A 227,963-nucleotide genomic window follows, 5' to 3' on the forward strand; every position below is an offset into this window, starting at 1 on the left:
CCGGCCTCCGCATCGGCGACGCCTGCTCCCGTCTCTCCTCCACCAACGAACCCATCGGCTTTATCGCCGAAGCCGTCGGCTATCCCTCGCTGGCCAACTTCAACCGCCAGTTTAAAGCCCAGCGTGGAATGACGCCCCGGGCCTATAGGGCCATATTCCGTCACGCATCAACACAAAGCCGGCAAAATTAGCTTGCAGGAAACTCATGCCTGCACTCTGTCCAAACGGACTTACGATTTGGTTGCGGAACGGCAGGTTTCGGGTGATCACCAAATCGTCGCGGCCGCAATGGGGTTGCGTTTCTGCCAATCGGCAACGCGCCCATTTCTGCCGTTCAGTTTGCTTGGCAATTCGTGAAAGCTGCCATCCCGATTTAGTGATGAGTGTCATCGGAGGGCGGCTAGCGAACCGTTTCGACTTAGCCAGCAGCCTGAGAAAAATTATGCTGCCGGCTCGAAACCATCGTGATGCTCCAAGGCAGACTGACGAGCAGCGACCAAAGTCTCTTCAACGGACTCGCCACATTGGGACTTTTTGGCGGCGATTCACTTCTGCCGCTGCCGCAGCCGCTGTCGCCGATGACGACGTCCCGGCCCATGCCCGAATAACCTCGAGGCCCGGCTTCATCCGCTCGGTTCATTCACCGCTGGGTAAGTCGGAGAGATTTTCCTCTGCATACGTGGCGGCTTCATAAGCTCGGTGCCGGTGCGGGGTTAGCGCAGAATCTATGACTTCTGCTCTGCCGGCGACCTGAAAACTGCCGTCTGGCCTGCGACGGCATTCCAGCCCCACGGCATGGTGACGGAGATAAAGTGCTCCACCCAACTGCTGTCAGGGGCTGGGGGCCGGCCAACTTTGCCTGAACAAGCGCTGCACAAACTTGACATCAGATTTGTCCTAATCAATAGATGCGAACCAATGCGTCTCGGAGTGATGGCATGTCGCGCCTAAGAAACATTGATGCGGTGACACGGCATGGAGGTGCGCAGCTATTGCTGTGGTCAGCATTCTATTACCAGCTTCCCGCGCTTCTGCCTCTCATGAGGGACGCCGGATTGTCTCTCAACGGCCTAACGGGCGCCATTACAATTGCAGTCCTCGTCTGGGCAGCGCTCATTCCGGTGGGGGGGCGATTGGTCGACAAGGGCCATGGCATTGCCATGATGCGGATCGGCGGCGCACTTGGCGTTGGCCTAATTGTTCTGATGACGGTCGTACCGCATGGGGCCTTGCCGCTGGTGATTGTGGCGCTTGGCGTTCCCATGGCCGCCACGCTTTATGATCCGTGCTTTGCAATCATGTTGCGCACCACCGGTTTGGACGCCAGCCGAGCCATCACCACAGTGACCCTTATTGCCGGTCTTGCCACCTTGCTGACTTTTCCATTGGTCATGCTGGTCGCTACGATATGGCCGTGGCAAGGCGTGGTGCTGGTTTTTGCAGCCATCGCATTTCTGGGCGTCGCCAGCATCCCCGATTCCAGAAATGACAAGGCCCTAGCTCGGGTGGATGTCTCTTCGGCGGTGCGGCCGCCGCACCGAACGAAGATTAATGTGGCGCTGATCGCTGTGCCATTCGGGCTGGCGATGTTTTCCCACGCCGCATTGCTATTCCTACTTCCCCTGGCGTTGCTGCAAGTCAGCGGTGAGAACGGTTGGGCTCTGTACCTGCCGGCCATTCTCGGACCGGCCCAGATTGCCGGGCGGATGCTGTGGCGCCAAATGGCGCCCCGGAGCAAGCCCAGGGGCGCAGCGCGCGTCATGTTTGTGTTGTTCCTTTTGCCCCCCCTGGTCCTTCTGGTCGCGCCGTCGCACTGGATGGGCGTCCTGCTCGCGCTTCTCGTGCAGGGGGGGCTCTATGGCGTCCACACTGTCTTGCGCCCGCTGGTTGCGGCTGCCGTTCTGCCGAAATCCAGCCTCGGTCAAACTCTCGGCTCGGTTGCTACAATAGGTCTTCTGATGATGGCGGTGGCACCGGCCTTGGGGGGCGTTGTGATGCAAAATCTCGGCTATCAGGGGCTGATCGTCTCGCTTTTGGCAGTCAATCTGACCGCACTTGGCGTTGCCGTGATTGGGAAGTTTGAATCGCAAGGGAGAGCAAGATGGACCCAGTCGTAGTTGCGGGCGGTGCAATGACGCCGTTCAACCGACGCAAGGATGGTTCATCCTGGCGCGATTGGGCGAGAAACACCTTTGTGGCTGCTCTTGCCGACGCCGATTTAGAGCGGCAGGACATTGACGTCCTGATCGTCGCCAGCGAGAGCGACTTCTTCACCCTCCAGTTGAACCCGGCCAGCGTTCTGGCCGACGATCTGGCCCTTTTTGGCAAGCCGGTGATGCGCGTGGAAGGCGGCGGAGCTTCCGGGCACTTGGCGGTGCAGGCAGCCACTATGCAGGTGCTTTCCGGCCAGGCCGACCGTGTCGCGGTCGTTGGCGTCGAGGCGCTGGCGAGCCATTTGCCGGGTGCAACAGTATCAAAGCTCTACGGTCTCTCGTTTGACGCCTGGACCGACGGGATGATCGGAATCGACTCGACAGCGCTCTATGCGCTGTCTGCCATGGCGTTTCAGGCACGGACCGGGGCCAATGAGAACGACTTTGCCGCTGTTGCGGTGCGCAATCGCGACAATGCACGCCTCAATGAATTTGCCCATTTGCCTCTAGCAAGCAGCGTGGACGAGGTTCTCTCCTCCCCGATCATTGCGGCTCCCTACCACCGGCTCGACTGCTCGCCACTGAGCGATGGAGCAGCATGTATCATTCTGGGGCGTGGTTCGGGTCTGCCGGACGCTGCGCGCGATCGCGCCAGACTGGTGGGTATCGGAGCGGCCAATGATCGCGTCCGTCTGGGGGAGAGGAGCGATCCGGGCCACTTCGGCAGCAAGCGCATCGCCGCTGGGCGTGCCCTTGCCGGTGCCGGTTGGGCCCACACCGATATCGACATTGCCGAAGTCTATGACAGCTATTCGGGCGCCCAACTCCAGGCGATCGAAGGGCTCGGCCTGAGCGCAGACGTAATCGCCGATGAGCGTGCCGGGCGGTTTGATGCGCAGGGCGATCTGCCTATCAATCTTTCCGGCGGCCTGCTGGGGCAGGGTGCCCCGGTCGGGGCGACCGGGGTCGCGCAAGTGCTGGCAATCGCCCGCCAGCTTGAGGGCCGGTATTGGGGGCGTACGCCTTCCCGGACACCCCTCCGGGGTCTCGTCGATACGCATGGCGGCATCGCCACCTTGTGCGCGGTAAGTATTCTGGAGGCGCCATGAAACGCCAACTGACTTTAGAATATGCCTTCGAATTCGGCGCGCTGGAGCCGTACTACTCCGCAGTCGCCAGAGGAGTAGCGCTTGCCAGCGTGTGCGAGCAGTGCGGCTATGCGGCGTTTCCCGCCCGCATCCTCTGTCCGAAATGCGCGAGCAGTTACGTCAAATGGAAACCCCTATTGGGGCGCGCGCAAATCGTCCACCGCACGACGGGGGCCAAACACGAGTTTGCGCTCGTGCGGTTTGACGGCGCGGATACTCAAACGGTCGTGCGGCTGCACACCATTCCCCCTCACGCTTCGCACGGGTGGCTGATTGTCCCTCGCGACGACCTCATTGGCCTATGGCTGGGCGCGGCTGCGTCTGATGCCGGAAAGGAAGACTAGATGCTGAACGATCTAAATACCGAACAACTCGCCAAGATCGGTCTTGTGCGGGACGGAGCGGATCTGTCGATCAGCGTCCCCGATGACGCCAACATCTACGCCATGACGGTTGGCGCGCAGATGGCTGCAGGGAATGGCGAACGCGTCGCCATGATTTTCGAACAGCCTGATGGTGTGACCACATTGACCTTTGGCGAGGTCGACCGCGCAGCAACTGCCCTGGCGGCGTACCTGCGCGACCTGGGGCTTGGACGGGGCAGCCTTGTGGCCCTGCACACCGGCAACCGCCCCGAGACGGCAATTGCCCATATGGCAATCTGCAAGATAGGTGGTACTGCCGTAACCCTTTCGCAGCTCTATGGTCCGGATGCACTCGGCCACGCGCTCAACCACAGCCAAGCAAAATGCCTGCTGACCATTGAAAGGGCTTGGGCGCCGCTGCGCGGCAATGCCGCTGAGACCTTCACCCAACTCGAACACGTGCTGGTGGCCGAATCCGCGGGGCCGGAAGCAAACCTGACGGAGATACTTTCCGGATCCGCTCCGGCTGACTTCATTCTGGAGCTGACGGGTGCCAATGATCCGGCTCTGTTGATGTACACCTCCGGGTCGACCGGCATGCCCAAGGGGATTCTACATGGACACCGGGTGCTCGCCTCCTACCGGCCCTCGATCAATCTGTTTTTCAATCTGAGCCTTGAGGATGAGGATGCCGTGTATTTCTCTCCCTCTGACTGGGCGTGGGTTGGTGGTCTGCTCGATATGCTGTTTCCCGCATGGATGGCGGGCCGTCCAGTTGCGACTGCCGAAGCGCGTTTCAAGGCCGAGTGGGCCTACGAATTCATGGCGCGACACAAGGTCACCCACACCTTCCTGCCCCCCACTGCGATCAAGCGGCTAGCCGATACCGACAACCCGCGGAGCAAATATGATTTGTCGCTGCGCGTCATTTGCAGTGGCGGCGAAGCGCTAGCTGCAGAAACGCTCACTTGGGTGGAACGCGAGCTTGGTGCCGTGTGCAACGAGTTTTACGGGATGACCGAGGTCAACCATCTGATCGGCAATTGTCAGGCCCTCTACCCGCGCCGACCCGGCTCCATGGGACTGGCCTATCCGGGGCATGATGTCCGGTTGGTCAACGACAATGGTGTGGAAGTCGAACCCGGCCAGGAGGGCGAGATCGTCACGCGGGCGGACGCTCCCACCCGCTATCTCGGCTATCTGAAAAATGCCGAAAAGGAAGCCGAGTTGCGCCTGGGCGAATGGATGCGAACCTATGACCTGGCCGTTCGCGATGCCGATGGCTATTTCTGGTACAAGGGCCGCAGCGACGACCTGATTAAGTCATCGGGTTTCCGCATTGGCCCTGCCGAAATCGAAGAATGCCTGATTGCACATCCGGCCGTTGCTGAAGCGGCGGTGGTTGGCAAGCCCGACAAGGATCGTGGCAGCATCATCAAGGCCTTCGTGCAGCTGGCTCGCGGATTTGAGCAATCAAATGATCTCACCGAACAATTGCGCGAGCACGTACGTTCGCGCCTGGCACCTTACAAGGCGCCGCGTGAGATCGCTTATGTCGAGGGCTTCGAGATGACTTCGTCGGGCAAAATCAACCGAAAGAAGCTGCGTCAGGCAGAAATCGACGCCCATAAGCATTGACGTCACCAATTGGTACATACTAATCTGTAGCTATCAATTGGGAGGTCTCATGAAATTCGGCGTACATGCGGGGCTATGGCAACGCGCTTGGAGTGACGATCCGGCACCGATCATGAGCCGGGTCAAAGCACTTGGCTACCATGGGGTGGAGCTATCCCTGTTGGGGGTTGGCTTTGCTGACGCAGGAAAATTGCGAACCCTGTCGGACAATCTCGATCTCGCGCTCACCTGCTCCACGGGGCTGGGAGTCGGAGAGGACCCCGGTTCATCCGATCCCGAACGGCGTAGTGCAGCGATCAAAACCCTGACAGGGGCGGTGAAGACGGCTGGCGCAATGGGCGCACGCAACCTCTCAGGTGTCGTTGCCAGTCCCTGGGGCTATTTCGACCCAGCCCGCAAGGCCGAACGCGCCAAATACGCTTCCGAAACGCTCGCACAACTTGATGGTGTGTTGCGTGGAGAGGGCGTTGTTCTTGGAATTGAGGCGCTTAACCGATTTGAGTCCGACCTGACCAACACCGCTGCCGAGACCACGGCAATCGCGAAGGCAACTGGCAGCCAGAATATCGGGGTGCTGCTCGACACCTTTCATATGAATGTCGAGGAAAAGTCGCCCCCTGACGCGATTAACGAGACCGGAAAGGCGTTGGTGCACTTCCATATTTCCGAAAATGACCGCGGCGTTCCCGGTAGCGGCCAGTATGATTTTGGCGCAGCGGCGCAGGCGCTTTCCCGGATCGGCTATGACGGCTGGGTAGTGGCCGAGATGTTTGTCATGGCCGGGAATCCGGCCAGTGCTGATGTCAATATCTGGCGCAACATTGAAGCGGACCCCACCGAGGCGGCGCGGACCACACTGTCATTCATGCAAAGGACTTTCTCGCTATGACCGTTGCACAACAGTATTTTACGCGGTTGCTTGCCGCCATCGAGGCGCGGAAGGACGAGCTCGACGCGCTCGACGCAGCGCTGGGCGATGGCGATCACGGCACAACGATGCTGCGCGGCCTCACCAAGGCTGCGCAAGCCGAGTCGGGTATGGGCGCCAAGGCCTTCATGCGCGCTTCGGGCGGGGCAGCAGGCACGCTGTTCGGTCTAGTACTGATTGCCATCGAGAGACACCTCATCTCTGACGCAGACCTGCCCTCCGAACTGGCGCTTGCCGAAGCCCGCATATGCGACCTGGGTCAGGTAAAACCCGGCGACAAGAGCATGATAGATGCGCTCTCCCCCGCCGTCGCGGCGTTCAATGGTGGTAATCTGGATGCCGCTATTGAGGCGGCGCGGCAAGGATGCCAGGCGACTATCGCGCTTGATGCCCGCAGGGGCCGTGCCCAGTATGTCGAGGGCAAGGGCAGGGGGCATCAGGACCCCGGTGCAACCTCAATCTTAATCCTGTTTGAAGTACTTCGCGAAACCCGGGAAAGCCAATGACCAAGCTCTTCAACTCGCAGGAGACCATGGTCGACGACATGATCGACGGCTTCGTTTCCGCATTTCCACAAGTCGAACGCGGCAAGATTGACCCGCGTGTCGTCGTTCGCAGCCGGGCTCGCAAGAACCCCGACGAAAAGGTCACCATGCTGATTGGCAATGGCTCGGGACACGAACCCATAGCCATGGGCTTTGTTGGTGAAGGCCTGCTGGACGCCAATGTGGTTGGGGATGTCTTTGCCGCCCCCTCGGCGGATCTTATCCTCGATGGCATCCGCGAAGTAAACGGCGCTGCGGGAACGCTCCTTTTGATCTCGCAGCACTCCGGCGACGTGATCAACGGCCGCGCGGCCATCATGCTCGCTGAAGACGAGGAGCTCAATGTCCGGGGCCTCTTGATGTACGACGATGTCGCCTCGGCGCCGCCCGAACGGCGCCAGGATCGGCGCGGCGCTCCCGGTACCATGTTCATCTACAAGATCCTTGGTGCGGCCGCAGAAGCAGGGCTGGAACTTAATGGTCTGGTGGCGCTGGGTGAAGCGGTGCGCGACCGCACGGTAAGCCTTTCGGCGGCCATTTCCCCTGGCATCTCTCCGCTGACGGGCAAGCCGATGTTCAAGCTGCCCGAAGGCGAAATCTTCATCGGCATGGGCGTGCATGGCGAGCCCGGCGCGGGTCGGATGCCACATGGGCCTGTCGGCAAGCTGGTCCGGACCATTGTCGACAAGCTGCTAGAGGACCGGCCCATAGCTGAGGGTGGCCGCGCTGCCGTCATCATCAATGGCATGGGCGGTACCACCCTGATGGAGCTGTACACGATCTGGAATGAGACCAGCAAAGCTTTGGCGGCACAGGGGGTCGAGGCGATTGCTCCGATGGTGGGCAGTTTCGTGACCACCCAGGAAATGGGCGGCTTTTCCATCTCTCTGCTCGAGCCGACAGACCAAATGCTGGCCTATTGGTGTGAACCTTCCGACAGCCCGGCCTTCCCCGCAATCTCATTGCTGACCCAGGAGGCAAAGTCGTGATGCCCGCTCCATTCAAACCCCATGAGCCCATCCGCGGCGTAGCCGTCGATCAGGGCAGTGGCCTGGCTGCAGCAATTGCCGCAGCGCGCGGCGCAGATGCGCGTGATGATGACCTGGAGACCTTCAAGCGGATTGTCGTGGAAACTGCCAGCCCTGTAGCTACGACCCTTTTGGTCGACTCCACCTACGGGGCGCATTTGCTGCCGCTCATGGCGCCGCCCTGCATTCCCATGCTGGCTTTCGAAGCCGACGTTTATCACATTGCTGACGAGGACCGGATCACTCGTCTGCCCGATAACCTCACCGTGGAACAGTTTCCGACGCTCGGCGCGCCTGTCCTGAAATTCTTCCTGTACTATGGCCCCAATGATCCTGCCGAACTGAACCAGCGCAAGTTCGATCTTGTGCGCTCCATAGGTGATCGCTGCAGGGCACAGGGCACCACGTTCCTTTTTGAACCAATCGTCTATGACCGCGCCGTTTCCGATGGCGCCTCGAAGGAATACGCGCTTCTCAAGCCCGAGCTCGTTCGTCGTGCCGTCGAGGATTTTGTCAATCCGGACTACAAGATCGACATCCTCAAGATTGAGATCCCGGTTACGCTCGAATTTGTCGAGGGCTTCGGGACACCCGCCATGAGCCGTCGCGACGCAGAAGCCGCGGTAGTGGATGTATCCAACGCGGCGGGCGACATGCCCTTTGTCTATCTCAGCGCCGGGGTGACCTACGAGCGGTTTGTCGAAGGCTTGAAGTTCTGCAAGTCCAGCTCCGGCAAGGCGGCAGGCTACATGTGTGGTCGCGCGCTTTGGAGCGATGCCATCGGCATTTTCGGATCAGAGGGCGCAAACGCCATGGCGCGCTGGATGGAAACAACCGGCCGCGACCGGCTGGCGGGCATGAACGAGGCCATCGCATGACCATGCTGGAGCTAAACCCAGAAGTTTCCGATTTTCTGGCTTCGGTCCAGGGGCTGCGCATTGGCGCTGAGCAGGTTCAGGCTCGCGAAACCCTTGAGGTTCTCAACCCCTCCACCGAGGAGCATCTTGCGCGAGTTGCCTGCGGCGATGCCGACCATATCGACGCCGCAGTCGATGCAGCCCGCAAGGCGCTTTCCGGCCCCTGGGGCACCATGTCCAGCCACGATCGCGGTGTGCTGATCTGGCGCTTGGCTGACGCGATCGAGGCCCGCAAGGACATCTTCGGGCAGTTGGACGCGCTCGACAACGGCAAGCCCTTTGCAAAGGCGCGTGACGTCGATGCGATCTATTCCGCCCGCCATTTCCGCTATTTCGCCGGCTGGGCCAGCAAGATCGAAGGGCGCACTATTCCTGTCTCGGATCCAGGCCGTTTCAATTACACCCGTGTGGAGCCAGTCGGCGTGTGCGGATTGATCACGCCATGGAATTATCCGACGCTGATGGTAGCCTGGAAGCTGGCGCCGGCCCTGGCAGCTGGCAATACCATCGTTCTCAAGCCTGCAGAGCAGACGCCGCTCAGTGCTCTGTATCTCGCCGATCTGGCGCTTGAAGTTGGCTTCCCGCCCGGCGTACTCAACGTCGTGCCCGGTCTTGGCGCGGGCGCGGGTGCTGCCTTGGCGGGTCACAAGGGTATCGACAAGATCGGCTTCACCGGTTCGACCGAAACCGGTCGGCGGATCGTCGCCGCTTCGACGGGAAATCTCAAAAAGGTATCGCTCGAGCTCGGTGGCAAGGCTGCCAACATCATATTCCCCGACGCGGAAATTGAAGCCGCGATAGAGGGCTCGTTCTGGGCGCTGTTCGGAAACAACGGGCAATCGTGCACGGCGGGCGCTCGGCTCTTTGTGCACAGCTCCATTCGCGATCAGGTTGTCGCCGGTCTGGCGAGGCGGGCCAATGCGCTTTCGGTTGGCCCGGGGATGGATTCGGAATCCCATGATCTGGGCCCCGTCATCTCCCAGCAGCAGATGGACAAAGTTCTTTCCTATGTCGGGCAGGGGCAGGCCGAGGGTGCGCAGTGCGTTGCCGGCGGCAAGCGCGTCCGCAACGCCGGGTACTTCGTCGCTCCGACCGTGCTCGATGGAGTAACCGATACCATGTCGGTCGCGAGGGAAGAGATTTTCGGACCCGTCATGGCAGTGCTTTCGTTTGACGATGAAGCTGAGGTGCTCGCGCGCGCCAACAATACCGATTTCGGTCTGGCCGCCGGCCTTTGGACCAATGACGTGTCTCGAGCCCACCGGATGGCGGCTCGGCTGCAGGCTGGTACGATCTGGGTCAACACCTGGGGCGATACGGACGCAGCGTCACCCTTCGGCGGGATGAAACAAAGTGGATATGGCCGTGAAATGGGCCAAGAGGCGATCGCGCTGTACTCACAAACCAAGAGCGTATGGCTCGGTCTCAAGGAATCTGATTTGATCTAATCAATTTGTTTTTCTTGAAAGGGTGACCAGGTGACGACCAAGTCCATTCCAAAATACCAGTCGGTGCACGACGAAGTACTCAACAGGCTCGAATCCGGCATGTATTCGATCGGAACGCGCCTGCCGACAGAGGAAGCACTCGCCACGGCGTTCGACGTAAGCCGCGTGACCGTGCGCAAGGCGCTCGATATGCTGGTGCAGTCTGGATACATTACCGCGCGCCAGGGCAGCGGCTATGTCGTCTCGACGCTTTCGCCACCATCTTCGACCTGTCTTGTCTCGTTCACCGATCAGGTAATCCGCGAGGGGCGGATGCCCGGGGCAAAGCTTTTGGGTATCGAAGCGCCCGCGACGTCGGTGCCGCCCGAAGTTGCCGCTCTGTTTGATAGCGAACTGACGCTCATCCGTCGGTTGCGAACTGTCGACGGCGCACCCGTCATGCTTGTTCGCACCTGGGTGCCCAGCCATCTGGTGGATGGCATCAGCGCCGAAGACCTTCCCGAAACGGGTCAGGATCAATCCATCCTGCGAATTCTCGGGCGTAGGTTCAAGATGCAGTGGACGCGCGCATGCGAAGTGATCAGCTCGCTGGTCGCGGATTCCGAAATCGCTGAACTTTTAGCCGTCAAGCCAAATGCGCCCATTCTCTCGCAGGCCTGCACCGCGTTCGACGAGGACCAGAAGCCTGTCTTCTACGATCAGGTCTTCCGGCAGTCGCCCATAACCTACAACCTCGACAAATCAGCCCCCACGCGAACAGCCGGAAACGCGGCAGGAATCTCTGCGCAATGACCTTCACCCTCGGCCTGATCAAAGCATCTTTGCCAAGCTACTTCCCGGAAAAGCATGGTGTTTTTGATCGGGCTGTGTCCGCTCTGGAAGGTCTTGCCGCGGAAGAGGGCGCCCGGTTGGTAGTTGCTCCCGACGTGCCGATGGATGGACACCAGGCGCGGGCGGCCATGAGCGCCGTCCTCTCGGAGGGCGCGGATTTTGTCATCCTGCTGCACGGCGGCTTCACGATGGGCGATGTCGCCCGGACGCTTGCCAGTTTTGATATGCCTCTGGGTTTCTGGGCGACGCCTGAGCCCAACCACGAAGGGGATATCCAGCTCAACAATTTCGTTTCGCTCAATATGAGCATGTCGATTGCCCGCGGTGTCCGCGATCTCGGCAAGTCTCCGGTCCGCTGGTACTTCGGCGCGCCGGACGACGCTGCGTTGCTGGGGCAGTGGCGCCAGTCGATCAAGGCTCTGACCATGTGCAAGGCCGTGCGCGGGTCGCGGGTTGGGGTTGTCGGTGGGCTGGCTCCGACCTTCTACAACATGGCCGTAGATCAAGACGCGCTGTTTTCGCGGCTCGGCGTTGAAGTCGAACATGTAGACATCCATCAGGTGACCCAGGCCATGCCTGGTTTTGCTGATGAACTGGTCGCGAAAGAATTGCGTGCCATGGCCGCTACTGCTGACGTGGATGGGGTGAACGAAGCTCAGATGGACCTGACTGCGCGCATGGTGCTGGCATTGCGCGAATTGGCACAGGCCAATCGCTATGACGCGCTGGCTGTGTCCGATTGGCCGGCCCTGCAGCAGGATCCTGGCTTTCATCCGGGCGCCGCTTTCAGCTGGCTGGAAGAGCATGACGCCATCCCGGTCGCCTCGGAAGGTGATATTATGGGAGCGGTAACTCAGCTTGCCGTCAAATCCATGACAGGCAAGGTTGGTTGCCTGCTCGACATGACCTCGCCGCAGCTCACGCAGGATCGGATCCTGATGTGGCATGGCGGTGGGGGGCCGCTTCATCTCGCCGAAGGGCGGGCGCGCTGGATCAATCACCCGATGATTGGTCGGGGCACCGAGCAAGGGCCGATCTACGGCGCGATCGCGGATTACTGTTTTGCCCTCGGCGCGGTGACGGTGCTCCGATTGGGGCGGAGTGGTGCCAGTCGCTTCAGCTTCGAAGCAGAGGTGGTAAAGGCACCGGAAACCGGATTTACCGGCTGCCGTGGCTGGGTTTCTCACTTCGCTGCAGATGGCCAAGCCCGCAGCGCATACGACGTTGTGGCGGCAGTTCTCGATCACGGCGTCGAGCACCACTTTGTCCTCGTGGCCGGCCATTGGGAACAGGTTCTGTCAGAGTTTGGCGAATGGTCCGGGCTCGTCACTTTGGGCATCAAAAAGCGCTAGGAATTTCGCCTTTCTCCTCGCCCACGAGGCGTTTGGAGTTGACACGTGGAATTTTTCGGCATTAATTTGTAGTATTGAATTGGATATAACCAATTCACACATAAGGGAGGGCACGCGTGACCGAAGTCCGGCTCAATGCGGTTCAAAAGCGATTTGGTGCCTTTACGGCAATCGAATCCATTGATCTCGATATCAAGTCCGGGGAGCTGGTTGCTCTTCTGGGGCCCTCCGGCTGCGGCAAGACGACAACGCTGCGCATGATTGCCGGGCTCGAAGCGCCGACAAAAGGAGAAGTTCTGTTCGACGGTCATGACGTTTCTGATGTCGCCGTTCAGAAGCGAAACGTCGGCATGGTCTTTCAGCGCTACGCGCTGTTTCCCCACATGACAGTCGAAAAGAACGTGACGTTCGGGCTCGATGTGCGGGGTCTCCCCAAGAAGGAGATTAGCGAACGACTTGAGGAGATTCTTGAGGTCGTTCAGCTCAACAAATTCCGCAAACGTTTCCCCGCGCAGCTGTCAGGCGGGCAGATGCAACGCGTTGCAATCGCGCGCACGCTGATCACCAAGCCCTCCGTTCTGATGATGGACGAGCCGCTGGCCAACCTCGACACAAAACTTCGTGGCGAGATGCGGCGCTTTATCCGCGACCTGCAGAAGCGTCTTGGCATCACTACCATCTTTGTGACTCACGATCAGGTCGAAGCCATGGAGCTGGCGGATCGCGTAGCGGTCATCTTCAACGGCAAGCTCGCCCAGTTTGGCGCCCCACAAGAGCTCTACCAGCAGCCCAATTCCACTGAGGTCGCCGACTTCATGGGGGCCAGCAACATCTTCAGTGCAAAGTTGGTGGCTGCCGATCGCGCCGAAACATCCTTTGGAACCATTGATATCATGTCTCAGCCCGGCCTTAAGCCTGGCAACGATGTGTATGTGATGCTGCGCAGCGAAGGTATCGACCTCTACCCCGAATCCGAGGCGCCCCAAGGTGCCCAAAATCTGATCTCTGGCAAGATCAAGGCGCGCGAGTTCTTCGGTGCGTCTGTTCAGTATGTCGTCGGTGCTGGAGAGGACATCACCGTCGCCGAGCAGTCCCGTCGTCTGCTTGACGTGGGGCAGCCAGTTGTTCTCTCGGTCCAACCGGACCGGGTGTGGACTATCGCCCGCTAGCAATAGGGGTGACGACTAGAAACGATTGTTTTTCAAGAGGAGGAAATTCAAAATGCGTAAACTGGCACTAGGCGTCTCAATCGCTGCAATGCTCGCAGCCGGCGCCGCACAGGCAGAGGATCCGGCCGCTACCGAATTCCGCGAGAATTTTCTCGCCGGGGACCTCGAATGGTCAGCCGTGACCGAGCGTGCTCAATCCGAAGGCACCGTGAACCTCTACTATTGGGGTGGTAGCGATCCACTCAACGTATGGATGGACAGTGTCGTCGCTCCGGCAATGTTGGAGTTGGGCGTGACCCTCAACCCCGTTCGTATCACCGGCACCAAGGACGCCGTCGACCTGGTTTTGGCCGAGCTTGGTTCCGGCAAGATGGTCGGCGAAGGCAGCGTCGACGCGATCTGGCTCAACGGGGAGAACTTTTCGACCCTCAAAAAACAAGACGCTCTGTTTGGGGCCTTCGCGCCGCTGTTGCCGAACGCAACAAACATCGAGTGGGATGAAAGCGACCCCCGCTCGCTGCTCAATCTGCGCGATTTCGGTGTGCTCACCGATGGAGCGGAAGTCCCCTGGTCCGGCGAGCAGTATGTTTGCGCCGTGAACACGGATCGTGTGAGCGCCGATGAGGTACCTCACACATTCGAAGAAATGCGGAGCTACCTCGAAGCTAACCCCGGCAAATTCATCTACGTCAAGCCGCCGCACTACCTCGGCAACACCTTCGTGCAGGAAGCGATTTATGCGCACAATCCCGATGGTACCGGCGCTGAACCGTTCCAGCAGTCGCTGGACGAATTGGGCGCAGCCGAACTGGCGCGTCTGATCACTCCTGGTCTGGACTACCTCAAGAACCTCGAGCCTCTGCTTCTCGGCGGTGACAGTGGCACGCCGCGCTATCCTGAAGATCCCAACGCGCTGGACGGGTTGTTCCTCAATGGTGAGGTCAATTTCAACTGCAAGTTCGGCCTTTATGCAGTGTCCACCGGCCTCAGCCAAGGAACCTATCCTGAAGGAGCCCAGGAGTTCGTGTTTCCAGAAGGCAACATGATCAAGAACAAGAACTACCTGGCCATCCCGGCCAATGCGCCCAATCCGGCGGCGGCTCTGGTCTTGGCCGATTACATGACGACCGTTGAAGCGCAGATCTCCAAGCTTGAGTTCACCGGCATGCCAGCGGGTATCGATCCGTGGCTGCTTAGCGAGGAAGACGCTGCAGCGCTTGCTGCCGCCTCGCCGGGCCACACAGGGGTCGATGCTTCCGAGCTCGACGCGAACATCGCGCCCGATACCAACGCAACCCTGGTCGATGTAATCGAAGCCACCTGGCTTGAGTACATCGAACGCGACAGCACGGACTCGATCGAAACGATTGTGACCCGCGCCGCGGAAAATCTGAACCAGTAAGCGCAATTTGGTGGCCCGGCGCGGGCCGGGCCACCTGTCTCTAATTTGTCCCGGAAGTTTGATATGGCACGCTCCCACGACAGCGCACTGAAGGAAAGAATGTGGCTCTGGCTGCAGCTTTCCCCGGTCTTGCTCATCCTTGCCGTGCTCTTTGGTGGCGCTCTGGTGCTTGCCGTCGTGCAGTCTCTGGGGTTCGCCCCCTGGTTCGGGGTCAACACGTTCCCGAGCTTCCAATATTTCGGTGCGTTGTGGGGCTCTGTCTCCTTCTGGCAATCGCTCTGGCTGACGCTTTATTACGCGACCGTCTCAACGGTGATTGCCTTGGTCATGGGGATCGCGCTTGCCTTGGCTCTGGTGCGCACTTTTCCGGGCAAACATCTCTACAAATACGTCTATAAGCTCCCGCTGATGATCCCCTATACGGTGGGCATTGCCCTGGCCGTAATCATGTTGGGCAACGGCGGCATGATTTCGCGACTGGCCTCGTTCTTCGGCTTTATTTCTGATCCCTCCCATTTTCCGCAGATCCTCAAGACCCATGCCGGCTGGGGCATCATTGCGGTCTATGTCTGGAAGCAGGTTCCCTTTATCACCCTGGCGATCTATGCGGTGATGCTCGGCATTGGCCGGGAAACCGAAGAGGCAGCGGCCATTCTTGGCGCCAACCGCTGGCAGATCCTGTCTCAGGTCACGCTGCCCCAGATCATGCCCGGTGTCGTTTCATCCACCCTGATCTGCTTTGCCTTCAATGTCGGGGCTTTCGAAGCACCGTTCATCCTGGGCGGCGGGTTCCCCGACACCTTGCCGGTCGTTGCCTGGCGCTACTTCAACGATGCTGACTACACGCTGCAATTGCAAGGTATGGCCACCGTGGTTTCCATTGCTCTGGTCGCTGGCATCATCTTGTTCTCATACCTGGCTATCTATCGCCGCTTTGAACGCAAGATCGGGAGAAACTGATGGCCCGCAAATTTTCAAACACTGCGCTGAACAATCAGCTCTCAGGCTTCCAGAAGGTCTATCTGATCCTCATCGTCGGGTTCATTCTGGGGCCGTTCCTGCCGCTGATCATCCAGAGCCTGGCGTTCCGTTGGGCATGGCCCGACCTGCTGCCCGGCACCTGGTGGATGGAGCAGCGTGAAGTCTCCAGAATGCCGCTTGCCTGGGACTATGTGCTCTCGCCCTATAGCCGCATTCTCGAGGCAACGATCAACACCGTGGTGATCGGCAGCATCGTGACCGTGATCTGCCTTGCCATATGCCTTCCGGCAGCGCGGGTGCTGGCCCGAGAAAGCTTTCGTGGCAAATCGGGCTTTGAGTTCTTCCTGTCCCTGCCACTGATCGTGCCCGAGGCCGCTATCGGTATCGCTTTGCTGATGATCTTCATTCGCATGGGCATCGCGGGTAGCTATCTCGGCATCATCATCGCCCATTTGATCCCGACCATTCCCTACATGATCCGCATGCTGACGGCGGTCTACCAGGGACTGGGCAAGGATTTCGAGGAGCAGGCGATGATCTTGGGCGCAAGCCGGTGGCAGGTGCTGCGGCTGGTCACGCTGCCCATGTTGCTGCCGGGCGTGGTCGCGGGTGCCTTGTTCACCTTCCTCGTGTCCACCAACATCTTCCTGCTCACCTTTTTCTTGGGGCAGGGCAAGATCATCACCCTGCCAACGCTCCTGTTTTCTAAGATTTCGGGCGGAACCCTCGATGCGTCTGCTGCTGGCATCACGCTGATCGTGACCCTGCCAGGTGTAATTTTGCTCATCATTTCCGAACGGTTCATCAAGGAAGAAGCTTTCGGCAAGGGCTTCGGAAACTAGGATTTCCACTATGCTAGACCAACACGTGCTCGCGCGCTTCCCCAAGCTTGCCGCTGAGCTGTACCAGAGCCTGCTTACCCATCCGGGGCACTCGGCCCGCGTGATCATCGACACCGACACGGCTAATGAAATCGACGACCAGTATGCGTTGGCCTGGGCCTTGCTCTCACCCGACCGCGTGCGGCTGGAAGGGGTGACGGCGGTGCCATTCTCCTTCGCCCATCACAAGGACGACCTCATTCGCTCGGTTGCCATTCTAAAGCGCGGCGGCCCGGAAAATCCTGACGAAGAAAAGTTCATGGGAGGGTTGGCCGGCTGGGCGCAGCGCATGGTCGATGCTGGGCGCGATCCCAACGAAACACTGTTCACGCTCCCCAAGGAGGGAGCCGAGCTTTCCTACCAGGAAATCCTCCGCGTCTTTGAAAAGTGTGGTGTAGACCACGAGGGTAAGGTTCATCGCGGGTCTCCCGGTTACCTTGAAAACCTGGACGCTCCGCTCGATACTCCCGCCGCCCGCTTCATTATCGAGAGCGTCCGCCGCCGCGAAGATGGCCCCGTCTATGTGCTGGCCATGGGAGCGCTGACAAACATCGCTTCCGCCTTGCTGATGGCGCCCGATATCATCGACAACATGGTTGTCGTCTGGACCGCCGGTTTCCCGACCTATGCGCCATTTTCCAACGAGCCATCGCTCAATTTGGTACAGGACCGGCTTTCCTCGCGCCTGCTTTTTGACTGTGGCGTGCCGCAGGTCTATCTGCCGGGCTATCACGTTGGCGCCCAGTTGAAGATTTCACTTCCGGAAATGGAGCGCTTTGTAAAAGGGCATGGGGCAATCGGCGATTACTTGCACCAGCTTTACACCAAAAATCCGCTGCACGAGATGTTCGCCATCACTGGGGCCGAAGCAAAGACCTGGGTGATATGGGACATAATCAATGTCGCTTGGCTCCTGGATCCGGCCTACGTGTCTACATTCGATACGCATTCGCCCATCCTGGATACGGACCTTTACTGGCGCCAAGACAGTTCGAGGCACCCCATGGTTGAGGCCTATGACCTCAACCGCGATGCGATCTTTGAGGATTTCTATAGCTGCCTGACCAAGGCCCCCTGATAGACCCCAGGTTCGAAATCGGAATGCGTCAACATTACGGATCCATGTTCGGAAAGCGATAGGCGATAGCATGACCATAACCGATCTGTGCCAGCTCATGCTGGTCGCAGGCGCGGCCGCCTATCTGCAGACTCTCACTGGGTTTGCCTTTGGCCTGGTGATGATGGGCGCAGTAGCCCTCCTTGGCCTCACCTCCCTTGCAGACGCTGCAATTATCGTTGGCATCCTGTCAGTGGTGAACTCCATCCACATCCTCATCAGAGGCTGGCGGGATGTTGCCTGGCATGAATTCTGGCTGGTGGTCGGCCCGTCGCTTGCCGCAACGATCGTCGGCTATGCGATGCTGGAAAGTGTCGCTGCTTCGAACCTCGCTGTCTTGCAACTTATCCTTGGGTGGGTGATCATCGCGGCCGCAGCCCAGCTGGTTTCAAAGCCCCAGCCTCTGAACATCAGGTCATCAGCGTCACGGTTCATTGTGGCCGGGGCAGCGGGCGGCCTTCTGGGAGGGCTTTTTGCCACGGCAGGGCCACCGCTGGTCTATTTATTCTATCGCCAGCCCATGGCGATCACGAGCATTCGGGTGACACTTGTCCTAGTGTTCGCGGTCGGGATCCTTTTTCGGACCACATTGGTCGTTGCGACGGGAGGCTTTCCCTTTGTCGCTGTGTTGTGGAGCTTGCTGGCGGTCCCAGTGATACTCGCCGCTACAGAGATCGCGCATCGATGGCCGCCCGCTATGTCACCCAAATCCTTCCGCCGGCTGACATTCGGCCTTCTCCTCGCGTCAGGGCTCAGCCTGAGCCTGAAGGCGCTGATCTAGCGGTCTCCTATATTACGTTCAGACACCTCGCACTGAAACACACTTCAGCATTGCTTTCCCTGAGCATTGGGGTTGGCCCCAGTTGCTCTCCCGATACGCAAACCACGTAGCCAGCATTTCAATAGCAGTCCCAAACGGTGCAGTAGCGGACCATCGTCGATGCGCGCCAAACTGGTCATTTATACAGTCCTTGCGCCCTGCCTATTGCCGTCGGTCCGCTTTGTTCGACTTCGATCACCGTTCTCTATGGGCCGTTGGGCAGATTGGTCGGCTCATTCGTCTCGGCGTTCTAGCGTGGGCCAGGCACGCCGTTCACTATCGCGACCCCGCCGATTGCTTGGGTTAATCTTGACACGCGGCCAAGATTGAACATCGCCTCACAGATTGCGGCGAGACACCTCAATCCGGGTCATAGCCGAAGTCACGGTCGTCAAAGGATCTGTCAAAGGACTTGTCAAAGTGCGGTCCATCCGACGAGCGGTGCGAAACGCGTTCCCGGGCAGACTGCCCTGGCCAAAACAGCAAGATGAACAGGCAGAACAGATTCACGATTGGGACCAGACTGAGCAGGGCCCACCAGCCGCTACGGCCCAGATCATGCCATCTGCGCACCGTAAAGGACATTGCGACTAGCAAAGATAGCGCGGCCCACAGAAAAAGAGCGGCGTAGAGCCAGAATTCCGGGACGCCTATGCCGGACAGCAAGGCGACCACCACATTGACTGCGGTTCCCGCAATCAGCAGACCGACGACCGCAAAGGCGAAGAAAAATCGTCCAATTCGACCCTTAAACATTGTTCCTCCAGATTGTGTGGGATTATTGCCGCCGAAACCACTGGCAGTTGCAGGTTAGGTGTATTGGGGCAAACCAGTGCGGGCGCGGTGCGAGCGATCGCATCAAAAAGGGCGTGCCCGCCGATCTCTGCTAAAGGCATCATGAACTGGCTATGCCCCTGGACAGCACCGAGCCCAGAGCCAACGCCATGCCGGCGACGATCCAAGGGGCGGTCGAAGTGCCGAGTTGGCTGGAGAACCAGCTACCGGCTGTCACCGCAATGACCAGATAGAAGAAGGCCGAGGTGAGCACGAGATGAAGCAGTGAGAGGCTGAACAGAACTGCCAAACCGCGCAAATGCGCTGCAGCACGTGCCTGTCTGTTCCAGCAATCAACCAGGATTTGTCTCAGGGAGAGCTCTGGCGGCAGCGCCAGCAGGTTCCGCAGTGCCTGGGCGCCATCGTTCTGCCCATTTGGCGCCAAGGCCAACAGCGCCGTTCCGAAATTGACTGTCGACCAGACCCAAATGAAAGGCTGGAGGGGGCTCGCAGGGGCGTTGGCCGCGACGAGAGCGGCGATGCCCCCGAAGACAATATTTGCCAGTGGACCGGCCAGTGCCACCATCACCCGCTGCCCCGACGAGGCTATCCAGGTGTCGGACGTGTCCACATAGGCAATGGGATAGAACCAGAACACCCCGATGCCGATGCCGTGGACTGACAGGCCGAACGCCTTCATGGCCAAGATATGAGCGGCCTCGTGCAACGCCAATGATATGGCGAGAGCCAGAATGCCAGTCGCTAAGTATGGGAGATTCATACCGGTTGGAATGCTTGTCTGGGTGAGGGTGCTCAAGCCAGTCACCAGCCCAGCCAAGCCCAGGGCAGTCGCCACAATCACCGCAACGGGTCGGGTAACTATTGCGAAAGCTCGATAGAGGCTTTCGCTGAAATCATCTGCGGCCTGGCCGCGCAGGAGATCGAACGTTAGATAACCGCGACCTCGGCGTTCGGCCTGGCCCTCAAGAGGGCTATCGGATTGACTGTCATGCCCCAGGGTTGCGAACCCCGAAGCGAGCAGTTGCTGCACGACGTTGATCACGCCCTGGGGCGAAAAAGTGCCAAACCGGCTCACGGCGCGGGCAATAATGGTTGTCAGGCGGGTAGAGCCATCCAATTGCTCCCATACGAAGGTTCCGAACTCGGATAGCTGGAAGTACTTGCGCAGCGTGGTGTGCTTGAGAACAGCAATGGCTTCTCCATCGTCACCCTTCCTGCGGTGCAACTCCACGTTCAGCGACTGTCGCGGGCGGATTCGCAAGGCGACCTGAGACTGAAGATGTTCGGTTCCCGGCGCCCGCGCGATACGCTCCAGTTGGGAGCGCGATATGGCCAAAACTTCACCGTCTTCCAGCGCAGTCACCGTTGCACGGCGCGGCTCACCAGCCAGCAGTGAAACTTCTCCGACGAGAGATCCCGGACCAAGCACCGCAAGCTGTTGTTCGGCCGCAGGTGCCGGGCCCTTGTGGACCGAAAAGGTTCCAGAGTGGATCAGATAACAGGTGTCGCCTGGACGGCCTTCTTCTACCAGGGCTGTGCCGGTTTTGATCTTGCGCTGCTGAATCTTAGCCGCCAATTCCTGAAGGGCTGCGGGGCCGACCCCAGCAAACGGGGCCGCCCGCCTGAGCAACAACATGCGCTCACGCAATCCCTCATCCAGCTTGAGCGCGGGGGCGAGCGCAGAGGCAATGGCCGGATCGGCCAATGCGGCCGTGGGGACGCACAGGGTGGCGCATTCTTCGAGCGCAACAGCAGTCGAGGCGTATCGCCCAGCGCCTTCGGTTCGCAGACACTCCTCACCGGCGACGTCGGCAAAAGTCAAAAGCGCGATGGGGACGCGATCATCTTCAACCAGAACGCTTTCTTCGATCGTCCCCCAGATCGGCAGATGCACAAGATTTGCTGGCTCTCCTTGGGAAAAAATCACCGCACCCGTGTCGTGGCCGCGCACCACCGTCTGTTCCGCGAGGTCCTTGAGTGTCGCAATCGGCAAGGTGCCGAAGAGATAGCTTTCGCGGAGCAGGTTGACCCGTTCTTCCTGAAACATTCAGCCGGCTCCGGGACGCAAGAGATCTGCGGTCGTTCTGCTCTCGGAAAGCCTTGCACACATCCTCCGCCAAGCATCCGAACAAGGGAGTTGCCTCAGGGCTTCTTCGCTGCGCGCCAGATGAACCTGGGAGCGGAAACCAGCGAACAGCAAAGCTCCGGAGTCTACGATGCAGTCCCTCGCAGCCAGTTGCGCGGCACGGTCCGTTCGGGCGTGATCGAGCAAGCGCAACAGATCTTCGCGGCCTATCCTGGAGTGCTTTAGCGCGAAGCCGACGGGGAGGGTTCGCGCTCCAGCCGCGAGGTCCCGCGACCAGTCTGGATCGAGCAGGTCCTGCATGTCGGAGCCCAATTGTCCTGCAACACCGATACCGTGCGCCCAGCCTGCCCAGAGTTCAGCGCAGGCCAAATCGCAGCCGGCATGCAGGGCTGCAAGGCGTGCATAGAGTCCCATCTGAGCACCGCTTTTGCCCGCAACCGATTCCTCGACAACGTCGAGATTGACGTTGGTGCCACCTATATTTTGAAGATCCAGGGCCTGCCCTTCGGCGATGTTCAATAGCCCGTCGCCCAAGGCATTGATCAAGGTGGCGCCGCGTTCCGCGCCGCCGGCTTGAAGCAGCAATTTCTGAGGCAATGCCGATGGGAACGCGGCAGCGGCAAGCATCAGCGAGCTCTTGCTTGTTTCACCCCACCAGGGGCGTTGGTCGCCATCCTGCAGATCATCCAACAGGTCGAAACAAAGAAAGAGAAGCCCCGCCACGACGCTGATGGGTGCAGCATCGGCCGGATCCCCGCCATTGGCGCCATGAACGAGAAGCGGAATGAGCAAAGGCAGATGTGGCGGCCGAGCGGGCTGGAGGTGTTGATCCAGCGCCCCTTCCAGACAACCAAGCAACGGCTTCAACCCTTGGCCAAGGTTGCAGTCTTGCAGCAAATCTCTCAACTGCCTGACGCTCTGGTCCATGCTTGCGTGGACCTGTTCGGCGACGTCAGGGCAAGCGCGCTCGCAAAGGGTAGCAGCGGTCATGGCGATCGGTGCCACCCCATGTGCCTAGCCACCAAAGCTGGCCTGGCGCAGGAGCTCTTCGTCGCCAGCGGTCAGGTCGAGCTTGTCGAGGGCCTGCATTTCCTCGTCCGACAGCTCATATCCTTCCTCCGCGAGCGTCGCTTGTGGCGCGGTCTGCATTCTTGCTCGGAACTCGGCGTCGCTCATCCAACGCTCAATTATGGTTTCGATCTGCGCTTGGCTCACTCTGTGGTCTCCTCTCATCCAGCCCCGCGAACCGCGGGGCTTCGCCTGCCCGAGCAGGCTGTGCAACACTCGCTCTTGAGCATTTAGCCCGCGAAATTGGCCTGACGAACAAGGTCTTCACCGCTTCCCGAAAGGTCGAGCCGATCCAGAGCCTGCAATTCCTCATCCGACAGTTCATACCCTTCTTCCGCCACCGTCGCCTTGGGGGCGGCCCGCATTCTTTCGCGGAATGCGGCGTCGTTCATCCAACGCTCAATTATGGTCTCGATCTGCGCTTGGCTCATTGTTGCCCCCTCCCCAGGGTCCAGGTTTTATCGGTCGCGCCAGTATTTCTCGGGTCCAGCTGTGCCTGGCTCAACACCGCCTTCAGGCGAAATTGGCCATACCGGCCAGTTCGTCATCCGATTGGTTGAGGTCGAGCGCAGCCAGGGCCCGCTGCTCTTCGTCATCAAGAACGAACCCCTCTTCCTGAGCGGTCTGAACCGGCGCCGAGCGCATGCGGTCGCGAAAAGCCTTGTCTTCCATCCATCTTGCGATCAATGCCTCGACTTGTTGGCTCGCCATGACAGTCCCTCCTCCCTTGCTTGTGCCGGATCTTTCTGGTCAGGATTTCTGGTCGACTATCTTGAGCTCTGCGGCGACCATGCGAAGATCGCGGTCTTGCCAGCTCAGCGAATAGGCGATCTGAAAAACTCCCTCGGCGCCGGTGTCGATAAGCGCGCTGCACTGGCGCTGCTGGGCCGCCTTGTCGAAGCTAATCTCCTCGACCTCATCAAGCTGATCGAGTTGCACATCAAAGTTCTCGTCGATGATCTGGCTGACAAGCCGGGCAGCGTCCTCGCTCTCGCACTGGGGTAACTGCACTCCACCGAAGAGTCCGCTGGCGATCTGGATCATGCTCGCGATCCCGATCACCGCGCTCGCCACCGCGACAACAATCTTGACAGCGTTGTTCATTATTGCCCGCCCCACGGTCGGAATTCGTTGGTGCAGGCGGTCACGTGGCCATTGACGCAGCTTTCGTGGCACATGGAGCACTGCGTCATGCAGCTGTAGTCGGTCACCCACTGGAAGTTCCCGGTGAAATAGCCGCAGGTGCTCTGGCAGGATGTATACATCTGCTCGCAGGTCTTTGGCGCTTCGGAGGTCGCCGCTTCCCACGCAGTGGTATCCTGCCCGCTGGAGAAGAATTCAGAGATTGCCTGGCAATCAGCGACATCGGTGCTCGGTTCACACAACCCGGTTCCGATCTCGGGTTCGTCGCACTCCCCGTCGTTCACATATGGGCAAGTTGGGGCAGAAGCGGCGCCGATGTCGGCCGCCGCGCCCTGTGTCGCGGTCACCGTGCCTGTCAGCGCATATTCAATGTCTTCATAGCCATGAAGACGGGCAAGGTCCGCCGCGGTATATCCGCTGTCGTCAACCGCGTAGCGGTCGGCACCCAGTTGCAACAATAGCTGAACCGTTTGCAGGCACTCTCCAAATGCCGCGTTGATCAGCGGTGTATGGCCTCCGGTGCTGCGCGCTTCTATGCTGACACCGCGGTTCAACAGTTCCAGTGTCGTGACGCTGTCACAGGAACGCGCGGCGTCCAGCAGTTGCATTTCTTCGATTGTGGCCGACCGGGCCGGAACAACCATGATCATGATTGCCAGAGCCATCGTTGTCAGCCAGCCAAGTACCGCCCGCACCATCCCCCCAATGCTTCGTGTCGTTGGATCTTGTGGGCCAGCTAGGCCTCCGAGCTATCGAAGCATGGCGAAACCTGTCTCGAAAGTGTCGTTTGCGACACCTGAGTGTGGGGCGCGCGCCGACGTGGAATCCTAGATCTTCAGCAGACCGGCAGCGATTGCCTTGGCAACGGCTTGCACCCGCGTCTTCACGTCCAGCTTCGCCATCGCGGAACCGACATGTTTGCGAACAGTCCGCTCGGTTATCCCCAATATGAGGGCGATCTCCTCGGACGTCTTGCCATAGGCGGACCAGCGCAGCGTCTCAAGTTCACGCTCGCTTAGGGGCGCATCCGCTGCCAGTTCCTGAGCAGCAAGTTCTTCGGACCGCTGATGGGCAAGAAGCGCGACGAGCGAAATGCTGGCCATGACACCGAACTTTTTTTGCTCCCATAGGTCAGCGGGAAGCGCGGTGGCAGCGCTCACCATGCCAAAGCGCCCAAAGGGCGAGTGCATTGGCACCACGATACCTTTTTTGAACGGAAACATGGTTTCCATTTCCTGCTGCTCGGGCAGCAGCGGTGGTGTGCAAAACACGTCCTCGAAAAAGAATGGCGTGACGCGCACCAGTCCAGCAGTCACCAGCCGGTCAGTGCGCTGATATCCGCGTTCGACATAGCGCTGTAACCAGGCGGGATCCATATTGGTCCAAAAGCGCTCCACCGTTGGACCTTCGCCAGCCACCATGCGACCAGCACCGTAATTGTATGTTCCAACATCCAGTGACCTCATGGCCGCTGCGAACTTCGCCTCAAGCGCGCTTTGATCTGACGCGGCGCGGATCTCGCAGAAAAACTTCTCGATCAATTTCGCCTGACTTATCCATAATAACAGCGCCACCGCGCTAACAGATCTATCGCATAGCTATCTATATACTGTTTCCAGTCATGCTTAAGGATGCCGAGCGTGGCTATCAGCGCCCTTGGTTACCCAGGACACTGGAACAACCGCGCAGCACGGATCATCGCAGCGGTTGCACGGCCGAACGGTCGGCCAGGCGCAGTAATCAACGATACAGTGCGGCTGACCTGGGGTTCGATCAAGGGGGCGTTGGAGCAGGTCCGGCAGTGTGACCGAACATTCGGGCATGAAAACAAAACCGATTCTCGCCAGAACCATTGTACTGTGCCGCCCAAGCTCGGCCCCGTTCGTTCCCCAGACTTTGCCGGCGAAGCACTTACGGGCGAAGTCTGCCCATGCCGTTGGCCGGATTTGGACCATTCGTATCACCCGTCTCCGCCCGACAACGTCTGCGATGCAATCAAGATCAAGGGTAGCTATTCGCCCGTCAGCGCTAAACAGTTGCCAGTCAGCAAGCGGCCCCCTTATGGTCATTAGCCGAGCTCGGTGGAAGGCAGATTAGGGGCCGTTTTCTGCCGGTCTCCTTCTGATAATGGAGCTTCGAATAGCGGCGCTTATTCAGTTTGTGCCTAATCCTCAGATCCGCCCAAAGATTTTGGCTAGGTTCAGTGCATTCTTGTGCCGCCTGACGCCTCGAGAGGAGGTTTACGGGATGGAACAGTGGGGAAGACCTCCCGTTCCGTTCGCTAGGCGATCTTTGCCATGATGATCTTGCGCGCGGCTTCCGGATCCGGTGGCAGCACCGCTTGGCTCAGCGCCTTTGAATAGGCGTGCTGCGGGTTCCCCAGCACCTCTTGCGCCACGCCGGACTCAACCACATCACCCTTGTACATGATGATCACACGGTCGGAAATGTAATAGGCCGTCGAGAGGTCATGGGTGATGTAGATGATCGATACGCCCAGCCGATCCCGCAGGTCACGGAAGAGATTGACGATAGACATGCGCAGGGATGCATCGACCATGGAGACCGGCTCGTCGGCGACAATCAGCTTAGGCTCGGGGATCAGCGCCCGCGCCACGGCGATGCGCTGCAATTGCCCGCCTGACAGCTCGTGCGAATAGCGTCCGCGCACTTCGGCCAGCGACAGACCCACGTGATGAAGAGCCTTGTCGGTCGCCGCGTCAATTGCGGCCTTGTCTCGCAGGCCCAGGAACCGCCTGGCAGTCGAGAACAGAAAATAGTCGATGGTGCTCAGCGGATTGAACGCCTCGAACGGGTTCTGAAAAATCGGCTGCGCCTTGGACATGAACTTGAGTTTACCGGCGCGGCTGCGGATCGCGGTAATGCTTTGCCCCATGAAGCGCAAGCTGCCGCTGGTGGGCGTTTCATTGCCCAGGATCATGCGCGCTGTTGTCGTCTTGCCACTGCCGGATTCGCCTACAATGGTGAAGATCTCCGGCTTGCTGTCATCCAAGGTGAAGCTGACATTCTTGACTGCGTGCAACGTGGAGCTGTCGAAGAAACCGCCAATCCGGTAGTCCTTGTTGACATTCCTGAGTTCCAGAAGTGCGCTCATGCGGTCTGCACCTCCCCGGCGCGCCAGCATGCGACGCGGCCAGTCAGCCGCGCCTCCAGTGGCGGGTTTTCATTTGTGCATTTGTCCACGGCCAGCGGGCAACGTGGATGGAAGCGGCAGCCGCTCGGCGGATCGGCCAGATTGGGTGGCTTGCCCGGCAGGGCGCTGCGTTTCTTGTTGTCGCCAATGCGCGGCAGGCTCGAAATCAGATGCGCGGTATAGGGATGTTGCGGGCGCCGAAACACATCAAGTGTGGGGCCCTCCTCGACCAGTCGACCAGCATAGACAATGCCGATCCGGTCGGCGATGGCGGCATGCACGGTCATGTCATGGGTCACGAAGATTATCGAAGCCCCCATGCGTTGCTGGATATCCTTGATCAGCGCCAGAACATCCTGCTGTACCAGCACGTCAAGCGCGGTGGTGGGTTCGTCAGCGATGATGAAGTCAGGTTCGCAAACCGTCGCAAGCGCGATGGTCAGGCGCTGGCGCATGCCGCCCGACAGCTGGTGCGGAAAGGATTCGAGCACATGCGGGTCCAGACCGATGCGCTGAAGATGCTTTTCCACCCGCGCCCGGAATGCGGATGGCGACAATCCCATATGCTTGAAGGCAAAATCGTGAAAGGCGTGCTTCACACGGCGCACCGGATTGAGCACATTCATCGAGCCTTGCATTATGTAACTCAAATTCTGCCAGCGTGCCGCCTTCATGGCCTGCGGATCCGCATAGACATCGAGCTCGCGCCCCGCAAAGTCGAACTTGACCGATCCTTCCACCACCCGCAGAGGCGGCGTGATAGCGCCGGCAATGGTCTTGATCAACGAGGATTTACCGGACGAAGATTCACCGGCAATGCCGTAGATTTCATTGCGGTTGATCGTCAGGCTTACATCGTCGACGGCCCTAACTTCGCGACGCACGCCGAAATAGTTCATCTGATAATAGGCCTTGAGGCCTTCGACCCGCAGCATGGAACTGGTGGTGGTCGGTGCCTGGAGAGTATCGAGCATGATCAGGCTCCCATCCGGCTCAGGCGGCTACGCGGATCGATATATTCATTAACCGATATGGCGAGCAGGAAGAGGCCGAGAAACAATAGGACGACGGCGATGATGGGGAAGGCAATCCACCACCAGATGCCGGCGATAATGGCTTGGTGTTGATTGGCCCAATAGATCATGCCGCCAATGGTCGGGCGGTTGATGTCCGAGAATCCCAGAACTGACAGGGTGACCTCGAGGCCGATGGCCCAGATCAGATTGTTCATTGCCGTAAAGAAGATAACCGGCATCACATAGGGCAGATGCTGGCGCACCAGGATTTGCGGTACGCTCATGCCTGCAAAGACGGCGTGGCGGGTGAACTCACGATTGCGCAAGCTCAGTGTGACCGAGCGAATCAGGCGCGCATCATAATTCCAGCCCAGTAGGGCCGCCGTCGCGGCCAGAACCGGCCAGCTCATGCTGTCGCGCATGACGAAATAGACCAGCAGCAGAATGGGGATATTGGGCAGGGCAATCATCGTGTCATTCAGGGTCATCAGCGCCTGGTCCCAGCGGCCACCGAGATAGCCCGAAAGCATGCCTACAGCGACTGCCAGCAAGCGGCTGAGGACGGTGACGGTGAGACCGAACAGCATGGTATTCCAGATTGCCGAGCTCATCTGCCAGAGCACGTCCTGGCCACGCGAGGTGGTGCCAAACCAGTATTGGGCCGATGGCGGCATATCTGGCGGCAGGAGATAAATGGCGGTGTCCGGGAGCGGCGCCCAGAAATGGGCAAGCGCGAACAGGAAGATGGATAGGGTCAGTACGAAGCCGATGGCGAATTCGATATTGTAGCGCAGCATGTCGCGCAGGATCTTGAACATGGCTCAGCTCAGCCTCACGCGCGGATCGATCAGCGGATAGATCAGATCGATGATGAACACTGCAACGGCGACGGCGATGATCGAAATGGTGGTCACCCCGAGCACCAGGGCATAGTCGCCCCGATAGATGCCCTGGATCATCAGCCGGCCGACACCGGGATAGTTGAACAGAAATTCGGTGATCACCGCCCCGCCAAAGACATTGCCCAGGCTCAGCGCCAGGCCCGTCAATTGCGGCAGCAGCGCATTGCGCGCCACATACTGCGAGAAGATCTTGTTAGAGGACACTCCGCCGAGTTCAGCATAGACCACGTGATCATCGGTGACGATGTTGGAGACCAGTGAGCGCATGGAAATGAACCAACTGCCCAGCCCCACCAGGACCAGGGTCAGTGCCGGCAGGGTGCCATGCACGATCAGCGACCGCAGATAGTCGAGGGTCAGCCCGGGCTGCAAATTCATCTGCGCGCCGCCCGATATGGGCAGGATCGGCCAGATGAACCCGAAGGCCAGCAGCAGACAGAGCCCGATGATATAGGCGGGCACTGGATGCAGGGCCATGACGGCAGCGCCGGAGAGCTTCAAGAGCAGATTGGAGCGATAGTAGCCCGCCAGCGCGCCGAGCAGATTGCCCAGGGTCCAGGTGATCACCAGCGACAGGGTGAGCAGACCAATGGTCCAGGGCAGCGCGCTCATGATCAGGGACATGACTGGGGTGGGAAAGGCAGACAGGGACGGCCCGAAATCTCCTCGGATGACGCGGCCCCAAAACGCCAGATACTGATCCAGCATCGAGCCTTGCAGACCATAAAGTTCCTGGAGTGCCTGTCGCATCAGTTCGACCGAGCGGGGGTCAGTAGCGCCGAAATTGGTCATCAGGGCGACTGACTGCTCCACCGGATCGACCGGCGAGAGGTTGGTGATCAGGAAGGCCAGCGAAACGCCCAGGAAAATCACAAGGAAAAACTGGAAGAGGCGCCGGCCGAGATATTTGGCAAAGCCGTCCATCTGGGGTCCGCTCTCGTGGATAGGGTGAGAACCGGGCGGGGCCTGATGCCCCGCCCGCAGGCACTATTGGGCGGCCTTGAGCGCAACAATCATGTAGCGCAGGTTCGACCAGAACGGCCCCGAAGCCGAATAGGGATCAGCGGCGCTCGGATAGCCGGTCCAGTAGGTCGTGTCGAACGGCGCGAACTTGTTGTAGGCCATCAGCGGAATGAACGGCATCTCTTCCACGGCCAGCTTGAGATAGTCCATGCCGAGCTGGGCCACTTCGGGCGAGTCGAAGTTCACCGTACGGTTGGCTTCGATGATCGCGTCGAGCCGCTCGTCTTCCCAGCGCGTCAAGTTACGCGGCGGCTGCGTTTCACCGGGCTGCTTGATGAAGTCCGAGTGATAGCTTTCCAGGAAGAAGGAGAGATCGGGATGACCACCCCAGGTCTCTACTGTCCAGTAGATGGCGACATCGAAGTCACCGCCGCCCAGACGCTGGCCATTGGTGGGGCCTGCCACATCGACCGTGGTCTGGATGCCTTCCATCGACCATTGCTGGGCGATGATGGTGCCGGCACGCGCCAGAGTGGGGATATTGTCACCCTCGACCATCAGCTTAATGGTGAACGGGGTGCCATCCGGCTTGAGCCACTGATTGCCATTCTTGGAGAAACCGGCTTTCTGCAGCAGGGCGGTAGCGGCAGCGGGATCCTGCTTCCACCAGCCGAACCCAAACATGCGCTTGAGCTCTTCGGTATCGCTGGGAATGCTGTCGCCCCATTGCGGCTTCACCAACGCTGCGATCTGTTCCGAGATGGTCGGATCATAGGGCTTGATGGCGCCATCGCCGGTATCGAGCTCAAAATTGGCGAGCCAGTCCTGCATCGGCACGTAATAATCGGTAATGGCCGTACCGGTCGGCGGGGTTGAAAGCGCTGCCAGATTGGCCGCGCCGCGATAGGATCCCATCGAGACCGAGCGGATATCGATCAACAGCGCCAGTGCCCAACGCACATCCTTGTCTGCAAACGGTTCGCGCTGATGATTGAACAGCACCGATGGCAGCGTCGGATCGGGGTGGGCGAAGGGGAAGCCCGGGAACCAGTACTTGGTATTTTCGCCAGCATCGCGGGCAATGGTGAACATGCCTTCGGGAGCGATGTCGTTGATCACGTCGAGATTGTGGTTCATCTGCTCGATCACGCGAGCATCCGGATTACCGGCATTGCGATAGACCACGTATTTGACCTCCGGCGCCTCACTCAGCGTCATGCCAATCGAGGTGCGCTCCCAGTCATCGCGCAGCTTCCAGATCACCCAATTGCCAGCCGAGTCATAGCTGTGAAGCTGATAGGCCGACAGGGATACGGGCGGATTGTTGTTATAGGTCAACGGATCCTCGACCTGCTCGAACACATGCTTGGGCATGATCCAGGCGGCATTCCAGCGCACGGTGAAGAGCGTGTGGAAACGCGAATTGGGAGCGTTGAGCGTAAAGACCACCGTATTGCGGTCGGTCGCCTCGACGCTCTCCACATTGACGGTGAAAGGTGCGCTCCAGCCCATGCCCGGATTGGCCATCTGGGTTTGCACAGTGTAGACGACGTCGTCCGCCGTGAACTCGACGCCGTCGCTCCAATAGATGCCCTCCTTGAGCTTCACCGTCATTTCGGTGAAATCCTCATTATAGATCGGCTTGTCTGAGGCCAGGGCATTGGTCCAGGCCGCATCGCCTGTGCCGTCCGGATTAATGAACCAGAACGTGTCGGCAGTGAGCTGCTGCAAGCCGTTATTGCTGGCGCCACCGCCCGGGGCCCACAAATTGAACCACTCGGCATTCTGCGCCGCGGGCCCCTGAATGATCAGCGCCTCTTCGCGGGGAATACCCGCGATAAAATCCTGGGCGGCAACCGGCATCACCGTCGCGGCGATTGCAAATGCAGCTGCGGCCAGCTTCTTCAATAGCATGGTTGTTCCTCCTGAAGCCCGCAAAGCGGACAGCGCGCATCCGGGCAACTGCCCCGGATTCGTCGCATCCCTCGTTCCGACACGAGAACGCACAACTCCTCCAGCGCCCTCGGTCGAGTTCCTTTATCAACAATTTCTTACCCAAGAGCAACATGATTATCGACAAAAATTTATCCGTCTTTGCCGATAGTCGCGGTTTTGCGCCGCTAGAGTCACTTCAACTCCATATATTATTGACAAACTAATTCTCGCCGATAGGCTACATATCGACGATCGAGGCAGGGACGCCGCGATCCGTTCCAGGACAGACAGGGTGGAGACTCTCAAATGACAGCGACTTATGACGTCCGCATCGCGGTCGATGCAGGCGTGAGCCGCGGCGCCTACCGGCCGTTGTGGAATTGGTTTGGCTATGACGAGCCCAATTACACAAATACCGAGAATGGCAAGAAGCTATTGAACGCGCTGACCGAGCTCAGCCCCGAGCCACCCCGTATCCGCACGCATAACCTGCTGACGTCTGGCGATGGCAAATATTCGCTAAAATGGGGCTCGACCAATGCCTATTCCGAGGACGCGAATGGCAATCCGGTCTATGACTGGACCATAATGGACCAGATCTTCGACGCCTATGTCGAAGCAGGCAATATCCCGCTGATCCAGGTTGGCTTTACGCCCGAAGCCCTGTCCGATGATCCGGGACCCTACCGGCACAATTGGTCCCTTGAGGACCGCTACGCGAGCATCATGACGGGCTGGGCCGCTCCACCAAATGACCTCAAGAAATGGGGCGACCTTGTCCATGCATGGGCGCGCCACCTCGCAGACCGCTACGGCGAGGACAAGGTCGTGCATTGGCCGTGGGAAGTCTGGAACGAGCCGGACGGGCATTACTGGAAAGGCACCGTCCGCGAATTCTGTGACATGTATGATGTCACCGCGCGCGCCATCAAGGCCGCCTTGCCCGCAGCGCGCGTTGGTGGCCCACACACGTGCGGGGCCTTCAACAATCCCAAGGCCCAGGCCTTCCTGCGTGAATTTCTGCAGTATGTCGTCGACAACAACTCGCCCATCGATTTCATCGCCTTCCACGCCAAGGGCAATCCAGTGATCTGGAAGGATCACGTGCGCATGGGGCTGCACAAGCAACTCCGCGACATCGAGGCCAATCTCGCCATCGTCAACGAGTTCCCGAGCCTGAAGAATCTACCAACGGTCATTGGCGAATCCGACCCTGAAGGCTGCGCCGCCTGTTCTGCCCGCGTTCATCCGCAGAACGGCTATCGCAATGGCCCGCTCTACGGCGCCTACGTCGTGGAAAGCATGATCCGTACCTATGAACTGTCAAAGCGTGCCGGTATCGAGATCGAAGGCGCGGTGACTTGGGCTTTTCTGTTCGAGGATCAGCCCTGGTATGATGGCTTCCGCGATCTGGCCACCAATGGTGTCGACAAGGCCGTACTCAACGGCTTCCGCATGCTCGGCAAGCTCAAGGGTGAATGGATCGAGGCTCATTCGGACCATGGCGTTGATATCGACACCATCATGGAGCATGGCGTTTGTGACCAACCGGATGTCAACGCTGTCGCCACCCGCGACGAGACCGGTGTCTCGATTCTGGTCTGGAATTACCACGATGACGACGTCGAGGACGGCGCCGCCAATGTGACTCTGGCCCTGTCCAATCTAAGCCCCGGTCAGCACAAGCTGACCCACTATCGCATGGATAAGGACCACTCCAATTCCTTCGGCGTCTGGAAAGCCATGGGCTCTCCGCAATCGGTCATTGGCGAAGACTTCAAAAAGCTTGAAGCCTCTGGCCGGCTCGCCGTTCTGGAAACCGGCACCGTAGATGCGTCCTCAGGCGCAGCCACCCTTGCCACCAGTCTCCCAAGACAGGGTGTCTCGCTGCTCCGCATCGACTATTAAGCCGGACACGGCCGCGCCTCCCTCCCGAGGTGCGGCCCCTTTTCCGCCTAGCGCTCGACCAGATCGATATAGCGCCGCTTGGAGGGCTGCAGGTGGTCCACGCAGAGTTGGGCTAGAACCCAATTGTCCCGCCCCGCCAACATCTCGATCATCAGACGGTGTTGGCTGTGCGAAATGTCGAGCGCTGCCCTGTCGGCCATGGAATTGGCGCGCACTGGCAGGCTGTAGCGCATGTAAAGCTCGATGGTTTGCACGAGGTACTTGTTTCCGCAGGCACCAAATAGCGTCAGATGGAAGCGGTCATTGGTCTCATGCACCCCACGCAGATAGCCGCATTCGATATGCTCCCCGTGCTCCTTGTGGATCGCGAGCAATTCATCAATCAGGCTTTGCGGGGCCGGCAAGGGAATGAGCAAGGCCGCCTGACGCTGGACCAGTTCGCGTACAGCATAGATCTGCTGCACTTCGTCCGATGTCAGAGAGCGCACCGTGGCGCCCTTGTTTCGCTCGCGAACAACGACGCCCATCTGCTCGAGCTGCACCAGCGCCTGACGCACGAAATGCCGCGTCACCGGAAACCGCGAGAGCAGCGAATCTTCCGTCAGGCGCGCACCGGGCGCCAGCCGTCCGAAAATAATGTCCTCTTCCAGTGCCCTGACGATCTTTTCGTCGTCGAGCTCGGTATGCGTATTCTGGTCAGACATTGCGAGCCCCCTCAGCTTGGTAAGTCAAAGCGACAACTATCAGATCGCTGCCTTAGGCTGAAATCCGCTGATGCGATAGGCGGCCTCGACCAGCGCCAGCGTTCGGAGATTGTCCGCAGCGGCAGTTTCAAAGCGCGCCCCAGTGCCCAGACCTGCCGCAAAATGTGCAATCGCCCCGTCATAGGACGCCTGATAGCTCTGCTCGGGGTCGAACCGAACCTCTCGCGGCTCCGGCCCCAAGAGACGCAGAACTGTCCCGTCCAGATGGATGGTGCCGCGAGCGCCCCAAATCCACAATTGATCACTGGGCGCGGGCGGCGCGCCATGCACTGCCAGATTGCCAGATACCGCAAGGGGAAGGCCATCATCGCGCCGGGTCAGGGACAATGTGGCGCTGTCTTCGCCAATAATCTCGTCATTACTCCGCGCCAGCCGGGCCAGGTGCAGGTCAAATTCTCCCAGGAGATAGCGCAAGCTGTCGAGGTGGTGGATCAGCACTTCCATAACCAGCAGCCGCGCCTCCCTTCGAAAAAAGGGCTGTCGCACCAAAGCGGGTCGCAGCCCATCGGCGCCTGCAAGCATGCCGCTCGAATGAAAATCAAGGCGCGCAGCCACGAGATCCCCGAGGACGCCCTCATCGAGCCAGTTCCGCAGCGTGCGGTAATATGGTCGGAAGCGCCAGTTCTCATGCACCATGAGCGGCACCGCGCCATCCACTTCCGCGACTATGCTCTCGGCCTCCACCAGATCCACGCCCAGCGGCTTCTGGCACAGGATGGGCAGGCCATGCGCACAGCCCGCCCGCACATTGTCGGCATGGAACTGACGCGGCGTCGCAATATCGAGCATGTCCAGCGTCTCGCTGGCCAGCATGTCGTCAAGGCTCGCATAGCGCCCGGCTATGCCGAAGGCATCGGCACGAGCGTGCAGGGCGCGCTTATCAGGATCGCAGATGGCCACAACATCTGCGCCATTGACCCGTTTCCAGGCCGGCAGGTGATATTGCGTCACCCAGCCCGCCCCCACCATGCCAACACGCATCAAGTCACCTCTTATCAATAATATCGACCCACCAGAGATACGAAGTTGACGCAGAAAATCGGCAGGTTAAGCCGGATTTAAGCGCAATTTCCCGGACAACACAATCAGCAGTCGGATTTCCGCCCAACAAATTATTGACAATAGTCCATAGGGCTGTAGGAATGCTCAAGACAGCCGCACCTCTTCAGCGGCAGGGAGGATTTTGTGACGCGCGGGCTTCGCAGACGTTTGACGAGCTATGGCGATCAGGACTTTTCCCTGTTCCTTCGCAAGGCTTTCATCAAAGCAATGGGCTACACAGATGATGCGCTGGATCGCCCTATTGTTGGCGTTGCCAATACCTATTCCGACTACAATCCCTGCCACGGCAACGTGCCGCAATTGATCGAGGCTGCCAAGCGCGGGGTCATGCTGGCAGGCGGCATGCCCATGGTCTTTCCGACCATCTCGATCCATGAAAGCTTTGCCTCGCCGACCTCGATGTTCCTGCGCAATCTGATGGCAATGGAAACCGAAGAGATGGTGCGTGCCCAGCCCATGGACTCGGTGATCCTGATTGGCGGATGCGACAAGACCATTCCCGCTCAGGTCATGGCGGCCGCCTCCAGTGAGGTGCCTGCCATCGTTTTGCCTACAGGTCCCATGGATACCGGCAACCATCGTGGCGAACGCCTCGGGGCCTGCACTGACTGTCGTCGTGTTTGGGCGCAATATCGCGCCGAACAGATTGATGGCGATGAAGTCAGCGAGATCAATGGCAAGCTCGCCAGTTCGGTTGGCACCTGCACCGTGATGGGCACGGCCTCCACCATGGCCACCCTGATGGAGGCCATGGGCCTGACCTTGCCCATGGCTGGCTCCGCCGCCGCCACATCGGCCGAACGCATGCGACTGGCCGAGGAAACCGGACGAGCCGCCGTCGCTATGACCGAAACAGGCCTGACCACTGCCGAAGTGCTGACTCCCGCCGCCCTGCGCAATGGCCTTGTGACCCTGCAGGCCCTTGGCGGCTCGACAAATGCTGTCGTCCACCTCGCCGCCATTTATGGGCGCCTGGGCAAGAAGCTCGACATGGCAGAGTTTGACGCCATCGGCCAGAAGGTGCCCGTGTTGGTCGATCTCAAGCCCTCCGGCAGCGGCTATATGGGTGAATTTCATGCTGCTGGCGGTGTTCCGCGCCTCCTATCGGAACTGACCGATCTGCTCGATCTGTCGGCGCCCCGCGCCTTTGGAGGCACGCTCGCCGACACTGTCGGCACCCAGTCGCAGCGATATGAAGACCAGATAATTCGATCCCGCAGCCGCCCGATCTCATCGTCGGGCGCTATCGCGGTCCTGTCAGGCAATCTCGCGCCGCGCGGCGCCGTCATCAAGCATTCTGCCGCCGACCCGCAGCTTCTCACCCATGAAGGGCGCGCCATCGTTTTCGACTCGGTTAAGGATATGACAGAACGGCTTGACGATCCTTCCCTGGAGATCACCGCCGAGGATGTTCTGGTTCTGCGCAATGCTGGACCTAGGGGGGCGCCCGGCATGCCCGAAGCAGGCTATATCCCGATTCCGCGCCACCTCGCCCGTCAGGGCGTCAAGGATATGGTGCGCCTGTCCGATGCGCGCATGAGCGGCACCGCCTTTGGCACCATTGTGCTCCACATCACCCCCGAATCCGCCGATGGCGGGCCATTGGCCGCGGTGAGGACAGGAGACCGCATTCGGCTCGACGTTCCCGGTCGCAAACTCGAATTGCTGGTGAGCGCCAATGAACTCGCCGCCCGCATGGCCGATCTCCCTCCGCCGCCGCCCGTGCCCGAACGCGGCTACGCTTGGCTTTACGATCAGCATGTGACGCAGGCCGATGACGGGCTCGACTTCGACTTCCTTATGGCCAAGCCGCATGAGTGAGGTGGCAGACGCTCCGCTCTGCCTGGCGCCAAGCCCCCTCCGCAACTCGAAAGGGCTGACGCTGCCGCCGGGCAGCTGCGACACCCATTTCCATGTTTTCGACCCGGACGCGCCCCTGACCACGCCGCGCAGCTACACGCCGCAGATCAAGATTCTCTCGGAATGGCTGACCTTGGCCGAGAGCTTTGGCATTACCCGCGGCGTTCTGGTTCAGCCCAGCGTTTATGGATTGGACAATCACGTTCTGGTCGACGCCCTGGCTCAGGCGCCCGATCGCCTGCGCGGCGTGGTCGTCATCGCCCCCGACACGCCGGACGCTGAACTCGCCCGACTCGATCGAGCCGGTGTCCGTGGTGTTCGCTTCAACCTGCGCAACAAATCCGGCATCGGTTTTGAGGCACTCGAAGCCCTGGCCCCAAGAATGCGTGAATTGGGCTGGCATGCGCAATTCCAGATCGGACCGGAAGCCATTACCACGGTTGGCGAACTGGCTGAGCGACATGATCTCGTCGGGGTGATTGATCACCTGGCATTCATGCCGCTTGACCCGCCCGGCGCGGCTCTCGACGATCTTTGTCATGTGCTCGAAAGCGACCGGGTCTATGTCAAGATTTCGGCCCCTTACCGTCTCCGGGACACCGAGGGTCATAAAGGCTATTGCAAAGTCCTTCAAACGTTAGCAGTGCGCTATCAAAATCGGCTTTTGTGGGCCACCGACTGGCCGCACACTGAATTGTTCACCGCAGTGCCCGCGGACGACGATCTGATCGCCCTCAGTCTCGACGCGCTGCCGCCCGAGGCTCATGCCGCCACTTTTGCCGACAATGCTCGAACGCTCTATTTTTCACACTGAAGACCTCTCGGGAGCCACAGAATGCCCTTGCTGACCGAAGACGCAAAAGGCGTCTATGTCATTGCTGTTACACCCTTTCTGGACAATGGAGAGATCGACTGGACCAGCGTGGATCGCATGGTCGACTTCTACGAGGAAAAGGGCGTCATCGGCCTGACCATTCTGGGCCAATTGGGTGAAGCCCCCAAAATGACCGCCGATGAATCCAAGGCCATTGCCAAACGAGTCATTGCGCGAGCCAAAGTGCCAGTCGTGGTCGGCGTCACCGCGCCAGGCCTCGCAGCCATGCGCGAACTGTCCGATTTTGTGATGGAAATCGGCTCGGCTGGCGTGATGGTTGCTCCACCCTGGACCACCAAAACCGACGATCAGGCTTACGCCTTCTACGCCTCGGTTGGCGAAGCGCTGGGCCAGACCCCCTTTGTGCTGCAGGACTATCCGCTGACCACCAATGTCACCATCGCGCCGAAGGTTATCGACCGCATCGTGCGCGACGTACCCAATTGCGTCATGCTCAAGCACGAGGACTGGCCCGGTCTTGGCAAGATTTCGGCGCTACGCGCCTCCTCCGAGAAGGGCGAAACTCGCAGAATTTCAATACTTTGTGGAAATGGCGGCCTGTTCCTGCCCGAAGAAATGGGTCGCGGCGCCGATGGTGCCATGACCGGTTTCTGTTACCCTGAAATGATGGTTGGTGTGGTCGATAAATATGGCAAGGGCGACGTCGAACGCGCCCACGACATTTTCGATGCCTATCTGCCTCTGGCCCGTTACGAACAACAGCAGGGTCTGGGCCTTGCCGCCCGCAAATATGTGCTTGCCAAGCGCGGTGTCATTTCCTCGGCGGCCCTACGCAAACCGGGTGCAAGCCTTTCCAAAATCGACATCAATGATGTCGAGCGGCTACTGGCCAGACAGAAGAAACGCCTCGCGGAGATCGGCGCATGAAACTCGGACTAGACGGCAAACATGCGCTGGTGCTCGGCGCCAGCAAGGGGCTTGGTGCGGCCATAGCTCTGGCTCTGGCCAACGAGGGCGCTGCGGTTATCGGCGCGGCCCGCTCGGTTGAGGCTATTGCGGCGCTCGACGCGTCGGTTGATCGCACGCTGGGCGGCAGCATAAGCGCTCTGCCGCTCGATCTTTCCGACCCTGCCTCGGTCGACACCCTGACCGCCAAATTGGCAGCTATGGGGAATGTCGACGTCCTGATCAACAATTCCGGCGGTCCGGCGCCGGGTGAGGCCTTGACCCTTCCCGCTAGCGATTATGCCAAGGCTTTCAACACCATGGTCGCTCCGTTGATGGCCATTACGCAGGCGGTGCTGCCCGGCATGCGTGCCCGAAAATGGGGTCGCATTGTCACGCTCACCTCGTCCGGCGTTGAAGCTCCTATCCCCCGTCTGGCCATTTCCAATGCACTGCGCCAGTCGCTCGTCGGATGGAGCAAAACGCTGGCAAGCGAGGTCGCCTCCGATAATGTCACCGTCAATGTCGTCGTTCAGGGCCGTATCCATACCGATCGCGTGGTTGAACTGGACGCTGCCGCCGCCAAGCGCCTTGGCAAGAGCATTGATGAGGTCCGCGCTCAGTCGTTGGCCACTATTCCGGCAGGCCGCTACGGCAAGCCCGAAGAACTGGCGGATTTTGTAACCTTCCTTGTCAGCGATCGCGCAGCTTACACGACCGGCAGTCTGCTTCGCATTGATGGCGGAATGATCAGGTCGATCTGAGATTCGCTGAGCGAGGACCGCCGGCTACGGGCGGAAGTCCGCTTGCCCTGGCATCTTGATTAGCCCTCTCAGTACCGACAAACGCTCTTCGTACGCTGTCGAAGAAATGGCCAGCATCTGATGGCAGGTTTCAGGGATTCAAGGGACCCTTCTGAATGACCGTTCTGGGGCGCTCTGCTGCCGGACGTCAGTGCGTCCGATCAATCCTGCCACCCTTCGCATCGAACCTCAGGATGGCCTGCTCGCTCGCCTGAAGGACAACATTGTCGCCGTGACTGAAGGCTGCAGTACCCGATACGCGGGCGATCATCGGCTCTTCCAGACCAATGTCCGCATAAACATAGGATTCTGATCCCAGATTTTCGGTGCGATGTACTGTCCCCGTCCAACCGTCTCCACTGGACGTGACCGACAGGTGTTCGGGGCGCACACCGATCGTTGAGGCACCAAACCTTGCCGCATGTTTGCCGGTGAGCAGGTTCATCTTCGGCGAGCCGATGAAACCTGCGACGAACAAAGAGGCGGGGCGTTCATAGAGATCGAGCGGTTTTCCTACCTGCTCGATCCGGCCAGCATTGAGCACCACTATACGATCCGCCAGGGTCATGGCTTCGACCTGATCGTGCGTCACGTAGATCATCGTCGTGTCGGGGAGCGATTGCTTCAGCGTCGCGATTTCAAGGCGGGTCTGCACACGCAGGGCCGCATCCAGATTGCTCAACGGCTCGTCGAACAGGAAGACCTTTGGATCCCGCACGATGGCGCGGCCAATAGCGACACGCTGGCGCTGGCCGCCCGAAAGCTGTCGCGGCAAGCGGTCCAGCAATGGCTCGAGCTGCAGCTTGCGCGCCGCGTCGCGCACCTTGGAATCAATGTCCGCTTTGCTCAGTTTCTGGATCTTGAGCGCATAGGCCATGTTGTCGAACACGCTCATATGCGGGTAGAGCGCATAGGACTGAAACACCATGGCAATGCCGCGCTGGGACGGCGGCACATTGGTGACGTCCTTGCCGTCAATGTTCAGCGTGCCACCGCTGACCGTCTCCAACCCCGAAATACACCGGAGCAGGGTCGACTTGCCACAGCCGGATGGCCCGACGAAGACAACGAATTCGCCTGACGGAATTTCCAGATTTACATTCCTGAGGATGTCGAAGGCGCCGAAGCGCTTTTCGAGATTGCTGATCGTGAGTTTGGCCATGAATGCGGCTCCGGTCGACCTAGCGGACGAACACGGCCTTTTCGGTTTCGCGTTGATCGAAGAGGCGGAAGGCGGTTTCGGCTTCATCGAGCCGGAAGGTGTGGGTCGCCAGCCGTTCCAGGTCGATCCTGTGCGTCGATAGGGTGGCGAGGATGTCCTGGTATTCGTTGATGCCGAAATACCACGAGCCGAACACGGTCAGTTGCTTACGAATGAGTTGGTCGCTGGGGCGGATGGTGGTCTGGGCATTTTCTCCGACAAAGGCCATCCGACCAAGCGGGGCCAACGCGTCGAGTGCCATGTTGTGGGCGGCGGTATTGCCCGAGCAGTCGATGGCGCCGGTGAGCCCCTCGCCTCCGGAGAACTCCCGCATAGCCTGCGCCGCCTGGGGATCGGTGGGGTCGAGCACCAGGTCGGCGCCAAGATTCTCGGCAAATTGCCGCCTTTCGGCGATGGGGTCGAGGGCCACGACCTGCCCTCCCAGCGCCTTGGCCGCCAGTACGCCGGCCGATCCCATGGGGCCGAGACCCCAAATGCCGATGCGGGATAGCCCGTTGACGCCGACCTTGCGGCAGGCGGAGAAAAGTGTGCCGAAGGCATCAGTGGAGATGGCTGCGGCGACGGCAGACATGTGCTCCGGGACCCTGAGCAGATTCCGCGCTGGTACCTTGATGAATTCGGCATTGCCGCCATCATAGGTGAAGCCGAGGCACTTCCACTTTGCGCAAAGGTGCATGTCGCCGCGCCGGCAATGGGCGCAGACACCGCAGCCGATGGCGAGGTAGACCGCGACGCGATCGCCCACGGCAAATTCCGTTACCGCCTCGCCGGCGGCGACAACGGTGCCTGCGGGCTCGTGGCCGCAGACGAAGCCCCCTGTCGCCTCCCCTCCCCCGACAACGGCATTGCCATAGTAGAGGCTGAGATCGCTGCGGCAGATGCACGAGGCATGCATTTCAAGCAGCACATCGTCCGGCCCCACTTCGGGCACGGGGATCGAGCGGATTTCCACTTGCTTATTGCCGGGCAGGAAGACGGCTTGCATTTGGGACACGGAATTTCTCCTGTTACTTGACGGCGCCAGCGGTGAGGCCGCGCACAAAGGATCGCTGCATGGCGAGGAACAGCACGACGAGCGGCGCAAACGCGATGAGACCCGCGGCAGCAATCCCTCCATAGTCGACGCCGTAGCGGCCCTGGAGGCTCGCCGCCCCTACCGTCAGCGGCTTGAGGCTTTCGGTCTGGAACACCACGAGCGGCAGCAGGTATTCCTGCCAGGCGAAAAGGAAGGTGATCAGCCCCAGGGACATAAGGCCAGGCTTGACCACCGGCACGACGATGGTGAGGAAAATCTTGAACAGGCCGGCGCCATCCATTACCGCCGCTTCGATGAGTTCGTCGGGCACGTCCTGCATGACCGTGCGCATCATGAAGACCGAGAAGGGCATCAGCAATGCCGCCTGGGGCAGGATCACCCCGATGCGATTGTCGATGAGGCCCAGCGCCTGAAGGTTACCGTAGAGTGCCACGATCACCGAGGGCGCCGGCACCACGAGACCGGCGAGAAACAGCCCGAACAGCGCTTCCTTGCCGCGGAAGTTCATCTTGGCAAAGGCGAACCCTGCCAGAGGCGCCGTCAACACCACGAGAATGGTCACGCTGACGGCGGTGATGACGCTGTTCATGAAGAAGGTGGCAAAGCCCGCTTCGCTCCAGATGCGACCAAAATTGTTGAAGTTGATTGGCCAGCTTAAGGTCAGCGGCCCGGAAAACAGGTCGGCTTCACTGCGAATGGCTGCCAGGAACACCAAGTAGACCGGGACCAGCGCATAGAGCGCAAAAACCAGGAGGATCAGGTTCTGAACGAGACGAGTGCTCTTGGTCATGATTTCCTCAAGAGGGCAAAGGCGCCGGCGCTGATGGAAAGAACTATGATGAGCAGCACGACCGAGAGGGTTGCGGCATAGCCGAAGTCACCGACAAGGAAGAAGGTCTTGTAGATGTGGGTTGTGAGCACTTCGGTGGAATATCCCGGCCCGCCCTGGGTCGTGACCCAGACCAGGTCGAAGAAGCGCATGGCCTCGATCGCGGCATAGAGGCCGAGAAACAGTGTAGAGCCGCGCAGCAGGGGCACGGTGAGGTCCCGGAACTTGCGCCACCAGCTGGCACCGTCGATCGAAGCGGCCTCGTAGAGCGAAGGATCGATCGACTGGATAGCGGCCAGGTAGATGATCACGCAGAAGCCGAAGAAGGTCCACGCACCGACGACGTTGAGAGAGAGCAGCGCGGTATTGTCCTGCGCTAGCCAGGCACCGGCCAGCCCGCCGAGACCAACTGCCTCGAGCGCGAAATTAAGCAGGCCGAAGATGGGATTGTAGATCCAACCCCAGATGATGCCGGCGACCACCAGCGGGATCGTCCGAGGGATGAAATATATCGCTCCCAACCAGCGCACCACACTGGCGTTGCGCTCGGCCAGGATTGCGGCAAGGACCAACCCGGCGAGGAGCGGAAAGGCCAAGGTCAATACTACCCAGATGGCATTGTGCCAGAGCGCGGTCCAGAACACACCGTCAGCGAGCAGCCGCCCGTAATTGGCAAGGCCGATGAAGTCGCCGGCAATGCCGTTGTCCCAGTCAAAGAAGCTGAAGCCGAAGATCTGCAGGATGGGCAGTCCGACGAACAGCAGGTAGAGGGCCAGTGATGGCGCCAGAAACAGATAGGCAGATCGGGTGGTCAGCATGGGCACTCCAACGGGCTAGAGTGGTGGGCCCCCGAGGGAGCCCACCTGAGACGGCCAGGCGCGGTCAGGGCACCCAGCGCTCACCATTGTCAATGGCCGTTTCCCAAGCTGCATCCATGGCGCTCAGGAAATCATCGGGGGTCACGTCACCGCCGATGAGCCGCTGCAGTTCGGGGTAGAGCACCTGGGTCACGCTTTCGGGCAGGGTTGTATGCAGATCGTAGAAGTTGGCATCCGACGTCGCGAGGCCCTGAGTGAAGAATGACTTGACGATGGGCAGAGTGTCCCACTGCTTGAGTTCCTCAGGGGTCGTGCCGATTGGGACAAGATAGCCCTTCTCGACCCAGACCTTGCGGCTCTCCGGCGAGATCAGGCAGTTTATGTAGGCAGCGGTTGCGTCCTTCACTTCCTGACTGGCATTGGCGGAAACCTGCCACTGCGAGCCCTCGCCCCACATGGTGCCCGGCGGCACGCCGTCGGCGATCGGGGGCAGCATGAAGACGCCGAGGTCGAACGAGGCACCTCGCGCCATATCCTGCAGCACCCAGGTGCCTGTAATGGTCATGGCGGCCCGGCCCGAGAGGAACAGCGCATTGGCTTCATCATAGCCGATGCCATTGAAGCCTTTGGGGAAGTAGCCGTTCTTGGCCCAGGACTGGAAGGTCTCCGCCGCCAGCTTGAACTGGTCATTGGTCCAAGACGCATCCCCAAAGAGCACGGCTTCCTCGCCATCCTTGCCAGCGGTGAGGCCAAGCAGCAGGCTCAAAGTATTGGTCGCTGGCCAGCGGTCGCGGTTGCCGAAGGCGATGGGTGTGATGCCCTTTTCCTTGAAGGCTTCAACCGCGGCCTGGAACTCGGCATAGGTGGTGGGGACGGCTATGCCGTTTTCCTCGAAGAGGGTCGGATTGTAGTACACCCCCATCAGGTCCTGCTCCATCGGCACGCCATAGATGGCACCATCGAAGCTGTTGCGACCGCGATAGAAGTCGTTGATGCCCTCCCATCCATACTGCTCATAATAGTCGTCGAGCGGCGCCAGGGCACCAACTCGGGCATAGCCTGCCAGCACTGATGCGGCCGGCCAGGTATAGGCAAGGTCCGGTGTCTTGTTGGCAGAGACGGCAAGACGATAGCTGTCGCGGATGCCGATCGAAGGCGCGATTGTGCGCAGCACGGTGGCGCCACCAAGATCGGGCTCGCAGGTGCCAATCAGTTCGTCCATCGCCGGGCCGGCGGCCGTAATGCCGGCCATGGCAAACTGATCCCATTGCGTCACCACGGTTTGGGCCGTTGCGGTCTGAATCGAGACGCTTGCAGTGATGCCGGCCGCAAGCAGCACGGGCAGCGACCGTCGGGTCGAAAGTGTCATAGTTTCCTCCTTCTATGAACAATAGTGATCTGGGTGTCCGGCTCTCAGGCCAGCAACGAACGGATATAGTCGTGAGCGCGCCGGGCTAGGTCGTCCGGCTCCACATTGCGGCGATTGAAGCCGATCTCCATGGTGAGATAGCCTTCAAAACCCTCGGTCTTGAGGGCATCGAGCAAGCTCCGGTAATCCACCACGCCGCTGCCGGGTGGTTCCCGGTTCACGTCGGCGAAGTGGATATGGGCCAAGTCGCGACCCAGGCGATGCACGTAGTCGGTGGGCACTTCGTTGCGGTAGAGCGTATGAAACGTGTCGAACATTGCCTTGACGTTTGGCAGATCGACCTGCGCCAGCATCGCGATAAGGTCATCGCAATCGTCGACGAGATTGCTGTCGGATGCCGTGGGCTCGACGGCAATTGTAATGCCAAGCGGACGGGCAAACTCGGCGATTTCGCGCAAGGCATCGCGGCTCCAGCCCCAGGCCTGCTCGCGGCTGGTGCCGTACACCTGCCAGCCGGCGACATAGAGCAGCGTCTTGCCGCCCCATTCAGCGCAAAGCTCGGCGACCTGCTTATACTGGTCGATTGCGCCCGCCCGTTCCAGCGGGTTGGCCGATGCGACATTGAAACCGGGGCCGCCGCCTGGGGCAGGCAACATGCTCGAGACGGCCAAGCCGTAGTCATCGAGGACCTGGCGGATTTCGCGACGGCGCTCCCTGGTGAGATATTCGGGATAGGCATGGGGGCTGGCGGCGCCGATTTCGATACCGTCATAGCCGATGCGCGCAAGGCGCTTGATGACCTCTTCGAGGGGATAAGCCGGCACCCAGACCGGAAAGCTCGAATAGACCCAGGTGTTGAATGCCAGTTTCAAAACTCTTTCCTCCGTCAGGCAAGGCGATCTCGTCGCAGGAAACGAGTTCCCACGAAAGGCCGGCGTTCTTTGCGCCAGAGGCGCTTTTTAGTCATGATCAACGCTTACGGGACTACACTGAGGCGAACCACCCGCGAAGATGTCCAAATTGGATAGAATTTAATGGCATTTTGGTCCTACTGCTTGTCCCGCCCGCGCATGACCGCTTCAGCACGGCTTTGCGCCCTGGCTAGAGCATCGGCGCGGCTCTTCTGCCCACTGAGCATGTCGTGTATTTCTTCTCCGGCTATCGTGATCAGAGCAGAAATACCGGGAACGGGTGGCCGGGGCCATGCGCGCAGGACACCCTGGCGCGCAATGGTGTCAACGATACCGATTATCGGTGAAATGGCCCTCACTTCCGGATCGCGATTGACACTGAATCGCGGGCTAGCAAGGCTACCATTGGTCACAAAGAGCTTGGCCGCACTTGCCGATGTCAGCGCTTCCAAGGCTGCCCAGGCCGGTGCAATCCGTTCCGGCGCGATATTGCTCGGAATTGCCAGGGCGTAGCCGCCCAGGGGTGAAATCGGCCTGCCTGTCAGCCCAGTGGGCTGCGGGAGATAGCCGGTTTTTCCGTATGCCGGAGAATTGGGATCGCGCTCGAACAGGTTCACAAGCAGGGTATGTGCATAGGCAAGGGCCGCATGGCCGCTGGTATAGGCGCGCGCACGATCATACCAGGTCATGGAGAGGATGCCTGGTGGCGAAACCGCCAGAAGGGATTGCAGATAGTCAGCCGCCACGTGAGCCGCTTCGCTGTCGAACATTGGACGCAGGTCGGCGTCGGACATGTCCTCGGGCAGAAAGCCGTCGGCCGCCTGGCTAAGGTTTACGATCGGCTGGCCATGGGCCGCCATGGTCACCATGAAGGTATGCCCCAGTGCTGTGCCCCTTCCACCATTCCAGGCAATTCCGAACCGGCCGCGCTCAGGCGCATGCAAGGCGCTTGCCACGGCAAGCGCGTCGGAAGTGGTCCTTGGCGGTTCGAGGCCCGCCTCCTCCAGCAGGTCTGTCCGGTAGACGAGAAGCTCAGCTGTGCTCAGCACGGGAATGCCATATTGGTGGCCACGACGGCGGGCGCTGGCCATGGCATCTGGCAGGAAATCGGAGGTATCCATTTCTGACTGGACGATGAGATCGTCTAGTGCGCGCAGGCGGCCATGCCGGACCATATCGCCGAACCAAGGCAGGTCGCAGGCTATGATGTCGTACGCCGAGGCCGGGCGTTGTCCGTTCTGGACAATTTCGGCGTGCAGGCGATCTATGGACAGGGCTTTGGACTGGATCGGGACGCCAAGGATCATCTCAAACTGGCGCTTGAGCGTGTTCATGGCCATGAATGTGGGATCCGCATGAACTAGCAGTCGCAACCCACGCGGCAGCGCCAGTTTGGTTTCCAGCACCGTGGGTGGCGGAATGACAGAAGCGATGTCGGCCACAGGCTTTCGCACCACCCCTGCGCCATCGCCGCTCACCTGATCGATCAGGCGGCGAGTATGACCGGCGAACAGTTGCCAGCGGCGTAGAAGTTCCGAGGTGGGATGCAATGAAAAGGAACGGCCAGTCGCGGTGCGGGTTCGCCTAACAAGGAACCCGTCGGCTACGAGCCCCTCGATCGCTCGAAAGGCGGTGCCGTAACTCAGCCCCGAAGCTGCGGCCAGGGAGGACATGGTGGTCAGCCGCCCGCTGACGTGATTGCGCATCAGGTGGAGCACGATGCCCAGATCACGCGAGTCTATCCCCAGATGACCGCTGGTCGTGCTGCGCAGGGCATCCACAAACTCGATGGTCTGCATCATGGCAACGTTGGAGGCCGACCGTACAGCCGAGGGATCCTGTGCCTCATAGGGGCCTTCCGGAAGCCCCCCTGTCCGGTCAGGTTTCTGCACTCGAGAAGATCTGGCCACGCATTACACCTGTTCGCGCCTTTGCCGCACCGTGCGGCCGTGGCGGCTATACCGCCACAGCCCGCCTGTCAGGGCACCGGCCGCAGATCGGCCTCGGTCAAGACACGCTGCGCATCTTCGGCGAGCAGCCATCCCTCTGCAAGAAGCTTGTCGACCGAGGCCCCCGCCTTGGCCACGTAGTTCTGGTGCACGCCCACTACGCCATAGAGTTCGTGCAGCTTGGCAGTGCCGAAATCGATCTAGTGTCCGAAAGACCAGGCATAAGCAACCCTTCGACGGGAGTGGCGCTCTCGAAGTAGGTCGCGGTGGGCACGTCGAGATAGGGGCTTCGCACCCCCCGCAGCACACTGAGGATTGCTTCTTCAAAGCGAACCAGGGCGTTGGCACCCATGCGGTCGACGAGGACACGTTACCCGGAGATTCCTTCGTTGAGAACGGCCGTTGGACGTCGCCCTTATCCTGCAGTCGCTTCGCCAGCACATCGGGCCATCGAGTATTTGCGTCTGCGGTAGACCCGTCACCATCGGTGATTGAATCTCCAAAGGTGACGATGGCGCGCGCGTCTTCCGGAGCGTCCACGGTGATGGCGCTCAGGAAAAGCCGTGCCAGCGTCGTGTTATCAGACACGATCTCAACATCTGCAGTTTTGTTTCCAGGGACGATATAGGCCATTTGGCGCCCGCCGCTATGAACGGTCGAAGTCGGCGTGACATCCGGAAAATAGAGGCTGACGGCTACTGAACCCAGTGGGGGCACATCAAGGTCAACAGGGTCGCTGATCATTGTGGCGCCAGCAGGTATGGTAATGGACTCCATGCCGCTAAACACTGCCGGCCATGGTGACTGCGCCTGTACAATGCAGAGCAACGCGCGCCTCACCAACTACCATCGGCTGTTCGCCATATTCGTTGGAAAGTGTAATGCGCACCTGTGTGCCGTCCATGGAAACTCGGGCGACCAGGCGGACCGTCTGGTCCCAAAGGTTGCGCGGATAGCCCAACGGGGCCAGGAAGTCGGGGCCCCATACGGGTTGGGGCGCAGCAGCCCAGGTATCGATCCACCCTTCTGCAAAGGCCGCGCTTCCCCCAGGACTGATGCCTGCGGCTAGAGCCAGGGCGAACGCCAGTTTCTTCCCTGTCCTTTTCCACCCTCTTAATGAGCCAGCTCCGGCTCTTTGCCCCCTTTCTTGAGACAATACGGACTTGTCGCAACGCATAGATGTCTCCTCGGTTTTTGGTGTGTGATGCGTGCTCTTTTCGGCACGCCTTCACCGTTGGAGAGATCGAATGCCGGCATGTCTGCCAGGGAACCCGGGTCCGACCGCTTGGTAGTCAGGCGGGACGTGTGCCCGCCTGGCTCAAAGCCACGGCGAGAATGATGATCCCGCCGCGAGCGATAAGCTGCTGGGAATATTCGAGGCCCATCAGGATGAGGCCATTGTTGATGACACCGATCATCAGGGCGCCGATGATCGAGCCCACCACGGTGCCCTTGCCGCCGAAGAGGCTGGTGCCGCCCAGCACCACGGCCGCGATTACCGACAATTCGTCGCCTTCCCCGAGCTGGAACCGCCCCGTCTGCAGCCGCCCGGCATAGAGCATACCCGCTAGGGAGGCGGTGACTGCGGAGATGACAATGACCCAGAGCTTGATGCGGCTGGTATTGATGCCGCTATAGCGCGCCGCCACGACATTGCCGCCCACAGCCAGGATCTGCCGACCGAACTTGGTGCGGCGCAGGACAACGTGGCCGATGACACCCACGACCAGCATCCAGAGCAGCAGGGTTGGGATCGGCCCGATATTGCCGCCGCCGAAAATGGCCGGATAGGTGCGGTCGAGCACGGGAATAGCGGCAGTGCCGGAAATCCACATGGCCGTGCCCTTGGCGATGCCCATCATGGCCAGCGTGGTGAGGAAGGTCGGGATCATCAACCGCGTCGAGAGGAACCCGTTGATCAGCCCAACAGTGACGCCGGTCATGATGCCTGCGGCAATGCCCGCCGGCAGCCCGCCCCAAGCGACAGCCATGGCCGTAGTGACCGAGGCCAGTCCCGCAACCGCACCGACCGAGAGGTCGATTTCTCCGGACGACAGGACCAGCGTCATTGCCACCGCCATGACGGCGATCATGGCCGTCTGCCGGGCGATGTTAAGGATGTTGTTGGGCGCCAGGAACCCCTTGTCGTACAGGGTGATGGCAAAGAACGCGAACACAACGACAAAACCGATATAGATGATGTTCTGCCGCCAGGTGCGCTTGAAATAGCCCAATGGTGTTTCGCGGCCCGCCACTGCCAGATTGTCAGACATGGTTTCCTCCCCGCTGCACAATCAGCTGCAGCTTTTGTTCGGCGCGCAATTCGGCTGCGTCGCCAGTCGTGGTCAAAAGGTCCGCCTTGTCGATCGTTTCGACCAGACGCCCGCCTGAAATCACCGCGATACGGTCGCTGACGGCGGCAAGCTCGGCAAGTTCGGACGAGATGAAGATGATGGACTTGCCTTCGGCGGCGAGCGCGCGGACCAGCCGCAGCACCTCTCCCTTGGAGCCGATGTCGATGCCGGCCGTGGGCTCATCCATGATGAGAATGTCGGGATCGGTCGCCAGCCATTTGCCGATCACGATCTTCTGCTGGTTACCGCCGGAAAGGGAATTGGCAGGCGCTTCGCGCGAAGCCGTCTTGATGGCGAGGCGTTTGATCAAATCGTCCGCTGTGCTGCGCGATTTCATCCGATCGACGAAAGGGGTCGAACCGAGGCGCTTTAGGATGGGCAGCTCGATGTTGTCCTGGATGGAATGGGCCAGGACCAGCCCCTGCCGCCGCCGGTCTTCGGGCACCAGCGCCAGGCCGAGTTCGGTGGCATGCCGCGCCGAGCCGATGGAGATTGTTTCTCCCCGCAGCGTAATGGTGCCGCTGGCAATCGGTTCGAGCCCAAAGAGCATGCGAGCCAGTCGGCTGCGCCCTGCCCCCAGCAGGCCCGCAATCCCAAGCACCTCGCCGCGCCGGAGCGAAAAGCTGACATCACCATCCCGGCGCAGCTTGCTCGCGAGGTGCTCGACCTTGAGGATAATGTCGTCCTGTACCGTAGACTCGGTCGCGAATTCGGACAGGTCACGGGTTTCCTTACCCATGATGTCGGCAATCAGCGTCGCCAGGGTATAATCGGTGATTGGACGGCTATCGATCAGCCGCCCATCGCGCAACACGGTCGCATGGTCGGCAATGCGGAAGATTTCATCCATGCGGTGGCTGACATAGATGATCGCCTTGCCCTCGCTCCGGAGGCGCCGCAGTAGGTCGAAGAGGATATCCACCTCGCTCGCGGTGAGCGCCGAGGTCGGTTCGTCGAGAACCAGCACCTCGGCATTCTGCGACAGGGCCTTGGCGATTTCCGTCAACTGTTGCTGGCCGGTGGAGAGGTCCGCCACCATGGCAGTGGGATCGACGCTCACCCCCATCGAGGCAAAGATGGCGGCACTGCGCTGCTCCATCGCCCGGTCGTCGATCAGTCCCGCCGATGTCAGCGGTTCGCTTGCGAGAAACACGTTCTGCGCCACGCTCAGCGTCGGCACCAGGCTCATTTCCTGGAAGATCATGCCGATGCCCTTGTGCCGGGCCAGTTGCGGGGAAAGGCGTTCGAACGCCTCCCCTCCAATGATGATGCTGCCGCTATCGGGCGCCTGGACGCCGCGCAGGATCTTGAGAATGGTGGACTTGCCGGCCCCGTTCTCACCCAGCAGCGCATGGATCTCGCCATTGCAGACGCTGAGGCTGACCTCACGCAGCGCATGGACGCCGCCGAAACGCTTGGAGATCGCATCCATCTCCACCGCGATCGGCTTGATCGCCATCTCGGTCACGGAATGTCTACCCACTGGCCGCTCTCGCCCGAGGCGAGGATGGCGTCGGCGATCAGGGCGATCCGATACCCGTCCTCGAAATTGGGCGATGGCTGCTGGCCGGTGACGATGGCGGTGCACAGATCGTAGCATTCCACGATCTTGGTCTCGCCATAGCCGATGCCGAGTGCCGGGATGGGCCAGAGCCCCGATCCGTAGGGATGGGCGGGACCCGTATAGACCGTGCGGAAGCCGCGTGCATCGCCGACGTCATCGGCGAACATGACCTGGAGTTCGTCGCGACGCTCGTAGTTGAAAGCCAGTGATCCCTTGGTGCCGTGGATTTCGAAAGTGAGGAAATTATTGCGGCCATAGGCATTGCGGGTGGCTTCTATCGAGCCGATGGCACCGTTGGCAAACTTGAGCATGGTCAGCATTTCGTCATCGACGTCGACCGGGCCGCGTTCAGCATTCTTGTCGCCGCCGCCGACGCCGAGCTTGTCGACGCCTTCCGCCTGCTTGGGGCGGGTGGGGATGTGGTTCTTGACCAGCGCGTTGACCGAGGCGATCTCGCCGATGAGGTAGCGGGCGAAGTCCACGACGTGTGTCCCGATATCCCCCACGGTGCCGGAGCCTGCAATCGATTTCTGGAAACGCCAGGACAGCGGGCTGTCCGGATCAGCGGACCAGTCCTGCAGATAGGTGCCGCGAAAGTTGAGAATATCGCCGATGCGGCCTTCCTCGATCAGCTTCTTGGCAAGGGCCACGGCCGGGGTGCGGCGGTAGTTGAAGGCCACCATGTGGATGGAGCCGGACCCCTGGACCGCGTCGAGCATGCTTTTGGACTCATCTCCTGTCCGAGCCAGCGGTTTCTCGCAGATGATGTGCTTGCCGGCCCTGGCCGCGGCAATAGCAATCTCGGCATGAGAATTGTTTGGCGTGCAGATGTCGATGATGTCGATGTCGGGCCGGGCAACAACGGCGCGCCAGTCGGCAGTGGCCTCTTCGAAACCAAAGCGGTCACGTGCCGTCTCGGCCATCTCCTGATTGACGTCCACGACCACCTTGCGCACCGGGATGGCGGGTGCCGGCCAGAAGAACATCGGCATGGCGGCATAGGCCATGGCGTGGGCCTTACCCATGAAACCGCCACCGATCATGGCGACATTGAGCTTTCGCATTTTGCTGTCTCGCTTTTGGAAATGTTGTGCAGGGACGGCTCGGGAGGTTCCGTCCCCGCAATAGGTGCCGGGAGGCGCACCTAGTTCATGGAGTCCCGGACCGTGGCCGGTGCTTCGGTGGAATAGACGGCCTGCCAGGCATCGAGCAGGTTGTCTTTTTCGACCGGCAGGGCGGGCAGGGCCACATAGGCCGGCGCGTCTTTGCCGAGCAGGCCAAAGCCGGCGAGCTTGGCTTCGGTCACGCCTTGGTCGAACGGCCGCTGCGCGCCCAGACCCTTGACGAAACCGCCGCGTGCCATGTCAATGGCGACATTCTCGCCCAGATCGATAGTGGTGATGACAAGGTCATCGCGACCATTGGCGCGTGCTGCGGAGATTACGCCTTCGGCAGGCACGTCCCAAACTGCCCAGATACCATCGATACCGGCATTCCCCACCATCATCGCCGAGGCAGCCCTATCGGCATCACCGGTAAAGTCGGGTCCACCTATCCCCTGTTCGGCGACGATCTCGATATCGGGGTAATTCTGCTCGATGGTGGCCTTGAACGCATCGTAGCGCTGGCGCGTCACGAAGAAATCTGCGGCGTGGTAGACGATGCCGATCTGGCCTTCGCCGTCCAGCGCCTTGGCCATGAGGTGGGCGGATGCAACGCCATTGCCGTAGTTGTCGGCGGAGACGACACTGATATAGTCGGTACCGGCGGTGAACCCGGCCGGGACATTGTCCATAAAGACCAGCTTGACGCCAGCCTCGGCGGCTTGGCGGTAAGCGCTGGCGGTGGCCGTCGGATCGGTCGGGATCGACACGATGATATCGGGGTTCTGCGCCATGATGGTTTCGATGTCGGAAACCTGCTTGGCCGAATTGAAGCCGGCATCAGTGGTAGCAATAACCTCGATGCCCATGGCGGCGAACTGGGTCTGCAGGCCATTGATCTGGGCTTGGCTCCAGTCGTCGCCACCGTAGTGCATGACTATGGCCGCAGTGGCGCCCATAGCCTTGATCTCGGCCAGTTCGTCATCTGTGAGATTGATCTCCGAGGGCGAAACCGGGCTTTCGCCGCCCGGGCCGGTGCTCAGTGTCTGGTTGGCGAGGGCCGCCAGTGCCTCGTCCGGGCTCTGCGCGAAGGCAGCTCCGGCGATCGTCCCCGCGAGCAGTGCCGCACCCAGCAGCGCTGTCATCTTTAGATGTCCCATGGTTTTTCCTCCCTGTGGTGACTTTGGTGTTGGCCTGATCAGGCGAAGTGCCGTTTCAGGAATGCGTGGCTGCGCGTCGCTCCCTCGAAGGGATCGGGCCAGCTATCGAGCTCGGCCATGACCCAGCCCGAATAATTGATGTCCTTGAGCGCCTGGATGACCGCGCCGTTGTCTAGGTCGCCTCCGTCGAGCGGAGTAAAGCCGAACGGCTCGCGCTGCAGGCCCTTGAGGTGCACCAGTCCAATGCGCCCCGAAAATTCGCGAACCTGTGCCGCCGGATCACCCCCGGCCGCTGCCAGATGGGCCGTATCGGGACAGAAATCGAGGTGGGTGAGGCTGAAGATCCTGGTGACTTCAGCCGGGCCCTCGACGATGGTCGACAGGTGCGGGTGGTAATGGGCGCGCAGTCCGGCGCGGCGGACGATCTCTCCCGCTTGGTCGAGGGCTTCGCCTAGACGCTTGTAATCGTCATCCTCGATGCCGCCGGCCCGCTTCGCTCCGCCCCCGATGACATAATGGCTAGCGCCGGCTTCGGCCGCCGCGGCGGCGACGCGCTCGATCCGGGCCAGTTCTTCGTCCAGGATATCGGGGAAGATGAAATTGCCGCCCGAATAGGTCGATACCAATTCGAGGCCGGCATCGGAAAGTTGGCGGCGGAGGTCTGCGGGGGTCTGGTCCAGCAAGTTGCCGTCAAAGACCTCCACGCCCTCATAGCCGGCCCGAGCGATATCGGCGAAGGCACGATCCATGTCGGCAAAGGTTCGGTAGGTCAGCTCGGTGACCGAGGTCACCCCCACGGCATTGCCGCCAAGCGGCCCCCAGCAATTGGCGTGATAGGCCAGCTTGACGGCCATGAAGTCCTCCTCAGAACACATCCGGCGCTTGCCGGGAATTGGTTTGGCGTATTCGCCGTTCCGCTATTGCCCTGAGGTTACGCACCCTAAAAATGCGAAGTCAACACCAAATCAGCATAAGCGTGTTTTCTTTTGTCGTAAAATAAACAAAAGAGGTGACTTGAAGCAAAAAAGCGACCGAGCTAGGTTGTGTAGAAAGCCAGATGAAGGGGTGGATTCGTGGCGGAGGAGAAAACAACGCTGCGATCGGTCGGCCGCCCCCGCAGCGTCGACGCGGCCCAGGCAAGCCTCGCCTTGCTGCTCAATCTGGTGCGAACCGGAGCGGCCACGACGCGGCAGGAACTTGAACGCAGGTCCGAACTGGGCAGAGCAGTCGTCGCCGACCGGTTGGCAACGATGATCGAACTAGGCCTGCTCAAAGAGGGCGAACTGGGCCAAGCCACCGGCGGACGAGCGCCCCGGCAGATGCGGTTCCGACAGGATGCCGGCTCGCTGCTGGTTTCCGCGATTGACCAGAGTTCCATCGCGCTCGGCATTGCGGATCTCAACGGCCAGATGCTGGTGGAGCATCACGAAGCGGCCCAGCTCGATGCCGGACCCGAGGCCATTCTGGACCGGCTGGCAACCATCTTCGACTGGCTGCTCCAGGAAACCGAGAAACCTGCCCCATGGGGCATCGGCCTCGCCCTGCCAGGTCCGATCGAAAAGCCAGCGGCAGATTTCGAGATCGTGCCGGTCCTGCAGACCATACAATCATGGCAGGGATTTCCCTTTCTCGAGCGTCTCTCGATGCGGTTTGGCGTGCCGATCTTTGCGCGCAGCGGCGTCCAGACCATGACCATGGGCGAAGCCAAGGCGGGCGGTGGCCGCGGGCTTAGCGACATCATCTATGTCAAATTGGGCCGTTCGATCAGCGCTGGCCTGATTTCCGAAGGCCAGTTGCATCGTGGCGCCCAGGGCGCAGCCGGCATGATCGGACACAGCAGGGTTGGCGACGAGCTACTCGAGGCGGTGGCAGGTGCAGAAGCCATCGCCCGTGAAGGCAAGGCGGCCGCCGAGGATGGGCGCAGTCCCTATCTGGCACAGACGTTGGAGCGGCAGGGCGAACTGTCCGTCGTCGATATCGGGCATGCGGCGCAACTGGGCGACCTGTTCTGCGTCGAGCTGCTGGGAAGGTGCGGTCGCCTGGTGGGTGAAGCGCTCGCGCCGCTCACCAACCTGGTCAATCCGTCGCTGATCGTTGTCGGTGGGGTCGTCGCCGAATCGGGAGGCGACAGCCTGCTCGCCGGCATTCGCGAGGCGGTGTATCGTCAGTCCCATCCCATGGTGTCGCGCGACCTCCAGATCATGCGCTCGCAGATGGGCGCGTCCTCCGGTCTTGTCGGCGCCGCTCAGGTAGTGTTGGAAGAGCTGTTCGCCCCCGCCATGTTGCAGGGCTGGGTCGGACATGGATCACCACTGCACCATCCCGAATTCCAGAAAAGCTTGGAGCGCGTCACCGCCGCACTGGCATCCAAGGCAGCGCAACCTACGGGGCGCGTTGCGCCATGAACAGCAAGACGCCAGGGGATACCGCCATGTCGATTGCAGGCCTCGGCCCCCACGGGGAGCGCGCCGTACCCGCTGATCAGATCCAGTTGACCCAGACAGACGCCGCCCAGGCGCGAGGCCGACGGTTTTCGGTAGCAGTGGTTCTGCACACCACAACCAGCGACTGGTCCAAGCAGGAACTGGCCGGCATCGCCGCAGCGCTGGGCCTTTACTCTGCTGCCTTGGTGGAAGTGGTCGACTGCAATTTCGACTTCGAATTGCAGGTGGCTGCGCTGGCAAGACTGGCGCGCGAGAAAGTGGATGCGGTCATCTCCATACCCATCGGCAATGCGCGCGTTGCGCAGGCGCATCGCGCTCTGACCCAGAGCGGTCGCAGGCTGGTGCTGCTCGACAACGCTCCTACCGGCATGCTTCCGGGCACCGACTATGCCAGCGTCGTCTCCACCGACAATTTCGGCCTGGGGCAGAGTTGTGCGGCGATGCTGTCGGCGCACATTCCACAAGGCGGGGCCGCCGGCATCCTTGGCTATGGCATCGATTTCTTCGCCACGCATGAACGCGAGATCGCTTTCCGTAAATGGATGGGTAGTCACCGGCCCGACGTCACCCTCGTGCGGGAGCGGTTCGCGGACCTGGATGGTGCCGGTGCGGCAGCATTGGCGATGGTAGAAAAGACCCCCGGTCTCTCAGGCATTTTCGCGGTCTGGGACGTGCCTGCGATGAAGGCGGTGCAGGCACTTGCTCAGAAGAATATCGACATTCCCATCACCACGGTGGACCTTGGCAATGAGGTGGCCCTCGACATGGCGCGCCACGGAATGATCAAGGGGGTGGGCGCTCAATTGCCATATGACCAAGGCAGCGCCGCAGCGCGGGTGACACTGGCCGCCCTGCTGGGGCTGCCTGTGCCACCATGGGTGGCGCTGGCCGGCCGGGAGGTTACACCATCAGATGTCATCGAGGCCTATCAGGTGATCTGGCACCTGCCGGCGCCCAGGACCATCATCGAAAGCGTGCGGTCATCGTTCGCCGCACAGATCCAAGATGCAGGCGAATAGGCTTGCGCCCAGGCCCGTGACTCAACGGCCCCAAAGTGCGCGGATACGGCTAGAATTCTTCTACTAGGTCCGCCTGAGCGCGGCAAACCTCTCAATCGCAGGCGCCTCCCAGTTTCGGTGAGAGGGCATGAGATTGGCCGGCGCGTCTGCAACTGATGCATCAGGGCGTAAGCCGATTGGCGCGACCCGAAAAGACTCAGCTCCGATGGCACCGCCAAAGTCAGCGTCGGCTTTCAGGATAATGTGTGAGCGGCTTGGGCGACCGGCAAGGGGCGCGTTTCAGTCGCCTAAGCGGGGTGTCCACGGGCCGTCAGATGCCGATCAGCAGTCCGGCATACATCTTGATGGCGGTGAGTGTGAGAAAAGCGCCAAAGCCATAGGCTAGGGCTTCGCGGGGAATCGTGTGGGCGGTCCTGGCGCCCCAGGGCGCGGCCAGCATCGAAAGCGGAATGATCGCCGTGACCGCGACCAGATTGACATAGCCCAGCGAAAATGGCGGCAGGCCGGCGACGTCCCAGCCGGTGATGACGTAGCCAATCGTACCGGGAATGGCGATGATGAAGCCGATGGCCGAGGCGGTGCCAACGGCACGGCGGATATCGGTACCGAAAATAGTCAGGATCGGCACACCCAGTGTGCCTCCGCCAATGCCCATCATTGCTGAGATGGTGCCGACCAGGATGCCCAGGGCGGATTTGACCACGCCGTTGGGGAAGTCATCGAAGAGTTTGTGACTTTTGGCCCGAAGCACCATGTTCGCGGACACGATGAGCGCAGTCGTCGCAAAGACCACCGACAAAACCTGTCCATCCACCATACCCGCAATGATCGTGCCCAGCACGACACCGACAAAAATCATCGGCCCCCAACTTTTGAGCAGCGCAAGATCGACTGCGCCAGCCCTGTGGTGGGCCCGGGCAGAGGCGAGCGAAGTTGCCATGATCGTCGCCAGGGAGGTAGCGACGGCCACTTTCATGCGAATGGACGGGTCAACGTTGAAGGCGCCGAGCGCAATGTCGAGCACCGGCACGATGACGATACCACCCCCGACCCCCAGCAGGCCCGCGACGAAACCGGCGACCAGTCCGGTGACGGCCATGGCAGCGATCCAGCCGCCAATTTGAATGATCAGATCCACGTCAGAAGTCCTTAATAGCCGAGGGCGAGGCCGTCCTTGCGGTGGTCCGACCCACCAATCAACAGCCCACGTTGGTGGTCGATATAGATGGCCTGGCAGCCTCCAATCGGATCACTGGCCCAGGCGACCTGGTGGCCGCGCCGCTCAAGATCGGCCCGCACAGCATCGCCAAATCCTGCCTCCAGGGTCAGCGTGCCATTGAAGGCAAAGCTTCGCGGCACCTCATTGGCGCGCTGCGGGTCGTAGCCGCGATCGAACATATGCGAGAGAAAATGGGCGTGCCCCACGGGCTGAAATTGCCCGCCCATGACCCCGAAGGGCACGAGTGGGCGCCCATCCTTCATTACCAAAGCCGGAATGATGGTGTGGAGCGGGCGCTTGTCCGGCGCCAATTCATTGGGGTGGCCCTCTACCAGCGAGAAACCACTGCCACGGTTCTGAAGCAGGACGCCGCTGTTGGGCGCAAGTATGCCGCTGCCAAAGGCGTTGAAGAGCGAATTGATCAGCGAGACGACGTTGCGATCCTTGTCGACAACTGTCAGATAGACCGTGTCGCGATGCATCGCTTCGCTCCAGATCGCCGGCGGTTGGACGCGGTCGAGTGCAATCCTGCTGCGCAACCCCTCAATGAACCCGTCCGATAGGATGTCGTCCACCGGCATGGGCATGGTCGCGGGGTCGGAGATCAGAAGATCGCGCAATGTATAGGCGGCATTGCTGGCTTCGGCGAGCAGGTGCACCCGGTCGGCCTCGGAGATGGCGCCGTCTGAAAGATCGAAACCGTCGAGAATGCGCAGCATGACCAGCGCGGCCAGCCCCTGACCATTGGGCGGGCACTCAAGCACATCATAGCCGCGGAATTTTGCGGCAATCGGCTCGACGAAATTGCCTCCATGGTCAGCAAAATCGGCTAGTTCGTGCGTGCCGCCCATGGCGTTGAGCCTGGAGACGACCTCCTCCGCGACCGGGCCTTCGTAAAATCCCGTGCGCCCCTCTTTGGCGACGCGGCGCAGGGTTTCGGCCAGCTGCGGATGCGTGAAGATGTCACCAGTGCGCGGCGGTGTTCCGTCCTGCAAGTAGCAGCCGGCGGCATCAGCATCAGCTGCGACAGTGGACTTGTAGCGCGCCCAGTCCAATGCAACGCGCCCGGTGACGCGATAGCCCTTCTCAGCCAGATTGATTGCCGGTTGCAGGAGCCGGTCGAGGCCCATGCTGCCATAGGCCTCGGACAGATGACACCAGGCGTCGACAGCGCCGGGCACGGTGACGGCATGCGGACTGCCGGCATCGATCTGTGTCATCCCCTGTGCGCGCAGTTGTTCGGCGGATATGCGTCTTGGCGCGCGCCCCGAGCCATTGAAAGCAGTGGGCGCCTTTCCTGCGGAGGCGACAATGGCAAAGCAGTCGCCGCCGATCCCCGTCATGGCTGGCTCGACCACGCATTGCACCGCGACGGCCGCAAGGGCTGCGTCCATGGCATTGCCGCCCGCCCGCAGGATGTCGATGGCCGCCATGGTCGCCAGGGGATGCGAGGTCGCCGCCATGCCGTTTTCGCCCAATGCGGCGGAGCGGCCGGGAGCAATATAGTCGCGTTCGAGCATGTCTATCGGTCCTGACCTATTGGAAGACGGCTTTGAGATCAGCGGGCATGGCGGAGGCGCGACGCGCGAAGATGTGGCTGGCAACGAGAACAGCGAGCACAACGAGATAGGGTGCCGTACCCAAAAGGTGCGGCGAGAGCTCGAAGCCTGCTGATTGCAGGCGCAGCGTGGCGACTTCCGTCAATCCAAAGAGCAGACAGACAGGCAGCACCAGAGCCGGTTTCCAGCGCGCCACGATCACCAGGCCCACGGCCACCAGACCGCGGCCCTTGGTCATCTCCTGTGCCCAGGTCTGGGTATAGTCGACTGAGAGGATGGCGCCACCAAAGCCAGCCAGCAGGCCGCCCACCATGATGGCGGTCACCCGGACCCTTGTGGGTCTTATACCGTTCTCGGCGGCAACCAGAGCGGATTCACCCACAGCCTTCCAGTGAAGGCCGGGGCGCGTCTGGTTGAGCCACCATGCCGCAAAGATCACGGCCAGCAGCGCCAGCGGGGCCGCAAGGGTCATCTGCGAAAGAACCTCGCCAATGATAGGTATTCCGTCGGTCCAGTCCGTGCCCAGCGCCGGCAGGGGCGTGACCTGCTGGCCGACCAAAGTGCGACCGACATAGGAGGTGGCGCCCAGCGCGATCATCCAGACAGCAAGGCCGGAGCCAATCTGGTTGGCGCCCGCACCCAGAACCAGCCCCGCATGCAGGAGTGAGAGCGTGGCCCCTGCGAGCGCGCCGGCCGTAAGCCCAAGCCACGGATTGCCGGTGGCGACGCCGACAGCAAAGCCGACACAAGCCCCCAGCAGCATTTCGCCTTCTGTTCCCAGGTTAATGATGCCGACCCGCTGCACCAGCGTTTCGCCCAAAGTGGCAAAGATCAATGGCGTGGCACTGCGCAGTGTCGCAATGCCCCAACTGGCCAGTATGGCGATCAGTTCTGTACTCACGACGCGTTCCTCCAGCGTGCCAACAGGCCCGGAACCGCCAGCGCGGCTGCAAAGAGCAGGCCCTGCAAGATGACGGCACTGGCCGCGGGAACTTTTGCGAACATCTGCAAGGCATCGCTGCCGGCCACCAAGCCGCCGACGCAGAGCGACACGGGCAGGATGATCAAGGGTTGGTGGCGGGAGAGCCAACTGACGAGGAAGCCAGTGAGGCCATAGCCCAGGGATATGGATTGTTGCAGGCGGCCCTGAATGGCGGAGACTTCGGAAATGCCGGCCAGGCCCGCCAGCGCGCCTCCGACACTCATCAGCACGATCACCCAGAAGCCGAAACTGAGCCCAAATGTTTCGCCAACCTTGCGATTGCCAGCGAGGATGCGAACCTTGTCGGCCCAGCGGCTGTGATTGAAATAGACATGAAGCGCCAGGGCGGCGATTACTCCGAGCAGCAATCCGAGATGAATGCGACTACCGGGCAGTGCTGGCAGCACGGCAGCGGGCGGGAATTGCATGGTGGCCGGCCAGCCCTGACTGGCTGGATCACGCCATGGTCCAAAGACCAGGGCCGCCACAAGCAAGACGCTGACATAGTTCATCAGCAGCGTCACGATCGTCTCGTTGACATCGAGACGTGCCCGCAAAAGCCCGGGAACATAGCCATACAGCGCCCCACCGGCCGCGGCGCAGAGCAGCATGAGAGGGAGCAGAACCGGGGCGGGCCAGGTCGGGGCCAGGAGAACAATCGCCGTACCGGCAATCGCGCCAGCATGCAGTTGCCCTTCTGCGCCCACCGAGATCAGGCCCAGTCGCCCTGGTACCGCAGCGGCCAAGGCGCAGAGGAGGATCGGGCCAGTCTTGGCCAGCGTCTGCGACAGGGAGTAGCTGTCCCCGACGGCAAATTGCACCAGCGCCGCCAGCGTTTGCAGCGGCGGTTGGCCCAGACCGATGAACAAAGCGATCGCCAGGGCAAGAAAGACGAGAACTGTCAGAATAAAGGGCGCTGACGCGCTCAGAAGGCGGGTACTCACGCTGCGGCCTCCGTCTCGGTCAGGCCGATCATATGGGCCCCGACAACTTCCCTGGTCAGTGTGCTGCTATTGTCCAGAAGCGCCACCAACTGCCCCTCTCGCATCACAGCAATGCGATGGCATCCAGCGAGCAGGTCATCGAGATCCTCGGATATCCACAGAACGGCCGCACCGGCAGCGGCCTGGGCGAACATGGCGGCATAGACCATTTCTATGGCCGCCAGATCGAGGCCCATTGTCGGGTAGCAGGCTAGAACGGCCTGGCGCTGGCCGCCCAGCTCGCGGGCGCTGACCAGCTTCTGGATATTGCCGCCCGACAGGGTTCCGGCCGTCTTCATCGGATCTGGTGGATTGACGTTGAAGCGAAAGAGCAGGTCACGACCTGTGACTGGGGGCCGATTGCCCTGGGCAAGTTCGCGCAAGGCCAGGTTGCGGGCCAGGGTCATGGTGCCAACCACGCCATTGTCGCGTGGCTGCTCCGGAATGTAGCCCAAGGGCGTGGCCACGGCGTCGTAGGGGTTGTGCCGGGCAATCGACACGCCGTCTAGCAGCACGTCCCCTCCGGTCAACGGCTCCACCCCGGCAACGACTTCGGCCAGCAGCGCCTGACCGTTTCCGGCCACCCCGGCGACCCCGACGATTTCACCGGCGGCGATGCTGAGAGACACATTCTGCAATGCCATTTCGGGACGGCGTGCCGATAGATTTTCAAGCACAAGTCTAGGGACGATCTTCTCAAGCACCGGTGGGCGCTGAAGCTTGCGTTCAACGCTTTGCCCCATCATCAGGGCCACAGTCTCGGTTATGCTGCGAGCACCGCGTTCGGCAATGTCCACCACGCGGCCGCGCCGCATGACCACGATCCGGTCGGCGCAGGCCTCGACATCGGCCAGCTTGTGGGTAATCAGCGCGACAGCCACGCCCCGACCCGCCAGTTGCTTGATGAAACCATGCAGACGCTCCGCTTCGTCTGGCGTCAGCACAGAAGTAGGCTCATCGAGGATGACGAGACGTGCATCGATGTTGAGAACCTTGCAGAGCTCAACCAATTGCTGCTCTCCAACCGAGAGCGACCCCACAGGACAGTCCGGGTCGATGTGCGGCGCCAGCTCAGCCAACGTCGCGAGGACGTCAGCAGTGTCGGTATTGCGCCGACTTTTCCAGAACGGTGTCCTAGGCCAGGAGAGCAGCAAATTGTCCCGCACCGACAAGGCCGGCAGCAGTGAAAAATGCTGGAACACCATGCCAATGCCGGCGCGCATGGCGTCGGCAGGCCCGTTGATCTTGTCGGGCGCATCATGGATCAGGATTTCCCCTGCGCTGGCCGGGTAGAGGCCGTAAAGCATCTTCATCAACGTGGATTTGCCCGCGCCGTTCTCGCCCAATATGGCGAGGACCTCACCGGCGCGGATGTCGAGGCTGGCGTTGTCGACGGCCACCAGATCGCCGAACCGGCGTGTAACGCCCTCGAACTGCACAAGGCTGTCAGGCATTCTCAGTCGACCACAAAGATTGCGTCGACCTCCACGGAGGCTCCCTGGGGCAATTGCGCCACCCCGACAGCCGTGCGCGCATGGGCGCCGATCTCAGGCCCGAACACAGCGTGGAAGAGATCCGATGCACCGTTGATCACCTGCGGAACCTGCAGAAAATCGGGGGCGCAGTGGACGAAGCCTCCGACGCGGAGGCAGGAGCGCACCCGGTCGAGATCACCATTGAGCGCCTCGCGCAACGCTGCCAGCAGGTTCAGGCCGCAAATGCGTGCCCCGTCGCGTGCGGTATCGAAGTCCACGGCATCACCCACCTTACCCTTATAGACGACGCTGCCATTCCACTCACACACCTGGCCGGCCAGGTAGATGACATCACCATGCCGCTGCCAGGGCACGAAATTGGCAATGGGGCGTGGAACATTGGGAAGTTCTATGGCGAGACTCCGCAATTGATCTTCGGCAGTATTGGAAACGACGATGGTCATTTGCCGGCATATCCTTCGGCGTCGAGCGCCTGCAAATAGGTGATGGAGCGCGCAACGAAGCCAAAGAGGAGTTTGACGTTGTAGAGCACGCTCTGCACGCAATAGTCGGGAGAGGTGGTGGCGGCGCAATCTTCGAGAAGGATGACGTCGTAACCGAGGAAAGTCGCGTCCTCGAGCGTGGTCATGACGCACTGGTCGAGATTGACCCCGCAGACCAGAAGGGTTGTGACGCCGAGATTGCGCAGAACGGCATCGGTCTCGCAGTCCCAGAATGCGCTGAAGCGATGCTTGGTGATCTGATAGTCGCCGGTGCCGGGGTTGATCTCGTCAACCACTTGCGCGCCCCAGCTCCCCGCTGCAATCACCTCTGACCGCGTGCCGGGCACCGGCTGACCGAGATTGGTCTCATTGCCCCGCGGATTGTGCGCGTGCTGCAAGGACGGCGCGATATTGAGCAGGTCCTTGCGCACGCCCCAATTGACCCAGACGACCGGGATGCCGGTAGCGCGACTTGCCGCGATCGCTCTGCCAAGCGGCTCGATCGGCTTCCGGTTCGGGGTGATGTCGATGCCCCTCGAATGCAGCCAGCCGCCTTCGGTACAGAAATCATTCTGCATGTCGACGATCAGCAGCGCCGTCTTGTTGGCATCGATCGTTACCGTCTGCGGTTCCGCATCGAGAAAGAGCGGACGAAGCGGACGGGCAGGTCGGCTCATGTCGACATGGTCATGACTGACCTGCCAGCCGCGGCTGGCATCGTGTCCCATCAGGATCTTTGGCTGTCCACCAGGTTTGGGTGCCACGCTCATGGTCATCTCCTTGAAAGAGTGGGCGGGACCGAAGCCCCGCCCCAGCCAGGTCAGTTGGTCGAGCCGATCACGCCCTGAACCAGGAAGTCCATGCTTTCGATGGCGGTCATGTCGAGGGCCGAGCCGGAAGCCACAGCTTCCGAACCATCCTGTTTGACGATGGGGCCGCTCCAGATGTCGAAGCTTCCGCCGACGATCTCGTCCTTCTTGGCGAGCACCGCTGCCTGCACCTCTGCAGGCACGGCATCGCCAAAGGGATCAAGCACGGCTGCCCCGCCGGCCAGATCGCTGCGCAGATGCGAGGGGGTCCATGTGCCGGCATGAATTTCGGTGACCAGCTGTTCCATCATCGGTCCCCAGTTCCAGGATACGCCGGTCAGCCAGGCGGCCGGCGCGCGATCCATCACATTGACGTCCTTGCCAATGATGTGGATGCCGCGTTTTTCTGCAGTCTGGGCGATGGTGATAGGGCTGTCCACCTGCTCGGCAATGACGTCGATCCCTTCATCGGCAAAGGCATTGACCGCATCGGCTTCCTTTTGCGGTTCCCACCAGCCACCAGTCCAGACAACTGTGACCGTTGCGTCAGGGTTGACCGATTGAGCGCCCAAGGTGAAGGCGTTGATGGAGCGGAACAGCTGCGGGATCTGGAAAGCGCCGATGAAGCCCAGCTTGCCCGTCTCCGACTTTTCGCCTGCGGCAACGCCGGCCAGATACATGCCGTCGTCGCTGTCAGCCCAATAGGTGCCGACATTGTCGGAGGTCTTGAGACCACCGGCATGCAGGAACTTTACGTCGGGGTACTTCTCGCCCAGCGAGATGGCATAGTCGAGATAGCCATAGCTGGTGGCGAAGATGATGGAGTGGCCAGAATTGATCAGGCGTTCCATCACCTGTTCGACTTCGGCTGATTCAGGAATGTTCTCGATGGCCGTGGTTTCAATGCCATCGAGCTTCTCCTCCAGGTAGAGGCGACCGAGATCCATGGACATGTTGTAGCCGTAGTCGGCGGCCGGGCCGACATAGATGAAGCCGATCTTGTTGTCGTCTGCCGCAGCGGGAAGAGCGATCAGCGCCGTAGCGGCCAGCGCCGCGCCAAGCAGGTGTTTGAGCGTCATGGTTGGGTCCTTGCACCGAATTAGTAATCGCATGCTTACTAAAGCAATCGGCGTGCCAATCCTGTCCACACGGTTCGCCCAGCGAAACGCATTTAGTAAAAAATCATATACTTAAAAGACTTGCGAGGTTGGCCACTTAACGTCGCGAACCCGCCCACGAAGCCGGTGGGCCGCCGAGCTGATGCCGTGAAACAGACCACTGCTCAGGCAACAGGCGGACGCTGCCCAAATAATCATCACATTCGTCAGCGCGATGGTGGGGGCGCCAGGAATGCGGCCAGCATAGTGCGCGCCAGGACGCTGTGTTCCTCGTGCCATACGGGCGTAAGCAATGCATCGTTCCAGATCGCCGAGAGTGTGTAGGCGTTGGACTTATGGAAATAGGAGAGCGCGACCATCATTACATAGAGGTGCAGCGCATCGATCCCGGCCCGCACAACGCCCTTCGCCTCTCCACGCCGCAAAAGCGTATCGATATGCTCCACCACAGGGGAGGCAACCGTTGGGGTGGCCACCGACGTTCTGAGATAGCTGCCCTCGAGCAGGTTTTCCGCCGAGAGCAGACGGATCAATTCGGGATGCTTGGCAAAGTGCCCAAAGATGAAGTCGAACATGGTCAGCAGACCGTCCATAGGCTCTGCAGCAGAGACATCGAGCTTGAGCTCTTCGGTCCGCAACTCCCCTAGAACATGCTCGAGAACGGCCACGTAAAGGCCGGCCTTGTCCACGTAGTAATGGTAGACCATGCGAGCATTGACGTCTGCATCCTTGCAGATGCTCTCGATGCGTGCGCCCGAAAATCCATTCCTGGCGAACTGGGCGATGGCGGCCTTCAGAATCCGGTCGCGGGTTTCCGCGATATTAGCCTGCCGGGGACCAGGTGGCGGCCCGATCCGCTTCTTCGCTGCCCGCATTCGTGCCTCCATGCTGGACGCTTGACTAACCCCGCAGAAAAAAGACTGCAAGTTGCGGACACCAACCGGCGTCCAATGCGCGGGATTCCCGCCCAGGATTGCGACATCACCGGCAAGTTTCACGGCAGCTTTCGGGTGTTTGCAAGGCCGGCTCGAACGACTGATTTGGGGCGCGTTGCTGCTCGGCGGCTTTTCAATTCTCTTCAAGTACGCGCCTTGGGTCGTATCGGTCCAAAATCGACCAAAGCGCTCACCGATTTACGCGCCACTCACGCAGCTCTTGTGTCCATTGCCCCATAGGCCCGGAGACGCAGGTGTGAACTTGCGTTGGAAGCAATAGCCGTTTGAGCCACACTATACGTAGTGACGAGCCATCCTATGGCTCTGCCTACAACGGCGTATGCGGGTCGATAGCGAATCGCAAAGCACTACTTGCGAATGATTTGCAATTGCATTATCTGTGAAGCCGTTCACATCTGGAGTTGCCAATGCGCCGCCTGCTGTCTGCCCTGTTTCTCGCCGCCCCACTGGCCATGACCTTGCCTGCCCTGAGCCTGCCCGCCATGGCGCAGGAGCGGCTCAAGGCCGTGACGACCTTTACCATTTTGGCCGACATGGCCCAGAACGTGGCCGGGGACGCAGCCGATGTGGTCTCGATCACCAAGCCGGGCGCCGAAATCCATAACTACCAGCCGACGCCAGGCGATCTGCTGGGTGCGCAGGACGCTGATTTGGTGCTCTGGAACGGCCTCAACCTCGAGCAGTGGTTCGCCCAGTTTCTCGACAATCTGCCCGATGTGCCCAGCGTCGTGCTGACCGAAGGCATCGAGCCAATTGGCATTGGCGAAGGGCCATACGAGGGCAAGCCCAATCCACATGCCTGGATGTCGCCGACAGATGCCCTGGTCTATGTCGAGAACATTCGCGCCGCCTTCGTTGAGGCCGATCCGGCCAATGCCGAGATCTACAATGCCAACGCCGAAGCCTATGCAGCCGAAATCACTGCGACGGTGGAGCCGATCCGCCAGGCGCTGTCGGCCATTCCAGAGGAAGACCGGTGGCTGGTGACCTCTGAAGGCGCCTTTTCCTACCTGGCGCGTGATTTCGGCTTGAAGGAACTCTATCTCTGGCCAATGAACGCCGATCAGCAGGGAACGCCAAAACAGGTGCGCAACGTTATTGATGCAGTGCGCGAAAACGATATCCCGGTAGTCTTTTCGGAGAGCACCATTTCGTCCAAGCCAGCCGAGCAGGTGGCGCGCGAGACTGGCGTCAAATATGGCGGCGTGCTCTATGTTGACTCGCTCTCGGAAGCGGACGGGCCGGTTCCCACCTATCTCGATCTGCTTAAAGTGACCACGCAAACCATTGCCGCAGGATTGACCCCGTGAAAGACAATGCAGGCCCCGGCATTGCAATCAACGACATCACCGTTGCCTATCGCAACGGCACGACGGCCCTGAGGCATGCCAGCTTCACCAGCCCGCGCGGTTCGATTACTGCGCTGGTTGGCGTCAACGGCGCGGGCAAGTCGACCATCTTCAAGGCCATCATGGGCTTTGTTACCGTAGTGAGCGGCTCCATCTCCATCCTCGGGCAGGAAGGCCGGCAAGCCCAGCGCCAGAACAAGGTGGCCTATGTGCCGCAGTCCGAGGATGTGGACTGGAACTTTCCGGTGCTGGTGGAAGACGTGGTGATGATGGGCCGGTTCGGCCACATGAACATGCTGCGCATGCCGCGCGCCAGCGACCGAGAAAAAGTCGCCGCCGCGCTCGGCCGGGTCAACATGACCCAATATGCCAAGCGCCAGATCGGCGAATTGTCCGGTGGGCAGAAAAAGCGCGTCTTCCTTGCCCGCGCGCTGGCGCAGGAAGGCGAGGTGATCCTGCTCGACGAGCCCTTTACCGGGGTCGACGTCAAGACAGAGGAGGCGATCATCGCCCTGCTGCGTGATCTACGCGACGAGGGCAAGGTGATCCTGGTCTCCACCCACAATCTTGGCTCGGTACCCGAATTCTGCGACCGCACCGTGATGGTCAAGGGTACGGTGCTGGCCTATGGGCCGACATCGGAAGTTTTTACCCGCGACAAGCTCGAAGAAGCCTTTGGCGGCGTGTTGCGCCATTTCGTGCTCTCCGGCCAGGGTCTGCACGCCGATGACGATCCGCGCCACCTTTCAGTGCTGACCGATGATGAACGACCGCTGGTTTTCTACGGCGAAAAGGGCAAGGAAGAACACCAGCAGTCGAGCGGCGAGAAATGATCGAGACGCTGCTCGAGCCATTTTCCTATAGCTACATGGTCAATGCCATGTGGGTGTCAGCGCTGGTCGGCGGCGTCTGCGCCTTCCTGTCGGCATATCTCATGCTCAAGGGCTGGTCGCTGATCGGCGACGCACTTTCGCACTCCATCGTGCCCGGTGTGGCCGGAGCCTACATGCTGGGCCTGCCCTTTTCGCTCGGAGCCTTTCTCTCGGGCGGCCTTGCCGCAGGCGCCATGCTGTTTCTTTCCCAGCGCACCAAATTGCGTGAGGACGCCGTCATCGGGTTGATCTTTACCGGCTTTTTTGGCCTGGGCCTGTTCATGGTCTCGGTCTCGCCCACCTCGGTGGACGTGCAATCGATCGTCCTGGGCAATATCCTAGCCATCACGCCGCAAGACACGCTGCAATTGGTGCTGATTTCGGTGGTGACACTGGCCGTGATGCTAGTGATCTGGAAGGATCTGATGGTCACCTTTTTCGATGAGAGCCATGCCCGCTCCATTGGCCTGCGGACCACCCGGCTCAAGGCAATCTTCTTCACCCTATTGAGCGCGGCCACGGTCGCCGCCATGCAGACGGTCGGGGCGTTTCTGGTCATCGCCATGGTGGTCACGCCAGGTGCCACGGCCTATCTGCTGTCGGACCGTTTTCCGCGCCTCATCCTGATTGCGATTGCCGTGGGCGTGCTCTCCTCGTCCATCGGGGCCTATCTGAGCTATTTCCTCGACGGCGCCACCGGCGGCATTATCGTCGTGTTGCAGACCCTGGTGTTCCTCACCGCCTTCATATTTGCGCCCAAGCACGGCTGGCTGGCGGCGCGCCGGCGCCTGGCGCAGGAGGCAAACTGATGGCCTGGTATGAAATGGCGCTCTGGCCGTTCCAATTGCCCTTCATGGTGCAGGCCATGGTGATCGCCGTTCTGGTGGCGGTGCCCACGGCCCTGCTCTCTTGCTTTCTGGTGCTCAAGGGCTGGTCGCTGATGGGCGACGCGATTGCCCATGCCGTGCTGCCCGGCGTCGTACTGGCCTATATGGTGGGCCTGCCGATCGGCATCGGCGCCTTTATCGCAGGCATGGTCTGTGCGCTCTCCGTCGGTTTTCTCAAGGAGCATAGCCGGATCAAGGAGGATACGGTGATGGGCGTGGTGTTTGCCGGTCTGTTTGGCCTGGGCATCGTGCTCTACACCGCTATCACCACCGACGTGCATCTCGACCATATCCTGTTTGGCAATATGCTGGGGGCGAACGGGGCCGACATTCTGCTGGCTATCGTTATCGCCCTGGCGGTGGTGCTGGTGGTCGGCGCCAAGTGGCGCGATCTGATGCTGTTCATCTTCGATGCGCAGCAGGCCGGCGCCATCGGGCTCAATACGCGCCTGCTCCATTATGGCCTCCTGGCCATGATCTCGCTGACCATTGTGGGCGCCCTGCAAGCGGTGGGAATGATCCTGGTCATTGCCCTGCTTATTGCCCCGGGCGCCATTGCCTTCCTCATCACCCGCCGCTTCGGTATGATGTTGCTGGTGGCGATGGGCGTGTCGGTCGGCTGCAGCCTCTTGGGCGTCTATTTGAGCTTCTTTCTCGACAGCGCCCCGGCGCCGACCATCGTCCTGTTGATGAGCGCATGCTTCATCCTGGCCTTCATCGCAACGCAAAGGCGCCGGGTGGCTGCGGTCTAGGACGCGCACTCCGCAGGCGCGCCAATACTTTCCGCGGTTAAGCAGGCCAGTACACAATGCCTGCAGCTCCCTCGCAAGGGGCACACTGCTGCGCGCGGATCAGTACCCGTCGGCATTATCGCCCACCAGGATTTCGCGCTTGCCGGCGTGGTTGGCCGGGGAAATGACGCCCTCGTTTTCCATGCGCTCGATCAGCGTGGCGGCCTTGTTGTAGCCGATCGCCAGGCGCCGCTGGATATAGGAGGTGGAGGCTTTCTTGTCGGTCATCACGATATGGACGGCCTTGTCATAGAGCTCGTCGCCCGAGCCGGGATAGCTCTCGTCGCTGGTGCCGCCACCTTCGCCAAAGCCGCCCTCGTCTTCCTCGGTGATATTGTCGAGATAGTCCGGCGTGCCCTGGCTCTTGAGATGAGCGACGACCGATTCCACCTCATTGTCCGAGACAAAGGCACCATGCAGGCGCTTGGTGCGGCCGCCCGAAGCCATGTAGAGCATGTCGCCATTGCCCAGAAGCTGTTCGGCGCCCTGCTCGCCCAGAATGGTGCGACTGTCGATCTTGGACGTCACCATGAAGGAGATGCGCGTCGGGAAATTGGCCTTGATCGTGCCGGTGATGACGTCCACGGACGGGCGCTGGGTGGCCGTGACCATGTGAATGCCGGCAGCACGCGCCATCTGCGCCAGGCGCTGGATGGCGCCTTCGATATCCTTGCCCGCAACCATCATCAGGTCGGCCATTTCGTCGACGATGATGACGATATAGGGCAAGGGCTCGAGATCGAATTCTTCGCTTTCGAAGATTGCCTCGCCGGTTTCACGGTCAAAGCCGGTCTGCACCGTGCGGGTGATCGTGCGGCCTTCCTTGTTGGCCTCGGTGACCCGCTGGTTGAAACCATCGATGTTGCGCACACCGATCTTGCTCATCTTGCGGTAGCGGTCTTCCATCTCGCGCACCGCCCATTTGAGCGCCACGACCGCCTTTTGCGGATCGGTGACCACCGGGGTCAGCAGATGCGGGATGCCGTCATAGATCGAAAGCTCGAGCATCTTCGGGTCGATCATGATCATGCGGCACTGCTCGGGCGTCATCTGATAGAGCAGCGAGAGAATGAAGGTGTTGATGCCCACCGACTTGCCCGAACCGGTGGTGCCGGCGATGAGCAGGTGCGGCATGCGCGCCAGATCGGCAATGACGGGTTCGCCGCCAATGGTCTTGCCCAGGCAGATCGGCAGTTTGCCCTTCATCTTCTCGAAGTCGGACGAAGCCAACATCTCGCGGAAATAAACGGTCTCGCGGGTCTGGTTGGGCAGCTCGATACCAATGGCGTTGCGGCCGGGAACCACGGCGACACGGGCCGAGATGGCGCTCATCGAGCGGGCGATATCGTCGGCCAGCGAAATGACGCGGCTCGACTTGATACCAGGAGCCGGCTCCAGCTCGAACAGGGTCACCACCGGGCCGGGGCGGACATTGATGATGTCGCCCTTGACGCCGAAATCGGCCAAGACGGCTTCAAGTTGACGGGCCATTTCCTCGAGCCGCTCGGGGGCATGCTCTGGCATCGGGCCGCCGCGCTTGGGTTCAGCCAGCAGGCTGAGTTCGGGCAGCTCGAACCCGCAAGGCTCGTCAAGCAGCGAACCCTGGGCCTCGCGGAAGACACGCTGGCCCTGCGCCGGGCGCGGCGCGGGTGCGGTGACGCGTGGGGCGGCCGGATCGGCGGGATGGAAGCGCGAATCACCACGCTGGGTGCGCGCCGGCATGGGCGCATCGGGGACGAAAGGAATATCGTCTTCTTCCGGCTCATCGGGATAGTCGATGGCAGTATCGTCATAGTCCGATTGCGCCAGAACGCGCGCCGTGGGTTCAAAGCTTGGCTCGACATGCTGGACCGGGGAATGAATGCGACGCTGCGGCGCGGCAGCAACCGGTCCGCGATCGGCATGGACCTGAGGCTCGGGTGCGTGCATGGGCGGCTCGGTGGCATGTTCGAAATCGGCACTGTCCTGGGCGGCACGGCGCGCCGCGTGTGCCGCCTTGGCGCGGCGGAAAGCGGTGCGCAGGGAATAGCCCATATGCACAACCGCACCCATGGCCACTTCGACAATCGGGTTGGGCTCGCGTTCGTCTTCCTCGGCGGCCTGCCGCGCCGAGGGCTTTGCGGGCTTGGCCGGAATGGACGTACCCAGACCCATGGCGATCCAGAACAGGGCCAGGGCCGGTGCGCTAAGGATGATGGCAAACAGGGTCGAGGTGAGCGGCTGCGGGTCGCCGCCAGCAATCAGACCGGCCAGATTGGTGAACAGCATGCCGGCAAGGCCGCCTAGCCCGGTCGGCAGGGGCCACGTGTCGGGCATGGCCACGAAAGCGAAGACCCCCGCGAACAACAGGACCGCGCCGAGCCAGGCGCCAAGGCGCAGCCCTGCACGGGTGACCACATGGCGGCGCGCCATGGCCCAGCCCCAAAGTGCCAGGGGGACCACCATGACCAGACCCGCAAGCCCAAGGAACTGGAACACCAGATCGGCGATGACGGCGCCGGGATAGCCAAGCCAGTTGGCCGGCGCCTTGGCAGTCGCCAGCGACAACGACGGATCGTCGACCGACCAGGAGGCGAGCGCTGCCAGTACGATAGCGCACAGCCCCAACACGATCAGGCCGGCGATCCGCAAGGGAATGCGAATGGCAATGGCCGGCGGCGGCATCGGTGCCTTGGCCGAGCGGCCCGGATTACGGGCAGCGCGGGCAGGCAGGCTGCGGACTTCGTCGAGGGTCGGAATGGGATGGCTGGGCATGAAACGCATTACTCACTGTCGGCCCGCAAACCATCGAAGTGGGCCGTAATGGCGTCATGCTATCCGGGTGTGGTTAATCGCGTGCTAACCATCGCCCAATGGGCAAAAGGAACGGACGGCACCGAAGCGCCGCCCGCCAGAACCGACCTAGTTGTAGGCCCGCTCGCCATGGGTCGAGAGATCGAGGCCATCGCTTTCGGCCTGTTCAGACACCTTGGCGCCACCGAACAGCGCCTTGACGATGAGCATGGCAATCAGCGCCACCACACCGGACCAGACCACCGCCACGATGACGCTGGTGAGCTGCACCATGAACTGGCCGCCCATGTCGTAGCCCTCGAGCGGATAGCCGCCGAAGGAGGGATTGGCGACGATGGCGGTACCCAGGGCACCGACAATGCCGCCAACGCCGTGAATGCCAAAGACATCGAGGCTGTCGTCATATTTAAGCATGGGCTTGAGATTGACCACGGCCCACAAGCAGACCAGACCTGCCACGCCGCCGAGCACGATGGCACCACCGACGCCGGAGAAGCCAGCGGCCGGGGTGATCGCGACAAGACCCGCCACAGCACCCGACACCGCGCCCAGGGCCGACGCATGGCCGCGGGTGATCCGCTCGCCCACGGCCCAGGCCAGGGCACCGGCGGCCGGAGCCAGAACGGTGTTGATCAGGGCCACTGCGGTCAACGCATTGGCTTCCAGATTCGAGCCGGCATTGAAACCGAACCAGCCGAACCAGAGCAGGCCCGTGCCAATATAGGTCATGACCAGATTGTGGGGGGGAATGGGTTCCTTGAGATAGCCCTTACGCGCACCCAGCATCAGGGCTGCGACCAGAGCCGCCACACCTGAATTGATATGCACCACGGTGCCGCCGGCAAAGTCATAGGCGCCCATGTTGAACAGCAGACCCGGACCGGACCAGACCATGTGCGCCATGGGCACATAGGAGAAGGTGAACCAGATGGCGAGGAACGCCATCAGCGCGCCGAATTTCATCCGTTCAGCAATGCCGCCCACGATCAAGGTCGAAGTGATGCAGGCAAAGGTGAGCTGGAACGCCACAAAGACCATTTCGGGCAGTTCGTAACCGGCCGTAAATGTCTCCGCGGTGGATTCAAGCGTCACGCCGGAGAGGAAGAATTTGGAGAAATCGCCGAAAAAGGCAGACAGCCCGCCTTCGGTGGGACCGGCAAAGGCCAGCGAATAGCCATAGGCCACCCAGAGAATGGCGATCATGGAAAAGCCCATGAACACCTGGGTCAAGACGCTCAGGATGTTCTTGGCGCGTACCAGGCCACCATAGAACAGGGCCAGGCCCGGCACGGTCATGACGATCACGACCATGGTCGAGACCAGCATCCATGCCACGTCACCCTTGTCGACTACCGCGGCGGCGGTTTCTGCTGCGGCGTCCTGCGCGGCAGCCGGCAGAGCCATGAGGAGGGAGGCCAAAGTTGCGCCCCCCAGAACTTTGGACAGATTCATTGCGTTTTGTCTCCGGGTTGGGAAGCGGCTTAAAGCGCGGAAGCGCCGGTCTCGCCGGTACGGATTCGAGTCACGGCCAAGAGGTCGAGTACGAAGATCTTGCCATCGCCGATGCGACCGGTCTTGGCCGCCTCGCGGATCGCGATAGCGACCTGATCGGCCAGGTCGTCATCGACCGCGATTTCGAGCTTGAGCTTGGGCAGGAAGTGCACGGCATATTCGGTGCCGCGATAAATCTCGGAATGCCCCTTCTGCCGGCCATAGCCCTTGACCTCGGTGACGGTCACGCCGTGCACGTCGAGCGATGTGAGCGCCTGCCGGACCTCTTCGAGGCGGGACGGCTTGATGATGGCAACCACCAGTTTCATGTGACCCCCTTTGGCGCCGCGACGGCGCGTGCTGGAACGTCACAGAAGAGTCAAACCCCGTGCCAAATGAACCGGCAGCGATTTTACTTTTTATTACAGTCTCTTATGAAGCACGGACGCAAAGGGCCCTGGAAATGAGCAATCATTTGCCCAATTTCCATGCAGAAAATTTTCGTTATGCTTATTTTTCAGGCATCTTGCCAGGGGTGTGCAGTCCGCGCGTTTTGCGAGTGGGAAGCCTCTGTGGCGGGCCAAGAGGGACGCGGGCTGCACGCCGCTGGCAAGCGGCGGGTGGCCGGACCCAAGAGGCCCGGCCACCCAGAATTAAGAGTTACTTGAACTCGGGATAGGCTTCGACGCCCACTTCGGCCTTGTCGAGACCCAGATCTTCGTCCTCGGCGGTCGGGCGCAGGCCCATGATCGACTTGAGGATGAACCAGACCACGAAGCTCACCACGAAGACGAAGATGCCAACGATGATGATCGAGATCAGCTGACCACCCAGGGTCGCATCGGGGTTAGTGAAGACCACGGCGATCGTGCCCCAGATACCGGCCAGCAGGTGAACCGGAATGGCGCCGACCACGTCGTCGAGCTTGAGGCGATCAAGCAGCGGGACGGAGAACACCACGATCAGGCCGCCAACGGCACCGATCAGCGATGCTGTACCCAGACCCGGGGTCAGCGGCTCAGCGGTGATAGCCACAAGACCGGCCAGCGCACCGTTGAGTACGAAGGTCAGGTCGACCTTCTTGTAGATGATGGCGGTCGCGATCAGGGCGGCAAGCGCACCGCCGACGGCACCGGCATTGGTGTTGGCCATGATGCGACCGACATCGGCCACGTCGCCCACCGAGCCCATGGCGAGCTGGGACGCACCGTTAAAGCCGTACCAACCCATCCACAGGATGAAAACGCCGAGCGTGGCCAGCGGCATGGAGGAGCCGGGCATGGCGTTGACCGAACCATCTGCATTGTACTTGCCGCGACGGGCGCCGAGCAGGATGACGCCGGCCAGAGCGGCCCAGCCGCCCACAGAGTGCACAACGGTGGAACCGGCGAAGTCGAGGAAACCGAACTGGCTGTCGAGGAAACCGCCGCCCCACTTCCAGGATGCCTGGATGGGGTAGATCAGCGCAGTCAGGACCGCGGTGAAGATCAGGAAGGGCAGCAACTTGATGCGTTCAGCCAGCGTGCCCGAAACGATCGAGGCCGTGGTGGCGCAGAACATCACCTGGAAGAAGAAGTCCGAGCTGGTGGCTGCATAGGAGAAGTCGTCCGCGCCATCGGCGGTGATACCCACGGCTTCGAGGATCGCGATGCCGAAGGCACCCAGATAGCCGCCAGTCTCATCCGAGCCCATGGCCCAATTGCCCAGCGGATACATCAGATTGTAGCCGATGACGTAGTACATCAAGCACGCCACGGCAAAGAGCGAGACGTTCTTCAAGAGCTGCATGGATACGTTCTTGGTGCGGACCATGCCCGCTTCGACCATGGCGAAGCCTGCGGCCATCCAGAACACCAGGATACCGCCCAGGATCATCAGGAACGAGTTGAGAATGAACACCACGTCGGCGGAAACGCCTTCGCTCAGTGTTGCGGCAGCTTCTTCGGCGGGGGCCGCGTCCTGGCCAAGGGCAGGAAGCGACAGCAGCAGCGAGGCCAGCGCCACGCCACCCGCGATCTTTAGGGGAGTCTTGAACCCTGTCATTGTCTTTTTTCTCCTTGAATCGGTGGCGTCAAAGCGCGGAAGCGCCGGTTTCACCGGTGCGAATGCGGGTGACGGCGAGAAGATCGAGGATGAAGATCTTGCCATCGCCGATACGGCCGGTCTGGGCAGCATCGCGGATGGCCGCGCTCACCGCGTCGGCAATGCCGTCATCGACGGCAATCTCGACCTTGAGCTTGGGCAGGAAGTGCACGGCATATTCGGTGCCGCGATAGATTTCGGAATGACCCTTCTGGCGGCCATAGCCCTTCACCTCGGTCACGGTCATGCCGTGGACATCGAGTGAGTTGAGCGCCTGGCGCACCTCCTCGAGCCTTGATGGTTTGATGATTGCAACCACCAGTTTCATGCTTGCCCCCTTTCTGCCTTGGGTGTTCGATGCCCAACAGGACTCAAGACCCGTGCCAGATTGCACTGCCTCATTTTTAATTGTTTATTTCCAATAACTTGCTTGAGAACCCCGAGCCCATCCGGCTTTCTGGCGATGGCAAGGCAAGCACCACTTGCCTATAATTGTTGCACTAAATTTCCATAAACCGTCAACTGCTCATCTTTTGGGCATTTCAGCCGCGGCAACGATGCGCTTGCCTCACAAGCGGTCAGGACGGACAATGCCGGGCAAGGAGATCAGCATGTCCAAACACAGCGCCGAGCGGCATGACGTCATCATTGTGGGGGGTGGTCCGGTGGGCCTGACCATGGCGCTGGCCCTGGTTCGATCGGCGCCGGGCGTTCGGGTGGCGCTGGTCGACCGGCGGCCGCTTTCCGTGCCGCGGGACAACCGCGCCTCGGCCATTGCTGCCGGCGTGCGCCGGGTGTTCGAGGCGCTGGGCGTCTGGGATGAGATGGAGAGCCAGTCCCAGCCTGTTGCGAGCATGCATATCACCGATTCGGGGACCGGCGATTTGGCGCGCCCGTTGTTCCTGCGGTTCGATGGCGATGTGGTACCTGGCGAAGCCTTTGCCCATATGGTGCCCAATCAGGCCAGCGGCGCAGCACTGCTTGGTGCAGTCCAAGACGATATCACGGTGATCGCGCCGGCCGATATCAGCGATTGGAGTGCCGAGGGCGCATTTGGGGGCCTGACACTGGGCGATGGCAGGGTGCTTGCGGCGCCGCTGATCATTGCGGCGGACGGGGCTCAGTCCAATTTGCGGCAACGCGCCGGTATCGACACCATCGGGCACGATTATGGGCAGATGGGCCTGGTCGCCACGATTGGCCATGAACTGCCCCATGATGGCGTTGCCTATGAGCATTTCCGGCCGGCAGGGCCTTTTGCCAGCCTGCCTTTGCCCGGCAATCGATCCTCGCTGGTCTGGACCGAGACGGCTCAGACCGCGCCGCGCTTGCTGGCGATGTCCCCCGAAGACCTGGCAGTGGAAATCGAGGCCGTGATGGGCTCGACGCTGGGCCAGGTCACCCTGGAAGACAAGCTGATGGGCTTCCCATTGCACCTGCAATTGGCCAGGAGCTTTGTCGGGCCAAGGCTGGCGCTGATTGGCGATGCCGCCCATGTGGTGCATCCGATTGCCGGTCAGGGGCTCAATCTGGGCCTCAAGGACGTGGCCGCCCTGGCGGAGGTGATCGTGGATGCGCTGCGGCTGGGCCTTGACCATGGGGCGCCGGACGTTCTGGAGCGCTATCAGGCCTGGCGCCGGCTGGATACGGCCTCCATGGCGGTGGTGACCGATGGGATGAACCGGCTTTTTTCCAATGACCTTGCCCCGGTTCGAGCCCTGCGCGACTTTGGGCTGGGACTGGTCGATCGCGCCGGGCCGGTGAAATCGGCACTCATCCGGGCCGCCTCCGGAATCGGTGGAGGCGCGCCGAAACTTCTCAGTGGGCTGCCAATCTGACGCCCAGCATAGCCCACCCAGTGTGCGCGTGGACAAGCTCGCCTATTTCGAGTGACGCTGGATTTCCTCCGGCTCAACAGAGCGGGCCTCCTCAAGGCTCAAGAGCGGCACGCCCTTGCGGATGGGAAAGGCCAGCCGGGCGGCGACCGAGATCAGTTCAGACTTGTCGTCCGACAGGGTCAGCCGCGTCTTGGTGAGCGGACAGACCAGCATTTCGAGCGTAGGAACGTCGAGCACATGGCGCGGATCGAGCGGTTCATTGCCCATCAGTTGAGCGGCGCGGCGCCGTCCGAGCCGCCCCGCGCCATTTCATATTCGGTCATGGCGATCAGCGTTTCGGCGCGCTCTTCCAGCGTCCTGGCTTCGAGCAGGACCTGCTTTTCCGCCGCGCCGTAGGGCGAGACCATGCAGCAGAAATTGACGAGGTCCGCTGTACCGGTGGATTCGATCTCTTCCCAGTTGAGCTCGAAATTGGCGTATTCGGCATAGTCGCGCATCATCTTGACGAAGCGGGTGCGATCGACCGCCTCTTCGCCGTGATTGCGGGCAAAATCGGCCTCATAGCCCTCCGCAGAAATCACGCCCTGTCGATACGGGGTGAGCACGGTCAATTCATGCACCAGACGGAAACGGGTCACCCCTTCCAGGATGATGAAATAGCGGCCATCGCCGCTTTCCTCGAAATGCGTCAGGCGGCCCAGGCACCCCACCGATTGCAGTGGGGCGTGCCCCTTGGGGCTCTCCTCGCTGGTGTCCTCGGGCTGGATCAGGCCGATCAACCGGTCGCCCCGCAGGGCCGCATCCACCATCTCGATATAGCGCGGCTCGAAAATGTTGAGCGGACGATGCGAAAAGGGCAGCAACAGCGCCCCGCTGAGCGGAAACACCGGTACAGACTTGGGCAGGTCGGCCGGGCTGGTCGGTCGTTTGGGCATCAAATTTCCTGTTACGAGAAGAGCACGGTCGAGAGCATACGACGGCCCTTGAGCGTAGCTGGATCCTTGGGCCCCCAGGCTTCAAACAATTCGAGCAGCTTCTTGCGCGCCGCATCCTCGTTCCAGCTACGGTCGCGCTTGAAGCTGGCCACCAGCGCTTCAGCCGCCTCAAGCCGCTTGCCCTCGGCATTGAGCACGACGGCCAGATCAAGACGGGCCTGGTGATCGTCCGGATTGGCGGCGATGGCCGCTTCAAGCGTCGCGGCTTCGGACAGACCCGCCGCCTCCTCCTTGAGGCGGATGGCGTGCATGTGTGCGCCATAGGCATCGCCGGTCCGCTTGTCTTCGGGCACCATCTCCAGCGTGGCCTTGGCCTGGTCGATCTCACCGGCACCAATATAGACCCCGGCGAGGCCAATCAGCGCATCGGCATTGTCGGGCGCGTGCTGCAACACCATGGCGAAAATCTGTGCCGCCTGATTCACATCGCCTGCCGCAATCGCTCCTTGAGCCACTTCGAGGGCCTGGGAAATCTGGGCTTCGAGCGAATCGCCACCACCGGTGGGCTGGCCCGCACCGGCAGGGGCGGCGGCAATCAGCTTTTCGGCAAAGCGGCGCACTTCGCCCTCGGGCATGGCGCCCATGAACCCGTCGACCGGGCGTCCGCCGGAAAAGGCGAACACAGCCGGGATCGACTGGACCCCGAGCTGGCCGGCGATCTGGGGGTGCTCGTCGATATTGATCTTGACCAGCTTGATCTGCCCGGCCTTTTCGGTAACGACCTTCTCGATGGCCGGTCCGAGCTGGCGGCAGGGGCCGCACCAGGGGGCCCAGAAATCGACCAGAACCGGCACATCGAGGGAAGCATCGATGACATCGGCCTTGAAGCCGGCATCGGAGCCATCCCGGATGAGATCGGCGGGGACCGGGGCGGCGCCGGGGGCGCCATCAAAAGACAGGGTCATAATATTTCCACTCTTGGACTGGCAGGAAACGCAGCGTTTGCGGTCTTTTTGCGCCCGCAGACACCATGCTGGCAACCCCCGATTCCCACAGCATTTCGCAAAGATGACATAAAGGCAAAAAACCGGGTTGCAATCGGATCGGCGATTGGGCATATAGGCCCGCGTCGCCGCACTGCCAAGTGCAGCGGTCTGGAGTGCGGGTGTAGCTCAGGGGTAGAGCATAACCTTGCCAAGGTTAGGGTCGTGGGTTCGAATCCCATCGCCCGCTCCAATTTCCCGATTACCGGGACACGACAAAAGGCCGGACGCAAGTCCGGCCTTTGTTGTTTTGGGGCTGGCTGGATTGGGCCTTTGCACATGTGATCCGTCAGAGGCGACAGGCGCGTCACCCGGCATTTGAGCCTTGTGCGGCTCGACCGGAGCCACCCATCCGCATCGCGGATAAAATCTCTCCACCGGGGAAATCTGCCCTTCGGGCATGGCTCGAAGCCGCCCGGCCCTTCGGCTTGCGGATACACGGTAACGAACGGCCAGTGGCCCGGAAAGATGAACGTTCAAGGGCAAGAGCCACTGGCCGTTCGTCACGGAAACACGGATTTTCCACGGGTCCGGATTCAGGCGGCTGCCGCCACTCAAGCATAGCTTTCGTGGCCTTCTTGTTTCAAATCTCTCCACCGGAGAGATTTGTCCGGCAAGTGCCGGATCAACAGCGAAGTATTGCAGGTCCGGCTGCCGAGCTTCTACCCGCGTAAAGAGGCGCCCCTCTTCCCGGCCTCCCCGCCCGGCCCTGCTTCGGGGCCGCGTGTGTGGCGGGGATGGGGGGAGTATGGGGGAAGATTTTGGGGCGGGGATATCTTTTGCTCGGGGGCAGGTACCGACTCCATCCTAGCCATTGGCGACCGACATGGTCGATGTCCTCTTCTCGCTTTTTGTCGACGTTGGTCTAACAGTACGCTGGTTGTTGTAGTGACGTCGAAAATGGCTGACCCCAGAGCGGTTCGATGAACTGGTGGCGGTGTGAGGGGGCTCCCCCCCCCCCCCCTCACAGTTCTTCTAGGCGACCTGGCGGCCAGTGCGCCCCGCGGCGATGACTCCCATGAGCAATGCGGGATTCTTCACACCAATCTGCACCACTTCGTGGCTCTCCAGATCCATGATCATCACCATGTCACGGCCGTCGACGTAAATGCTGGACTGGAACTTGACAGCGTCCAGCAGTTCGAAAACGGTGTTGGGGTGCTGGAAAAGAAAACTGGCCGTGCTCTCATCCCAGCGGTTGGGAGCGATCTCCGCAATTGCGTCGTTCAGCGACTGCCAGCGAGCGTCATAGTAAGCGTCAAAATCCAGTCGAAACTGGAGCAGTTTTGTCGAACCCATCTTTGGGCCTTTCTGGCGTATTGCCATTGGCCCCAATGCACGCTAAACCCAAATTGCACAGAGGGAGTGCGCTCTTCTTTCGAAACGCAAGGATTGCGCCCGAATCATTGGGGGTGACCGTCAAGGTCATCCCCATTTTTATTGCGATTCATCTTCTGACTGAACGGAAAATAGTTTTCCACAGCCTGAATAGTCGACTGGCGGCGTAAACTGTCGAAAATAGTCTGCGGAAACAGATACTTACGAGGCGATCGCGGAGGGGCTGGTCTTGCCTCGCGGGCGAGCCCAGCTGGCGCCTCACTTCGCTGGGCGTCCGGTCTGCAACGAATTTCCCCACAGCCGGAATGGTGCCGAACAGTGCGGCAGCTGCCCGAGGGTGTGGCGGCGTTGCAAACGTGCTGGCGTTACCGCATGGCCATGCCCCTGGACGATGGAGAGGTCGGGTCGGGCAACACAGGCCAGACCTGCACAGCGTTTACCGCCGGCTCAGCAGGTTGATCTCGGATTCGGGCACCCGACCCTCGGTGTGCTCCATCGATTTGGATTCACTCGACAAGTCGCCCTCCTCGGCTGTCGCGTCGCTGCTCTCTTCATGGGGAGGCTGCGCAGGCCGGTCAGCCGAGGTTTCCAAGGTCTGGCGGGGAGCGGCATCCATCTGCACGATAGGCACGCCCTTGGGGAACACCACTTCGCGGGCAGGATCAGGCATTTCGATGCCGCCCTGGAGCAGAGCGTTCTTGGTTTGGCGCAGCAGCGCCGAATTGATTTTGGCCGGCGAGTACGAGACGCTGTCGAACCAGTAGAAAATGCGAAGATTGATCGTGGCGTCACCCAATTGATCGACCAGAACCAGCGGCTCTGGCTGGCCGAGAACCGCGGGGTGCTTGTTGAGCACCTCGCCGATCAACCGTTGTGCCAACGAAACCGAGGAATCGTAGCCGATCCCCACCATGAACTCGGCCCGGCGGCTGGGGATGGAGCTGTAATTCTTGATCGTGCTCTTGAACACGGTGGCATTCGGGATCTGTACATGGTTGCCGTCCAGCGTCAGCAGCACCGTGCTGCGTGTGTTCAGATTCTGCACGATCCCGGTGTGTCCGGCCACCTCGATCAGATCCCCGCCGGCAAATGGGTTGCGGATGCTCAATAGCAGGCTGGCGAGAAAGTTCTCGGCAATATCGCGAAACGCGAAGCCGATAATGATGCCGATCAGGCCGGTACCGCCCAGGACCGTGAGCGCCAATTGGGTCAGCCCGGCCACGCGGAGCACGAAATAGATGCCCAGTAGGAAGACCGGGATGGAGATGGCTCGGGCGACCACGCTGAGCAGAAGCGGTGATTCAATCCGGCCCGTCAGCACATGTCTGGCGACCCGTAGAACCAGTATGGAGATCAACCAGGCAACAGCAATGACGAGTGCGGCCAGAACCGCCAGCGGCCAGGCCTGTAGTGCCTGCTGTGCCAGACCTGCACTCTCGGCCCAGGCACGCCCGAAGGTTGAGCCGACGTCAGCATCGACGGCAATGCGGTTGACGACCGCAACCACACCCTGGGTCTTCTCCGCGAGATTTCCGGCCCAATTGCGGCGGAGCTGGCTATCGGTCGTGCCATCGAGAAAGGCGACGCCGTTGGTAACGGTGACTTGAGGCCCCTCGTACCATTCCGTGGCTCTCAGGATGTCGCGCAACCGAGTGGCAATTTGATCGTCAGAAGCCTCGGGGACGACCTCCACCTGCTGCGTCAGTGGCGCTTCTTCGATGCCGGCCGGTTCGGTGGGCTCCAGGAGCTCAGCCATGCTGGCAGAAGAAAAGAACAGCAGGAACGCCGCCGCGATCAGGCAGCAAATCCATTGCGCTGCCGCTTTTGTCCATCGTGCCACGCTAGTGCGCAGCGCGGTCAACGATGGTGGCGATTTCGCCAACGCTGTGATTGGTCAATTCCTTATCCAGGGACAATATGATGCTCTCCGAGACAGTCTTGTGCATCGTGTCGCGGAGCTGACCCAATGTCTGGGGATCAGCCGCCAGAATGAGATGCTGGAAGTCGTTGCCGTCTTTGCGCCGGAACAGGCCATCGGCCAGTTGTTTGGCGAAAGTGGCCTCGTCAGTCTGGCGCGGGGTCTGCTCTTCCGGTCTTGAGCCAGATGGCCCGTCCTCATCGAGGTTCTTGGGCGTCAGCCGCGCTTCCTCGCTCAGGCTCAGTTTTTCGTTGGTGCTCCGCGCGCGGAACAGGATCGCTTGGTGCCCGTCTGCAACCACGACAAGGGTTTGATCGGGGATTGAAACTGACTCGCCCATCGCTTGGCTCCTGTTGCGCGTCCGCTGGTGATGATCAAACTCAACTAGCGATCAGGAGAAACGTTCCAAGGACCTGCCGACCGACCGCCTCTGTCATTTGCAGTAGCACGCTGCTGCTCAATACAAAACACCCCCGGGGCGGGCCCGAGGGTGATAAGTCTTTTGGTTGGGAGTGCGGCTCCGCCACTCAAGCGTAGCTTTCGTGGCCTCCTTGCCTCAAATCTCTCCACTGGAGAGATTTGCCCTATCGGGAAGGCGCGGAGATCGCCACGCCTTCGGCGTTGAAGATATGGGCCTTGGCCGGGTCGAGATAGGCCTCAACGGTGGAGCCAAGGGCGACGTCGCGCTGGCCTTCGAGGACGATGGTGAGGGACTGGCCGTCCTTGGTGGTGGCATAGACCACGGTCTGGCCGCCAAGGTTCTCCACCAGGTCAACAATGACATCTGCGAACTTGACGCCCGAGCCATCGGCAATGGTGATGTGCTCGGGACGGATGCCAAGGGTGGTGGCGCCGGTGACGTCGCGGCCCAGGGAGACACTGGCCGTGCCGGTCTTGAGGGTGTTGTTTTCGACCGAGGTCGTCAGGAAGTTCATCTTGGGCGAGCCGATAAAGCCGGCGACGAACAGATTGCGCGGATCATTGTAGAGATCGAGGGGCGCACCGGCCTGCTCGATAATGCCGGCGCGCAGCACCACGATCTTGTCGGCCATGGTCATGGCCTCGACCTGGTCGTGCGTCACATAGATCATGGTGTTACCCAGATCATTGTGCAGCTTGGCGATCTCCACGCGCATGGCGACGCGCAGTTCCGCGTCGAGGTTGGACAGCGGTTCGTCGAACAGGAATATCTTGGGTTCGCGCACAATGGCGCGGCCAATGGCGACGCGCTGGCGCTGACCGCCCGAGAGCTGCTTGGGCTTGCGCTGCAGAAGCGGCTCGATCTTGAGGATTTCGGCCGCTTTCTGCACCCGCTGGGCGATTTCGGCCTTGGGCATTTTTGCCGTTTCGAGGCCGAAGGCCAGGTTCTTGTACACAGACATATGCGGATAGAGCGCATAGGACTGGAACACCATGGCGATGCCGCGCTTGGCCGCGGGCACCTCGTTCATGCGCTGGCCGTCGATCAGCAGGTCGCCCCCGGTGATCGGTTCGAGCCCTGCAATCATGCGCAGCAGGGTGGACTTGCCGCAGCCTGAGGGGCCCACAAAGACGGTGAACTCGCCCGGGTCGATGGTCAGGTCCACGCCGTGGATGACCTGCACATCGCCGTAGGCCTTCTTGATCTGCCGCAACTGGATGGAGGTTGCCATGGTTTTGTTCTCCTCGCTTTAGCGGAACTCGGCCGGGACCCAGCTCTGGTAGAGCGGGTGATCGGGACCGAGTGGCAGCGCGACTTCGGAATGGGTGGAAGAGGAGTGATAAAAGGCGGTGACCAATTCCAGTGCCCGACGGCTGTCGGCGCTGGTGACCGGCAATTCGCCCTTGCCGAAAATGGCATCGTGGAAGCGGGCCATCTGGGTCTGGAACCGCGAAGGCACGTGCTGCCAATTGGCCAGAGCCTCGTCGATGCGCGCCTTGACCTCGTCATTGCGCGGCAGGATTTTCCAGAGCTCCTTGCCCGGATTATAAGGGGCGTGGTCGCTCTCGATGGTGACGTTTTCAAACTGCAGGCGGATGCGGGTGATCTCGTCCACCGAGCCCAGGGTCGCGGTGAAGCTGGCCAGCGCACCGGACTTCATTTCGAGCGAGGCGGAAATGGTGTCCTCCACCTCGATCGGGTTGACGCGGGTGGCGACGCGGCCAAACACCTTGGCGATGTCGCCCATCAGATAGGTGAAGATATCGTGCGGGTGGATGGCATGGCCCATGAGGACGCCGCCCAGCTCGGTCTTCCACTTGCCGCGCCAGGGCACGGTATAATAGGGGGCTTCGCGGCGCCACATGGTTTCCACTGTGCCGCAATAGGGTTTGCCGGCAATACCGGCGTCGATGATGGTCTTGGCCTGCTCGATGCCATTGCCGAAACGGTACTGGAACACCGGCATCAGCTTGCCCTTGGCGGACTTTTCGGCCTCGATGATAGCATCGACATCTTCGAGCGAACCGACCAGCGGCTTTTCGCAAACGACATGCTTGCCGGCCTTGAGGGCTTCGGTGACCATGGAGAAGTGCGCGCCGGGAGGGGTGCAGACATCGATGATGTCGATGTCGTCCATGGCGAGCAGCTCGTCAAAATTGACGATGCGGCGCTCTATGCCGAATTCCTCGCCAACCTGGTCGAGGCGTTCGGGGTTGAGATCGCACAAGGCGAGCACTTTGAACTTGTCGGCATTGGGCAGGTAGCCCTCGACAATGTGCGAGCGGCCAATGCCGCAGCCGACGACGGCAACGTTCAGGACGCGGCTCATTGGGCCCACTCCGTTCCGACTTCGGCCATTTGCTGGGCGGTCAGCGCCATCTTCATGGCATTGTAGCAGCGCTGTTGCGGCATGGCGGTTTCGGTGCGGTTGCGCACGTCATCGAGGAACTCGCGGCCGAAGGGCAGATCGACATTGGAGCAGTCGATATGCTGGACGCCTTTTTTGTCGACGAGGAACAGGTGGTTTTCGCCTGGACGCCCGGCGATATCGACATATTTGCGCAATTCGATATAGCCCTCGGTGCCCAGAATGGTCAGGCGCCCGTCGCCCCAGGTGGGCAGGCCCTCGGGGGTGAACCAGTCAACCCGGATATAGCCCGAAGTATTGGCGGTGCGGATATGGGCGTCGCCGACATCCTGCAGGCCCGGCTTGTCGGCATGGCCTCGATTGGCGACGCTGGCCGAAACCACTTCACCATCCATGGCGTCGGAGAAGAACAGGAACTGCTCGAACTGATGGCTGGCAATGTCGCAGAGGATGCCGCCATAGCGATTGCGGGTGAAGAACCAGTCGGGACGGTTGTTGAGCCGCAGCGAATGCGGCCCAAGGCCCACGGTGTTGACCACCTGGCCGATGGCGCCCTTGGCAATCAGATTGCCGGCCTCCACGGCGGCCGGAACCTCGAAATGCTCCGAATAAAGCACGGAGAAGATGCGGCCGGTTTCCTTCTGGACGCGCTGGATTTCCTCGAGCTGGGCAAAGGTGGTCATGCCCGGCTTGTCGGTCAGCACATCCTTGCCGTGGCGCATGGCGGCCAGGCAGATCTCGGCGCGGTCGCCGGGAATGGCGGCGGTGACGACCACCTGAATGCTGTCGTCTTCGAGAATGGCAGCCGGGTCGGCGACGCGCTTTGCTTCGGGGAAGCGCTCGCCAAAGGTCTTGGCGAGATCATCCTCTGCTGCGTGGAAGGCGACGAACTGGGCGCCGGCGCGCTTAAGACATTCCACCTGCCCGTAGATATGGGCGTGGTTGATGCCGATGGCGGCGAATTTGATATCAGACATAGACTTAGCGTTTCATACCGGTCGTGGCGATGCCCTCGATGAGCAGCCGCTGGAAGAGAAGGAAGAAGACGAAGATCGGCACGATGGAGAGCACACTCATGGCGAACAGGCCACCGAAATCACTCTCGCCGGTGGAGTCCACGAAGGTCCGAAGGCCGAGCATGACGGTGTAGTCCTGCATGCGATTGAGATAGATCAGCGGGCCAAAGAAGTCGTCCCAGGTCCAGATGAAGGTGAAGATGGCAGCCGTCACCAGCACGGGGATAGAGAGCGGCAGCATGATCTTCCAGTAGATGCGCCAGGGACCGGCGCCGTCCATCATCGCAGCCTCGTCCAACTCGCGCGGAATGCCGCGGAAGAACTGGACCATGAGGAAGACGAAGAAGGCGTCCACGGCGAGGAACTTGGGCACGACCAGGGGCAGCATGGTGTTGACCCAGCCCAGGTCGCGGAACAGCACATATTGCGGAATGAGCGTCACCTGCCCGGGCAGCATCAGCGTCATCAACATCATGGCGAACCAGAAATTGCGCCCCTTGAACTGCAGTCGTGCAAACGCATAGGCCGCCATGGAGCAGGCGATGAGGTTGCCCACCACGCTTAGGAAAGCGATGATGAAGGAGTTCATGTAGAACACCGAGAAGCTCACCCGCATGGCATTCCAGCCGCGGAAGTAGGACTCGATGTCCCAGCTCAGGCTGGGCCAGATGCCGGAGGTGAAGATCTCGTTTTCCGGCTTGAACGAGGCTGCCAGCAACCAGAGCAGCGGATAGAGCATCAAGATGGATGCGCCGATCAGCAGCACGTGCGCGATCACCGAGAAGATGCGCTTGCGCAGACGGGCACTGGGATCGTTTTCTGATCCGGTGACCACGGTCAGCTTGTGTGCATCAATCGTCATAGTGCACCCAATACTTGGACGTAAGGAAGGAGAAGGCCGTAAAGCACGCGATCAGCAACAGCAGGAACCAGGCCAGCGCCGAGGCATAGCCCATGCGGAAATAGCTGAAGGCCTCATTGTAGAGGTAGAGCGTGTAGAACAGCGTGGAGTTGATCGGAGACCCGGTGCCATTGGAGATGATGAAGGCCGGGGTGAAGCTCTTGAAGGCCTCAATGGTCTGGATGATGGCGTTGAAGAACACCACCGGGGTCAGCAATGGCAGCGTGATCTTCCAGAACTGGCGCCATTTGCTGGCGCCGTCCAAGGAGGCGGCCTCATACATGTCCTGCGGGATCTGACGCAGACCGGCGAGGAAGATGATCATGGGCGAGCCGAACTGCCAGACCGAAAGCACGATCAGCGTCCAGAGCGAATAATTGGGGTTGGAAATCCAGCTCGGGCCGACAATGCCGAAGATGGAGAGGAACTGGTTGACCAGGCCGTCACCGGCGAAAATCTGGCGCCACAGAATGGCAATGGCCACCGACGCGCCGAGCAGGCTGGGCAGGTAGAATACGGCACGGTAAAGCGGCAGCCCCTTCATGCCCCGGTTGAGCAGAATGGCAATGGCCAGCGCGAAGGCGAGCTTCAAAGGCACCGAGAACAGCACGAAGGTGAAAGTGACCCGCATGGAGGTCGCAAAAGTGCGGTCATTGGTGAACATGCGCTCGTAATTGGCGAAGCCCACCCAGTCCGGCGAGGTCAGCAGATCGAAATCTGTGAAGCTGAGATAGAAGGACGAGATGATCGGGCCGATGGTGAGACCGAAAAACCCGATGAACCATGGCAACAGGAAGAGATAGCCGGGGGCGTGGCTTTGCCACGCCCTCGACCACTTCGATGTGCCTGATGCGGCGTCCTGCGGAGCCGCGTCTGCCGCATGCACAGTCATTTTTTATGCGTTCGCCCGTGCCAGAATTGCAGTCGCGTCCTCGACGAAAGCCTTGCCGGCGTCTTCCGGGGAGCGGGCGCCGAAGGCCACTTCCTGGCTGATCACGCGGAGCAGGTTGAGGTCGATTTCGCCAGCGGCTGCCGGCGGGGACGGGGGCAGAGCACCAACCAGGTCACCCAGATTTGCCACGAAGTTCAGCGCGATCTGGCTCTGTTCGTCGAGGGTCGGGGTGATGGCTTCACGCACGGCGGCGTTGCACGGAATGCCGCGCTCGACGCCGAGGATCGCACCGGCTTCCGGATTGGTGACGAAGAAGTTGATGAAGGCCGCTGCCGCTTCGCGGTCCGCGGTCGAGCCGCCGACAGAGAAGAACATGGACGGCTTGCGGTAGTGACCGCCGCCGACACCCGGCGCAATGCGCGGATACGAGGAGATCGTCAGCTCATCGTCGTTGATCGACTGGTGGATCACCAGCTGGTTGGAGTTGGACGGCATCATGGCAGCGCGCTTCATGGCAACCATGGACGATTCCGGAGCCCCGGTGTCGAGCGCCTGGGTTTCAGCGTCGACAATGTAGCCCTTCTGGCGGAAGCCGTCCCACATCTGGAACCACTCGACCATGTCATCGGCCGTAAAGCCGAGCTTGTTGTCCGCGGTGTAAAGCGCCTGACCACGCTGACGCAGCCAGTTGTCGAGCATGGGCTCGGTGCCCGAGCCATCGGAGAATGCCCGCATGCCGTTGCCGGCCGAATTGAAGGCTTCGCCAAGGCGCTCAAGATCCGCATAGGTCCAGCTATTATCTGGAACAGCTTCCCCGATAGCCTCGAAGGCGGCCTTGTTGACCAAAGTGGCCACCGAGTTCGCACCAAGCGAGATACCATAGAGCTGGCCGTCGACCTTGCCGCCTTCGAGCTGGTCGGCGTCGAATTCACCCAGATCGCCGATCACGTCGTCAAGCGGGGCAATGGCGTTACGGGTCGCGTATTCCACGATGTAACGATAGTCCATCTGGATGATGTCGGGGGCAGTGCCACCGGCGGTCTGGGTGGCCAGCTTGGGCCAGTAGTCGTTCCAGCTCAGGAACTCGGCCTCAAGGCCAGGATTGCCAGCGGCCTCATAGAGATCGGTCACGGCATAGGTGCGGTCGGCGCGCGCCTGGCCACCCCAGAAGATCAGGCGCAGGGCGCTCTGGGCGAAGGCCGGGCTGATACCCGCAGCGGCGGCGGCCGCCAATGCCGAAGATCCCATCAGGAACTGACGGCGTCCAAGTCGAATTGTCATGTCTTTCCTCCCATGAACAGTTGCCGTTCCGCCAGCGCGGAACCGGGTGTGGCCAGCGACCTCCCCGTCGCTAAATCACCAACTGGTTACTACGTTAGAGCCTCTGACGTGCTTGTCAATCGTCATTAGCCCCGGTTTTCATTCACAGAGAAGCGAACCCACCTGCGGCGAAATAACCAGCCAGTTACGCCCTTACCATACAAGATGCACATGCAGCAACAATCTTGTATGGAAGTCACTCCGCCACGTTTGTACAAGCTATGAGCAGCACCGCTGTTGCAGGCTTGGTCCGCGGTAGATTGCGTGGGCGGGCCGGACTCCTCAGGCGGCTGCCATCTCCTCTCGTTGGTGAGAGTGGCGCAAAAATGCCAATTGGAAAACTACGAAATTTCGGTGACACTATAGAAAATATCTATAGCTAATAGCTGATCGGGGAGGATCACCGATGGACAAGCTGCTCACTCAATTTCTCGCCGTCGCCGATGCTGGTTCGCTGAGCGGGGCGGCGACCGCCCTGTTCATCACCCAACCGACGCTGAGCTTCAACATGAACAAGCTCGAGGAAACCGTAGGGGCTCCGCTGTTCGATCGGTCCTCGCGGGGCATGACGCTGACGCGCTATGGCGAGACGCTGTATGAAAATGCGCGGTTGATGCGCCGGCTCTATGACAACACGCTCAACGCCATTGCCGACCAGAAACGCGGGTCCGAGCGGGGTATGTCCATCGGTACGGGCTATTCCTGGTGGACCATGTTCCTGCGCGACATGGTGGTGGACTATCAGCGCGAATTCCCCAAGGCGCCGGTGCAAATCAGCCTGGGCAATCAGCTTCGGCTGATGGACCAGATGCTCTCGGGCGATATATCCATGTTTCTCGCCCACGAAATCGACGGGTTGAGCGGCGCGATCGGCACCGATTTCGTACCGCTAACCCGGGTCTACAACGCCTTCTTCGTGCGCAAGGACCACCGGCTGTTGGGCGCGCCGCGGACCCTGACGGAAATCGACAGCTACCCGATCGTGATCAGTTCACTGGCGGAGAGCCGGCATGAGCGGTTTTTCGACCCCGCCCGCCGGCGCACCCGCGTGGAAACAGTGTTCGACCGGACCAGCGTGGCGTTCCGCACCAATTCGCTGGCGGCGTGTGTCGACTACGCGTTGGCGACCGATGCGGTACTGGTCCACACACACGTGCTGCGCGATCATTTTCGTGAACGCGGCCTGGTCGAGGTGGCGCAGAAGGATGAGCCGCGCCGCGCGGTGACCGGCATTTATGTGCTCAGGGAGCGGCGCGGCGAGGACCGTGTCGAAGAACTGATCGAGCGGATCACCAGGGCTTGTCATGCAGTGCTGCCGCCTTGGGAGCCGGCCTCATAAGAGTGCACCAACACGCATTGCCAGTCGCGTTGGGCCCGCGATTTGTGTTTCCCATGTCCGACTAACATGTTAGTTAAACGCCATGCAGCAAGCCCTCGATTTCTCCCTTCAGCCCCATGCCCAGACCCCTGACCGCCTGGCGGCGGGCGAACGCGTTGCCACACGCCTTAAAGGGCAGGTACAGGGCGCCATCCATACCGACCCGCTGATGACCTATGCCTGGAGCGGCGATGCCAGCTCTTACCGGCTGATCCCGGCGGTGGTGGTGTTCGTCAATTCCGAGGATGATGTGCGCGCCGTGTTCAAGGCGGCACGGGCAGAGGGCTTGCCGGTGACGTTCCGGGCGGCCGGCACCTCGCTGTCGGGCCAGGCGGTGACCGACGGGGTTTTGGCAGTATTGGGTGATGGCTGGCGCAAGCTGGACATCCACCCCGGCGCCGAGCGGGTGACATTGGGGACGGCAATTATCGTGGCGGAGGCCAATCGGGCGCTCAAACCCTTCGACAAGAAGATCGGCCCCGACCCGGCCAGCCAGGCCACCTGCAAGATCGGCGGGGTGGTCAACAACAATTCATCAGGCATGTGCTGTGGGGTGGCGCAGAACACCTATCACACCATGGCGCGCCTCAGGATCGTGCTCACCGATGGCACCATGCTCGACTCGGGCGATGCGGCCAGTTGCGATGCCTTTCGCATCAGCCATGCGGCCATGCTCGAACAGATCCATCAATTGCATCACGAGGTGATGGCGGATGCGGAATTGGTGGCGCTGATCCGGCACAAATACCGGATCAAGAACACGGTGGGCTATTCGCTCAACGCGCTGGTCGATTATCATGACCCGCTCGATATCCTGATCCACTTGATGGTGGGCTCGGAGGGCACGCTCGGCTTTGTATCCGAAGTGACCTACAACACGGTGCCCGAGCATCCCTTCAAGGCCACCGGCCTGATCCCCTTCCCTGATCCGCAAGCGGCGGGGCGCGCGATTATCGAGATGGCCAATGGCGGCGTGCAGGTGACGACCGGTGTCACAGCGGCCGAATATATCGAGCGGCGCGCGCTGGCGACGGTGGAGCATCTGCCGCCCATGGCCCCGCTGCTGCCCTGGCTGACGGCAGACTCTCCGGCGGTGCTGATCGATGTGACTGCGCCGGACGAGGCGACCCTGCTGGCTGAAATTGCCAAGACCGAAGACCTGCTCAAGCGCCATGGCGCCACCCATATCGAGCTCAGTCGCGACGCCCAGCGCAGCGCGGCCCTGTGGGATATTCGCAAGGGGTTCTTCACCTCGGGCGGGGCGGCGCGGCCCAAGGGTACTTCGATGCTGACCGAGGATGTGGCTGCCCCCATCGAGCGATTGGCCGAATTCGTGGTAGACATGCGCAATCTGCTCGACAAGCATGGCTATGACGACGCGATCATTTTCGGACATGCGCTGGCCGGCAATCTGCACTTCCAGATGAGCGACAATTTTGCGCAGGACGGCGCGGCGGCGAAGTTCGATGTGTTCAACCAGGAGCTCTCGCAACTGGTATCGGTGCGCTATCAAGGCTCGCTCAAGGCCGAACACGGTACCGGGCGGGCCATTGCCGCCTTTGTCGAGGCTGAATGGGGCGCCAAGGCCTATGGGCTGATGCACCGGATCAAGGCGATCTTCGACCCGGAAAGACTGCTCAATCCGGGCGTGCTGCTCAATGACGACCCCAAGATCCACATCAAGAATTTGAAGGTCATGCCGCTGAGCGACGAGCTGGTGGACCTCTGCATCGAATGCGGCTTTTGCGAACCGGCCTGTCCCAGCCACCACATGACCCTAACGCCGCGCCAGCGCATCGCGGTGACGCGCGAGACGGCGCGATTGCGCGAAACCGGGGAAGACCCGGCGCGGCTGGCCCGGTTCGAAGCCGATTTCCAATATGCCGGAATGGACACTTGCGCGGCGTGCAATCTGTGTTCGCTGCGTTGCCCGGTGGGCATCGAGACCGGCACGATGATCCTGGGTGAGCGAGCGAAGCGGCGCGGGGGCACCGCGCAGTCGGTGGCGCGTTTCGCCGCTGACCACCGTGGCGCGGTGGAGACCATGATGCGGGGCGGGGTGGCGTTGGCCGACATGGCGCGCCGTGTCATTCCGGCCACTGCGGTGGAGGCCATGACGGATAATGCCCGGCGGCTGAGCGGGAAACGCGTGCCGCGCGTGTCTCGCGCGCTGCATTCCGGCCCCGGCGCACCCAAGGTGCGAGACAATCGGCAGGATCCGCGCAAAAGCGGGTTTCCGGTGCCGATTGCCCAGAGCGGGCAGCCGGGCGTGGTCTATTTTCCCGCCTGTCCCAGCCGCATGTTCGGCGCGCCCGAGACCCAGCACGGCCTGCTCGATACGCCAGCGGCGATGATCGCGCTGCTTGAGCGGGCCGGCTATGACGTGATCGTTCCGGACAAGCTCAATGGCCAGTGCTGTGGCCAGCCGTTTCAATCCAAGGGTTTTCCCGAGCAGGCCGCCGAGGTGGGCGGGGCGCTCAAGGGCGAACTGTCGCAGCTTTCGGATGCCGGGCGACTGCAGGTGGTGACGGACGCCTCGACCTGCGCCAAGCATCTGAAGGAATTTCCGGGCGATGCGGCGGTGGCGGATTCGGCCGCGTTCCTGGTCCAGCATGTGCTGCCGAAACTGACGATCACCCAGAGGCTGTCGAGCCTTGCCGTGCATCACAATTGTTCGGCCCAGCGGCTGTTAGAGCAGTCCTCAACAGAGGCGGTGGCGGCGGCCTGTGCGGAAACTGTCGCTGTGCTCTCTTCGATCACCTGCTGCGGCTATGCGGGAGACAAGGGGCTGTTCCTGCCCGAGCTCAACGCGCATGCGACCCGGCGGGTGGGCAATGACATTCCACAGGGGTGTGAGCTGGGCGTCTCGACGGTATCGACCTGTGCATCGGGACTGAGCGAGCGGGCCGGGGTACCGTTTGTGAGCCTTGCGAGCCTTTTGGAATGGGCAAGCCGTTAGCTATCTCTCTTCGGCCCGCGACCTCCCCCTAAAGGAGGGAGAGGCCGCCCGTCGATCGTGTCGCGACATCCGGGCGTTCAAGCTGGGCCTTGCAGGCTTTGGAGCTCCGTTGGTGCAATCGGCGGCGACAAGACAGGGCGGAGGTGGGCCCCGTCCAGGCAATCCAGCCGTTCCGCCAGTTCCTGCACGGCCCGCACCAAGGGCGCTATGAACTGGTCGTAGCGCAGGGCCTGCTGGCTATGCGGATCGCTCGGGTCGGCCAGGACATGGCCGCCGAAATCGGCGTCGAGTTGCGCGGCAATTTCAGCCACCTGCTGGGCGACAAGACCGTAGTGGCAGCGCCCGTCGCCCCCTTTCCACGCGAACCGGACCGGGGTGAGCAGACGGATGAAATCCAGCCCCAGATCGGTGGGCGCTATCGCCGTCTTGTGCCGCGCGTCCGAGGTCTGGATGGTGCCTGTCGCCGACCAGACGGCCGACCAGCGGGCGCCGCCGTCCCCCAGGGTCTGCGCATTGTCGCCCGCCGGGTTCAGCGCCCCGGCCACACGCATCTCGGCGGTGTCGGCCGCGATGGTGATCACATCGGTCCAGGTTGAGCCGTCCGGGCTAACCTTGATGCGCCAGTCATTGTCGCCCATCAGCCCCATTTCGGCACGGCCTGACCAATTGGACTGGAACAACAGGCTTGCCGTATCGCTGCCAGACGCCTTGTTGAGCTTGAGCTGATGTCCGGCACCGTCATGGGTGAGGAGCGTTGCTGCCGAAGCAACGGCCAGCCGGTTGGTGAGCTCGGCGCTGGTGTTGATACCCAGTTGCGGCAGGCCCGCCCCGGTGGCGGCGACGGCGACCCAGTCGGCTCCGGTAAAGACCAACAGGGTGCCGCTGGCCCGGTCAAACACCTGCCAGCCCTGAGCGGGGTCATAGAAGTGCCAGGCGCCGGCCTGCCATGCGGCGATCTCGTCCATATGTCCGGCCCACGCGCCGCTGGCGCCCGATGGTACGATCCAGGCCTCGCCGGACAGCGGCGAGACCGGCGGCGTTGTGACCCGGGTGGATTCCACCACCGGTTGTACCAGGGCATCGAGCCGGTTGAGGGCGTCATTGTGGGTAATGTGCTTGAGCGCCTGACCCGACATGATGAAGGGCAGGGCAAGGCGGGCTGTGTTGTCCATGAGCGTGTCTCCAGATGTGAACTGGAGCTCAGTGTGGGACCAGCCGCTGGCCCGGGGATTACATAATTGACGGCGCTGTTCTGGCTGCTCAGGCTGGGCGCACCGACCACAGAGATCGCGAGCAGCCAGACGTCGGGCCGGAAACTTCATCAAATGCTCTCGGCTTGGTGAAATCAACCCGGGCGGAACTTTCCACCTGTTGCCGCAATTGCTGCCTAGGTTAGGCTCTACCAAACGACCCAGCGAGGAAACCCCGCCCATGATTCGCCGCACCGCTCTCATGCTCGGCCTTGCCGCCGCCCTCTCGCCCGCTTTGCCGGTGCTGGCCCAGAGCCGCGCGCTCAGTGCCGAAGAACAGCAACTGATCAACGAAATCAATGCGCATAACTCGGCCATCCGCACCATGGTGGGGCGCTTTTTGCAGATCGACACCAATGGCGGGCGCCAGGAAGGCACCTTCTTCATCGAGCGGCCCAACAAGGTGGCTTTCCGCTATGCCCCGCCCAGCCGCGAGGAGATCGTCTCGATCGGCCGGGGCTTTTATGTCGTCGACCGGCGTGACGAGACCTATTATGCCTATCCGCAGGATTCGATTCCGCTGCGGCAGTTTCTGGGCGACCGGATCAACCTGCTCAACGCCAATGTCATCGACGTCACCAATACCGATGGCTATCTTTCGATCACCGTGATCGACGAGACGGTGGCCGGCACGGTGCAGGTCTCGCTGATCTTTGATACCGACACCAAGGATCTGGCGCAGTGGACCCTGGTCGAACCCAATGGGTCCGAGCTGACCTTCTCGCTCTATGACGTGCAGAAGGGCGTGGAGATCCCCAACCACTTCTTTACCTTCCCCTCGACCTATTCGGGCAAGGAGCCGGGGACCTGAGCCCAGGCTGGCTAAGCGCTAGAGGCCGAAGGCGAGAATAGCGACCAGCCCGGCACCGCCCACGACAATGCGCCACCAGGCAAAGGGCGCAAATCCGTGCCGGGAGACGAAGTCGAGCAAATATTTGACCACCAGCGCACCGACCACGAAGGAAGCGGCAAAGCCGATGGCGATATTGAGCCCCAGGCTCAGATCGATCAGTTCGCGGCTCTTGTAGAGGTCATAGCCAAAGGCTCCGGCCATGATTGGCAGGGCAATGAAGAAGGTGAATTCGGCAGCGGAGCGCTTCGAGGCGCCGAACAGCATGGCCCCTACCACCGTCGAGCCGGAGCGCGACACGCCTGGCACCAGGCTCAGCATCTGGAACAGGCCGATGATCAGCGCCAAATGCCAGGGATAGCTGTAAATTTCGTCATGCCGCACTTGTTTGGGCATGCGATCGACGATCAGCAGGATGATGCCGCCAATGAGCAGGGTGGTGCAGATGACAATCGGCGTTTCATAGAGAATCTGCTGGATGAAATCGCGCGCCAGAACACCTACAAAAACCGCCGGAAGACAGGCCAGCGCAACGGCCAGCGCGAAGCGCCAGGCATAGGCCTGGCCTTTGAGTGCATCGCGGATCAACACGCCCAGTTTTGCAAAGTAAACGGTGATCACCGCCAGAATCGCACCAAGCTGGATCAGCACGATAAAGGCGGCAGGCTGGCTTAGCCCGAAGAAATGACCGGCCAAGAGGAGGTGACCGGTGGAGCTGACCGGCAGGAATTCTGTGAGCCCTTCGAGGATTCCGAGCACCAGGGGCACAAAAAGACCTTGATCGGCGTTCATTTGATCCCCTAACTCGTTCCAAGGTCGGACTTGTCCCGTCTCATAGCCGTGTTCGCCTGGCGCGCCAAGGCCGTGACGCGCGACTCCGGGCCGCAACAATTTTAGAGCCCCGTTCATGCCAAGCCTTGTGCACTACCCCCTTGATCCCTCCTCCCGCCTCGTCCGGCTGATGTGCGCCGAATATGGGGTGCCGCTGGATCTGGAGGAGACCAAGCCCTGGCTGCGCGAGGAAGCGCTCTTGGCCATCAATCCGGCCGCGACCCTGCCTATTCTGTTCACTGACAGTGACCTGCCCATCGTGGGCATCATGGCCAGCATTCATGCCGTGGAAGATTTCTACACGCCCGCTTCGGTCGGCGGGCTGTTTCCGGCTGATCCCATGGATCGCGCCGAAATGTGGCGCCTGGTCGAATGGGCGCTGGTCAAGCTCAATGATGAGGTGACCCGCTACCTGATCGAGGAGAAGATCGCCAAGCGCGACCAGCGCGGTGCCACGCCCGAGCCGTCCGTCCTGAGGGCCGCCAAGACCAATCTTGCCGAGCATCTGCTCTATTTCAATTGGCTGCTGGCCAGCCGCAACTGGCTGGCGGGCGAGGAAATGAGCCTGGCCGATTTCGCCCTAGCCGCGCATTTTTCCACGCTCGACTATCTGGGCGATATCGACTGGTCCAAGGTGCCGCCCGAAACGCGCGACTGGTATTCGCGCATCAAGTCGCGCCCGGCCTTCCGCACCCTGCTCAATGACCGTGTCGTCGCCATGCAGCCCGCCAGGGGCTATGCTGATCTGGACTTTTAGTCCTATCTGGCGGCATGGCCCAAGCCGGTATCGAAAAGCTCATCGATGAACTCAAGGCCCGTGCCGAGGCGCTGGGCTTTGACGCCTTTGGCATTGCCCGGGCAGATGCGCGGCCCGACCTGCCGGAGAAACTGCACGCGGCGCTGGCCGAGGGCTGGCATGCCGGCATGGAATGGATGGCCGAGACCGAAGACCGGCGCGGTGATCCGCGACGCCTCTGGTCTGAAGCCCGCTCGGTGATCCTGCTCGGCGTCAATTACGGCCCCGAAATCGACCCGATGGACCTGCTGGCTGAAAAGCGCGTCGGCAATATCTCGGCCTATGCCCGCAATCGCGATTACCACGACATCATCAAGGGGCGACTCAAGGAACTGGCGGGTCTGTTGGCGCGACGTGCCGGTGTGGAGGTGAAGGTGTTTGTCGATACCGCGCCGCTGATGGAAAAGCCGCTGGCCGAGGCGGCGGGCCTGGGCTGGCAGGGCAAGCATTCGGTGCTGGTCAGCCGGAATTTCGGCTCGTGGCTGTTTCTGGGCGCGATCCTGACCGATCTCGACCTGCCGCCGGACCAGCCACATGCGGAAAGCTGCGGCTCCTGCACCAGATGCCTCGACATCTGCCCCACCAATGCCTTTCCCGCCCCGTTCCGGCTCGATGCGCGTAAATGCCTGGCCTATTATTCAGTCGAGCATAAAGGCCCCATTCCGCGTGAATTTCGCAAACCCATGGGCAATCGCATCTATGGCTGCGATGACTGCCTGGCGGTGTGCCCGTGGAACAAGTTTGCCAGCGTCAGCCGTGAAGCCAAGCTGCGCAGCCGCCCCGAATTCGAACGCCCGGCGTTGGCCGAACTGGTGCAGCTCGATGACGCGGGCTTTCGGGCGCTGTTTGCCGGCTCGCCGGTCAAGCGCATCGGGCATGCGCGGTTCTTGCGCAATGTGCTGGTTGGCATCGGCAACGCCGATGACCAAACCCTGTTGCCCCTGGTGGAAATCAGGCTTGGCGATCCCTCGCCCTTGATCCGCGGGGCCGCCATATGGGCCTTGCGGCGGCTCGATCCGCAGCGGGCCGAGGCTCGGCGGCTGGACAGCCTGGCGCAGGAAGGCGATAGCACGGTGCGCGCAGAATGGGACGGGGTGGTATGAACCAGGCATTTTTCTTCGGATTGGGGTTTTCCTCGATCAACGCGGCACAGGCCATGCGCAAGAACGGTTTCGCCCGCATCGGCGGCACGGTCCGCTCGCCGGAAAAAGCAGCGCATCTGCGGGCCGATGGTATTGAAGCCGTGTTGTTCGACGGCGCGTCGCCTGGGCCCGAAGTGGGTCGCGCACTGGACACAGCCAGCCATGTCATCCTGTCGATTGCCCCCGATGAGGCGGGCGATCCGGCGCTGCGCCATCATCGTGCCGATCTTGACGCAGCGGGCCAATTGCAATGGCTGTGCTATTATTCCACGGTCGGGGTCTATGGCGATTTCGACGGGGAATGGATCGACGAGACCGCCCCCTTGGTGCCGCGCAATATGCGCTCGGACCGGCGGGTCCTGGCCGAACAGGCCTGGCGCGACTATGCCGCCGAACGGGGCGTACCGCTCTGCATTTTGCGGCTGGCCGGCATTTATGGCCCGGGCCGCTCGAGCTTTAACAAGCTGCGCGCTGGCACTGCCCGGCGCGTCATCAAGCAAGGGCAGGTGTTCAACCGCATCCATGTCGCCGACATTGCCCGCGTTACAGCGCTGGCGGCCGAGCAGCGGCTGGACGGCACCTTTAATCTGGCCGATGACGAACCGGCACCGCCCCAGGATGTCATCGCCCATGCCGCGCAGATGATCGGCCTGGATGTTCCGCCGGACCTGCCCATCGAGACGGCTGAGATGACGCCGATGCAGCGCAGCTTTTACCGCGACAACAAGCGCGTCTCGAACCGGGCGATCAAACAGGCCCTGGGGATCGACCTGCTGTATCCCGATTACCGCGCGGGCCTGGCCCAGATTCTCGAAAGCGAACAATGACCCCAAGACCTGCCAAATCCGCGCCTGCCCGCATTGTGCTGGAGGGCCACTACGCCCGGCTCGAACCGCTTGCGCTGTCGCATGCTGCAGACCTTTTCGCGGTGGCAAACCTGCCCGGCGGCCCGGAGCGGTTTCGCTGGCTGTTCAGTGACGCGCCGCAGAGCGCGGCCGCGACAGCGGCCTGGATCGAGCAGGTCAATGCCGGGCAGGACAGTTACGTCGCCATTCTCGACAAGGCCAGCGGCAAGGCGCTGGGCCAGCAGGCCTGGATGCGCATTCGCCCCGAGCATGGTTCGATCGAGATCGGCGGGGTCTATTGGGGCCTGCCCATGGCCCGCAGCTGCCTGGCCACCGAGGCGCTGTTCCTGTTTGCCCGCCACGCCTTTGACGATCTGGGTTATCGGCGTTTCGAATGGAAATGCAACAATGCCAACGAACCCTCCAAGGCGGCCGCGACGCGCTTCGGCTTCACCTTCGAGGGCGTGTTCCGCCAGGACATGATCGTCAAGGGGCTGAGCCGGGACACGGCCTGGTTCTCCATGCTCGATAGCGAATGGCCGGCCCTTCGCGCAGAATTCGAGCGCTGGTTGGCGCCGGACAATTTCGATGCCGACGGCCAGCAGAAGACCCGGCTGGCAGTGCGCAGCTAGATCATCCCCAGCACGGCCGCCCGCAGCCGCGCCAGATCCTCGTCCCGGCTCAGCCGGTGGTCGCCGTCGGGGATCAGGGTGAAGGTCACCGGATCATGCAGGATATGCATGAGCAGCTTCTGGGCGTGCTCGGGAGGCACGTCCGGGTCCTGCCCGCCTTGCAGGATATGCACCGGGCAGCCGGTCTCGATCACGCCGTTGAGCAGCAGATGGTGGGCGCCGTCCTCGATCAGCGCCCGCGTATACCGGTAAGAACCATCGCCATAGGCGCTTTCCCGCTCGTAATAACCAAGGGTTTTCAGATCGCGTTGTTGCGCCGCGCTCATGCGCGCCGCGATGCCCACAGTGGCGTCAGTAGCTGGAGCAAGCAGCACCAGCCCCTTGAGCGGCGTGCCCTTGGCAAGTTGCCGCCGCGCCAGCAGCAGGGCGATCCAGCCGCCCATGGACGAACCGCACACGATCTGCGGTCCCCTGGTCGTCGCCAGCACCGCTTCGGCTTCCTCCAGCCAGCGGCTGATCGTGCCCTTGTCGAAATCGCCGCCGGACAGACCATGGCCGGAATAATCGAACCGGGTGACCGCAAGCCCCTTTTCAGAGCCCAGGGCATCCAGGCTCATCGCCTTGAGCCCGCTCATCACCGAGCGAAAGCCGTTGAGCCAGAACAGGCCGGGTGCGCCGCCGGGCCGCTGCTCGATCGCGATTTGCCGGGACTGGTCGCCTGTGCCGACGGTGAGGCGAGAGCTGTGAATGGAACTCATGAGGGGCCCTATTGCGTTTCTGGTTGGTGTCCGAAAGATCTTCGGCGCAAGGCTTTGAAAAATTGCTTGGGCGCGCCAGTTGACTTTACGGGCCGCTACCACGATTTTAGGGCCGAATTCACCCCCTTGCCCCAATAGCAAAAGGAACGCTTGCCATTCGCCGTCCCATGAGACCCGTTGCGCCCCAGAAAGATGGGCCGCTTGCCAACGAGGATATCACTAGCCCCGACGTTCAGCTCATCGATGCAGAAGGTGAAAACCGTGGCATCGTCCGCACGCGCGACGCTCTGGTCGAAGCGCAGGAGCAGGGGCTCGACCTCGTCCTGATCGCCGCCAATTCGAACCCGCCCGTGGCCAAGATGCTCGATCTCGGGCGCTACAAATATGCCGCACAGAAGAAGGCGGCCGAAGCGCGCAAGAAGCAGAAGGTGATCGAAGTCAAGGAAGTGCAGATGCGTCCGAACATCGACACCCATGACTACGAGACCAAGATGAAGGCGGTGCAGCGCTTCCTGGGCGAAGGCGACCGGGTCAAGGTAACCCTGCGCTTCCGTGGCCGTGAAATGGCGCACCAGGATCTGGGCATGCAGCTCCTGCTCAAGGTGCGCGAACAGACCGAAGACGTGGCCAAGGTCGAAAGCCAGCCGCGCTCGGAAGGCCGGCAAATGGTCATGGTGCTGGCGCCCAAATAAGGCGACACACCGATACAGAATCAGGGAGGCGGGCTGCAGGGCCCGCCTTCTTTGCGTTTGCGCTCAAAGGGCCTGCCAGGCCGGTGCAATGGCTGTACCCCGTCCCTGGTGATAGCCGAGCTGGATATTGAGCATGCCGAGTGGCTCAACCAGCCGGGACGCCCCAAGCCCGCCAGTCGGCTCGGCCGAGAAACCGGAAATCTCGACCAACCGGGTGACCGAGGCCAGCGCCGCCTCATCGTCGCCGGCGAGAAACACCGGGGTAGCGGCCGTGTCGCTGGCCGGACGGTCGAACAGGCTGGCGAAGATGGTGTTGTAGGCTTTCACCACCCGCGCGCCCAACGCCAGGGCCTGTATCTCCTCGGCCGCAGAGGTGCTGTGGCCGATCAAGAGACCCGAAAAGTCTTCCTTGAGAGGGTTGGTCAGGTCAACGACCACCTTGCCATCGAGATTGGTACTGCGGACAAACTCAATTGCCGATGCATAGGGCAGGGCGAGCACCACGAGATCAGCGGCGGCCGCAGCATCCTGACGCGAGAGGACCTGCGGGACCTGCGAGAACCCGACCGCGAAACTTTGCCCGCTGTCGATATCGCGCGTACCGAGGAAAAGCGCGACCTTTCCATCCAAGCGACGCGCCAGGCCCTTGCCCATATTGCCCAAGCCGATGATTGCTATCTTGGTCATCTGAAGTCTCCAGAATTGTTGATGCCCCCTCTATGCCATCGTGCTAGAGCAAAGATAATTCATCGAATTGCAGTTTCTGACTTGCAGAAGAGTATCGAATGGCCGACCTGGAAGAACTCAGATCCTTCGCCATAGCCGCCCGCGCGGGCAGCTTCGCCAAAGCCGCGCGCCTGCTTAACATCTCTCCGGCCATGGTCGGACGACGCATCCAGACGCTCGAAGAGCGCTACCAGCTCCGATTGATCGAGCGGAATACGCGATCCCAGAGCCTGACCGAGGCCGGGCGCCAGTTTCTTGAACGCACCCAGACCATACTCGATGCGACCGAAGCCCTGGCCGAGTGCAGCCAACTGCAGGCGTTGAGCGGTCGCATCAGGCTGACAGCGCCCACGACCATCGGAGCGCGCTGGTTGCCCCGGATCATCTCAGGATTTCTGTTGGATCATCCCGATGTGGTTTTCGAGCTCAATGTCAGCGATCGCCGGGTCGATCTGGTGGGCGAAGGTTTTGACATGGCCCTCCGGGTCGGAGAACTGCCGGCTTCGTCGCTGATTGCCCGCTGCGTGGGACGCTATCACTTCGCATTATGCGCCAGCCCCGAATTTATCGAGCGGCACGGTGCACCTGTCCGGCCCCAGGACCTTGAAGACGCGCGGTGTATTCTGAACCTGATCATCGTACCCCGCGACCGCTGGACCTTTCATCGTCCGGGAGGGGAAACCGTCACTGTGGCCGTGGGAGGCGGCATCGAGGTCGACAATGGCGAAGCGCAGCGCAACCTGGCCCTGCACGGCGCTGGCATCGCCTATTTGCCGCTCAGCCTTGTGACGGACGACCTGCGCGCAGGCCATCTTGTGCGGCTATTGCGCGATTGGGAGTTGATGTCGCTGCCTGTCCACACCGTGTATCCCTCGCGCCGATTGGTGCCGCGACGGGTCGAGGCGTTCGCTGCCGCAGTCGCCGCAGCGGCAGCCCAAGTAGACTGAGCGCTCTTCAGGCCGCCAGATCGGCCACCACCGCGTCGAGCACCGGAAAGCCCTTTTCGGTCACGCGGATATTGCCATTGGGCAGGGTTTCGACAAAGCCATAGCCCTTGAGCGCGGCAATCTGGGCCTCGGAAATGCCGCGGCCGGAAATCGACATGAAGCGGGCGGGCGAAATGCCTTCCTTGAGGCGCAGGCCCATGACGAGGAACTCGTCGCCCTGCTCCTCCCAGGTCAGCACATCGTCCGTGGTCATGCCATGGCCGAATTCGTTGACCAGCTTGAGCCAGTCAAAGGGCAGCTTTTCGGTCGCCGTAGCATGGCGCTGGTGGTTGACCATCAGCCGGCCATGGGCCCCCGGCCCGATGCCGGCATATTCGCCATAGCGCCAATAGAGCATATTGTGCCGGCTTTCCTGGCCCGGCACGGCATGATTGGAAATTTCATAGGCAGGCATGCCAGCCTCTGCGGTCAACTCCTGCGTCAGTTCGTAAAAGTCGGCCGCCAGATCCTCGTCCGGCATTTTGAGCTTGCCGGCCTGATGCAGGTCGAAATAGCGCGTGCCCTGCTCGATGGTGAGCTGGTAGAGGCTGAGATGACCACGTGCCAGCCAGATGGCCTCCTTGAGCTCGTCTTCCCAGTCTTCCAGCGTCTGCTTGGGACGGGCATAGATGAGATCGAAACTAGAGCGCTCAAACACTGACTGGGCAATGCGTACGGCGGCAACGGCCTCTTCGACGGTGTGCCGGCGGCCCAATTCGGCCAGTGGGCCGGGACGCAGTGATTGCACGCCCAGCGAGACGCGGTTGATTCCGGCGGCACGAAAGCCCTTGAAGCGCTCGACCTCGACACTGGTCGGATTGGCCTCAAGCGTAATCTCGGCCTTGCTGTCGATCTGCCAGGCCCCGGCAATGGCGTCCAGCACGGCGCCAACGGCCTTGGGGCTCATCAATGATGGGGTGCCGCCACCAAAAAAGATCGACTGCACCAGCCGACCGGAGGACAGCGAGGCCATATGGGCGATCTCGCGCCGATAGCCCTCGACAAAGGCGTCTTCATCGAAGGGTCCGCGATGAACGTGGCTATTGAAGTCGCAATAGGGACATTTGGCCGCGCAGAAGGGCCAATGGACATAAACGCCAAAGAGGTCGTTGGCGCTAGCCATGGTCAATCTGGTTCTCCACAAATTGGGCAAAGGCGCGGGCACGGTGCGACAGGCCCTGTTCGCCCGGCGACCAGTTGTGCTTGGCCTCGGCCGCCATCTCGCCAAAGGTGATGTCGTATCCATCGGGCATGAACATGGGGTCGTAGCCATGCCCCTGATCGCCGCGCGGCGGCCAGACCAGCGTGCCCTCGCATTTGCCAACATAGAGCATGTCGCGCCCATCGGGGTGGGCCAGGCACAGCGTGGCATTGAACGAAGCGCCCCGCCGGCCGGGCGTATTGGCGCCTGCCGCCTGCAGCGCATCTTCCACCCGTTTCATGGCGTGGTTGAAATCGCGCGGCACCCCCGCCCAATCGGCGGTATAGACACCAGGATCTCCCCCCAGCGCGTCGACGCACAGACCCGAATCATCGCTCAGCGCCAACATGTTGGCGCCTTTGGCGGCAGCATGGGCTTTGGTGCGGGCGTTTTCGGCAAAGGTCGTGCCGGTTTCTTCGGGCTCGGGCAGGCCCAGTTCGCCCGCCGATACCAGTTTGAGGCCGAAGGGCTCGAACAGCTCACGAAATTCCCGCAGCTTGCCGGCATTATGCGTGGCGATGCAGAGGCGGTCGCCGGCATGGAGGCGGGGAATGGTGTTCACTTGCTCTGCTCCGGTTTGGCGCCAAGGGCGCGGGCAATGTCATTCCAGATCGCGCAGTCCGGGCGCGGTGCCTTTGGCGCGGCTTCAAGTCCCGGATCGGGCTTTCGCGACTCGGCCTGCTCGCGCCTGGAAAATGCCGCGCTCATGCGCCCAGCACCGATTTCTGCATGGCGCTCAATTCGCCAATGCCCTTTTCGGCCAGCGACATCAGGCTGTCGAGCTCGTCGCGGGAGAACGGCGCCCCTTCGGCCGTGCCCTGGATTTCCACGAACTTGCCAGCGCCGGTCATGACGAAATTGGCGTCGGTCTCGGCTTCCACATCCTCGAGATAGTCGAGATCGAGCACCGGGGTGCCGCGATAAATGCCGCAGGAAATCGCGGCGACACTGTCGATCAGCGCCTTGCCCTTGGTCAGCTTGCGCTCGTCCATCCAGGCAATGGCGTCGCAGAGCGCCACATAGGCGCCGGTGATCGAGGCCGTGCGGGTGCCGCCATCGGCTTCGAGCACATCGCAGTCGCAGGTGATCTGCACTTCGCCCAGTGCCTCAAGATCCACCACGGCGCGCAGACTGCGGCCGATCAGACGCTGGATTTCCTGGGTGCGGCCCGATTGCTTGCCGGCGGTGGCCTCGCGGCGGGTGCGCGAGCCGGTAGCGCGGGGCAACATGCCATATTCGGCGGTGACCCAGCCCTGGCCCTTGCCGCGCAACCAGCCCGGAACGCTGGTTTCGACCGATGCCGTGCACAGCACCTTGGTATTGCCGAACGCGACCAGGCACGAGCCCTCCGCCTTCATGGCCACATTGCGCTCAAGGGTTACTGCCCGCATATCGCTTGGCTGTCTGCCGGAAGGCCGCATCGTGATTCCAGTTTCTGTTGCAGTTAACCGCGTCTTAACCCTCAAGCGGTCCGCTCACAAGCGCCCGACGCTTGGCGGATGGGGAACAAGGGCCTAAATGAAGGGTCAGGGTTAAAGTCGACGAGTTTAATCAAACCATTATGACCAGACCGTCCGAAGACTTCCTCTCGGTACTCAATGCCCGCAGCCAGGACATTTTCCGGCGGCTGGTGGAACGCTATCTCGACACCGGCATGCCGGTGGGGTCCCGCGATCTGTCGCGCCTGCTGCAGGTCGAGCTCTCCCCCGCCTCGGTCCGCAATGTCATGGCGGACCTGGAGGATCTGGGACTGATTGCCGCGCCGCACACCTCGGCGGGCCGCGCCCCGACCCAGCAGGGGCTGCGGTTCTTTGTCGATTCCATGCTTGAGGTGGGTGCCGTCAACGAGGCCGAACGCAGCCAGATCGCCCGCCATATCGAGGGCACTGCCGGCAACGCCCAGGTCGAGGACGTGCTGACCGAAGCTTCGTCTCTGCTCTCGGGTCTCAGCCAGGGCGCCGGGGTGGTCATCGCCGCCAAAGCCGACATGGTCCTCAAGCACATCGAATTCGTGCGGCTCGACCCCACACGCGCCATGGCGATTCTGGTGGGTGATGACGGACAGGTGGAAAACCGCATTCTCGACCTGCCGCCCGGCTATACGGCCAGCGCCCTGCAGCAGGCAGGCAATTACCTCGCCAATTATGTCGTGGGGCGCACCCTGGCCGAGGCTCGCAAGGTGCTCAACGAGCGCCGGGCCGAGCAGCGGGCGGAACTGGATGAGCTGACGCAGAAACTGGTGGATGCCGGCATTGCGACGCTTGCTGAGCCGGGGGGCAGCAGCGCGCCCACGGTGATCGTGCGGGGCCGCGCCAATCTGATCAACGACACCATGGCCAGCGACGAACTGATGCGCATGCGCCAGCTTTTCGATGAGCTGGAAAGCAAGGACGGCCTGCTCGACCTGCTGGGCGATGCCGAACGCGCCCAGGGGGTGCGTATCTTTATCGGCTCGGAGAACAAGCTGTTTTCGCTCTCGGGCTCCTCGGTGATTCTCAGTCCCTATAAGGACGCCAATGACCGGATCGTGGGCGTGCTCGGGGTGATCGGGCCCACCAGGCTCAATTATGCCCGCATTGTGCCAGTGGTCGACTACACGGCCAATGTCATTTCCTCGCTGATGGCAAGGAAGCGCGGCAAATGAGCGGCTGACGCTTGAATTCATCCCGTCATTGGCCGATATGGCGGGCAAGAGTTTTTCATTGAATACGGAAGAAGACCGAATGAGCGACGAAAACGCCGCCCAGGGCGAAACGCCGGAAACCGAAAACCCGGAGACCGAAGCTGCGGAAGTCGATCCCGTCGAGGCGCTGAAGGCCGAAAACGCCGAGCTCAAGGATCGTGTGTTGCGCAGCCATGCCGAGATGGAAAATCTGCGCAAGCGCACCGAGCGTGACGTGGCCGATACCCGCACCTATGCCATTGCCGGTTTTGCCCGCGACATGCTGACCGCCACCGACGCGCTCAGCCGCGCCCTGGTGGTGATCCCGGCTGAAACCCGCGAAACCGCCGATGGGGCGCTCAAGAGCCTGATCGACGGCATCGAGCTGGCTGACCGCGAAATGCAGCGCCTCCTGGCCAAGCATGGCGTCAAGCCGATCGAGGCGGCGGGCCAGAAATTCGATCCGCACAGGCACCAGGCCATGTTTGAAGTGCCCAATGCCGAAGTGCCCGAAGGCACGGTGGTGCAGGTGGTGCAGGAAGGCTTTGCCATTGGCGATCGCGTGCTGCGCCCGGCCATGGTCGGTGTGGCCAAGGGCGGCGCTGCCGCTGCCCCGGCGCCCGAGGCCAATGGCGATGCCGAAGGCATCGACAAGAGCGCCTGAGGCGAACAGACTTGAAAATGGGAAAGGGCGCCGTTTGGCGCCCTTTCTTGTTGCACTGTGCACGATGTTCTCGCCCGCAGTGGCTTAGCCCTCAGCCGCCCAGCACCCCGTCCACATCCGATTTTGTTGGGATTGCCGGCTGCGCGCCCGGCTTGAGGCAGGCCAGGCTCCCGGCCACGGCCGCGCGGCGCAGGGCCGCCTCGAGCGAATGGCCGGCGTCGAGCCCGGCGGCCAGATAGCCGCAGAAGGTGTCGCCGGCACCCACCGTGTCGACCGGCTTGATCTTGTGTGCAGCAACCGAAATGGGCCCATCCGGCGTGCGGGCGCGGGCGCCCTCGGGGCCCAGGGTGACCACAATGGTGCGGCCGGTGCGGTTGACCCAGTCCTGCATGGCCATGTCCAGTTCCTCGATCGGCCGGCCGGTGAGCAGCGAAAATTCGGTTTCATTGGCCACCACGATATCGGCCAGGGGCGCCAGCTTCGCGGTATCGGGCAGGAAGGGCGCCGTGTTGAGGATCGAGCAGGCGCCCGCCTCGCGAGCCATTTCCAGCGCCTTGCGGGTCGCGCTCTGGGGCACTTCCTGCTGCACCAGCAGTGTGTCTGAACCGGAGAGAATGGCGAGACCACGCTCAGCGTCTTGGGCGCTGATGGTACCGTTGGCGCCGGGCAGGATGGCGATGACATTTTCGCCCGCCGCATCGACAAAAATCATGGCAATGCCGGTCGCGGCCTCGGCCTTGCGCAATTGGCTGAGGTCGACCCCGCCGTCGCGCAGCAGTTCGGTCGCCAGATCGGCGAAGGCGTCATCGCCCACTGCCGAGACATGCAGCACCTTTGCGCCCGCGCGCCGCGCCGCCAGCGCCTGATTGGCGCCCTTGCCGCCTGGTGCCATCGAGAATGTGCCACCAGCAACGGTCTCTCCCGGCTTGGGCAAACGGGAGACAGTGCCGATCTGGTCGAGATTGGTGGAGCCGAAAACGGTGATCATTCAGAGGATCTTTTCTATCGTGTTCCAGTTGCGCATGGTGTCGAGATTGGATTTGCCGACCCTGGCATAGAGCGGCTTGAGGACCTCTTCGACACGTTCGGTATAGCGCCCATTGGGCTGGCGGTAGGCCGCAATATAGATCTCGCGCGGATCGATGCGCAGGATTTCAGTGTTCCCCGGCAGACTGTCGAGCACGATACCCTCGGGCAGCGGCTGGTCGAACATCAGCACATGGCGGGTGAAATCGGCCTTGCGGTCCACCATGCCGAAGGGGTGATCGTCCAGCATGGCCTCGAGCTCGTCGCGGGCGCGCAGCACCACGCCGACCGGAAAACCGAACCGGTCCACGATGGCCTTTTCGAGTCTGGGCTTGATCGTGTCTTCCGCCCCGCTGGCACGGAGCCGGGCATTGCCACTGGCGGCAATGGTCTTGACCTCGGCAAAGCCGGCCGCTTCCAGACAGTCCTTCAGTTCGGCCATCTTCATGCGCCGATTGCCCAGATTGATACCGCGCAGGAAGGCGCCCCAGATCTGGTTCATCGTTTGGTCTTTTGCGGATAGATGGTTTCACCCCGAGCGAGCATGGCCACGTAGTCGGCGATGCGCTTTTTCCGGCCGGCCTCGGTCTTGAGCGAGATGGTGCGGAAGGTCAGGGCAAAGCGGTTCTGTGAGGACAGCCCGTCATAGGTCTTTTGCGCGGCCGGATCGGCGGAAATTGCGGTCAGAAGGTCGGCAGGCGGCTCCTGGGTGGTCTTGTAGGCGGCGTCCCAGCGGCCATCTGCCTTGGCCGCCCCCACGTGTTTGAGGCCATGTTCGGTCATCAGGCCCTGCTCGACAAGCCGGGCGACATTGTCGCGGTTGATCTGGCTCCAAACCGATCTGGAGCGTCGCGGGCAGTAGCGCTGCACGAAGCTTTCCGCGTCCCAGCTCTTCTTGATCGCGTCTATCCAGCCCCAGCATAGCACCGCATCGATGGCTTCCACCGCCGTGATGGTGGGCTTGCCCGAGGCCTTTTTGAAGATGCGGATCCAGATCTCGTCCGCCTGGTCGTGGTTCGCCGCCAGCCAGGCATAGAAGGCGTCGAAATCGACGAATTCGCGCAGCTTGTCCGTCGGAACGCTGACCGGTGCCATGGCCCTAGGCCGCAGGTGCCGGCTTGGGCGCCAACAGGCCCGAAAGCGCACTGTCGAGGCGCTCGTTCTGGGGCAGGGTAATGCCGAAATCGGTGGTCAGAACCTGCTTGATCTCATCAAGCGTCGACAATTCGCGATACGCGGCCTCCTCCCCAACGGGTTGGCGCGTGTATTTGGTATTGCGCAGCTTGAGACGCCTGCCGCTGGGCGTCAGGGCCACCCGCAGCTCATGGGTGAAGGGCGAGGCCGGGTCGGTGGCGGTCTGCTGGTTGATCGGGGCGATATCGTCTTCGCTGATCCGATCGAGGTTAAATACATAAACCGGGCGCCAGTCATCGGCGAGCTTCACTTCCAGCGTCCAGTCCGGATCGCCGCCGGTCAGGCGGAATGTTTCATGCGGCGTTGTCTGGGCGCTCTCGGCCCGCAGGCGCAGCGGAGTGGTGAGCGTCAGCCCGCCAAAGCCCACATCGGCAATGTGGTTTTGCCCATTGATTTCAACGAGTAAGAGCAAATGACTCGGTGGCAGGCGGGCGCCTTCCGGATTGGTCCAGACCACCCGCGCGAACAAAGGCCGCACGGTGTAATCGAGGTCCTGGAGTATGCGCATGAACAGCAAATTGTGCTCGAAGCAATAGCCGCCGCGCCGGTCGGTCAGCAGCTTCTTCTCAAGGCTCGCCTGATCCAGCCGGACAGGCTCTCCCAGCAGGGGCCCGAGATTCTCAAAGGGAATGGCTGCTGGGTGCAGCGCATGCAGCAGGTCCAGCGTGGAGAGTGTCGGCGCAATGGAGCCGGCAAACCCGATTCGCTCAAAATAGCCTTTGAGATTGACCTTTTCAGCCATTAGCCACCCATGCCGCTATTGAAACCGGGGCCCAATATGGTCACGCCGAACGCCTTTGTCACTGGCTGGCCAACAATTGGCCACACCCCGGAACGGCACTCAGGCCTGCGCCCTGCGGACGCGGATCACCACGTCGACATGGGACACTTCCATGCCATCGGGCGCCTTGGGCAGCGCCTTGAACTCGACGGACTCAGCCGGAATATCGATCATCCGCTGCTCGTCCTCGACATAGAAATGGTGATGGTCCGAGGTGTCGGTGTCGAAATAGGAGCGTGAGGCGTCGATCGCCACTTCGCGCAACAGACCTGCTTCGTGGAACTGGTGCAGCGTATTGTAGATGGTGGCCAGCGAAACGTTCACATCTGCCGAACTGGCCTCGCCATGCAATTGCTCGGCACTGACATGGCGATGCGGGCCGGCGAACAGCAGTTCGGCCAGCGCAACGCGCTGCCGTGTGGGCCTCAGCCCTGCCATTCGCAGGACGGCCGTAAGGCACGGCTTGCGGGAGGGAACGGGCCGGGCGGCGGTCTCGCGGTCGGGCATAGGGCCTTTAAGTCTCGTCATTTAGGTCCAGAATTGAACCCATCTTATAATGGCCACCGCCCGTTCATACAAGCACAGCGCCGGGTGGGCACCGGGATCACGCCTTTTGGCTGGCTTGACCCTTAACCGGCACCCCTATACGAGACGAGGCTTGAGCGAGAGCGAGGAGCTTCGATGGCTGAGCGGCAGCACGCATTCGACTACGAGGAATTGTTGGCTCATGGACGCGGCGAATTGCCGGGACAGGGCGATGCCCGCCTGCCGGCCCCGCCCATGCTGATGTTCGACCGGATCACCTCGATCACCGAGGATGGTGGCACTTTTGACAAGGGCCAGGTACGCGCCGAACTCGATGTGAATCCGGACCTCTGGTTCTTCAAATGCCATTTCATCGGCGATCCGGTGATGCCCGGCTGCCTCGGCCTGGACGCGGTCTGGCAGATGACCGGCTTCTTCCTGTCCTGGATCGGCCAGCCCGGCAAGGGCCGCGCGCTGGGCGGCGAAATCAAGTTCACCGGCCAGGTGACCGACGACGTCAAGCTGGTCGAATATGGCATCGATCTCAAGCGCGTCATGCGCTCGCGCCTGACGCTGGGCATTGCCGATGGCTGGGTCAAGGCTGACGGCAAAGTGATCTACGAAGCCAAGGATCTGCGCGTTGGTCTGTTTACCGAAGCCCAGCTCCACGAGCAGAAGACCGCCTGACGGCCTTAATCCAGGCCCGAAACAACTTATACTAAGTGCGACGCTGACCCCGATGCGAACGCACGAAACGACTGAAACGAGGACGAAATGAGACGAGTTGTCGTCACCGGCATGGGTATCATTTCTTCGATCGGCAACTCGCTCGACGAGGTGACGGAAAGCCTGCGCACCGCAAAGCCGGGAATCGTATTTGCAGAAGATTATGCCGAGCTTGGCTTCCGCAGCCAGGTCAAGGGCGATCCGCGCCTTGACCCATTCGAGCAGCTTGACCGCCGCGTCACCCGGTTCATGGGCAAGGGCGCGGCCTGGAACTATCTGGCCATGCAGCAGGCCATTGCCGATGCCGGCCTGGAAGAGAGCGATATTTCCAACCCCATGACCGGTATTGTCATGGGTTCGGGCGGCGCGTCGACCCGCACCATCGTGGAAGCCGCCGACATTACCCGCAAGAACAATTCCCCCAAGCGCATCGGGCCGCTGGCCGTGCCCAAGGCCATGGGCTCGACCGCCTCGGCAACGCTGGCCACGCCCTTTGGCATCAAGGGCATCAACTACACCATCACCGCCGCCTGCGCGACCTCCAAGCATTGCATTGGCAATGCCATGGAGCAGATCATGCTGGGCAAGCAGGACATCGTCTTTGCCGGCGGCCATGAGGATCTGGACTGGACCCTTTCGGACCTGTTCGACGCCATGGGCGCCATGAGTTCGGACTTCAATGACAACCCAGCCAAGGCCTCACGCGCCTATGACGCGGCCCGCGACGGCTTCGTGATTTCCGGCGGCGCCGGCGTACTGGTGCTGGAGGAATATGAACACGCCAAAGCGCGTGGTGCGAAAATCTGGGCTGAGCTGGTCGGCTATGGCGCCACTTCGGACGGGCTCGACATGGTCGCACCCTCGGGCGAAGGCGCCGAGCGCTGCATGCGCATGGCGTTGCAAAACATCAAGGCGCCCATCGACTATATCAATCCGCACGCCACCTCGACCCCGGTGGGCGATCTGCGCGAGATCGAAGCGCTGCGCGCGGTCTTTGGCAATGAGGACAAATGCCCGCCCATTTCAGCTACCAAGTCGCTGACCGGGCACAGCCAGGGCGCCACGGGCGTGCATGAATCGATCTATTCGATCCTGATGATGGCCAATCGTTTCATCGCCGAAAGCGCCAATATCGAAACCCTCGATCCGGCCTTTGAAGACATGCCGATCCTGCGGGCGCGTCGCGACGACATCGATCTGGGCTATGTGCTGTCCAATTCGTTCGGCTTTGGCGGGACGAATGCGGCACTGGTGTTCAAGCATCCGGATGCGTGACCTTATTCTTCTCCCCCTTGGGGAGAAGGTGGCGCGTAGCGCCGGATGAGGGGGTTCTTCCGACGCCTTCGAGATGTGGATACATCCCCCTCACCGACTCGGCTCCGCCGAGCCACCTCTCCCCGAGGGGGAGAGGAACGGGCCGCAGTGCGCAGGCTAGTATCCCAACTCCGAAAAGCTGGCCTCTCGCGCATCATAAACCAGCAGCCGCCCCACTAGCGGTGTTCCGACGCCTGTGGCCAGCTTGATGGCCTCCATGGCCATCAGCGTGCCGATGACGCCGGTCACCGGGCCAAGAATGCCATTGGCCTCGCAGGAGGGCAGGGCGTCGTCACTGGCAGCGTCGGGATAGAGCGCGGCATGGGCCGGGCCGCCCAGATGCGGCGCAAAGACTGTCAACTGGCCGGAAAACATCGAGACGGCGCCCGAGACCAGCGGTTTTTCGCGCCTTTCGCACGCCGCCGCGACAATCCGGCGCGTGACCAGATTATCGGTGCCGTCGAGGATGATGTCGGCATGGACGATCAGGTGATCTGCGTTGGCCTTAGTGATTGCCTCGGCGTGGAGGTCCAGCCCGACATGCGGATTGAGGGCGCCTGCAAAGGCCCCAGCGCTTGCCGCCTTGCCGGTGCCGATGGCGGCGGTCGTGTGGACCACCTGCCGTTGCAGATTGGAGAGCGAGACCGTGTCCGGGTCGACGATGGACAAGTGACCGACACCGGCCGCGGCCAGATAGGCGATGGCCGGACTGCCCAGCCCGCCGGCGCCCACCACCAGCACGCGCGCAGCTTTAAGCTTCTGCTGGGCCGCCCCACCAAACCCCTTGAGCACCAGATGGCGCGCATAGCGCCGCGTCTCCTCGGAGGTGAGCGGGGTGTCAAAGGCCAAGGGGAACCGCCAGGAAGCGCCGGTCCGGCCCTTCAAAGCCGCCCGGGTAGACCGAGATAATGGCCACGGCGTTGGAGAGCGTCGTGCCCTGGAACGGCATCACCACCGAATGGATGCGATAGTCGGTCGGGCAGCCGCGCGAGCGGGGCAGATTGCCGTCGCGATGGATCAGGCGGGTGGTGCCGCTATCGGCAATCGAGAGCTCATAGCCCTTGGGGGCCACGCCGAACCATTCTGCACAGGGGCTGGTGGCCGCTGTCTCGAAAGTGCCTAGCGTGAGTGTGTAGTCGCCCGATACCGCGCCCGGCCAATAGGCCGGCGCCCCGAAATTGAGGCTCGCCCCATCCGTGTCGGGCACGCCATCCCCGATCAGCGCGGCGATCTCCACCGGCACATCGATCGAAAAGCTCTCGATATGGCTGGTGGCCTTGTCGGCGACCGCCGCCCGGATGTCCTCAAGGCTGGTCTCTTCGCTTTCGGCCTGCAGCCGCACCGGCGTGCCCACGACCCAGCTATCGGTATCAAGATCCACGACATAGAGGTTGGAATAGGCAAAGCCCGATCCGTCCTGAATGCCGAATTCCTCAAAGGCGAAATAGCGGAAATCGGGCGAGAACCCGACATAGTCGATCAGGGCCCGATCACCGGCCAGGGCCGGTTGGCTGAAGCCCCAGAGGACCAGCGCGCTAGCGGCCAGTCGAGCCGTGGCCGCCAGTCCCGCGTTCGGTTGCATCGAGTTCATCCACTTCCACCAGTTCCACGGCGCTGACCTGCGCCACCACCATCTGCGCCACGCGCTCGCCACGGCTGAGCGCAAAGGGCAGTTTGCCATGGTTGATCAACATGATTTTGACTTCACCGCGATAATCCGCGTCAACGGTGCCAGGCGAGTTGAGTACTGTGACGCCGTGCTTGGCGGCCAGGCCCGAGCGGGGCCGGATCTGCGCCTCATAGCCCTCGGGCAGGGCAATGCTGAGCCCGGTGGGCACCAAGGCATAGTCGCCCGGCGCGATGGTCAGGGTCTCCCCGGCTTCGATGGCGGCGCACAGGTCAAGCCCAGCCGCACCGGCAGTCTGCTGGCGCGGCAGGGGCAGGCCCGCGCCATGCGCGAGCCATTTCACATTGATCCGGACTGTCATGGTGCCCGCACCACGGCAAACAATTCATCGGGCAAGCCGGCATCGCCATTGATCAAGGCGAGCATGTCGATCACCTGTTCGGCGCGGGTCCTGTCGGCCGAGATGGTCATGTTGGTTTCGATGATTTCGGCGCCGGAAATGCCGATGGTCATGGTGCGGCCTTCAAAGAAGGCCTCGACCATCTGGCGGGTCTGCTCGTCCATGTCGTCTTCGGCACCCAGTTCGGCCTGCATGTCCGCCGTGGGCAGAGCCACGCGAACCAGACCCGGACCGGCTTGGGTGAAGCTCATGCCGCCTTCATCCTGCCCCAGATCGAGATCGGCGAAATTGCCCTCCTCAATGATGATGCAGGTGGCGCTGCCATCGCCATTCTCGGTCAGTTCACCCTCGGTGCAGAAACTGTCGTCCTGCTCCTGGCCGCTTTCGGCGCTCATCTTGACCATGGAGTAGATGTCGGCACTCATGACCTGGGTCATGGTCGCCTGGGCCGTGCTGGGGCTGGTGATGGCCACATCGATATTGACGTCGATGCAACCGGCCAGTCCCGCTGCCAGCAAAGCGGCCGCAGCCAGCTTGCCGAAAAGTTTGACGCTCATAAAGCTTCTCCCGTGCTTGACGGCGGCCGCCGCCGGTGAACGCAATCTATGTGCCGAGCCGCGCCATGAACAGATCATCGCGCCGCCTTCTGGGGTCAGCTTCCAACCAGCACGCGCCAGATCAGGGCCAGGATCAGCCCCAATGCGGCGAACAAGACGACCAGCACCGTATTGCGCATCAGCCTGTCGCGCGGGCGGTTGACCATGGCACGGTGCTCGGCCAGCGCCAGCTCGGCCTGGGCGATCAGCGCCGGCACCCGTCCGGCCGCCTCGCCAATCCGGCTCAGATGCCCGGCCAGATCCTCGATCCGGCCTAGCGGGCCCTCCTCGCGCCGCAGCCATTCCCCGACCACAGGCTCGGCCACCGTCCAGATGTCGAGATCCGGGTCGAGCGTGCGCGCCACGCCCTCCACCAGCACCATCGACTTTTGCAGCAGCACCAGCTCGGGCCGGGTCTGCATGTCGAACAGATCGGTGATGGTGAAGAGCTGGCCCAGCACCTTGGCCATGGAAATGTCGGCGGCCGTGCGCCCATGCAGCGGCTCGCCAATCGAGCGGATGGCCAGGGCAAAATCCTCGACCGACTGGGTCTTGGGCACATAGCCCACATCGAAATGGCGCTGCGCCACCAGACGATAATTGCGGGTGATGAAACCGTAGAGAATATCGGCGAGAAACCGGCGCTCATCCTTGCCGATCCGGCCCATTATGCCGAAGTCGACCGCGATCACATCGCCGGTTCTGGGGTCGGCAAACAGATTGCCCGGATGCATATCGGCATGAAAATAGCCGTCGCGAATGGCATGGCGCAGAAAGCTCTGCAACAATTTGGCGGCCAGCGCCTTGCGGTCGATCCCGGCCTTGTCGATCGCGGCATGGTCGCGGATGGGAATGCCATGCATCCAGCTTGTGGTCAGTACGTTCTGCGCCACCTGGTCCCAGTGCACTTGCGGAATGACAAAGCCCTCGTCATTCCGGATATTCTCGGCCATTTCGGAGATGGCGGCGGCTTCGAGCCGCAGATCCAGTTCGAGCCGCATGGAATGATCAAGCGTGCGCACCACCTCGGTGGGCCTGAGACGCCGGCTGGCAGGTGACAGGGTCTCGGCCAGTCTGGCACCGGCATAGAGGCTGTCGGTATCGGCATGAAAGCGCTCGGCAATGCCCGGGCGCAGCATTTTCACCGCCACCAGCTTGGGGACTTCGCCCGGTGCGCGCAGCCGCGCCTTGTGCACCTGGGCAATGGAGGCGGCAGCAATGGGCTCGCTGATTTCGGTCAGCTGCGCGGCCTTGTCACCCAGGGCGGTCTTAAGAATGCCCGGCACCAGCTTGGGGTCGAAGGGTGGCATCTTGTCCTGCAGGCCGGAAAGATCGGCTGCGGCCTGAATCCCGACAATGTCGGGCCGAGTGGCCAGGGTCTGGCCGAATTTCACATAGGATGGCCCGAGCTTGTGCAGTGCGGCGTTGAGGCGCTCGATGCTGCCGGTCTTGCGCACGGCGCGGCGCTCCAGGAGGCGCGCCATGGATATGCCGGCCTTCATCATGGGGGGCAGTGCCTGGGCGGGCAGCACGGAAAACGCGCCCTCGCGCGCCAGCACCCAGCCGGCATGGAACAGGCGGAAGGTCGAGGCGATGGACATGCGCTAGAGTTTCCAGCCCGAAAACAATGTCGCGATATTGCCGGTAAAACTCTGATGCTTGACGCGCCTGAACCCCGCCTGCCCCAGCATGGCCGAAAACTCGGCCGGGTCCGGGAATTTACGGATCGATTCGATGAAGTACTGGTAGGGCTGCGCGTCGCCGGTCACGACCCGGCCCATGGGCGGGATGAGCTGGTCGGAATAGAGACTGTAGACGGCGTCGAACCCCGGCACGTCGACCTGGGAAAATTCGAGCACCAGAATGCGGCCGCCGCGCTTGAGCACCCGATGGGCCTCATCCAGCGCCTTCTGGATGCGCGGCACATTGCGAATGCCAAAAGCAATCGTATAGGCGTCAAAGCTGTTGCTCTCGAAGGGCAGCTCTTCGGCGTTGGCTTCCTGAAACCGGACCTGGCCCGGATAGCGCCAGCCCTTGGCTCGCTCCGCCCCCACACGCAGCATGTCTGCATTGATGTCGGAAACGATAACGTCTGCATAGCCGAGTGAGGCATTGACGATACGCTCGCCGATATCTCCGGTGCCCCCGGCCATGTCGAGCACCTTATAGGGACGCGATCCGGCCTTGGGAGGCGCCAGCTCTGCAACCATTGCGTCCTTCCAGAGCCGGTGCACGCCCATGCTCATCAAATCGTTCATCAGGTCGTAGCGATCGGCGACATCGTGGAACACCTTGTCCACCAGCCCCTGCTTGTCCTCCAGGGCGACGGTCTGTTCGCCGAAATGGGTCGTCTCGCGGGTCTCGGTCATGGCAAGGGCCTTTTTCAACCGGCATTGGGGTCGATAGATTGTGTATCGTCCCTATACATAAGCCTTTATGGCTTGCCCATGCCACAAAGCCGCGCAGGGTGAAGGAGTTGTCACATGCCCGAACTGCCCGAGGTCGAAACCGTGCGCCGGGGTCTGGCGCCCTGGCTTGAGGGTGCGACCATCGAGAGCGTGACGCTCAACCGGCCCAATCTGCGCTTTCCCTTTCCGAACGGATTAAAGGGCGCGCTGGAGGGCCAGGAGGTCACCCATGTCGGGCGGCGGGCCAAATATCTGCTGCTCGGGCTCTCGGGTGGTGCGACCCTGCTCAGCCATCTGGGTATGACCGGCTCCTGGCGCTTTGCCGAGCATCCCATCGACAAGCCGCCACGATATTATGAGCCTGGCATCGAACCGAAGCACGACCATATGATCTGGACGCTCGACCATCCAGACCACGGACGCAGCCACCTGATCTATGCCGATCCGCGGCGTTTCGGCTTCATCGACCTCTATGCCGACCTCGCAGCCAGTCCCTATCTGCAGGGGCTGGGGCCTGAACCGCTGGGCAATGAATTCTCCGCGGCACAACTGGCCGCTGCCTTTGCCGGCAAGAAGACGCCGGTCAAGGCGGCCCTGCTCGACCAAAGGGTAGTGGCCGGACTGGGCAATATCTACGTGGCCGAGGCGCTGCACCGCGCCCATATTCTGCCCACCGTGCTGGCGGGGAGCCTGGTGACCAAGACTGGAAGGCCCAAAAAAGCGTTGGAAGACCTGGCCTTTGCCGTGCGAGAAGTGCTCACTGCCGCCATTGAGGTGGGCGGTTCCACCATTCGCGATTTCCGAAGCGTGGAAGGGGCGGGCTACTTCCAGCACAATTTTGCCGTCTATGACCGGGAGGGGGACCCCTGCCCGACCCCAATGTGCAAGGGTATTGTCCAGCGCATCGTGCAATCGGGTCGCTCGACCTTCTATTGTCCGAAATGCCAGAAGGCGCCTTGAGGGCACCGCCGGGCGCCTGAATCCAGTTGACGCCCTCCGGCCTATGTCCTATAGACCCCCCGACTTGGCGGCAGCGTGCCGCCGCTTTCATTTCATCCCGGAAGGTTGGGGCGCCCTTTAGGCGCACAGTCTGCCGGTTGGACGACCCAAGAGGACCACCATGGCCAATACGCCGTCAGCCAAGAAGGCGACCCGCAAGATTGCTGCCCGCACCGCGATCAACAAGTCGCGTCGGAGCCGCGTGCGTACGTTCATTCGCAAGGTCGAGGAAGCGATCACCGCTGGCGATCATGCAACTGCCTTCGCTGCGCTCAAGGCTGCCGAGCCCGAGATCCACCGCGCTGCCGGCAAGGGCATTGTCCATGCCAATCTGGCGGCCCGCAAGGTCTCCCGCCTCAATAGCCGCGTTAAGGCCCTCTCCGCCTAATTCGCGGTCGGTCAAGGCGCTTCTTGGCAAGCGACCGATGCGCTACAATCCGGGCTCCGCAAGGAGCCCTTTTTGTTGTATGGTAGCCAGGCAGGTTTTTTCGCCATTGTTTTGTCACATGACTAAATGGTGACACTCTCTCTTGCGGTAGAACGAAGCGTGAAGGGGTGTTTTTTCCTAGCGTTGTCAGTGGGTTCGCTCATCTGTCAGGTCATGGTTGGCGTTGCGGCCGAGGGCAGAAAATAGGTGCGGTGAAAAATTATTTTACCATGTCGAAAGCCGCTAAGTGTTCGAATCTGCCTTGAGTCACAGGCCCTTGCCGGAGGTCACTTTTTGACCCCGGTGGGCGCTAAAAATACAGCCTCAGAGTCAAGCCCCTTTTTCAATGATTCACGTGTTGCGGGTCCCATTTCGTGCCTCTAATGTACATCTGCCGACGGGGAAAAAGAGGGGTGGAACGACCCTCCTGACCCATCGGTCGTCTCCCGCCAGGGGGTCGGATTTGGGGCAGTGCCGGCAGCGATGCCGGTCATTTCAGCCAGTGATTTTTGTGTCGGCCGCAATTGCTGTGGTCCGTCGAATTTGAGTTGGCAGCGTTCATTCGACCACAGGCCGGGCAGGCCGGGTTCTAGTGAAAGGTCAAGTTGCAAACGGCGGCTTCAAGCCGCCGGACAATAATGTTGTGCCCGCATGAGCGGGCGCAGGGGCGAAGCTGTGTCCTGTTGCAGGCCGTTACGAGGCGGGCGGACACATCAAACAGATCAGGGGCATTTCCGGGGCTTTGCGGACCGGAGAGGCGGCAAAACAGAATGGGGCAAGACAAGATGATGCGACAGGCGACTGCGGGAAGAGACGATTGGGCTGCGGCCGACTCCTCTTCTCCTTCCAATACCAGCAAAGGCGGTACTCCTGTCATGGCCATGTCCGACGTTTCCTCCCAGGACCAGCGCGAACTCTGGACCCGTGTGCGGGCCCGACTGAAAGCGAGCGTGGGTGAAGACGTCTTTGCCTCCTGGTTTGCGCGCCTTGAGCTTGAGGAGCTGGTGGACGATCTGGTGCATTTGAGCGCGCCGACGCGGTTCCTCTGTTCCTGGGTGCAGTCCAACTATGCCGATCGCATTGTAGAAGCGTTCCGCAACGATGTTCCGGAGGCGGCGCGCCTGCAGGTGACCATGCGGGTCAATGGCCAGGCCCGTCCCCGCCTTGCCCCGGTCGCCGAAGTCGTCCCCGAAGCGCCCGCGACCCACCAGCAGTCCGCGCCTGTCGCCGCGGCGCCCGCCACCCCGCGTCTGGTGCGCGACAATGCCAAGTCCGGCGACGCCCTTTCGGGCAGCGCCATCGACCCACGCATGACCTTTGAAAGTTTCGTGGCCGGGTCGGCCAATGAGATGGCGCTGGGCGTTGCCAAGCAGATCGCCAATGCCGCCATCAACAATGCCGTGACCTTCAATCCGGTCTATATTCATTCCACCGTGGGCCTGGGCAAGTCGCACTTGCTCAATGCTATTGCCCATGCCGTCGGCCAGGCCGACCCGTCCAAGAATATCGTCTATCTGACCGCCGACCACTTCATGTACCATTTCATCACCGCCGTGCAACGCCAGAGCGCGCTCGGCTTCAAGGAATGGCTGCGCCGGGTCGACCTGCTGCTGATCGACGACATGCAGTTCCTGCAGGGCAAGTCGGCGACCGAATTCGGCCACACGCTGGGCGCCCTGCTGACCGGCGCCAAGCAGGTGGTCGTTGCGGGCGATGCGCCGCCGCGCGATCTCGAAATGCTCGACGAACGCGTCCGCTCGCGCCTCTCCGGCGGGCTGGTCGTGCCGATCTCGACCTTCGATCATGAATTGCGCCGCGACATCGTCCAGCGCCGGGCCGACCAGGTCAATTCCCGTTTCGGCATGCAGTTCCCGGTTGCCGTGATCGACTATATCGCCCGCGCCGTGGTCAGCCATGGCCGCGATCTCGACGGTGCCGTCAACCGGCTCGTCGCTGCCAACCAGCTCACCGGCGAACTGATCACCGTGCCGCTGGCCGAAAAGACCCTGGCCGACCTGATCCGCGCCCGCGACGCCAAGCGCGTCCGCATCGAGGATATTCTCAAGATCGTCTCGCGCCACTACAAGGTGCCGCGCAACGAATTGCTCTCGGCCCGCCGTTCGCGCGACGTGGTACGCCCGCGCCAGATCGCCATGTATCTGGCCAAGGCCCTGACCAGCCGCTCCCTGCCCGAGATCGGGCGGCGCTTCGGTGGTCGTGACCACACCACGGTGCTCCACTCGGTGCGCAAGGTCGAGCAGATGATCAAGGACGATCTGGAGCTGGGCCAGGAAATCGAACTGCTCAAGCGCATGCTTGAGGAATAGCCTTTATCCCGCCGGATTGGCCGGGCAAGGATCGGATATGGTTCAAATCCTTGCCCGCCTGTTTGCTCTCTCCATTTTCGCCCTGTCCCCGGTCCTGGCCCAGGATGAATTGCCGGTCCTGACGCCCGAAGAGCGGGCCGCGCAGAACCTGGAAATCGCCACCTCGGTTCAGGACCAGCTTCTGGCCTGCTGGGCCCTGCCGGCAGGCTATGAAGATCGCTCCATTTCCATCCGTCTGGCCTTTCTGGGCGATGGTACGCTGGACGGTGACCCCTATATCGTGCCCGAAAGCGTGCGGACTGCGGGGCAGTATCCGGAATTGATGCGTTCGATTGCGGCTGCGATTGCCACCTGCCTGCCTTTTGACGGCTTGGTGGGGCTGGGGGCCGGGCCGGGCGAGAGGTTCGACATCACCGTGCATTTCAGTTCCTGAAGTCCACAGCTAGGATGCGGCCAAAAGCCCCCACGGCCTTGCCAATTTCCTATGAAACTGTAAACGTCCCAACCCCGGCTCGCGCCGGGTTTGGCTGTCGCGTATGTCCGGGAAGAAGAACTCCATGAAAGTCACGCTCGAACGCAATCATCTGCTCAAGTCGCTGAGCCATGTGCATCGGGTGGTCGAGCGCCGCAACACCTATCCGATCCTGGCCAATGTGCTGTTCAAGGCATCGGACGATCGGATCGAATTGCGCGCCACCGATCTTGATATCGAAGTGACGGAAAGCGTGCCGGCCATGGTCTCGACCCCCGGCACCACCACCGTGCCGGCCCATACACTTTACGAGATTGTCCGCAAGCTTTCCGATGGCGCCGAAGTGCGGCTCGAAACCGATGGCGGCGAGAACATGGTTCTCACCTCCGGCCGCTCGCGCTTTAACCTCGCCTGCCTCTCGCCCGACAGCTTCCCCGATCTCAAATCAGGCGCTTTCGCGCATGAATTCGATATTGCAGCGGCCTCCCTGCGCGAGCTGATCGAGCGGACCCAGTTCGCCATCTCCAATGAAGAGACGCGCTATTATCTCAACGGCATCTATTTCCATGCCGTGGACAATTCTGCCGCCGGTTCGCTGTTCCGCGCCGTGGCCACCGACGGACACCGCATGGCCCGTGCCGAAATGGCTGCCCCCAGCGGCGCCGAAGGCATGAGCGGCATCATCGTGCCCAAAAAGACCGTGGGCGAGGTACAAAAGCTGCTCGATGGCGTCGATGGCGACGTGCATGTCGAGGTTTCCGACACCAAGATCCGCTTTACCGTCGGTCCCGTGGTGCTGCTCTCCAAGCTCATCGAAGGCACCTTCCCCGATTATGACCGGGTGACGCCCAAGAACAATGACAAGCAGATGCTGGTCGACAAATCCGGCTTTGCCATTGCCGTGGATCGCGTTTCGACCATCGCCTCGGATCGGGGCGGCAAGGCGGTCAAGCTTTCGGCCAAGGATGGCCTGCTCGAATTGTCCGTCACCAATCCCGATCACGGCACGGCCAGCGAGGAAGTGGCGGTGGACTTCGATACCGACGGTTTCGAGATCGGCTTCAACGCGCGCTATCTGCTCGACATCATCCAGCAGATCCGCTCCGAGAGCGCCGTCTTCCTGTTCAACGATGCCAATTCCCCGACCCTGGTGAAGGAAGAAGGCGAATCCAGCGCGCTCTATGTGCTGATGCCGATGCGTGTCTAAGCTGGTTCAGCGCTCTCCTGGTTCGTGGGTCGCTTCGCCCCCACCGTACCATGAGGCCTTGGGAGAAGCCGAGTCCGCGGGAGCCCTCCTGGTGAGGTGCTTTGCGCCTGCAAAGCCGCAAACCAAGAGGGCGGCTTCACAGTCATGATCCGCCACATCTCCCGCCTGCGCCTGACCGCTTTCCGCAATTATGCCACTGCGGCGCTCGATCTCGACGGGCGCCATGTCGTGCTGACCGGTCCCAATGGTTCGGGGAAGACCAATCTGCTCGAAGCCATTTCCGTGCTCTCGCCGGGGCGCGGCCTGCGCGGCGCCAGTTTCGACACCTTGCAGGCGCAAGGCTCTGACCTGCCCTGGGCGGTTGCCGCGACCATAGAGACCGATGACGGGCCTGCCGATATTGGCACGGGCGCCCTGCCCGATGGCGGACGCCGGGTGCGCATCAATGGCGCCAATGCCCGCTCCATCGAGGCGATGAGCGATTACCTGCGGGTGCTCTGGCTGACCCCTGCCATGGACGGCCTGTTCTCCGGGCCTGCCGGGGACAGGCGCCGCTTTCTCGACCGTTTGGTGACCACGCTCATCCCGGGCCATTCGGCAACCGTGTCCGATTTCGAAAAGGCCATGCGGCAACGCAACAGGCTGCTTGAAGACGAAGGTGACCCGCGCTGGCTTGGCGCCATTGAGGTCCAGATGGCCGAGCTTGGCGCCTCGATCCACCTCAATCGCACCGACAGCCTTAGTCATTTGCAGGCGCTGATCGCCCAGAGCCTGGACGACACCAGCTTCCCGGCGGCGCGGCTGTCGCTGACCCCGCTCTTCGATGATCTGGTCGAGCCGGCGACCTCTGCCGAACTCGAAACAGTGCTGGCGCAGCGCTGGCATGCGCTGCGCCCCCTTGATCGGGCGGCCGGACGCACCACATCAGGACCACACCGCGTCGATCTTGACGTGATCCATGCGCAAAAATCCATGCCCGCGGCGCTCGGCTCCACCGGCGAGCAGAAGGCCCTGCTGATCGGGCTGATTCTCGCCCATGCCAGGCTGGTGCGGCTGCGCACCGGCATCGTACCGTTCCTGCTGCTCGACGAGATTGCCGCCCATCTCGATCCGGACCGGCGCCGGGCCCTGTTTGTGGCGCTGGACGGCCTGGAGACCCAATGTTTCCTCACTGGCACGGACCCGGTGCTGTTCGAGGCGCTGGAGGGGCGGGCGCAGCAGATCGGGGTGCGTGAAGGGCGCTTGGCGCGCAAGGGCTGAAAATCCCCCGCAAATACGCCTCAAACGGCCAATATCCTTGGGGTTTCAGCCCCATTCGGCTAGAACAGAACTGAACTGAAATCGACTGATTCGGACCCCATGAGCGACAGCGAAAACCCGATCCCGACCGAATATGGCGCCGATAGCATTAAAGTGCTCAAGGGCCTCGATGCCGTGCGCAAGCGCCCGGGCATGTATATCGGTGATACCGATGACGGATCAGGCCTGCACCACATGGTTTATGAGGTGGTGGACAACGCCATCGACGAAGCGCTGGCTGGCCATGCCGACCTGGTGACCGTCACCCTCAATGCCGATGGCTCGGTGACTGTGACCGACAATGGTCGCGGCATTCCAACCGGCATCCACAAGGAAGAAGGGGTCTCGGCCGCCGAGGTCATCATGACCCAGCTCCATGCCGGCGGCAAGTTCGACCAGAATTCCTACAAGGTGTCCGGTGGCCTGCACGGTGTTGGCGTCTCGGTGGTCAATGCCCTTTCGGTCTGGCTCAAGCTGCGCATTCGGCAGAAGGGGAAGGTCCACGAGATGAGCTTCACCCACGGCGTTGCCGATGGGCCGCTCGAAGTCGTTGGGGATTATGAAGGGCGCTCGGGCTCCGAGATCACCTTCATGCCCAGTTCCGAAACCTTCACCATGGTGGAGTTTGACTACAAGACGCTCGAACATCGTCTGCGCGAATTGGCTTTCCTCAATTCGGGCGTCCACATCCTTCTGGCCGACCATCGCCATCCCGAGCCGGTCGAGGTGGATCTGTTCTATGAGGGCGGCCTTGAAGCCTTCGTCAAATATCTCGACAAGTCCAAGGCGCCGGTGCTCGAAAGCCCGATCACCATGCGCTCGGAAAAGGACGGCATCACCGTCGAGGTGGCCTTGCAGTGGAACGACAGCTACCACGAAAATGTGCTGTGCTTCACCAACAACATTCCCCAGCGCGATGGTGGCACGCATCTGGCGGGCCTGCGCGGGGCGCTGACGCGTCAGGTGACGGGCTATGCCAACAGCTCCGGCATCGCCAAGAAGGAAAAGGTCGAGCTGAGCGGCGATGACACCCGTGAAGGCCTGACCTGCGTGCTCTCGGTCAAGGTGCCGGACCCCAAGTTTTCGTCCCAGACCAAGGACAAGCTGGTCTCCTCCGAAGTGCGCCCGGTGGTCGAGAACATCGTCAACGAAAAGCTCGGCCAGTGGTTCGAGGAGCATCCCAACGAAGCCCGCATCATTGTAGGCAAGGTGGTCGAAGCCGCCGCCGCCCGCGAAGCGGCCCGCAAGGCGCGCGAACTGACCCGCCGCAAGGGGGCGCTGGAAATCTCCTCGCTCCCTGGCAAGCTCGCCGATTGCCAGGAGCGCGATCCGGCAAAGAGCGAAATCTTCATCGTCGAGGGTGACTCGGCCGGTGGATCGGCCAAGCAGGGGCGCGATCGCTCCAATCAGGCCGTGCTGCCCCTGCGCGGCAAGATTCTCAATGTCGAGCGCGCCCGCTTTGACCGCATGATCTCCTCCGACCAGGTCGGCACGCTGATTACTGCGCTAGGCACCGGCATTGGCCGCGAAGAGTTCAACGCCGACAAGCTGCGCTACCACAAGATCATCATCATGACGGACGCCGACGTCGACGGCGCCCATATCCGCACCCTGCTGCTGACCTTCTTCTATCGCCAGACGCGCGAACTGATCGAGCGCGGGCATATCTATATTGCCCAGCCGCCGCTCTACAAAGCCACGCGCGGCCGCTCGGAGCTCTATCTCAAGGACGAGCGGGCGCTGGAAGACTATCTGCTCGATGGCGGCATTGAGGATGCGGTGTTCACCACCCAGAACGGCAGCACCCATGCCGGCCAGGATTTGTTGAACATCTTGCATCAGTCGCGCGAAATCGTGAACGCGATCAACAATCTCAATACCCGCTACAATCGCAATCTGGTTGAGCAGGCCGCCATTGTTGGCGGGCTGGATCCGGAGGGCATTACCAATCCCGACAGGAGCGGGGAAACGCTCAAGCGCGTCGCCAACCGGCTCGACCGCATTTCCGACGAGCTGGAGCGCGGCTGGACCGGCGAAGTGACCGAGGAGGAGGCACTGGCCTTCTCGCGTACCGTGCGCGGCGTCACCGAAACCCATCAGATCGACCGGGCCCTGCTGCAAAGCGCGGACGCGCGCAAATTGCGGCAGCTTGCCGACCGGCTGGATGAACTGTTTGGCGGCGTGCCGACGCTGACCCGCAAGGGCGAGACGACCAACATCTATGGCCCTGCCAGCCTGTTCAAGGCGGTGACCGATGCCGGCCGCAAGGGCGTTTCCATGCAGCGCTATAAAGGTCTTGGCGAAATGAATGCCGAGCAGCTCTGGGAAACCACGCTCGACCCCAATGCCCGCACCCTGCTGCGCGTCGAAATCGACCAGACTGACGAGGCCGACCAGATTTTTACGGCGTTGATGGGTGATCTGGTGGAACCGCGCCGCGACTTCATCCAGGACAACGCGCTCAATGTGAGCAATCTGGACGTCTAGACTGCGACCCGCAGGGGAAAATCTCGCCATTGGGGAGATTTTGGCGGGCTAGGCCATGAGAGCTATGCTCGAATGTTGGCGGCCGGTCAGATGGCAGAGGGCCATATGAGCAGCGCTCAAGTGGGAGGAACGCCCCAAACTGGAGGGCGCTGCAATGGGTGGCAACGAAATCGAGCTGTTTGGCGGCCTGATCAACAAGGTTGTCCGCGTCGGCGACACGGTGCGACGCACCATGTCTCGGGACCGCACGACCGCCCATCACTTGTTGCGCCATCTGGAGACGCGCGGCTTTGAAGGTGCACCCAGATTTCTGGGGGTCGACGCACTCGGCCGCGAAATTCTGACCTATCTGCCGAGCGACCTCAAATTCGATGCCGCTAGCTTCTCCGACGACCAATTGACTGCCGCCGCCGCTCTGCTTCGTAGCTTTCACGAGGCGACCCTGGACTTCGCCCTGGTTGTTGAAGCTGGCGCTGAGGTGCTCTGCCACAATGACTGGACGCCAGCCAATACGGGGTTTCGCAACGCCATCCCCTACGGAATGATTGACTTCGATACTGTTGCGCCCGGCACGAGGCTTTGGGACGTGAGCTATAGCGCCTGGACTTGGCTCGATCTCAGCGACCCGGCTTTTTCGGCAGATGAGCAGTTACGACGGCTCGAGCTGTTTTGCTCGGGCTATGATCACCCCTCATGCACCGTTGCGCATTTGGCAGGCTATATCCCCACCCGGCAGGCTGGCCGCGCACGCTGGGCGAAGGATCGCAACATGCCTGAAGCTGAGGCCTGGGCCCTGAAATGCATGTACTGGACCGTCCAGAACCTGAGCGAGCGCGTTCATCGCACAGGTTTGCCTGAGACCTGATTGATCTGCGCGCAGCCAGTTGTTCACCCTGACGGATCAGTCCGTTCTCATTGGCCGCCTTGTGCCTATGGTCTTCACCGCCTAGCTAAGCGGGACCAGTTCCTGCGCGAGGCTTCCATGAAAAAGATCGGCTTTCTCTCCTTTGGTCATTGGAGCCCGTCGCCCAATTCGGGCACCCGCACAGCCGGCGATGCGCTGCTGCAGTCGATCGATTTGGCCGTAGCCGCCGAAGAACTTGGGGCCGATGGCGCCTATTTTCGCGTGCATCACTTCGCCCGCCAACTCGCCTCGCCCTTTCCGCTGCTGGCCGCAGTCGGCGCAAAGACCAGCAAGATCGAGATCGGCACGGCCGTGATCGACATGCGCTATGAAAACCCGCTCTACATGGCCGAGGATGCCGGGGCGGCGGATCTGATCTCCGAAGGGCGGTTGCAATTGGGCATTTCACGCGGCTCGCCCGAGCAGGTTATCGATGGCTGGCGCTATTTCGGCTATGAGCCGGCCGAAGGGCAGACTGACGCGGACATGGCGCGGCTCAATTCGGAAATTTTCCTGAAAGCGCTGACCGGTCAGGGCTTTGCCCAGCCCAATCCGCGACCCATGTTTCCCAACCCGCCCGGCATGCTGCGGCTCGAGCCGTATTCCGAGGGGCTGCTTGAGCGCATCTGGTGGGGCGCGGCCAGCGATGCGACGGCCATCTGGGCGGCCAAGATGGGGATGAACCTGCAGTCCTCGACCCTGAAATTCGATGAATCAGGAAAGCCCTTCCATATCCAGCAGGCCGAACAGATCCGCGCCTATCGCGCGGCCTGGAAAGAGGCCGGCCATGCCCGCGAACCGCGCGTCTCGGTCAGCCGTTCGATCTTTGCCCTGGTCAACGATCAGGACCGCATGTATTTCGGCGCAGGACGCAAGGAAGAAGACCAGTTCGGCTATATCGAGCCAGAAAAGCGCGCCGTTTTCGGACGGGGCTACACCGCTGAGCCGGACCAACTGATCGAGGATCTCAAGCAGGACGAGGCCATCGCCGAAGCCGATACGCTGCTCCTGACCGTGCCCAACCAGCTCGGCGTCGCCTACAACGCCCATGTCATCGAGAGCATTCTCAAGCATGTCGCGCCGGGGCTGGGCTGGCGCTAAGGCTTCTTCACCCCTCCGGAGAGGGGGGCAGCAGCGGATGACATTCCGAACCGTCAGGGCAAGTCATAGCCCGATCCGTCGCACCCATTGGCCTGCCAATAGCGCTCCACCGGCGTAAAACTGCCGGTGGCCAGCCGCTCCACCTCTGCAGCAAAGGCCATGGCGCGGCATTCATCCGCGCCGGCTACCACATGCACCATTTCGTGCAGGATGGTCAGGCGCCTCAAGGCCGCCGTGCCTTCCTCGGAAAACTGCCGGCAGATGACCAGCGGCACCACCCCGTCCCGTGGCGGCAAGGGGACATAGGCGGCAAAGCGGGCACAGCCGTAGCCGCTTGCGCCCCGCTCCAGCGCAACGGCCAGGCTGCTGCCCCAATGCGAGGAGGTGAACCGCCCCAGGGTCAGGGCGTCACGATAGGCAGAAATGTCCACCCCGAAGCGGGTCGTCCCGAGCCGAGGTTGCGCCTGTTCGAAGGCGGCAATGGCATCGTTGAATGCAATTTGCACGGCGTCTGCTCGCGCCCCACTGGCGGCGAGGGACCACAGCAGGCCGGCGAGAATGGCAGTGAAGAGGCGCATGAGCCCTCTCGTGCCGGGCAATTGCGGCATTGGCAAGAGCTGTGACGCGACGGCCACACTCGGGCGGGAGGGGGATGCAGGCCCATAAACCGGCCACATTTGGCGCGGACAAGCTTGTCCATGTGCTGCTGGGCGGCAAAGAGCGTATGGCCGGTCACAATCCACCGATCTTAACCTCCCGCTTACCATTTGTTTCCCTTGATGAACGAACAGGGTAGAAGCAGCGTGATCCTTTCCTTCACTAGGTTTGCCTGATGGATTTCCGCATTTCGGCCGATGACCGCGTCGGCGCCCCCAAGGGCCGCCAGAACAAGACCCAGCCCTCTTCTGCGGCCAAGGGCGCGCGTGTCGAGCCGACCATGGGCCAGTCGATGGCGTTTTCCGTCGATGAAACGCGCCCCGGCGGCAATGGTGGTGGCGGCAAGCCGCCCAAATCGCCGCGGAAACAACCGCGCAAGGGTAAGGCCGAACCTGCTCGCAACCGCAAGAAGAAGCGCGGCGGCGGTCTGCTGATGGGGCTGCTCTGGTGGGGCTTTGTCGCCTGTCTCTGGGGCGGCATCGCCGTGATCGGTGTCATTGTTTATTACGGCGCGCAACTGCCGTCCTCCGAGACCTGGGCCATCCCCGAGCGTCCACCCAATATCCGCATCCTGGCGGCCGATGGGAGCCTGATCTCCAATCGCGGCCAGACCGGCGGCGAAGCCGTCACCTTCCGCGAACTGCCCCAATATGTGCCTGCGGCCTTCATTGCCTCGGAAGACCGTCGCTTCATGAGCCATTTCGGCGTCGACCCGATCGGTCTGCTCTCCGTGGCCGTGGAAATGGTTGAAGCGCGCGGCGTCACCCGCGGCGCCTCGACCATCACCCAGCAGGTAGCCAAAAACCTCTTCCTCACCCCCGACCAGACCCTGGGCCGCAAGGTGCAGGAAGCCATTCTGGCCATCTGGCTTGAACAGAACTTCACCAAGGAAGAAATCCTCGAGCTCTATATGAACCGGGTCTATTTCGGTTCGGGCGCCTATGGCATCGAGGCTGCGGCCCAGACCTATTTCGGGGTTTCGGCGCGCAATCTTTCGCTTGGTCAGGCGGCCATGCTGGTAGGCATTCTGCCCGCGCCATCGGCCTATAATCCCAAGGCCAATCCCAATACTGCACGCGACCGTCAGCGCCTGGTGCTCAATGCCATGGCCCAGGAAGGCTATATCACGCGTGACGAAGCCGATGCGGCACGCATCAACCCCGACCAGACCATCCGCACCGTGGTGGCCGGCTCCGAATCCTATGTCGCGGACTGGGTCGAAAGCCTGATGACCGCCTATATCGGCGAGATCGAGGGTGACGTGGTGGTGCAAACTACCATTGACTACAAGATGCAAAAGGATGCCGAATTCATCGTCAAGGAAGCGGTGGCCAATGAAGGCGAGAAGCGCGGCTTCTCCCAGGCTGCGCTGGTGGCCATGGATGTCGATGGCACGGTGCGCGCCATGGTCGGCGGCGTCGACTATCAGGCCAGCCAGTATAACCGCGCCGTGACCGCCCGGCGCCAGCCCGGCTCTGCCTTCAAGCCCTTTGTCTATATGGCGGCCATGGAGAAGGGCTATACGCCCGATACCTTGGCCGAAGACGCCCAGTTCGACTACAATGGCTGGAGCCCGCGCAATTCGAGCGGCAAATATGCCGGGACGGTGACGCTGCGCCAGGGGTTGGCCTATTCGCTCAATACCATCGCAGCCCGTCTGGCCATCGACGTCACGCCTGAGAAGGTCATCGAAGTGGCGATGCGCATGGGTATTTCCTCGAATCTGTCGGCTGTGCCCTCCATTGCCCTGGGGGCCCAGGAAGTGAACCTGCTCGAGTTGACCAGTGCCTACGCGCCCTTTGCCAATGGTGGCATGGGCGTCATTCCCAATGTCATCACCAAGATTTCCGACGTCGAGGGCAATGTACTCTATGAGGCCTCCAATGCCGGGCCGGGGCGCGTCGTCGATCCCAATGTGCTGGCAGCGATGAACGACATGCTCAAGACCGCCGTTGAGGTGGGTACCGGCCGAGGCGCCAATATTGGCGGCTGGGAAGTTGGCGGCAAGACCGGCACCTCGCAGCAATCGCGCGACGCCCTGTTTGTCGGCTACACCTCTGCCATGGTCACGGGGGTTTGGCTGGGCAATGACAACGATACCGGGACCAGTCTTTCCGGCGGCAATGTGCCGGCCAATATCTGGTCCAACTTCATGACCAAGGCTCTTGCTGGCCGCGCGCCTGCCCCTATTCCCGGAGGCTCCTATGCGGGCCAGCTCATTGCCCAGCAATTGATCGATCCCAATACTGGCATGCCCGCCATCGATCCGGCCACCGGCCAGCCCATGGTGCAATATGTCGATGGCGGCACGGGCGAGCCGGTGCAGACCACCACCGACCCGGCAACCGGGCAGGTGATTGCCATCGACCCGGCCACCGGTGCCCCACTTGAGGGGCTGGCGCCGGTTGACGGGCAGGTGGCCAATGCCACGGCTTCGACCGGGTTCGGCGGATTTGATCCCAACACCGGCATGCCGTTTGACAACGGTACCGGCCTGCCGGTCCAGCAGATCGACCCCAATACCGGCATGCCCATCGATCAGGGCCAGATCGTACAGTATGACGCCAATGGCCAGGCCATCGACCCGGTGACCGGCTTCCCCCTGCAGCAGCAGAACAGCAATGGCTTTGGCCAGGCGCCGATTGATCCCGAAACCGGCCTGCCCATGACCCTTGTCGTTGACCCGGCCACTGGCCAGCAGGTCTGGGTGCCTTCGGCGCCAACCTCGCAGCAGCCCCAGGGCTTCGCTCAGCCGCAGGGCCAGATCGTCCCGCCGGGCCAGGTGCAGCAGCAGCCGGTCTATCAGGAAGAGCGCTCCCAGCGCACACTGATGGATCTGATCTTCGGCAACTAGCATTGCCGACCAGAACAGCAAAAAGCCCCGGGCATGACCCGGGGCTTTTTCGTCTCAACGCCGAAGCTGGCGCGGTCTATATCACCACGATCGGTGCGCCATTGGGCACGCGCTCATAAAGATCCATGACATCTTGGAACAACAGGCGCACGCAGCCGGACGAGACCGCCTTGCCGATCGAGGCCACGTCCATGGTGCCGTGAATGCGATAGAGCGTGTCCCGATTGCCCTGATGAATATAGAGGGCACGGGCGCCCAGCGCATTGAGCAGGCCGGGTGGCTGGCCGTTGCGGTAGATTTCAAGCTCGGGCTGCCGCTCGATCATTTCAGCCGGGGGGGTCCAGACCGGCCATTTGCGCTTATAGGCAATGTGACCCTCGCCGCTCCATTCAAACCCGGCGCGTCCCAGGCCCACGCCATAGCGCATGGCCTGACCCTCCGGCATGGTAAAATAGAGGAAGTAATTGGCCGTATCGACCACCACGCGCCCGGCGGGCTCGCCGGTCGGGTTGGCCACTTCCTGACGCCAATAAGCCGGGTTCATCAGCGAGATATCGGCTGCCGGAACAGGGTGTTCTTCCTCTGGCCGGGCGGCGTACATGGCCAGAATGTCCAGCGGGATTGTCGGGCGAACGGGCGTTGCGGCGGCAGTGGCCAGCCGGGTGGTGCCGCTGGTCGAGCAGCCGGCAAGGGTCAGGGCGCCAAGGCCGGCAAGGCCAGCCAATACGGCGCGGCGCGACGGGGTCGCGTCGGAAACATGAGACATGAAACTATCCTTGGCCCGCACAAGCGGGCGCTGAGCGTGAATGAGGGGTTCGAAGAAGCGCTCAGGCGGATATGGGGGGGCGCAGCGGCAGGATGGCCGGCCAGTCCGGCGCTGACCGATCAGGAGCCAACAGAGGCCCTTCGCCCTCGAGACCGAAAGGCAGTTGGGGCCCGCAAACCTCGATCGCATGGTGCGAGCTGCAGGGCAGCATCAGCCCTGCGCCCAGATCGATCTGTCCGCGCTGGACCTGCACCACCACCGGGATCGGCTTGTTGTCGGCGTCGACATGGTTGAGCACCACGATCGGGGTGGCGACATAGCGATGCGCATTGGCTGTCGTGGCGCCCAGAACGGAGGCCAGAGCCAAAAGAACCGCGATGAAGACCACGAAGTGACGCATGACACGCTGATAGGGAGCAGATTGCGGCAGCATCGGGGCGGGCGCCCGATTATTGCCGGGTGGCAGGCGCTTGCCAGGCCATCAGTTCGCGACCGTGTGCTTTTAGCCACGCCCGGCCCCGGTCCATATCGGGCAGGGTCCGCGCAACGGTGGCCCAGAAGGCCGGCGAATGGTTCATCTCCACCAAATGGGCCACTTCATGGGCCGCGACATAGTCCAGCACATGTGGCGGGGCCAGAATCAGCCGCCAGTTATAGTTGATCGTGCCGCTTGAAGAGCACGACCCCCAGCGGCTCGACTGGCTGCGCAGCCGCACCTGCTTGACCTCAACGCCCAGCCGTCCGGCATGGAAGGCGCTTTGCCGCGTCAGATCGGCCAGCGCCTCGGATCTGAGCCAGTCATAAAGCCGGCGCGGCTGATGGGCCGCGTCCCCGGGAACGTGCAGAATTGGGCCGGCATCGTTCCCGCCGGTCTCGACCCGGCCGCGCAGCGCCCCGGTGGCGACCACCAGGTGCGGTACGCCGCGCAGGGGCAGGCGCGCCCCAGCCTCCAGCCTCTGCGCCAGCGCCGTGCGGGGCAGGCGCGCCGCCAGCCAGTGACGATGCCGGTGCAGAAATGCCTCGGCATCGGCCCAGCGTGCCCCGTCGGGCAGGGTCAGCAGTGGGCCGGCGGCAGGCAGGGACAGGCGGAAGCTCCGCGCCCGCTTGGACACCTTGACGGCAATGCTCACCTCGACGCCGTCGAGCGTGAGCTGGGTGGTCCGTGGCGGCGGGGTGCGTTGGCGCAGAAAGGAGAACATGGTGACCGGATCGGCATCAGCTCCGGGCAGTGTAGCCGGATTCGCGCAGCGAAAGAGGGTGGCAACACCAAAAAAAGGCGCCCCTTGCGGGGCGCCAGTCGTCATTGGAGGACAGAGAAGTCGGGAAGGACAACGGCTTACTGGCCGTTATTGTTGCTCCAATTGTTGTTATTCTGGTCGTTCTCGCCATAGCCTTGGCGTTGACCGCGATGTTCGCCCATGAAGCGGTCGAACTCCTCGCGGTCCTTGGCCTTGCGAAGGTTGGCCATATATTCGTGGAACGCGTCGATCTCGGCATCGAGCCGGGCGCGCTCTTCCTCGAGGCGCTTGAGTTGCTCGGCACGGTATTCATCGAAGGCGGCATTGCCGGACGAGCTGAACTCGTTGCGGCCAAAGCCGTGATGCTTGTGATTGTTGCGCATATAGCCACACCCCTTGTTCCAGTAAGCCTGGGCTTTTTCGGCAGAGCCGCCGAATTTTTCGCCCCAGATGATATAGGCCAGCATCGCCAGACCGAGCGGCCAGAAGATGATGAAGCCAAGGACCATGAGGCCGATGGTCAGTGGGGACCATTGCGGTTTGATGATTGCAGTGTTCATATTCGTTCGTCTCCCAGTCACGATGAGTCTCAAATGGCCTGTCACGGGGCAGGATCAAGCATGTGCCTGTCGATTTTTGCGCTTGAAATCGGCGAATTCGCTCCCTATGCGCCACAATTGAGAGCCTTGAAGTGAGCAGCATGACCGACCAGACCTTGCCCCAACTGCCACTGCCTTCAAGCTGGCGCCCCCTGCGCCTGCAGACCCTGGTGATCCTGCGCTGGCTGGCGGTGATCGGGCAGACCATTGGCGTGCTCTTCGTCAATTGGGGCCTGGGCTTTCCGCTGCCGCTGTTCGAATGCCTGGCGCTGATCGGACTATCGGCCGCCTTCAATATCGGCCTCGCCATTCGCCATGGGCCGCATTATCGCCTCTCCTCGCGTATTGCCGCGCTGCAACTGGCTTTCGATCTCTGCCAGCTTGGCGGGCTATTGGCCCTGACCGGCGGGCTGGAGAACCCCTTTGCGCTGCTGCTGCTGGCGCCGGTCTCGGTTTCCGCTACCTCCCTGCCGAAACGGCAGGCCTTTCTGGTGGCGCTGCTGGCCGCCGTGATCGCCTCTGTGCTGGCGATTCTGCACCTGCCGCTGCCCTGGGAGCCGGACCAGCACATCGTTTTCAACCGCATCTATGTGATCGGCATCTGGGTCTCGATCATTTGCGGCGTGGTGTTCATTTCCGCCTATACCAACCGGGTTGCCCATGATTCCCGGCAGATCGCCGACGCGCTGGCGGCCACTGAACTGGCGCTGTCGCGGCGCGAGCAGCTTTCCGCGCTTGACGGGCTGGCGGCGGCCGCCGCGCATGAACTGGGCACGCCGCTCTCCACCATTGCGCTGGCCGCCAAGGAAATGCGCGCCGAAGTCGACAAGGACAGCCAGTTGGCCGAGGACGTGGAGCTGATCATTGCCCAGGCGGCGCGCTGCCGGGCGATTCTCGCCAAGCTGCGCAATCTGGGCAGTGAACCCGCCGATCTCTTCGCCGAGGCGCCGCTGCCCGATATTCTCGATGAGGTCGCCCGGCCCCATGAGGGGCGCGGCAAGGTCATTCTGTTCGATGCCGCCGAGACGGCAGGGCCGCCGCCGGTGTTTCCACGCAGCGTGGGCCTGCTTTATGGCCTGGGCAATCTGATCGAGAACGCCACCGACTTTGCCGCCCAGACCGTGCGGATCGAAAGCGGCTGGGACCAGCATGCCATTACCGTCTCGATCATCGATGATGGCAAGGGCTTTGCCCCGGAGCTGATTGCCCGGCTGGGCGAACCCTATCTCACCAGCCGCCCGCGTGACCCGGCTGGCAGCGACGCGCATCAGCCCGGCGGGCTGGGCCTGGGCATCTTCATTGCCAAGACCCTGCTTGAGCGGACCGGGGCCCGGCTCACCTTCGACAATGCAAAGCCCAGCGGACATGCCCGGGTGCGCATCACCTGGTCCCGAAGCGCAATTGAGTGATCGGAACGGTTCGTTTTGACGTAGGGTGAGCAAAGGAATATTGGAAGAGCCATGGACACGATTGAAGACCTACTGGCCGCCGATCCGAGCCTTTTGCTCGTTGATGATGATGCAGCCTTTTTGAGCCGCCTCGAACGCGCGATGACGCGCCGGGGTTTTGAGGTGCGCATAGCCGGCACTGTCGCGGCGGGGCTGGCCGCCGTGACCGAACGCCCGCCCGCCTATGCCGTGGTCGATCTTCGCCTCGAGGACGGCAATGGCCTGGATGTGGTGTCGGCCCTGCACCAGAAGCGCGCCGATGCCCGCGCCGTGGTGCTGACCGGCTATGGCAATATCGCCACTGCCGTGACGGCGGTGAAGCTCGGAGCGATGGACTATTTGTCCAAGCCCGCCGATGCCGATGACGTCATCAATGCGCTGCTGGCCACCGGCGAGGACAAGCCAGAGCCACCGGAAAATCCGATGTCGGCCGACCGGGTGCGGTGGGAACATATCCAGCGTGTCTATGAACTATGCGACCGCAATGTTTCCGAGACCGCCCGCCGGCTCAACATGCACCGGCGCACGTTGCAGCGCATCCTGGCCAAGCGCGCGCCGCGCTGATGCACTCCCACCCGGCCTGTCCCTGTCAGGGAAGACCGGGTGCGGATAACAATCACCTGGCAAACAGCGTCTCGAACCCCCCAAAGATCATCCGCCTGCCGTCGAACGGCATTTCGCCGAATTGCTGCATGGCCTCGGGGCTCATCATCTTTTGCATCGCTGCGTCGCGGGTCGCCTTGTCGGGATATTCGATCCAGGAGAAGACGACGATCTCGTCGTCCTTGGCCTGCACCGCCCCATAGAAGTCATTGACCTCACCCCTGGGGACGTCCTCGCCCCAATTCTCCACCACGCGGGTAGCTCCCCATGACTTGAGCATTTCCGCCGCCCGGGCGGCATGCTCGACATAGGCTTGCTTGTTCGCCTTGGGAACGGCGGTCACCATGCCATCGATATAGGCCATATCGGGTCTCCTCTTGCTGGGCGGCAAATGCCGCGTTTGGCGCATGCGGTTGCTGCGCCTGCCTCGACTCTGACGAATGGGACAGGCTAACCTCGACACGCATCGGCGAAAAATGAGGAGTCTGGCCATGACTGTCACCCTTCACTTTCATGGCGCGGCGGGCACTGTCACCGGCTCATGCTATCGCGTGGTGCATCCGGGCGGGCAGTTTCTGGTCGATTGCGGCCTGTTCCAAGGCAATAAGAGCGTGCGCGAACTCAATCTCAAGCCGACGCCCTTCGACCCCAAATCCATCGACTTTCTGCTTCTGACCCATGCCCATATCGATCACGCCGGACTTCTGCCCAAGCTCTATGGCGAGGGTTGGCGCGGGCCGATGTGGATGACCGGCCCGACGGCAGGCCTGCTGGAATATCTGTTGCCCGATGGTGCCGGTATCCAGGAGAGCGAGGCGGAACGGGAAACGCGCAAGCGTTCGCGTCGTGGCGATGAACCGGTCAAGCCGCTCTACACCATGGCCGATGCCGAGGAGGCGTTAAAGCACCGCGAGATCTGCGACTATGATCAATGGGTCGAACCTGGCCCCGGCGTGCGGGCACGCTACTGGAATGCGGGGCACATCATCGGCTCCGCTTCCGTCGAAGTAGAGGTCAAGGACAGCGACGGCAAGCCGGTGCGGCTGATGTTCTCAGGCGATATCGGGCCCGACGAGAAAGTGTTCTATACCGAACCCGAAGGCCCTTCTGGCTTTGACTATATTCTGTGCGAAAGCACCTATGGCGGTCGCGACCGCGTGGGATATACGCTCGAAGAACGCCGCGAGACCCTCAAGGCAGAAATCCAGGACGCGCTCAAGCGCGGCGGCAATCTGATCATTCCCACCTTTGCCGTCGAACGCAGCCAGGAATTGCTGCACGATATCGGCACGCTGATCAAAATGGGGGAGATCGATCCGCAACTGGTGGCCCTGGACAGCCCCCTCGCCAGCAAGGTCACCGGGGTCTACCGCAAATACGCGAAAATGTTCGAGGACACCGAGCTCAGCGCCGATGAGCTGTTCAACGACGAACGCTTTCGGATCATCGAGGCGGTCGAGGATTCCAAGGGGCTCAACGCCATCAAGGGCGGCGCCATCATCATGTCGGCCTCCGGCATGGCCGATGCCGGGCGCATCAAGCATCACCTGCGCAACAATCTGATCCGCGCCAATGCGACGGTGCTGTTTGTCGGCTATCAGGCGCCCGGCACGCTGGGGCAGATCATTCTTTCGGGAGCCAGAGAAGTGCGTATCCATGGCTCGGTGATCCCGGTGCGGGCCACCATAAGGTCGATGGGCAATTATTCGGCCCATGCCGATCACTCCGAACTAATGGACTGGATCCAGAGCCGCTTGCCCGCCCATGGTGCCCTGTTCCTGACCCATGGCGAGGACGAGGAGCGCAATGCGCTGCGCGACGCCCTGATAGCGGCCGGAAAGCTCAGCGGCGACCAGGTGGTTTTGCCTCAGCTCGACGATTTCTTCGAACTGACAGCCGCCGGCATTCGCGCGGCCAGGGCGCCGGCGGAGCGGCGGGTGGATCTCAAGCAGATGCCGTCGGACTGGCACAATGCCTTCTCCGATTTCACCATCCGCCTCAGCCAGCGCCTGCATGCCTTGCCCGATGCGGACAAGCTCGCCTTGATGCAGGCCCTGCAGGCCGAACTCTCCGCGCAGGGCGCCGACCCCAGCCCCAAAGGCCGGCCCACGCCCATCACCCCGGTCGAAACGGCGGGGGCATGACGCCTCAATGCCCCCGCCTCCTAAGGAAGCCCTTGATTGCGCTTATTGCACGACTGATTGAAACCTTCCTCGCACCAGAAGCAAACCGGCAGGAGGCTATTTGGTTTACTCCGCTGCCTGCTTTTCGAGGACGGAGCGCTGGTCGGTGATGGCCAGGGGTTCGACGGCCACGATCTGGTCGCGCTTGCGGTGAATGCGCAGGCGCTTGACGCGTCGGCTATCGGCGGCAAGGACTTCGAACTCGAAACCCTTGATGCCGTTGATCCGCTCGCCCCGCTTGGGCACATGGCCGGCCAGATCGAAAACCAGGCCACCAATGGTATCGACATCCTCGGCATGATCGCCAGGATCGAAGTCGGGGCCAATCATGGCCTGCACGTCTTCGAGCTCGGCGCGGGCATTGGCGACAAAGACATCCTCACCAACCTTGCGGATCAGTGCGGCTTCGGTGACGTCGTGTTCGTCCTCGATCTCGCCCACCACTGCTTCGAGCAGGTCTTCAATGGTCACCAGCCCGTCAGTGCCACCATATTCATCGACCACGATGGCCATATGGGTGCGGCTGGCGCGCATGGATTGCAGGAGGTCGGCCGCCGGCATGAAAGTGGGTACGAACATGGCCTTGCGCAAAATGCCCAGCTTGCCGATTTTCTGGCGAAGGGCGGTCGAAAGCAGTTTGACCGGCACATCCTTTTCCGGATCGGTCACCGGTTCGGTGATTTTGCGCAGGGCGTCCTTGATGTGGATGAAGCCGACAATATTGTCGAGCCCGTCCTCATAGACCGGCAGGCGCGAATGGCCGACCTGACGGAAGCGGGCAAGCAACGCGCCCAGATTGATATCTGACGGGACTGCCTGAATGTCCGAGCGCTCCACCATGACGTCGTCGATCGACACCTTGGAGAGTTTGAGGACATTTTGCAGGATCAGCCGCTCGCTTTCCGAGAAGTCGCCGGTTTCGGTGCCGCCGGTATCGTCGAGGGCTTCCTGCAGGTCGTCGCGCAGCGAAACCGTGGTCCGGGCCATCAGGCCCTTGATACGGCTCCACAGGCTCGGCCCCCGCGACGCGGCGGGGGCGGGACTAGAAGGAGGTTCGGGGTTTTCGGCCACCCGTAGGGCCCTACTGTCGCTATCGTTCATTCATCTCGCGCCGCACAGAGCGGCTAATTGACTGTCCTATGAGACCGGAAATGCCCCAGACGACCCGGGGTTCCTGGCAGAAATTATTCGGCGTAGGGATCATCGATCCCAAGCCCCGCCAATATCTGGGTTTCCAGCCCCTCCATTTGAAGGGCCTCGGCCTCATCAATATGATCATACCCTAAAATATGCAGAAATCCATGCACCATAAGGTGGGTGAAGTGATCTTCCAGGCTCTTGCCCAGATCGGCCGCCTCGTGCTCGAGGGTTTCACGCGCCAGGGTTATGTCCCCCAAAAGGCCGATGACGGGCGCAAAAGGTTCGATCTGGGGGAAGCTCAACACATTGGTGGCGCTGTCCTTTCCGCGCCACTGGGCGTTGAGCTCACGTTGCTCGGCGTCATCGGTGAGCAGGACCGATATCTCGGCGGCACCCTTTATTTTCGGTCTGGCACCGGCAAGGGCTGCCAGCACCGCCTTTTCGGCGATGGCATCAAAATGATCGGGCCAGCCATCCGCATTGCGGATGACGGCGATTTCGAGCGGTGGCGATGCGGTCATAGGCTAGGGGTTCAGCTCCGGGGCACCGCGCCCAGTGTCCGCGCCAGACCTTCTCGGTCCCCGTCCTTTTCGGCAAGGCGGCGCGCGGTGTCTGCCTCGTAGGCCCGAACGATGCGCCCGACAAGCGCGTGGCGCACCACGTCCTTGTCGCCGAAGCGGGAGACATGCACCCCTTCCACGCCGTCGAGCAGCTTGACCGCTTCCACCAGACCCGATTTCTCGCCGCGCGGCAGATCGACCTGTGAGGGGTCGCCGGTGACGATCATCTTGGAGTTCTCGCCCAGACGGGTGAGGAACATCTTCATCTGCATCGAGGTGGTGTTCTGCGCCTCGTCAAGAATAACCACGGCATTGGACAGGGTCCGGCCGCGCATGAAGGCGAGCGGGGCGACTTCGATGATGCCCGAGGTGATGCAGCGCTCGACATTTTCGGGCTTCATCATGTCGTAAAGCGCATCGTAGAGAGGCCGCAGATAGGGGTCGACCTTTTCCTTCATGTCGCCGGGCAGGAACCCCAGGCGCTCGCCAGCTTCGACAGCTGGACGGGAAAGGATGATGCGGTTGATATCGCCGCGTTCGAGCAGCGAGGCGGCATGGGCCACGGCCAGATAGGTCTTGCCGGTACCGGCGGGGCCGGTGCCAAAGACCAGCTCCGAGCGTTCCATGGCGCGCATATAGGCGTCCTGGGCGGGGGTGCGCGCGACAATGGTGGATTTGCGCGTGGCGATCTGGGCCATGCGCACCTTGCCCCTGCGCTCCAGCGTCGGCAGCGTCAACTGGCTGTCCTCGGTCTCGATCATGCGAATGACCGCATCGACATCGGCGATATCCATGCTGCGGCCCTCTTCGAGGCCGGCATAGAGCGATTCGAGCACCCGGCGCGCCTGATCGACCCTGGAAGCTGCGCCCTTGAGCAGAACATGATTGCCGCGCGGGGTTGCCGACACGGTCAGACGCTGTTCGATCAAGGCGAGGTTCTGGTCGAAATCGCCATAAAGCTGGGCAGCCAGGCGATTGTCTTCAAAGGCGAGTTCGAGTTGCGATGCGAGGGCGTTATCGGCTGTGGGTGGCAAGTGCCTGCTCAAACTTTCTCGGCTCCCGAAAGGGGCGCCGCGGAGCGCGTCGCCCTGACTAAAACGAGGCTAGGCTGATTTGGGTGCGTTGTCTGTAGCAATATTGTGACTGCGCACCGCAGTTTCTAGGCAGCAGAGGCCCGAACCAGCCGCCCCACCAGCGAATTGGTGCTGGTGCCGATGATTTCGACCTGGTGGATGGCGCCGATCAAATCGGTGGCGCCTTCCAGATGTACGGCCTGCAGATAGGGAGAGCGTCCGCCCACCTGGCCGGGCAAGCGACCAACCCGCTCGACCAGCACCGGCAGGGTCTTGCCGACCATAGAGGCGTGGAATGCGGTGGTCTGCTGATTAACCAGTTCCTGCAGGCGGTAGAGCCGCTCGGTCTTGATCTCTTCGGGCACCTGGTGGCCCAGATTGGCGCCCGGCGTGCCGGGGCGGGTGGAATATTTGAAGGAATAGGCCGAGGCATAGCCGGTTTCGCGGATAATGCTCAGCGTGTCCTCAAAATCGGAGTCCGTTTCGCCGGGGAAGCCGACGATGAAATCGCCCGAGAGCGCCATGTCGGGACGGGCGGCCTTGATGCGCTCGATCAGGGAAAGATATTCGGCTGCGGTGTGCTTGCGGTTCATTGCCTTCAAGATGCGGTCCGAACCCGACTGCACGGGCAGATGCAGATAAGGCATCAGAAGCGGCAGGTCGCGATGGGCGGCGATCAGGCCGTCATCCATGTCGCGGGGATGGCTGGTGGTGTAGCGCAGGCGCTCGAGCCCGGTAATCTCGGCCAGCAGATAGCACAACTCGCCCAAGCCGATATCGCGGCCGGCGGCGTCCGTGCCATGATAGGCGTTCACATTCTGCCCCAGAAGGGTGATTTCCTTCACACCCGCGTCGACCAGGCGCCGCGCCTCCTCGAGTACCTGGGACACCGGGCGGCTGACTTCGGCGCCGCGGGTATAGGGGACGACACAGAAGGAACAGAACTTGTCGCACCCTTCCTGCACGGTCAGGAAGGCCGTTAGCCCGCGGGCAATGGTGGCTTCTTTCCTGGCCGCAGGCAGGTGCGTGAACTTGTCTTCTTCGGGGAAATCGGTGTCGATCACGGCTTTTTTAAGTGCCGGATGCATATGGCGCTGGCTTTGCGCCTGGGCCAGCATGTCGGGCAGGCGGTGATAGGCCTGGGGACCGAAGACCAGATCGACGACCGGGGCGCGGCGGGCGATCTCCTCGCCCTCGGCCTGCGCCACGCAACCGGCGACGCCGATCATCATGTCACCACCGGCCGCGCGCTTTTCGCCCTGCAATTCCTTGAGGCGGCCCAGCTCGGAAAACACCTTCTCGCTGGCCTTTTCGCGAATATGGCAGGTGTTGAGCAGTACCAGATCGGCCTCGCCGATTTCCTGGGTCGGCATATAGCCGTGCGGGGCCAGGGCATCGGCCATGCGGTCGCTGTCATAGACATTCATCTGACAGCCATAGGTCTTGATGAAGACGCGCTTGGACGCGTTCTGGGGCATGGTTTCAATCTCGCTCATGGCGCGCTGTTTACCAGAGCCGCAATGGAGATGCCATGCCCCTGCAACCCGCGTGTATTTCGCGTGTTGTACGAGTTCAGAGGAAGGCAAAGAAATGGCTGACGACACGCATAGGTCCGAGGATGCCGCCGCCCTGCGCGACGGGCAAAAGCCCGGACCCTCGGCTTCACCGGTGCAGGTGCGCAATGCCGGACCCGAGAACATGGCCGACAAACCCGGAGACTGGGACGAGACCGACGAGGCGGTGGACGAGAGTTTTCCAGCCAGCGATGCAAGCGCCAAGTATTGAGTAACCCGACGCAGCTAGAACTGCGACGCAGGCAAGGAAAGCTGGGGCTGATGACGGACAGATACGTCCACAAGGGCGCATTGGAAGCGCAAGGACGCGGATGGCCAATAGCGGTCTATCTGATTGCACTGGTGCTGGCGATCCTGATCCCGGCGTTGGTCGCGGCGCTGGTGCTGCTCAACAGCACCCATGATGCGCAACAGCGGGTTCTGGCCGCGCTGACCAATACGACCGTTCAGGCCATGGGCCAATCGATTGATCGCGAAGTCAACGGCATGGCGACAACGCTGCGCGTGCTTTCAACCAGCCAGACCCTGGAACAGGGCGATCTGGAGGGCTTTCACGACCGGGCCCTGAGCGCCCTGGCCGGCACGGGCTCCTATCTGATTGCGGTCGATGACAGGTTTGCTCAATTGCTCAATACGCGGGTCGAGTATGGAACCGACCTCGGCGCGACCTCCGACCCCGAAACGGCGCAAAGGGCCATCGAGCGCGGGGTGGCGACCATTTCCCCGCTGTTTTTCGGCCAGATCGCGCAAACCTATGTGTTCAATGTCTGGCTGCCGGTCAGTGACGTCGAACCGGTGCGGCTGGTGACCATGACGCAGAATGCGCGCAATCTGGTGCCAGCCCTGCAATCGCGGCAGATGCCAGAGGGATGGCACGCGGCGCTGGTGGATACCAATAATGCGGTGATTGCCTCGACGGCGGAATCGGGACTGGAAATCGGCTCCATCCTGCCTATTCGCCAGAATCTGGTCGATGTGCCCGAAGGCGGCTGGGCCCAGGAACAATGGAATGATGAGCGCGTGGTCACCGCAGAGTGGCGCTCGAGCTATACCGGTTGGCGCATTATCGCCTGGGCCTCGGCCGCACAGGTGCAAAAACCCTTGCAGGATTCAATCCTTCAGCTTGGTTTCTGGGGCGTGATGATTGCAATGCTGGCGTCGGGCGTCGCCGCATTGATTGCCCGGCGTATCGGCGGTTCAGTGCAGGGGCTGCGGCTTGATGCGGCACGTCTGGGCCGGGGCGAGGCGGTCTATCCGCGCAGCTATCCAATCGCCGAAATTGCCGAGGTCTCGCAGGCGCTGGCCACGGCGTCCGAACAGCGCCAGACGGCGGACCGGGATATCCGCTTTTTGATGCGCGAATTGGCGCATCGCTCCAAGAACCAGATGGCGGTGATAGCGGCCATGGCCAAGCAGACCGCGCGCGGGGCAAGCGATATTCCGAGCTATGTGGCCGCGCTGGAGCGGCGCATCATGGGGCTGGCACGGTCCACCGATCTGCTGCTGGCTCATGGCCGGGCCGGGGTGATGCTGTCCGATTTGGCCAACCAGCAATTGGCGCCGTTCCGGCCGCCCGAGGCGAGCCGGCTCACGCTCGAAGGGCCCGATATCAGGATCAATCCGCAGGGCGCGCAGATCCTGGGCATGGCGCTGCATGAGCTGGCCACCAATGCCACGCGCCATGGTGCCTTTACCGAGCCCGATGGCCGGCTCGAACTACACTGGAAGACCAATGGCGAGACGCTGAGCATGCGCTGGCGTGAGTATCTGGGCCGGGAACTGGTGCTGGGCGAGGGCACGGGCTTTGGCACCGTGGTGTTGCGCACCATGGTGGGCGGCGCCCTGGGGGCACAGGTGGAGCGCGAAATCCACCACGATGGCGTCGAGTGGATCTTTGAGGTGCCGCTGAGTGCGCTGGACCCCGATTTTGCGGCCGAGCGGCCCGACGAGCCGGCCCCGACCGGCTGAAACGGGGTGCCGACTGGCCGGCCGGGGTGACGCCGCGGGCATGCGCCAATAAATTCTGGCTTTTGACCCCTGATTGCCCTATAGCAGCGCCAGCCGGAACCTTGGGCTTTGCGGCCCGGGCCCTGCATGAACACGGCCCCTCCTGGACGACATCCCGGCTGGGGCGACCAACATCCTGTTATTTTGAAAGGATATGCCCGATGTCGATTACTGCTGAACGCAAGACCCAGCTCATTCAGGAATACGCCACCAAGGCCAATGATACCGGTTCGCCGGAGGTCCAGGTTGCGATCCTGTCCGAGCGTATCTCGAACCTGACCGAGCACTTCAAGGGCCACAACAAGGATAACCATTCCCGTCGTGGTCTGCTCAAGCTGGTTTCGACCCGTCGCTCGCTGCTCGACTATCTCAAGCGGATCGACGAGAACCGTTACAAGACGCTGATCGAAAAGCTCGGCCTGCGTCGCTAGAAACGACTGACCGGCGCGGAAGTGGCCTTCCGCGCCGGTTTGCCCTTTTTGCAGGGCATGCCGGATGTTTGCATCTGGCGCCATGGGCCGGCGCCGCCGGGGCATGGCAGGATTATCGGCTTCTTCCGCTGCTGGAGAAGCTCATTGTCTTGTCCATGTTCTGTCCGCGCCAGGGATGAAACCGTGCCTGATTTTGAGCCGGTGGCGCACATGGGGTGCGACATCGGTGCGGGCACACCGGCAGCGTTCGTGGGGTCTTGCCCAGTTCCGCGTTCCCGCGCTCCGGCAGAATGGAAAGACGATACAGAAATGTCGATCAAGTTTGATCACCACAAGGTTGAGCTCAACTGGGGCGGGCAGCCTCTGACGCTCGAAACCGGCAAGATGGCCCGCCAGGCCGATGGCGCCGTGCTCGCCACCCTGGGCGAAACCGTCGTGCTCGCCACCGTTGTCAGCGCCAAGTCGCCCAAGGCGGGCATCGACTTCTTCCCGCTGACCGTGAACTACCAGGAAAAGTACTTCGCCGCCGGCAAGATCCCGGGTGGCTATTTCAAGCGCGAAGGCCGGCCGACCGAAAACGAGACGCTGACCAGCCGTCTGATCGACCGCCCGATCCGCCCGCTGTTCCCCGATGGCTACAAGAACGAGACCCAGGTGGTCATCACCGTCCTGCAGCATGATCTGGAAAACAATCCGGACGTGCTGGCCATGGTCGCGGCTTCGGCTGCGCTGACCATTTCAGGTGTGCCCTTCATGGGCCCGATCGGCGCAGCCCGCGTCGGTTACGTGGACGGCGAATATGTGCTCAACCTGCCAGTCGACCGCCGCTCGGACTCAAAGCTCGACCTGGTCATGGCCGGCACAGCCGACGCCGTGCTGATGGTTGAATCGGAAGCCCATGAGCTTTCCGAAGAGGTGATGCTGGGCGCCGTGATGTTCGGTCATGCCGAGAGCCGCAAGGTGATCGACGCCATCATCCAGCTGGCCGAACTGGCCGCCAAGGACGCCCGCGATTTCGAACCCGAAGACCATTCGGCGCTGGAAGCCGAAATGCTCGGTTTCATCGAGACCGAATTGCGCGACGCCTACAAGCTGACCAAGAAGGAAGAGCGCTACGCGGCCGTCGACGCCGCCAAGGCCAAGGTCAAGGAAAAGTTCGCCGCCCAGATCGAAGACGGCACGTATGCCGCCGAGACCATTGGCGCGGTGTTCAAGTCGCTGCAGGCCAAGGTCGTGCGCTGGAACGTGCTGGATACGGGCCTGCGCATTGATGGCCGCGACCTGACCACGGTTCGCCCGATCGTGTCGGAAGTGGGCGTGCTGCCGCGCACCCATGGGTCGGCGATCTTTACCCGTGGCGAAACACAGGCGCTGGTCGTTGCCACGCTGGGCACTGCCGATGACGAACAGTTCATCGACAGCCTGGAAGGCACCTACAAGCAGAACTTCCTGCTGCACTACAACTTCCCGCCCTATTCGGTCGGTGAAGCTGGCCGCATGGGTTCGCCCGGCCGCCGCGAAATCGGTCACGGGAAGCTCGCCTGGCGCGCCATCAATCCGATCCGCCCCTCGATCGAGGAATTCCCCTATACGCTGCGCGTCGTCTCGGAAATCACCGAGTCCAACGGCTCCAGCTCGATGGCAACCGTGTGTGGCACCTCGCTGGCGCTGATGGATGCCGGCGTGCCGATGAAGCGCCCGGTGGCCGGCATTGCCATGGGCCTGATCCTGGAAGGCGAGAAATACGCCGTGCTCAGCGATATCCTGGGTGACGAAGATCATTTGGGCGACATGGACTTCAAGGTGGCTGGCACCGAAGAAGGCGTCACCTCGCTGCAGATGGACATCAAGATCGCCGGTATCACCGAAGAGATCATGAAGATCGCCCTGGCCCAGGCCAAGGAAGGCCGCATCCACATCCTGGGTGAAATGGCCAAGGCCCTGGCCGAGAGCCGCGGTGAAGTGGGCGAGTTCGCCCCACGCATCGAGACCCTCAAGATCCCGACCGACAAGATCCGTGAAGTGATTGGCACCGGCGGCAAGGTGATCCGCGAGATCGTGGAAAAGACCGGCGCCAAGATCAATATCGAGGACGACGGCACCGTGAAGGTCTCGTCCTCGGACGGGTCGCAGATCGAAGCGGCCATCAAGTGGATCAAGTCGATCACCGATGAGCCCGAAGTCAACGCCATCTATCAGGGTACGGTCGTCAAGACCGCTGATTTCGGCGCCTTCGTGAACTTCTTCGGCGCCAAGGACGGCCTGGTGCACATCTCCCAGCTCGCCGACCAGCGCGTGGCCAAGACCACCGATGTGGTCAAGGAAGGCGACAAGGTCTGGGTCAAGCTGCTCGGCTTTGACGAGCGCGGCAAGGTGCGCCTGTCGATGAAGGTCGTCGACCAGGAGACCGGCAAGGAAATCGCCAAGGAAGACGCGGCCGAGTAAGGGACGCTTCCAGCAAACGAATTGCGGAAAGGCCGGGCCTATGCCCGGCCTTTTCTTTTGGCCCAACGATGTCGTGGTATTCCTGCAACATGTGAAGCTCCCATCACATTGCGGCGAGGAACTGCCGTATTGGCGCCACGTTAAGGCCATCAAGCGTTACTCATAAGCGTGACGCGCATGACGTCCGCTTGTCCCCGTCTGCTCCGAGGTAGTTGTTTTGATTTCCCGCCGCCTGTTCCTGCTCGGCCTTTCGGCCACTGCCCTTTCGGCCTGTTCCACCACCCGCCAGCCTGTGGTGCAGGAGCCGGTGATCGACCCCTATTACCAGCGCATGTATGGTCCAGTGATGGGCGAGCCCTATATGGTGGCCGCCATGGATCTGCGCCGCGTCGACCCCAAATGGTGGCGTCAGGAAGTGCCCTATTACACCTCAGAGCGGCCCGGCACGCTGGTGGTCGATACCCCGGCGCACTACCTCTATCTCGTGTTGGAAAACAACCGCGCCCTGCGCTACGGCATCGGTGTGGGCAAGGACGAGGCCCTGGTGTTCCGCGGCGAGGCCACGATTGGCCGCAAGGCGCAATGGCCGCGCTGGACGCCGACCAAATCGATGATTGCCCGTGAGCCCGACCGCTATGGCCCTTATGCCAATGGCATGGAGCCCGGCCCGGAGAACCCGTTGGGGCCGCGTGCGCTGTATCTGTACAAGAATGGCCGCGACACCTTGTTCCGCATCCACGGCACCATCGAGCCCTATACCATCGGCACCAATGTCTCTTCGGGCTGCATCCGGCTGATGAACCAGGACATTATCGATCTCTACGCGCGTGTGCCGGTCGGCGCCCGCGTGACCGTGATCAATGCGCCAGCCGGCACCGGTCCGATCGCCACGCCGGGTTTCACCCCCGTGGTGTGAGCGGCCCCAGTTTCAAGAATTGCCGGCGGCGGACCCCCACCGTAGTCACCCGCTTCCGGCAACACCAAGGCCCGCTTTCCAGAGATGGAGGCGGGCCTTTTGGATTTTGCGCCTTGCGTACAGATGGCGAGACTTCCCCCGCTTTGCAGGTTGTGCATGATTTGGTCGACCACCGCCGAGGCTTGCATGACCGAAAATCACAGCGCCTATCTCATCTGTGGCACGCCGCGTTCGGGCACTACACTCCTCTGCGAAATGCTTTATCGCAGTGGCATAGCCGGTCGGCCAAACTCATACTTTCGAGAGGTCGACATTACGTGGTGGGCGGGGCAGTGGGGTGTGTCCCTAAGCGAAGGCACTGGCGGCCCATCTTTTGATCGCGCCTATCTGGCCGCCATGCGTGAAGCGGCTTCGGCGGGGACCGGGATATGCGGATTGCGCATCATGTACCGCAGCCTCAAAGATGCGGGGCGACGGATGGAGCGGGCTTTGGCTGTGACCAGTGATCTGCCGACACTTTTCCGGGCAGCATTTGGGCCACTGCTTTACGTGTACATTTCGCGCGACGACAAACTCGGTCAGGCGATATCGCTGGTTCGAGCCGAGCAAACCGGACTCTGGCATCTCAATGCCGACGGCAGCGTGCTGGAAGGAGCCGAGGAGCGACCCGACCCAGTCTATGACAGGAACAGGATTTCGACTGTACTGGCAGAGCTGGAAGAGGATGGCCGCGCCTGGGAAGCGTTCTTTGCGGCGCATGGGATTGCACCGCTACGGCTTACTTATGAAGGGCTCACCGCAGGACCACAGCGCGCCTTGATGGAAATTTTTGGCCGACTTGGCCTTAGCCAGGACGCTGCCAAATCCATCGCCGTACCGACCGCAAAGATGGCCGACGCAACTAGCCGGGTGTGGGCGGAGCGGTTCGAGACAGAGCGAGGCGCCCGCTAGCTGCAAAGCTTCCCCACTGTGCTTTCACCAGAACTGTGCCAGGGACCGCTCAAACTGGCCCAGCATGAAACAGGGGCGCGGATTGCTCCGCGCCCCTGTCAATTTCTCGACTGACGAAAGCCCTACAGCGTGCGCTGGACGGTCTCGACGCGGAAGCATTCGATGACGTCGCCCTGACGGATGTCTTCGTAGTTCTCGAAGGCCATGCCGCATTCCTGGCCGGTCTGGACGTCCTTGACCTCATCCTTGAAGCGCTTGAGCGTCTTGAGCTTGCCTTCGTGGATGACCACGTCGTCGCGCAGCAGACGCACGCCGGCGCCGCGTTCGACGATGCCCTCGGTGACCTGACAGCCGGCGACCTTGCCAACCTTGGTGATCTGGAAGACTTCCAGGATCTTGGCATAGCCGATGAAGGTCTCGCGGCGTTCGGGCGAAAGCAGACCCGACATGGCGCTCTTCACGTCATCCACCAGGTCGTAGATGATGTTGTAATAGCGGATTTCGATGCCTTCGCGGCTGGCCAGTTCCTGGGCCTGCTTGTTGGCACGCACGTTGAACGCGATGATGACCGCCTTGGAGGCCGTGGCCAGGGTCACGTCGGATTCGGTGATACCGCCTACACCCTGATGCAGGATCTGCGCCGACACTTCTTCGGTGCCCAGCTTGTCCAGGCTTGCCACGATGGCTTCGACCGAGCCCTGCACGTCACCCTTGATGATGAGCGGGAACTTGGCGATGCCCGAAGCCTTGAGCTGATTCATCATCTGCTCGAGGCTGGTGGCGCCGCCACCGGCGGTCTTTTCGCGAATGGCGCGCTGGCGATATTCGGTGACTTCGCGGGCGCGGGCCTCGCTTTCGACCACAGAGAAGCGGTCGCCGGCGCTGGGAACCCCGTTGAAGCCGAGCACTTCCACCGGAACGGAGGGGCCTGCTTCCTTGACCTGCTCGCCCTTGTCGTTGATCAGCGCGCGGACACGGGCCATTTCTGTGCCGGCCACGACAATGTCGCCAACCTTGAGCATGCCGCGCTGGATCAGCACAGTGGCCACGGCACCACGGCCGCGATCGAGCTTGGCTTCGATGACCAGACCCTCGGCGCGACCGTCATGGGGCGCCTTGAGCTCCAGCACTTCAGCCTGCAGCAGGATGGTTTCGAGCAGCTTGTCGAGACCCTCGCCGGACTTGGCCGAGACTTCCACGTCCAGCACATCGCCGCCCATGGATTCAACGAACACTTCGTGCTGCAGCAGTTCGGTGCGGACGCGCTGCGGATTGGCTTCGGGCTTGTCCATCTTGTTGATGGCCACGATGATCGGAACCCCGGCCGCCTTGGCGTGCTTGATGGATTCGATGGTCTGGGGCATGACGCCGTCATCGGCTGCCACCACCAGAACCGCAATATCGGTCGCCTGGGCGCCGCGGGCACGCATGGCGGTGAATGCCTCGTGGCCCGGGGTGTCGAGGAAGGTGACCTTGTTGCCGTTCTTGTCGACCTGATAGGCGCCGATATGCTGGGTGATGCCGCCGGCCTCGCCCGAAACCACATTGGCTTCGCGGATGGCGTCGAGCAGGCTGGTCTTGCCGTGGTCGACGTGACCCATGATGGTGACGACCGGGGCACGGTTGGCCAGATCTTCAGCCTTGTCGTCGGAGGGCAGGTCGAACAGACCTTCCTCGACGTCAGCTTCGGACACGCGCTTGACGGTGTGGCCCAGTTCGGTGGCGATCAGCTCGGCGGTATCAGCGTCGATCACGTCGGTGATCTTGGCCATTTCACCCTGCTGCATCAGCATCTTGATGACGGTGACGGAGCGTTCGGCCATACGGTTGGCGAGTTCACCAACGGTGATGGCCTCGGGGATGATGACCTCGCGGCTGAGCTTGGGCGCATCCTGCTGGTTGCGGCCCATCTTCTTGTCACGGCGACGGCGCATGGCGGCCAGCGACGGACCGCGATCGCGATCATTTTCGGTGGTGGCGCTGGCAACTGTCAAACGGCCACGCGAGGAATTGTCGCCTGCCCCGCGGCGCGACGGGCGCTCGGGCTGGGCGCGCGAGGCGCGGCGGGCATTTTCAATCTCTGCCTGGGTGGTCGGACGCTGCTGGGGCGCACCGGTGCGGGTGCGGCGGCCATCGGCCTCGCTGGGCGGCGCCGGGGGCACATTGCCGATGGGCGCCATGCCGGCACCGGCTGGACGCGCCCCGCCAGGGCGGGCAGCGCCAGTCCCTGCGGGACGGCGTTCACCTGCCGGACGGGCACCACGCTCACCTTCACCGGGGCGACCGGCCGGGCGTTCGGTGCGCTGCGGACGCGGTGGCTGACCAGGACGGCCGGCCACGGTGCGGACCGTGGAGGGGCCTGGATTGCGCTGGCTGGCCGGCACGAATTCCTCGCGCGGCTGCTCGGGCTCGGGACGCGCCGAGGCGGCGGCCTCTTCGGCGCGGCGCGCCTCTTCGGCCTGGCGGCGCTCTTCTTCAGCGCGCGCCGCTTCCTCACGGATCTGCCGGCGGCGATTGTCTTCTTCGATGCGGCGCGCTTCTTCGGCAGCGAAGCGCTCCTTGTCCTCGGCCTGACGGGCACCGGCCATGGCAAGCGCCTGGCGGCGGGCTTCCGCCTCAGCCGCGCTCAGCCCAAGGGGCGCGCGATTCTGCTGCTGCATCGGCCGGCCCTGAGGGCGACCGCCGGGCGGGCTCGAACGGCCACTGCCCTGGGGGGCGCCACCAGCGGGCTTTGGCACAATGCGCGTGCGTTTTTCCACGACCACGGTCGAGCGCGAAGGCCCACGCGACGTCCCGCCGGGGCGATTGCCCAGCCCGGCGCCACCCTTGAGGGTCAGAGTCTTCTTGGCGCCAGTGTCGTCGGAACGCTTGTCGTCGTTATCAGCCATACTACCTATCGTCTTTCGTCCTGTTCCGCGGGCAAAAGCACACCGGACGCCGTGATGCGGTCGGTGTGTTCTTCCAGCGCTGGGGCGATGTAGCGGGCCAGTCTATTGGCCTTGTCCACCGCCGATTGGGCTGCCGCCCCTCTTGTGAGGGCAGCATGTATCACATTTTCGAGCCCAAGTGCCAAACCCATTTGCGCACTTGAGAGCGATTCGAAATGCGGCACGTCCGGACCGGTCAATCCGGCCTCGCGCTTCGCATGGTTGAGGGCCCTGAGGGTCCCCAGCATTTTGTTGCGGCCATCCTCGGCGGCATCGCTGGCGGTCAGCAGCGCAACGGCTTCACCCGATTGCAAAACGCCCTTGACCTTGGTTGCACCGGTGACGAACTGGCCGGCCTTGCGGGCCATGCCCAGAGCCGAAAGCAAACGTTGTTCAAGCCGCAGCCGGGTCAGATCGGCCAGATCGTCGGCCACGCTGACCTGCGCCTTGAGGCTGCGTGAGAAGGCCTTTTTTCTGACTGCTTCGGCCACTGCCGCATGCGACAGCGTGATCCACACGCCACGACCTTCGGCGCGCGCCTCGACATCGGGCACGATCTCCCCGTCGGGGCTGAGAACAAAACGCACCAGCGCCTCGACCGGCATTTCTGCCCGGGTCAAGGCACAGGTTCTAACCATTTTTGCGCTCCGGGCCAAGGCCGGGTGCTCCCAAAGGGGCGGTCGTTAGACCGCCGCCTCCTGAGAATAGCCGTCGCCGTCACCTTCGACAGCGAGGTCTTCTTCGGTGATCCAGCCGGCCCTGACGCGGGCCTGCATGATCATGTCCTCGGCTTCCTCCCGCGACACGGGGAAGTCCTTGAAGGTGCCTTCAAAGCGCTTGGTTTCACCATCCTTGCGTTCGGTCCAGCCGATCAGGTCGTCGGCGGCACAGCCAGCGAAGTCCTCGATCGTCTTGATCTCTTCCTGACCCAAGGCCACCAGCATGGCAGCATTGAGACCGGCGATCTCGTAAAGTTCATCCTCGACACCCAGCGCCTTGCGCTCGGCGTCGAATTTCGCCTCGATCTCGGCCAGATATTCGGCGGCGCGGTTCTGGATCTCAGAGGCGGTTTCCTCGTCAAACCCTTCAATCGAAGCGATTTCCTCAGGCTCGATATAGGCCAGCTCCTCGACCGAGGAGAAGCCTTCGGAAGCCAGTAGTTGGGCAACCATCTCGTCAACGTCAAGGGCCTGCATGAACAGGGTCGAGCGTTCGGTGAATTCCTTCTGGCGCCGCTCGCTTTCTTCCTGCTCGGTCAGGATGTCGATATCCCAGCCAATGAGCTGGGAGGCCAGGCGCACATTCTGACCGCGCCGGCCAATGGCCAGGGAGAGCTGTTCGTCAGGCACCACAACCTCGATGCGCTCGGCCTGCTCGTCGAGCACCACCTTGGCCACTTCGGCCGGTTGCAGCGCGGATACCACCAGATCGGCAATCGAATCGGTCCAGGGAATGATGTCGATCTTTTCGCCCTGCAGTTCGGCGACAACCGCCTGCACGCGGGAGCCGCGCATACCCACGCAAGCGCCGACCGGATCGATCGAACTGTCATTGGAGGTCACGGCAATCTTGGCGCGCGAACCCGGGTCACGGGCAATCGAGCGGATGGTGATGACGCCATCATAGATTTCCGGCACTTCCTGCATGAACAGCTTGGCCATGAACTGGGGATGGGTGCGCGAAAGGAAAATCTGCGGGCCGCGCTGTTCGCGGCGCACGTCGTAGATATAGGCGCGGACGCGGTCGCCATAGCGGAACATTTCGCGCGGGATCAATTCGTCGCGACGGATAATGGCTTCGCCGCGCCCCAGATCGACGATCACATTGCCGTATTCGACGCGCTTGACCGAGCCATTGACCACTTCGCCGACGCGATTGGTATATTCCTCGAACATCCGGTCGCGCTCGGCATCGCGCACTTTCTGCACGATGACCTGCTTGGCCGACTGCGCGGCGATGCGGCCGAATTCCATGGGCGGGAGCGGCTCGGTGAGGAAGTCACCAACCTTGGCGGTCGGGTTCTTGACCTGGGCGAATTTGAGCGTGACCTGGCGGGACGGCTCCTCGACCTCGTCGACGATTTCGAGCAGGCGCCACATGCGGGTCTCGCCGGAGCGCGGATTGATCTCGACCTTGATCTCGGTCTCGGCGCCATAGCGGCCCTTGGCGGCCTTTTCCATGGCATCCTGCATCGCCTCGATCACGACCATGCGGTCGATGGATTTTTCGCGGGCGACCGCATCGGCAATCTGCAACAGCTCAAGGCGATTCGCGCTAACGGCCATTTCAGTTCTTCTCCTCAGAGACTTCTTCAGTGTCGGCGTACTCGACCGTCTCGGTCTCGTCGTCGTCGATAGGGTGCAGCTCCTGGTCGGCGCGGGCCATATCCATAAGCTTGTCGGTCATCACCAGCTTGGCCTCGGCAATGGTCGAGAATGCCAGCTTGTGGTTGGGGTCGGTGCCCCCTGGTGCATCGGGCAGGATGATGGTGACGCCATCATCATCGACCGGGCCGATTTCGCCGCGGAAGCGCTTGCGGCCATTGATCATGTCCATGAGCTCGACCTTGGCTTCGTGGCCAATGAAGCGCTCATAGTCGCGCTTACGCACCAGCGGCCGATCGATACCGGGCGAGGACACTTCGAGGTGATATTCGCGGTCGATCGGGTCTTCCACGTCCAGCACCGGCGAGAGGTCCCTGGAGAGCGCCTCGCAGTCATTGATGTTGAAGCGCCCGTTCTCATCCTCGGCCATGATCTGCAGTGTGCAGCCGTTTTCCGGGGTGATCTTCACCCGGACCAGCGCAAAGCCCAGATCATTGGCTACCGGCTCGACAATGCGGGAGACACGGGCTTCCAGGCCCGTTTCCTTGATGTAGCGCTTTTCGGTCAGATCGAAAGCCAATTGGGTATCGTCCAGTCTGGGCGGCCGTGCACGCATGGCACACCGCCCGCAGATAAACAAAAAGAGCGGGGGCCGGTCAGGGCACCCACCCTCGAACAGAGAGCAATGATGTTGGCCCTCATATAGACCTCAAGAAGCCGAAAGGCAAGGTGCGGGGCGCATTACTTCTCCCAGGTCACATTGCCCACATCGGCACCGGCTTCGTCGAGCAGGCCGCGCAGATCCTTGACCATGGGATCGGGGCCGCAGAGGTAGAAATTCTGGTTAAGGTCAGGGACATGGTTTTCAAGGAACCCGGCATCGATCCGCTCCTGCAGAAGGGACGATTTGGGATCCTCGGTCAGCGTCCAGAGCACATCGAGCCCCTCCATGGCCTCGAACTCATCGCGCAGGATGATATCCTGTTCGGTGCGGTGGGAGGCGATCAGACGATTGCCGGCGAGCTTTCCGGTGGCGTTGAGATGGCGCAGGATGGCGATGAAAGGGGTGACCCCGGCGCCGCCGGCAATGAAGGTGCCCGGCCCCTTATATTGTATGGTGCCCCAGACATCGCGCAAGATCAGGTGATCCCCTGCGCCCAAGGACCAGAGTTCATTGGTCACCCCGGTATGGTCGAAATAGCTCTTGATGGTGAATTCAAGCGTGTCTGCATCGGGCAGGCAGGTGAAGGTGAACGGGCGCTTCCTGTCACGCCAGTCGTCGCGGTCGATGCTGACTTCGGTCGCCTGACCCGGCGTAAAATCGTACCCTTTGGGCCGTTCGAGGCGATAATGCCGGACGTTGTGGGTGACCGGGATGGTATCGAGAATGCGGACGCTGGTTTCCATTTTTCCGAGGTCTCCTTTCCCTTCACAATTGCCGGGCGCGCCAGAGGTTGCATGAGGGAGTATCAGGGTTGGCACCCGGTTTCCCCGAGGATACCGAGTTTCCCTCAAAGCCCTTGATTTCCTTGAGCAAACCTTCGGACGGCGCGCGACGAATTCAAGTGCAAAAAACAGGTAATCGGCTGCTTGTGGGGGCCGGGCCGGGTGCGCATTTCCTGTTCGTTCACAACAGAAAGGATCATCCTGTCATGATCAAGAACAGTGTAATCGCCCTCGTCACCGTCGCCGCCCTTGCCGGTGTCGCCGCCCCCGCCATGGCCGGCACATCGTTGACCGAGACCTCGGACAACGACTTCGATGCAGCCTATGTGCTGACCCAGGTGCAGGACAAGGGCATCAATGCCAGCGCGGTGGAGGAATGGGGCGACTATATCGTCGCCTCGGTAACCGATGCAAACGGCAAGCAGACCCTGGTCTATCTGACCCCGGTCACCCTCGATGTGGTCAATCTCTGATTGATCGCAGAGGCCGGCGCCGCCAATCTCTGGCGGCGCCCGCAGGCCGCAGCATTCAAAGGGATGCGCGGCTATCGGCGGCGTCGAACAGGCGCCGCGCCTGTTCCACCGCATGGCGGTTGCGCTGGGCAAAGCGCTTGAAATCATCGGCCAGGCGCAGCAATTCGCGCCCGAGATCGGTGAGGTCATATTCCACTCGTGGCGGAATGGTCGCATAGGCCTTGCGGGTGACAAAGCCGTCCCGCTCCAGCTCGCGCAGAGTGACGCTGAGCGATTTTTGCGGCACCCCACCCATATTGCGGCGCAACTCGTTGAACCGCTTTGTTCCCTCACGCAGTTGCACGATCACCACCAGCGTCCACTTGCCCGGCCGCACGACCAGCAGGTCCGCGTCGGCTGTGGCGGGGTCTTGGGGATCGGACATTGCTCAACTCCGTGACGCTTGCGCACCCGATATGGTTTGTGACACGCCAAGGTCCAGAGCTGGCAAGCCATAAAGCCGATCCGGGTTGCCCGCCGGTTACACCGCCTGGCGCGGGAAACTGAAATAGAACGAGCGCATGCGCCCCTCGCGCCTGGCTTTTTTCTCGTAGCGGGTGGGCTGCCAGCCGGGATAGGGCGTGTGCCAGCTTCCCGGGGCCTGGGGGGTGAAGATGAACAAGGGCTGGCGCAGGATATGGGCCAGGGTCCAATTGGCATAGTCCTCGATATCGGTGGCAAAATTAAAGACACCACCGGGCCGGATCACCCGGGCCAGCTGTTCGAGCGTGGTGGGTGAGACAAAGCGCCGTTTGTGATGGCGGGTCTTGGGCCAGGGATCGGGGTAGAGCAGATAGACCTCATCCACCGAGGCCTCGGGCAGGGCCATCAGCAGCTTGAGCGCGTCATCGGTAAAGAGGCGCACATTTTCGAGATCATTGGAGTCGATGGCCTGCACCATCTTGCCGATGCCGCCGGTAAAAACCTCGCAGCCGATAAAACCGGTGCCGGGCTGTTCGACGGCCTTGCGGGCCAGATGCTCGCCCCCGCCATAGCCGATCTCGATAGCGATCCGATCAGCCTCTGGAAACAGGGCGCGCGGATCGAGCTGTTTGGCCAGCGCGATTTCAAAACGGGGCAATATTTCGGCGACCTGCGCCTTTTGCCCGCCATGTAGCTTCTTGCCAGAGCGGCGGCCAAAAAAGGCGCGCGGTTCGCCGGAGCGGGTCTTGGGCAGTTCGTGATCGGTCATCGGGGCTCAGAGAAACAAGAAAAGGGCCTCCTCCCCGCTTTTGCGGAAAAGAGGCCCGTGGTCAATGCTAACAAAAGATCAGGCTATGGCGGCCTTGAGCGCCTTGACCAGGTCGGTCTTTTCCCAGGAGAAGCTGCCGTCGCGGCCGGCCTTGCGGCCGAAATGGCCATAGGCGGCGGTCTTGGCGTAGATGGGCTTGTTGAGATCGAGATGGGTGCGGATGCCGCGCGGGGTCAGGTCCATGACCTCGGCCAGTGCCTTTTCCAGCACCGCCTCGTCCACCTTGCCGGTGCCGTGCAGATCGACATAGATCGAGAGCGGCTTGGCCACGCCGATGGCATAGGAGAGCTGAATGGTGGCGCGATCGGCCAAGCCCGCGGCCACCACATTCTTGGCGAGGTAGCGCGCCGCGTAGGCCGCGGACCTATCCACCTTGGTGGGATCCTTGCCCGAGAAAGCGCCGCCACCATGGGGGGCTGCCCCACCATAGGTATCGACAATGATCTTGCGGCCGGTCAGGCCCGCATCGCCATCGGGACCGCCAACAACGAACTTGCCGGTGGGGTTGACGTGCCAGACGGTCTCGTCGCTGATCCAGCCCTCAGGCAGGGCCGCTCGGACAATCGGCTCGACGATGTTGCGCACATCCTCGGAGGTCAGGGTCTCGTCCAGGTGCTGGGTCGAAAGCACGATCTGGGTGACGCCGACCGGCTTGCCGTCGCGATACTGCACCGTCACCTGGCTCTTGGCGTCGGGGCCAAGCTTGCCGGCAGGACCGTGATTGGCCTTGCGAGCCTCGGTCAGCGAGGACAGGATCTTGTGCGCATAATAGATCGGGGCGGGCAGCAGTTCGGGGGTTTCGCGTGCCGCATAGCCGAACATGATGCCCTGATCGCCGGCGCCGACATCCTTGTTGCCGGCCTCGTCAACACCTACGGCGATGTCGGCGGACTGGCCATGGAGCAGCACATCGATGCGGCAGGTTTTCCAGTGGAAGCCGGACTGCTCATAGCCAATGGCGCGGATGGCCTTGCGGGCCGCCGATTTGAAGCGGGACGGATTGACCATAGGGGCGCCGGATGCGTCAGTGACGAACTGGCCATCCTTGCCCTTTTTCAGCAGGGTTTCGGGGACGCGCACTTCACCGGCGATAACCACGCGATTGGTGGTGGCCAGGGTTTCGCAGGCGATGCGGACCTGGGAGGGGTCCATGCCGGCCTTCTTGGCCTCCTTGAACACCAGATCGACGATTTCGTCAGAGATACGGTCGCATACCTTGTCGGGATGCCCCTCGGAAACGGATTCCGAGGTGAAAAGATAGTTGGATCGGGCCACGTTAAACCTCTTTGCGAGTGGCGAGGGCGCACGCGGGAGTGCGCGTCTCCGGCCGTTATGCCGGACACTTTCAGCCTCGTTATTCGCAGGTCCGGGCCGGGAAAGCAAGAGCGATATAAAGAAAGCTTTATATGGAAACATGGCTCCAAGCAGCAATTCTTGCCCTGCGGCGGCGCAAGCCTTCCCAGTGTGATGCCTTTTCTTGGCCACCGCTCTGTGCCAAGGAAGGACCGGTTACAGACAAGCGGATGACAATATGGCCATCAGAGTGCATCGCGGCGATTTGCCCAATCTTTCCAATTATGGCCGCGAGGTTGCGATCGACACCGAGACCATGGGGCTCAACCCGCATCGCGACCGGCTCTGCGTTGTGCAGCTCTCGCCGGGCGATGGCAGTGCCGATGTAGTGCAGATCCCCCAGGACGCAAGCGAAGCGCCGAACCTGGTCAAGCTGTTGACTGATCCGGGCGTGACCAAGATTTTCCATTATGCACGGTTCGACGTGGCCGTGCTGCAGAACCGCTTCGGGGTGGTGACCGGGCCGGTCTATTGCACCAAGATCGCGTCCAAGCTGGTGCGCACCTATACCGACCGGCATGGGCTGAAGGATCTGGTGCGCGAACTGTTGAGCGTGGATCTTTCCAAGCAGCAGCAAAGCTCAGATTGGGGGGGAGAAAAGCTGAGCGACGCGCAGCTCGATTATGCTGCCTCGGACGTGCTCTATCTGCACGATCTGAAACGGCATCTGGATCGCATGCTGGCGCGCGAGGGCCGCACCGAGATCGCCAAATCCTGCTTCGAGTTCCTGCCCACGCGTTGTGCCCTGGATCTGTTGGGCTGGGAAGAAACCGACATTTTTGCCCATAGCTGAGGCCGGGTCGGGAGCCATGTCTGCCGCCACTGCGCCACGCCGAATGTATGATCGCCTGGGGCGGCGCAACCGCATCGTGGCGATCCTGCGCCTGGGCGTGCCGCTCCTGGGCAGCATCGTTCTGGCGGGGCTGCTGGTGCAGATCTATGTTTCGAGTTTTACCGGGCGGTTCAATATCGAGCAGATCAGCGTGACACCTGATGCGGTCGTCATTGAGGCGCCCGAATATGTCGGCACGCTGAGTGACGGATCGTCCTACCGGGTCTGGGCGGAAACGGCGCGGGCGCGGGTGGAACAGAGCAATCTGGTGGATCTGAGCAATGCCATACTGGTTTTGAACCGCATCGACGGCGTGCAATTGACCATGGAAGCCGAAGAGGCCCAGCTCGATACCGCCGCGCAGCTCACCATGGTGCCGGGCGAGGCTGATGTCGCTGACAGCACGGGAACCACCGGCACGCTCAACGATTCAGTGTTTGACTGGGGCAACCAGCTGCTGACCAGCCGGGGCGCCGTGGCCATCGATTATGCGGATGGCTCGACTATCCGGGCCGATGGCCTAGTCTATGATGCGAGCACCATTATCTGGACTTTCCTGGGGTCGACCGTCACCCTGCCCTCGACGCCCGGCGAGACCGATTCCGGGGCCAGCGGAGAATGAAGGCCATGAAGCGGGCCCGCCTGATCGCCCTTACAACATTACTGCTGCTGGTGTCGCCAGCGCTAGCGCAGAACCGCGTCGAGATCACTGCCGACCGGACGGTGATGAATGACAGTGCGCGCGAGGTGACCTTTACCGGCGATGTGATCGTGATCCATCCCAATGTGACAGTCTGGGCGCCAAAGGTGGTGGCCACCTATGGCGAGGGCGGCACCACCGATATCAAGACCTTCGTGGCCACCGGCGGCAATGTGCGGCTCAAGACCAGCGAGCAGGACGCTACGGGTGAACATGCCGTCTATACGCCAGGCGACCAATTGCTGCGCCTGACCGGCAATGTGGTGGTCAACAATGCCAGCGGCACGGTCAATGCCACCGAACTGGTGGTGAACCTGGCCACCAATGTGTCGACCTTCACCAGCGGCGGCGGCGGGCGCGTGACCGGGGTGTTCACCTCGCAATGAGTGAGCCGCCCCGCCCCCGCATCGACCAGACCGGCTGGCTGGTGGCCCATGGCCTGGCCAAGAGCTTTGGCAAGCGCGAAGTGGTGCGCGACGTCTCGCTGGCAGTGCGCCGGGGCGAGGCGGTGGGCCTGCTGGGACCCAATGGGGCGGGCAAGACCACGGTCTTCACCATGATCATGGGGCTGGTCAAACCCAATGCCGGCAAAATCCTGCTCGACGGGCTGGACATTACTCGGCTGCCCCTGTTCCAGCGCGGCCAGCTCGGCATCGGCTATCTACCGCAGGAGCCCTCGATCTTTCGCGGGTTGACGGTGACCGGCAATATCATGGCGGTGCTGGAAAACACGGTGCGCGACAGGGCCGAGCGCAAGCGCCGGCTTGAGGCGCTGCTGGACGAGTTCTCCATCACTCATATCGCCAAGTCCAATGCGCTGGCGCTGTCGGGCGGCGAACGGCGGCGCGTGGAGATTGCCCGCGCCCTGGCCGCAGACCCCGGCTTCATGCTGCTCGACGAGCCCTTTGCCGGGGTCGATCCCATTGCGGTTGCCGAAGTCAAAGGGCTGGTGCGGCAATTGACGCAGCGCGGCATTGGCGTGTTGATTACCGACCATGCGGTGCGCGAGACGCTGGGGCTGGTCGACCGCGCCTATCTCATTCACGGTGGCAAGGTGATGATCCAGGGCAAGCCGGAAACCATTTCGGAGGACCCGGAAGCGCGGCGCGTCTATCTGGGCGAGAGTTTTTCGATCTAGGCATTGGCCCAGCCTCGTGCTTTGAGGTGTCTGGCACGAAACTTGCCGAGAAGACAGATTTGAGTCATGGTCCGGCCCGGAAGCAGCCGCGAGCGGCTGGAGAATGTTTTGCACGCAAGGGCCCGTAACGCATGGCGCTTTCGCCACGGCTGGAGTTTCGTCAGTCTCAAAGCCTGACGCTGACGCCACAATTGATGCAGTCGATCCGGCTGCTGCAGCTCAGCCATCTCGAACTCAATGATTTCGTCGATGCCGAACTCCTGCGCAATCCGATCCTGGAGCGCGAGGAGGGCGGGGACGATGCCGAGCCAGCCGAGGCGCCCGAAAAGCACACCGAGATGAGTGCCTATGAGGACACGGTGGCCCAGGGCGACCGCATCAAGGACGCCGACCAGATCGCCGAGGGCTACGATACGTCGGTGGACAATGTGTTTCCCGATGCCGGACAGGAACTGGGCCGGATTGCCGGGCCGGACCGCAATGGCAGCTTCGAAGGCGGCGAGGCGCCTGACCTCGACCAATATGTGGCCAGCCGGCCGCGCCTGTCCGACCATCTCGAGGCGCAGGCAAATATGGTGCTGCGCACAGCGGCCGACCGCTTGATTGCCCAGCATCTGATCGACGGAATCAACGAGGCCGGCTATCTGGTGGTGGAGCTCGACGCCATTGCCGACTTGCTGGGGGCCGAGCTGGCCGATGTGGAAGCGGTGCTCGACGCGCTGCAAGGCTGCGACCCAGTGGGGGTGTTTGCCCGCGATGTCGCCGAATGCCTCTCGATCCAGCTGCGCGAACGCGACCGACTCGACCCGATCATGCAAAAGCTGATCGACAACCTGCCGCTGCTGGCCGAACACAATATGCCTGCCCTGCTCAAGGCGGTGGGGTGCGACCGGGAAGACCTTGCCGACATGCTGGCCGAGATCAAGCTGCTTGATCCCAGGCCCGGGCTGGCCTTTGACAGCGGGCCGGTCGAGTCGGTGGTGCCCGATGTGTTCGTGCGTCCCGGACCCGATGGGGGCTGGCAGATCGAGCTCAACAGCGAGGTGTTGCCGCGCGTGCTGGTCAACCGGGTCTATTATGCCACGGTCTCGAAAAAGACCCGCGATGCGGCTGAAAAGACCTTCCTGGCCGATTGCCTGAGCACGGCCAACTGGCTGACCAAGAGCCTGGACCAGCGCGCGCAGACCATCACCAAGGTGGCAGCGGAAATTGTGCGCCAGCAGGACGGGTTCCTGGCCCATGGGGTGGCGCATCTGAAGCCCATGACGCTCAAGATGGTGGCCGAAACCATCGACATGCATGAATCCACGGTCAGCCGGGTGACCTCGAACAAATACATGGCCACGCCGCGGGGCCTGTATGAAATGAAGTATTTCTTCACCACGGCCATCGCCTCGGCGACAGGCGGGGGCGACCACTCGGCAGAAGCGGTGCGTCACCGCATCAAGCAACTCATTGATGCAGAACCGGCCAATGCCATCCTCTCGGACGATACGATCGCCGAAATGCTGCGCAAGGAACAGGGAATTGACGTGGCGCGCCGCACGGTCGCCAAATATCGTGAAGGGATGAACATCCCCTCCTCGGTGATCCGGCGCCGGCAAAAGAAGGAACTGGCGCGCATCGCCTGATCGGCGCCTCAAATCACCCGAGCGGAACGGTAAGTGGCAGGTTCATGGCTGTCACGCCTTTTGTTGGCAAATGCGCCTGTTGTTGCGCATGGACAGCGTGATTGGCCGGGTCTAGCATCCTAGCTGTCGGCACCCCATGTCTGGGTGGTCGGCAGACGCAGGTCCCGTGAAGCCGGGAGCGGCTTTTCGGAACTCTCGTGTCGAGCCATACGACCGAAAGGAAAAAGAGCCATGACCCTACGCGTTTCGGGAAAGAACATGGATGTTGGCGAGGCCCTGCGGGGCAAGGCGGAGGAGCATTTCGCCTCTGTCGTCGGAAAATATTTCGACGGCGGCTATGACGGCCATCTCACCCTCACACCGGACGGTATCGGTTTTCGCGCCGATTGCGTTGTGCACCTGGATTCGGGCGCAACGCTGCAGGCCAGTGCCCAGGCGGGCGATGCGACCAGCGCCTTCGAAGTCATGGCGCTCAACATTGAGAAGCGTCTGCGCCGCTACAACCGCAAGCTCAAGCAGCATCGCCGGGGCAATGGCGCCAATGGCATTGACGGGCTGACAGCGCAATACACCGTGTTCGGCTCGACCGACGAATATGACGAACTCGACGAGGATTTCGCACCAGCCGTAATCGCCGAAGCCACCAAGAATTTGCGCGAGATGAGCGTGGAGGAAGCGGTGATGGAGCTCGATTTCTCTGGACAACAGGTCGTGATGTTCCGCCATGCTGGACATGGCGGCCTGAATGTGGTCTACCGCCGCGCAGATGGTAATATTGGTTGGGTCGATCCGACCCTTAGCGCAAATTGACTGGCGCTTCCAAAGCCCGAACGCTTGGTAGATCCTAAGGCAGATTTATGGAATTGGCCGATATTCTGGCAAAGCACGCCGTGCTGACTTGCACCGGCGTGTCTGACAAGCGCCAGATCTTTGACATTCTTGCACAAAAGGCCGCAGAATTGACTGCTTTTCCTGCCAGCCAGATCCTTTCGACCCTGTTGGGCCGGGAGGAGCTCGGCTCGACGGGGCTCGGCAATGGCATCGCCATTCCGCACGGCAAGATCCAGGGCCTGAAGAGTGTGACCGCCGTTTTTGCGCGGCTCGACCAACCGATCGATTTCGATTCGGTGGATGACGAGCCGGTGGATCTGGTGGTGATGCTGCTGGCCCCGGTGGGCGCCGGCGCAGATCATCTGAAGGCCCTGTCGCGCTTTGCCCGCCTGCTGCGAACCGAAAACGTGACCGACCAATTGCGCCGCGAAACTGATCCGGCGCAGCTGCATGCGATCCTGACGGCGCCGCTGGAAGACACCTACGCAGCCTGAGCCGGGTACCGAAGAGACAATAAAACCCCCGCAGCCAAGCTGTGGGGGTTTTGCATTGTCCGAACGGGTGCGGGGCCGACGGCTAATGCAGGGTCGCGACCCCGATATTCTGGTCGCCGAGCCATTCGGCAACGGCTTCGGTGGTGTCGGCAACCATTAGTGGTGTGCCATCGGCTGACATCACCAATTGGTACTGGGTCGCGCCATCGAACTCGGCGTCCTCGATCAGGCCCGCAAGCAGGAGGCCGGAAACCGGTTTGACATAAGCGACGGCGTCCCCGCCCAGCGCTGCGAATTGCGCGCGCGTCAGGTCCTTGAGCGGGTTTGCGGCATCCATGGCCGCTTCGGAATTGCGCTTGTCCATCATTGTGTCGGCCCTTTCTTCTGTTTCCTCAAACTGAGCGAATGTCGATCTGTCGGGCGATCTTGGGCGCCGGTGGGCGCTCAAGTATAATAACGAGCATACCATGCCCCAGAGTTGCATCCTTCACATTCATGCCATCGGCAAGAAGAAAGGTGCGCTGGAACTGGCGGGTCGCGATCCCGCGATGCAGGAAGTCACGACCGGGTTCGTCCTTCTGGCGGCCGCGCACCTGCAACTGGTTGTCCTCCACGCTCACCTCGAGGTCGGATCGAGCAAATCCGGCCACGGCGATGGAGATGTGGAACCTCTCCGCTCCGTCCCCGCCCGTGGTGCGTTCGATATTGTAAGGAGGATAGCCCTCCGCTGACCGGGCCAGCCGGTCGATACGCTCCTCGAAACTGTCGAAGCCGAGGAGAAAGGGGGCGGAAAACACCGAGATACGCGACATCAAAAGCGTCCTTGAGCATCAAGCAACGTCTGGTGCGCGACCCTTAACTCTGGCATCGCGAACCTGCCAGAGATATGGGTCAGACGAGCAAAAGGTTCAAGTCATGTCCCAGACCGTCTCCATCATCACGCCGGCCTACAAGGCGCAGTCCACCCTGACCACCACGGTCAGAAGTGTCATCGAGCAGACCCACGCCGACTGGCAACACTGGATCGTGGCCGATGACGGTTTCGATTATGGCACTTTTCTGCATGAACAGGGGCTGAATGATCCCCGCCAGGTGTTTCTGACGAGCGGCGGGGTGGGGCGGGGCGCATCGGTGACGCGCAATGTGGCGCTCGAGAAGATCGACACCCCTTTTGCCGCCATTCTCGATGCCGATGACCGGCTGAAGCCGGGCAAGCTCGAACAGGCGGTGGATAAGCTCGACCGGCACGGCATCGTCACCACAGCGCTTGACGTGATGAGCGAGGATTTCCGGCATTTGCGTCATGTCGGCGCGGGCCCCGATCGGGTGCTGAGCCCCGGCGAACACAAATGGGTGAGCCTTTCAATGGACGCCATGGTGGTGTGGGACCGGCGGCGCGGTGACGGGCGGTTCGACCCCGAGATGAGCAACATGACCGATCTCGAATTTTTGCTGCAGCTCTATTCTAGCAATCCGCAGAGCTATCATCTGGGTACGCCGCTGCACGACTACATCAAGCGCGATGGCTCGATGAGCAATGCCAGAGACGTTACCGCGGGGATGATCGCGTCCAAGCGCGAAATCATCACCCGGCTGGAGGCAGGGCGGTATGGCTTGAGCGAAGCGGACGTTGCCGGACTGATCGGGTTTCTCAGTATCTCGATCATGGCCGAGGCGGCCTATGGTGCGGCCACGACGCTGCAGCCGGGGCTGTTGTTCGAGGATCACATCGAGCCGATGCTGAGCGCCCCGGCTTCATAAAAAATTCTTCTGTACCACCAAGAACCTTGGTCCGCCGCGCAACTGCGGAACTCTGTGACGTTCCGATGACAGTCATGGAGAGGTTCCCTTAAGACACGCCTGAGTACCAGCGGCGAGACAACTGGTTCGTGCTGGGAATCTAGAACCTATGATACCGAAGAATCTCTCGCTGTCGGGACGCATCTATGCGGCCTTTGGCATGCTTATCACGCTTATGGGCGCATTGCTGGCAATAGCCTTGCTGGGCGTCTTTGCTCTTAACGCAACGTTCAAAGGATATGCAGAGGCCACGGCGCAAGCCAGCCAGGCACAGGAAAATGCTGCCCATCTCGCCAGTGCAAGACTGGCTTTCGCGACCTATCAAAGCAGCCCCGGCCCGGAAAATGTTGCAGCGGTTCGCGCGCAATTGTCTTTGCTGCCCGAGAACGGCTCAGGCGAGTACCGCGATGCGGTAGCGTCCATGACCGAGATAGACGCTGCGGTGAAAGAACTGACGCTGACGATGCGCCAAAACGGTGTGGCCGCCGGCGACACGCTGGGCGCATTGATGTCCAAGATGTCGGAGGCCACAAGCATCAACGCCAAGGCAGCCGCGCTTGCGGGCCTGGCCATGCGCGACCTGCTGCTGGCGCGACTGGAAGCCGAAAACCTGCTGATGGGAGATTTGGCCGCTCAGGAGCGGGCAACTGCTTATACTGCCCAGACGCAGGAGGGCCTGATTGCGCTCAGGTCCACCTTCTACAAGCCCGATGACCTGGCCAGCGTTGACGCAGTCACCGAGACGCTCGAGGGGTTCACCAGCGCCGTCGTTGCGCTGAATGCGCGATTGCAGGAGCGCAACGGACTGGCCGAAGCTGCCCAGTCGATCGATGCGCGCCTTGCAGAACTTTATCGTGCCAACGCGCTGGCGGCCACGGACGAACAGCAGCGACTGGGGCGCCAGGGCGAAAGCCAGTCTACCACAATCTGGCTGACAGCATTGGTGGCGGGGCTTTGCGCGCTGATCTGCGGCGTTGCACTAAGTGTTTTCACCGCGCGCTGGCTGTCGCGCTCGGTTAGTGCGATTGCCACCAACCTGGACCGCCTGGCTGCAGGTGATTTTGCGGTGAGCATGGCCGGGACCGACAGGGACAACGAGCTGGGGCGTGTTGCCCGGGCTCTGGAGGTCTTTGGCGCGAACGGCCGCAGCCTGGCGCAGGCCATGGCGCGTGAACGCGAAGAGGCGCAGCAGACCGCAGCAATGGCCTCTCGCCGGGCGCATCTGCAGGCCGATTTGGAGCGGGTGGTTGCAGATGCCGTTGCCGGCCGGTTCGACCAAAGCCTGGCCTCCAGCTATGGAGATCCCGATCTTGATCGGCTGGCGGCGGGAGTCAACGCGCTTCTGGCTACCGTGGCGCAGGGACTCGCCGAGAATGGCAGCGTTCTTTCGGCACTTGCTGCCATGCAACTGGGAGCCAGGGTGGAAGGACAGTTCGCCGGCGCCTTCGGCCAATTACAGCAGGACACGAATCTGCTGGCCGAAACGCTGTCGGACACTATTTTCCGGCTCGCCGATGCCTCGGGATCTTTGCGCCGCGCCACCGACGAAATCTTCGAGGGCGCCAATAATCTGGCCAGCCGTACACACAACCAGGCCGGCATGATCGAGCGAACGGCCAAGGCGGTGGAAACGCTCAAGGGCGAAGTCGCGGCCAATACCCTTTTGGCCCAGGCCGCGGCGCAAAGCACTAGGGGGTCCGCCGATCTGGCCCGGGAAGGTTCGGACGCCATGAAGCGGCTCGAAACAGCCATGGCCGGCATCCGCAGGACTTCGGACGAGATCACTGCCGTCACCGGGCTGGTTGAGGATATGGCTTTTCAAACCAATCTGCTCGCCCTCAATGCTTCTGTCGAGGCGGCACGCGCGGGCGAAGCGGGCAAGGGGTTTGCAGTGGTGGCCGTAGAAGTTCGGCGCCTCGCCCAGTCAGCGGCGCAGGCCTCAGCAAACATCAAGGCGCTCGCGGCACAATCGGCAAATTCGGTCAATGACGGCTCTCACATTGCCGAGGAGGCGGCCAAGATGCTTGCTGCTATCCGTGAAGCGGTGGCGCGCGACAGCGGCCAAATGGACACCATTGCCGAGACGGCGCAGAGCCAGAGCACGGCAATCGCCACCATTGCCGATGCCATGGGCGTTATGGACGGCGATATCCAGCACAACGCGGCCTTGGTTGAGGAGTCCCATGCGGCCATTGACCAGACCCGAGCACAGGCCGAAGCCCTAGATGCCATAGTCACGGGCTTCACCCTTGGCGACGAAGGACCGAAGGACAAACGGGTCGCCTGAGCGAACAAGGGGCACTTCGGTTCGGGAGTCGCACTCGATGTTCCTGCAAGGGATCCACGCCACCGTGCATTGGCCGGGCCATGAGGAAAATAGCGCGCAAAGAAGGGCGGCCATGAATGACCGCCCTTGTTCAGTCCCGGATTCGAGACCGCAAAAATTACATCGCGTAGAGGGTGACGCTGGAGCCGCCGTCATCGGTGGCATCGAGGCCGACGATCTGGTCGAGCGCGAAACCCTGCGCCTGCACCGAGCGAAGCAGGAACCTGTTGTTCTGGATGGTCTGCTGCAGCGAGTCGGTGTCGACGTCGATGGCGAGGGAAGCCGCTTCGGCTGGGTTGACCTTGAGGACCGTGGCAGTCGTCGCATCCTCGAGGGCGTTGAAGCTGACATTGGCGTTGAACGGGCTGGCATTGGCGCCGGCGATGGAGGCGGTGAGCAGAGCGGCAATGGTGAGGGGCTTGATGAAACGCATGATATTAAATCCTTTTTCTGGCGCTCGCTGACTTGCGAACTCGGGGATAATTACGCTTGGCCCCCATCACCAGTTGCACGATTGTGCGAGAAAACCGAACAAGCTAGTGTGAATGGTTCGTTGAAACTATTTAATGCCCCGATACGTAGGCGCGATCCCTCTTGCGCCAGTCCTAGTTTGCCCTTATGAAGCGCCATCTCCGGACCGCCCGGCCAACAGGCATGCCGTGGCGGTCTTTGAATGCGATGGGCCTCAAATCCATCCAAGATACTCTAAAGGACCAAGCAAAATGCCCAAAATGAAGACCAAGTCCGGCGCCAAGAAGCGGTTCAGCTTCACCGCCACGGGCAAGGTGAAGTCCGGCGTTGCCGGCAAGCGCCACCGCCTGATCAGCCATAACGCAAAGTACATCCGCACCAACCGCGGCACCAAGATCCTGTCCAAGGGCGACGAGGGTCTGGTGAAGTGGTACATGCCGTACAACCGCTAAGCTGGAAGGACACTAAAGAATGGCACGCGTAAAAAGGGGCGTAACCGCCCACGCTCGTCACAAGAAGGTCTTGAAGGCCGCCGAGGGCTATTATGGCCGTCGTAAATCCACGATTCGTATTGCCAAGCAGGCCGTCGAAAAGGCCGGCCAGTACGCCTATCGCGATCGTCGCGTCAAGAAGCGCAATTTCCGGGCTCTCTGGATCCAGCGCATCAACGCCGCTGTACGCGACCACGGCCTGACCTATGGCCGATTTATCGACGGCCTCAGCAAGGCCGAGATTGCTGTTGACCGCAAGGTGCTGTCCGATCTCGCGATCACCCAGCCCGAAGCGTTCGCAGCCCTGGTCGTCAAGGCCAAGGAAGCGCTGGCATATCTGGAAAGCGTGGACACCGTTACCCACGCCCGCGTCACCGCTTAAATTCTCCCAGCTCTGCTGAGGCTGAAAATTGCGCCTTGCGCCGCCTTGAAGGGCTGGCGCAGGGCGTTTTGTTTTGGTCTAACCACCACTGATTTTTCATAGACCTCATGGTGGGCCCGTCGAGCCACGAGGTCGCGGGCACCCCGGTTACCGACCTCCCCCTTCGACAGGCTCAGGATGAGGTCTTGCGAGAGTTCAGCATGTCCCTGCAAACACAAATCGAAACCCTGCGCAGCGAATTGTCCACCGCCATAGCCGGCGCGAACAGTGAAGCGGCGCTCGAGACTGTGCGCGTTTCGGCGCTGGGCAAGAAAGGCAGTGTTTCGGCCCTGCTTGCGACGCTGGGTTCAATGGCACCCGACGAGCGCAAGACCGCCGGGCCGGCGATCAATGGGCTCAAGGGGGAAATTGCCGGGCTGATTGAAACGCGCAGCGCCGAGCTCAAGGCCGCCGCCCTCGAGGCGCGCCTGGCAGCCGAGACGGTCGATGTCACCCTGCCGCTCAAGCCCGCACCGACCGCGCGCGGCCGGATACATCCGATTTCCCAGACTATTGACGAGATCACCGCGATCTTTTCGGACATGGGTTTTTCCATCGCCGAAGGGCCCGATATCGAGACTGACTATTTCAATTTCACCGCGCTGAACTTCCCGGAAGGCCACCCGGCGCGCGAAATGCACGACACTTTCTTCATGAAGCCGGGGCCCGACGGGGTGAAGAAGGTTCTGCGCACCCACACCTCGCCGGTGCAGATGCGCGTGATGCAGAAAACCAATGAAAAGCCGGCAGCGAGTTACATCACCCCTGCCATGGACCCGCCGATCCGCGTGGTGATGCCCGGCCGCACTTATCGCAATGACAGTGACCAGACGCACACGCCGATGTTCCACCAGGTGGAGGGTCTCGTCATCGACAAATCGAGCCATATCGGCCAGTTGCGCTGGGTGCTGGAAGAGTTCTTGAAGGCCTTTTTCGAGGTGCCCAGCGTGACCTTGCGCTTCCGCCCGAGCTTTTTCCCGTTCACCGAACCCTCGATGGAGGTGGACGTGCAGTGCGACCGCTCGGGCTCCGAGGTGAAGATCGGCGAGGGCAATGACTGGCTCGAAATCCTCGGCTGCGGCATGGTGCACCCCAATGTCATCCGCAATGCCGGGCTCGATCCCGATGTCTATCAGGGCTTTGCCTGGGGCATCGGTATCGACCGCATCGCCATGCTGAAATATGGCATGCCAGATCTGCGGGCGTTTTTCGACGCGGACCAAAGGTGGCTGGCTCACTACGGGTTCCGCCCGCTGGACCTGCCGACGCTGTTCGGCGGGCTGTCCTCCTAAGCTTTGTTCCAATCCGAGATCGGGTGAAAAACGGTGTCGTCCAGCGCGACCAAACGCGAGCAGTTCAGGTTCAGCTTTGGAGATTCTCCGGAGCTGGCTGACGATCTGCTTGCTTTGGTGCTGGCGGGCAAGAAGACGGCCACATGCGGGGCGCTGCGCGATTATGCCCGGGGCGGCGAGCCCATGCCGGAGGTCGGACGGCGCGATATCGTGCTCAATGGCGCGGGCCAAGAGGCTTGCGTGATTGAGACTTTGTCGGTCGAGACAAAGCGTTTCGACGATGTCGACCCCAGCTTCACCGATCTTGAAGGCGAAGGCCCCTATGCCGAATGGCGGGCGGGGCATGAGGCCTTTTTTGCCCGCAATGGCGGCTTCGCGCCCGACATGCAGGTTGTATGTGAAACCTTCCGCCTCATGACCGTGCTGCCGGCGGGGCGCGACGTCTATAATCGCGTGGCGACGCCGATCTTCATTGTGACCGATATTGAGAGCGACGGGCCGACGCCGCTGCATAATTCCATGCTGAGCTTTGCCTCGGTGGCCATAGAAGCCGATGGTACGCGCCATGGGGAATTCGAAGCCGTGCTGACCCCGCGTCCCGACCGCAAGCAGAACGAGACCACCATGGCCTGGTGGGCGACCCAGCCCGAAGCCTGGAAGGCGGCAACGGAAAATGCCGAAGACCCGGCGCTGGTCATGCCGCGCTTTGCCGACTGGGTCGAGAGCCTGCCCGGCCCGAAAGTGTTCGTGGCCGCGCCGATGATTTTCGACGGGCTCTGGATGGACCATTATCTGGACGAGTATGCCGGCACGCGGGCGCTTTCGGGCCCGTTCAAGGGGCGGCAGATTTTTCGCGGCGGCGGCATCTGCCTTTATACCATGGCGGGCACCTTGCGCGGCGCGCCCTATCTTGATTGGGGCATGAGCAAGCTGCCAGCCGAATTCTACGGCCATGTGCCCCATACCCATAAGGCGATCGAAGACGCGCGGGGCTTTGCCAATGTGCTTGTCGAACTTCTCAAACTCTCTTCCACACTGCCGCCGATCAATGGCAGCAAGAGCGACTTCCGCTAAGGACCAAAAAGATGAAATTCACCCTCGATTGGCTCAAGGAACATCTCGACACCAGCGCGTCAGCCGATGAGATCGGCAAGGCGCTGACCATGATTGGCCTCGAGGTGGAAGGGATTGAAAGCCAGGGCAAGGCGCTGGAAGCCTTTGTGACCGCTCATGTGGTCTCCGCCGAGCAGCATCCTAACGCAGACAAGCTGCGTGTATGTAAAGTCGATGCGGGCACGGGTGAGCTGATTGACGTGGTCTGCGGGGCGCCGAATGCCCGCACGGGTCTCAAATCCGTGTTCGCTTTCCCCGGCACCTATATTCCGGGCAAGGACATGACCATCGGCAAGGGAAATATTCGCGGCCAGGTCAGCAATGGCATGCTGTGCTCCAATGCCGAACTGGAGCTGAGCGAGGACCATGACGGCATTATCGAATTGCCCGAAGATGCGCCGGTGGGCGTCAAATATGTCGATTATGTCGGCATGGATGGCGTGGTGTTCGATATTTCCATAACCCCCAATCGGGGCGATGCGACGGGCGTATATGGCATAGCGCGCGACCTGGCGGCCTTTGGCCTGGGGACATTGAAGAGCACAGATTTCTCGCCGATCCCGTCCAAGGGACCGAGCCCGATTGCGCCCTTGCCGCATCAGTTCGACGCGGATGAGCCCAAGGCGATCCGAAAGTTTGCCGGAAGGTATCTCAAGAACATCAAGAACGGTCCTTCGCCTGACTGGCTGCAGCAGCGCCTTCGAGCCGTGGGGCTGCGGCCCATCAACACCGTGGTCGACATAACCAACCTGGTCTCGCTCGGCTGGGGCCGACCGCTGCACGCCTATGACGCCGACAAGGTCGAGGGCCAGATGGTGCTGCGCAATGCGCGCGGCGAAGCGTTCGACGCCCTCGACAACAAGGTCTATACGCTCGACGACACCATGACGGTCATTGCCGACGACAAGGGCCCGCTCTGCCTGGGCGGCATTATGGGTGGGATCCGTTCGGGGGTGACCGAGGAGACCACCAATGTGTTCATGGAATGCGCCAGCTGGGACCCCGATCTGATCGCCCAGTCCGGCCGCAAGACCGGCATCGTATCGGACGCCCGCTATCGCCTGGAGCGCAGTGTCGATCCGGCGCTGACCGAGCCCGGCATGGAACTGGCAACCCGACTGGTGCTGGAGCTGTGCGGCGGCGAGCCGATGGAGCCGGCCATTTCAGGTGAGGATGTCTTCCCGGACACCGTGGTTGAATTCCCACTGGCCGAGGTCAATCGCCTGACCGGCCTGACCGTGGCTGGCGATGAGATCGAGGCGATCCTGGACCGACTCGGCTTTGCCATGGAGGGAACCGGCCCGGTTCGTTCGGTCAAAGTGCCGAGCTGGCGGCCAGATGTGACGCAGAAGGCAGACCTCGTTGAAGAGGTGATGCGCATGGTGGGCGTGGACAATGTGCCGGTGGAGCCGCTGCCACGGTTGACCCATGTCGCTCCGCGCATGCTGACCACCATCCAGAACCGCCGCCGCATTGCCCGCCGGGCGCTGGCGGCGCGCGGGCTCGATGAGGCAGTGACCTGGAGCTTCATCAGCCATGACGAGGCCACCCGGTTTGGCGGGGGCACCGAAGACCGGCAATTGGCCAATGCCATTGCCTCGGACATGACCGATATGCGGCCCTCGCTGTTGCCGGGGCTCATCGCCGGGGCCCGCCGAAACGCCAATCGTGGCTTTGCTGACGTGGCGCTGTTCGAGGTGGGACAGATTTTCCTGTCGGACCAGCCCGAAGGCCAGCACACCTATGCATCCGGTATTCGCACCGGCACGGCAACGCTGGACGGCGCCGGCCGCCACTGGTCGGGCAAAGCCGAAGCGGTTGGCGTGTGGGATGCCAAGGCGGATCTGGCCGCGGTGCTTGATGCGCTGGGGGTTGATATTGAGAAGGTGCAGGTACTGCCCGAAGCGGCGGAGTGGAGCCATCCGGGGCGCGGCGGGCGCATTGCCCTTGGGCCCAAGGTGACCTTGGGATGGTTCGGTGAACTGCATCCGGCACTCAGCGCCGAACTCGATATCGAGGGCCCTGTTGCGGCGTTCGAGATCGATCTCGATGCCATCCCCGAGCCGCGCAAAAAGGCCACCAGGACCAAGCCGGCACTCGCGCTCAGCCCATTTCAGCCGGTCTCCAGGGACTTTGCATTCGTGATGGATCGTGGGGTGACTGCTGCGGCCATCCTCAAAGCCGCCCGAGGTGCCGACAAGGCGCTGATCAAGGACGTGGGCATTTTCGACGTGTTCGAGGGCAGCCATGTGGGCGAGGGCAAGAAATCGGTGGCCATCGAGGTGACATTGCAGCCGCGCGAGCGGACGCTGACCGACGAGGAAATCGACAAGGTCTCCTCGGCTGTCGTGGCGGCAGTGACCAAGACCACCGGCGGCGAATTGAGGAAGTAGATCTTCTCGCCTCTCCCCCTTGCGGGGCAGGACGCGGCGCTAGGCCGAAGGCTAAAGCAACGCTGGAGAGGGGAGACCCAATGTCGACGCGTGTCCATCACCCCACCCTCAATCCCTCCCCCTCAAGGGGAGGGAGGCGCAGGAACCGCTCTATCGAGGTCCATTTCCATGTCCCGCACCGACGCCATTCTCGCCCGCTTGAGCAAATTGCACCCCAGGCTGATCGATCTCAGCCTGGATCGCATGATCCCGCTATTGGAAAAGCTGGGTAATCCGCAGGACCACCTGCCTCCCACGATCCATGTTGCGGGCACCAATGCCAAGGGGTCGACCATTGCCTATCTGCGCGCCTTTCTCGAGGCGGCCGGCAAGACGGTGCATGTCTATAATTCCCCGCATCTGGTGCGGTTCAACGAACGTATCCGCCTTGCTGGCACGCTGGTGGGCACGCGCAAACTCAATGCCGCACTCGAAGAGGTCGAGCAGGTCAATAATGGCGATCCGATCACCTTTTTCGAGGTGACGACCGTGACCGCGTTCAAGCTGTTTGCTGACACGCCGGCCGATTTCCTGCTGCTCGAAACAGGGATGGGCGGAACCTACGACACGACCAATGTGGTGCGCCATCCGCTGGGCACTATCATCACGCCGATCGACTACGACCATCAGGGGTTTCTGGGCAATTCGCTGGCCGAAATCGCGCTCAACAAGGCCGGCATTCTCAAGCGCGGCTCAAAGGCGGTGATGGGTATCCAGCATGAGGAGGCCCGTGCGGTACTCGAGCGGGCCGCGCGGCGGTTGGGCATCAGCCCCGTCTGGCAGAATGAGGATTTCCACGGATCCGAACAGGACGGGCGACTGGTCTATTCCGACGAGGACGGGTTGATCGACCTGCCCCCTCCGGCACTGCCCGGTCCGCACCAGTTCGACAATGCCGGGCTGGCGATTGCCGCGGCCCGTCAGTTTGGCCTGCCGATTGACGCGGCCGGATTTGCCGAGGGGCTGCGGCAGGTTTCCTGGCCGGCGCGCATGCAGCCGATCCGCGCGGGCAAGCTGCGCGAACTGCTGCCGGAAGGCCATGAATTGTGGCTCGATGGCGGACACAATCCGCATGGCGCAGCGGCCCTGGCCCGCACCATTGCCGCAATGCCGGAAAGGCCGCTGGTGCTGATCATGGGGATGATGAACAATCGTGCACCGGAAGACTTTCTCGAAGTGTTCCGCGACCTGCATCCCGCCCAGGTGCTGACCCTGACCATTCCGGGCGAGGAGAACGCCCATAAGTCCGAAGAGATCGCAGCCCGCGCCCGGGCGCAGCGCTTCCCCGCCAAGGCCATGCGCTCGATCACCAGTGCGCTCAGAGCCGCCGCAGATATCGAAGGCGCAAGAGTGCTGATTTGCGGCTCGCTTTATCTGGCGGGCGATGTGCTGGCCAAGAACGGCACGATCCCTGACTGAGCGGACATCCTGGCGTTATTGCATCAGTTGGAAGCGCTCAAAACGGCCCAGCTCTGTGTCGATGGCGGCCTTGACCTCGGCACTCACATCCTCCAGCCAGGTCCATTGCTGCACCAAGAGGGACTGGTTCGCACGGTCGGTCTTGAGGTCGATGGCGGCCACCACACGATCATCGACCAGTACCGGCAAGGCGAAATAGCCATATAGCCGCTTGGCCGCCGGCACGTAGGCCTCAAAAATGTGGTCGTAGCCGAACATCAGCTTGAGCCGCTTGCGCTGGATGATCAGCGGATCGAACGGTGAGAGAATATGCACCCGATTGGCCGGTGGCGGGGCCACCTGTTCCAGCGCCTGGCCGGTTGTCCAGTGCGGGATCTTTTCGGCGCCCTCGATGGTGACCGGCAGAAGCAGGCGGCGGCGTACGCGGTTCTCGATCAGCTCGCGCACCGCCTTTTTGGCCGGCGCGTTGAGGTGGCAGATCGAATCGAGACTGACAATGCCCTGGCTGCGCAGGGCCCGGTCGAGCAGATAGGCGGTAACCTGGCGCTCGGTGGCGGGCCGCGGGGCCTTTTCCCAGCCGAAGTGGCGCCCGATCAGATCATAGGTCTTGAGCATACCCTGGCGTTCGGCAATGGCGACAAGGCCCTGGTAGAACATCAGTTGCAGCACACGCTTGGATGGCTTGCGGCTGGCCCAGGGATGGGTCTTGTCGACCAGTTCATCATCATCGATGTCGCGGATCGACAACGGCCCCTCTTTCTTGAGGCGCCTTGTCATGGCATTGACTTCGGCCCTGGTTACCGAGCCGAACCAGGCGCTGGGGTTTTCGCGATATGCCTTCATGGCGGGCAGGAAGAACGGCAGATCGGCAGTAGGGACGTAGCTCAGGGCGTGCGTCCAATATTCAAAGACCGACTTTTGTGCCGATTGCTGGCTGGCCAGGTCGCTGCGCCGATAGGCCGGGATACGCGCGTAAAGAATGTGATGATGGCAGCGCTCGATGACATTGATGGTGTCGATCTGCACATAGCCCAGATGTTCGATCGCCGCACGCGTCGCCGCCGGCCCGGCGCCGAAGGGTTCGGTTTCATCAAGCTTTTGCGCCTTCATCCAGACGGCGCGAGCCTGGGCGGCGGTGAGGGAGACGGGCTTTTTCGGCACGGTTGATTCCTGAGGTCTGACAGAACGATGTCAGATCAGGAGGGCGTGTCAAATGCGGTCAGGAGGCCGCGTGTCGAGGGGGAAATTCAATAGGCGCCAAAAGCCGCTAGCCGGGGAACGGCGATGCTTAAAGAGAATTTGGTGGAGCCTAGCGGGATCGAACCGCTGACCTCTTGCATGCCATGCAAGCGCTCTCCCAGCTGAGCTAAGGCCCCATCCGAACAAGCGGCGCGTGGCGCGCCCCTGCGGTAGATTTGGGTTCGTCGGGGCGTTGCCCGTCCGAAGCGAGGCGGAACCTATTGGAACAATCCGCCACTTGCAAGTGCCTAAATGACACTTTTTTATCCCGCCGGGGAAAACCCGGCCCCGGCGAGAAAAGGTAAATTAAATCAACGGTCTTCGTCGTCGCCGACGTCGAAACCGAGGCTGTCGTCTTCGTCCTCGTCTTCTTCGAGGAAGGTGTCTTCATCGTCGTCGCCCAGGTCTTCGTCGACCTCGACATCTTCGACATCAGGGATATCGTCGCCGCTTTCCTCGGCGTCCGCCTCTTCAAGGCTGACGATCTCTGGCGCTGCGGTATCCTCGACTTCTTCTTCTTCGACCTGCTCTTCGTCATCCACCTTGCGGGCGGTGACCGGGCTGGGCTTGCCGGGCAGGGTTTCGAAGAATGACCGCGGATAGCTCTTGCCGGTATAGGGCGAGACGATCGGGTCCTGGTTCAGATCGTAGAACTTCTTGCCGGTATCGGGGTCGGTCCGCTTGGTACCGCGTTCACTGGCCATCTCTCATGCCTCGTCGAATAAGGAGAATTGGGGGCGCTTCAGTAGCCGCGAACGCCCATTTCGGTTCGTCCGGTTATGGGCAAAGCCCTGCCCTGTCAAACGCAAAATGCGCGATTGCCGGACTCCCACGCACTTCGAGCCGGCTCCGAACAGTGTCCGGACCGCCTCTTGCCCTTCGCCACCGTCACCGTTATCGGCTTGGGTCAGCCGATCACTTCTGGGGACAGGACATGATTATTGCCGTGGATGGACCCGCAGCCTCGGGCAAGGGGACGCTGGCCGCCGGCCTGGCACGCCATTATGGACTGCCCCATCTGGACACCGGCCTGCTCTATCGCGCCGTGGGCCTGGCGGTGGCCGACAAGGTGGACGGCCCGGCCTTTGAAAGCGCGGCCATTGCGGCGGCCCAGGCGCTCGATGCTGGACATCTCGATGATCTGGCGGCGCTGACGGCGGCCGAAACCGGGGTGCTGGCATCCAAGGTCGCGGTGATCGCTGAGGTGCGCGCGGCGCTGTTCGACTTCCAGCGTACTTTTGCCACCGGGCCCGATGGCGCCGTGCTGGACGGGCGCGATATCGGAACACGAATCTGCCCCGATGCCGATGTGAAGCTGTTTATCCAGGCCGACAGCAAGGCACGCATGGAGCGCCGCGCCCGGCAATTGGAAGCACGGGGCGTGGCGGTGGATCGCTATGCCCTGTTCCACCAGATCGAAGAGCGGGACGCGCGTGACATGCTGAATCCGCATGGTGGTTTTTACCAGGCAGACGACGCGCACTTGCTCGATACGACACAACTCGGTATAGAAGCGGCACTCCGCGCTGCCATCGCGATTGTCGAGAAGGCCATGGCGCTCAAGGCAGGGGGGCAAAAGCCCTCCTAATTTCCTCCTTGGGCCCGTTCCTTTCGAGCGATCACCCAGGCGCTGGCCCGGACCCATGAAATACCCAATCAACCTGTTTCTTGAAGCGGTGCTCCGTGCGCCGGCTTTGGCATTTGCCGAAGCGGACCCGTATTCGGGCTCAGGTTTGCAACCCTCAACGACCGGCGCACCGGAGAAAAGATTTGGCACAGCAGACTGTGACGAAAGAAGATTTTGAATCGATGCTGCTCGACTCCTTTGTCGACAACGATGCCGCTGAAGGCACCGTCGTCAAAGGTCGGGTCGTGGCGATCGAAAAGGACCTGGCCATTGTTGACGTCGGTCTGAAGACCGAAGGCCGCGTCCCGCTCAAGGAATTCGGCCAGGCCGGCCGTGACGGCACCATCACTGTGGGTTCGGAAGTCGAGGTCTATGTCGACCGCGTCGAGAACGCCGTCGGCGAAGCCGTCCTGAGCCGCGAAAAGGCCCGCCGCGAAGAGAGCTGGGTCAAGCTCGAAGAAAAGTACAACGCCAATGAGCGCGTTGAAGGTACCATCTTCAACCAGGTCAAGGGTGGCTTCACCGTTGATCTCGAAGGCGCCGTGGCCTTCCTGCCGCGTTCGCAGGTCGACATCCGTCCGATCCGCGATATCGCGCCGCTGATGAATGTGCCGCAGCCCTTCCAGATCCTCAAGATGGACAAGCGCCGCGGCAATATCGTGGTGTCGCGCCGCGCCATTCTCGAAGAATCGCGCGCTGAACAGCGTTCGGAAATCGTCCAGCAGCTCGAAGAGGGCCAGGTGGTCGATGGCGTGGTCAAGAACATCACCGATTACGGCGCGTTCGTTGACCTGGGCGGCATCGACGGCCTGCTCCATGTCACCGACATTGCATGGCGCCGCGTCAACCACCCGTCCGAAGTGCTCACCATCGGCGAGACCATCAAGGTCCAGATCGTGCGCATCAACCACGAGAGCCACCGCATCTCGCTGGGCATGAAGCAGCTTCAGGCCGATCCGTGGGAAGGCATCGAGGCCAAGTACCCGATGCAGGCCAAGTTCACTGGCCGCGTGACCAACATCACCGATTACGGTGCCTTTGTTGAGCTCGAGCCGGGCATTGAAGGCCTGATCCACGTCTCGGAAATGAGCTGGACCAAAAAGAACGTGCACCCCGGCAAGATCGTCTCGACCTCCCAGGAAGTCGAAGTGGTCGTGCTCGAGGTCGATCCGGACAAGCGCCGCATCTCGCTGGGCCTCAAGCAGACCCTGCAGAACCCGTGGGAAGCTTTCGCCGAAAAGAACCCGGTTGGTTCCACCATCGAAGGCGAAGTCAAGAACAAGACCGAATTCGGCCTGTTCATCGGCCTCGAAGGCGATGTGGACGGCATGGTTCACCTTTCGGACCTGGATTGGCAGAAGTCGGGCGAAATCGCGCTGGACGACTACAACCGTGGCGACATGGTGCAGGCCAAGGTGCTCGACGTGGATGTCGACAAGGAACGCATCTCGCTTGGCATCAAGCAGCTTGCTGCTGACGGCCTGGCCGATACCGGTGCTTCCGATGGCACCGGTCTGCGCAAGAATGCCGTGGTCACCACCGAGGTTATCGAAGTCAACGACGGGGGCATTGAAGTCCGTATCGCTGACAGCGAAGTGACGGCCTTCATCCGCCGCGCCGACCTCAGCCGTGACCGTAACGACCAGCGTCCGGAGCGTTTCTCCAAGGGCGAAAAGGTCGATGCGCGCATCACCCAGTACGACCGCAAGACCGGCCGCATCCAGCTCTCGATCAAGGCGCTGGAAATCGCCGAAGAACGTGAAGCCGTTGCGAACTTCGGCTCCTCGGATTCGGGCGCTTCGCTCGGCGACATCCTGGGCGCAGCCCTCAAGGGCCGCGACGACAAGTAAGCGTTCTCGCTTCGCCATTAAGCTTTCGACCCGCGCCATTGGTGCGGGTCGTTTCGTGCAGAGGGTTTGGACGATGATCCAGTTTCGTGACGTCGCCTGGCGGGCCCTGACGGGCTATGATTTCGGAGCGGTGTTCGAGATCGCCAACCGGGTGCATCCCGATTTTTTCGAGGCCGAAGCCGTGCTGGCGGAGAAGTTCGACCTTTATCGCAATGGCTGCTATCTGCTCGAAGTCTCGGAAAAGCCGGCCGGCTATGTCCTGAGCCACCCCTGGAAACGGGGGGACTTGCCAGCGCTGGACACCTTGCTGGGGGGGATTCCGGCCGATGCCGACAGCTATTACATTCACGACCTGGCGCTGTTGCCGCTGACGCGCGGGTTGGGCGCGGCCAGGCAGATCGTCAATGCACTGACCAAGCATGCCCGTGCCATGGGCTTTGAGACCATGAGCCTGGTCGCGGTCAATGGCTCAGTAGCATTCTGGGAAAAGCAGGGTTTCGGGGTCGAAGAGCGCCTGGACCTCAAAGAAAAACTCGCCGCCTATGAAGAGACGGCGCGCTATATGGTCAAGGTGCTGGACTAGGCGGTGGACGCTTGCCATCCAGGCGCTGTCCCGCTACCTGCTAGGCCAGATTGGAGAGCTGCCCGTGTCCGACCAGATGCATCACGATGTCCTTGCTGCCGATCGTTTTCGCCGCTCGCGCGGGCTCTGGCGCCTGCTGGCCCTTTTGGCCGCCGTCATCGCCGTGCTGGCCGTGGCCGGGCGCTTTGCCCTGCCGCAGTTCGCTGCGGGCGAGCGGATCGCGCGCATAGTCGTCAGCGGCACGATTGCCACCGATGCCTCCCGGTCCCGCGCCATTGAGGATCTGATCGAGGACGATGCGGTCAAGGCGGTTGTCGTGACGATCAATTCGCCTGGCGGCACCACGGCGGGTGGAGAAGAGCTCTATGAGGATTTACGGCGCCTGTCGGCCGCCAAGCCGGTGGTCTCGACCATAGACGAGCTGGGCGCCTCGGCGGCCTATATGACGGCCATCGGCACGGACCGGATTTTTGCCCGGCGGCTGTCCATCGTGGGATCGATCGGCGTGCTCTATCAGCATGTCAATGCCGGCAAACTGCTCGACACGATCGGGATCGATTTCGACAAGGTGGCCTCGGGTCCCTTGAAGGCCGAGCCGGACTTTGACGAACCGCTGAGCGGGGCGCCGCGTGCCTCGATTGCCGAGCTGGTCGAAGACAGCTTTGCCTGGTTCGTCGATATTGTTGCCGAGCGCCGGGGGCTGAGCCGCGCCGAAGCGCTGGCGCTGGCCGATGGACGCATCGTGACCGGGCGGGTCGGGGTCGAGGCCGGGCTGATCGATGCCATTGGGGCGCAGCACGAGGCGCTCGACTGGCTTGAGGCCGAGCACGGGATCGATCCGGAGACCCCGATCGTTACCGTCTGGCCGACAGAGCAGAACGAGCTGCATTGGATCGCGGACCTGTTGGGCAATTCGGCCCGGACGCTTCTGGGATTTTCGGGCGAAACTCCTGTGATGCTTGACGGTTTGGTCTCGCTTTGGCAGGTTGAATAGACCCCCAGCGAGGGGCAGGGGTGGACACCGGAGCCTTTGATGATCAAGTCTGAACTTGTCGAGAAGCTCGCCGCGGAGAACCCGCATCTGTTTCAGCGTGATATCGAGAACATCGTCAATGCGATCCTCGACGAGATCGGGGATGCGATGGCCCGGGGCGACCGGGTGGAGTTGCGCGGCTTCGGCGCCTTTTCGGTCAAGAACCGCCCGGCCCGTGTCGGACGCAATCCGCGCACTGGCGAACAGGTCGATGTGGGCGAAAAGTACGTGCCGCAGTTCAAGGCCGGCAAGGAAATCCGCGAGCGGCTGAACCGCTCCTGATTTTTCCGAAACGGCGCAAGAAAGGATCGGAGCCTGCTGGCTCCAGTGGAAGCCTATAATGGTCAACAAAATTGTCGGCTGGCTCGTCCTGGTCCCCCTGTGCGCGGTACTGATTGCCTTTGCGCTGGCCAATCGCCAGCTTGTGGCGGTCAATCTCAATCCCTTTGCCGCCCCCGCCGATGCGAGCGCGGCCGGCTACGGCATTCCGCTTTTCGTGGTTCTCTATGTCGTTCTGCTGATCGGCGTGCTGCTGGGCGGCACGGCGAGCTGGTTCGCGCAAGGGGCGCATCGCCGCCGCGAACGGCACTGGCGCCGCGAGGCCCAGCATCTGAGCGAAGAGCTTGATGCCATGCGCAAAGGCAGTGGCGAGACCCGCAAGGGCCCCATGGCCGAAGTCGATGACCTGCTGGAACTGCGATGAAGGACGGCGCAGTGCGGCTTGACCATTTAGTCCCGTCCCTTTGAGCCACCACCGACTATGGCCGATCCACTGATCGTCAAAATCTGCGGCATCAAGACCCATGACCTGCTCGACGCGACCATCGCGGCCGGCGCGGACATGGTGGGCTTCATGCATTTTCCACGTTCGCCGCGTCACGTGTCCATCGATGAGCTGGGCGGGCTGATCTCGGCCGCGCGCGGCCGTATCGAAAGCTGTGTTGTGCTGGTCAATCCGGATAATTCCAGCGTGGCCGAAGTGGCCGCATTGGGGCCGGACTGGATCCAGCTCCATGGCCCGGAAACACCGCATCGCGTCGAAGCCATCCGCGCCGAGGCCGGGGTGGAAATCATCAAGGCGCTGCCCATCGGGTCAGCGGAGGATATTGCTCAGGTGGCTGCCTTTGCCGAGGTTGCCGACCGCATCTTGCTCGACGCCAAGCCGCCCAAAGGCGCCGATCGGCCCGGTGGGCTGGGTGAAAGCTTTGACTGGCGCCTGCTCGAAGCGCTTGACCCGTCCATCCCCTTCATGCTTTCCGGGGGCCTGACGCCGGAAAATGTGGCTGAAGCAGTGCGCCAGGTCGGGCCGATGGGGATCGATGCCTCGTCTGGTCTGGAGACCGCACCGGGCGTCAAGAACACAAAGCTGATCGAAGCGTTCATCCGCAACGCAAGGGCAGCCGTATAGTACCAGGAAGCCGGGTTGTTCTCGGCACTGGCCGAGAGGATCCAATGGACCGCATCAATTCCCTGCGCAATGGCCCGGACGAGCATGGGCGTTTCGGCATTTACGGCGGACGCTTCGTCGCCGAAACGCTGATGCCGCTGATCCTGGACCTGGAACGTGAATATCGGGCAGCCAAGCAAGATCCGGCCTATGCGGCCGAGCTCAAGCACTTGGCGACGCATTATACCGGCCGCCCCAGCCCGCTCTATTTCGCCGAGCGGCTGACGGCACATCTGGGCGGCGCCAAAGTCTGGTTCAAGCGCGAGGAGCTGAACCATACCGGCAGCCACAAGATCAATAATTGCCTGGGGCAGATCCTGCTCGCCAAACGCATGGGCAAGACGCGGGTGATCGCGGAAACCGGAGCCGGCCAGCATGGCGTGGCCACGGCGACGGTCTGCGCCAAGTTCGACCTGCCCTGCACCATTTTCATGGGCGCGACCGACGTTGAGCGGCAAATGCCCAATGTGCTGCGCATGAAGATGCTCGGTGCTGAGGTCCGGCCCGTCACCGCCGGCGCCGGTACACTGAAAGACGCGATGAACGAGGCGCTGCGCGACTGGGTCACCAATGTGGATTCGACCTATTACCTGATCGGCACCGCCGCCGGTCCGCACCCCTATCCGGAAATGGTGCGGGACTTCCAGTCGGTGATCGGCACCGAACTCAAGGAACAGTTCCGCGAAGCCGAGGGCAAATTGCCCGACGCTGTGGTGGCCTGTGTGGGTGGCGGCTCCAATGCAATTGGCACGTTCCACGCTTTCCTCGACGAACCGGATGTCGCCATTTATGGCGCCGAGGCGGGCGGGCACGGCATCGAGACCGAGAATGGCCACGCCGCCTCGATGACCGGCGGCCGCCCCGGCGTGCTGCATGGCAATCGCACCTATCTGCTGCAGGATGGGGATGGACAGATACTCGAGGGCCATTCGATTTCGGCGGGGCTCGATTATCCCGGCGTCGGACCCGAGCACTCCTATCTGCACGATACCAAGCGCGTCACCTATGCGCCGATCACCGACAACGAGGCACTCGACGCCTTCCAGCTTTGCACCAAGATGGAAGGCATCATCCCGGCGCTTGAAAGCGCGCATGGGCTGGCGCAAGTGATCAAGCTCGCGCCCACCATGCGCAAGGATCAGTCGGTGGTACTTTGCCTTTCGGGCCGCGGCGACAAGGACGTGGAAAGCGTTGGCAAGTATCTGGGGCTGCTGAAATAATGAACACTCGCATCGACCGGCGCTTTGCCGAACTCAAGGCGCAGAACCGTCCCGCTCTGGCCGCCTATGTGATGGGTGGCGACCCGGACCTGGCAACCAGCCAGGCCATACTGAACGCCCTGCCCCAGGCCGGCGCCGATATTATCGAGCTGGGCCTGCCCTTTTCCGACCCGATGGCCGATGGGGTTGCGATCCAGATGGGGGCGCAACGGGCGCTGAAGGCCGGGCAGACCTTGCTGGGCGTGCTGGGCATGGTGGAGGAATTCCGCCGCAAGGACGACACGACGCCGATTGTTCTGATGGGCTATTACAATCCCATCTACATTTTCGGCGTGGAACGCTTCATCGCCGCCGCCAAGCAGGCAGGAATCGACGGGCTGATCATTGTTGATCTGCCCGCTGAGGAAGATGACGAGCTTTGCATTCCAGCGCTCGAAGCCGGGCTCAACTTCATTCGCCTGACCACCCCGACCACCGATGACAAGCGCCTGCCAACCGTGTTGGCCAATACGTCAGGCTTTGTCTATTACGTCTCGATGACCGGTATCACCGGCGGAGCGATCAAGTCGCGCGGCGCAGTGGGCGAGGCCGTGCAGCGCATCAAGGCGCATACAGAATTGCCGGTGATTGTCGGGTTTGGCATCAAGACTGCCGATGACGCGGCCGAAATCGGCCGCCATGCCGACGGTATTGCCGTGGGCACGGTGCTGGTCAATGCCGTGGCGACCTCGCTTGAGGACGGCAAGGCAACCGACAAGACTGTCGGCGCGGTGCGGGACCTGGTGGCGGAGCTGGCCGGCGGGCTGCAGCGAGCCCGGAGCTAAGAAACCGTAACAGGCGCAAGGGGCCGGATTGCCCCGAAAGGGAGGTGCGATCCGGCCCGCTGCTACGCGCTGAGCTTTTATTGGGCGGTAGGTGTCTCGGCCAAGGGCGCTGCAGCTTCTGCCATCGGGGAGGCGTCGGGCAAGGTCGTGACGTCGATCTCGGCCAATTGCCGGGCGCAAAGGTTCGCGGCGCCATCGATGGGATCTTCGCGGCCAGCAAAGGTTACCCAGCCGCCATCCTCAAGCACGCCGCTGCGGCGGAAACTGCTTTCCTCGGTCAGTGCCACCAGGTTCGCGCGGGCGTCGGGCGCTGCCAGATAGCGGTTGACACAGATTTCCGCCGCCAGTTGCGCTACTGCCTGCTCGGACGCTGCCTCGGCTCTCTCTTGGGCGGAGCCGCCGGTGACCCAGCCGCCCCAGGTGAAGCCCACAACCATGGTGGCCGCTACACAGGCCGCGCAGGACCAGAACAACACCGCCTTGCTTGCCTGAAAATTGCTGAACTTCTCCGAAATCGACATGCGGCACGTCTCCAATATTTTGCAACGCGTCGATGATCGCGCGATGAACTATGTTTAAATAGTGTCACGTCGGCGTATGAAACGCGACTGATTTAATTGCTCTAAAATATAATCGCGAATTGGCGTCTGGATTTATTTTTGATTGAGGCAGTTCAATATTTAGAAGATTTGAAAGTATGGCTGCTGGAGCGATGCGGGGCACGTTCCTTATGATTTCTTTAACCGCACGATTGCGTGAGAAGGGGCGACAGAAATTTATGCACAGCCCAACGCATCGGCGGCTGGCAGCTTTGCCTCTTCGTCCCCAACTGATAAGAAATGCCACAATTGACGACTACGTGATCCGAACTGGATCACCGCGAAAGGCCGCGCCATGAACTGGATCGACAATTTCGTCCGCCCCAAAATCCGTTCCTTCCTCTCCAACAAGCGGGAGACGCCGGAAAATCTCTGGGTGAAAGACCCCGAATCTGGCGAGATGGTGTTTTACCGCGATCTCGAAGCCAATCAGTGGGTGGTGCCCAATTCGGGCTACCATATGAAGATCAAGCCGGCCGACCGGCTGGCGACCTTTCTTGACGAGGGCAAATACGATCTGGTGCCGGTGGCGTCCGTGCCGGTCGATCCGCTGAAATTCCGCGACCAGAAGCGCTATACCGACCGCCTCAAGGAAAACCGGGCCAAGACCGGCCATGAGGACAGCGTGCTGGTGGCGACGGGCAAGCTCTATGAGCGCGCCGTCACCGTAGCGATCCAGGACTTCGACTTCATGGGCGGCTCGCTGGGCATGGCGGCGGGACAAGGCATCATTACCGGCATCGAGACCGCTGCCCGGCTCAAGACCCCGTTCATCCTGTTCGTCTCTTCGGGCGGCGCCCGCATGCAGGAAGGCATTCTGAGCCTGATGCAGATGGCCCGCACCACCGTTGCCGTGCTGCGCCTGCGCGAGGCGGGCCTGCCGTTCTTCGTGGTGCTGACCAACCCGACCACCGGTGGGGTCACCGCCTCCTATGCGATGATTGGCGATGTGCATATTGCCGAGCCGGGCGCCCTGATCGGCTTTGCCGGCCAGCGGGTGATCGAGCAGACCATTCGCGAAAAGCTGCCCAAGGGCTTCCAGCGCTCGGAATATCTCTATAGCCACGGCATGGTCGACATGGTGGTGCATCGGCACAATCTGCGTTCCACCATCGGGTCGCTGGCGGCCATCCTGACCAATGCGCCACCCAATGAGGCGATCACGGCGACCAGCCCCAAGGCGCTGACCGACCAGTCCAGCCTGCGCGATGCGGCCGTTGCCGCCGAAGGCGACGACGATCTCGATCCGCCAGCCGCGGCAGCTCACGCCGAATAGCGCATGGAGGCAGTTGCGGGCTGGACAGGTCCAGCGCGCAACTGTTCTATCCGGGGCATGAGTGCTGATGCCCGATTCCCCGATGTTATGCTGCTCGCCGCCGGGCTGGGCACGCGCCTGAAGCCCCTGACCGATACGCTACCCAAGCCGCTGGTGCCGGTGGGCGGCGTGCCGCTGATCGAGCGCGTCATGGCCAATGCGCGGGCCGAGGGCGCCAAGCGTTTCGCAGCCAATGCGCATTACCGCGCCGACCAATTGCTGGCCCATTTCGGCGGGCTGCTGAAGGTCAATCGCGAAGAGGTGCTGCTCGACACCGGAGGCGGGGCCAAGGCGGCGCTGCCAATGCTGGCCACGGACCCGTTTTTCGTGATGAATACTGATGCTTTCTGGCCGGCGGGGAGCGATGCGCCGCTGGCGCGGATGCGGGCACGCCATGAAGACCCGGCCGATATCGTGTTGCTCTGTGCGCAGCCCGGGCGCGCCAGCGGTTTTGCCCGCAGCCATGATTTCTGCCTCGATCCGATGGGCCGGATCACGCTCGATTATGGAGCGCCGGTGATCTATGCCGGGGTGGCGCTGATGGGCAAATCTCTCTTTGCCGACACGCCGGATGGCCCTTTTTCGCTCAATCTGCTGTTCGACGCGGCGCTGGCAGACGAGCGGCTCAAGGGTGTGGTGCTCGACGCGCCCTGGTTCCATGTGGGTGATGCCGAAGGGCTGGCAGCCGCGGAACGGGCGCTCAGCCGATGAACCTGTTCACCATCGCCCCGCATACGCCCTTCCTGCCCTGTCTGGTTGATGCGGTGATGGATGGGCGGCTGCTGAATGGCTGGGACAGATCAGGGCCGTTCTGGCTGTCGGATGTCACCATCATCCTGCCGACCCGACGGGCGCAGGATGAATTGGCCGAGGCCTTTGCCCGCCACCCCGCATTTGGCGGGCTGCTGCCGGACATGCGCACCTTTGGCGGCGAGGTGAAGGATGAAGAACCCTTTCTGCCGCCCTTTGACACGGAGGCGGATCCCAAGCCTGCCAGCGCGCTGCGCAGGCGGCTGGTTCTCTCCGAACTCGTTGCCGCATGGGCCAAGACAGACGAGGGGCGCGAGGCTTTTTCAACCCCGCCGACAGCGGCGGAAATCTTCTCGATGGCCGAATCGCTGGGGCGGCTGATCGACGATTTGCATATCGAGGAGCGCAGCGCAGCCGATATTCGCGCGCTGGGCGCCGAAATGGCTCTAGAGCTGGGCAATTACTGGCAGCAGACGCTGAAGTTTCTCGATATTGCGCTTGAGGCCTGGCCGGCCATGCTGGCAACGCAGGACCTGGCGGACCCGGCGGCGCTCCGGCGCAAAAGGCTGGACCGGCAGGCCAGGGCCGCGCCGTTCCTGTTTGCGGACCGGCCGGTGATTGCCGCCGGCTCCACCGGCTCGATCCCGGCCACGGCGCGACTGCTCAGGACCATTGCGGGACTGCCGCGCGGCTCGGTGGTGCTGCCGGGGCTCGACAGGGCGATGAGCCCGGAGATGCTGGCCGGTTTTGCCGATCCCGACAGCAATCCGCATGGCCATCCGCAATATGGGCTGGCGCAATTGCTGGCCAGTTTTGGCGCTGATCTGAGCCAAGTGCAAGAATTGTGCGAGACGGAGAATCCGCGCAGCAAACTGGTCAACCTGGCGCTGGCGCCGACCGCCCAGACTGCCCTGTGGCCGGAACAGCGTTTCCCGCTGTCCGCGCTGGATGCAGCGCTTAACGGAGTGTCGATCCTGCGGGCCCGCAATGAAGACGAGGAGGCCAGAGCCATTGCGCTGGCTGCTCGTGATGCCCTCGACAGGGAAAAGAGCGTGGGGATTGTGACGCCGGACAGCAATCTGGCGCGGCGCATTGCGGCCGAGCTCAAACGCTTCGACATCACCGTCGATGATGCGGCCGGGACACCGCTCTATCATGCCTCGGCGGGGCGGCTGACGCGGCAATTGCTCAACCTGGTGCAGCACAATTGCGCGGCGGTGGATTTGTTGGCGCTGCTGCGCAATCGCGCCACGACCCTGGGACTGGAGCGCGGTGCCGTGGTGGCGCTGGCGGATGATATTGATCTGGGGCTGCTGCGTGGGCAGCGCCCGGCTCCGGGCATTGCCGGAATCCGGGCGATGCTGGCGGCGCATCTGGGCGGCAAGCTCAAATACCCGGCCCGCAAGCTATCGCCGCAGCGCGGCGACGAAATTGCCGATCTGCTGGACCGGCTCGAAACGGCACTGGCGCCGCTTCTTGCCCTGATGGGGGCGCGTGAGCTGCCGGCGTCGGCCCTGGCGGGAGCGCTGGGGCAAGCAATGGGGGCGGTCAGCGCCGGGACTCCCCTGCCCGGCCGGTCTGAATTCGAGACCTGGATCGCCGACATGCAGAGCCTGACCGGCGAGGGGCATCGTTTCGCGCCGCGCGGGCTGGAGGACGTGCTGGCGGCGCTGATGACCGGGATCGACGTGCGCCAGGCCGGGCTTGAGGAGCGGCGCAGCGATATCGCGATCTGGGGGCAACTCGAGGCGCGGCTGATGAGCCCGGACGTGTTGATCCTGGGGGCGCTCAACGAAGACAAGTGGCCGGCCACGGCTGATCCCGGTCCCTGGCTGAGCCGCAGCATGCGGCTGGCGGCGGGCCTCGAACCACCCGAGCGGCAGCAGGGGCTGGCCGCACATGATTTTGCCCAGGCCATGGGCAATGGGCAGATCGTTCTGGCCTATGCCGAGCGGGTCGGGTCGAGCCCGGCGCTGTCCTCGCGGTTGATCCAACGGCTCGACGCCTTTATCGGCGAGGGCATGGCCGCGCAATTGCGCGCCCGTGGCGATGTCTGGACCGGCCAGGCAAGGCGGCTAGACGCCGTATCGCAAGTGGCGCCGGCCCGGCGTCCAGCACCCAACCCGCCCATCGGCGAGAGGCCGCGCAAGCTCTCGGTCACGGAAATCGAGACGCTGATGCGCTCGCCCTATGATCTTTATGCCAAGCATGTGCTCAGGCTGAAACCGCTCGACGCGCTGGGCGAAGACCCCGATGCGCGCGAGCGCGGCACGATCATTCACGCCATCTTTGCCCGGTTCGTCTTCGAGGAGCGCGATCCGGCGGCGCCCGATGCGCTGGCGCGGCTGATGGAGATTGCCACCGAGGAGTTTGCCGGGCTCGAAGCCATTGGCGAGCGGCGCGACATCTGGTTGCGGCGCTTTGCGACGGCAGCCGAGCAATTTCTCGATTATGAGCGCGGACGTTCGGCGCGGGTGGCCAGGCGGCATGCCGAGATTTCGGGGCGCTGGGAGCTGAAGCTGGCAGAGCCCTTTGCCATTACCGGACAGGCTGACCGCGTCGACCTGCTCAGGGACGGTACGCTGGAAATCCTCGATTTCAAGACCGGCTCGCCCCCCAGCAGCGCGAGCATGAAAGCGTTTGAGGCGCCGCAATTGCCGGTCGAGGCGATGATGGCGCTCAATGCGGGCCTGAACGACATTCCCCCCGCCGATACCAGCGCGCTGACCTATATCAAGATCGGGTTGGGGCCCGATGCCTTCAAGCCAAGTGCCTTTGCCACCGCCGACGGAATGAGCGTGATGGCGGCTGCCGAAGAGGTGTTCCGGCGCGTGCAGCTCCATATCGAGCATTTCCTGATTCACCAGACCGCCCTGCCCGCGCGGCTCCTGCCGCTCAAGAGCCAGCGCTTTGCCGGGGCCTATGACCATCTGGCGCGGGTCGATGAATGGACGGCGGTTGACGGGGAGGACGAGGCATGAGCGATCGTGGCGATCTGGTCGTGCCCAGCGATACCAGCCAGAGCCAGGCGCTGGCCGGCAATCCGGACTATTCGATCTGGGTGGAGGCCAATGCCGGGTCCGGCAAGACCTTCGTGCTCACCACCAGGGTGCTGCGCCTGCTGCTGGCCGGGGTGACACCGCAATCGATCCTCTGCCTGACCTATACCAAGGCGGCGGCGGCCGAGATGCGCAAGCGCGTCGGCGCAAAACTGGCCGCGTGGGCCGTCGCAGATGCCGCAGCCTTGCGTCAGGAACTGGTGGAGCTGACCGGACGAGACCCGGATGCGCGGCTGCTGGAGGATGCCCGGACGTTGTTTGCCAAGGCGCTGGAAACGCCGGGGGGTCTGCGCATCCTGACCATTCACGCCTTTTGCGAGGCGGTGCTGCATCGTTTCCCCATCGAGGCGGGGGTGCCGTTCGATTTTGCCGTAATCGAGGATGACCGCCGGGCGCAGATGCTGCTGGCGGCGCGCGAAAGCGTGCTGGCCGAGGGGCTGCGGGGCGGCGAACATGCGCAGGCTGTGGAGACCCTGTTCACCTTGCTCAGCGACAGCGCCATTACCGATGCCATCGGGGCGGCGCTGGCAGAGGGTGCCAAGCTCAAGCCGGTGCTGGCGGACCTGGCCGGGGCCAAGTCCCGGCTGCGTCGGCAAGTGGGCGTAACGGGCACGGCATCGGAAATTGCCGAAGAGATCGTTGCAGACAGCGCGCTGACCAAAACGGTCTGGCAGGAGATCATGTCGAGCTTTGATGCCGACCCGGCGGGACGGCGCTTTATCGACATGGTGGCACGGCTCGACCCGGAACGGATGAGCGCCCACCAGCTTTGCGGGCTTTTCGTCACCGAAGACAAGGAGAAGGTGAAGCAGCCCCGCGCGCGCCTGCTCAATGCGGCCCAGGCGAAGGCCAAGCCCGCTCTGCAGGCCCTGTTGGAAGACGAGCGGGAGCGGGTGTTCGACCTTGATGGCCACTTATCCGGGGCGTTGCTGGTGGAGCGCAGCGAAGCCGTGCTCGATGTGGTGGCCGCAACAGCGGCGCGCTACGAAACCGAGAAACGCCGCCATGCGCTGCTCGATTTCGACGACCTGGTAGAAAAGCTGGGTGACCTGTTTTCCAACCGGGCGCTGGGCCCCTGGGTGCAATACAAGCTCGATGCCGGGATCGATCATATTCTGGTCGATGAGAGCCAGGACACCAATGAGCAGCAATGGCGCGTGGTCAATGCGCTGGCCGAGGAGTTTTTCTCCGGCGCCGGGGCGGTGACGCGGCCGCGCTCGGTGTTCGCCGTTGGCGACCAGAAACAGTCTATCTATTCCTTTCAGGGCGCGCAGCCGGTGCTGTTCGGACAAACCGGGCGGCAGATGGCCCGCCGGGCCGGTGAGGCAGAAAGGCCGTTCCGGCAGGTGCGCCTGCATACCAGTTTTCGCACGCTCAAGGGGATTCTGGAGGCGGTGGACCGGGTCTGTGACCGCGCCGATATTCAGCAAGCCCTGCTTTCGGACGCAAAAATCATTCACCAGCCGGCGCGGAGCCAGCCGGGTGGCCAGGTCGTGCTGTGGCCGCCGGTGCAGGAAGAAAAGACAGAGCGCGACACCAGCGCATGGCCGCGCGTGGCGATGGAGGCCGAGCAGAGCGCCAACCGGCAGGTGGCGCTGCGCATTGCCGGGGAAATCCGGGGCTGGATCGAAAAGGGACGGGTTCTGGGTGAACGGAACCGCACCATACGCGCCGACGATGTCTTGATCCTGGTGCAGAAGCGCGGCACCCTGTTCAAGGAAATCATCCGCGCCCTGCGCAGCGAAGGCCTGCCCACGCCCGGCGCCGATAGGCTGGCGGTGACGGGGCATATTGCGGTGCTCGATTTGCTGGCGCTGATCGATGTGCTGCTCAATCCGGCCGATGACCTGCAACTGGCGGCCCTGCTGCGCTCGCCCTTGTTCGACCTCACCGAAGACGATCTCTATGCGGTCGCCCGGCCGCGCGCGGCAGGCCAGAGCCTATGGTCAGCGCTGTTTGCAGCCGAGGTCGAGGCGGCCCGGCCTGCCGCCGAGCGGCTGGGCCGCTGGCGGGCTGCGCTCGACATGGAGCGTCCCTTCGAATTCCTCGCAGGCGTGCTTTATGCCGAAGGCGGGCTCAAGCGCTTCCATGCCCGGCTGGGCACGGAAGTAGACGACGTGCTCTCCGAACTGCTCGAACTTGCGCTGGCCCACGAGCAGGGGCCACAGCCCTCGCTGCAGGGCTTTGCCGCCGAAATGCGGCGCCGGGCCGTGACCATCAAGCGCGAACTGGCCGAAAGCGGCGGCGGCGTGCGGGTGATGACGGTGCATGGCGCCAAGGGGCTGGAGGCCCCGATCGTCATTCTGGCCGATGCGACCGGCAAGCCCGGCGGCAGCCAGACCGGCCAGGCCGTTTATGCCATCGACAAGGCCCCCGGCCCGCTGCTGGTGCATGCCGCCTCAAAAAGCCAGCATGTTCCGGCGACCGCGCAAATGCGCCAGGAGATTGATGCGGTGCGCGAGCGGGAATATTGGCGTCTGCTCTATGTAGGCATGACCCGGGCCGAGGACGAACTCTATGTCACCGGGCCGCTGGGGTTGAAGGGCAACCTGACAGGCTCATGGTATGACGCCATAGAAATGGGGCTGGGCGAGGCGTTGCAGCCGGTGGTAGACGACACTGGCGAGACCCTGGCGCAAGTCTTTCCAGCTGTTGCTGCGCCGGGCTTCCAGCCGGCCTTGCGCACAGCGATCGCCCCGGCGCCTGAACTGGTGCTGCCTGCCGTGCCGGCACCGGCAAAAATCCCCGTCGTGGCGCCAAGCTATGCCGCCATAGCAAATGTCAGCACCCCTGTGCTGGCCACCAAGGCCGCCGCCTTGCGCGATGCAGAAGCGGCGCGCAGGGAAGGCCTGGCGCTGCACGCCCTGCTGCAGCATCTGGGCCGCGTGCCACCCGATGCGCGGGACCGGGTGGCCCCCAGAGCGCTTGAAACCTTGCTGCCCGATATGGCCGAGGACTATCCGCGGATCGTTACCAAAGCGCTCAGCATTCTGGGCAATGGCGCTTTTGCCAGCCTGTTCGGACCGGACAGCCGCGCCGAGCTGCCTTTTCGCGTGGCGGCGCTGCGGGCCGGGCGGGAGATCTGGCTGAGTGGCCGGATCGATCGAGTGGTGGTTGACGACTCAGGGGTGCTGGTGGTGGACTACAAATCCGACGCGTCGGTTCCAAAAGGAGCGGACGGCGTGCCGGGGAACTATCTCACCCAGCTAGGATTGTATGCGTTGGTTGCAGGTCAGCTTTTCCCCGGACGGCCGGTACGTGCGGCAATCCTGTGGACAGAGTTGGAATCATTGATGAAATTGCCGAACGAGCTGCTTGATGCGGCTTGCGCGGACTTCACCCTGCGGTGATCGGGCTTGTTGCAAGGCTGGACTCTCACCAGCTTTGGGGGCAAACAGACCGCCGCTTCCGGACCGGCGCCCAACAGGCGTTTGCCGGAGACTGAAATACGAAAGCGCATCGCATGGTTCCGGTCTGGGGCCTGTGTGTCAGCCGCCAAAGTACAAAAGGCATGAAAACCATGACCAAAGCCGTTTCCGAAGCCACGTTCGGCCAGGAAGTCCTGAGCTCGAGTGAACCGGTCCTTGTCGATTTCTGGGCCGAATGGTGCGGCCCGTGCCGGGCCATCGCCCCGGTGCTGGACGAGCTGTCCTCCGAGCTCGCGGGCAAGGTGAAGATCGTCAAGCTCAACGTTGACGAAAATCCGGGCATTGCCGCCCAGTACGGCGTTCGTTCGATCCCGACCATGATCCTGTTCAAGGCAGGCGAAGCCGCCGATATGAAGGTCGGCGCCGGTACGCCCAAGGCAGGCCTGACCAAATGGCTCGAAGGGCACGCCGCCTAGAGCCTCTGCCTGACCACAGGTTTCGAGAGACACCGCGGGAGCGATCCGGCGGTGTTTTTCTTTTGCCGACCGCCGTCGCGCGATGGGCTGCGCATCATAATCCCGCGCGCCACCCGGCTCCAAACCTGTTCAGAAGCGATCACTGCTGCTAAGCCAGTCAAAACAAAAAAGAGAATACCCCGAGGAGCACCCCATTGGCCGCCATCGATCTTTCTGCCGCGCCGTTCCATTTGGATGAGGCGGCTGCGGCCTGGGTGCACAGCACACGCGACAGCCTGTCGCCCCGCGACAAGCTGGCTCAACTGTTTGTGCTTTTGTCGCGAGAGACGCCCGAAGAAGCGCTCGAGGCCATCCGAGCCTTCAAGCCGGGCGGCATCACACGCATCTTCACGCCCGATCTGGCCGATGAGATCGCGCTGATGCGGCAGATCGACAGCGCAGGCCCCGTGCCGATGACGGTCAGCGCCGATCTCGAGGGCAGCCGGATGAGCCTGCCTTTCGGAACCGAAGTGCCCAATCCGCTGGGGTTGGCGGCGATTGACGATGTGGAGACCACCACCGCCATTTCGACACTGATGGCCGAGGAAGCCCATGCCGTGGGGCTCAATTGGAGCTTTACACCGGTCATCGACATCAACAAGGCGTTCCAGAGCGCCATTGTGGGCACGCGCTCCTATGGTGACGATGTCGAGCGTATCGAGCGCCATGCCCTGGCGCAAATTGCCGCCTTCCAGAAGCATGGCGTGGCCGCCACGGTGAAGCATTGGCCCGGCGAGGGCTATGATGATCGCGATCAGCATCTGGTGACCACGGTCAATCCGCTGAGCCTTGCCGACTGGGAAAAGACCTTCGGACGGCTTTATCGTGCCGCCATTGAAGCGGGCGTAATGAGCGTGATGTCCGCCCATATCGCCTTTCCCGCCTTTGTGCGCGAGCTCGACCCGGAGGCCGGCGCCGAGGCCTATCGGCCGGCAACCCAGAGCGCGGTGCTGAATCAGACACTGCTGCGCGAAAAGCTCGGCTTTAATGGCCTGATCGTTTCGGACGCCACACCCATGGCCGGATTTGGCGATTGGGGGCCACGCGAAGAGACCATTCCGCAATGTGTGATCGCGGGTTGCGACGTGATCCTGTTCTCCGACGATCCCAATGCGGATCTGATGTATCTGGTCAAGGCAGTGGCCGATGGCCGGTTGAGCCAGGAACGGGTGGACGAGGCGGTGACGCGCGTACTGGGGCTCAAGGCAGCGCTGGGCCTGCACAAGGCCGATCGGCCCGGGCCAGCGCTGAACACCGCCGAAATGATCATGGCGCGCTCGACCAGCAAGCAGATTGCCGGCGCGGCGACGGCGAAAGTTCCAACGCTGGTCAAGGATGTGGCAAAGCTGCTGCCTCTGACCCCGGCCCGGCACAAAAAAGTGCTGATTTTCTCGACCGGCGCAGTGCAACCCTTCGCGCCGGCGCCCCTGCCGCTGTCGCTGCCGGACCTGCTGCGGCAGGAGGGGTTCGAGGTCACCGAGTATAGCGAGGACCTGCAGGTTAATCCCAAGGATTTTGACCTGGTGCTCTATCTGCTAGCCGAGGAAACGCTGCTGACGCGGCAGCGCATCTTCCTCAACTGGCGGGCGCTGACCGGCAATGTGTTTGGCGCCATGAAGCGCTATTGGCACGATGTGCCCACGCTGATGGTTTCGCTGGGCTTTCCCTATTATCTGCACGATGCACCACGCGTGCCCACCTATATCAACGCCTATGGTTCGAACGAGGACATGCAGGTGGCGGTGGTGGAATGCCTGCTGGGCCGCAAGCCATTTGCCGGCAGGAACCCGGTGGACCCGTTCTGTGGCAGCGACCAGGGGAAGTACTAGGCCTCGTCACGTAGCGAACCGTTTCCGGCCCTGTCGACTTTTCATTGCTTGCCGCGCCGCGCTACAAGGCGTTGCGCGCTCAGGGGACACTGATGGCCACCTATACCGATATTGCCCGCCGGGTTTACAATCACACGTTCAAGCTCGACCCGATCGTGCGGAGCCTGCTGGACACCGATTTCTACAAGCTGCTTATGCTGCAGATGGTCTGGGGGCTCTATCCAAAGGTCGAGGCGACATTCAGCCTGATCAACCGCACCACCTCTGTGCGGCTGGCCGATGAGATCGACATCGACGAATTGCGGGCGCAACTGGACCATTGCCGCAGCCTGCGCTTTTCGAAAAAGGAAATGATCTGGCTGGCGGGTAACACATTTTACGGTTCACGCCAGATCTTTCAGCCGGGCTTCCTGCGCTGGCTGGAGAACTTTCAGCTCCCCGAATACCGGCTGGAAAAGCGGGACGGCCAGTTTGTGCTGGAGTTTCCGGGGCTGTGGGTTGAAACCACCATGTGGGAAATTCCGGCGCTGGCGATCATCAATGAATTGCGCGGGCGTGCTGCCATGAAGCGCTATGGGCCGTTTACGCTGGACGTGCTCTATGCCCGCGCCAAGGCCAAGATGTGGGAGAAGGTCGAGCGGCTGCAAAAGCTGCCGGACTTGAAGATTTCCGATTTCGGCACGCGGCGGCGGCACTCCTTCCTCTGGCAGCGCTGGTGCGTCGAGGCACTCAAGGAAGGGATCGGCGCCAATATGACCGGCACCTCCAATGTGAAGCTGGCCATGGACAATGATCTCGAGGCGCTGGGCACCAATGCCCACGAACTGCCCATGGTACTGGCGGCCCTGGCCCGGTCCGATGAGGAGCTGCGCGAAGCCCCCTATCGGGTGCTGCAGGACTGGAAGAGCTATTATGGCGGCAATCTGCTGATCGTCCTGCCCGACGCCTTCGGGACGGACGCATTTCTGCGCGATGCGCCGGACTGGGTGGCCGACTGGACCGGCTTCCGGCCCGACAGCGCCCCTGCCATTTCGGGTGGCGAAAAGATCATTGATTTCTGGAAGGCGCGAGGGCGCAATCCAGAGGAGAAGCTGCTGATCTTTTCCGATGGGCTCGATGTCGACATGATCGAGGAAGCCTATCTGCATTTCGACGGCAAGGTGCGCATGAGCTTTGGCTGGGGCACGAACCTGACCAATGATTTTGAAGGCTGTGCGCCCGAGCCCAATCCGGGCCTGACACCGATTTCGATTGTCGCCAAGGTGAGCGACGCCAATGGCCGGCCTGCCGTGAAACTATCGGACAATCCGGCTAAGGCGACGGGTGACAGCCAGGAGATCGCGCGCTATCTGCGGGTCTTCGGCGATGCGGGCCGGATCGAACACGCCGTCCGCGTCTAGAGCCTGATCCATTTCGATTGAATGGAAATGGATCAGACCCCAAGTCCTGGCAATGTCGCGCGATCGAACCGCAGAAGTCTGCAACTTTTGCTAATCACGCTCCAGCCGGCCCCGGCCGGTTCGCCGCCATCAGAAATATAGCTGTCCCTGTGGAGAACTCCATGGAAGGCAGCCGCGTTAAGGCTCGATGAACCATCGGTGGCCAGTCTGGCCACTGGGGGCTCTGCGGAGCCAGATATGAGTCTTGAATTGATCGATATTGCCTTGGCCGAATGCCAGCCCCACCCGACCCTGGCCGAACGCATGACCGGAAAGGTCCGCGCCGTTTTGACCGAAACCATCGGCGAAAAGGAAATCCGCCACGAGATCATGGTGCCGGTGTGGCTCGATGTGCAGGCGGGCATGAGCGATGAGGACATCGAACTGGGCCTGATGGTCAAGGCGGCTGATATTGTCGGCCGCCTCAAGCAGCATATGGGCGTTGTGCAGGGCTAGCGAACTGGCTGGGACTCTGCGCCTTGGCGGCGTATTTCCTCGAGAAATTTGCGCTGAACTTCTGTCAGGCGTTGCGGATCGCTCGGCGTAACCGTCGCCGGCGGTGACGGTGACGGTCTGCGGTCAACCCAGGCCGGGGTCGTGGCAAACTCTCTGGCGCGCTCGTTCAGTTTGCGCCGCTGCTCGCTAGGCTCGTCGTAAAAAAACCAGGCGCAGGCCGCCGCGACGACGGCCCAGATGGCCAAAAGTTCCCAAACCATGGCTTTCTCCTGCTCGGTGCACGAACGTCATAGCTAACAAGAGGTAAATGGGAAAAGCGGGAACCATTGTTAGGCTTAACCGCTAAACTTGTTCCCAATCAGAGGGGCGTGTTCACATCGCCGCCGCGATTGAGCGCCACCAGCATGGCGCGCACCTGGTTTTCCGCGGCCCTGGTGACGGCCTTGCGGTCATCGCCCTGGTTGAGCGGCATGGGTGCGCCAAAGGCCACAGTGACGTCCTTGACCGGGCCGGAAAGGATTTCGGCGATGTTCTGCTTGACCGATTTGGATTTGATCCAGGCAATCAGGGACCGCTCATTGCGGCTGACCGGCAGACCCTGAAGTTTCGTATAGGCGATGGTCAGGGGTTGGATCAGCACATCACTGGCGCCGGCGTCCAGCATGGCGTGCTGGGCCGCCCCGATCAGGGCCGAGCGGAACGGCAGCACATGGGTGCCAATATCGGACTGGCCTTCGGCAAACAGCAGCACGGCGTTGCCGCCAGCCATGTGCCGGCCCATGGCCTGCGCCGTGCGCCCGGCATCGGAGCGCCTGGTGCGGTCGACATAGATGGTGCGCTGGAGATTGGCCATCATGCCCACAAAGGGCCAGCTGCCCACTTCGCGTTTGGCGACGAAGGTGACATCGGCCACCGAGCCGATGGCGACGATATCGGTCCAGGAGATATGGTTGGAAACAAGCAGGGTCGGACGGCCATGCGAGGGCGCGCCGATGACGTTAACCCGAAGGCCGAGAAAGACGCAGCCCAGCTTGTGAAACAAGCGCGGCAGCAGGTTCCAGAAGGGTAGCTTGAGCAGCAGGATCAGAGCCTGGAGCGGAATGACAACCAGCATGAACGGCACGAAGACAAACAGGAAAAAAACGATCCTGAAGATCATTTGGCAGGCTCGTCCTTTTTCGTCTTGTCAGTGAGCGGCACCGCATAAAGTTCAAGCCGGTGATCCACCAGCTTATATCCGAGGCGTTTGGCAATTACCTCCTGGATGGCCTCGATCTCTTCGTTGCGGAACTCGATCACCGTGCCGGAGCGAATGTCGATGAGGTGGTCGTGATGCTCGTCGGGGATCAACTCGAATCGGGCGCGACCGTCCTTGAAGTCATGCTTGGTGACCAGGCCTGCCTCTTCGAACAGGTTCACCGTGCGATAGACCGTGGAGAGCGAAATGCGCAGATCAAGCGCCGAGGCGCGGCGATAGAGCTCCTCGACATCGGGATGATCGGAGGCCTCTTCGATGACCCGGGCAATGGTGCGCCGCTGGTCGGTCATCCGCATGCCGCGCGCGACGCAAGCCTCCTCAAGGGTGGGCTCGGTAGGGTTTCTGTTCAAGCCGTCGCTCCCTGCCTGGGTTTCAAGAGGGTTCGGTTACCCAAGATCGCGGGCCATGACAAGCGCGGTGGCGGCGCTGCCATCGGGACGGGGATAATAGCCCTTCCGTTTCGAAATGGCCGCAAAGCCAAGCTTTTCGTAGAGCTTGATGGCCGGATTGTTTTGCTCATCGACCTCAAGGAACATGCGCCGGGCCGGCGACAGCATGAGATCGGCAAACACCGCGTCCAGCAGGGCGCGGCCCACACCCTTGCCGCGCCATTTGGGATCCACGGCGATGGTGAGCAGCTCGGCCTCGTCGGCGGCGATGCGGATCAGCGCAAAGCCGGCAATCCTGCGGCGCGCATCGCAGGCCACAAAGGCCGGACACGCAGGGTCGGCCAGAAAACTCTCGAACTCCGGGCTCGGCCAGCCGCGATAAAAGCTCAATGCGTGTATGCGCGCCAATTCCGCTGCGTCGCCGATTTCGGCCGGTTCGACATGCAGCCCGCCGGGGGCCATCCAGAATTTGAGCATCAGGCCCGCCTCGGTATGCGCGCCGCGTCCTGTGGCTTGGCGTCGGCATCGCGCACATAGGTGGCGTGGGGCGGGAAGGCAAGCGGATCGGCCGCCGCGGCAAAGCGGGCCATGGCGGCAATGTCGATGAAGGGAGACTGGATCAGTTCTGCGCCCTCAGGCACGGCGGCCACGGCCTGTTCCATGGGCAGGAGGCGCGGACCATTCAGACTGACGCCGGGAGTTTCAAACAGTTCGAAATAGGCTTCGCCGCGGCGCGCATCGAGTAGTACAGCCACCGGACCGGAAGGCGCCGAAAGCGACAGGGCGAGCAGGTTGGGTATGCCCAGGACGGGGATATTGCGCGCGACGCCCAGCCCGCGGGCGGCCGAGAGGCCGATCCTGAGGCCGGTGAAGGACCCGGGGCCGGTGGTGACGGCAATGCGGGCAATGTCGGGGTGACCCAGTCCATTGCGCGCCAAGAGGGTCTCAAGCCGGCCGAACAGGATCTCGGCATGGCCCTTGGCGATATCGACCAGTTCCACATCCACCTGCCCGTCGGCGCGCAACAGGGCCAGTTGCAGGCGCGGCGCGGCGGTATCGATGGCAAGGGTGATCGGCTGGGTCATGCTGGCTCCCGTTCCGGCTGGTGGAACGCTTATTTGGGAGTAGCCCTAGAGGCGGGCCAAGTCTACCACCAAGCACCCGGCTTGACGCTTTAAGTGGCGGCGACCACCTTGCCCCTATGCCTAGTGATTCGCCCCTTTTGTCCCCATGACCTGGCTGGCCGAAACCACCATGCTCAGCCATGGCTGGCGCCGCTTTGTGCTGCTGCTGCTTGCCGGGGCCATTGCGGGTCTCTCGGTGCCGCCGTTCTTTATCCTGCCCGCGCTGTTCGTGGCCATGCCGATCTGGGTCTGGGCATTGGACGGGGCGGAAAGACTGGGGGGCTGGCGGCGTCTGTTCGGCCCCGCCTTTTCCATTGGCTTTGCCTTTGGCCTTGGCTATTTTCTGGTGGCACTTCATTGGCTCGGCGCGGCCTTTTTTATCGACGGCGGCTGGGTGCTGGCGGCCATGCCGGTAGCCATTGTGGCGCTTGCCGCACTGATTGCGCTGTTTTGGGGGCTGGCCAGCGCCTTGGCGCATTTGAGCTGGAGCCACGGTTGGGTGCGCATCCTGACGCTTGCGGCCTGGCTGAGCGCGGCCGAGTACGCACGCGGGCATATCTTCACCGGCTTCCCCTTCGACCTTCTTGGCTACAGCCTGACCGGGACGGACGAGATGATGCAACTGGCCTCGGTAATCGGGGTTTATGGGCTGACCTTCCTGGCGCCGCTACTGGCGATGACCCCGGCCCTGGTCTGGCCGGCCGACAATCGCGGCTGGTCACAACGCCTGGCGCCGGTTTTCCTGGCGCTGCTGGTGATTGCCGGCCAGCTTGGCTTTGGCTGGAATCGGCTGAGCGGCACGGTGTCGACCGAACGGCAGGACATGGCGCTGCGCCTGGTGCAGCCGCTGGTCTATGAACACGCCGATTTCGGCAATGTCGACCCGGTGGCGCTGATCGACCGGCTGCTGATGCTTTCCGACATGCGCATGAACCCCGATGACCAGGGGCTCGACGACATCACCCATCTCATCTGGCCCGAATCGAGCCTGCCGTTCTTCCTGGAAACCTATCCCGAGGCCCTGGCGCGTATTGCCCGCTTGCTGCCCGAACAAACCAGTCTGATCGCCGGGGTGCCGCGCCGCGCCTTTGCGACCGGACTAGAGGACAACACAGCGCCGCCGCATAATTCGGTCGTGGCGATCGACACCGAGGGCGAGGTGGTGGCGAGTTATGACAAGTCCCATCTGGTGCCGTTCGGCGAATATCTGCCCTTTGCCGAATTCTTTGCGCAATTGGGCATCAGGCAGTTCGTGCCAGGCGCTGATGGCTGGTCGCCCGGCGACGTAAAACGGCGCCTGTTGACCCTGCCCGCGGCGCCGGCGCCGCTGGTGCTGGTCTGCTACGAGATCATCTTTTCGGGTGATCTGGGCGACACGGCAGGCGCCCAGTTCCTGCTCAACCTGACCAATGACGCCTGGTTCGATGGCTCGGTTGGTCCGGCCCAGCACGCACACCATGCGAGACTCCGCGCTGTCGAAGAGGGCATGAGCCTGGTGCGGGCCGCCAATACTGGCCTGACCTTTGCCACCGATCCTTTGGGACGGATCAGCGCCGAACTGGCGCCGGGGGAAATGGCCGTGCTCGATGTGCGCCCGCATGAGCGGCTGGCTGGAACCGTGTTCCAGTCGGTGCGGCACTGGCCGGTGCTGATCGCCACACTGGCCGGGATATTGGCCGGGCTCGTCGCCTCGCGCCGGGTTCAGAAGCGGCGGCCGGAATAGCAAAACCCCGACTGCATTGCTGCAGTCGGGGTTTTGAGAAATTGGTGCCCAGAAAAGGACTCGAACCTTCACGCCTTGCGGCACACGGACCTGAACCGTGCGCGTCTACCAATTCCGCCATCTGGGCGACGGCGGTGTGTCTATGGCGATGCCGGGGCATTGTCAATGCGCATTCACATAGATTGTCAGAAGTTTGCACCGTCGCGGGTTTTCGGCCCGCAGCAGGCGGTGCACATTCCGGCCCGGAACGGGGTTTGCAGCGTGCAGCAAGGCTCGACAGGGGCGGCCGGGCTGGGCTAGAAGCGGAGCCAATATCGTCTCGCCTGATCTCGGAGCCCCACCATGGATCGCAATACCCCCAAGCTCGTCACCATTTTCGGCGGGTCGGGCTTTGTCGGCAATCATCTGGTGCAAGTGCTGGCCCGCCAGGGCTATCGCATTCGCGTCGCGGTGCGCCGTCCGGATCTGGCCGGTGAAGTGCGCATGTTCGGCGGCGTCGGGCAGGTGGTGCCGATCCAGGCCAATTTGCGCAATGAAGCTTCGGTGCAGCGCGCTGCAGCGGGTGCGGACATCGTCATCAACCTGGTCGGGGTTGCTCATCAAGCCGGCAAGCAGAGCTTTCAGGCGGTGCATGTGGACGGTGCAGCGGCGGTGGCCCGCGCGGCCAAGGCGGCCGGCGCGACCGCACTGGTGCATCTCTCGGCGCTCGGCGTCGACAAGGCGGCCGATGTCAGCGCCTATGCCGCCTCCAAGCTCCAGGGCGAAGAGGCCGTGCTTGCGGCTTTCCCGCAGGCCGTCATCATCCGTCCCTCGCTGATGTTCGGCCAGGGCGACGGGTTCTTTAACCTGATGGGGTCGCTGGCCCGCATCCTGCCGGTGATGCCGCTGATTTCCGGCAAGACATTGTTCCAGCCGGTCTTTGTGGGCGATGTCGCCGACGCCATCGCCAAGGCCGCCCAAGGCGCGGTCAAGACCGGCCGTGTCTACGAGCTGGGCGGGCCCGACGTGGAGAGCCACAAGGTGCTCATGCAGCGCATTCTGCGTGAGGCCGGCCGCAATCCGATGCTGGTTTCCGTGCCATCGGGGCTGATGAAATTCATGGCCTCGCTGATGGGCATTCTGCCGTTCAAGCCGCTGATCACGCCCGATCAGGTGGAACTGCTGGGCGTCGACAATGTCGTGTCCGAGGCCGCGCAGAAGGAAAAACGCACTCTGGCCGCCTTTGACATTGCGCCCACCGGCATGGACGAAATCCTGCCCACCTATATGTGGCGCTTCCGCCGCCACGGCGAGTTCGACCGCGAAGGCGGCTCGCCGGTGATCCCGACCTGATCACGGGCGCAAGGCGCAGCAGCAAGTTTATCACCCCGGGCTCAAGGCCCGGGGTTTTTGTTTGATCGGTCGGGCTTTCCGGTGTGGCGCGCAGGAGGCCATAGCGTGAAATATTCTCAAGATATATCTTGAATGCACATCCTCGAGGGCCAATCTGCTGGGTTGAAGGGCTGTGTGATATATCTGGAGATAGATTATGAGCTACTGGAAGAATGGTGAACCGAACTGGCGTCATATCGAACGCATGGCGCGGCGCGGCTGGGGCCGGATGGCCCGTATGGCCGATGAAGAGTTCGGCCAGGTTGGCGGCAATTTTCGTGTCGGCCGCATGCTGGCTTCGGGAGATCTGCGGCTTGTGGCGCTCTATTTCATCGAGCAGCAGCCCCGGCACGGCTATGACCTGATCAAGGCGGTCGAGGAACGCTCCAATGGCGTTTATTCGCCCAGCCCTGGCATTGTCTATCCGGCGCTGACCTATCTGGAAGAGGCCGGCTTTGTCACCTCGGCCATCGATGGCAACAAGAAGCTTTATACGATTACAGAAGAGGGCAAGAGCCATCTCGAGGACAATCGCGAGGCGGTTGCCGGTACGCTGGATTTCCTGGCACGGACCGGCGAGCAGATGAGCCGGTTCCGCGAATTCGTAAAGGCCGACTGGCCGTTTGCGGGCGACCCCGAAGAGGGCAATGTGCCGCCCCATTGGGCTGAACGGGAATCGTCGACCGATCGACCGATGAAGGACGCCATTCCCGAACTCGAGGCAGCCCGCAAGACGCTCAAAGAAGCTATCAAACGGGTTCGACGCGGGGACAAGGAGCAGCAACGCAAGGCCGCCGCTGTATTGCAGCACGCGGCCACGGCCCTTTATGCACTGGGCGATGACGAGGTGGACATCTAGGCCACGGACCTGCCTTCTCCCTTGGCGGGAGAAGGTGGCCCCACGCAGATCAAGCGCCCGGCTTGGTCCTGAGGAAATCCAAAACCATCTGCACGGCATGGGCCTCGCGTTCCTGCACCATGTTGACGCTGGTCAGGTCGCGTTCGAAGATCACTGAAAGAGTCGCCGTATTCGAGACGTAAAAGAAGCCCAGCGCCGCCACCGAAATATAGAGCTGCACCGGATCGACATCGCGGCGGAACACGCCGGTGGCGGCGCCGCGTTCGATGATCGCGGCGATCTGCCCGACCAGAGGCGAATGCAACGCCTTGATATCGGGCATGGTTTTGAGGAACCGCGCATTTTCAATGTTTTCCGTGCCCAGAAGGCGCGGAAACCAGGGATTGGCCAGGAAGTGCCGGAAGGTGAAGCGCACCAGGCGGTCCATGGCCTGCACCGGATCATATTGGTCGAGCGATAGGGCGCGCTCGCCCTTGCGGATTTCCTGATAGGCATCGAGCAGCACCGCGCGGTACAGCTCCTCCTTGTTGCCGAAGTAATGGTAGAGCAGGCGCTTATTGGCCCCTGCCCGATCGGCAATCGCGTCCACCCGAGCCCCTTCAAAACCGCGATCAGCGAACTCCACCCGCGCGGCAGCGAGGATGGAGGCCTTGGTCTTGGCCGAATTGCGGGGCCGCTTTGACGCCTCAGCCTTGCGCCGAGGCGTCTCCACGGTCGCGGGTGAAGATGGATCGGACACGTTTGGACACCGCCGGAATGGACATGAGGATGGTCAGGATGATGATAATGCAGATAACAGCGCTGATAGGCCGGGTAAAGAACGGGCTCGGATCGCCATTGGTCAGCAACAGTCCGCGCCGCAGGTTGAGATCGAGCAGATCGCCCAGGATGATGCCCAGCACCAGCGGAGCCATCGGGTATTTCATCTCGCGCAGGATGAACCCGATAATGCCGAAAGCCACCATGACATAGACGTCGAACATGCGCTGGGTGATGGCAAAGCTGCCGACCACGCAGAGCACATAGACCACCGCCATCAGCCGCTCGCGCGGCACCTGCAGAACTGTGAGGAGCGGCCGGGTGAGGGTCAGACCGAAGATCAGCATGGCGATGGTGGAGAACAGCAGGATCGCCACGATCTGATAGAGAAATTCGGGGTTCTCGGTCATCAGCAGGGGGCCAGGGCGGATACCATGAATGAACATGGCCGCGATCAGCACCGCCGCCGCCGCCGAGCCGGGCAGCGCGAGGGTGAGCGTGGGGATCATGGCACCGGGAATGACCGCGGAATTGCCGGTTTCGGCGGCGATCAGCCCTTCCTGGCTGCCCTTGCCAAACATATGTTTTTCCTTGCTGACCCGTTTGGCAGCCGCATAGCTGGCCCAGGCCCCCACATCTTCGCCCACGCCCGGAACAATGCCGACGAAAGTGCCGATCAGGCCCGAGCGGATGGTGGTCCACTTGTATTGGAAGACCTCGGAAAAGCGCGGGATGACCCGGTCACCGGAGGAAATGATGCGGGCCTGGGCGGTGCGTTTCATCACGCCCAGGATTTCGGCAAAGCCGAAGGCACCGACCATGGCCGGGATCAGGTCGACACCGCCACCGAGCGATGAAATGCCGAAGGTAAAGCGCTGGTGCGCATGCAGGGTCTCCATGCCCACCATGGCCACGAGCAGCCCCAATATGCCGGCAATATAGCCCTTGAGCGGATCATCGATGGCGGTCAACTGGCCGGAGATGATGACGCCGAACAGGGCCAGCCAGAAGAATTCATAGGTACCGAACTTGAGCGCGGCTTCGGCCAGCAGCGGGGCAATCAGCGCCAGGGCAATGATGCCGACAATGGTACCCAGGGTCGAGGAGGTGGTGGCCAGGCCCATGGCGGTGCCGGCCTTGCCCTGCAGGGCCAGCGGGTGCCCGTCGAGCGTGGTGGCGGCGCTGGCCGGGGTGCCGGGAATGGAGAGCAGTATGGCCGTGCGGCTGCCGCCATAAATGGCGCCGCAATACAGGCACATCAGACACAAAATGGCCTGGTCGGGCGCCATCTTGTAGGTGAGGGTCACCAGAAGGGCTACGCCCATGGTGGCGGTCAAGCCAGGCAGGGCACCAATGACAATCCCGAGCAGTGTAGCCCAGGCAATGTTGAACAGGGACACCGGAGTGAAGAAATGGGCGAGCCCGCCGCCCAGCATCAGAAGTCCGTCAAACATGGTCGCGCCCTCCTATGGCAGCCGCACGAGGAAGGCGCGTTCGAATACCAGCGTCACCACGGTTGCGGTCACCACGGCCAGACCCGAGGCCCAGAGCAGGGATTTGCGCCAGGGTTTGCGCGGTTCGGAGAGCCAGCATTCAAAGACCATGATGAAAGTAAAGACAAACAGGCCCGTTGCCGCCCAGAAGGGCAGGGTACCAACCAGTCCGAGCGTATAGATCAGTGCCAGCAGCATGACCGTGGCGGCGCGCGCCGCAGCGCTCGACAGCACGGCGCCGGACAATTGCTGCCAGCCCCCGGAAGCCGGGGTGCGGAGCGAGCGGAAGGAAAGGATCGTCCCACACAGAGTCAGCGCCATGGCGAGCATGCCCGGCACCAGCCCTGGCACCGTCATGGGATGGATGCGGCGCACTTCGAGCCGATCCATGGTCCAGGCGCCATAAAAAATTGCCAGCCCAAGCAGAATGAAGAACAGACCGGCCAGCAGGTCGGCCTTGATCATGCCGGGTTCGGGGGCGGTTTCGGACGGAGGGGGCGTGTCGGTGGTCATGCGGAAATACCGGAAAATCAAGGAATGGGTTGGCGCCGACATGTTGAACGCCATCCTTGTTCCCTCCCCCCAAAGGGGAGGGAGACGATGGGCACCTGCGCCGCGGTCCTTGGCATCCCTCCCCTCGATGGGGAGGGACCGAGGGTGGGGTGACACCTTTCGGGCCACCCCAGCCGTTTGATGGTTTACATGCCCACTTCGGTGCGGGTTTCGCAGTCGATGCCGATGGTGGAGGGATCATTGACCGCCTCACCACGCTCGACCGAAGAACACGCCTCAAGAATGACCACCGGCATGGCCAGGGCGCGAGCTTCTTCACCGTAGGACGGAGCAAAGACCGCGCCAAAGTTTTCGGCATAGGTCTGGATCGCTTCGGAGTTCATCACCTGTTCGGCCCAGATCTTGTCCATGGTGGCGATCACCTCATCAGGCACGCCAGCCGGGATAAAGATTCCGAAATAGTCAGGCGCAAGCGGCATGTCCGGCAGCCAGTTGGTGATCGGCGGGATCGGATCGACACCATCGAGTTCGAGCGGCTTGTCGGACAGCACGGCGAGAGCCCTGAGGCGGTCGCCGCGGATCAGTTCGGTCTGCTCCACTGCGAGCTGGGTGGTGACCATGGCTTCGCCAGATGCGGTGGCAATGGCTGCAGGGCCGCCGCCATCATAGGTGATCATGTTATAGTCAAAGCCGTCAGCCGCATCGGACAGGGCCGCAATGGCCGTGCCGCCGGACGAAGTGACGCCCGCAGTGGCTACGGTTATCTCGCTGCCACGGGTCTGCAACGCTTCCAGCAACTGCCCGAAATCCTCGAACTGGCTATCGGCCGGAACCGAGACCACCGGCACGTTGGCGACAGAAAGATAGATATGCCAATCGTCGATATTGGTATCTTCGAGCAGGCCGGTCACCGAATAGGTGGCGTTGTTGGCGATCGCGTTGGCTGTCCAGGTATAGCCGTCGCGCGGCGCGTTGAGCACTTCCTGGGTGCCGATGGCGCCCGAAGCGCCCGGCTGGTTGACCACGACGACTTCGACCCCCAGGGCCTCGGCCAGTATCGGCGCGGTAACGCGGGTGACCTGGTCGGTCGAGCCGCCAGCGCCCCAAGGTACGATCAGGTTGATCGGGCGATCGGGTTGCCATTCCTGCGCAAATGCCGTGGCTGTCCCCAGCGTCATCAGGGCACAGCCCGACGCCAGGACAATCCGCATGGACTGCTTCATCGTCTTTCCTCCCTATGTGGCCGGAACTGACTATTCCGGTTCTCCAGCGCGAGCTTGCGGCCGTTCCCAAGGCGAGTCAAGCCGCATGTAACCAATTGGTGAGCTAAATCGATTGCAGAGCAGGGATAGAAAATGCGTTGCATCAAGGTGTTCGAATGCTATCACAAAGCCCTGCCGGTTGAGCTGAACCGGATCGTTAGACCGGGGCTAGGGCATGGAATTCGATCTTGCAGGGCTGGCAATAATGGCATTGGCCCTGGGCGCCGGAGCCATCGTCAAAGGCGCTACGGGAATGGGCCTGCCGCTGGTGGCGTTGCCGGTCCTGACGACGTTTTTCGGATTGCAGCACGCGGTTGGCCTGATGTGCGTGCCACTGATCTTCACCAATGCGTGGCAAGTCTGGCGTTTTCGCACCTCTGCGCGGGATGACCGCATGGCCTTCCTGCCGCTGTTTCTGGTGGGCGGGGTTGTGGGCATCGTCTTGGGGACCTGGGCGCTCACCAGCCTGCCGGAGCGAGCGCTGGTGATGACATTGGGCATCATTTTGTTGTGCTATGTCGCGCTCAAGCTGGCGGCACCCCATTTCGTGGTCGGTCCGCTGCTGGCGCGGCGGGCCGGACCGCTGTTCGGCATAGGGGGCGGCGTCCTGCAGGGCGCGACAGGAATTTCGGCGCCTATCACGGTCACCTTCATTCACGCCATGGCTATGGATCGGGAGGCTCATGTGTTTGCCGTATCAACCATGTTCCTGCTCTATTCAGTGGTGCATCTGCCGGCACTGGCAGTGGCCGGCGTGATGCAGGGGCAGTGGCTGATCGAGGGGGTCATGGCGCTTGTGCCCATTCTGATTTTCATGCCGCTTGGCCAGGCCATTGCCAGCAGGCTCAGCCGCAGGGCCTTTGACCGCATGATCCTGATTTTCCTCGGCCTGATCGGACTCAAAATGGTGCTGGGCCTTTAGGGGCCGCCCCATGGGCCAACGACATTCCACCACAAGCGCGCATTGTTATGCTTGACGCGCCATAGCGGCCTCATATAGGTAAGTAACTAATCAGTTACACCGAATGTTGCGGCTTGGGAGAAAAATAAATGGCAGAGCAACGGCTTGGCATTATCATGCATGGCGTCACCGGGCGCATGGGCTACAACCAGCACCTGGTGCGCTCCATCCTGGCGATCCGCGATCAGGGCGGCATCATGCTGAAAAATGGCGACCGACTGGTGGTCGACCCGATCATCGTCGGGCGCAATGCCGACAAGATGCAGGCACTCGCCAAGAAGCACAATATCGCCCGCTGGAGCGACGATCTCGACGCGGCGCTCGCCAATCCGGACGACACCATCTTCTTCGATGCCGGCACCACGCTGATGCGTGCGGGCCTGCTGGAAAAGGCTCTGGCCGCCGGCAAGCATGTCTATTGCGAAAAGCCGACCTCGGACGACCTGGATGTGGCCGTCAATCTGGCCAAGGCCGCCCGCGCTTCTGGCCTCAAGCACGGTGTGGTGCAGGACAAGCTGTTCCTGCCGGGCCTGATGAAGATCAAGATGCTCAAGGATAGCGGCTTCTTCGGCGATATCCTGTCGGTGCGCGGCGAGTTCGGCTATTGGGTCTTCGAAGGCGACTGGCAGAAGTCGCAACGTCCAAGCTGGAACTATCGCAAGAATGATGGCGGCGGCATCATTCTCGATATGCTGTGCCACTGGCGCTATGTACTCGATAATCTGTTTGGCGAAGTGCAGGCGGTTTCGTGCCTGGGCGCGACCCATATTCCCCAGCGTGTCGATGAGCAGGGTAACACTTTCAACTGCGACACCGATGACGCAGCCTATGCCACGTTCGAGCTTGAGGGCGGGGTAATTGCCCAGATCAATTCGAGCTGGACCACCCGGGTGCGCCGCGATGATCTGGTGACCTTCCATGTCGATGGCACGCATGGCTCGGCCGTCGCAGGCCTGCACAAGTGCTGGACCCAGCATCGCGTCAACACCCCCAAGCCGGTCTGGAATCCCGACCAGCCGCAGACCATGAACTTCTTCAACGATTGGGAAGAGGTTCCGGACAACTGGCCGTCGGACAATGGCTTCAAGGCGCAGTGGGAAATGTTCCTGCGCCATGTGGCCGAGGATGCCCCATGGGAATATGGCCTTGAGGCCGGTGCCAAGGGCGTGCAGCTGGCAGAATTGGGCCTCAAGAGCTGGGAAGAGCGCCGCTGGCTGGATGTGCCCAAGCTGGAGTTCTAATTCCAGTTCTCACCCCGCTCACTGATGTCACCCCGGCCTTCGCTGGGGTGACTTACGAGTACGTGAAGGCCTTGAGGGAAAAATCATGCCCACACTCAAACTGCCCAATCCCGACCGCACCATCAGCTCCTACACCCTGACCGGAGATCCGATTCCCTTCGTGAAATTCAAGGCGACGGATTTCCCGCGCATCGCCTATTCGGCGGCTCATGTCGTGGCTGATCCGCTGGCCAATCATGATCCTTGGCTGACCCCCGCCATCGACTGGGACACCACGCTGAAATTTCGCCACCGCATGTGGGATCTTGGTCTGGGCGTTGCCGAGGCGATGGACACCGCGCAGCGCGGGATGGGTCTGAACTGGACCGAAGCGCAGGAGCTGATCCGACGCTCGCAGGCCGAAGCCAAAACCCGCGATGACAGCCTGATCGCTTATGGCGCGGGTACCGACCATCTGGCGCCCGGCCCCGATGTGACCATCGACGACATCATCAAGGCCTATGACGAGCAGGTTGGGTTTGTCGAAGCCCAAGGGGGCCGTGTCATTCTGATGGCCAGCCGCGCTTTGGCCGCCGCCGCGAAATCGCCGGATGACTACGCCCGGGTCTATGGCCACGTGCTGAGCCAGGTGAAGCAGCCGGTGATCATGCATTGGCTGGGCGAAATGTTCGACCCGGCGCTTGAAGGCTATTGGGGCCAGGCCGAGCACGACAAGGCCATGGATGTGTGTCTCGACGTCATCGCTGCCAATGCGGACAAGGTGGACGGCATCAAGATCTCGCTGCTGTCGGCGGAAAAAGAGATTGCCATGCGCCGCCGCCTGCCGGCTTCGGTCAAGATGTATACCGGCGACGACTTCAACTATGCCGAGCTGATTGCGGGCGACGATCAGGGCTATTCGCATGCCTTGCTGGGCATTTTCGATGCCATAGCACCGGCGGCTTCGGCCGGCCTGGCGGCTCTGGGACGGGGCGACACCAAGGAATTCTTCGATATTCTGGAGCCGACCGTACCGCTCAGCCGGCACATCTTTGCCACCCCGACCCGCTTCTACAAGACCGGCGTGGTGTTCCTGGCCTATCTCAACGGCTTGCAGGACCACTTCACCATGGTCGGTGGGCAGCAATCGACCCGCTCGCTGCAGCATCTGGCCGAACTTTTCCGCCTGGCCGACAAGGCCCGTGTACTGGCCGATCCGGAGCTCGCCACCGCCCGCATGAAGGCTGTTCTCGCCGTCCATGGAGTTTCCGCATGAGCGCCGATACCGTCATTTCGCTGAACCTGGCCACGACGCGTCCGCAATGGGGCTTTGCCGAGGCCGTGGATGGGTGCCTGCGCCATGGCATCACTGCTATTTCGCCCTGGCGCGACCAGATCGAAGCGATAGGGCTTGATGAGGCCGCGCGCATCGTCAAAGAAAACAAGATCCAGGTCACCGGCGTCTGCCGCGGCGGCATGTTCCCCGGCGTCGACGCCGCCGACCGGCAGAAGCGGATCGACGACAATTTGAAGGCCATCGATGAGGCGGCCGCGCTCAATGCCGACTGCCTGGTGCTGGTGGTGGGTGGCCTGCCGGGATCGTCCAAGGATCTGCCCGGCGCGCGCCAGCAGGTAACCGACGGTATTGCGGCCATGCTGCCGCATGCCAAGGCCTCGGGCGTCGAAATCGCCATCGAACCGCTCCATCCCATGTATGCGGCCGACCGCGCCTGCGTGAACACGGTCGATCAGGCGCTCGACATCTGCGAAATGCTCGGGGAAACCGTTGGCGTTGCGCTCGACGTCTATCACATCTGGTGGGACCCGAACCTTGCCAATGCCATTGCCCGGGCCGGGCGGATGAAGCGCATCTTCGCCCATCACATCTGCGACTGGCTGGTGCCCACTAAGGATATGCTGCTGGACCGCGGCATGATGGGTGACGGCGTCATCGACCTCAAAGCCATCCGCAAGATGATCGAGGATGCCGGCTTTCATGGACCGCAAGAGGTCGAAATCTTCAGCCAGGACAATTGGTGGAAGCGCCCTGGTGATGAAGTGCTGAAGGTGATCAAGGAGCGCGTCGCATCGGTATGCTGAAGCGCTTCTGACAAAAAAAGCCCCGGATCGACGTCCGGGGCTTTTTAATTTGCCGGTCACTTATGACACGCGCTGATATTCAATGCTCGAGCACAGCAGCTGGCAGCCGGTGAGCTTGATCGTGTCCGGACCGGTCAACTCGACAATGGCCTTGGCGTTGCCGCCATTGAGCGCAATCTGGCCTTCCCAGGTGCCTGGGGCGGTCTGTTCGGCCTTGACCACTTGCTGGTCGATATAGGCCAGATTTTCTTCCGTGCGGCTGTCGCCCTGGATATCTTTCAGCGTGCCGCACAGCTGGGTGCCATCACCGCAAAGCTGGAAGGTGAAGGTGGTCCCCCAGCGATCCTGCCAGACGCCACCGGGATCGGCAACGGACTGCGCGAAAGCGGGCATAGCGAGTGCGGCCACGACACTGGTCGCGGCAATAATAGTCTTCAGCATTGTCAAAATGCTCCATCATATTGTCGCGCCCGGCCAGGGAGGTGACCATGCGCGCACTGTTTCAATTTCCATAAGCCCGTAGCGGGCCAACGCCGGAACACGCAGATCGTTGCGCAAATGTTACCGGCGGAAGGTCGCGGCCAGTTCGATGTGAACGGACCAGGCGAACTGATCCACCGCTACTAGGTCACTCAAGATGAACCCGGCCTGAACAAGCATGGCGGCATCCCGCGCAAAGCTCTTGGGGTCGCAGGCGATCATCACCACATGCCGGGCCTTCGAGGCCGCGATTTCCTTGACCTGCGCCTGAGCACCAGCCCGCGGAGGATCTAGCACTATCGTGTCGAAATTGAGTTCAAAGCGGGTGAGAGGGTCCCGGAACAGGTCGCGTGCCCTGGCGGTGACGGTCTTGAGTCCCTTGGTGTGCCGCACCGCCTTGTCGAGTGCGGCGATGCCGGCCCGGTCGCTGTCGGCGGCATGGACCGGCGCGATTTCGGCCAGCCGCAGGGCAAAGGGGCCGATGCCACAGAACAGGTCGGCAATGGATTTTGGCTTGCCGATCGCAGCGAGCACATAATCGGACAGAACCTGTTCGGCCTGGGCTGTGGCCTGGAGGAAGCTGCCAATGGGCAGGTCGACTTCCGAACGGCCCATGCTCACCGTCGGCTGCTGGCGCAACAGGACCATTTCCCCGCCCAGTGCCAGGCGCGCCAGGCCCAGTGCATTACCCAGCGGCACCAGCTTTTCTGCTTTGACGCCCTTGGCAGCCTTGCGGATGCCCACATCGAGGCCCGCATTGGTGGCGGTGAAACTGATATCACACTCGCCGATTGCGGCGCCCAGCGCCCGGGCAATGTCCGGGGCCCGCTTGAGCGCCGGCACCAGGATGGGGCAGGCATCGAGATTGAGCAGGTCGTGACTGCGCAGCTGCATATAGCCGGCACTGTCCTTGCGGGCATGCAGCGTGGCGCGGCGGCGACCAGCGCCATGGGCGATGATGAAGCGCTCCACGCTCGCCTCAAGCCCGGCCTGGCGGAGCGCTGTTTCGACCAGTTCAGTCTTGAACGCCGCATATGCCTGCGCATCCATATGCTGGAGCTGGCAGCCGCCACAGGTGCCGAAATGTGGGCAGAACGGCTCGATGCGGCTTGGCGCTGATGATAACACCCCGGTCAGTGCGCCGCGATTGCCATCCACTGTGATCGCCACCTGTTCACCTGGCAAGGTGAACGGCACGAAGACGCGCTGTCCGTCGATAATGGCAACGCCTTCGCCTTTATGGCCGAGCGCTTCGATCGTGGTGGTGATGCTCATGCGTGATCCTGACAGACAGAAGCCCGATCATTCCTGATCGGGCTCCCGGCTTGCTGCTTAACTTGTGTGCGACCCAAGGGGCGTAGCCACTCAAGCATAGCGTTCGTGGCTTTGGGTCCAATAATCGCTCCACCGGAGCGATTTTGCCCTTGGCCGGGCTCAGACCTGCTGCACGCCCTCGACGCCTGGCACGAAGTGGCGGAGCAGGTTTTCGATGCCGTTCTTGAGCGTGGCGGTCGAGGAGGGGCAGCCGGAACAGGCACCCTGCATATGCAGGAACACGGTGCCTTCCTTGAAGCCCTTGAAGATGATGTCGCCGCCATCCATCGCCACGGCCGGACGCACGCGGGTGGCCAGCAGTTCCTTGATGACTTCGACCATTTCCTTGTCTTCTTCCTCGAAGAACTCCTCGACCTCATCGAAATCAACCGGGGCAGTGCTGCCCTCGGTAATGACCGGCTTGCCGGAGAGGAAGTGGTCCATGATGACGCCGAGAATGGCCGGCTTGATATGGGCCCAATTGGTATCGTCCTTGGTGACCGAGATGAAATCGGACCCCAGGAACACGCCATTGACGCCGGAGATGGCGAACAGGCCAGTGGCCAGCGGCGAGGCGGCGGCAGCTTCGGGCGAACGGAAATCGCGCGGCTCGCCAACCAGCACGTCGCGGCCCGGCAGGAACTTCAGGGTCGCCGGATTGGGCGTGGCTTCGGTCTGGATAAACATGGCGGCTCCCCGCTGAGCGGTGCAATTAGAATGTTTCTAAAATAGACTTTTGCGCTCCAAGTGCAAGGGCGAAAGCGCATCGGGGCCATGCGCCGAAAGTCCAACGCAAATCCGGGCGCCTGGAATAGCTTCACCGGACCAATTTTTGCCCGAGGAACGGCTCAGCAAATCGCGATGACTTCGTCTTCGCTCATGCGGCCGGGCACAATGGTCAGGGGGATGGGCAGCACATTGGCGCGGGCGGCAAAATGGGTCACCAGCGGACCCGGGCCATCGGGCGACTTGGAGGCGGCCAGCACCAGGATGGCGATGTCGTGATCCTTGTCGATGACCCGTTCGATCTGTTCGGCGCCATTGCCCTCACGGATCACCGATTCGGCGCGGACCTCGCCGATCTCCTTGATCCGCGCCATGCGCCGGTCGAGATTGCGTTCGGCCTCCTCGACGGCCTCGGCCCGCAAGACGTCCTCAACACCCAGGCCAATGAATTCAGGCTTGGGAATGACCGTCATCAGCACCACCGTGCCGCCAGTGCGCTTGACGCGCCAGGCAGCAAAGGTCAGGGCGCGATCGCATTCTTCGGTCTCATCGATAACGACGAGAAACTTGCGCTTGTATTCGACCTGCGAAACCAAGGGCGCCTCCGTTGCTGAACCGCGTTAGCGGATGAAACCGATTATGGAGCGTACCTCGGCCATTGTCTTTTCGGCAATGGCGCCGGCCCGCTCGCCACCATCGCGCAACACGGCGTCGATGGTTTCAGGGTCATCGAGCAGGCGCTGCATCTCACCAGCCATAGGTGCCAGAACGGCAACGGCCAGGTCGGCCAGCGCCGGCTTGAACTTGCCCCAGCCCTGACCGCCGAACTCGGCCAACACGTCGGCCTCGGTCTTGTCGGAAAGCGCGGCATAGATACCCACCAGGTTGTCGGCTTCCGGCCTGTCCTTGAGACCGTCAACCTCCAAGGGCAGTTCAGCGGGATCGGTGGTCGCCTTCTTGATCTTCTTGGCGATGGCGTCAGCATCGTCGAGCAGAGAAATGCGTGACTGCTCGGAGGGGTCGGACTTGCTCATCTTCTTGGTGCCGTCGCGCAGGCTCATGATGCGCGTGGCCGGGCCGGCGATCAGCGGCTCGGTGATGGGGAAGAACTGGCCATCCGGCGCGCCCACGCCTTCGGCGGCAATCGAGGCAGCATAGTCATTGTTGAACTTGGCAGCGATATCGCGCGTCAGTTCGAGATGCTGCTTCTGGTCGTCGCCCACCGGCACGTGGGTGGCCTTGTAGAGCAGAATGTCAGCGGCCATCAGCGAGGGATAGGCGAACAGGCCAAGCGAGACATTCTCGGAGTTCTTGCCGGCCTTGTCCTTGAACTGGGTCATGCGGGCCATCCAGCCCATGCGCGCGACACAGTTGAAAACCCAGGCCAATTCGGCGTGCTGGACCACCTGGGACTGGTTAAAGACGATGGAGCGCTTGGGATCGACTCCGGCGGCAATGAAGGCGGCGGCGACTTCGCGGGTGGCACGACGCAGGGCCTCGGGCTCCTGCCAGACGGTGATGGCATGCATGTCGACCACGCAATAGATGGTCTCATGCGTGTCCTGGAGCGGCACAAAACGGCGGATGGCGCCGAGATAATTGCCGAGGTGCAGATCGCCGGATGGCTGGATGCCGGAAAAGACGCGGGGGCTGAACGTCATGGTGCCCTTCGAGAACAGAAACGAAATCAGGCGCCCGTTCTATACGGGCAAGACGAAGAATGGAACCGTCACGCGCGGCGGCGCAGTCGGCGCGCCAGCAAGCGCAGATCATGCGTGCCGCTGACATGGACAAGGGTGAAATAGACCGCGACACCAAAGGCAATCAGCGCGGCCAGCACACCAGCCTGGCGCCACAGCGGAACTCCGCTGGCCAGATGGTCGGCACCCTGCACGGCCAATAGCCAGAGAGCCGCGCCCATGATCAGGCTGATCACGAGAATGGCCAATTGCGCCCGCCATTGCGGCCAGGTCAGCGCAAAATGGCCCCGCACGGCCAGCGTGGCCACAAGCAGCACGACATTGAGCCAGGATGAGGCCGCGGTGGCGATGGCGATGCCGACATGAAGCAGGCTGGGAAAGAGCAGAAGCGAGATGGTGATATTGGCCACCACGCTGACCCCGGCAAATATCGTCGGGGTCAGCGTATCCTCGCGGGCAAAAAAGCCCGGCTGCAGCACGCGGATCAACACATAGGCGGGCAGGCCCGTGGCAAAGGCAATCAAGGCTTCAGCGGTCTGGGTGGTGGCCAGCGCATCGAAGGCGCCGCGTTCGAACAGCACCCGTACGATCGGCTCGGCCAGCGCCACCAGCGCCACGGCTGCCGGCATGGTGAGCAACATGGAAACAAACAGCGCCTGGTCCTGGCTCTGCCGCGCCTCAAGCGCCCGGCCGCCCTTGAGGTGACGGCTAAGTTCGGGGAGCAGCACGGTGCCGATGGCGATGCCGATAATGCCCAGCGGAAGCTGATAGAGCCTGTCGGCATAGGAAAGCACGGAGATGGCGTTGTCGGCGCCCGAGGCAATGATGGTGCCCACGAAAATATTGATCTGGGTGATACCGCCAGCCAGGATTGCCGGCACCGCCAGCATCCAGAAGCGGCGCACCTCCGGGTCGAGCCGCGGCAGGCGAATGGCGGGGCGGAAGCCGGCCCGCTCTATGGCCACCCAGACCAGTACCAATTGCGCCACCCCGCCCGTCATGGTGGCGATGGCGACCCAAATCGTGGCTTCGGCCGGGGTCTGGACGAACCAGATGGCCAGAGGAATCAGCGCGGCAATGGTGACCAGGTTCAACAGCACCGGCGCAAAGGCGGCGGCAAAAAACCGCCCCAGCGTGTTGAGAATGGCGCCATAGGCGGCCATCAGCGACATGCAGGCGAGATAGGGGAACATGATCCGTGTCAGCAGCACGGTCAGCTCGAATTTTTCGGGGTCATCTACAAAGCCGGGCACGAAGGCGACCATGACCTGCGGCATGAAAATTTCGGCCAGGAGGGTGACGATGAACAACACCACCACCAGCCAGCTCATGACGCGCGCGGCGAGCAGTTTTGCGCCCTCCTGCCCCTCACGCTCGAGGGCACCGGAGAACATGGGCACAAAGGCGGTGTTGAACGCACCTTCGGCAAACAGCCGCCGGAACAGATTGGGAAAGCGGAACGCGGCAAAGAATGCGTCGGCGGCCGGGCCGGTGCCCAGCACCGCGGCCATCAAGGCGTCACGGGCAAAACCGGCAATTCGGCTCACCAGGGTAAGCGAACCGACCGAGACGAAATTGCGGAACAGGGTCATGGGCCCGCGTGCGCCTCACCCATTGACCACCTTCTTTTCCGGTGCCTTGTCCTCGCTGGGGCGCTTGAAGACGTTCATCAGCACGTCGTGGATCTTCTTCTGGCGCGATTTGACATGGATCTTCTGACCCGTCAGATCGGTGACGTAGAAGACGTCGACGGCTTTTTCGCCATAGGTGCCGATATGGGCCGAGCCGATGGTGAGGTTGAGATCGCTTATCTCGCGGGTCAGCGCATAGAGCAGGCCGATACGGTCGAGGCCCGAGACCTCGATGACAGTGAACTTTTCCGAAATAGCATTGCTGACCGAGACCTGGGCCGGCAGGGAGAAGGGCCGCAGGCGCTTATTGTGGCGTGATTCCTTGCCCAGATCGATCAGCACCTGCCGCTTGCCCTGCAGGAGTTGCTTGACCGTATCGATGATGCGGGTGGCGCGGACCTTTTCGTCTTCGTCGGAGGTGAAGGAGCGCTTGAGCCGGAAAGTGTCGATGGCACGGCCATCGCGGGTGGAAAAGATCTGCGCGCCAATGATGGAGGCATCCTGCATGGTGCAGGCGCCGGCGATCAGCGAGAGCAGGCGCGGGTGATCGGGAGTATAAAAGCTGACCTCGGTAATGCCTTCGAACGCCTTGACCCGGATCGAGCCGGCGAAGGGCTGGTCGGTTCTGTCGGCATTGCGGATCATCCTGGCGTGTTCGAGCTGCAATTCGGGCTCGGCGCGCAGCCAGTAGTGGTCATAATGTCGGGCCGCATAGGCCTCGATGTCGGCGGGCGCCCAGCCGGACAGGGCCTCGGTCAAAGCCGAACGGGCCTGATTGACCCGGTCGGACTGGCTGACCTGACTATGCCCGCCTGAGAGCAGCGGTTCGGTGGCAAAATAGAGCGCGCGCAGCAGTGAGCCCTTCCAGCCGGTCCAGGTGCCCGGACCCACGGCCCGGATATCGCAGGCGGTCAGGATCATCAGCAGGGCCAGGCGCTGGGGCGATTGCACCACATCGGCAAAGGCCTTGGCGGTTTCCGGGTCCTGGATGTCGCGGGCCTGGGCGATCTCGCTCATCAGCAGATGATATTCGATCAGCCAGGAGACCGTATCGGTTTCCGCCGCATTGAGGCCAAAGCGGGGGCAGAGCTTTCTGGCGATCTTCGCCCCGGCGATGGAATGGTCCTCCGGGCGGCCCTTGGCGATATCGTGCAGGAACAGCGCCACATAGAGCAGGCGGGTATCGTTGAGCTGGGGCAGCAGCTCATGGGTCAGGGGCAATTCGTCGCGCAATCCGCCATTGGCAATCTGGGCCATGACGCCGACCGAGCGGATCAGATGCTCGTCCACCGTATAGTGGTGATACATGTTGAACTGCATCAGGGCGACGATCTTGCCGAAGTCGGGCACAAACTTGCCGAGCACGCCGCTCTCGTTCATCTGGCGCAGGATGCGTTCGACATAATTGGCGCTGGTCAGAATGGTCAGGAAATGCGCATTGGCTTTTGGGTCGGCGCGCAGGGTCTTGTCGATCAGCCGCAGGCTGTTGCGGATATGCATGATCGCGTCGGGATGGAACAGCAATTCCTCGCGGCCAGCCACCATGAAGGCGCGGATGAGATTGACCGGGTCCTTTTCGAAGACGTCGGGCCCGGCAATATTGAGGCGGCCGGTATCGACGATGAAGGCGGTTTCGCCCTTGATCTTGGACTTGCCAGAGCGGAACGGCGCCAGGACGCGCCCAACCAGATCCAGATCCTTGGCGTGGTGGAATTCGAGACCGGCGCAAATGATGCGGGTCAGATCGCCGACATCCTTGGCGACCAGGAAATAGCGCTTCATGAAGCGCTCGACGCCCAGCATGCCCAGGCGCTGCGCATAGCCCATGCGCTGGGCCAGTTCGGGCTGCATGTCGAAGCTGAGCTTTTCGTCGGCCCGTCCGGTGACGAAATGCAGATGGCAGCGCACCGCCCAGAGGAAATCCTCGGCCCGGTTGAACAGGCGGTACTCGGCGGCTGAAAGCACACCCTTGCCGACCAGCTCATGGCTGGTCTTGACCTGGTAGAAATATTTCCCGATCCAGAACAGCGTATTGAGGTCGCGCAGGCCCCCCTTGCCGTCCTTGATATTGGGCTCGACGACGTAGCGGGTATTGCCCATCTGCTTGTGGCGCTCATCCCGCTCGGCCATCTTGGCGGCAATGAATTCCGGGCCCGTTTTGGGCATGATCTCGGTTTCAAAGCGATGGGTGAGCTGATCGTAGAGCCCCTTGTCACCGGTGAGGAAGCGCGCTTCGAGCGTGGCAGTGCGCACGGTCATATCGGCGCGGGCCATGCGGATGCATTCATCCACCGAGCGGACGGCATGGCCGACCTTCTGCCCCAGATCCCAGAGCATATAGAGAATATATTCGGTGACCTGCTCGCCCCAGGGCGTTTGCTTGTAGGGCAGGATGAAGAGCAGATCGATGTCCGAGCCGGGGGCCAGCGTACCACGACCATAGCCGCCGACCGCGGAGAGTGCGATGGCCTCGGCTCCGGACGGGTTGTCGACCGGATAGACCCGCGTAGTGGCAAAGCGATGCACAGCGGTGATGATTTCGTCCTGGGCCGCGCAAAGGTTCTGGGCACAGCGGGTGCCCTTGTTGTTGGCCAGCAGTTCCGCCTCGGCGCTTTTGCGGGCATCGGCCAGGGTCTGGCGGATATGGGCCAGGATCGCCATGCGGGCCGTGGGCGAGCGGGCGGGTTCGTCGCCCAGCAGCGCGTCGAACTCGGCCACCAGCGCATCGGCGGTTTTCAGCGCGAACTGTGCCTTTTTGGGTCTGGCCTCAGCTTCGGCTAGCGTCATCGCGGAGTTTCTTCAATTGATAGAGCGCATCAATGGCCTGGCGTGGCGTCATCTCGTCGGGGCGGACCGCATCGAGCGCTTCGTGAACGGGATCCTTGCCCTTTGGCGCCGGGGGCGGCTGGTGGGCAAAGAGCGGCAAATCGTCTAGCACGCTGGCTTTCTGGCTGGAAGAGGCGGTGCCGGCCGAGCGCTGCTCAAGCACGTCGAGCACCTGTTTGGCGCGGGCAATGACCGGTGCAGGCAGGCCGGCCAGCCGCGCCACCTGGATGCCATAGGAGCGGTCGGCAGCGCCGGGCCCCACTTCGTGCAGAAACACCACCTCGCCCTCCCATTCGCGCACCTTCATGGTGACATTGGCGACACGAGAGAGGGTTTTGGCCAGCGAGGTCAATTCGTGGAAATGGGTGGCGAACAGCGCCCGGCAACCGGTGGTCTCGTGCAGCGCCTCGACCGCCGCCCAGGCAATGGAGAGCCCGTCGAACGTGGCGGTGCCACGCCCGATTTCGTCGAGCACCACCAGGCTCTTGCGGGTGGCGCGATTGAGAATGGCGGCGGTTTCGACCATTTCGACCATGAAGGTCGAGCGGCCATGGGCGATATCGTCGGATGCGCCGACACGCGAGAACAGGCGATCCACCACGCCAATATGGGCGCTGTCAGCCGGCACATAGCAACCCATCTGCGCCAGAACGGCGATCA

217 protein-coding genes, 3 tRNA genes and 2 pseudogenes (1 of these 222 running past the window's edge) are annotated in these 227,963 nt (G+C 61.9%); 103 read left to right on the forward strand and 119 right to left on the reverse strand.

The genetic code is table 11. The features are described 5' to 3' along the window. The 18 genes from GO014_RS07725 to GO014_RS07810 all read left to right on the forward strand — a co-directional run. On the forward strand, positions 1-191 hold a 191-nt coding region (locus tag GO014_RS07725; RefSeq protein ID WP_157289858.1), incomplete at its 5' end, for a helix-turn-helix domain-containing protein. Between the two features lie 747 nt (positions 192-938). Then, positions 939-2,117 carry an MFS transporter gene (locus GO014_RS07730; protein WP_343030851.1) on the forward strand — a complete coding sequence of 393 codons (1,179 nt, stop codon included), beginning with the start codon at positions 939-941 and terminating at the stop codon, positions 2,115-2,117. After that, positions 2,102-3,262, forward strand: coding sequence for a thiolase family protein (locus GO014_RS07735; protein WP_157289860.1), 1,161 nt, complete (start codon positions 2,102-2,104; stop codon positions 3,260-3,262). Before GO014_RS07730 ends, GO014_RS07735 begins: the two co-directional genes overlap by 16 nt. Beyond that, complete coding sequence (locus GO014_RS07740; RefSeq protein WP_157289861.1) at positions 3,259-3,645, forward strand: zinc ribbon domain-containing protein; 387 nt, start codon at positions 3,259-3,261, stop codon at positions 3,643-3,645. The genes GO014_RS07735 and GO014_RS07740 overlap by 4 nt, the downstream gene beginning before the upstream one ends. Further along, positions 3,646-5,304 carry an acetate--CoA ligase gene (locus GO014_RS07745; RefSeq protein ID WP_157289862.1) on the forward strand — a complete coding sequence of 553 codons (1,659 nt, stop codon included), beginning with the start codon at positions 3,646-3,648 and terminating at the stop codon, positions 5,302-5,304. 49 nt (positions 5,305-5,353) lie between these two features. Continuing rightward, positions 5,354-6,193, forward strand: a complete 840-nt coding sequence (locus GO014_RS07750) for a sugar phosphate isomerase/epimerase family protein (RefSeq protein ID WP_116588741.1) — start codon at positions 5,354-5,356, stop codon at positions 6,191-6,193. Further along, the gene (locus GO014_RS07755) at positions 6,190-6,738 is read left to right on the forward strand and encodes a DAK2 domain-containing protein (RefSeq protein WP_116588742.1); all 549 of its coding nucleotides are present in this window, start codon (positions 6,190-6,192) and stop codon (positions 6,736-6,738) included. The genes GO014_RS07750 and GO014_RS07755 overlap by 4 nt, the downstream gene beginning before the upstream one ends. Continuing rightward, complete coding sequence (locus tag GO014_RS07760; protein WP_157289863.1) at positions 6,735-7,766, forward strand: dihydroxyacetone kinase subunit DhaK; 1,032 nt, start codon at positions 6,735-6,737, stop codon at positions 7,764-7,766. The genes GO014_RS07755 and GO014_RS07760 overlap by 4 nt, the downstream gene beginning before the upstream one ends. Continuing rightward, the gene (locus GO014_RS07765; protein ID WP_157289864.1) at positions 7,766-8,683 is read left to right on the forward strand and encodes a tagatose 1,6-diphosphate aldolase; all 918 of its coding nucleotides are present in this window, start codon (positions 7,766-7,768) and stop codon (positions 8,681-8,683) included. The genes GO014_RS07760 and GO014_RS07765 overlap by 1 nt, the downstream gene beginning before the upstream one ends. Then, complete coding sequence (locus GO014_RS07770) at positions 8,680-10,170, forward strand: aldehyde dehydrogenase family protein (RefSeq protein WP_157289865.1); 1,491 nt, start codon at positions 8,680-8,682, stop codon at positions 10,168-10,170. Before GO014_RS07765 ends, GO014_RS07770 begins: the two co-directional genes overlap by 4 nt. 30 nt (positions 10,171-10,200) lie before the next feature. Beyond that, positions 10,201-10,962, forward strand: coding sequence for a UTRA domain-containing protein (locus tag GO014_RS19525; protein WP_157289866.1), 762 nt, complete (start codon positions 10,201-10,203; stop codon positions 10,960-10,962). Further along, positions 10,959-12,353, forward strand: a complete 1,395-nt coding sequence (locus GO014_RS07780) for an L-fucose/L-arabinose isomerase family protein (RefSeq protein WP_157289867.1) — start codon at positions 10,959-10,961, stop codon at positions 12,351-12,353. Before GO014_RS19525 ends, GO014_RS07780 begins: the two co-directional genes overlap by 4 nt. A gap of 116 nt (positions 12,354-12,469) precedes the next feature. Continuing rightward, complete coding sequence (locus GO014_RS19530; RefSeq protein ID WP_157289868.1) at positions 12,470-13,522, forward strand: ATP-binding cassette domain-containing protein; 1,053 nt, start codon at positions 12,470-12,472, stop codon at positions 13,520-13,522. A gap of 52 nt (positions 13,523-13,574) precedes the next feature. Continuing rightward, positions 13,575-14,924: an ABC transporter substrate-binding protein gene (locus GO014_RS07790; RefSeq protein WP_157289869.1), complete on the forward strand. Its 1,350-nt coding sequence runs from the start codon at positions 13,575-13,577 to the stop codon at positions 14,922-14,924. Positions 14,925-14,987: 63 nt separating this feature from the next. Beyond that, positions 14,988-15,884: an ABC transporter permease gene (locus GO014_RS07795; protein WP_157289870.1), complete on the forward strand. Its 897-nt coding sequence runs from the start codon at positions 14,988-14,990 to the stop codon at positions 15,882-15,884. Continuing rightward, the gene (locus GO014_RS07800; protein WP_207785236.1) at positions 15,884-16,747 is read left to right on the forward strand and encodes an ABC transporter permease; all 864 of its coding nucleotides are present in this window, start codon (positions 15,884-15,886) and stop codon (positions 16,745-16,747) included. The genes GO014_RS07795 and GO014_RS07800 overlap by 1 nt, the downstream gene beginning before the upstream one ends. Before the next feature lie 10 nt (positions 16,748-16,757). Further along, complete coding sequence (locus tag GO014_RS07805; RefSeq protein ID WP_157289871.1) at positions 16,758-17,864, forward strand: nucleoside hydrolase; 1,107 nt, start codon at positions 16,758-16,760, stop codon at positions 17,862-17,864. Between the two features lie 70 nt (positions 17,865-17,934). Continuing rightward, positions 17,935-18,684 (forward strand): TSUP family transporter, encoded by a 750-nt coding sequence (locus tag GO014_RS07810; RefSeq protein WP_157289872.1) that lies wholly within the window; start codon positions 17,935-17,937, stop codon positions 18,682-18,684. A gap of 399 nt (positions 18,685-19,083) precedes the next feature. On the opposite strand, the gene GO014_RS07815 is transcribed toward GO014_RS07810, so the two are convergent. From GO014_RS07815 to GO014_RS07885, 14 genes are all read right to left on the reverse strand, one after another. Continuing rightward, positions 19,084-19,479 carry a DUF805 domain-containing protein gene (locus tag GO014_RS07815; RefSeq protein ID WP_157289873.1) on the reverse strand — a complete coding sequence of 132 codons (396 nt, stop codon included), beginning with the start codon at positions 19,477-19,479 and terminating at the stop codon, positions 19,084-19,086. Positions 19,480-19,618: 139 nt separating this feature from the next. Then, positions 19,619-21,565 carry a PqqD family peptide modification chaperone gene (locus tag GO014_RS07820; protein WP_157289874.1) on the reverse strand — a complete coding sequence of 649 codons (1,947 nt, stop codon included), beginning with the start codon at positions 21,563-21,565 and terminating at the stop codon, positions 19,619-19,621. Then, complete coding sequence (locus GO014_RS07825; RefSeq protein ID WP_179952943.1) at positions 21,566-22,594, reverse strand: polyprenyl synthetase family protein; 1,029 nt, start codon at positions 22,592-22,594, stop codon at positions 21,566-21,568. It lies immediately after the preceding gene. Positions 22,595-22,618: 24 nt separating this feature from the next. After that, positions 22,619-22,819 carry an Os1348 family NHLP clan protein gene (locus GO014_RS19410; protein WP_157289876.1) on the reverse strand — a complete coding sequence of 67 codons (201 nt, stop codon included), beginning with the start codon at positions 22,817-22,819 and terminating at the stop codon, positions 22,619-22,621. An 83-nt stretch (positions 22,820-22,902) separates the two neighbouring features. Then, entirely contained in the window at positions 22,903-23,103 is a 201-nt protein-coding gene (locus GO014_RS07835) for an Os1348 family NHLP clan protein (RefSeq protein WP_157289877.1), read from the reverse strand. A gap of 82 nt (positions 23,104-23,185) precedes the next feature. Beyond that, positions 23,186-23,383: an Os1348 family NHLP clan protein gene (locus tag GO014_RS07840; RefSeq protein WP_157289878.1), complete on the reverse strand. Its 198-nt coding sequence runs from the start codon at positions 23,381-23,383 to the stop codon at positions 23,186-23,188. 39 nt (positions 23,384-23,422) lie between these two features. After that, positions 23,423-23,776: a hypothetical protein gene (locus tag GO014_RS07845; RefSeq protein ID WP_157289879.1), complete on the reverse strand. Its 354-nt coding sequence runs from the start codon at positions 23,774-23,776 to the stop codon at positions 23,423-23,425. Continuing rightward, entirely contained in the window at positions 23,776-24,513 is a 738-nt protein-coding gene (locus GO014_RS07850; RefSeq protein ID WP_157289880.1) for an ankyrin repeat domain-containing protein, read from the reverse strand. The genes GO014_RS07845 and GO014_RS07850 overlap by 1 nt, the downstream gene beginning before the upstream one ends. A gap of 129 nt (positions 24,514-24,642) precedes the next feature. After that, entirely contained in the window at positions 24,643-25,356 is a 714-nt protein-coding gene (locus GO014_RS07855) for a helix-turn-helix transcriptional regulator (protein ID WP_157289881.1), read from the reverse strand. Between the two features lie 740 nt (positions 25,357-26,096). Continuing rightward, the gene (locus tag GO014_RS07865; protein ID WP_157289883.1) at positions 26,097-26,930 is read right to left on the reverse strand and encodes an ABC transporter ATP-binding protein; all 834 of its coding nucleotides are present in this window, start codon (positions 26,928-26,930) and stop codon (positions 26,097-26,099) included. Continuing rightward, positions 26,927-27,943 (reverse strand): ABC transporter ATP-binding protein, encoded by a 1,017-nt coding sequence (locus tag GO014_RS07870; RefSeq protein WP_157289884.1) that lies wholly within the window; start codon positions 27,941-27,943, stop codon positions 26,927-26,929. The genes GO014_RS07865 and GO014_RS07870 overlap by 4 nt, the downstream gene beginning before the upstream one ends. Before the next feature lie 2 nt (positions 27,944-27,945). Continuing rightward, complete coding sequence (locus GO014_RS07875; RefSeq protein WP_157289885.1) at positions 27,946-28,803, reverse strand: ABC transporter permease; 858 nt, start codon at positions 28,801-28,803, stop codon at positions 27,946-27,948. A gap of 3 nt (positions 28,804-28,806) precedes the next feature. Then, entirely contained in the window at positions 28,807-29,811 is a 1,005-nt protein-coding gene (locus GO014_RS07880) for an ABC transporter permease (protein ID WP_157289886.1), read from the reverse strand. 63 nt (positions 29,812-29,874) lie between these two features. Beyond that, the gene (locus GO014_RS07885) at positions 29,875-31,764 is read right to left on the reverse strand and encodes an ABC transporter substrate-binding protein (protein WP_157289887.1); all 1,890 of its coding nucleotides are present in this window, start codon (positions 31,762-31,764) and stop codon (positions 29,875-29,877) included. A 327-nt stretch (positions 31,765-32,091) separates the two neighbouring features. Between GO014_RS07885 and GO014_RS07890 the strand changes: the two genes are divergently transcribed. After that, positions 32,092-33,693, forward strand: a complete 1,602-nt coding sequence (locus GO014_RS07890; RefSeq protein WP_157289888.1) for a GH39 family glycosyl hydrolase — start codon at positions 32,092-32,094, stop codon at positions 33,691-33,693. Positions 33,694-33,740: 47 nt separating this feature from the next. On the opposite strand, the gene GO014_RS07895 is transcribed toward GO014_RS07890, so the two are convergent. Both GO014_RS07895 and GO014_RS07900 read right to left on the reverse strand, forming a co-directional pair. After that, complete coding sequence (locus tag GO014_RS07895) at positions 33,741-34,397, reverse strand: GntR family transcriptional regulator (RefSeq protein WP_246204524.1); 657 nt, start codon at positions 34,395-34,397, stop codon at positions 33,741-33,743. Positions 34,398-34,436: 39 nt separating this feature from the next. Beyond that, positions 34,437-35,438 carry a Gfo/Idh/MocA family protein gene (locus GO014_RS07900; RefSeq protein WP_157289889.1) on the reverse strand — a complete coding sequence of 334 codons (1,002 nt, stop codon included), beginning with the start codon at positions 35,436-35,438 and terminating at the stop codon, positions 34,437-34,439. A 204-nt stretch (positions 35,439-35,642) separates the two neighbouring features. Between GO014_RS07900 and GO014_RS07905 the strand changes: the two genes are divergently transcribed. From GO014_RS07905 to GO014_RS07920, 4 genes are read left to right on the forward strand one after another with little or no spacing between them, the layout of a single operon-like run. Further along, positions 35,643-37,340, forward strand: coding sequence for a dihydroxy-acid dehydratase (locus GO014_RS07905; RefSeq protein ID WP_343030856.1), 1,698 nt, complete (start codon positions 35,643-35,645; stop codon positions 37,338-37,340). After that, positions 37,333-38,193 (forward strand): amidohydrolase family protein, encoded by an 861-nt coding sequence (locus GO014_RS07910; RefSeq protein WP_157289890.1) that lies wholly within the window; start codon positions 37,333-37,335, stop codon positions 38,191-38,193. The genes GO014_RS07905 and GO014_RS07910 overlap by 8 nt, the downstream gene beginning before the upstream one ends. Positions 38,194-38,214: 21 nt before the next feature. Further along, positions 38,215-39,141 (forward strand): dihydrodipicolinate synthase family protein, encoded by a 927-nt coding sequence (locus GO014_RS07915; RefSeq protein WP_157289891.1) that lies wholly within the window; start codon positions 38,215-38,217, stop codon positions 39,139-39,141. After that, positions 39,138-39,923 (forward strand): SDR family oxidoreductase, encoded by a 786-nt coding sequence (locus GO014_RS07920; protein WP_157289892.1) that lies wholly within the window; start codon positions 39,138-39,140, stop codon positions 39,921-39,923. Before GO014_RS07915 ends, GO014_RS07920 begins: the two co-directional genes overlap by 4 nt. Before the next feature lie 187 nt (positions 39,924-40,110). Here the strand turns inward: GO014_RS07920 and GO014_RS07925 are convergent, their stop codons facing one another. From GO014_RS07925 to GO014_RS07980, 14 genes and pseudogenes are all read right to left on the reverse strand, one after another. Further along, positions 40,111-41,124 carry an ABC transporter ATP-binding protein gene (locus GO014_RS07925; RefSeq protein ID WP_157289893.1) on the reverse strand — a complete coding sequence of 338 codons (1,014 nt, stop codon included), beginning with the start codon at positions 41,122-41,124 and terminating at the stop codon, positions 40,111-40,113. Between the two features lie 19 nt (positions 41,125-41,143). Then, on the reverse strand, positions 41,144-42,169 hold the full coding sequence (locus GO014_RS07930) for a zinc-binding dehydrogenase (protein WP_157290342.1): 1,026 nt from the start codon (positions 42,167-42,169) through the stop codon (positions 41,144-41,146). A 22-nt stretch (positions 42,170-42,191) separates the two neighbouring features. Beyond that, positions 42,192-43,010 carry a carbohydrate ABC transporter permease gene (locus GO014_RS07935; RefSeq protein ID WP_116588762.1) on the reverse strand — a complete coding sequence of 273 codons (819 nt, stop codon included), beginning with the start codon at positions 43,008-43,010 and terminating at the stop codon, positions 42,192-42,194. Next, positions 43,007-43,867 (reverse strand): carbohydrate ABC transporter permease, encoded by an 861-nt coding sequence (locus GO014_RS07940; RefSeq protein ID WP_116588761.1) that lies wholly within the window; start codon positions 43,865-43,867, stop codon positions 43,007-43,009. Before GO014_RS07940 ends, GO014_RS07935 begins: the two co-directional genes overlap by 4 nt. Before the next feature lie 64 nt (positions 43,868-43,931). Next, positions 43,932-45,236, reverse strand: a complete 1,305-nt coding sequence (locus tag GO014_RS07945; protein WP_157289894.1) for an ABC transporter substrate-binding protein — start codon at positions 45,234-45,236, stop codon at positions 43,932-43,934. A 44-nt stretch (positions 45,237-45,280) separates the two neighbouring features. Beyond that, on the reverse strand, positions 45,281-46,108 hold the full coding sequence (locus GO014_RS07950; protein WP_116588759.1) for a sugar phosphate isomerase/epimerase family protein: 828 nt from the start codon (positions 46,106-46,108) through the stop codon (positions 45,281-45,283). A gap of 176 nt (positions 46,109-46,284) precedes the next feature. Beyond that, on the reverse strand, positions 46,285-48,057 hold the full coding sequence (locus GO014_RS19105; RefSeq protein WP_157289895.1) for an extracellular solute-binding protein: 1,773 nt from the start codon (positions 48,055-48,057) through the stop codon (positions 46,285-46,287). Between the two features lie 68 nt (positions 48,058-48,125). Beyond that, complete coding sequence (locus GO014_RS19110; protein WP_343030908.1) at positions 48,126-48,296, reverse strand: alpha/beta hydrolase domain-containing protein; 171 nt, start codon at positions 48,294-48,296, stop codon at positions 48,126-48,128. 214 nt (positions 48,297-48,510) lie between these two features. Continuing rightward, positions 48,511-48,873, reverse strand: a pseudogene (locus tag GO014_RS19635) (SGNH/GDSL hydrolase family protein); the annotation flags it as partial. Between the two features lie 515 nt (positions 48,874-49,388). Beyond that, positions 49,389-50,369, reverse strand: a complete 981-nt coding sequence (locus tag GO014_RS07960) for an ABC transporter permease (protein WP_116588755.1) — start codon at positions 50,367-50,369, stop codon at positions 49,389-49,391. After that, complete coding sequence (locus GO014_RS07965; RefSeq protein WP_343030857.1) at positions 50,362-51,933, reverse strand: sugar ABC transporter ATP-binding protein; 1,572 nt, start codon at positions 51,931-51,933, stop codon at positions 50,362-50,364. Before GO014_RS07965 ends, GO014_RS07960 begins: the two co-directional genes overlap by 8 nt. After that, a complete protein-coding gene (locus GO014_RS07970; protein ID WP_157289896.1) occupies positions 51,915-53,078 on the reverse strand; it encodes a levoglucosan dehydrogenase in 1,164 nt (387 codons plus the stop codon). Before GO014_RS07970 ends, GO014_RS07965 begins: the two co-directional genes overlap by 19 nt. A gap of 80 nt (positions 53,079-53,158) precedes the next feature. Next, complete coding sequence (locus GO014_RS07975; protein ID WP_116588753.1) at positions 53,159-54,277, reverse strand: substrate-binding domain-containing protein; 1,119 nt, start codon at positions 54,275-54,277, stop codon at positions 53,159-53,161. 38 nt (positions 54,278-54,315) lie between these two features. Continuing rightward, positions 54,316-55,131 (reverse strand): sugar phosphate isomerase/epimerase family protein, encoded by an 816-nt coding sequence (locus GO014_RS07980; protein WP_157289897.1) that lies wholly within the window; start codon positions 55,129-55,131, stop codon positions 54,316-54,318. A 219-nt stretch (positions 55,132-55,350) separates the two neighbouring features. On the opposite strand from GO014_RS07980, the gene GO014_RS07985 reads away from it, so the two are divergent. Together GO014_RS07985 and GO014_RS07990 are read left to right on the forward strand one after the other, a co-directional pair. Beyond that, on the forward strand, positions 55,351-56,682 hold the full coding sequence (locus GO014_RS07985) for an ROK family protein (protein WP_210252430.1): 1,332 nt from the start codon (positions 55,351-55,353) through the stop codon (positions 56,680-56,682). 26 nt (positions 56,683-56,708) lie between these two features. Further along, entirely contained in the window at positions 56,709-57,740 is a 1,032-nt protein-coding gene (locus GO014_RS07990) for a substrate-binding domain-containing protein (protein ID WP_157290345.1), read from the forward strand. 310 nt (positions 57,741-58,050) lie between these two features. Here the strand turns inward: GO014_RS07990 and GO014_RS07995 are convergent, their stop codons facing one another. The 9 genes from GO014_RS07995 to GO014_RS08035 all read right to left on the reverse strand — a co-directional run bounded on the left by GO014_RS07995 (position 58,051) and on the right by GO014_RS08035 (position 67,263). Continuing rightward, a complete protein-coding gene (locus GO014_RS07995) occupies positions 58,051-58,878 on the reverse strand; it encodes a sulfite exporter TauE/SafE family protein (protein WP_343030859.1) in 828 nt (275 codons plus the stop codon). Between the two features lie 11 nt (positions 58,879-58,889). Further along, positions 58,890-60,479, reverse strand: coding sequence for a gamma-glutamyltransferase (gene ggt, locus GO014_RS08000; RefSeq protein WP_157289898.1), 1,590 nt, complete (start codon positions 60,477-60,479; stop codon positions 58,890-58,892). 16 nt (positions 60,480-60,495) lie between these two features. Continuing rightward, positions 60,496-61,419, reverse strand: a complete 924-nt coding sequence (locus tag GO014_RS08005) for an ABC transporter permease subunit (protein ID WP_157289899.1) — start codon at positions 61,417-61,419, stop codon at positions 60,496-60,498. Further along, complete coding sequence (locus GO014_RS08010; RefSeq protein ID WP_157289900.1) at positions 61,416-62,444, reverse strand: ABC transporter permease subunit; 1,029 nt, start codon at positions 62,442-62,444, stop codon at positions 61,416-61,418. Before GO014_RS08010 ends, GO014_RS08005 begins: the two co-directional genes overlap by 4 nt. Further along, complete coding sequence (locus GO014_RS08015) at positions 62,441-63,937, reverse strand: ABC transporter ATP-binding protein (RefSeq protein WP_157289901.1); 1,497 nt, start codon at positions 63,935-63,937, stop codon at positions 62,441-62,443. The genes GO014_RS08010 and GO014_RS08015 overlap by 4 nt, the downstream gene beginning before the upstream one ends. Before the next feature lie 2 nt (positions 63,938-63,939). Beyond that, complete coding sequence (locus tag GO014_RS08020) at positions 63,940-64,422, reverse strand: RidA family protein (RefSeq protein ID WP_157289902.1); 483 nt, start codon at positions 64,420-64,422, stop codon at positions 63,940-63,942. After that, a complete protein-coding gene (locus GO014_RS08025) occupies positions 64,419-65,231 on the reverse strand; it encodes a cysteine hydrolase family protein (RefSeq protein ID WP_246204525.1) in 813 nt (270 codons plus the stop codon). The genes GO014_RS08020 and GO014_RS08025 overlap by 4 nt, the downstream gene beginning before the upstream one ends. Positions 65,232-65,281: 50 nt before the next feature. Next, entirely contained in the window at positions 65,282-66,349 is a 1,068-nt protein-coding gene (locus GO014_RS08030; protein WP_157289903.1) for a BMP family ABC transporter substrate-binding protein, read from the reverse strand. 245 nt (positions 66,350-66,594) lie between these two features. Beyond that, positions 66,595-67,263, reverse strand: coding sequence for a TetR/AcrR family transcriptional regulator (locus tag GO014_RS08035; RefSeq protein ID WP_157289904.1), 669 nt, complete (start codon positions 67,261-67,263; stop codon positions 66,595-66,597). Between the two features lie 488 nt (positions 67,264-67,751). Here GO014_RS08035 and GO014_RS08040 point away from each other — a divergent pair, with 488 nt between their 5' ends. The 4 genes from GO014_RS08040 to GO014_RS08055 are packed head-to-tail and all read left to right on the forward strand — an operon-like array spanning position 67,752 to position 71,204. Continuing rightward, positions 67,752-68,654 carry a metal ABC transporter substrate-binding protein gene (locus GO014_RS08040; RefSeq protein WP_157289905.1) on the forward strand — a complete coding sequence of 301 codons (903 nt, stop codon included), beginning with the start codon at positions 67,752-67,754 and terminating at the stop codon, positions 68,652-68,654. Next, positions 68,642-69,526: a manganese/iron ABC transporter ATP-binding protein gene (locus GO014_RS08045; protein ID WP_343030909.1), complete on the forward strand. Its 885-nt coding sequence runs from the start codon at positions 68,642-68,644 to the stop codon at positions 69,524-69,526. Before GO014_RS08040 ends, GO014_RS08045 begins: the two co-directional genes overlap by 13 nt. After that, complete coding sequence (locus tag GO014_RS08050) at positions 69,523-70,374, forward strand: metal ABC transporter permease (protein ID WP_157289906.1); 852 nt, start codon at positions 69,523-69,525, stop codon at positions 70,372-70,374. The genes GO014_RS08045 and GO014_RS08050 overlap by 4 nt, the downstream gene beginning before the upstream one ends. Then, complete coding sequence (locus GO014_RS08055) at positions 70,374-71,204, forward strand: metal ABC transporter permease (RefSeq protein WP_210252431.1); 831 nt, start codon at positions 70,374-70,376, stop codon at positions 71,202-71,204. The genes GO014_RS08050 and GO014_RS08055 overlap by 1 nt, the downstream gene beginning before the upstream one ends. A gap of 99 nt (positions 71,205-71,303) precedes the next feature. Here the strand turns inward: GO014_RS08055 and GO014_RS08060 are convergent, their stop codons facing one another. The 5 genes from GO014_RS08060 to GO014_RS08080 form a co-directional block, all read right to left on the reverse strand. Further along, complete coding sequence (locus GO014_RS08060; RefSeq protein WP_425482066.1) at positions 71,304-73,997, reverse strand: DNA translocase FtsK; 2,694 nt, start codon at positions 73,995-73,997, stop codon at positions 71,304-71,306. Between the two features lie 147 nt (positions 73,998-74,144). Continuing rightward, a complete protein-coding gene (locus GO014_RS08065) occupies positions 74,145-75,488 on the reverse strand; it encodes an ammonium transporter (RefSeq protein ID WP_157289907.1) in 1,344 nt (447 codons plus the stop codon). Between the two features lie 29 nt (positions 75,489-75,517). Next, positions 75,518-75,856, reverse strand: coding sequence for a P-II family nitrogen regulator (locus tag GO014_RS08070; protein WP_116587788.1), 339 nt, complete (start codon positions 75,854-75,856; stop codon positions 75,518-75,520). A gap of 331 nt (positions 75,857-76,187) precedes the next feature. Next, positions 76,188-77,570, reverse strand: coding sequence for an ammonium transporter family protein (locus GO014_RS08075; protein ID WP_157289908.1), 1,383 nt, complete (start codon positions 77,568-77,570; stop codon positions 76,188-76,190). Positions 77,571-77,598: 28 nt separating this feature from the next. Beyond that, positions 77,599-77,937 carry a P-II family nitrogen regulator gene (locus tag GO014_RS08080; protein ID WP_104892533.1) on the reverse strand — a complete coding sequence of 113 codons (339 nt, stop codon included), beginning with the start codon at positions 77,935-77,937 and terminating at the stop codon, positions 77,599-77,601. A 283-nt stretch (positions 77,938-78,220) separates the two neighbouring features. Here GO014_RS08080 and GO014_RS08085 point away from each other — a divergent pair, with 283 nt between their 5' ends. Further along, on the forward strand, positions 78,221-79,447 hold the full coding sequence (locus GO014_RS08085; protein WP_157289909.1) for an FAD-dependent monooxygenase: 1,227 nt from the start codon (positions 78,221-78,223) through the stop codon (positions 79,445-79,447). Between the two features lie 42 nt (positions 79,448-79,489). Here the strand turns inward: GO014_RS08085 and GO014_RS08090 are convergent, their stop codons facing one another. Genes GO014_RS08090 through GO014_RS08100 form a run of 3 tightly spaced genes read right to left on the reverse strand, consistent with a single transcriptional unit; the run spans position 79,490 to position 81,347 of the window. Continuing rightward, positions 79,490-79,714 carry a Trm112 family protein gene (locus GO014_RS08090; RefSeq protein WP_157289910.1) on the reverse strand — a complete coding sequence of 75 codons (225 nt, stop codon included), beginning with the start codon at positions 79,712-79,714 and terminating at the stop codon, positions 79,490-79,492. Next, positions 79,714-80,382 (reverse strand): LON peptidase substrate-binding domain-containing protein, encoded by a 669-nt coding sequence (locus tag GO014_RS08095; protein ID WP_116587786.1) that lies wholly within the window; start codon positions 80,380-80,382, stop codon positions 79,714-79,716. The genes GO014_RS08090 and GO014_RS08095 overlap by 1 nt, the downstream gene beginning before the upstream one ends. A gap of 11 nt (positions 80,383-80,393) precedes the next feature. Continuing rightward, on the reverse strand, positions 80,394-81,347 hold the full coding sequence (locus GO014_RS08100; protein WP_157289911.1) for a thioredoxin family protein: 954 nt from the start codon (positions 81,345-81,347) through the stop codon (positions 80,394-80,396). Between the two features lie 196 nt (positions 81,348-81,543). On the opposite strand from GO014_RS08100, the gene GO014_RS08105 reads away from it, so the two are divergent. Next, positions 81,544-81,618: transfer RNA gene (locus GO014_RS08105), tRNA-Gly, on the forward strand. Between the two features lie 782 nt (positions 81,619-82,400). Here GO014_RS08105 and GO014_RS08110 read toward each other — a convergent pair. The 9 genes from GO014_RS08110 to GO014_RS08150 form a co-directional block, all read right to left on the reverse strand. Further along, positions 82,401-82,751 (reverse strand): hypothetical protein, encoded by a 351-nt coding sequence (locus tag GO014_RS08110; RefSeq protein WP_157289912.1) that lies wholly within the window; start codon positions 82,749-82,751, stop codon positions 82,401-82,403. A gap of 448 nt (positions 82,752-83,199) precedes the next feature. Next, complete coding sequence (locus GO014_RS08115) at positions 83,200-84,603, reverse strand: mechanosensitive ion channel domain-containing protein (protein WP_343030861.1); 1,404 nt, start codon at positions 84,601-84,603, stop codon at positions 83,200-83,202. Position 84,604: 1 nt separating this feature from the next. Further along, positions 84,605-85,021 carry a host attachment family protein gene (locus GO014_RS08120; RefSeq protein ID WP_116587725.1) on the reverse strand — a complete coding sequence of 139 codons (417 nt, stop codon included), beginning with the start codon at positions 85,019-85,021 and terminating at the stop codon, positions 84,605-84,607. A gap of 244 nt (positions 85,022-85,265) precedes the next feature. After that, positions 85,266-86,333 carry an ABC transporter ATP-binding protein gene (locus tag GO014_RS08125; RefSeq protein WP_157289913.1) on the reverse strand — a complete coding sequence of 356 codons (1,068 nt, stop codon included), beginning with the start codon at positions 86,331-86,333 and terminating at the stop codon, positions 85,266-85,268. An 18-nt stretch (positions 86,334-86,351) separates the two neighbouring features. Next, entirely contained in the window at positions 86,352-87,431 is a 1,080-nt protein-coding gene (locus tag GO014_RS08130) for a Gfo/Idh/MocA family protein (protein WP_157289914.1), read from the reverse strand. Further along, positions 87,428-88,447 (reverse strand): Gfo/Idh/MocA family protein, encoded by a 1,020-nt coding sequence (locus tag GO014_RS08135; RefSeq protein WP_157289915.1) that lies wholly within the window; start codon positions 88,445-88,447, stop codon positions 87,428-87,430. The genes GO014_RS08130 and GO014_RS08135 overlap by 4 nt, the downstream gene beginning before the upstream one ends. Before the next feature lie 4 nt (positions 88,448-88,451). Then, on the reverse strand, positions 88,452-89,225 hold the full coding sequence (locus tag GO014_RS08140; protein WP_375600215.1) for a carbohydrate ABC transporter permease: 774 nt from the start codon (positions 89,223-89,225) through the stop codon (positions 88,452-88,454). A gap of 112 nt (positions 89,226-89,337) precedes the next feature. Then, the gene (locus GO014_RS08145; RefSeq protein ID WP_157289917.1) at positions 89,338-90,279 is read right to left on the reverse strand and encodes a carbohydrate ABC transporter permease; all 942 of its coding nucleotides are present in this window, start codon (positions 90,277-90,279) and stop codon (positions 89,338-89,340) included. A gap of 3 nt (positions 90,280-90,282) precedes the next feature. After that, positions 90,283-91,560: an ABC transporter substrate-binding protein gene (locus tag GO014_RS08150; RefSeq protein WP_157289918.1), complete on the reverse strand. Its 1,278-nt coding sequence runs from the start codon at positions 91,558-91,560 to the stop codon at positions 90,283-90,285. 445 nt (positions 91,561-92,005) lie between these two features. Here GO014_RS08150 and GO014_RS08155 point away from each other — a divergent pair, with 445 nt between their 5' ends. Together GO014_RS08155 and GO014_RS08160 are read left to right on the forward strand one after the other, a co-directional pair. Further along, positions 92,006-92,938: a LysR family transcriptional regulator gene (locus GO014_RS08155; protein ID WP_157289919.1), complete on the forward strand. Its 933-nt coding sequence runs from the start codon at positions 92,006-92,008 to the stop codon at positions 92,936-92,938. An 82-nt stretch (positions 92,939-93,020) separates the two neighbouring features. Further along, a complete protein-coding gene (locus GO014_RS08160) occupies positions 93,021-95,936 on the forward strand; it encodes an FAD-binding and (Fe-S)-binding domain-containing protein (protein ID WP_157289920.1) in 2,916 nt (971 codons plus the stop codon). Between the two features lie 77 nt (positions 95,937-96,013). Here GO014_RS08160 and GO014_RS08165 read toward each other — a convergent pair whose 3' ends face one another. After that, a complete protein-coding gene (locus GO014_RS08165) occupies positions 96,014-97,108 on the reverse strand; it encodes a DUF2793 domain-containing protein (RefSeq protein ID WP_179952944.1) in 1,095 nt (364 codons plus the stop codon). Positions 97,109-97,367: 259 nt separating this feature from the next. On the opposite strand from GO014_RS08165, the gene GO014_RS08170 reads away from it, so the two are divergent. Next, complete coding sequence (locus tag GO014_RS08170) at positions 97,368-97,997, forward strand: LolA family protein (RefSeq protein WP_179952945.1); 630 nt, start codon at positions 97,368-97,370, stop codon at positions 97,995-97,997. A gap of 18 nt (positions 97,998-98,015) precedes the next feature. Here GO014_RS08170 and GO014_RS08175 read toward each other — a convergent pair whose 3' ends face one another. After that, complete coding sequence (locus GO014_RS08175) at positions 98,016-98,828, reverse strand: undecaprenyl-diphosphate phosphatase (protein WP_157289923.1); 813 nt, start codon at positions 98,826-98,828, stop codon at positions 98,016-98,018. 115 nt (positions 98,829-98,943) lie between these two features. On the opposite strand from GO014_RS08175, the gene GO014_RS08180 reads away from it, so the two are divergent. Genes GO014_RS08180 through GO014_RS08195 form a run of 4 tightly spaced genes read left to right on the forward strand, consistent with a single transcriptional unit; the run spans position 98,944 to position 102,282 of the window. Beyond that, positions 98,944-99,624: a glutathione S-transferase family protein gene (locus GO014_RS08180; RefSeq protein ID WP_157289924.1), complete on the forward strand. Its 681-nt coding sequence runs from the start codon at positions 98,944-98,946 to the stop codon at positions 99,622-99,624. A gap of 14 nt (positions 99,625-99,638) precedes the next feature. After that, on the forward strand, positions 99,639-100,766 hold the full coding sequence (queG, locus tag GO014_RS08185) for a tRNA epoxyqueuosine(34) reductase QueG (RefSeq protein ID WP_157289925.1): 1,128 nt from the start codon (positions 99,639-99,641) through the stop codon (positions 100,764-100,766). After that, positions 100,763-101,632, forward strand: a complete 870-nt coding sequence (locus GO014_RS08190; protein WP_157289926.1) for an SDR family oxidoreductase — start codon at positions 100,763-100,765, stop codon at positions 101,630-101,632. The genes queG and GO014_RS08190 overlap by 4 nt, the downstream gene beginning before the upstream one ends. Then, positions 101,629-102,282 (forward strand): GNAT family N-acetyltransferase, encoded by a 654-nt coding sequence (locus GO014_RS08195; RefSeq protein WP_157289927.1) that lies wholly within the window; start codon positions 101,629-101,631, stop codon positions 102,280-102,282. Before GO014_RS08190 ends, GO014_RS08195 begins: the two co-directional genes overlap by 4 nt. On the opposite strand, the gene GO014_RS08200 is transcribed toward GO014_RS08195, so the two are convergent. Continuing rightward, positions 102,279-103,040: an alpha/beta hydrolase gene (locus tag GO014_RS08200; RefSeq protein ID WP_157289928.1), complete on the reverse strand. Its 762-nt coding sequence runs from the start codon at positions 103,038-103,040 to the stop codon at positions 102,279-102,281. The two genes, GO014_RS08195 and GO014_RS08200, sit on opposite strands and share 4 nt — an antisense overlap. A gap of 155 nt (positions 103,041-103,195) precedes the next feature. On the opposite strand from GO014_RS08200, the gene infC reads away from it, so the two are divergent. Further along, a complete protein-coding gene (gene infC, locus GO014_RS08205) occupies positions 103,196-103,732 on the forward strand; it encodes a translation initiation factor IF-3 (RefSeq protein ID WP_343030911.1) in 537 nt (178 codons plus the stop codon). A gap of 63 nt (positions 103,733-103,795) precedes the next feature. Here infC and GO014_RS08210 read toward each other — a convergent pair whose 3' ends face one another. Beyond that, positions 103,796-104,419 (reverse strand): NADPH-dependent F420 reductase, encoded by a 624-nt coding sequence (locus GO014_RS08210; RefSeq protein ID WP_157289930.1) that lies wholly within the window; start codon positions 104,417-104,419, stop codon positions 103,796-103,798. A gap of 98 nt (positions 104,420-104,517) precedes the next feature. On the opposite strand from GO014_RS08210, the gene GO014_RS08215 reads away from it, so the two are divergent. Continuing rightward, positions 104,518-105,405, forward strand: coding sequence for a LysR family transcriptional regulator (locus tag GO014_RS08215; protein ID WP_157289931.1), 888 nt, complete (start codon positions 104,518-104,520; stop codon positions 105,403-105,405). A 7-nt stretch (positions 105,406-105,412) separates the two neighbouring features. Here GO014_RS08215 and hemW read toward each other — a convergent pair whose 3' ends face one another. The 4 genes from hemW to rph are packed head-to-tail and all read right to left on the reverse strand — an operon-like array spanning position 105,413 to position 108,066. After that, positions 105,413-106,567 carry a radical SAM family heme chaperone HemW gene (gene hemW / locus GO014_RS08220; protein ID WP_157290351.1) on the reverse strand — a complete coding sequence of 385 codons (1,155 nt, stop codon included), beginning with the start codon at positions 106,565-106,567 and terminating at the stop codon, positions 105,413-105,415. Continuing rightward, the gene (locus GO014_RS08225) at positions 106,560-107,207 is read right to left on the reverse strand and encodes a non-canonical purine NTP pyrophosphatase (RefSeq protein ID WP_343030862.1); all 648 of its coding nucleotides are present in this window, start codon (positions 107,205-107,207) and stop codon (positions 106,560-106,562) included. The genes hemW and GO014_RS08225 overlap by 8 nt, the downstream gene beginning before the upstream one ends. After that, a complete protein-coding gene (locus tag GO014_RS08230) occupies positions 107,204-107,353 on the reverse strand; it encodes a hypothetical protein (RefSeq protein ID WP_157289932.1) in 150 nt (49 codons plus the stop codon). Before GO014_RS08230 ends, GO014_RS08225 begins: the two co-directional genes overlap by 4 nt. Further along, positions 107,350-108,066: a ribonuclease PH gene (gene rph, locus GO014_RS08235; RefSeq protein WP_116587802.1), complete on the reverse strand. Its 717-nt coding sequence runs from the start codon at positions 108,064-108,066 to the stop codon at positions 107,350-107,352. Before rph ends, GO014_RS08230 begins: the two co-directional genes overlap by 4 nt. Positions 108,067-108,206: 140 nt before the next feature. Here rph and hrcA point away from each other — a divergent pair, with 140 nt between their 5' ends. Both hrcA and grpE read left to right on the forward strand, forming a co-directional pair. Then, positions 108,207-109,289, forward strand: a complete 1,083-nt coding sequence (gene hrcA, locus GO014_RS08240; RefSeq protein ID WP_116587803.1) for a heat-inducible transcriptional repressor HrcA — start codon at positions 108,207-108,209, stop codon at positions 109,287-109,289. A 37-nt stretch (positions 109,290-109,326) separates the two neighbouring features. After that, positions 109,327-109,971, forward strand: a complete 645-nt coding sequence (gene grpE / locus GO014_RS08245; protein WP_281351190.1) for a nucleotide exchange factor GrpE — start codon at positions 109,327-109,329, stop codon at positions 109,969-109,971. 91 nt (positions 109,972-110,062) lie between these two features. Here grpE and GO014_RS08250 read toward each other — a convergent pair whose 3' ends face one another. The 5 genes from GO014_RS08250 to irrA all read right to left on the reverse strand — a co-directional run bounded on the left by GO014_RS08250 (position 110,063) and on the right by irrA (position 113,479). Next, positions 110,063-110,959, reverse strand: a complete 897-nt coding sequence (locus GO014_RS08250; protein ID WP_157289933.1) for a ribokinase — start codon at positions 110,957-110,959, stop codon at positions 110,063-110,065. After that, a complete protein-coding gene (locus GO014_RS08255) occupies positions 110,960-111,499 on the reverse strand; it encodes a DUF1697 domain-containing protein (RefSeq protein ID WP_157289934.1) in 540 nt (179 codons plus the stop codon). Beyond that, positions 111,496-112,092 (reverse strand): YdeI/OmpD-associated family protein, encoded by a 597-nt coding sequence (locus tag GO014_RS08260; RefSeq protein ID WP_157289935.1) that lies wholly within the window; start codon positions 112,090-112,092, stop codon positions 111,496-111,498. The genes GO014_RS08255 and GO014_RS08260 overlap by 4 nt, the downstream gene beginning before the upstream one ends. A gap of 4 nt (positions 112,093-112,096) precedes the next feature. Beyond that, positions 112,097-112,933, reverse strand: coding sequence for an arylamine N-acetyltransferase family protein (locus GO014_RS08265; protein WP_157289936.1), 837 nt, complete (start codon positions 112,931-112,933; stop codon positions 112,097-112,099). A 99-nt stretch (positions 112,934-113,032) separates the two neighbouring features. Further along, the gene (gene irrA, locus GO014_RS08270) at positions 113,033-113,479 is read right to left on the reverse strand and encodes an iron response transcriptional regulator IrrA (protein WP_116587808.1); all 447 of its coding nucleotides are present in this window, start codon (positions 113,477-113,479) and stop codon (positions 113,033-113,035) included. Between the two features lie 174 nt (positions 113,480-113,653). Between irrA and fabA the strand changes: the two genes are divergently transcribed. Together fabA and fabB are read left to right on the forward strand one after the other, a co-directional pair. Further along, positions 113,654-114,184, forward strand: a complete 531-nt coding sequence (gene fabA / locus GO014_RS08275) for a 3-hydroxyacyl-[acyl-carrier-protein] dehydratase FabA (RefSeq protein ID WP_116587809.1) — start codon at positions 113,654-113,656, stop codon at positions 114,182-114,184. Positions 114,185-114,271: 87 nt separating this feature from the next. Beyond that, positions 114,272-115,498 (forward strand): beta-ketoacyl-ACP synthase I, encoded by a 1,227-nt coding sequence (gene fabB, locus GO014_RS08280; protein ID WP_157289937.1) that lies wholly within the window; start codon positions 114,272-114,274, stop codon positions 115,496-115,498. Between the two features lie 156 nt (positions 115,499-115,654). Here the strand turns inward: fabB and GO014_RS08285 are convergent, their stop codons facing one another. The 6 genes from GO014_RS08285 to ubiE all read right to left on the reverse strand — a co-directional run bounded on the left by GO014_RS08285 (position 115,655) and on the right by ubiE (position 120,529). Next, on the reverse strand, positions 115,655-116,386 hold the full coding sequence (locus GO014_RS08285; RefSeq protein WP_157289938.1) for a HesA/MoeB/ThiF family protein: 732 nt from the start codon (positions 116,384-116,386) through the stop codon (positions 115,655-115,657). Beyond that, positions 116,376-117,119, reverse strand: coding sequence for a DUF2259 domain-containing protein (locus GO014_RS08290; RefSeq protein WP_157289939.1), 744 nt, complete (start codon positions 117,117-117,119; stop codon positions 116,376-116,378). Before GO014_RS08290 ends, GO014_RS08285 begins: the two co-directional genes overlap by 11 nt. Next, positions 117,073-117,525, reverse strand: coding sequence for a dUTP diphosphatase (dut, locus tag GO014_RS08295; RefSeq protein ID WP_116587813.1), 453 nt, complete (start codon positions 117,523-117,525; stop codon positions 117,073-117,075). The genes GO014_RS08290 and dut overlap by 47 nt, the downstream gene beginning before the upstream one ends. Beyond that, positions 117,522-118,121 carry a hypothetical protein gene (locus tag GO014_RS08300; RefSeq protein WP_157289940.1) on the reverse strand — a complete coding sequence of 200 codons (600 nt, stop codon included), beginning with the start codon at positions 118,119-118,121 and terminating at the stop codon, positions 117,522-117,524. Before GO014_RS08300 ends, dut begins: the two co-directional genes overlap by 4 nt. Before the next feature lie 95 nt (positions 118,122-118,216). After that, complete coding sequence (ubiB, locus tag GO014_RS08305; RefSeq protein ID WP_157289941.1) at positions 118,217-119,761, reverse strand: 2-polyprenylphenol 6-hydroxylase; 1,545 nt, start codon at positions 119,759-119,761, stop codon at positions 118,217-118,219. Between the two features lie 3 nt (positions 119,762-119,764). Next, positions 119,765-120,529 (reverse strand): bifunctional demethylmenaquinone methyltransferase/2-methoxy-6-polyprenyl-1,4-benzoquinol methylase UbiE, encoded by a 765-nt coding sequence (gene ubiE / locus GO014_RS08310; RefSeq protein WP_157289942.1) that lies wholly within the window; start codon positions 120,527-120,529, stop codon positions 119,765-119,767. Positions 120,530-120,643: 114 nt separating this feature from the next. Between ubiE and mutM the strand changes: the two genes are divergently transcribed. The 9 genes from mutM to GO014_RS08355 all read left to right on the forward strand — a co-directional run bounded on the left by mutM (position 120,644) and on the right by GO014_RS08355 (position 131,791). Then, positions 120,644-121,528: a bifunctional DNA-formamidopyrimidine glycosylase/DNA-(apurinic or apyrimidinic site) lyase gene (gene mutM, locus GO014_RS08315; protein WP_157289943.1), complete on the forward strand. Its 885-nt coding sequence runs from the start codon at positions 120,644-120,646 to the stop codon at positions 121,526-121,528. Positions 121,529-121,688: 160 nt separating this feature from the next. Then, positions 121,689-121,955, forward strand: coding sequence for a 30S ribosomal protein S20 (gene rpsT / locus GO014_RS08320; RefSeq protein ID WP_116587817.1), 267 nt, complete (start codon positions 121,689-121,691; stop codon positions 121,953-121,955). A gap of 914 nt (positions 121,956-122,869) precedes the next feature. Then, positions 122,870-124,321: a chromosomal replication initiator protein DnaA gene (gene dnaA / locus GO014_RS08325; RefSeq protein ID WP_157289944.1), complete on the forward strand. Its 1,452-nt coding sequence runs from the start codon at positions 122,870-122,872 to the stop codon at positions 124,319-124,321. Between the two features lie 37 nt (positions 124,322-124,358). Next, positions 124,359-124,754, forward strand: coding sequence for a hypothetical protein (locus tag GO014_RS08330; protein ID WP_157289945.1), 396 nt, complete (start codon positions 124,359-124,361; stop codon positions 124,752-124,754). Positions 124,755-124,878: 124 nt separating this feature from the next. After that, positions 124,879-126,000, forward strand: a complete 1,122-nt coding sequence (gene dnaN, locus GO014_RS08335; protein WP_116587820.1) for a DNA polymerase III subunit beta — start codon at positions 124,879-124,881, stop codon at positions 125,998-126,000. Positions 126,001-126,144: 144 nt separating this feature from the next. Then, positions 126,145-127,260, forward strand: a complete 1,116-nt coding sequence (recF, locus tag GO014_RS08340; RefSeq protein ID WP_157289946.1) for a DNA replication/repair protein RecF — start codon at positions 126,145-126,147, stop codon at positions 127,258-127,260. A gap of 99 nt (positions 127,261-127,359) precedes the next feature. Further along, entirely contained in the window at positions 127,360-129,786 is a 2,427-nt protein-coding gene (gene gyrB, locus GO014_RS08345; protein ID WP_157289947.1) for a DNA topoisomerase (ATP-hydrolyzing) subunit B, read from the forward strand. A 154-nt stretch (positions 129,787-129,940) separates the two neighbouring features. After that, positions 129,941-130,651 (forward strand): phosphotransferase, encoded by a 711-nt coding sequence (locus tag GO014_RS08350; protein ID WP_157289948.1) that lies wholly within the window; start codon positions 129,941-129,943, stop codon positions 130,649-130,651. Between the two features lie 117 nt (positions 130,652-130,768). Continuing rightward, positions 130,769-131,791 carry an LLM class flavin-dependent oxidoreductase gene (locus tag GO014_RS08355; RefSeq protein WP_157289949.1) on the forward strand — a complete coding sequence of 341 codons (1,023 nt, stop codon included), beginning with the start codon at positions 130,769-130,771 and terminating at the stop codon, positions 131,789-131,791. 53 nt (positions 131,792-131,844) lie between these two features. Here the strand turns inward: GO014_RS08355 and GO014_RS08360 are convergent, their stop codons facing one another. Beyond that, on the reverse strand, positions 131,845-132,369 hold the full coding sequence (locus GO014_RS08360; protein WP_157289950.1) for a hypothetical protein: 525 nt from the start codon (positions 132,367-132,369) through the stop codon (positions 131,845-131,847). A gap of 254 nt (positions 132,370-132,623) precedes the next feature. On the opposite strand from GO014_RS08360, the gene GO014_RS08365 reads away from it, so the two are divergent. Next, positions 132,624-135,302 (forward strand): PBP1A family penicillin-binding protein, encoded by a 2,679-nt coding sequence (locus GO014_RS08365; protein WP_157289951.1) that lies wholly within the window; start codon positions 132,624-132,626, stop codon positions 135,300-135,302. A gap of 76 nt (positions 135,303-135,378) precedes the next feature. On the opposite strand, the gene GO014_RS08370 is transcribed toward GO014_RS08365, so the two are convergent. From GO014_RS08370 to GO014_RS08385, 4 genes are all read right to left on the reverse strand, one after another. Beyond that, positions 135,379-136,068 carry a L,D-transpeptidase gene (locus GO014_RS08370; RefSeq protein WP_157289952.1) on the reverse strand — a complete coding sequence of 230 codons (690 nt, stop codon included), beginning with the start codon at positions 136,066-136,068 and terminating at the stop codon, positions 135,379-135,381. 61 nt (positions 136,069-136,129) lie between these two features. Further along, on the reverse strand, positions 136,130-136,501 hold the full coding sequence (locus GO014_RS08375; RefSeq protein ID WP_157289953.1) for a hypothetical protein: 372 nt from the start codon (positions 136,499-136,501) through the stop codon (positions 136,130-136,132). A 16-nt stretch (positions 136,502-136,517) separates the two neighbouring features. Then, positions 136,518-137,267, reverse strand: a complete 750-nt coding sequence (locus tag GO014_RS08380; protein WP_157289954.1) for a M48 family metallopeptidase — start codon at positions 137,265-137,267, stop codon at positions 136,518-136,520. Between the two features lie 137 nt (positions 137,268-137,404). Continuing rightward, positions 137,405-137,866: a DUF2852 domain-containing protein gene (locus tag GO014_RS08385; RefSeq protein ID WP_104892489.1), complete on the reverse strand. Its 462-nt coding sequence runs from the start codon at positions 137,864-137,866 to the stop codon at positions 137,405-137,407. A gap of 140 nt (positions 137,867-138,006) precedes the next feature. Between GO014_RS08385 and GO014_RS08390 the strand changes: the two genes are divergently transcribed. Next, positions 138,007-139,314: an ActS/PrrB/RegB family redox-sensitive histidine kinase gene (locus GO014_RS08390; RefSeq protein WP_157289955.1), complete on the forward strand. Its 1,308-nt coding sequence runs from the start codon at positions 138,007-138,009 to the stop codon at positions 139,312-139,314. A 51-nt stretch (positions 139,315-139,365) separates the two neighbouring features. Beyond that, positions 139,366-139,917 carry an ActR/PrrA/RegA family redox response regulator transcription factor gene (locus tag GO014_RS08395; RefSeq protein ID WP_104892487.1) on the forward strand — a complete coding sequence of 184 codons (552 nt, stop codon included), beginning with the start codon at positions 139,366-139,368 and terminating at the stop codon, positions 139,915-139,917. A 52-nt stretch (positions 139,918-139,969) separates the two neighbouring features. On the opposite strand, the gene GO014_RS08400 is transcribed toward GO014_RS08395, so the two are convergent. Further along, on the reverse strand, positions 139,970-140,320 hold the full coding sequence (locus GO014_RS08400) for a DUF1428 domain-containing protein (protein ID WP_157289956.1): 351 nt from the start codon (positions 140,318-140,320) through the stop codon (positions 139,970-139,972). Positions 140,321-140,447: 127 nt separating this feature from the next. Between GO014_RS08400 and GO014_RS08405 the strand changes: the two genes are divergently transcribed. Then, positions 140,448-142,100 (forward strand): MBL fold metallo-hydrolase RNA specificity domain-containing protein, encoded by a 1,653-nt coding sequence (locus GO014_RS08405; RefSeq protein ID WP_157289957.1) that lies wholly within the window; start codon positions 140,448-140,450, stop codon positions 142,098-142,100. 105 nt (positions 142,101-142,205) lie between these two features. Here GO014_RS08405 and GO014_RS08410 read toward each other — a convergent pair whose 3' ends face one another. The 4 genes from GO014_RS08410 to miaB all read right to left on the reverse strand — a co-directional run bounded on the left by GO014_RS08410 (position 142,206) and on the right by miaB (position 146,408). Further along, entirely contained in the window at positions 142,206-143,126 is a 921-nt protein-coding gene (locus GO014_RS08410) for a hemolysin family protein (protein WP_157289958.1), read from the reverse strand. 197 nt (positions 143,127-143,323) lie between these two features. Next, complete coding sequence (ybeY, locus tag GO014_RS08415) at positions 143,324-143,800, reverse strand: rRNA maturation RNase YbeY (RefSeq protein ID WP_116587715.1); 477 nt, start codon at positions 143,798-143,800, stop codon at positions 143,324-143,326. Positions 143,801-143,811: 11 nt separating this feature from the next. Beyond that, positions 143,812-144,873 carry a PhoH family protein gene (locus GO014_RS08420; protein ID WP_246204526.1) on the reverse strand — a complete coding sequence of 354 codons (1,062 nt, stop codon included), beginning with the start codon at positions 144,871-144,873 and terminating at the stop codon, positions 143,812-143,814. Positions 144,874-144,998: 125 nt separating this feature from the next. Beyond that, positions 144,999-146,408, reverse strand: a complete 1,410-nt coding sequence (gene miaB, locus GO014_RS08425; RefSeq protein ID WP_157289960.1) for a tRNA (N6-isopentenyl adenosine(37)-C2)-methylthiotransferase MiaB — start codon at positions 146,406-146,408, stop codon at positions 144,999-145,001. A gap of 94 nt (positions 146,409-146,502) precedes the next feature. On the opposite strand from miaB, the gene GO014_RS08430 reads away from it, so the two are divergent. From GO014_RS08430 to rpsO, 3 genes are all read left to right on the forward strand, one after another. Further along, positions 146,503-146,697, forward strand: coding sequence for a hypothetical protein (locus GO014_RS08430; protein WP_157289961.1), 195 nt, complete (start codon positions 146,503-146,505; stop codon positions 146,695-146,697). A 50-nt stretch (positions 146,698-146,747) separates the two neighbouring features. Beyond that, on the forward strand, positions 146,748-148,454 hold the full coding sequence (locus GO014_RS08435) for a sensor histidine kinase (protein WP_157289962.1): 1,707 nt from the start codon (positions 146,748-146,750) through the stop codon (positions 148,452-148,454). Between the two features lie 101 nt (positions 148,455-148,555). Further along, a complete protein-coding gene (gene rpsO / locus GO014_RS08440) occupies positions 148,556-148,924 on the forward strand; it encodes a 30S ribosomal protein S15 (protein WP_425482069.1) in 369 nt (122 codons plus the stop codon). Between the two features lie 112 nt (positions 148,925-149,036). Here rpsO and GO014_RS19740 read toward each other — a convergent pair whose 3' ends face one another. Beyond that, positions 149,037-149,162: a hypothetical protein gene (locus GO014_RS19740; RefSeq protein WP_484482001.1), complete on the reverse strand. Its 126-nt coding sequence runs from the start codon at positions 149,160-149,162 to the stop codon at positions 149,037-149,039. A gap of 71 nt (positions 149,163-149,233) precedes the next feature. Between GO014_RS19740 and pnp the strand changes: the two genes are divergently transcribed. The 3 genes from pnp to GO014_RS08455 all read left to right on the forward strand — a co-directional run bounded on the left by pnp (position 149,234) and on the right by GO014_RS08455 (position 153,236). Next, positions 149,234-151,369, forward strand: coding sequence for a polyribonucleotide nucleotidyltransferase (gene pnp / locus GO014_RS08445; protein ID WP_157289963.1), 2,136 nt, complete (start codon positions 149,234-149,236; stop codon positions 151,367-151,369). Positions 151,370-151,586: 217 nt separating this feature from the next. Next, positions 151,587-152,285, forward strand: coding sequence for a L,D-transpeptidase (locus GO014_RS08450; protein WP_116587708.1), 699 nt, complete (start codon positions 151,587-151,589; stop codon positions 152,283-152,285). Positions 152,286-152,471: 186 nt separating this feature from the next. Then, on the forward strand, positions 152,472-153,236 hold the full coding sequence (locus GO014_RS08455) for a Stf0 family sulfotransferase (protein ID WP_157289964.1): 765 nt from the start codon (positions 152,472-152,474) through the stop codon (positions 153,234-153,236). Between the two features lie 122 nt (positions 153,237-153,358). Here GO014_RS08455 and infB read toward each other — a convergent pair whose 3' ends face one another. The 5 genes from infB to GO014_RS08480 form a co-directional block, all read right to left on the reverse strand. Then, the gene (gene infB, locus GO014_RS08460) at positions 153,359-156,124 is read right to left on the reverse strand and encodes a translation initiation factor IF-2 (protein ID WP_157289965.1); all 2,766 of its coding nucleotides are present in this window, start codon (positions 156,122-156,124) and stop codon (positions 153,359-153,361) included. 5 nt (positions 156,125-156,129) lie between these two features. Beyond that, positions 156,130-156,801, reverse strand: a complete 672-nt coding sequence (locus GO014_RS08465) for an RNA-binding protein (RefSeq protein WP_157289966.1) — start codon at positions 156,799-156,801, stop codon at positions 156,130-156,132. Positions 156,802-156,846: 45 nt separating this feature from the next. After that, positions 156,847-158,448, reverse strand: a complete 1,602-nt coding sequence (gene nusA, locus GO014_RS08470; RefSeq protein WP_157289967.1) for a transcription termination factor NusA — start codon at positions 158,446-158,448, stop codon at positions 156,847-156,849. 1 nt (position 158,449) lies between these two features. Beyond that, positions 158,450-159,103, reverse strand: a complete 654-nt coding sequence (gene rimP, locus GO014_RS08475; protein ID WP_116587703.1) for a ribosome maturation factor RimP — start codon at positions 159,101-159,103, stop codon at positions 158,450-158,452. A gap of 125 nt (positions 159,104-159,228) precedes the next feature. After that, entirely contained in the window at positions 159,229-159,894 is a 666-nt protein-coding gene (locus GO014_RS08480) for a ferredoxin reductase domain-containing protein (protein WP_157289968.1), read from the reverse strand. Between the two features lie 245 nt (positions 159,895-160,139). Between GO014_RS08480 and GO014_RS08485 the strand changes: the two genes are divergently transcribed. Beyond that, positions 160,140-160,406 carry a PepSY domain-containing protein gene (locus GO014_RS08485; protein WP_157289969.1) on the forward strand — a complete coding sequence of 89 codons (267 nt, stop codon included), beginning with the start codon at positions 160,140-160,142 and terminating at the stop codon, positions 160,404-160,406. 55 nt (positions 160,407-160,461) lie between these two features. Here GO014_RS08485 and GO014_RS08490 read toward each other — a convergent pair whose 3' ends face one another. The 3 genes from GO014_RS08490 to metK all read right to left on the reverse strand — a co-directional run bounded on the left by GO014_RS08490 (position 160,462) and on the right by metK (position 162,972). Beyond that, on the reverse strand, positions 160,462-160,830 hold the full coding sequence (locus GO014_RS08490) for a winged helix-turn-helix transcriptional regulator (protein WP_116587700.1): 369 nt from the start codon (positions 160,828-160,830) through the stop codon (positions 160,462-160,464). 96 nt (positions 160,831-160,926) lie between these two features. Continuing rightward, the gene (gene trmB / locus GO014_RS08495) at positions 160,927-161,637 is read right to left on the reverse strand and encodes a tRNA (guanosine(46)-N7)-methyltransferase TrmB (RefSeq protein WP_157289970.1); all 711 of its coding nucleotides are present in this window, start codon (positions 161,635-161,637) and stop codon (positions 160,927-160,929) included. Between the two features lie 78 nt (positions 161,638-161,715). Next, entirely contained in the window at positions 161,716-162,972 is a 1,257-nt protein-coding gene (gene metK, locus GO014_RS08500) for a methionine adenosyltransferase (protein ID WP_343030869.1), read from the reverse strand. 256 nt (positions 162,973-163,228) lie between these two features. On the opposite strand from metK, the gene GO014_RS08505 reads away from it, so the two are divergent. The 7 genes and pseudogenes from GO014_RS08505 to GO014_RS08535 all read left to right on the forward strand — a co-directional run bounded on the left by GO014_RS08505 (position 163,229) and on the right by GO014_RS08535 (position 168,676). Next, on the forward strand, positions 163,229-163,843 hold the full coding sequence (locus GO014_RS08505; RefSeq protein WP_116587697.1) for a ribonuclease D: 615 nt from the start codon (positions 163,229-163,231) through the stop codon (positions 163,841-163,843). A gap of 16 nt (positions 163,844-163,859) precedes the next feature. Further along, positions 163,860-164,504, forward strand: a complete 645-nt coding sequence (locus GO014_RS08510; RefSeq protein WP_157289972.1) for a hypothetical protein — start codon at positions 163,860-163,862, stop codon at positions 164,502-164,504. A gap of 104 nt (positions 164,505-164,608) precedes the next feature. Continuing rightward, positions 164,609-164,848: pseudogene (locus tag GO014_RS19640) on the forward strand (LptA/OstA family protein); the annotation flags it as partial. Further along, positions 164,821-165,720: an LPS export ABC transporter ATP-binding protein gene (lptB, locus tag GO014_RS08520; protein WP_425482074.1), complete on the forward strand. Its 900-nt coding sequence runs from the start codon at positions 164,821-164,823 to the stop codon at positions 165,718-165,720. The pseudogene GO014_RS19640 and the gene lptB, both read left to right, overlap by 28 nt. A gap of 131 nt (positions 165,721-165,851) precedes the next feature. Next, positions 165,852-167,351 carry an RNA polymerase factor sigma-54 gene (gene rpoN / locus GO014_RS08525; RefSeq protein ID WP_157289975.1) on the forward strand — a complete coding sequence of 500 codons (1,500 nt, stop codon included), beginning with the start codon at positions 165,852-165,854 and terminating at the stop codon, positions 167,349-167,351. Positions 167,352-167,582: 231 nt separating this feature from the next. Further along, positions 167,583-168,161 carry a ribosome hibernation-promoting factor, HPF/YfiA family gene (hpf, locus tag GO014_RS08530; RefSeq protein ID WP_157289976.1) on the forward strand — a complete coding sequence of 193 codons (579 nt, stop codon included), beginning with the start codon at positions 167,583-167,585 and terminating at the stop codon, positions 168,159-168,161. Between the two features lie 47 nt (positions 168,162-168,208). Next, positions 168,209-168,676, forward strand: a complete 468-nt coding sequence (locus GO014_RS08535) for a PTS sugar transporter subunit IIA (RefSeq protein ID WP_157289977.1) — start codon at positions 168,209-168,211, stop codon at positions 168,674-168,676. Between the two features lie 82 nt (positions 168,677-168,758). On the opposite strand, the gene GO014_RS08540 is transcribed toward GO014_RS08535, so the two are convergent. Next, positions 168,759-169,040 carry a DUF1150 family protein gene (locus GO014_RS08540; RefSeq protein WP_157955787.1) on the reverse strand — a complete coding sequence of 94 codons (282 nt, stop codon included), beginning with the start codon at positions 169,038-169,040 and terminating at the stop codon, positions 168,759-168,761. A 28-nt stretch (positions 169,041-169,068) separates the two neighbouring features. Continuing rightward, on the reverse strand, positions 169,069-169,488 hold the full coding sequence (locus GO014_RS08545) for an Hsp20 family protein (RefSeq protein ID WP_157289979.1): 420 nt from the start codon (positions 169,486-169,488) through the stop codon (positions 169,069-169,071). 103 nt (positions 169,489-169,591) lie between these two features. Between GO014_RS08545 and GO014_RS08550 the strand changes: the two genes are divergently transcribed. Both GO014_RS08550 and GO014_RS08555 read left to right on the forward strand, forming a co-directional pair. Continuing rightward, a complete protein-coding gene (locus tag GO014_RS08550; protein ID WP_157289980.1) occupies positions 169,592-170,437 on the forward strand; it encodes a glycosyltransferase family 2 protein in 846 nt (281 codons plus the stop codon). Between the two features lie 148 nt (positions 170,438-170,585). Next, positions 170,586-172,763 carry a methyl-accepting chemotaxis protein gene (locus GO014_RS08555; RefSeq protein ID WP_157289981.1) on the forward strand — a complete coding sequence of 726 codons (2,178 nt, stop codon included), beginning with the start codon at positions 170,586-170,588 and terminating at the stop codon, positions 172,761-172,763. Between the two features lie 157 nt (positions 172,764-172,920). On the opposite strand, the gene GO014_RS08560 is transcribed toward GO014_RS08555, so the two are convergent. After that, complete coding sequence (locus GO014_RS08560) at positions 172,921-173,235, reverse strand: hypothetical protein (RefSeq protein WP_116587687.1); 315 nt, start codon at positions 173,233-173,235, stop codon at positions 172,921-172,923. A gap of 289 nt (positions 173,236-173,524) precedes the next feature. Between GO014_RS08560 and rpmI the strand changes: the two genes are divergently transcribed. The 6 genes from rpmI to GO014_RS08590 all read left to right on the forward strand — a co-directional run bounded on the left by rpmI (position 173,525) and on the right by GO014_RS08590 (position 180,441). Further along, the gene (gene rpmI / locus GO014_RS08565; RefSeq protein WP_104892577.1) at positions 173,525-173,725 is read left to right on the forward strand and encodes a 50S ribosomal protein L35; all 201 of its coding nucleotides are present in this window, start codon (positions 173,525-173,527) and stop codon (positions 173,723-173,725) included. 19 nt (positions 173,726-173,744) lie between these two features. Then, the gene (gene rplT / locus GO014_RS08570; protein WP_116587686.1) at positions 173,745-174,146 is read left to right on the forward strand and encodes a 50S ribosomal protein L20; all 402 of its coding nucleotides are present in this window, start codon (positions 173,745-173,747) and stop codon (positions 174,144-174,146) included. Positions 174,147-174,346: 200 nt separating this feature from the next. Then, positions 174,347-175,477, forward strand: coding sequence for a phenylalanine--tRNA ligase subunit alpha (gene pheS, locus GO014_RS08575; protein WP_157289982.1), 1,131 nt, complete (start codon positions 174,347-174,349; stop codon positions 175,475-175,477). A gap of 33 nt (positions 175,478-175,510) precedes the next feature. Continuing rightward, the gene (locus GO014_RS19535; protein ID WP_157289983.1) at positions 175,511-176,551 is read left to right on the forward strand and encodes an ASCH domain-containing protein; all 1,041 of its coding nucleotides are present in this window, start codon (positions 175,511-175,513) and stop codon (positions 176,549-176,551) included. Positions 176,552-176,562: 11 nt separating this feature from the next. Then, positions 176,563-178,983 (forward strand): phenylalanine--tRNA ligase subunit beta, encoded by a 2,421-nt coding sequence (gene pheT / locus GO014_RS08585; RefSeq protein WP_157289984.1) that lies wholly within the window; start codon positions 176,563-176,565, stop codon positions 178,981-178,983. Between the two features lie 168 nt (positions 178,984-179,151). Next, positions 179,152-180,441, forward strand: a complete 1,290-nt coding sequence (locus tag GO014_RS08590) for a bifunctional folylpolyglutamate synthase/dihydrofolate synthase (RefSeq protein ID WP_157289985.1) — start codon at positions 179,152-179,154, stop codon at positions 180,439-180,441. Positions 180,442-180,456: 15 nt separating this feature from the next. On the opposite strand, the gene GO014_RS08595 is transcribed toward GO014_RS08590, so the two are convergent. The 3 genes from GO014_RS08595 to GO014_RS08605 all read right to left on the reverse strand — a co-directional run bounded on the left by GO014_RS08595 (position 180,457) and on the right by GO014_RS08605 (position 182,384). Further along, entirely contained in the window at positions 180,457-181,551 is a 1,095-nt protein-coding gene (locus tag GO014_RS08595; RefSeq protein WP_157290353.1) for a winged helix-turn-helix domain-containing protein, read from the reverse strand. Positions 181,552-181,741: 190 nt separating this feature from the next. After that, positions 181,742-181,817 (reverse strand) — tRNA-Ala (locus GO014_RS08600). Between the two features lie 174 nt (positions 181,818-181,991). Then, on the reverse strand, positions 181,992-182,384 hold the full coding sequence (locus GO014_RS08605; protein ID WP_157289986.1) for a TIGR02300 family protein: 393 nt from the start codon (positions 182,382-182,384) through the stop codon (positions 181,992-181,994). Positions 182,385-182,614: 230 nt separating this feature from the next. Between GO014_RS08605 and GO014_RS08610 the strand changes: the two genes are divergently transcribed. From GO014_RS08610 to trpA, 9 genes are all read left to right on the forward strand, one after another. Continuing rightward, complete coding sequence (locus GO014_RS08610; RefSeq protein ID WP_157289987.1) at positions 182,615-183,268, forward strand: (d)CMP kinase; 654 nt, start codon at positions 182,615-182,617, stop codon at positions 183,266-183,268. A gap of 182 nt (positions 183,269-183,450) precedes the next feature. Then, complete coding sequence (gene rpsA / locus GO014_RS08615) at positions 183,451-185,157, forward strand: 30S ribosomal protein S1 (protein ID WP_116587680.1); 1,707 nt, start codon at positions 183,451-183,453, stop codon at positions 185,155-185,157. A gap of 73 nt (positions 185,158-185,230) precedes the next feature. Next, positions 185,231-185,740 carry a GNAT family N-acetyltransferase gene (locus tag GO014_RS08620; RefSeq protein ID WP_157289988.1) on the forward strand — a complete coding sequence of 170 codons (510 nt, stop codon included), beginning with the start codon at positions 185,231-185,233 and terminating at the stop codon, positions 185,738-185,740. A 64-nt stretch (positions 185,741-185,804) separates the two neighbouring features. Beyond that, the gene (gene sppA / locus GO014_RS08625; RefSeq protein ID WP_157289989.1) at positions 185,805-186,734 is read left to right on the forward strand and encodes a signal peptide peptidase SppA; all 930 of its coding nucleotides are present in this window, start codon (positions 185,805-185,807) and stop codon (positions 186,732-186,734) included. 39 nt (positions 186,735-186,773) lie between these two features. Then, entirely contained in the window at positions 186,774-187,055 is a 282-nt protein-coding gene (locus GO014_RS08630; RefSeq protein WP_035099264.1) for an integration host factor subunit beta, read from the forward strand. A gap of 58 nt (positions 187,056-187,113) precedes the next feature. Continuing rightward, positions 187,114-187,476, forward strand: a complete 363-nt coding sequence (locus tag GO014_RS08635; protein ID WP_116587677.1) for a lipopolysaccharide assembly protein LapA domain-containing protein — start codon at positions 187,114-187,116, stop codon at positions 187,474-187,476. A 57-nt stretch (positions 187,477-187,533) separates the two neighbouring features. Then, entirely contained in the window at positions 187,534-188,181 is a 648-nt protein-coding gene (locus GO014_RS08640) for a phosphoribosylanthranilate isomerase (protein WP_104892587.1), read from the forward strand. Between the two features lie 44 nt (positions 188,182-188,225). Then, entirely contained in the window at positions 188,226-189,440 is a 1,215-nt protein-coding gene (gene trpB / locus GO014_RS08645) for a tryptophan synthase subunit beta (RefSeq protein ID WP_157289990.1), read from the forward strand. After that, positions 189,440-190,264 carry a tryptophan synthase subunit alpha gene (gene trpA, locus GO014_RS08650; RefSeq protein WP_157289991.1) on the forward strand — a complete coding sequence of 275 codons (825 nt, stop codon included), beginning with the start codon at positions 189,440-189,442 and terminating at the stop codon, positions 190,262-190,264. The genes trpB and trpA overlap by 1 nt, the downstream gene beginning before the upstream one ends. 77 nt (positions 190,265-190,341) lie before the next feature. Here the strand turns inward: trpA and GO014_RS08655 are convergent, their stop codons facing one another. Further along, positions 190,342-190,785 (reverse strand): hypothetical protein, encoded by a 444-nt coding sequence (locus GO014_RS08655; protein WP_179952946.1) that lies wholly within the window; start codon positions 190,783-190,785, stop codon positions 190,342-190,344. A gap of 373 nt (positions 190,786-191,158) precedes the next feature. Between GO014_RS08655 and accD the strand changes: the two genes are divergently transcribed. The 8 genes from accD to GO014_RS08695 all read left to right on the forward strand — a co-directional run bounded on the left by accD (position 191,159) and on the right by GO014_RS08695 (position 203,594). Beyond that, positions 191,159-192,139 carry an acetyl-CoA carboxylase, carboxyltransferase subunit beta gene (gene accD / locus GO014_RS08660; protein WP_157289992.1) on the forward strand — a complete coding sequence of 327 codons (981 nt, stop codon included), beginning with the start codon at positions 191,159-191,161 and terminating at the stop codon, positions 192,137-192,139. A 57-nt stretch (positions 192,140-192,196) separates the two neighbouring features. Further along, complete coding sequence (locus GO014_RS08665; protein WP_157289993.1) at positions 192,197-192,889, forward strand: nucleotidyltransferase family protein; 693 nt, start codon at positions 192,197-192,199, stop codon at positions 192,887-192,889. Further along, positions 192,886-195,909 carry a double-strand break repair protein AddB gene (gene addB, locus GO014_RS08670; RefSeq protein ID WP_157289994.1) on the forward strand — a complete coding sequence of 1,008 codons (3,024 nt, stop codon included), beginning with the start codon at positions 192,886-192,888 and terminating at the stop codon, positions 195,907-195,909. The genes GO014_RS08665 and addB overlap by 4 nt, the downstream gene beginning before the upstream one ends. Beyond that, positions 195,906-199,337: a double-strand break repair helicase AddA gene (gene addA, locus GO014_RS08675; protein ID WP_157289995.1), complete on the forward strand. Its 3,432-nt coding sequence runs from the start codon at positions 195,906-195,908 to the stop codon at positions 199,335-199,337. The genes addB and addA overlap by 4 nt, the downstream gene beginning before the upstream one ends. 170 nt (positions 199,338-199,507) lie before the next feature. Next, positions 199,508-199,831, forward strand: a complete 324-nt coding sequence (trxA, locus tag GO014_RS08680) for a thioredoxin (protein WP_116588140.1) — start codon at positions 199,508-199,510, stop codon at positions 199,829-199,831. 194 nt (positions 199,832-200,025) lie between these two features. Further along, a complete protein-coding gene (locus GO014_RS08685; protein ID WP_157289996.1) occupies positions 200,026-201,699 on the forward strand; it encodes a glycoside hydrolase family 3 protein in 1,674 nt (557 codons plus the stop codon). A gap of 92 nt (positions 201,700-201,791) precedes the next feature. Next, entirely contained in the window at positions 201,792-203,099 is a 1,308-nt protein-coding gene (gene pncB, locus GO014_RS08690) for a nicotinate phosphoribosyltransferase (protein ID WP_157289997.1), read from the forward strand. Between the two features lie 237 nt (positions 203,100-203,336). Continuing rightward, entirely contained in the window at positions 203,337-203,594 is a 258-nt protein-coding gene (locus GO014_RS08695) for a hypothetical protein (RefSeq protein ID WP_157289998.1), read from the forward strand. On the opposite strand, the gene GO014_RS08700 is transcribed toward GO014_RS08695, so the two are convergent. The 5 genes from GO014_RS08700 to tsaB form a co-directional block, all read right to left on the reverse strand. Then, on the reverse strand, positions 203,591-203,854 hold the full coding sequence (locus tag GO014_RS08700) for a hypothetical protein (protein ID WP_157289999.1): 264 nt from the start codon (positions 203,852-203,854) through the stop codon (positions 203,591-203,593). The genes GO014_RS08695 and GO014_RS08700 overlap by 4 nt on opposite strands. Positions 203,855-203,952: 98 nt before the next feature. Continuing rightward, a complete protein-coding gene (locus GO014_RS08705; protein ID WP_157290000.1) occupies positions 203,953-204,753 on the reverse strand; it encodes a lysophospholipid acyltransferase family protein in 801 nt (266 codons plus the stop codon). Beyond that, a complete protein-coding gene (locus GO014_RS08710; protein WP_157290354.1) occupies positions 204,750-205,148 on the reverse strand; it encodes a Fur family transcriptional regulator in 399 nt (132 codons plus the stop codon). The genes GO014_RS08705 and GO014_RS08710 overlap by 4 nt, the downstream gene beginning before the upstream one ends. Positions 205,149-205,238: 90 nt before the next feature. After that, positions 205,239-205,718, reverse strand: coding sequence for a ribosomal protein S18-alanine N-acetyltransferase (gene rimI, locus GO014_RS08715; protein ID WP_157290001.1), 480 nt, complete (start codon positions 205,716-205,718; stop codon positions 205,239-205,241). Next, positions 205,718-206,326: a tRNA (adenosine(37)-N6)-threonylcarbamoyltransferase complex dimerization subunit type 1 TsaB gene (gene tsaB / locus GO014_RS08720; protein ID WP_157290002.1), complete on the reverse strand. Its 609-nt coding sequence runs from the start codon at positions 206,324-206,326 to the stop codon at positions 205,718-205,720. Before tsaB ends, rimI begins: the two co-directional genes overlap by 1 nt. Before the next feature lie 145 nt (positions 206,327-206,471). Here tsaB and lnt point away from each other — a divergent pair, with 145 nt between their 5' ends. Then, positions 206,472-208,088 (forward strand): apolipoprotein N-acyltransferase, encoded by a 1,617-nt coding sequence (gene lnt / locus GO014_RS08725; RefSeq protein ID WP_157290003.1) that lies wholly within the window; start codon positions 206,472-206,474, stop codon positions 208,086-208,088. A 42-nt stretch (positions 208,089-208,130) separates the two neighbouring features. On the opposite strand, the gene GO014_RS08730 is transcribed toward lnt, so the two are convergent. Further along, positions 208,131-208,215 (reverse strand) — tRNA-Leu (locus GO014_RS08730). Between the two features lie 215 nt (positions 208,216-208,430). Between GO014_RS08730 and GO014_RS08735 the strand changes: the two genes are divergently transcribed. Next, positions 208,431-209,420 (forward strand): complex I NDUFA9 subunit family protein, encoded by a 990-nt coding sequence (locus GO014_RS08735; protein WP_116587662.1) that lies wholly within the window; start codon positions 208,431-208,433, stop codon positions 209,418-209,420. A 196-nt stretch (positions 209,421-209,616) separates the two neighbouring features. Beyond that, on the forward strand, positions 209,617-210,318 hold the full coding sequence (locus GO014_RS08740; protein ID WP_157290004.1) for a PadR family transcriptional regulator: 702 nt from the start codon (positions 209,617-209,619) through the stop codon (positions 210,316-210,318). A gap of 49 nt (positions 210,319-210,367) precedes the next feature. On the opposite strand, the gene GO014_RS19540 is transcribed toward GO014_RS08740, so the two are convergent. The 4 genes from GO014_RS19540 to GO014_RS08760 all read right to left on the reverse strand — a co-directional run bounded on the left by GO014_RS19540 (position 210,368) and on the right by GO014_RS08760 (position 214,306). Next, positions 210,368-211,057, reverse strand: a complete 690-nt coding sequence (locus tag GO014_RS19540) for a TetR family transcriptional regulator (RefSeq protein WP_210252432.1) — start codon at positions 211,055-211,057, stop codon at positions 210,368-210,370. Beyond that, a complete protein-coding gene (locus GO014_RS08750; protein WP_116587659.1) occupies positions 211,005-212,531 on the reverse strand; it encodes a tripartite tricarboxylate transporter permease in 1,527 nt (508 codons plus the stop codon). Before GO014_RS08750 ends, GO014_RS19540 begins: the two co-directional genes overlap by 53 nt. 12 nt (positions 212,532-212,543) lie before the next feature. After that, a complete protein-coding gene (locus tag GO014_RS08755; protein WP_179952947.1) occupies positions 212,544-213,137 on the reverse strand; it encodes a tripartite tricarboxylate transporter TctB family protein in 594 nt (197 codons plus the stop codon). A 131-nt stretch (positions 213,138-213,268) separates the two neighbouring features. Continuing rightward, a complete protein-coding gene (locus GO014_RS08760; protein WP_246204527.1) occupies positions 213,269-214,306 on the reverse strand; it encodes a Bug family tripartite tricarboxylate transporter substrate binding protein in 1,038 nt (345 codons plus the stop codon). Between the two features lie 214 nt (positions 214,307-214,520). Between GO014_RS08760 and GO014_RS08765 the strand changes: the two genes are divergently transcribed. From GO014_RS08765 to GO014_RS08780, 4 genes are all read left to right on the forward strand, one after another. After that, on the forward strand, positions 214,521-215,267 hold the full coding sequence (locus tag GO014_RS08765; RefSeq protein WP_157290006.1) for a sulfite exporter TauE/SafE family protein: 747 nt from the start codon (positions 214,521-214,523) through the stop codon (positions 215,265-215,267). A 128-nt stretch (positions 215,268-215,395) separates the two neighbouring features. Next, the gene (locus GO014_RS08770) at positions 215,396-216,547 is read left to right on the forward strand and encodes a Gfo/Idh/MocA family protein (RefSeq protein ID WP_157290007.1); all 1,152 of its coding nucleotides are present in this window, start codon (positions 215,396-215,398) and stop codon (positions 216,545-216,547) included. Between the two features lie 85 nt (positions 216,548-216,632). Beyond that, on the forward strand, positions 216,633-217,802 hold the full coding sequence (locus GO014_RS08775) for a dihydrodipicolinate synthase family protein (protein WP_157290008.1): 1,170 nt from the start codon (positions 216,633-216,635) through the stop codon (positions 217,800-217,802). Beyond that, positions 217,799-218,626, forward strand: coding sequence for a sugar phosphate isomerase/epimerase family protein (locus GO014_RS08780; RefSeq protein WP_157290009.1), 828 nt, complete (start codon positions 217,799-217,801; stop codon positions 218,624-218,626). Before GO014_RS08775 ends, GO014_RS08780 begins: the two co-directional genes overlap by 4 nt. A gap of 60 nt (positions 218,627-218,686) precedes the next feature. Here GO014_RS08780 and GO014_RS08785 read toward each other — a convergent pair whose 3' ends face one another. From GO014_RS08785 to mutS, 8 genes are all read right to left on the reverse strand, one after another. Continuing rightward, on the reverse strand, positions 218,687-219,067 hold the full coding sequence (locus tag GO014_RS08785) for a DUF2147 domain-containing protein (RefSeq protein WP_157290010.1): 381 nt from the start codon (positions 219,065-219,067) through the stop codon (positions 218,687-218,689). A 120-nt stretch (positions 219,068-219,187) separates the two neighbouring features. Next, the gene (locus tag GO014_RS08790) at positions 219,188-220,381 is read right to left on the reverse strand and encodes a class I SAM-dependent RNA methyltransferase (protein WP_157290011.1); all 1,194 of its coding nucleotides are present in this window, start codon (positions 220,379-220,381) and stop codon (positions 219,188-219,190) included. Positions 220,382-220,540: 159 nt separating this feature from the next. Then, positions 220,541-221,107, reverse strand: coding sequence for a NifU family protein (locus tag GO014_RS08795; RefSeq protein WP_116587651.1), 567 nt, complete (start codon positions 221,105-221,107; stop codon positions 220,541-220,543). Positions 221,108-221,268: 161 nt separating this feature from the next. Continuing rightward, the gene (locus GO014_RS08800; protein WP_116587650.1) at positions 221,269-221,742 is read right to left on the reverse strand and encodes a universal stress protein; all 474 of its coding nucleotides are present in this window, start codon (positions 221,740-221,742) and stop codon (positions 221,269-221,271) included. 24 nt (positions 221,743-221,766) lie between these two features. Beyond that, positions 221,767-222,807: a tryptophan--tRNA ligase gene (trpS, locus tag GO014_RS08805; protein ID WP_157290012.1), complete on the reverse strand. Its 1,041-nt coding sequence runs from the start codon at positions 222,805-222,807 to the stop codon at positions 221,767-221,769. 68 nt (positions 222,808-222,875) lie between these two features. Next, complete coding sequence (murJ, locus tag GO014_RS08810) at positions 222,876-224,438, reverse strand: murein biosynthesis integral membrane protein MurJ (RefSeq protein WP_157290013.1); 1,563 nt, start codon at positions 224,436-224,438, stop codon at positions 222,876-222,878. Positions 224,439-224,453: 15 nt separating this feature from the next. Then, on the reverse strand, positions 224,454-227,264 hold the full coding sequence (locus tag GO014_RS08815) for a [protein-PII] uridylyltransferase (protein ID WP_157290014.1): 2,811 nt from the start codon (positions 227,262-227,264) through the stop codon (positions 224,454-224,456). Next, positions 227,245-227,963: the final stretch of a DNA mismatch repair protein MutS gene (gene mutS, locus GO014_RS08820; RefSeq protein WP_210252433.1), read on the reverse strand. Its footprint extends 1,939 nt past the window's final position; 719 of the gene's 2,658 nt are visible here — the last part of the coding sequence; its start codon lies beyond the right edge, outside the window; its stop codon occupies positions 227,245-227,247. Before mutS ends, GO014_RS08815 begins: the two co-directional genes overlap by 20 nt.

This window comes from Devosia marina, from assembly GCF_009758415.1.
Lineage (GTDB): Bacteria > Pseudomonadota > Alphaproteobacteria > Rhizobiales > Devosiaceae > Devosia > Devosia marina.

What these genes read in the sequence shown, in the direction of transcription:
- GO014_RS07825 (WP_179952943.1), bottom strand. Translation starts at nt 22,594, where the DNA reads ATGACCGCTGCTACCCTTTGCGAGCGCGCTTGCCCTGACGTCGCCGAA.
- dut (WP_116587813.1), bottom strand. Translation starts at nt 117,525, where the DNA reads ATGACAGTCCGGATCAATGTGAAATGGCTCGCGCATGGCGCGGGCCTG.
- GO014_RS08400 (WP_157289956.1), bottom strand. Translation starts at nt 140,320, where the DNA reads ATGGCCTATATCGATGGCATGGTGACCGCCGTTCCCAAGGCGAACAAG.
- dnaN (WP_116587820.1), top strand. Translation starts at nt 124,879, where the DNA reads ATGAAAGTCACGCTCGAACGCAATCATCTGCTCAAGTCGCTGAGCCAT.
- GO014_RS07810 (WP_157289872.1), top strand. Translation starts at nt 17,935, where the DNA reads ATGACCATAACCGATCTGTGCCAGCTCATGCTGGTCGCAGGCGCGGCC.
- GO014_RS08110 (WP_157289912.1), bottom strand. Translation starts at nt 82,751, where the DNA reads ATGGCAATACGCCAGAAAGGCCCAAAGATGGGTTCGACAAAACTGCTC.
- GO014_RS08050 (WP_157289906.1), top strand. Translation starts at nt 69,523, where the DNA reads ATGATCGAGACGCTGCTCGAGCCATTTTCCTATAGCTACATGGTCAAT.
- GO014_RS07945 (WP_157289894.1), bottom strand. Translation starts at nt 45,236, where the DNA reads ATGACACTTTCGACCCGACGGTCGCTGCCCGTGCTGCTTGCGGCCGGC.
- GO014_RS08545 (WP_157289979.1), bottom strand. Translation starts at nt 169,488, where the DNA reads ATGTCGCGTATCTCGGTGTTTTCCGCCCCCTTTCTCCTCGGCTTCGAC.
- GO014_RS07935 (WP_116588762.1), bottom strand. Translation starts at nt 43,010, where the DNA reads ATGACCAAGAGCACTCGTCTCGTTCAGAACCTGATCCTCCTGGTTTTT.
- GO014_RS08125 (WP_157289913.1), bottom strand. Translation starts at nt 86,333, where the DNA reads ATGGCAACCTCCATCCAGTTGCGGCAGATCAAGAAGGCCTACGGCGAT.
- fabB (WP_157289937.1), top strand. Translation starts at nt 114,272, where the DNA reads ATGAGACGAGTTGTCGTCACCGGCATGGGTATCATTTCTTCGATCGGC.
- GO014_RS08505 (WP_116587697.1), top strand. Translation starts at nt 163,229, where the DNA reads ATGGCCATCAGAGTGCATCGCGGCGATTTGCCCAATCTTTCCAATTAT.
- GO014_RS08075 (WP_157289908.1), bottom strand. Translation starts at nt 77,570, where the DNA reads ATGACAGGGTTCAAGACTCCCCTAAAGATCGCGGGTGGCGTGGCGCTG.
- GO014_RS08775 (WP_157290008.1), top strand. Translation starts at nt 216,633, where the DNA reads ATGCCCACACTCAAACTGCCCAATCCCGACCGCACCATCAGCTCCTAC.
- GO014_RS07895 (WP_246204524.1), bottom strand. Translation starts at nt 34,397, where the DNA reads ATGTCTGACCAGAATACGCATACCGAGCTCGACGACGAAAAGATCGTC.
- GO014_RS08150 (WP_157289918.1), bottom strand. Translation starts at nt 91,560, where the DNA reads ATGACAATTCGACTTGGACGCCGTCAGTTCCTGATGGGATCTTCGGCA.
- GO014_RS07990 (WP_157290345.1), top strand. Translation starts at nt 56,709, where the DNA reads ATGTCGATTGCAGGCCTCGGCCCCCACGGGGAGCGCGCCGTACCCGCT.
- GO014_RS08490 (WP_116587700.1), bottom strand. Translation starts at nt 160,830, where the DNA reads ATGTCCGATCCCCAAGACCCCGCCACAGCCGACGCGGACCTGCTGGTC.
- GO014_RS08210 (WP_157289930.1), bottom strand. Translation starts at nt 104,419, where the DNA reads ATGACCAAGATAGCAATCATCGGCTTGGGCAATATGGGCAAGGGCCTG.
- addB (WP_157289994.1), top strand. Translation starts at nt 192,886, where the DNA reads ATGAACCTGTTCACCATCGCCCCGCATACGCCCTTCCTGCCCTGTCTG.
- GO014_RS08165 (WP_179952944.1), bottom strand. Translation starts at nt 97,108, where the DNA reads ATGGACAACACAGCCCGCCTTGCCCTGCCCTTCATCATGTCGGGTCAG.
- GO014_RS07930 (WP_157290342.1), bottom strand. Translation starts at nt 42,169, where the DNA reads ATGCAAGCCGTCTTCCTGCCCGGCAATAAGCAAGTGGAAATCCGCTCG.
- GO014_RS07915 (WP_157289891.1), top strand. Translation starts at nt 38,215, where the DNA reads ATGCCCTTGCTGACCGAAGACGCAAAAGGCGTCTATGTCATTGCTGTT.
- GO014_RS08665 (WP_157289993.1), top strand. Translation starts at nt 192,197, where the DNA reads ATGAGTGCTGATGCCCGATTCCCCGATGTTATGCTGCTCGCCGCCGGG.
- hrcA (WP_116587803.1), top strand. Translation starts at nt 108,207, where the DNA reads ATGACCAGACCGTCCGAAGACTTCCTCTCGGTACTCAATGCCCGCAGC.
- GO014_RS08215 (WP_157289931.1), top strand. Translation starts at nt 104,518, where the DNA reads ATGGCCGACCTGGAAGAACTCAGATCCTTCGCCATAGCCGCCCGCGCG.
- GO014_RS07875 (WP_157289885.1), bottom strand. Translation starts at nt 28,803, where the DNA reads ATGTTCAAGATCCTGCGCGACATGCTGCGCTACAATATCGAATTCGCC.
- GO014_RS08405 (WP_157289957.1), top strand. Translation starts at nt 140,448, where the DNA reads ATGACTGTCACCCTTCACTTTCATGGCGCGGCGGGCACTGTCACCGGC.
- GO014_RS08170 (WP_179952945.1), top strand. Translation starts at nt 97,368, where the DNA reads ATGATTCGCCGCACCGCTCTCATGCTCGGCCTTGCCGCCGCCCTCTCG.
- dnaA (WP_157289944.1), top strand. Translation starts at nt 122,870, where the DNA reads ATGGCCATGTCCGACGTTTCCTCCCAGGACCAGCGCGAACTCTGGACC.
- GO014_RS08250 (WP_157289933.1), bottom strand. Translation starts at nt 110,959, where the DNA reads ATGATCACCGTTTTCGGCTCCACCAATCTCGACCAGATCGGCACTGTC.
- GO014_RS07960 (WP_116588755.1), bottom strand. Translation starts at nt 50,369, where the DNA reads ATGTCTGACAATCTGGCAGTGGCGGGCCGCGAAACACCATTGGGCTAT.
- trxA (WP_116588140.1), top strand. Translation starts at nt 199,508, where the DNA reads ATGACCAAAGCCGTTTCCGAAGCCACGTTCGGCCAGGAAGTCCTGAGC.
- GO014_RS07835 (WP_157289877.1), bottom strand. Translation starts at nt 23,103, where the DNA reads ATGAGCCAAGCGCAGATCGAGACCATAATTGAGCGTTGGATGAACGAC.
- GO014_RS07890 (WP_157289888.1), top strand. Translation starts at nt 32,092, where the DNA reads ATGACAGCGACTTATGACGTCCGCATCGCGGTCGATGCAGGCGTGAGC.
- rpmI (WP_104892577.1), top strand. Translation starts at nt 173,525, where the DNA reads ATGCCCAAAATGAAGACCAAGTCCGGCGCCAAGAAGCGGTTCAGCTTC.
- GO014_RS08770 (WP_157290007.1), top strand. Translation starts at nt 215,396, where the DNA reads ATGGCAGAGCAACGGCTTGGCATTATCATGCATGGCGTCACCGGGCGC.
- GO014_RS07820 (WP_157289874.1), bottom strand. Translation starts at nt 21,565, where the DNA reads ATGTTTCAGGAAGAACGGGTCAACCTGCTCCGCGAAAGCTATCTCTTC.
- GO014_RS07770 (WP_157289865.1), top strand. Translation starts at nt 8,680, where the DNA reads ATGACCATGCTGGAGCTAAACCCAGAAGTTTCCGATTTTCTGGCTTCG.
- pheT (WP_157289984.1), top strand. Translation starts at nt 176,563, where the DNA reads ATGAAATTCACCCTCGATTGGCTCAAGGAACATCTCGACACCAGCGCG.
- GO014_RS08140 (WP_375600215.1), bottom strand. Translation starts at nt 89,225, where the DNA reads ATGCTCTATCCGCTGCTCTGGTTGCTGGCAGCCTCGTTCAAGCCGGAA.
- GO014_RS08410 (WP_157289958.1), bottom strand. Translation starts at nt 143,126, where the DNA reads ATGGCCCGGACCACGGTTTCGCTGCGCGACGACCTGCAGGAAGCCCTC.
- trmB (WP_157289970.1), bottom strand. Translation starts at nt 161,637, where the DNA reads ATGACCGATCACGAACTGCCCAAGACCCGCTCCGGCGAACCGCGCGCC.
- GO014_RS08395 (WP_104892487.1), top strand. Translation starts at nt 139,366, where the DNA reads ATGGACACGATTGAAGACCTACTGGCCGCCGATCCGAGCCTTTTGCTC.
- rph (WP_116587802.1), bottom strand. Translation starts at nt 108,066, where the DNA reads ATGCGGCCTTCCGGCAGACAGCCAAGCGATATGCGGGCAGTAACCCTT.
- GO014_RS08145 (WP_157289917.1), bottom strand. Translation starts at nt 90,279, where the DNA reads ATGACTGTGCATGCGGCAGACGCGGCTCCGCAGGACGCCGCATCAGGC.
- infB (WP_157289965.1), bottom strand. Translation starts at nt 156,124, where the DNA reads ATGGCTGATAACGACGACAAGCGTTCCGACGACACTGGCGCCAAGAAG.
- GO014_RS08190 (WP_157289926.1), top strand. Translation starts at nt 100,763, where the DNA reads ATGAACCAGGCATTTTTCTTCGGATTGGGGTTTTCCTCGATCAACGCG.
- ggt (WP_157289898.1), bottom strand. Translation starts at nt 60,479, where the DNA reads ATGCTCGAACGCGACTATATTGCTCCCGGCCGCTCCGCCGCATTGGGC.
- GO014_RS07980 (WP_157289897.1), bottom strand. Translation starts at nt 55,131, where the DNA reads ATGGCCGTCAAGCTGGCCTATCACGCCAATTGCTGGGGGCCGCTTGGC.
- GO014_RS07850 (WP_157289880.1), bottom strand. Translation starts at nt 24,513, where the DNA reads ATGGTGCGGGCGGTACTTGGCTGGCTGACAACGATGGCTCTGGCAATC.
- GO014_RS08510 (WP_157289972.1), top strand. Translation starts at nt 163,860, where the DNA reads ATGTCTGCCGCCACTGCGCCACGCCGAATGTATGATCGCCTGGGGCGG.
- GO014_RS07755 (WP_116588742.1), top strand. Translation starts at nt 6,190, where the DNA reads ATGACCGTTGCACAACAGTATTTTACGCGGTTGCTTGCCGCCATCGAG.
- GO014_RS07805 (WP_157289871.1), top strand. Translation starts at nt 16,758, where the DNA reads ATGCTAGACCAACACGTGCTCGCGCGCTTCCCCAAGCTTGCCGCTGAG.
- GO014_RS08365 (WP_157289951.1), top strand. Translation starts at nt 132,624, where the DNA reads ATGGATTTCCGCATTTCGGCCGATGACCGCGTCGGCGCCCCCAAGGGC.
- GO014_RS08200 (WP_157289928.1), bottom strand. Translation starts at nt 103,040, where the DNA reads ATGAGTTCCATTCACAGCTCTCGCCTCACCGTCGGCACAGGCGACCAG.
- GO014_RS08120 (WP_116587725.1), bottom strand. Translation starts at nt 85,021, where the DNA reads ATGGGCGAGTCAGTTTCAATCCCCGATCAAACCCTTGTCGTGGTTGCA.
- GO014_RS08635 (WP_116587677.1), top strand. Translation starts at nt 187,114, where the DNA reads ATGGTCAACAAAATTGTCGGCTGGCTCGTCCTGGTCCCCCTGTGCGCG.
- GO014_RS08060 (WP_425482066.1), bottom strand. Translation starts at nt 73,997, where the DNA reads ATGCCCAGCCATCCCATTCCGACCCTCGACGAAGTCCGCAGCCTGCCT.
- GO014_RS08355 (WP_157289949.1), top strand. Translation starts at nt 130,769, where the DNA reads ATGAAAAAGATCGGCTTTCTCTCCTTTGGTCATTGGAGCCCGTCGCCC.
- GO014_RS07780 (WP_157289867.1), top strand. Translation starts at nt 10,959, where the DNA reads ATGACCTTCACCCTCGGCCTGATCAAAGCATCTTTGCCAAGCTACTTC.
- GO014_RS08255 (WP_157289934.1), bottom strand. Translation starts at nt 111,499, where the DNA reads ATGAACCAGATCTGGGGCGCCTTCCTGCGCGGTATCAATCTGGGCAAT.
- GO014_RS08705 (WP_157290000.1), bottom strand. Translation starts at nt 204,753, where the DNA reads ATGATCTTCAGGATCGTTTTTTTCCTGTTTGTCTTCGTGCCGTTCATG.
- GO014_RS07760 (WP_157289863.1), top strand. Translation starts at nt 6,735, where the DNA reads ATGACCAAGCTCTTCAACTCGCAGGAGACCATGGTCGACGACATGATC.
- GO014_RS07765 (WP_157289864.1), top strand. Translation starts at nt 7,766, where the DNA reads ATGCCCGCTCCATTCAAACCCCATGAGCCCATCCGCGGCGTAGCCGTC.
- GO014_RS08755 (WP_179952947.1), bottom strand. Translation starts at nt 213,137, where the DNA reads ATGGCGTTCAACATGTCGGCGCCAACCCATTCCTTGATTTTCCGGTAT.
- GO014_RS07940 (WP_116588761.1), bottom strand. Translation starts at nt 43,867, where the DNA reads ATGCTGACCACCCGATCTGCCTATCTGTTTCTGGCGCCATCACTGGCC.
- GO014_RS08695 (WP_157289998.1), top strand. Translation starts at nt 203,337, where the DNA reads ATGAGTCTTGAATTGATCGATATTGCCTTGGCCGAATGCCAGCCCCAC.
- GO014_RS08785 (WP_157290010.1), bottom strand. Translation starts at nt 219,067, where the DNA reads ATGCTGAAGACTATTATTGCCGCGACCAGTGTCGTGGCCGCACTCGCT.
- GO014_RS08370 (WP_157289952.1), bottom strand. Translation starts at nt 136,068, where the DNA reads ATGTCTCATGTTTCCGACGCGACCCCGTCGCGCCGCGCCGTATTGGCT.
- ybeY (WP_116587715.1), bottom strand. Translation starts at nt 143,800, where the DNA reads ATGACCGCATCGCCACCGCTCGAAATCGCCGTCATCCGCAATGCGGAT.
- GO014_RS08025 (WP_246204525.1), bottom strand. Translation starts at nt 65,231, where the DNA reads ATGAGCGTGGCACCCAAACCTGGTGGACAGCCAAAGATCCTGATGGGA.
- GO014_RS08015 (WP_157289901.1), bottom strand. Translation starts at nt 63,937, where the DNA reads ATGCCTGACAGCCTTGTGCAGTTCGAGGGCGTTACACGCCGGTTCGGC.
- GO014_RS07750 (WP_116588741.1), top strand. Translation starts at nt 5,354, where the DNA reads ATGAAATTCGGCGTACATGCGGGGCTATGGCAACGCGCTTGGAGTGAC.
- GO014_RS08290 (WP_157289939.1), bottom strand. Translation starts at nt 117,119, where the DNA reads ATGCAACCGAACGCGGGACTGGCGGCCACGGCTCGACTGGCCGCTAGC.
- GO014_RS08485 (WP_157289969.1), top strand. Translation starts at nt 160,140, where the DNA reads ATGATCAAGAACAGTGTAATCGCCCTCGTCACCGTCGCCGCCCTTGCC.
- GO014_RS08630 (WP_035099264.1), top strand. Translation starts at nt 186,774, where the DNA reads ATGATCAAGTCTGAACTTGTCGAGAAGCTCGCCGCGGAGAACCCGCAT.
- GO014_RS07970 (WP_157289896.1), bottom strand. Translation starts at nt 53,078, where the DNA reads ATGCGAAAGCTCAATGTCGCCATGATCGGTGGCGGTTTCATGGGTAAG.
- GO014_RS08700 (WP_157289999.1), bottom strand. Translation starts at nt 203,854, where the DNA reads ATGGTTTGGGAACTTTTGGCCATCTGGGCCGTCGTCGCGGCGGCCTGC.
- GO014_RS07870 (WP_157289884.1), bottom strand. Translation starts at nt 27,943, where the DNA reads ATGCTCGATACTCTCCAGGCACCGACCACCACCAGTTCCATGCTGCGG.
- hemW (WP_157290351.1), bottom strand. Translation starts at nt 106,567, where the DNA reads ATGGCTAGCGCCAACGACCTCTTTGGCGTTTATGTCCATTGGCCCTTC.
- hpf (WP_157289976.1), top strand. Translation starts at nt 167,583, where the DNA reads ATGACCCTACGCGTTTCGGGAAAGAACATGGATGTTGGCGAGGCCCTG.
- GO014_RS08790 (WP_157290011.1), bottom strand. Translation starts at nt 220,381, where the DNA reads ATGAGCATCACCACCACGATCGAAGCGCTCGGCCATAAAGGCGAAGGC.
- GO014_RS07735 (WP_157289860.1), top strand. Translation starts at nt 2,102, where the DNA reads ATGGACCCAGTCGTAGTTGCGGGCGGTGCAATGACGCCGTTCAACCGA.
- GO014_RS07885 (WP_157289887.1), bottom strand. Translation starts at nt 31,764, where the DNA reads ATGCTATTGAAGAAGCTGGCCGCAGCTGCATTTGCAATCGCCGCGACG.
- trpS (WP_157290012.1), bottom strand. Translation starts at nt 222,807, where the DNA reads ATGACGTTCAGCCCCCGCGTCTTTTCCGGCATCCAGCCATCCGGCGAT.
- trpA (WP_157289991.1), top strand. Translation starts at nt 189,440, where the DNA reads ATGAACACTCGCATCGACCGGCGCTTTGCCGAACTCAAGGCGCAGAAC.
- rpsT (WP_116587817.1), top strand. Translation starts at nt 121,689, where the DNA reads ATGGCCAATACGCCGTCAGCCAAGAAGGCGACCCGCAAGATTGCTGCC.
- GO014_RS08435 (WP_157289962.1), top strand. Translation starts at nt 146,748, where the DNA reads ATGACGGACAGATACGTCCACAAGGGCGCATTGGAAGCGCAAGGACGC.
- GO014_RS08655 (WP_179952946.1), bottom strand. Translation starts at nt 190,785, where the DNA reads ATGTCGATTTCGGAGAAGTTCAGCAATTTTCAGGCAAGCAAGGCGGTG.
- fabA (WP_116587809.1), top strand. Translation starts at nt 113,654, where the DNA reads ATGGCTGAGCGGCAGCACGCATTCGACTACGAGGAATTGTTGGCTCAT.
- rimI (WP_157290001.1), bottom strand. Translation starts at nt 205,718, where the DNA reads ATGCTCAAATTCTGGATGGCCCCCGGCGGGCTGCATGTCGAACCGGCC.
- recF (WP_157289946.1), top strand. Translation starts at nt 126,145, where the DNA reads ATGATCCGCCACATCTCCCGCCTGCGCCTGACCGCTTTCCGCAATTAT.
- GO014_RS07730 (WP_343030851.1), top strand. Translation starts at nt 939, where the DNA reads ATGTCGCGCCTAAGAAACATTGATGCGGTGACACGGCATGGAGGTGCG.
- GO014_RS08710 (WP_157290354.1), bottom strand. Translation starts at nt 205,148, where the DNA reads ATGCGGATGACCGACCAGCGGCGCACCATTGCCCGGGTCATCGAAGAG.
- GO014_RS08095 (WP_116587786.1), bottom strand. Translation starts at nt 80,382, where the DNA reads ATGCCCAAACGACCGACCAGCCCGGCCGACCTGCCCAAGTCTGTACCG.
- miaB (WP_157289960.1), bottom strand. Translation starts at nt 146,408, where the DNA reads ATGAGCGAGATTGAAACCATGCCCCAGAACGCGTCCAAGCGCGTCTTC.
- ubiB (WP_157289941.1), bottom strand. Translation starts at nt 119,761, where the DNA reads ATGTCCATCGCCTCGACCTTCCGCCTGTTCCATGCCGGCTGGGTGCTG.
- nusA (WP_157289967.1), bottom strand. Translation starts at nt 158,448, where the DNA reads ATGGCCGTTAGCGCGAATCGCCTTGAGCTGTTGCAGATTGCCGATGCG.
- GO014_RS07865 (WP_157289883.1), bottom strand. Translation starts at nt 26,930, where the DNA reads ATGAGCGCACTTCTGGAACTCAGGAATGTCAACAAGGACTACCGGATT.
- GO014_RS08260 (WP_157289935.1), bottom strand. Translation starts at nt 112,092, where the DNA reads ATGGCACCGGTCAGCGTTCCGACGGACAAGCTGCGCGAATTCGTCGAT.
- GO014_RS07840 (WP_157289878.1), bottom strand. Translation starts at nt 23,383, where the DNA reads ATGGCGAGCCAACAAGTCGAGGCATTGATCGCAAGATGGATGGAAGAC.
- GO014_RS08605 (WP_157289986.1), bottom strand. Translation starts at nt 182,384, where the DNA reads ATGGCCAGTGAACGCGGTACCAAGCGGACCGACCCCGATACCGGCAAG.
- gyrB (WP_157289947.1), top strand. Translation starts at nt 127,360, where the DNA reads ATGAGCGACAGCGAAAACCCGATCCCGACCGAATATGGCGCCGATAGC.
- GO014_RS08795 (WP_116587651.1), bottom strand. Translation starts at nt 221,107, where the DNA reads ATGTTTATCCAGACCGAAGCCACGCCCAATCCGGCGACCCTGAAGTTC.
- GO014_RS07910 (WP_157289890.1), top strand. Translation starts at nt 37,333, where the DNA reads ATGAGTGAGGTGGCAGACGCTCCGCTCTGCCTGGCGCCAAGCCCCCTC.
- GO014_RS08590 (WP_157289985.1), top strand. Translation starts at nt 179,152, where the DNA reads ATGTCCCGCACCGACGCCATTCTCGCCCGCTTGAGCAAATTGCACCCC.
- GO014_RS07880 (WP_157289886.1), bottom strand. Translation starts at nt 29,811, where the DNA reads ATGGACGGCTTTGCCAAATATCTCGGCCGGCGCCTCTTCCAGTTTTTC.
- GO014_RS08385 (WP_104892489.1), bottom strand. Translation starts at nt 137,866, where the DNA reads ATGAACACTGCAATCATCAAACCGCAATGGTCCCCACTGACCATCGGC.
- GO014_RS08100 (WP_157289911.1), bottom strand. Translation starts at nt 81,347, where the DNA reads ATGACCCTGTCTTTTGATGGCGCCCCCGGCGCCGCCCCGGTCCCCGCC.
- GO014_RS08390 (WP_157289955.1), top strand. Translation starts at nt 138,007, where the DNA reads ATGACCGACCAGACCTTGCCCCAACTGCCACTGCCTTCAAGCTGGCGC.
- GO014_RS08130 (WP_157289914.1), bottom strand. Translation starts at nt 87,431, where the DNA reads ATGAGCCGCGTCCTGAACGTTGCCGTCGTCGGCTGCGGCATTGGCCGC.
- GO014_RS08480 (WP_157289968.1), bottom strand. Translation starts at nt 159,894, where the DNA reads ATGGAAACCAGCGTCCGCATTCTCGATACCATCCCGGTCACCCACAAC.
- GO014_RS07800 (WP_207785236.1), top strand. Translation starts at nt 15,884, where the DNA reads ATGGCCCGCAAATTTTCAAACACTGCGCTGAACAATCAGCTCTCAGGC.
- GO014_RS07920 (WP_157289892.1), top strand. Translation starts at nt 39,138, where the DNA reads ATGAAACTCGGACTAGACGGCAAACATGCGCTGGTGCTCGGCGCCAGC.
- pncB (WP_157289997.1), top strand. Translation starts at nt 201,792, where the DNA reads ATGGCCACCTATACCGATATTGCCCGCCGGGTTTACAATCACACGTTC.
- GO014_RS07845 (WP_157289879.1), bottom strand. Translation starts at nt 23,776, where the DNA reads ATGAACAACGCTGTCAAGATTGTTGTCGCGGTGGCGAGCGCGGTGATC.
- GO014_RS08535 (WP_157289977.1), top strand. Translation starts at nt 168,209, where the DNA reads ATGGAATTGGCCGATATTCTGGCAAAGCACGCCGTGCTGACTTGCACC.
- GO014_RS07745 (WP_157289862.1), top strand. Translation starts at nt 3,646, where the DNA reads ATGCTGAACGATCTAAATACCGAACAACTCGCCAAGATCGGTCTTGTG.
- GO014_RS08640 (WP_104892587.1), top strand. Translation starts at nt 187,534, where the DNA reads ATGGCCGATCCACTGATCGTCAAAATCTGCGGCATCAAGACCCATGAC.
- GO014_RS08155 (WP_157289919.1), top strand. Translation starts at nt 92,006, where the DNA reads ATGGACAAGCTGCTCACTCAATTTCTCGCCGTCGCCGATGCTGGTTCG.
- GO014_RS08555 (WP_157289981.1), top strand. Translation starts at nt 170,586, where the DNA reads ATGATACCGAAGAATCTCTCGCTGTCGGGACGCATCTATGCGGCCTTT.
- GO014_RS08230 (WP_157289932.1), bottom strand. Translation starts at nt 107,353, where the DNA reads ATGAGCGCGGCATTTTCCAGGCGCGAGCAGGCCGAGTCGCGAAAGCCC.
- GO014_RS08560 (WP_116587687.1), bottom strand. Translation starts at nt 173,235, where the DNA reads ATGCGTTTCATCAAGCCCCTCACCATTGCCGCTCTGCTCACCGCCTCC.
- GO014_RS08430 (WP_157289961.1), top strand. Translation starts at nt 146,503, where the DNA reads ATGGCTGACGACACGCATAGGTCCGAGGATGCCGCCGCCCTGCGCGAC.
- GO014_RS08030 (WP_157289903.1), bottom strand. Translation starts at nt 66,349, where the DNA reads ATGACGCTCAAACACCTGCTTGGCGCGGCGCTGGCCGCTACGGCGCTG.
- GO014_RS08760 (WP_246204527.1), bottom strand. Translation starts at nt 214,306, where the DNA reads ATGAAGCAGTCCATGCGGATTGTCCTGGCGTCGGGCTGTGCCCTGATG.
- rpoN (WP_157289975.1), top strand. Translation starts at nt 165,852, where the DNA reads ATGGCGCTTTCGCCACGGCTGGAGTTTCGTCAGTCTCAAAGCCTGACG.
- GO014_RS08020 (WP_157289902.1), bottom strand. Translation starts at nt 64,422, where the DNA reads ATGACCATCGTCGTTTCCAATACTGCCGAAGATCAATTGCGGAGTCTC.
- grpE (WP_281351190.1), top strand. Translation starts at nt 109,327, where the DNA reads ATGGCGGGCAAGAGTTTTTCATTGAATACGGAAGAAGACCGAATGAGC.
- pnp (WP_157289963.1), top strand. Translation starts at nt 149,234, where the DNA reads ATGTCGATCAAGTTTGATCACCACAAGGTTGAGCTCAACTGGGGCGGG.
- GO014_RS07975 (WP_116588753.1), bottom strand. Translation starts at nt 54,277, where the DNA reads ATGGGACATCTAAAGATGACAGCGCTGCTGGGTGCGGCACTGCTCGCG.
- GO014_RS08195 (WP_157289927.1), top strand. Translation starts at nt 101,629, where the DNA reads ATGACCCCAAGACCTGCCAAATCCGCGCCTGCCCGCATTGTGCTGGAG.
- GO014_RS08300 (WP_157289940.1), bottom strand. Translation starts at nt 118,121, where the DNA reads ATGAGCGTCAAACTTTTCGGCAAGCTGGCTGCGGCCGCTTTGCTGGCA.
- accD (WP_157289992.1), top strand. Translation starts at nt 191,159, where the DNA reads ATGAACTGGATCGACAATTTCGTCCGCCCCAAAATCCGTTCCTTCCTC.
- pheS (WP_157289982.1), top strand. Translation starts at nt 174,347, where the DNA reads ATGTCCCTGCAAACACAAATCGAAACCCTGCGCAGCGAATTGTCCACC.
- GO014_RS08360 (WP_157289950.1), bottom strand. Translation starts at nt 132,369, where the DNA reads ATGCGCCTCTTCACTGCCATTCTCGCCGGCCTGCTGTGGTCCCTCGCC.
- GO014_RS08090 (WP_157289910.1), bottom strand. Translation starts at nt 79,714, where the DNA reads ATGGGCAATGAACCGCTCGATCCGCGCCATGTGCTCGACGTTCCTACG.
- GO014_RS08040 (WP_157289905.1), top strand. Translation starts at nt 67,752, where the DNA reads ATGCGCCGCCTGCTGTCTGCCCTGTTTCTCGCCGCCCCACTGGCCATG.
- GO014_RS07790 (WP_157289869.1), top strand. Translation starts at nt 13,575, where the DNA reads ATGCGTAAACTGGCACTAGGCGTCTCAATCGCTGCAATGCTCGCAGCC.
- GO014_RS08085 (WP_157289909.1), top strand. Translation starts at nt 78,221, where the DNA reads ATGTCCAAACACAGCGCCGAGCGGCATGACGTCATCATTGTGGGGGGT.
- GO014_RS08740 (WP_157290004.1), top strand. Translation starts at nt 209,617, where the DNA reads ATGAGCTACTGGAAGAATGGTGAACCGAACTGGCGTCATATCGAACGC.
- murJ (WP_157290013.1), bottom strand. Translation starts at nt 224,438, where the DNA reads ATGACCCTGTTCCGCAATTTCGTCTCGGTCGGTTCGCTTACCCTGGTG.
- ubiE (WP_157289942.1), bottom strand. Translation starts at nt 120,529, where the DNA reads ATGACCGAGACCCGCGAGACGACCCATTTCGGCGAACAGACCGTCGCC.
- GO014_RS08750 (WP_116587659.1), bottom strand. Translation starts at nt 212,531, where the DNA reads ATGTTTGACGGACTTCTGATGCTGGGCGGCGGGCTCGCCCATTTCTTC.
- rimP (WP_116587703.1), bottom strand. Translation starts at nt 159,103, where the DNA reads ATGCGTGCACGGCCGCCCAGACTGGACGATACCCAATTGGCTTTCGAT.
- GO014_RS08180 (WP_157289924.1), top strand. Translation starts at nt 98,944, where the DNA reads ATGCCAAGCCTTGTGCACTACCCCCTTGATCCCTCCTCCCGCCTCGTC.
- GO014_RS08375 (WP_157289953.1), bottom strand. Translation starts at nt 136,501, where the DNA reads ATGCTGCCGCAATCTGCTCCCTATCAGCGTGTCATGCGTCACTTCGTG.
- GO014_RS08160 (WP_157289920.1), top strand. Translation starts at nt 93,021, where the DNA reads ATGCAGCAAGCCCTCGATTTCTCCCTTCAGCCCCATGCCCAGACCCCT.
- lnt (WP_157290003.1), top strand. Translation starts at nt 206,472, where the DNA reads ATGACCTGGCTGGCCGAAACCACCATGCTCAGCCATGGCTGGCGCCGC.
- GO014_RS08070 (WP_116587788.1), bottom strand. Translation starts at nt 75,856, where the DNA reads ATGAAACTGGTGGTTGCCATCATCAAGCCGTCCCGCCTCGAAGAGGTC.
- GO014_RS08175 (WP_157289923.1), bottom strand. Translation starts at nt 98,828, where the DNA reads ATGAACGCCGATCAAGGTCTTTTTGTGCCCCTGGTGCTCGGAATCCTC.
- GO014_RS07795 (WP_157289870.1), top strand. Translation starts at nt 14,988, where the DNA reads ATGGCACGCTCCCACGACAGCGCACTGAAGGAAAGAATGTGGCTCTGG.
- GO014_RS08265 (WP_157289936.1), bottom strand. Translation starts at nt 112,933, where the DNA reads ATGGCTGAAAAGGTCAATCTCAAAGGCTATTTTGAGCGAATCGGGTTT.
- trpB (WP_157289990.1), top strand. Translation starts at nt 188,226, where the DNA reads ATGGACCGCATCAATTCCCTGCGCAATGGCCCGGACGAGCATGGGCGT.
- GO014_RS08610 (WP_157289987.1), top strand. Translation starts at nt 182,615, where the DNA reads ATGATTATTGCCGTGGATGGACCCGCAGCCTCGGGCAAGGGGACGCTG.
- GO014_RS08765 (WP_157290006.1), top strand. Translation starts at nt 214,521, where the DNA reads ATGGAATTCGATCTTGCAGGGCTGGCAATAATGGCATTGGCCCTGGGC.
- GO014_RS08815 (WP_157290014.1), bottom strand. Translation starts at nt 227,264, where the DNA reads ATGACGCTAGCCGAAGCTGAGGCCAGACCCAAAAAGGCACAGTTCGCG.
- GO014_RS08135 (WP_157289915.1), bottom strand. Translation starts at nt 88,447, where the DNA reads ATGTCTGATATCAAATTCGCCGCCATCGGCATCAACCACGCCCATATC.
- GO014_RS08540 (WP_157955787.1), bottom strand. Translation starts at nt 169,040, where the DNA reads ATGGACAAGCGCAATTCCGAAGCGGCCATGGATGCCGCAAACCCGCTC.
- GO014_RS07815 (WP_157289873.1), bottom strand. Translation starts at nt 19,479, where the DNA reads ATGTTTAAGGGTCGAATTGGACGATTTTTCTTCGCCTTTGCGGTCGTC.
- GO014_RS08080 (WP_104892533.1), bottom strand. Translation starts at nt 77,937, where the DNA reads ATGAAACTGGTGGTTGCAATCATCAAACCATCAAGGCTCGAGGAGGTG.
- GO014_RS08350 (WP_157289948.1), top strand. Translation starts at nt 129,941, where the DNA reads ATGGGTGGCAACGAAATCGAGCTGTTTGGCGGCCTGATCAACAAGGTT.
- GO014_RS08620 (WP_157289988.1), top strand. Translation starts at nt 185,231, where the DNA reads ATGATCCAGTTTCGTGACGTCGCCTGGCGGGCCCTGACGGGCTATGAT.
- GO014_RS08735 (WP_116587662.1), top strand. Translation starts at nt 208,431, where the DNA reads ATGGATCGCAATACCCCCAAGCTCGTCACCATTTTCGGCGGGTCGGGC.
- GO014_RS08455 (WP_157289964.1), top strand. Translation starts at nt 152,472, where the DNA reads ATGACCGAAAATCACAGCGCCTATCTCATCTGTGGCACGCCGCGTTCG.
- queG (WP_157289925.1), top strand. Translation starts at nt 99,639, where the DNA reads ATGGCCCAAGCCGGTATCGAAAAGCTCATCGATGAACTCAAGGCCCGT.
- GO014_RS07925 (WP_157289893.1), bottom strand. Translation starts at nt 41,124, where the DNA reads ATGGCCAAACTCACGATCAGCAATCTCGAAAAGCGCTTCGGCGCCTTC.
- mutM (WP_157289943.1), top strand. Translation starts at nt 120,644, where the DNA reads ATGCCCGAACTGCCCGAGGTCGAAACCGTGCGCCGGGGTCTGGCGCCC.
- GO014_RS08035 (WP_157289904.1), bottom strand. Translation starts at nt 67,263, where the DNA reads ATGCGGGCAGCGAAGAAGCGGATCGGGCCGCCACCTGGTCCCCGGCAG.
- GO014_RS07900 (WP_157289889.1), bottom strand. Translation starts at nt 35,438, where the DNA reads ATGCGTGTTGGCATGGTGGGGGCGGGCTGGGTGACGCAATATCACCTG.
- GO014_RS08065 (WP_157289907.1), bottom strand. Translation starts at nt 75,488, where the DNA reads ATGAATCTGTCCAAAGTTCTGGGGGGCGCAACTTTGGCCTCCCTCCTC.
- GO014_RS08330 (WP_157289945.1), top strand. Translation starts at nt 124,359, where the DNA reads ATGGTTCAAATCCTTGCCCGCCTGTTTGCTCTCTCCATTTTCGCCCTG.
- irrA (WP_116587808.1), bottom strand. Translation starts at nt 113,479, where the DNA reads ATGCCCGACCGCGAGACCGCCGCCCGGCCCGTTCCCTCCCGCAAGCCG.
- rplT (WP_116587686.1), top strand. Translation starts at nt 173,745, where the DNA reads ATGGCACGCGTAAAAAGGGGCGTAACCGCCCACGCTCGTCACAAGAAG.
- GO014_RS07740 (WP_157289861.1), top strand. Translation starts at nt 3,259, where the DNA reads ATGAAACGCCAACTGACTTTAGAATATGCCTTCGAATTCGGCGCGCTG.
- tsaB (WP_157290002.1), bottom strand. Translation starts at nt 206,326, where the DNA reads ATGACCCAGCCGATCACCCTTGCCATCGATACCGCCGCGCCGCGCCTG.
- GO014_RS08465 (WP_157289966.1), bottom strand. Translation starts at nt 156,801, where the DNA reads ATGGTTAGAACCTGTGCCTTGACCCGGGCAGAAATGCCGGTCGAGGCG.
- GO014_RS08595 (WP_157290353.1), bottom strand. Translation starts at nt 181,551, where the DNA reads ATGAAGGCGCAAAAGCTTGATGAAACCGAACCCTTCGGCGCCGGGCCG.
- GO014_RS08380 (WP_157289954.1), bottom strand. Translation starts at nt 137,267, where the DNA reads ATGTTCTCCTTTCTGCGCCAACGCACCCCGCCGCCACGGACCACCCAG.
- addA (WP_157289995.1), top strand. Translation starts at nt 195,906, where the DNA reads ATGAGCGATCGTGGCGATCTGGTCGTGCCCAGCGATACCAGCCAGAGC.
- GO014_RS08055 (WP_210252431.1), top strand. Translation starts at nt 70,374, where the DNA reads ATGGCCTGGTATGAAATGGCGCTCTGGCCGTTCCAATTGCCCTTCATG.
- GO014_RS08780 (WP_157290009.1), top strand. Translation starts at nt 217,799, where the DNA reads ATGAGCGCCGATACCGTCATTTCGCTGAACCTGGCCACGACGCGTCCG.
- GO014_RS08550 (WP_157289980.1), top strand. Translation starts at nt 169,592, where the DNA reads ATGTCCCAGACCGTCTCCATCATCACGCCGGCCTACAAGGCGCAGTCC.